The 186,245-nt window shown below is 63.1% G+C and carries 180 protein-coding genes and 2 tRNA genes (1 of these 182 only partly in view); 98 read left to right on the forward strand and 84 right to left on the reverse strand.

The features are described 5' to 3' along the window. The 4 genes from AC1RTB_RS12485 to AC1RTB_RS12500 form a co-directional block, all read right to left on the reverse strand. Window positions 1-1,356 carry the 5' portion of an amidohydrolase family protein gene (locus tag AC1RTB_RS12485; protein WP_492878627.1) on the reverse strand. 21 nt of this gene lie to the left of the window's left edge, so only the first 1,356 of its 1,377 coding nucleotides appear in the window; its start codon is at window positions 1,354-1,356; the stop codon falls past the left edge of the window. A gap of 28 nt (window positions 1,357-1,384) precedes the next feature. Further along, a complete protein-coding gene (locus tag AC1RTB_RS12490) occupies window positions 1,385-2,746 on the reverse strand; it encodes an amidohydrolase family protein (RefSeq protein WP_492878626.1) in 1,362 nt (453 codons plus the stop codon). A gap of 126 nt (window positions 2,747-2,872) precedes the next feature. Next, a complete protein-coding gene (locus tag AC1RTB_RS12495; protein ID WP_492878625.1) occupies window positions 2,873-3,940 on the reverse strand; it encodes an ABC transporter substrate-binding protein in 1,068 nt (355 codons plus the stop codon). Between the two features lie 387 nt (window positions 3,941-4,327). Continuing rightward, window positions 4,328-4,402 (reverse strand) — tRNA-Gly (locus tag AC1RTB_RS12500). Window positions 4,403-4,615: 213 nt separating this feature from the next. Here AC1RTB_RS12500 and AC1RTB_RS12505 point away from each other — a divergent pair. The 4 genes from AC1RTB_RS12505 to AC1RTB_RS12520 all read left to right on the forward strand — a co-directional run bounded on the left by AC1RTB_RS12505 (window position 4,616) and on the right by AC1RTB_RS12520 (window position 7,170). Further along, window positions 4,616-5,128, forward strand: coding sequence for a prolyl-tRNA synthetase associated domain-containing protein (locus tag AC1RTB_RS12505; protein ID WP_492878624.1), 513 nt, complete (start codon window positions 4,616-4,618; stop codon window positions 5,126-5,128). Between the two features lie 73 nt (window positions 5,129-5,201). After that, on the forward strand, window positions 5,202-6,170 hold the full coding sequence (trxA, locus tag AC1RTB_RS12510) for a thioredoxin (protein WP_492878623.1): 969 nt from the start codon (window positions 5,202-5,204) through the stop codon (window positions 6,168-6,170). Window positions 6,171-6,244: 74 nt separating this feature from the next. Next, window positions 6,245-6,916 carry an LON peptidase substrate-binding domain-containing protein gene (locus AC1RTB_RS12515; protein WP_492878621.1) on the forward strand — a complete coding sequence of 224 codons (672 nt, stop codon included), beginning with the start codon at window positions 6,245-6,247 and terminating at the stop codon, window positions 6,914-6,916. A gap of 23 nt (window positions 6,917-6,939) precedes the next feature. Further along, window positions 6,940-7,170 (forward strand): Trm112 family protein, encoded by a 231-nt coding sequence (locus AC1RTB_RS12520; protein WP_492878619.1) that lies wholly within the window; start codon window positions 6,940-6,942, stop codon window positions 7,168-7,170. 14 nt (window positions 7,171-7,184) lie between these two features. Here AC1RTB_RS12520 and AC1RTB_RS12525 read toward each other — a convergent pair whose 3' ends face one another. Genes AC1RTB_RS12525 through AC1RTB_RS12535 form a run of 3 tightly spaced genes read right to left on the reverse strand, consistent with a single transcriptional unit; the run spans window position 7,185 to window position 12,932 of the window. Continuing rightward, window positions 7,185-10,538 (reverse strand): error-prone DNA polymerase, encoded by a 3,354-nt coding sequence (locus tag AC1RTB_RS12525; RefSeq protein WP_492878617.1) that lies wholly within the window; start codon window positions 10,536-10,538, stop codon window positions 7,185-7,187. Further along, on the reverse strand, window positions 10,535-12,004 hold the full coding sequence (locus AC1RTB_RS12530) for a Y-family DNA polymerase (protein WP_492878615.1): 1,470 nt from the start codon (window positions 12,002-12,004) through the stop codon (window positions 10,535-10,537). Before AC1RTB_RS12530 ends, AC1RTB_RS12525 begins: the two co-directional genes overlap by 4 nt. Next, window positions 11,946-12,932, reverse strand: coding sequence for an ImuA family protein (locus AC1RTB_RS12535; RefSeq protein WP_492878613.1), 987 nt, complete (start codon window positions 12,930-12,932; stop codon window positions 11,946-11,948). Before AC1RTB_RS12535 ends, AC1RTB_RS12530 begins: the two co-directional genes overlap by 59 nt. A gap of 192 nt (window positions 12,933-13,124) precedes the next feature. Between AC1RTB_RS12535 and AC1RTB_RS12540 the strand changes: the two genes are divergently transcribed. Next, a complete protein-coding gene (locus AC1RTB_RS12540; RefSeq protein ID WP_492878611.1) occupies window positions 13,125-13,547 on the forward strand; it encodes a metallopeptidase family protein in 423 nt (140 codons plus the stop codon). 14 nt (window positions 13,548-13,561) lie between these two features. On the opposite strand, the gene AC1RTB_RS12545 is transcribed toward AC1RTB_RS12540, so the two are convergent. Together AC1RTB_RS12545 and AC1RTB_RS12550 are read right to left on the reverse strand one after the other, a co-directional pair. Further along, the gene (locus tag AC1RTB_RS12545; protein WP_492878610.1) at window positions 13,562-13,771 is read right to left on the reverse strand and encodes a DUF1737 domain-containing protein; all 210 of its coding nucleotides are present in this window, start codon (window positions 13,769-13,771) and stop codon (window positions 13,562-13,564) included. Next, window positions 13,768-14,667 carry an HpcH/HpaI aldolase/citrate lyase family protein gene (locus AC1RTB_RS12550; RefSeq protein ID WP_492878608.1) on the reverse strand — a complete coding sequence of 300 codons (900 nt, stop codon included), beginning with the start codon at window positions 14,665-14,667 and terminating at the stop codon, window positions 13,768-13,770. Before AC1RTB_RS12550 ends, AC1RTB_RS12545 begins: the two co-directional genes overlap by 4 nt. Before the next feature lie 97 nt (window positions 14,668-14,764). Between AC1RTB_RS12550 and AC1RTB_RS12555 the strand changes: the two genes are divergently transcribed. Next, complete coding sequence (locus tag AC1RTB_RS12555; protein WP_492878606.1) at window positions 14,765-15,934, forward strand: NAD(P)/FAD-dependent oxidoreductase; 1,170 nt, start codon at window positions 14,765-14,767, stop codon at window positions 15,932-15,934. An 820-nt stretch (window positions 15,935-16,754) separates the two neighbouring features. Here AC1RTB_RS12555 and AC1RTB_RS12560 read toward each other — a convergent pair. Then, window positions 16,755-17,024: a hypothetical protein gene (locus tag AC1RTB_RS12560; protein WP_492943815.1), complete on the reverse strand. Its 270-nt coding sequence runs from the start codon at window positions 17,022-17,024 to the stop codon at window positions 16,755-16,757. 766 nt (window positions 17,025-17,790) lie between these two features. Between AC1RTB_RS12560 and AC1RTB_RS12565 the strand changes: the two genes are divergently transcribed. Next, a complete protein-coding gene (locus tag AC1RTB_RS12565) occupies window positions 17,791-18,189 on the forward strand; it encodes a hypothetical protein (RefSeq protein WP_492878602.1) in 399 nt (132 codons plus the stop codon). 157 nt (window positions 18,190-18,346) lie between these two features. On the opposite strand, the gene AC1RTB_RS12570 is transcribed toward AC1RTB_RS12565, so the two are convergent. The 4 genes from AC1RTB_RS12570 to AC1RTB_RS12585 form a co-directional block, all read right to left on the reverse strand. Then, complete coding sequence (locus AC1RTB_RS12570) at window positions 18,347-20,704, reverse strand: SEC-C metal-binding domain-containing protein (protein WP_492878601.1); 2,358 nt, start codon at window positions 20,702-20,704, stop codon at window positions 18,347-18,349. A gap of 168 nt (window positions 20,705-20,872) precedes the next feature. After that, entirely contained in the window at window positions 20,873-22,120 is a 1,248-nt protein-coding gene (pepT, locus tag AC1RTB_RS12575; RefSeq protein WP_492879018.1) for a peptidase T, read from the reverse strand. Window positions 22,121-22,251: 131 nt separating this feature from the next. Next, a complete protein-coding gene (locus tag AC1RTB_RS12580) occupies window positions 22,252-23,406 on the reverse strand; it encodes a YncE family protein (RefSeq protein ID WP_492878599.1) in 1,155 nt (384 codons plus the stop codon). Further along, window positions 23,403-24,236, reverse strand: coding sequence for a creatininase family protein (locus AC1RTB_RS12585; protein ID WP_492878597.1), 834 nt, complete (start codon window positions 24,234-24,236; stop codon window positions 23,403-23,405). Before AC1RTB_RS12585 ends, AC1RTB_RS12580 begins: the two co-directional genes overlap by 4 nt. Before the next feature lie 285 nt (window positions 24,237-24,521). Here AC1RTB_RS12585 and AC1RTB_RS12590 point away from each other — a divergent pair, with 285 nt between their 5' ends. Further along, window positions 24,522-25,316 (forward strand): DUF2189 domain-containing protein, encoded by a 795-nt coding sequence (locus tag AC1RTB_RS12590; protein ID WP_492878595.1) that lies wholly within the window; start codon window positions 24,522-24,524, stop codon window positions 25,314-25,316. 3 nt (window positions 25,317-25,319) lie between these two features. On the opposite strand, the gene AC1RTB_RS12595 is transcribed toward AC1RTB_RS12590, so the two are convergent. Then, window positions 25,320-26,507 (reverse strand): serine hydrolase domain-containing protein, encoded by a 1,188-nt coding sequence (locus AC1RTB_RS12595; protein ID WP_492879016.1) that lies wholly within the window; start codon window positions 26,505-26,507, stop codon window positions 25,320-25,322. Between the two features lie 148 nt (window positions 26,508-26,655). Beyond that, window positions 26,656-28,098, reverse strand: coding sequence for an alginate export family protein (locus tag AC1RTB_RS12600; RefSeq protein WP_492878593.1), 1,443 nt, complete (start codon window positions 28,096-28,098; stop codon window positions 26,656-26,658). A 319-nt stretch (window positions 28,099-28,417) separates the two neighbouring features. On the opposite strand from AC1RTB_RS12600, the gene AC1RTB_RS12605 reads away from it, so the two are divergent. From AC1RTB_RS12605 to AC1RTB_RS12615, 3 genes are all read left to right on the forward strand, one after another. Then, a complete protein-coding gene (locus AC1RTB_RS12605; RefSeq protein WP_492878591.1) occupies window positions 28,418-29,857 on the forward strand; it encodes an FAD-binding oxidoreductase in 1,440 nt (479 codons plus the stop codon). Between the two features lie 188 nt (window positions 29,858-30,045). Next, the gene (locus AC1RTB_RS12610; protein WP_109574106.1) at window positions 30,046-30,387 is read left to right on the forward strand and encodes an ArsR/SmtB family transcription factor; all 342 of its coding nucleotides are present in this window, start codon (window positions 30,046-30,048) and stop codon (window positions 30,385-30,387) included. A gap of 22 nt (window positions 30,388-30,409) precedes the next feature. Further along, entirely contained in the window at window positions 30,410-30,901 is a 492-nt protein-coding gene (locus tag AC1RTB_RS12615; RefSeq protein WP_492878589.1) for an SRPBCC family protein, read from the forward strand. A gap of 46 nt (window positions 30,902-30,947) precedes the next feature. Here AC1RTB_RS12615 and AC1RTB_RS12620 read toward each other — a convergent pair whose 3' ends face one another. Both AC1RTB_RS12620 and AC1RTB_RS12625 read right to left on the reverse strand, forming a co-directional pair. Then, window positions 30,948-31,259, reverse strand: coding sequence for a hypothetical protein (locus AC1RTB_RS12620; protein WP_492878587.1), 312 nt, complete (start codon window positions 31,257-31,259; stop codon window positions 30,948-30,950). Between the two features lie 83 nt (window positions 31,260-31,342). Continuing rightward, window positions 31,343-32,245, reverse strand: coding sequence for a LysR substrate-binding domain-containing protein (locus AC1RTB_RS12625; protein WP_492878585.1), 903 nt, complete (start codon window positions 32,243-32,245; stop codon window positions 31,343-31,345). A 154-nt stretch (window positions 32,246-32,399) separates the two neighbouring features. Here AC1RTB_RS12625 and AC1RTB_RS12630 point away from each other — a divergent pair, with 154 nt between their 5' ends. From AC1RTB_RS12630 to AC1RTB_RS12655, 6 genes are all read left to right on the forward strand, one after another. After that, entirely contained in the window at window positions 32,400-33,581 is a 1,182-nt protein-coding gene (locus tag AC1RTB_RS12630; protein WP_492878583.1) for an MFS transporter, read from the forward strand. Between the two features lie 69 nt (window positions 33,582-33,650). Then, complete coding sequence (locus tag AC1RTB_RS12635) at window positions 33,651-34,484, forward strand: aldo/keto reductase (RefSeq protein ID WP_492878581.1); 834 nt, start codon at window positions 33,651-33,653, stop codon at window positions 34,482-34,484. Window positions 34,485-34,694: 210 nt separating this feature from the next. Beyond that, complete coding sequence (locus tag AC1RTB_RS12640) at window positions 34,695-35,141, forward strand: glyoxalase superfamily protein (RefSeq protein ID WP_492878580.1); 447 nt, start codon at window positions 34,695-34,697, stop codon at window positions 35,139-35,141. Between the two features lie 169 nt (window positions 35,142-35,310). After that, a complete protein-coding gene (gene leuD, locus AC1RTB_RS12645) occupies window positions 35,311-35,916 on the forward strand; it encodes a 3-isopropylmalate dehydratase small subunit (RefSeq protein WP_476788137.1) in 606 nt (201 codons plus the stop codon). 187 nt (window positions 35,917-36,103) lie between these two features. Further along, entirely contained in the window at window positions 36,104-36,937 is an 834-nt protein-coding gene (locus tag AC1RTB_RS12650; protein WP_492878578.1) for an Ivy family c-type lysozyme inhibitor, read from the forward strand. 10 nt (window positions 36,938-36,947) lie between these two features. Next, window positions 36,948-37,331 (forward strand): RidA family protein, encoded by a 384-nt coding sequence (locus tag AC1RTB_RS12655; RefSeq protein WP_492878576.1) that lies wholly within the window; start codon window positions 36,948-36,950, stop codon window positions 37,329-37,331. A gap of 3 nt (window positions 37,332-37,334) precedes the next feature. Here AC1RTB_RS12655 and vapC read toward each other — a convergent pair whose 3' ends face one another. Together vapC and AC1RTB_RS12665 are read right to left on the reverse strand one after the other, a co-directional pair. Beyond that, a complete protein-coding gene (vapC, locus tag AC1RTB_RS12660; protein ID WP_492878574.1) occupies window positions 37,335-37,727 on the reverse strand; it encodes a type II toxin-antitoxin system VapC family toxin in 393 nt (130 codons plus the stop codon). Between the two features lie 6 nt (window positions 37,728-37,733). Continuing rightward, window positions 37,734-37,964 (reverse strand): type II toxin-antitoxin system VapB family antitoxin, encoded by a 231-nt coding sequence (locus tag AC1RTB_RS12665; RefSeq protein WP_492943816.1) that lies wholly within the window; start codon window positions 37,962-37,964, stop codon window positions 37,734-37,736. A gap of 110 nt (window positions 37,965-38,074) precedes the next feature. Here AC1RTB_RS12665 and leuB point away from each other — a divergent pair, with 110 nt between their 5' ends. Beyond that, window positions 38,075-39,178, forward strand: a complete 1,104-nt coding sequence (leuB, locus tag AC1RTB_RS12670; protein ID WP_492878570.1) for a 3-isopropylmalate dehydrogenase — start codon at window positions 38,075-38,077, stop codon at window positions 39,176-39,178. Window position 39,179: 1 nt separating this feature from the next. Here leuB and AC1RTB_RS12675 read toward each other — a convergent pair whose 3' ends face one another. Next, a complete protein-coding gene (locus AC1RTB_RS12675) occupies window positions 39,180-39,869 on the reverse strand; it encodes a DUF805 domain-containing protein (RefSeq protein WP_492878568.1) in 690 nt (229 codons plus the stop codon). 329 nt (window positions 39,870-40,198) lie between these two features. On the opposite strand from AC1RTB_RS12675, the gene AC1RTB_RS12680 reads away from it, so the two are divergent. Then, complete coding sequence (locus AC1RTB_RS12680) at window positions 40,199-42,097, forward strand: ABC transporter ATP-binding protein/permease (protein WP_492878566.1); 1,899 nt, start codon at window positions 40,199-40,201, stop codon at window positions 42,095-42,097. A gap of 24 nt (window positions 42,098-42,121) precedes the next feature. On the opposite strand, the gene AC1RTB_RS12685 is transcribed toward AC1RTB_RS12680, so the two are convergent. Next, window positions 42,122-42,781 carry a GNAT family N-acetyltransferase gene (locus AC1RTB_RS12685; protein WP_492878565.1) on the reverse strand — a complete coding sequence of 220 codons (660 nt, stop codon included), beginning with the start codon at window positions 42,779-42,781 and terminating at the stop codon, window positions 42,122-42,124. Between the two features lie 153 nt (window positions 42,782-42,934). Between AC1RTB_RS12685 and AC1RTB_RS12690 the strand changes: the two genes are divergently transcribed. The 4 genes from AC1RTB_RS12690 (at window position 42,935) to AC1RTB_RS12705 (ending at window position 45,764) form a co-directional block, all read left to right on the forward strand. Next, a complete protein-coding gene (locus tag AC1RTB_RS12690) occupies window positions 42,935-43,069 on the forward strand; it encodes a hypothetical protein (RefSeq protein ID WP_280959920.1) in 135 nt (44 codons plus the stop codon). 109 nt (window positions 43,070-43,178) lie between these two features. Beyond that, window positions 43,179-44,213, forward strand: coding sequence for an aspartate-semialdehyde dehydrogenase (locus AC1RTB_RS12695; RefSeq protein WP_492878563.1), 1,035 nt, complete (start codon window positions 43,179-43,181; stop codon window positions 44,211-44,213). A 5-nt stretch (window positions 44,214-44,218) separates the two neighbouring features. Further along, window positions 44,219-44,668, forward strand: coding sequence for a GNAT family N-acetyltransferase (locus tag AC1RTB_RS12700; RefSeq protein WP_492878561.1), 450 nt, complete (start codon window positions 44,219-44,221; stop codon window positions 44,666-44,668). 118 nt (window positions 44,669-44,786) lie between these two features. Then, a complete protein-coding gene (locus AC1RTB_RS12705) occupies window positions 44,787-45,764 on the forward strand; it encodes a bestrophin family protein (protein ID WP_492878559.1) in 978 nt (325 codons plus the stop codon). Between the two features lie 17 nt (window positions 45,765-45,781). Here the strand turns inward: AC1RTB_RS12705 and AC1RTB_RS12710 are convergent, their stop codons facing one another. The 4 genes from AC1RTB_RS12710 to ffh form a co-directional block, all read right to left on the reverse strand. Beyond that, a complete protein-coding gene (locus AC1RTB_RS12710) occupies window positions 45,782-46,291 on the reverse strand; it encodes a cupin domain-containing protein (RefSeq protein WP_492878557.1) in 510 nt (169 codons plus the stop codon). A gap of 144 nt (window positions 46,292-46,435) precedes the next feature. Next, window positions 46,436-46,831: a 30S ribosomal protein S16 gene (gene rpsP, locus AC1RTB_RS12715; RefSeq protein WP_492878555.1), complete on the reverse strand. Its 396-nt coding sequence runs from the start codon at window positions 46,829-46,831 to the stop codon at window positions 46,436-46,438. Window positions 46,832-46,886: 55 nt separating this feature from the next. Continuing rightward, window positions 46,887-47,213 (reverse strand): chorismate mutase, encoded by a 327-nt coding sequence (locus tag AC1RTB_RS12720; protein WP_476783568.1) that lies wholly within the window; start codon window positions 47,211-47,213, stop codon window positions 46,887-46,889. A gap of 10 nt (window positions 47,214-47,223) precedes the next feature. Next, the gene (gene ffh, locus AC1RTB_RS12725; protein ID WP_492878553.1) at window positions 47,224-48,810 is read right to left on the reverse strand and encodes a signal recognition particle protein; all 1,587 of its coding nucleotides are present in this window, start codon (window positions 48,808-48,810) and stop codon (window positions 47,224-47,226) included. 396 nt (window positions 48,811-49,206) lie between these two features. On the opposite strand from ffh, the gene AC1RTB_RS12730 reads away from it, so the two are divergent. Together AC1RTB_RS12730 and AC1RTB_RS12735 are read left to right on the forward strand one after the other, a co-directional pair. After that, window positions 49,207-50,904, forward strand: coding sequence for a putative bifunctional diguanylate cyclase/phosphodiesterase (locus AC1RTB_RS12730; RefSeq protein WP_492943817.1), 1,698 nt, complete (start codon window positions 49,207-49,209; stop codon window positions 50,902-50,904). A gap of 181 nt (window positions 50,905-51,085) precedes the next feature. Continuing rightward, window positions 51,086-51,790: a DUF2270 domain-containing protein gene (locus AC1RTB_RS12735; protein ID WP_492878549.1), complete on the forward strand. Its 705-nt coding sequence runs from the start codon at window positions 51,086-51,088 to the stop codon at window positions 51,788-51,790. Between the two features lie 40 nt (window positions 51,791-51,830). Here the strand turns inward: AC1RTB_RS12735 and AC1RTB_RS12740 are convergent, their stop codons facing one another. Then, window positions 51,831-52,502 (reverse strand): DUF1236 domain-containing protein, encoded by a 672-nt coding sequence (locus AC1RTB_RS12740; protein WP_492878548.1) that lies wholly within the window; start codon window positions 52,500-52,502, stop codon window positions 51,831-51,833. Window positions 52,503-52,906: 404 nt separating this feature from the next. On the opposite strand from AC1RTB_RS12740, the gene AC1RTB_RS12745 reads away from it, so the two are divergent. Beyond that, window positions 52,907-53,725, forward strand: coding sequence for a lytic murein transglycosylase (locus tag AC1RTB_RS12745; RefSeq protein WP_492878546.1), 819 nt, complete (start codon window positions 52,907-52,909; stop codon window positions 53,723-53,725). Window positions 53,726-53,853: 128 nt separating this feature from the next. Continuing rightward, complete coding sequence (locus AC1RTB_RS12750; RefSeq protein ID WP_492943818.1) at window positions 53,854-54,375, forward strand: hypothetical protein; 522 nt, start codon at window positions 53,854-53,856, stop codon at window positions 54,373-54,375. 143 nt (window positions 54,376-54,518) lie between these two features. Here the strand turns inward: AC1RTB_RS12750 and AC1RTB_RS12755 are convergent, their stop codons facing one another. Both AC1RTB_RS12755 and AC1RTB_RS12760 read right to left on the reverse strand, forming a co-directional pair. Continuing rightward, window positions 54,519-55,736 carry an argininosuccinate synthase gene (locus AC1RTB_RS12755; RefSeq protein ID WP_492878543.1) on the reverse strand — a complete coding sequence of 406 codons (1,218 nt, stop codon included), beginning with the start codon at window positions 55,734-55,736 and terminating at the stop codon, window positions 54,519-54,521. Window positions 55,737-56,038: 302 nt separating this feature from the next. Continuing rightward, window positions 56,039-58,348, reverse strand: a complete 2,310-nt coding sequence (locus tag AC1RTB_RS12760; protein ID WP_492878541.1) for a Tex family protein — start codon at window positions 58,346-58,348, stop codon at window positions 56,039-56,041. Between the two features lie 344 nt (window positions 58,349-58,692). Between AC1RTB_RS12760 and AC1RTB_RS12765 the strand changes: the two genes are divergently transcribed. Beyond that, window positions 58,693-59,046, forward strand: a complete 354-nt coding sequence (locus AC1RTB_RS12765) for a DUF423 domain-containing protein (protein ID WP_492878540.1) — start codon at window positions 58,693-58,695, stop codon at window positions 59,044-59,046. A gap of 203 nt (window positions 59,047-59,249) precedes the next feature. Here AC1RTB_RS12765 and AC1RTB_RS12770 read toward each other — a convergent pair whose 3' ends face one another. Then, entirely contained in the window at window positions 59,250-60,662 is a 1,413-nt protein-coding gene (locus AC1RTB_RS12770; RefSeq protein WP_492878539.1) for a helix-turn-helix domain-containing protein, read from the reverse strand. Between the two features lie 166 nt (window positions 60,663-60,828). On the opposite strand from AC1RTB_RS12770, the gene AC1RTB_RS12775 reads away from it, so the two are divergent. The 4 genes from AC1RTB_RS12775 to scpA all read left to right on the forward strand — a co-directional run bounded on the left by AC1RTB_RS12775 (window position 60,829) and on the right by scpA (window position 67,286). Next, window positions 60,829-61,410, forward strand: coding sequence for a biotin transporter BioY (locus AC1RTB_RS12775; RefSeq protein ID WP_492878537.1), 582 nt, complete (start codon window positions 60,829-60,831; stop codon window positions 61,408-61,410). Next, window positions 61,410-62,942 (forward strand): acyl-CoA carboxylase subunit beta, encoded by a 1,533-nt coding sequence (locus AC1RTB_RS12780; RefSeq protein WP_492878535.1) that lies wholly within the window; start codon window positions 61,410-61,412, stop codon window positions 62,940-62,942. Before AC1RTB_RS12775 ends, AC1RTB_RS12780 begins: the two co-directional genes overlap by 1 nt. A gap of 11 nt (window positions 62,943-62,953) precedes the next feature. Next, window positions 62,954-64,957 carry an acetyl-CoA carboxylase biotin carboxylase subunit gene (locus tag AC1RTB_RS12785; RefSeq protein ID WP_492878533.1) on the forward strand — a complete coding sequence of 668 codons (2,004 nt, stop codon included), beginning with the start codon at window positions 62,954-62,956 and terminating at the stop codon, window positions 64,955-64,957. A gap of 187 nt (window positions 64,958-65,144) precedes the next feature. Further along, window positions 65,145-67,286: a methylmalonyl-CoA mutase gene (gene scpA, locus AC1RTB_RS12790; RefSeq protein ID WP_492878531.1), complete on the forward strand. Its 2,142-nt coding sequence runs from the start codon at window positions 65,145-65,147 to the stop codon at window positions 67,284-67,286. A gap of 66 nt (window positions 67,287-67,352) precedes the next feature. Here scpA and AC1RTB_RS12795 read toward each other — a convergent pair whose 3' ends face one another. The 3 genes from AC1RTB_RS12795 to hemN all read right to left on the reverse strand — a co-directional run bounded on the left by AC1RTB_RS12795 (window position 67,353) and on the right by hemN (window position 71,181). Next, window positions 67,353-68,249: a UTP--glucose-1-phosphate uridylyltransferase gene (locus AC1RTB_RS12795; RefSeq protein WP_492879014.1), complete on the reverse strand. Its 897-nt coding sequence runs from the start codon at window positions 68,247-68,249 to the stop codon at window positions 67,353-67,355. A gap of 149 nt (window positions 68,250-68,398) precedes the next feature. Next, a complete protein-coding gene (locus AC1RTB_RS12800) occupies window positions 68,399-69,745 on the reverse strand; it encodes a UDP-glucose dehydrogenase family protein (protein ID WP_492878529.1) in 1,347 nt (448 codons plus the stop codon). An 86-nt stretch (window positions 69,746-69,831) separates the two neighbouring features. Further along, window positions 69,832-71,181, reverse strand: coding sequence for an oxygen-independent coproporphyrinogen III oxidase (hemN, locus tag AC1RTB_RS12805; RefSeq protein WP_492878527.1), 1,350 nt, complete (start codon window positions 71,179-71,181; stop codon window positions 69,832-69,834). Window positions 71,182-71,330: 149 nt separating this feature from the next. On the opposite strand from hemN, the gene AC1RTB_RS12810 reads away from it, so the two are divergent. Beyond that, window positions 71,331-72,056, forward strand: coding sequence for a Crp/Fnr family transcriptional regulator (locus tag AC1RTB_RS12810; RefSeq protein WP_492878525.1), 726 nt, complete (start codon window positions 71,331-71,333; stop codon window positions 72,054-72,056). 6 nt (window positions 72,057-72,062) lie between these two features. Here AC1RTB_RS12810 and AC1RTB_RS12815 read toward each other — a convergent pair whose 3' ends face one another. Then, the gene (locus AC1RTB_RS12815; protein WP_492878523.1) at window positions 72,063-72,542 is read right to left on the reverse strand and encodes a hemerythrin domain-containing protein; all 480 of its coding nucleotides are present in this window, start codon (window positions 72,540-72,542) and stop codon (window positions 72,063-72,065) included. Between the two features lie 153 nt (window positions 72,543-72,695). Here AC1RTB_RS12815 and ccoN point away from each other — a divergent pair, with 153 nt between their 5' ends. The 9 genes from ccoN to holA all read left to right on the forward strand — a co-directional run bounded on the left by ccoN (window position 72,696) and on the right by holA (window position 81,803). Beyond that, entirely contained in the window at window positions 72,696-74,312 is a 1,617-nt protein-coding gene (gene ccoN / locus AC1RTB_RS12820) for a cytochrome-c oxidase, cbb3-type subunit I (RefSeq protein WP_492878521.1), read from the forward strand. A gap of 10 nt (window positions 74,313-74,322) precedes the next feature. After that, window positions 74,323-75,054, forward strand: a complete 732-nt coding sequence (ccoO, locus tag AC1RTB_RS12825; RefSeq protein ID WP_492878519.1) for a cytochrome-c oxidase, cbb3-type subunit II — start codon at window positions 74,323-74,325, stop codon at window positions 75,052-75,054. Between the two features lie 10 nt (window positions 75,055-75,064). Continuing rightward, window positions 75,065-75,214 carry a cbb3-type cytochrome oxidase subunit 3 gene (locus AC1RTB_RS12830; protein ID WP_492878517.1) on the forward strand — a complete coding sequence of 50 codons (150 nt, stop codon included), beginning with the start codon at window positions 75,065-75,067 and terminating at the stop codon, window positions 75,212-75,214. 3 nt (window positions 75,215-75,217) lie between these two features. Continuing rightward, window positions 75,218-76,081 (forward strand): cytochrome-c oxidase, cbb3-type subunit III, encoded by an 864-nt coding sequence (ccoP, locus tag AC1RTB_RS12835; protein ID WP_492878515.1) that lies wholly within the window; start codon window positions 75,218-75,220, stop codon window positions 76,079-76,081. 161 nt (window positions 76,082-76,242) lie between these two features. After that, window positions 76,243-77,799, forward strand: coding sequence for a cytochrome c oxidase accessory protein CcoG (gene ccoG, locus AC1RTB_RS12840; protein WP_492878513.1), 1,557 nt, complete (start codon window positions 76,243-76,245; stop codon window positions 77,797-77,799). After that, window positions 77,796-78,293: a FixH family protein gene (locus AC1RTB_RS12845; RefSeq protein WP_492878511.1), complete on the forward strand. Its 498-nt coding sequence runs from the start codon at window positions 77,796-77,798 to the stop codon at window positions 78,291-78,293. Before ccoG ends, AC1RTB_RS12845 begins: the two co-directional genes overlap by 4 nt. Further along, entirely contained in the window at window positions 78,290-80,563 is a 2,274-nt protein-coding gene (locus AC1RTB_RS12850; RefSeq protein ID WP_492878509.1) for a cation-translocating P-type ATPase, read from the forward strand. Before AC1RTB_RS12845 ends, AC1RTB_RS12850 begins: the two co-directional genes overlap by 4 nt. Further along, entirely contained in the window at window positions 80,560-80,700 is a 141-nt protein-coding gene (gene ccoS, locus AC1RTB_RS12855; RefSeq protein ID WP_492878508.1) for a cbb3-type cytochrome oxidase assembly protein CcoS, read from the forward strand. The genes AC1RTB_RS12850 and ccoS overlap by 4 nt, the downstream gene beginning before the upstream one ends. 53 nt (window positions 80,701-80,753) lie before the next feature. Then, window positions 80,754-81,803, forward strand: a complete 1,050-nt coding sequence (gene holA, locus AC1RTB_RS12860; RefSeq protein WP_492878506.1) for a DNA polymerase III subunit delta — start codon at window positions 80,754-80,756, stop codon at window positions 81,801-81,803. A gap of 57 nt (window positions 81,804-81,860) precedes the next feature. On the opposite strand, the gene AC1RTB_RS12865 is transcribed toward holA, so the two are convergent. The 5 genes from AC1RTB_RS12865 to mnmE form a co-directional block, all read right to left on the reverse strand. After that, window positions 81,861-82,742 (reverse strand): ParB/RepB/Spo0J family partition protein, encoded by an 882-nt coding sequence (locus tag AC1RTB_RS12865; protein ID WP_492878504.1) that lies wholly within the window; start codon window positions 82,740-82,742, stop codon window positions 81,861-81,863. A 33-nt stretch (window positions 82,743-82,775) separates the two neighbouring features. Next, window positions 82,776-83,573, reverse strand: a complete 798-nt coding sequence (locus AC1RTB_RS12870) for a ParA family protein (protein ID WP_492878502.1) — start codon at window positions 83,571-83,573, stop codon at window positions 82,776-82,778. A gap of 41 nt (window positions 83,574-83,614) precedes the next feature. Next, window positions 83,615-84,247: a 16S rRNA (guanine(527)-N(7))-methyltransferase RsmG gene (rsmG, locus tag AC1RTB_RS12875; RefSeq protein WP_492878500.1), complete on the reverse strand. Its 633-nt coding sequence runs from the start codon at window positions 84,245-84,247 to the stop codon at window positions 83,615-83,617. Then, window positions 84,244-86,118, reverse strand: a complete 1,875-nt coding sequence (mnmG, locus tag AC1RTB_RS12880) for a tRNA uridine-5-carboxymethylaminomethyl(34) synthesis enzyme MnmG (RefSeq protein ID WP_492878498.1) — start codon at window positions 86,116-86,118, stop codon at window positions 84,244-84,246. The genes rsmG and mnmG overlap by 4 nt, the downstream gene beginning before the upstream one ends. Window positions 86,119-86,289: 171 nt before the next feature. Further along, entirely contained in the window at window positions 86,290-87,609 is a 1,320-nt protein-coding gene (mnmE, locus tag AC1RTB_RS12885) for a tRNA uridine-5-carboxymethylaminomethyl(34) synthesis GTPase MnmE (protein ID WP_492878496.1), read from the reverse strand. A gap of 63 nt (window positions 87,610-87,672) precedes the next feature. Here mnmE and AC1RTB_RS12890 point away from each other — a divergent pair, with 63 nt between their 5' ends. Then, window positions 87,673-89,691: a thioredoxin domain-containing protein gene (locus tag AC1RTB_RS12890; RefSeq protein WP_492878494.1), complete on the forward strand. Its 2,019-nt coding sequence runs from the start codon at window positions 87,673-87,675 to the stop codon at window positions 89,689-89,691. A 10-nt stretch (window positions 89,692-89,701) separates the two neighbouring features. On the opposite strand, the gene rho is transcribed toward AC1RTB_RS12890, so the two are convergent. The 3 genes from rho to hemE all read right to left on the reverse strand — a co-directional run bounded on the left by rho (window position 89,702) and on the right by hemE (window position 92,708). Next, complete coding sequence (gene rho / locus AC1RTB_RS12895) at window positions 89,702-90,967, reverse strand: transcription termination factor Rho (RefSeq protein WP_115730026.1); 1,266 nt, start codon at window positions 90,965-90,967, stop codon at window positions 89,702-89,704. 170 nt (window positions 90,968-91,137) lie between these two features. Further along, on the reverse strand, window positions 91,138-91,677 hold the full coding sequence (hemJ, locus tag AC1RTB_RS12900) for a protoporphyrinogen oxidase HemJ (protein ID WP_492878492.1): 540 nt from the start codon (window positions 91,675-91,677) through the stop codon (window positions 91,138-91,140). After that, a complete protein-coding gene (gene hemE, locus AC1RTB_RS12905; protein WP_492878490.1) occupies window positions 91,674-92,708 on the reverse strand; it encodes a uroporphyrinogen decarboxylase in 1,035 nt (344 codons plus the stop codon). The genes hemJ and hemE overlap by 4 nt, the downstream gene beginning before the upstream one ends. Window positions 92,709-93,108: 400 nt before the next feature. Here hemE and AC1RTB_RS12910 point away from each other — a divergent pair, with 400 nt between their 5' ends. The 5 genes from AC1RTB_RS12910 to dnaQ are packed head-to-tail and all read left to right on the forward strand — an operon-like array spanning window position 93,109 to window position 96,780. Then, complete coding sequence (locus AC1RTB_RS12910) at window positions 93,109-93,930, forward strand: pyruvate, water dikinase regulatory protein (protein ID WP_492878488.1); 822 nt, start codon at window positions 93,109-93,111, stop codon at window positions 93,928-93,930. Between the two features lie 48 nt (window positions 93,931-93,978). Continuing rightward, window positions 93,979-94,578, forward strand: coding sequence for a Maf-like protein (locus AC1RTB_RS12915; protein ID WP_492878486.1), 600 nt, complete (start codon window positions 93,979-93,981; stop codon window positions 94,576-94,578). Next, window positions 94,571-95,407, forward strand: coding sequence for a shikimate dehydrogenase (locus tag AC1RTB_RS12920; RefSeq protein WP_492878484.1), 837 nt, complete (start codon window positions 94,571-94,573; stop codon window positions 95,405-95,407). The genes AC1RTB_RS12915 and AC1RTB_RS12920 overlap by 8 nt, the downstream gene beginning before the upstream one ends. Beyond that, window positions 95,404-96,000 carry a dephospho-CoA kinase gene (gene coaE, locus AC1RTB_RS12925; protein ID WP_492878482.1) on the forward strand — a complete coding sequence of 199 codons (597 nt, stop codon included), beginning with the start codon at window positions 95,404-95,406 and terminating at the stop codon, window positions 95,998-96,000. Before AC1RTB_RS12920 ends, coaE begins: the two co-directional genes overlap by 4 nt. Before the next feature lie 36 nt (window positions 96,001-96,036). Then, window positions 96,037-96,780, forward strand: a complete 744-nt coding sequence (gene dnaQ, locus AC1RTB_RS12930; protein WP_492878480.1) for a DNA polymerase III subunit epsilon — start codon at window positions 96,037-96,039, stop codon at window positions 96,778-96,780. A 65-nt stretch (window positions 96,781-96,845) separates the two neighbouring features. Here the strand turns inward: dnaQ and secB are convergent, their stop codons facing one another. Together secB and AC1RTB_RS12940 are read right to left on the reverse strand one after the other, a co-directional pair. After that, the gene (gene secB / locus AC1RTB_RS12935) at window positions 96,846-97,346 is read right to left on the reverse strand and encodes a protein-export chaperone SecB (RefSeq protein ID WP_492878478.1); all 501 of its coding nucleotides are present in this window, start codon (window positions 97,344-97,346) and stop codon (window positions 96,846-96,848) included. A gap of 110 nt (window positions 97,347-97,456) precedes the next feature. Continuing rightward, window positions 97,457-97,930, reverse strand: coding sequence for an FxsA family protein (locus tag AC1RTB_RS12940; RefSeq protein ID WP_492878476.1), 474 nt, complete (start codon window positions 97,928-97,930; stop codon window positions 97,457-97,459). 217 nt (window positions 97,931-98,147) lie between these two features. Between AC1RTB_RS12940 and AC1RTB_RS12945 the strand changes: the two genes are divergently transcribed. From AC1RTB_RS12945 to AC1RTB_RS12960, 4 genes are read left to right on the forward strand one after another with little or no spacing between them, the layout of a single operon-like run. Beyond that, window positions 98,148-98,858: a Tim44/TimA family putative adaptor protein gene (locus tag AC1RTB_RS12945; protein ID WP_492878474.1), complete on the forward strand. Its 711-nt coding sequence runs from the start codon at window positions 98,148-98,150 to the stop codon at window positions 98,856-98,858. 22 nt (window positions 98,859-98,880) lie between these two features. Then, on the forward strand, window positions 98,881-99,987 hold the full coding sequence (gene mltA, locus AC1RTB_RS12950) for a murein transglycosylase A (RefSeq protein ID WP_492878472.1): 1,107 nt from the start codon (window positions 98,881-98,883) through the stop codon (window positions 99,985-99,987). Then, window positions 99,984-100,529 carry a Smr/MutS family protein gene (locus AC1RTB_RS12955; protein WP_492878470.1) on the forward strand — a complete coding sequence of 182 codons (546 nt, stop codon included), beginning with the start codon at window positions 99,984-99,986 and terminating at the stop codon, window positions 100,527-100,529. Before mltA ends, AC1RTB_RS12955 begins: the two co-directional genes overlap by 4 nt. Then, window positions 100,526-100,900, forward strand: coding sequence for a helix-turn-helix domain-containing protein (locus AC1RTB_RS12960; RefSeq protein ID WP_492878468.1), 375 nt, complete (start codon window positions 100,526-100,528; stop codon window positions 100,898-100,900). The genes AC1RTB_RS12955 and AC1RTB_RS12960 overlap by 4 nt, the downstream gene beginning before the upstream one ends. Here the strand turns inward: AC1RTB_RS12960 and AC1RTB_RS12965 are convergent. The 6 genes from AC1RTB_RS12965 to hslV form a co-directional block, all read right to left on the reverse strand. Next, entirely contained in the window at window positions 100,897-101,856 is a 960-nt protein-coding gene (locus AC1RTB_RS12965) for a DUF1402 family protein (protein ID WP_492878467.1), read from the reverse strand. The genes AC1RTB_RS12960 and AC1RTB_RS12965 overlap by 4 nt on opposite strands. Window positions 101,857-102,016: 160 nt before the next feature. After that, on the reverse strand, window positions 102,017-103,324 hold the full coding sequence (gene hslU, locus AC1RTB_RS12970) for an ATP-dependent protease ATPase subunit HslU (protein WP_492878465.1): 1,308 nt from the start codon (window positions 103,322-103,324) through the stop codon (window positions 102,017-102,019). A 29-nt stretch (window positions 103,325-103,353) separates the two neighbouring features. Then, the gene (locus tag AC1RTB_RS12975; protein WP_492878463.1) at window positions 103,354-104,424 is read right to left on the reverse strand and encodes a hypothetical protein; all 1,071 of its coding nucleotides are present in this window, start codon (window positions 104,422-104,424) and stop codon (window positions 103,354-103,356) included. Continuing rightward, window positions 104,424-105,020 carry a DUF2585 domain-containing protein gene (locus AC1RTB_RS12980; RefSeq protein ID WP_492879012.1) on the reverse strand — a complete coding sequence of 199 codons (597 nt, stop codon included), beginning with the start codon at window positions 105,018-105,020 and terminating at the stop codon, window positions 104,424-104,426. The genes AC1RTB_RS12975 and AC1RTB_RS12980 overlap by 1 nt, the downstream gene beginning before the upstream one ends. Further along, the gene (locus tag AC1RTB_RS12985; RefSeq protein WP_492878461.1) at window positions 105,020-105,541 is read right to left on the reverse strand and encodes a GNAT family N-acetyltransferase; all 522 of its coding nucleotides are present in this window, start codon (window positions 105,539-105,541) and stop codon (window positions 105,020-105,022) included. The genes AC1RTB_RS12980 and AC1RTB_RS12985 overlap by 1 nt, the downstream gene beginning before the upstream one ends. Continuing rightward, window positions 105,531-106,079, reverse strand: coding sequence for an ATP-dependent protease subunit HslV (gene hslV, locus AC1RTB_RS12990; protein WP_492878459.1), 549 nt, complete (start codon window positions 106,077-106,079; stop codon window positions 105,531-105,533). The genes AC1RTB_RS12985 and hslV overlap by 11 nt, the downstream gene beginning before the upstream one ends. Window positions 106,080-106,270: 191 nt before the next feature. Here hslV and hisB point away from each other — a divergent pair, with 191 nt between their 5' ends. The 7 genes from hisB to coaA are packed head-to-tail and all read left to right on the forward strand — an operon-like array spanning window position 106,271 to window position 110,883. Then, entirely contained in the window at window positions 106,271-106,870 is a 600-nt protein-coding gene (gene hisB, locus AC1RTB_RS12995) for an imidazoleglycerol-phosphate dehydratase HisB (protein ID WP_492878457.1), read from the forward strand. 2 nt (window positions 106,871-106,872) lie between these two features. Continuing rightward, window positions 106,873-107,349, forward strand: a complete 477-nt coding sequence (locus tag AC1RTB_RS13000) for a DUF2628 domain-containing protein (protein WP_492878455.1) — start codon at window positions 106,873-106,875, stop codon at window positions 107,347-107,349. Between the two features lies 1 nt (window position 107,350). Continuing rightward, the gene (gene hisH / locus AC1RTB_RS13005) at window positions 107,351-108,001 is read left to right on the forward strand and encodes an imidazole glycerol phosphate synthase subunit HisH (protein ID WP_492878453.1); all 651 of its coding nucleotides are present in this window, start codon (window positions 107,351-107,353) and stop codon (window positions 107,999-108,001) included. Continuing rightward, the gene (gene hisA, locus AC1RTB_RS13010; RefSeq protein ID WP_492878451.1) at window positions 107,998-108,762 is read left to right on the forward strand and encodes a 1-(5-phosphoribosyl)-5-[(5-phosphoribosylamino)methylideneamino]imidazole-4-carboxamide isomerase; all 765 of its coding nucleotides are present in this window, start codon (window positions 107,998-108,000) and stop codon (window positions 108,760-108,762) included. The genes hisH and hisA overlap by 4 nt, the downstream gene beginning before the upstream one ends. Then, window positions 108,759-109,544, forward strand: a complete 786-nt coding sequence (gene hisF / locus AC1RTB_RS13015; RefSeq protein ID WP_492878449.1) for an imidazole glycerol phosphate synthase subunit HisF — start codon at window positions 108,759-108,761, stop codon at window positions 109,542-109,544. Before hisA ends, hisF begins: the two co-directional genes overlap by 4 nt. 19 nt (window positions 109,545-109,563) lie before the next feature. Next, the gene (locus AC1RTB_RS13020; RefSeq protein WP_492878448.1) at window positions 109,564-109,890 is read left to right on the forward strand and encodes a phosphoribosyl-ATP diphosphatase; all 327 of its coding nucleotides are present in this window, start codon (window positions 109,564-109,566) and stop codon (window positions 109,888-109,890) included. Between the two features lie 30 nt (window positions 109,891-109,920). After that, window positions 109,921-110,883, forward strand: a complete 963-nt coding sequence (gene coaA, locus AC1RTB_RS13025; RefSeq protein WP_492878446.1) for a type I pantothenate kinase — start codon at window positions 109,921-109,923, stop codon at window positions 110,881-110,883. A gap of 3 nt (window positions 110,884-110,886) precedes the next feature. Here coaA and AC1RTB_RS13030 read toward each other — a convergent pair whose 3' ends face one another. From AC1RTB_RS13030 to AC1RTB_RS13045, 4 genes are all read right to left on the reverse strand, one after another. Then, window positions 110,887-111,504 carry an alpha-ketoglutarate-dependent dioxygenase AlkB family protein gene (locus tag AC1RTB_RS13030; RefSeq protein ID WP_492878444.1) on the reverse strand — a complete coding sequence of 206 codons (618 nt, stop codon included), beginning with the start codon at window positions 111,502-111,504 and terminating at the stop codon, window positions 110,887-110,889. A 93-nt stretch (window positions 111,505-111,597) separates the two neighbouring features. Then, the gene (gene lysM / locus AC1RTB_RS13035; protein WP_492878442.1) at window positions 111,598-112,116 is read right to left on the reverse strand and encodes a peptidoglycan-binding protein LysM; all 519 of its coding nucleotides are present in this window, start codon (window positions 112,114-112,116) and stop codon (window positions 111,598-111,600) included. A 71-nt stretch (window positions 112,117-112,187) separates the two neighbouring features. Then, a complete protein-coding gene (arfB, locus tag AC1RTB_RS13040; protein WP_492878440.1) occupies window positions 112,188-112,625 on the reverse strand; it encodes an alternative ribosome rescue aminoacyl-tRNA hydrolase ArfB in 438 nt (145 codons plus the stop codon). Between the two features lie 83 nt (window positions 112,626-112,708). Then, window positions 112,709-114,319: a phosphoenolpyruvate carboxykinase gene (locus AC1RTB_RS13045; RefSeq protein ID WP_492878438.1), complete on the reverse strand. Its 1,611-nt coding sequence runs from the start codon at window positions 114,317-114,319 to the stop codon at window positions 112,709-112,711. A gap of 360 nt (window positions 114,320-114,679) precedes the next feature. On the opposite strand from AC1RTB_RS13045, the gene AC1RTB_RS13050 reads away from it, so the two are divergent. The 12 genes from AC1RTB_RS13050 (at window position 114,680) to trxA (AC1RTB_RS13105) (ending at window position 132,103) form a co-directional block, all read left to right on the forward strand. Then, window positions 114,680-115,381: a response regulator transcription factor gene (locus tag AC1RTB_RS13050; protein ID WP_492878437.1), complete on the forward strand. Its 702-nt coding sequence runs from the start codon at window positions 114,680-114,682 to the stop codon at window positions 115,379-115,381. 28 nt (window positions 115,382-115,409) lie between these two features. Then, complete coding sequence (locus AC1RTB_RS13055; protein ID WP_492879010.1) at window positions 115,410-117,185, forward strand: stimulus-sensing domain-containing protein; 1,776 nt, start codon at window positions 115,410-115,412, stop codon at window positions 117,183-117,185. A 3-nt stretch (window positions 117,186-117,188) separates the two neighbouring features. Then, on the forward strand, window positions 117,189-117,635 hold the full coding sequence (locus tag AC1RTB_RS13060) for an HPr kinase/phosphorylase (RefSeq protein WP_492878435.1): 447 nt from the start codon (window positions 117,189-117,191) through the stop codon (window positions 117,633-117,635). Window positions 117,636-117,798: 163 nt separating this feature from the next. Further along, window positions 117,799-118,200 carry a PTS sugar transporter subunit IIA gene (locus AC1RTB_RS13065; RefSeq protein ID WP_432285855.1) on the forward strand — a complete coding sequence of 134 codons (402 nt, stop codon included), beginning with the start codon at window positions 117,799-117,801 and terminating at the stop codon, window positions 118,198-118,200. After that, a complete protein-coding gene (locus AC1RTB_RS13070) occupies window positions 118,197-118,499 on the forward strand; it encodes an HPr family phosphocarrier protein (protein ID WP_492878433.1) in 303 nt (100 codons plus the stop codon). Before AC1RTB_RS13065 ends, AC1RTB_RS13070 begins: the two co-directional genes overlap by 4 nt. 152 nt (window positions 118,500-118,651) lie before the next feature. Beyond that, entirely contained in the window at window positions 118,652-120,052 is a 1,401-nt protein-coding gene (gene ahcY, locus AC1RTB_RS13075) for an adenosylhomocysteinase (RefSeq protein WP_492878431.1), read from the forward strand. 196 nt (window positions 120,053-120,248) lie between these two features. Next, entirely contained in the window at window positions 120,249-122,798 is a 2,550-nt protein-coding gene (locus AC1RTB_RS13080) for an ATP-binding protein (RefSeq protein WP_492878429.1), read from the forward strand. Between the two features lie 8 nt (window positions 122,799-122,806). Continuing rightward, the gene (gene tsaE / locus AC1RTB_RS13085) at window positions 122,807-124,318 is read left to right on the forward strand and encodes a tRNA (adenosine(37)-N6)-threonylcarbamoyltransferase complex ATPase subunit type 1 TsaE (RefSeq protein WP_492878427.1); all 1,512 of its coding nucleotides are present in this window, start codon (window positions 122,807-122,809) and stop codon (window positions 124,316-124,318) included. Between the two features lie 26 nt (window positions 124,319-124,344). After that, window positions 124,345-125,049, forward strand: a complete 705-nt coding sequence (locus tag AC1RTB_RS13090) for a nucleotidyltransferase family protein (RefSeq protein WP_492879008.1) — start codon at window positions 124,345-124,347, stop codon at window positions 125,047-125,049. Continuing rightward, the gene (gene addB, locus AC1RTB_RS13095; protein ID WP_492878425.1) at window positions 125,046-128,171 is read left to right on the forward strand and encodes a double-strand break repair protein AddB; all 3,126 of its coding nucleotides are present in this window, start codon (window positions 125,046-125,048) and stop codon (window positions 128,169-128,171) included. Before AC1RTB_RS13090 ends, addB begins: the two co-directional genes overlap by 4 nt. Then, a complete protein-coding gene (addA, locus tag AC1RTB_RS13100; protein WP_492878423.1) occupies window positions 128,168-131,704 on the forward strand; it encodes a double-strand break repair helicase AddA in 3,537 nt (1,178 codons plus the stop codon). The genes addB and addA overlap by 4 nt, the downstream gene beginning before the upstream one ends. A gap of 75 nt (window positions 131,705-131,779) precedes the next feature. Next, window positions 131,780-132,103, forward strand: a complete 324-nt coding sequence (gene trxA / locus AC1RTB_RS13105) for a thioredoxin (protein ID WP_492878421.1) — start codon at window positions 131,780-131,782, stop codon at window positions 132,101-132,103. A gap of 76 nt (window positions 132,104-132,179) precedes the next feature. Here trxA (AC1RTB_RS13105) and AC1RTB_RS13110 read toward each other — a convergent pair whose 3' ends face one another. The 9 genes from AC1RTB_RS13110 to AC1RTB_RS13150 all read right to left on the reverse strand — a co-directional run bounded on the left by AC1RTB_RS13110 (window position 132,180) and on the right by AC1RTB_RS13150 (window position 140,751). Further along, window positions 132,180-133,511 carry a bifunctional folylpolyglutamate synthase/dihydrofolate synthase gene (locus AC1RTB_RS13110; RefSeq protein ID WP_492878419.1) on the reverse strand — a complete coding sequence of 444 codons (1,332 nt, stop codon included), beginning with the start codon at window positions 133,509-133,511 and terminating at the stop codon, window positions 132,180-132,182. A 41-nt stretch (window positions 133,512-133,552) separates the two neighbouring features. Beyond that, on the reverse strand, window positions 133,553-134,476 hold the full coding sequence (gene accD, locus AC1RTB_RS13115) for an acetyl-CoA carboxylase, carboxyltransferase subunit beta (protein ID WP_492878417.1): 924 nt from the start codon (window positions 134,474-134,476) through the stop codon (window positions 133,553-133,555). A gap of 36 nt (window positions 134,477-134,512) precedes the next feature. Beyond that, window positions 134,513-135,352, reverse strand: coding sequence for a tryptophan synthase subunit alpha (trpA, locus tag AC1RTB_RS13120; protein ID WP_492878415.1), 840 nt, complete (start codon window positions 135,350-135,352; stop codon window positions 134,513-134,515). A gap of 2 nt (window positions 135,353-135,354) precedes the next feature. Next, on the reverse strand, window positions 135,355-136,575 hold the full coding sequence (trpB, locus tag AC1RTB_RS13125) for a tryptophan synthase subunit beta (RefSeq protein WP_492878413.1): 1,221 nt from the start codon (window positions 136,573-136,575) through the stop codon (window positions 135,355-135,357). 28 nt (window positions 136,576-136,603) lie between these two features. Further along, the gene (locus tag AC1RTB_RS13130) at window positions 136,604-137,263 is read right to left on the reverse strand and encodes a phosphoribosylanthranilate isomerase (protein WP_492878411.1); all 660 of its coding nucleotides are present in this window, start codon (window positions 137,261-137,263) and stop codon (window positions 136,604-136,606) included. Window positions 137,264-137,417: 154 nt separating this feature from the next. Next, on the reverse strand, window positions 137,418-138,176 hold the full coding sequence (locus AC1RTB_RS13135) for a M48 family metallopeptidase (RefSeq protein ID WP_492878409.1): 759 nt from the start codon (window positions 138,174-138,176) through the stop codon (window positions 137,418-137,420). A gap of 92 nt (window positions 138,177-138,268) precedes the next feature. Further along, entirely contained in the window at window positions 138,269-138,709 is a 441-nt protein-coding gene (locus AC1RTB_RS13140) for a DUF2852 domain-containing protein (protein ID WP_476801361.1), read from the reverse strand. 121 nt (window positions 138,710-138,830) lie between these two features. Next, window positions 138,831-139,973, reverse strand: coding sequence for a benzoate/H(+) symporter BenE family transporter (locus AC1RTB_RS13145; RefSeq protein WP_492878406.1), 1,143 nt, complete (start codon window positions 139,971-139,973; stop codon window positions 138,831-138,833). Between the two features lie 4 nt (window positions 139,974-139,977). Further along, window positions 139,978-140,751: an alpha/beta hydrolase gene (locus AC1RTB_RS13150; protein WP_492878404.1), complete on the reverse strand. Its 774-nt coding sequence runs from the start codon at window positions 140,749-140,751 to the stop codon at window positions 139,978-139,980. Between the two features lie 200 nt (window positions 140,752-140,951). Between AC1RTB_RS13150 and infC the strand changes: the two genes are divergently transcribed. From infC to AC1RTB_RS13215, 13 genes are all read left to right on the forward strand, one after another. After that, window positions 140,952-141,488, forward strand: a complete 537-nt coding sequence (gene infC, locus AC1RTB_RS13155) for a translation initiation factor IF-3 (RefSeq protein ID WP_476781694.1) — start codon at window positions 140,952-140,954, stop codon at window positions 141,486-141,488. 100 nt (window positions 141,489-141,588) lie between these two features. Next, the gene (locus AC1RTB_RS13160) at window positions 141,589-142,215 is read left to right on the forward strand and encodes a methyltransferase family protein (RefSeq protein WP_492878402.1); all 627 of its coding nucleotides are present in this window, start codon (window positions 141,589-141,591) and stop codon (window positions 142,213-142,215) included. 221 nt (window positions 142,216-142,436) lie between these two features. Continuing rightward, window positions 142,437-142,640, forward strand: coding sequence for a 50S ribosomal protein L35 (gene rpmI / locus AC1RTB_RS13165; RefSeq protein ID WP_476786844.1), 204 nt, complete (start codon window positions 142,437-142,439; stop codon window positions 142,638-142,640). Between the two features lie 37 nt (window positions 142,641-142,677). After that, a complete protein-coding gene (gene rplT / locus AC1RTB_RS13170) occupies window positions 142,678-143,079 on the forward strand; it encodes a 50S ribosomal protein L20 (RefSeq protein WP_492878400.1) in 402 nt (133 codons plus the stop codon). Between the two features lie 114 nt (window positions 143,080-143,193). Next, on the forward strand, window positions 143,194-144,282 hold the full coding sequence (gene pheS, locus AC1RTB_RS13175; RefSeq protein WP_492878398.1) for a phenylalanine--tRNA ligase subunit alpha: 1,089 nt from the start codon (window positions 143,194-143,196) through the stop codon (window positions 144,280-144,282). Between the two features lie 226 nt (window positions 144,283-144,508). Then, window positions 144,509-144,904 carry a hypothetical protein gene (locus AC1RTB_RS13180; protein WP_492878396.1) on the forward strand — a complete coding sequence of 132 codons (396 nt, stop codon included), beginning with the start codon at window positions 144,509-144,511 and terminating at the stop codon, window positions 144,902-144,904. 111 nt (window positions 144,905-145,015) lie between these two features. Beyond that, the gene (locus AC1RTB_RS13185) at window positions 145,016-145,447 is read left to right on the forward strand and encodes an ASCH domain-containing protein (protein ID WP_492878394.1); all 432 of its coding nucleotides are present in this window, start codon (window positions 145,016-145,018) and stop codon (window positions 145,445-145,447) included. Further along, window positions 145,444-147,849 (forward strand): phenylalanine--tRNA ligase subunit beta, encoded by a 2,406-nt coding sequence (pheT, locus tag AC1RTB_RS13190; RefSeq protein ID WP_492878392.1) that lies wholly within the window; start codon window positions 145,444-145,446, stop codon window positions 147,847-147,849. Before AC1RTB_RS13185 ends, pheT begins: the two co-directional genes overlap by 4 nt. A 16-nt stretch (window positions 147,850-147,865) precedes the next feature. Beyond that, window positions 147,866-148,468, forward strand: coding sequence for a nucleotidyltransferase family protein (locus AC1RTB_RS13195; RefSeq protein WP_492878390.1), 603 nt, complete (start codon window positions 147,866-147,868; stop codon window positions 148,466-148,468). A gap of 66 nt (window positions 148,469-148,534) precedes the next feature. Beyond that, window positions 148,535-149,122, forward strand: coding sequence for a cytochrome b (locus AC1RTB_RS13200; protein WP_492878388.1), 588 nt, complete (start codon window positions 148,535-148,537; stop codon window positions 149,120-149,122). Between the two features lie 66 nt (window positions 149,123-149,188). After that, window positions 149,189-149,767 (forward strand): YceI family protein, encoded by a 579-nt coding sequence (locus AC1RTB_RS13205; RefSeq protein WP_492878386.1) that lies wholly within the window; start codon window positions 149,189-149,191, stop codon window positions 149,765-149,767. A 90-nt stretch (window positions 149,768-149,857) separates the two neighbouring features. Next, on the forward strand, window positions 149,858-150,844 hold the full coding sequence (locus tag AC1RTB_RS13210; RefSeq protein ID WP_492878384.1) for a Gfo/Idh/MocA family protein: 987 nt from the start codon (window positions 149,858-149,860) through the stop codon (window positions 150,842-150,844). A gap of 72 nt (window positions 150,845-150,916) precedes the next feature. Continuing rightward, window positions 150,917-151,609, forward strand: coding sequence for a spermidine synthase (locus AC1RTB_RS13215; protein ID WP_492878382.1), 693 nt, complete (start codon window positions 150,917-150,919; stop codon window positions 151,607-151,609). Here the strand turns inward: AC1RTB_RS13215 and AC1RTB_RS13220 are convergent. Continuing rightward, complete coding sequence (locus AC1RTB_RS13220; RefSeq protein ID WP_492878381.1) at window positions 151,606-152,412, reverse strand: undecaprenyl-diphosphate phosphatase; 807 nt, start codon at window positions 152,410-152,412, stop codon at window positions 151,606-151,608. The genes AC1RTB_RS13215 and AC1RTB_RS13220 overlap by 4 nt on opposite strands. A 160-nt stretch (window positions 152,413-152,572) precedes the next feature. Between AC1RTB_RS13220 and AC1RTB_RS13225 the strand changes: the two genes are divergently transcribed. The 10 genes from AC1RTB_RS13225 to AC1RTB_RS13270 all read left to right on the forward strand — a co-directional run bounded on the left by AC1RTB_RS13225 (window position 152,573) and on the right by AC1RTB_RS13270 (window position 161,206). Further along, window positions 152,573-153,265, forward strand: coding sequence for a glutathione S-transferase family protein (locus AC1RTB_RS13225; RefSeq protein ID WP_492878379.1), 693 nt, complete (start codon window positions 152,573-152,575; stop codon window positions 153,263-153,265). Further along, a complete protein-coding gene (queG, locus tag AC1RTB_RS13230) occupies window positions 153,246-154,388 on the forward strand; it encodes a tRNA epoxyqueuosine(34) reductase QueG (RefSeq protein WP_492878377.1) in 1,143 nt (380 codons plus the stop codon). Before AC1RTB_RS13225 ends, queG begins: the two co-directional genes overlap by 20 nt. Window positions 154,389-154,399: 11 nt before the next feature. Next, window positions 154,400-155,314 carry an SDR family oxidoreductase gene (locus AC1RTB_RS13235; RefSeq protein WP_492878375.1) on the forward strand — a complete coding sequence of 305 codons (915 nt, stop codon included), beginning with the start codon at window positions 154,400-154,402 and terminating at the stop codon, window positions 155,312-155,314. A 97-nt stretch (window positions 155,315-155,411) separates the two neighbouring features. Next, window positions 155,412-156,506 carry a penicillin-insensitive murein endopeptidase gene (gene mepA / locus AC1RTB_RS13240; RefSeq protein ID WP_492878373.1) on the forward strand — a complete coding sequence of 365 codons (1,095 nt, stop codon included), beginning with the start codon at window positions 155,412-155,414 and terminating at the stop codon, window positions 156,504-156,506. A gap of 92 nt (window positions 156,507-156,598) precedes the next feature. After that, window positions 156,599-156,982, forward strand: coding sequence for a methylglyoxal synthase (locus AC1RTB_RS13245; RefSeq protein ID WP_492878371.1), 384 nt, complete (start codon window positions 156,599-156,601; stop codon window positions 156,980-156,982). 26 nt (window positions 156,983-157,008) lie between these two features. After that, on the forward strand, window positions 157,009-158,031 hold the full coding sequence (locus tag AC1RTB_RS13250) for a glucokinase (RefSeq protein WP_492878370.1): 1,023 nt from the start codon (window positions 157,009-157,011) through the stop codon (window positions 158,029-158,031). A gap of 116 nt (window positions 158,032-158,147) precedes the next feature. Continuing rightward, on the forward strand, window positions 158,148-158,957 hold the full coding sequence (dapB, locus tag AC1RTB_RS13255) for a 4-hydroxy-tetrahydrodipicolinate reductase (RefSeq protein ID WP_492878368.1): 810 nt from the start codon (window positions 158,148-158,150) through the stop codon (window positions 158,955-158,957). A 44-nt stretch (window positions 158,958-159,001) separates the two neighbouring features. Further along, a complete protein-coding gene (locus AC1RTB_RS13260; RefSeq protein WP_492878366.1) occupies window positions 159,002-159,619 on the forward strand; it encodes a 2,3-bisphosphoglycerate-dependent phosphoglycerate mutase in 618 nt (205 codons plus the stop codon). Window positions 159,620-159,800: 181 nt separating this feature from the next. After that, a tRNA-Leu gene (locus AC1RTB_RS13265) sits at window positions 159,801-159,885 on the forward strand. Between the two features lie 265 nt (window positions 159,886-160,150). Beyond that, window positions 160,151-161,206 (forward strand): glycosyltransferase domain-containing protein, encoded by a 1,056-nt coding sequence (locus AC1RTB_RS13270; protein WP_492878364.1) that lies wholly within the window; start codon window positions 160,151-160,153, stop codon window positions 161,204-161,206. Between the two features lie 49 nt (window positions 161,207-161,255). Here the strand turns inward: AC1RTB_RS13270 and AC1RTB_RS13275 are convergent, their stop codons facing one another. Together AC1RTB_RS13275 and AC1RTB_RS13280 are read right to left on the reverse strand one after the other, a co-directional pair. Next, window positions 161,256-161,630: an SPW repeat domain-containing protein gene (locus AC1RTB_RS13275; protein WP_492878362.1), complete on the reverse strand. Its 375-nt coding sequence runs from the start codon at window positions 161,628-161,630 to the stop codon at window positions 161,256-161,258. A gap of 194 nt (window positions 161,631-161,824) precedes the next feature. After that, window positions 161,825-162,013, reverse strand: a complete 189-nt coding sequence (locus AC1RTB_RS13280; RefSeq protein WP_492878360.1) for a hypothetical protein — start codon at window positions 162,011-162,013, stop codon at window positions 161,825-161,827. Between the two features lie 307 nt (window positions 162,014-162,320). Between AC1RTB_RS13280 and AC1RTB_RS13285 the strand changes: the two genes are divergently transcribed. Continuing rightward, a complete protein-coding gene (locus tag AC1RTB_RS13285; protein ID WP_492878358.1) occupies window positions 162,321-162,680 on the forward strand; it encodes a septal ring lytic transglycosylase RlpA family protein in 360 nt (119 codons plus the stop codon). 49 nt (window positions 162,681-162,729) lie between these two features. On the opposite strand, the gene AC1RTB_RS13290 is transcribed toward AC1RTB_RS13285, so the two are convergent. The 6 genes from AC1RTB_RS13290 to AC1RTB_RS13315 all read right to left on the reverse strand — a co-directional run bounded on the left by AC1RTB_RS13290 (window position 162,730) and on the right by AC1RTB_RS13315 (window position 168,605). Continuing rightward, window positions 162,730-163,788 carry a D-alanine--D-alanine ligase family protein gene (locus tag AC1RTB_RS13290; RefSeq protein WP_492878356.1) on the reverse strand — a complete coding sequence of 353 codons (1,059 nt, stop codon included), beginning with the start codon at window positions 163,786-163,788 and terminating at the stop codon, window positions 162,730-162,732. Window positions 163,789-163,918: 130 nt separating this feature from the next. Then, on the reverse strand, window positions 163,919-164,788 hold the full coding sequence (locus AC1RTB_RS13295) for an SMP-30/gluconolactonase/LRE family protein (protein ID WP_492878354.1): 870 nt from the start codon (window positions 164,786-164,788) through the stop codon (window positions 163,919-163,921). Between the two features lies 1 nt (window position 164,789). After that, entirely contained in the window at window positions 164,790-165,425 is a 636-nt protein-coding gene (locus tag AC1RTB_RS13300; protein ID WP_492878352.1) for a 2-dehydro-3-deoxy-6-phosphogalactonate aldolase, read from the reverse strand. Further along, complete coding sequence (locus tag AC1RTB_RS13305; protein ID WP_492878350.1) at window positions 165,422-166,369, reverse strand: 2-dehydro-3-deoxygalactonokinase; 948 nt, start codon at window positions 166,367-166,369, stop codon at window positions 165,422-165,424. Before AC1RTB_RS13305 ends, AC1RTB_RS13300 begins: the two co-directional genes overlap by 4 nt. Next, entirely contained in the window at window positions 166,366-167,133 is a 768-nt protein-coding gene (locus AC1RTB_RS13310) for an SDR family NAD(P)-dependent oxidoreductase (protein ID WP_492878348.1), read from the reverse strand. The genes AC1RTB_RS13305 and AC1RTB_RS13310 overlap by 4 nt, the downstream gene beginning before the upstream one ends. A 128-nt stretch (window positions 167,134-167,261) precedes the next feature. Beyond that, window positions 167,262-168,605, reverse strand: coding sequence for a putative bifunctional diguanylate cyclase/phosphodiesterase (locus AC1RTB_RS13315; protein ID WP_492878347.1), 1,344 nt, complete (start codon window positions 168,603-168,605; stop codon window positions 167,262-167,264). A 300-nt stretch (window positions 168,606-168,905) separates the two neighbouring features. Here AC1RTB_RS13315 and gshB point away from each other — a divergent pair, with 300 nt between their 5' ends. Then, window positions 168,906-169,847: a glutathione synthase gene (gene gshB / locus AC1RTB_RS13320; RefSeq protein ID WP_492878345.1), complete on the forward strand. Its 942-nt coding sequence runs from the start codon at window positions 168,906-168,908 to the stop codon at window positions 169,845-169,847. Here the strand turns inward: gshB and cml are convergent, their stop codons facing one another. Further along, window positions 169,848-171,062: a CmlA/FloR family chloramphenicol efflux MFS transporter gene (gene cml / locus AC1RTB_RS13325; protein ID WP_492878343.1), complete on the reverse strand. Its 1,215-nt coding sequence runs from the start codon at window positions 171,060-171,062 to the stop codon at window positions 169,848-169,850. It lies immediately after the preceding gene. Between the two features lie 255 nt (window positions 171,063-171,317). Further along, window positions 171,318-172,364 (reverse strand): diguanylate cyclase domain-containing protein, encoded by a 1,047-nt coding sequence (locus AC1RTB_RS13330; protein ID WP_492878340.1) that lies wholly within the window; start codon window positions 172,362-172,364, stop codon window positions 171,318-171,320. A gap of 265 nt (window positions 172,365-172,629) precedes the next feature. Here AC1RTB_RS13330 and AC1RTB_RS13335 point away from each other — a divergent pair, with 265 nt between their 5' ends. Next, a complete protein-coding gene (locus tag AC1RTB_RS13335; RefSeq protein WP_492878338.1) occupies window positions 172,630-174,162 on the forward strand; it encodes a YifB family Mg chelatase-like AAA ATPase in 1,533 nt (510 codons plus the stop codon). A gap of 284 nt (window positions 174,163-174,446) precedes the next feature. On the opposite strand, the gene AC1RTB_RS13340 is transcribed toward AC1RTB_RS13335, so the two are convergent. The 8 genes from AC1RTB_RS13340 to dnaK form a co-directional block, all read right to left on the reverse strand. Continuing rightward, window positions 174,447-175,013: a transglutaminase-like cysteine peptidase gene (locus AC1RTB_RS13340; RefSeq protein ID WP_492879006.1), complete on the reverse strand. Its 567-nt coding sequence runs from the start codon at window positions 175,011-175,013 to the stop codon at window positions 174,447-174,449. A 254-nt stretch (window positions 175,014-175,267) separates the two neighbouring features. Further along, complete coding sequence (locus tag AC1RTB_RS13345; protein ID WP_492878337.1) at window positions 175,268-176,539, reverse strand: polyhydroxyalkanoate depolymerase; 1,272 nt, start codon at window positions 176,537-176,539, stop codon at window positions 175,268-175,270. 293 nt (window positions 176,540-176,832) lie between these two features. Further along, window positions 176,833-177,120, reverse strand: a complete 288-nt coding sequence (locus AC1RTB_RS13350; RefSeq protein WP_492878335.1) for a DUF1330 domain-containing protein — start codon at window positions 177,118-177,120, stop codon at window positions 176,833-176,835. Between the two features lie 23 nt (window positions 177,121-177,143). Continuing rightward, complete coding sequence (pyrF, locus tag AC1RTB_RS13355; protein WP_492878332.1) at window positions 177,144-177,842, reverse strand: orotidine-5'-phosphate decarboxylase; 699 nt, start codon at window positions 177,840-177,842, stop codon at window positions 177,144-177,146. Next, window positions 177,839-178,435 carry an NADPH-dependent FMN reductase gene (locus tag AC1RTB_RS13360; protein WP_492878330.1) on the reverse strand — a complete coding sequence of 199 codons (597 nt, stop codon included), beginning with the start codon at window positions 178,433-178,435 and terminating at the stop codon, window positions 177,839-177,841. Before AC1RTB_RS13360 ends, pyrF begins: the two co-directional genes overlap by 4 nt. A 90-nt stretch (window positions 178,436-178,525) precedes the next feature. Beyond that, complete coding sequence (gene pmtA, locus AC1RTB_RS13365; RefSeq protein ID WP_492878328.1) at window positions 178,526-179,131, reverse strand: phospholipid N-methyltransferase PmtA; 606 nt, start codon at window positions 179,129-179,131, stop codon at window positions 178,526-178,528. Window positions 179,132-179,230: 99 nt separating this feature from the next. Continuing rightward, window positions 179,231-180,364, reverse strand: a complete 1,134-nt coding sequence (dnaJ, locus tag AC1RTB_RS13370; protein ID WP_492878326.1) for a molecular chaperone DnaJ — start codon at window positions 180,362-180,364, stop codon at window positions 179,231-179,233. 199 nt (window positions 180,365-180,563) lie between these two features. Next, window positions 180,564-182,486 carry a molecular chaperone DnaK gene (dnaK, locus tag AC1RTB_RS13375; RefSeq protein WP_476788214.1) on the reverse strand — a complete coding sequence of 641 codons (1,923 nt, stop codon included), beginning with the start codon at window positions 182,484-182,486 and terminating at the stop codon, window positions 180,564-180,566. Window positions 182,487-182,701: 215 nt separating this feature from the next. Here dnaK and AC1RTB_RS13380 point away from each other — a divergent pair, with 215 nt between their 5' ends. Beyond that, the gene (locus tag AC1RTB_RS13380; protein ID WP_492878324.1) at window positions 182,702-183,811 is read left to right on the forward strand and encodes a zinc metalloprotease HtpX; all 1,110 of its coding nucleotides are present in this window, start codon (window positions 182,702-182,704) and stop codon (window positions 183,809-183,811) included. Window positions 183,812-184,213: 402 nt separating this feature from the next. Here AC1RTB_RS13380 and AC1RTB_RS13385 read toward each other — a convergent pair whose 3' ends face one another. Beyond that, entirely contained in the window at window positions 184,214-185,185 is a 972-nt protein-coding gene (locus tag AC1RTB_RS13385) for a complex I NDUFA9 subunit family protein (protein WP_492878322.1), read from the reverse strand. Between the two features lie 139 nt (window positions 185,186-185,324). Next, window positions 185,325-185,783 (reverse strand): DoxX family protein, encoded by a 459-nt coding sequence (locus AC1RTB_RS13390; protein ID WP_492878320.1) that lies wholly within the window; start codon window positions 185,781-185,783, stop codon window positions 185,325-185,327. Between the last annotated feature and the right edge of the window lie 462 nt (window positions 185,784-186,245).

Raw genomic sequence — 186,245 nt, forward strand, 5'->3', positions numbered from 1 at the left:
ACCTGCCTCCCGCTGGATACGGCGCGCCGCCGCAGCGACTTCGTGACGACGCCGGTCAAGCACATCTTGTGCGAAGAGGAGCCTGCCGGCGCGCTTGCGCAGGACACCGTCGATGATGACGGTGTCGACATTGCCCGGATGCGATTGCTCAACGATGGCGTGGATTGCGTCATGAACCGGCCAGATGTTCATATCGTCGGCGCGAAGCATCACGATATCGGCCTTCTTGCCGGGGGTCAGCGAACCGGTGCGATCCCCCAGCCCCATCGCCTTGGCGCCACCGATCGTTGCCCAGCGGAGTGCTTCACGACTGGATACCGGCATCCGTTCGTGCGGCGGTTCGTCCTTCATCCGGCGTGAGCGGTGTTCGTTGTTGCGTTCGAAAATCAGGGCCGCCTGCATTTCGCGCTGCATGCCGCCTGAGGCCAGGATTTCCGTGTCGACGCCGAGCGAGGGCGTGATCCCGGCGGCGCGGCAACGGCCGATGACTGTCGGCGCCGCGTAGCTGTGCAATTCCACGAGCGATGTCGCCGTAAAGGTGAGGCCATGATCGGCAAGCAGCTTGAATTCGTCCTCCTCGAGGAAATTGCAATGAACGGCGTTCTGGCCACGGGCCAGGAGGCCTTCTTCGGCCAGCCGCCAGTATCCTTCCGGCGTCACCCGCTTGCTCCTAGGTCTTGTGAAATGCGACGACATCCATACGTCGTACTCAAGCGCCATGCGGTAATTGGCGATGGACGCCTCGATCGTGCCGAAGTCGGGACCGAGAATGCCCAGCCCCAGGGTGACGCGCGCATCGTTGCTCGCCAGCCGATGCTTGCGCAGCGCATCGACCCGCTCGCGCGGATGCAGCCTCTGTTCCGGCGGCACGGATGAGCGCTGGTGAATGGGCGCGACGCCGTCGCCGTGAACGAAAATGGCGCGAACGCCTGATTCCTCCAGTCCGTCGAGCGACCGCTCCGCCATCTCCAGCGACGTCAGGTTGTGGCAATAGTCGGCGAGCGTCGTGACGCCCATGTCGATCTGGTTCAGCGCCCCCAGGAGATTGCCGAGGTAGTTGTCTTCGGGCGTGAAGCGCGTCGACATATCGGCATACATCAAAGGAAAATATTCGCCTCTCAGCCACTCGGAGCCGAGGCTGCGCATCAGCGACTGGAACAGGTGGACATGCGCGTTGACCATGCCGGGCATGACGATCATCCGGCTGGCGTCGATGACATCGTCGCACGCGGCATCCAGGGATTTGCCGACCGCCACGATCCGGTCAGCCTCGACCAGGAGTTCCGCATCCTTCAACTCGCCGATGGCCTCGTCCATCGAGACCAGCCATCCGCACTTGATGAGGGTTCGCTTCATTGCTCTGCTCCGAAGAATGTGATTTTGCTCAGTTGGCCCGTGGGGTGAAGTCCGCTTCGCCCATCAGCCGCTGCGCGGAGGCGGCGAGGTCGGCGCGGCGTCCACGCAGAACATCATCGGGAAAGAGCAGCTTGCCAGCCCGCTTGCGCACGACGCCGTCGATGAAAACAGTATCCACGTTTCCGCCATGCGCCTGCTCGACGATGCTGTAGAGAGGGCTGTTGACGGGGACCAGGTTCAGATCGCTGGCGCGCAGAAGAACAAGATCGGCCTGCTTGCCAGGTGTCAGCGTGCCGATCCTGTCGTCCAGTCCGAACGCCCTGGCCCCGGCGATCGTCGCCCATTTCAAGGCGGTGCGGCTGGAGGCCGGCGCGCTCCGGGCACTGGTACCGCCGGAACGATGCCAGGCATGGCGGGCATAGAGCAGCGCGGTCTGCATTTCCCGGAACATCTCGCCCGAGACGATCGTCTCGGAATCAACGCCGATCGAAGGCAGGCCGCCCAGCTCGGAGACCCGGTAGATCAGTGGATCAAGCGCGTTGCCATGCAACTCCACCAACACGGTCGCCGTCACCGTAGCGCCATTGTCGACAAGCACTTTCAGTTCCGCGTCACCCAGATGATTGCCATGCACGACATTGCATTTCTCTCCGAGCAGGCCTTCGTCCGCCAGGCGCATGAAGCCATCAGGCGTGATACGCCGCCCCGCGCCGCCGGAAACGTGGGCGGAGCAATAGAGATCGAGCTCGCGCGCCAGGCGGAAGTCGTGCCGGGTCACATCCCAGGTCGAGTAGTCCGGTCCAAGGACCGCCATCCCGAGCGAGACCAGGCCATTCCCGCTTGAAAAACGCCCCTTGCGCAAGGCCTCGATGCGCTGGCGCGGATGCGGCTCTTCCGAGAAGGGGCGGGCTCCCGATACAGCAGGCGGCTTGGCGGTGCCGTGCTGGAAAACGGCGCGGATGCCAGCGTCGCGCAGCCCATCCACGGCCCGCTCGGCCATTTCGAGGGAGGTCACGTTGTGGCAGAAATCGACGAGCGTGGTGACGCCCATGTCGATCTGGTTCAGCGCGCCCAAGAGATTGCCGAGGTAATTGTCCTCGGCATTGAAACGCGTCGCGATGTTGCCGTGCATGTTGCGGTGATAGTCCGCGCCGACCCACTCAGATCCAATCGCGCGCAAGCCGGTCTGCCAGGTGTGGATATGGGCGTTCACCAGGCCCGGCATGGCGATCATGCCGGTGGCGTCGATGGTCTCGTCAGCCGTTGCGCCGAGGTGCTTGGCGACCGCGGCGATGCGATCGCCCTCGATCAGGATTTCGCCGCCTTCCAGATCGCCGATCGTTTCGTCCATCGAAACAATCCAGCCGCATTTCAGTAAGGTGCGTTTCATTGTCGTCTTCCGATTGAAGCTGGGACTTTTCGGCCGCCAGGCAGGCTTGCGCTGGCGGCGTTCGACTAGGAGGGGCATGCTGCCGCTCAGCCTGAGAGCAGCGCAAAGGCCGAACGTCACTGGATATCAGAGAAAGGGGTTCTTTTCTGAAAGCCGTGCGTGAGCTTGCCTGGCGGTTGAGACATCGAAGATCTGGTCCTCACTGGACATCTGGCGAAGCAGCGTCGTGCGTTCATGCCAAAATGCCTGCTGCTCCATCACGGACGAGATGTCTGGCAAGCCGTCCTCGGCCAGGCCGGACCACCTGGGCCGGGTGGAATCGACGAGTTCGGGCGACAGCCGTGTGGCGTCGGCAATGATCTTGACGATTTCAGGATTTCCATCCCGGGAGGCGGCGCCATAGTCTCGCTGCCCCTGCAACATCGCCATATTGTAGCGGACCACGGCGTCGGCGTTGTCCTTCAGGAAGGTTTCCGTCGCGACCGCGCAGGAGAGCTGGACGCCGGGCGCGATCTCGTCGCTCCATGCGACGATCTTGGCAACGCCGGAGGCCTCGGCGGCGTAGGCACCCGGCAAGGGGTGGAGCACGCCGGCGATCTGGCCCGCCGGCATCACCTGGAGCGCGGTCTGGCCATTCATTCCCCACCGCCATTCCACATCCTTGTCGGAAACGCCGACACGGTCGAGCGCCTTGAAAAAGAGATATTGGGCAATCGAGCCAACCGCTGCGATCGCCACGGTCGTGCCCTTCAGCATCGCAAAATCGGCGAGGCTGCGCAGTCCGGCCTCGTGCAGCTGCCTGCTCGCCAGGATCGGCAACGAGCCGAGCCCCGGCGTCTCCTGAGGGCCGCTAAGGAACATCTTCACCGGATTGCCCTTGGCGATCATGTTGAAATAGGCAGCACCCGCCGTGGCAGCCGCGATATCAAGTTCGCCGGCGGCGATCATCGGCATGGCGGCACTGCCGTCGACGAAAATGCTCTCCTCGATGGTGATCCCGACTTTTTCAAAATAGCCGCGTGCCTTGGCAATGAAATAAGGACCGGCGGAGATGTAGGGCACCGTGCCGATACGGATTTTGACGGGCTTGTAGGCGTCCTGCGCGCGAATGGCGGGCATCGGAAACGCCAATGTCGCTGCGCTGCCCGCCGCGATCTTCATGAAGGCACGTTTGGTCAGATGTTGCTTTGGCATGTTCCTCCCTTTTCCGCCTGAAGCGGCCATCGGCACTGGCAAAGGCACCGTCTGCACCGGAGTGCAAAAAGATTGCACCGATGTGAAGTCAAATGCTGCTGGCCGGTCGATCCTCTCTTGCCCCTCTCGACAAGCAAATTTTCCGCCCAGCGCTTGTGCAATCGTTTGCCCTGCATCGGACAGTAAGGATTGGCCGGCGAAGGTCGAGCACTTCAGGTGTCGTCAGGAGGACAATCAGTTGTGAGTTTCGGACAAACCGATGAGGGATGAGAACGAGCGAGCGGCGCCGGCGATAACCACCAGCGTGTTAACCAAATGACGACCTGGCCCAAAAAGCAAAAGGCCGCCCGAAGGCGGCCTCTGGATGTTGATTTCCCTTAAGGAAATTGGAGCGGGTGAAGCGATTCGAACGCTCGACCCCAACCTTGGCAAGGTTGTGCTCTACCCCTGAGCTACACCCGCTCGCACGGCTCGTCGCCGCAACGGCGCCTATATGGCCGAACCTCGCGGTGAATGCAACAGGGAAACCGCGATCTTTTTTCGCTATTTTTCCAATGCTCGCGAAAGCCCGGATTTCTGCGGATGCAGCGCCTGTGGATGAAGGTGGCGGGCTTGTCTTGGCCACAGGCTTTGCCCATAAACCGTGGCACCCAGCAATTTTTGGCGAAGGCTTGCATGACCGGCGCGACGAATCCCAAGACCAGGGCCGAGCTTTTGGCCTTCCTCGACACCCTTGGCATCACTGTTCAGACACACGATCACCCGCCGTTGTACACGGTCGCCGATTCGCAGGCGCTGCGCGGCGCGATTGCCGGCGGGCACACCAAGAACCTTTTCCTCAAGGACAAGAAGGACAACTTCTTTCTCGTCACCGTGGATGAGGAGGCGAGCGTCGACCTCAAGCAGATCCATCAGCAGATCGGCGCGTCGAGCCGGGTTTCCTTCGGCAAGCCGGAGGCGCTGATGGAACTGCTTGGCGTGGCCCCCGGTTCGGTCACCGTCTTCGGGCTGATCAACGACACCTCGGGCAAGGTGAAGCTGGTCCTCGACAGCGCCCTGATGGAAAACGCCGTGATCAACGCCCATCCGCTGACCAATGAGGCGACGACCTCCATCTCCAGCAGCGACCTGTTGCTTTTCGTCGAGGCAACCGGCCACGATGCTGTTATCTTGAAAGTCTCGGGCTGATCGCCACATGGTTGGCTGACAGCCGCCTGGCCGAACGGCCTGCATGCGAGAACGACACACCGGAAGAGTGAAGATGAGCAACGAAAGCAATCCCTTCGGCGGCATGAGCAGCCAGTACGCCACCAACGTGCAGTTTGGCGCAGCACCCGCCAATGGTGCTGCACCGGCGGCCGATCTCATCAAGGAGACGACGACCGCCGGCTTTGCCGCAGACGTCATCCAGGAGTCGCGCAACCAGCCGGTGCTGGTCGACTTCTGGGCACCCTGGTGCGGCCCGTGCAAGCAGCTGACCCCGGTGATCGAGCGTGTCGTCCAGTCCGCCGGCGGGCGCGTCAAGCTGGTCAAGATGAACATCGACGATCATCCAGCGATTGCCGGCCAGCTCGGCATCCAGTCGATCCCCGCAGTCATCGCCTTCAAGAACGGCCAGCCGGTCGACGGCTTCATGGGCGCCGTGCCCGAGAGCCAGATCCGCGATTTCATCGACAAGATCGCCGGCAAGGATGGCGGCCAGCCGCAGATCGCCGAAGCGCTTGCGGCAGCAGCCGAGGCGCGCGGCGCCGGCGACCTGCAGACAGCGGCACAGATCTATGATGCCGTACTGGAACAGGCGCCCGACAATGTCGACGCGATCGCTGCGCTTGCCGATATCCTGTTTGAGGCCGGCGACACGGTGGGCGCAAACGAGGTGCTGGCGCGCGCGCCGGAAGACAAGAAATCAGCCGCGGCACTTGTTTCGGTCCGCGCCAAGATCGCGCTCGCCGAAGCGGCGGCAGAACTTGGCGACTCCGCCGAGCTCGAACGCCAGCTGGCGCAAGACCCCGGAGACCACCAGGCGCGTTTTGATCTCGCCATGATCCAGAACGCCAAGGGCCAGCGCGCAGAGGCGGCCGACAACCTGCTTGCCATCGTCAGGGCGGACCGGACCTGGAACGATGATGGCGCAAGGGCGCAATTGCTCAAGCTGTTCGAGGCCTGGGGCTTCACCGACGAGGTGACGCTGGCCACGCGGCGCAAGCTGTCGTCGCTGCTGTTTTCGTAACAGCAGCCTCGCTGCGGCCTTGCGTTTGACCGCAGCGACCCCAGATTGAGTGGCGGCAGCCAGTTGAGGACAAGATGCAGGCAGGGAACGCGCATTACAGGCTCGACAGCGACCTGCCGACGACGCTGGCAGTGTTCCCGCTGACAGGCGCGCTGCTTTTGCCGGGTGGGCGCATGCCGCTCAACATCTTCGAACCGCGCTATCTCCAGATGATCGACGACGCGATGGCCGGATCGCGGCTGATCGGCATGATCCAGCCTTCGCTTGACGGCACGCTGCGTCCCGACGGCGAACCATCGCTTTGCCCGGTCGGCTGTATCGGCCGCATCACCTCGCTCGCCGAAACCGGTGACGGCCGTTATCTGGTTTCGCTGCAAGGCGTCTGCCGCTTCCGCGTCGCCCAGGAGCTGGTGGTCAAGACGCCGTTCAGGCAGTGCAAGATCACCTCTTTTGCAGCCGACCTCACCGAGGACAAGGCCGGCGCGGAAGTCGACCGGCCAGCCCTGCTCAAGGCTTTCCGCACCTACCTCCAGGCCAACGAGCTCGAGGCCGATTGGGAAAGTGTCAGCCGCGCCGACAACGCCATACTGGTCAACGCATTGTCGATGATGGCGCCATACGGTGCGGCCGAAAAACAGGCGCTGCTCGAAGCGCCCGATCTCAAGACCCGCGCCGAGACGCTGATCGCCATCACCGAAATGGCGCTGGCCCGCGAAAACGACGAGTTCGGCTCAAGCCTGCAATAGGTCGAACCAGCTGGAGAGCAACGATGGTTGAAACGGCCAACAAGCGCGACATCGACGTCAAGCTGCTCGAATTGCTTGCCTGTCCGCTGACCAAGGGGCCGCTGACCTGGGACGCCGAGCGCGGCGAACTGGTGTCCCGCCTCGCGCGCCTCGCCTACCCCGTTCGTGACGGCATCCCGGTCATGCTGCCTTCCGAGGCCAGGCAGATTCTCGACACCGAGGTTGCGCCCAAAAAAACCTCGCCCACCGACTGAGCCCGCACCTCCTTTCATTGGAAATTGCGCCCCTTGGGCATGACGCTGCTGGCCTTGCGCGCGAGCCTTTCATAGCTCTGCACGACACGCGGATCCCTGGCGGCTTTCTCGGCAGCGCTTTGCCTGGCACCGCTTGCCTGGGTAAGTGCCGCTTGCGCCTTTTCATCGGCTGACATCTGCATTTCTTCCGACATGGCGGCGAGCCAGTGCGTCAAATCCTCCATCTTGTCGGCAACGATGTGAATCACGCCTGATTCCGCCTGCAGCTTGCCGCTGACGCGGATGAACTTCGATCCCATGATCACCGGCCGGAAGCGGTCGAAGACCCGTTGCCAGATGATGATATTGGCGACCGAATTTTCGTCCTCAAGCGTAAGGAAGATGGCATTGCCCTTGCCGGGGCGCTGGCGAACCAGCACCAGCCCCGCGACCGAGACGCGCCTGCCGTCCGGCACCTCAGGCAGCCGGGCGTTCGGTGTGATGCCGGCCTTGTCCAACCGTTGCCTGAGGAAGGCCACCGGATGCGCCTTCAGCGAAAGACCGAGCGAGCGGTAGTCGTGGATGACATGCTCGCCGAGCGGCATGGCGGGCAAAAACATCTGCGGCTCGTTGTCGGGCAAATGAACGTCGGGCTGGTCGAACAGCGGCAGCATTTCGGCGGCACTCTTGCCGTCGAGTGCTCGCACTGCCCATAAAGCCTCACGCCGGTCGAGGTCGATCGAGCGGAAGGCATCGGCCTGGGCGAGCAGCTCGATCTCGCCGACATCGAGACCGGACCGCAGCCAGACATCGCGCACCGACTGATAACCCTTGCCGCGCCGCTCGACGAAGGTTTTCATCTTCTTGTCGCCGAGACCCTTGATCTGGCGGAAGCCCAATCGAACGGCGTGACTGGTCTTGATGACATCGCGCATTTCAGCGTGGCGGGCACGGATCCGCTTGGGGTCGAAACCGGAGCGTTCAAGCGTGCAGTCCCAATCGGAATGGTTGATGTCGACGGCACGGATCTCGACGCCATGGTCCTCGGCATCGCGGACCAGCTGTGCCGGCCGGTAAAAACCCATCGGCTGCGAGTTCAGGATCGCCGCGCAGAAGACATCGGGGTAGTAGGCCTTGAACCAGCAGGAGGCGTAGACCAGCAGCGCGAAGGCCGCGGCATGGCTTTCGGGAAAACCATATTCGCCAAAGCCCTCGATCTGCTTGAAGCAGCGCTCGGCGAAGTCGCGCTCGTAACCGCGATCGACCATGCCTTTTACCATCCTATCACGGTAATTGCCGATGGTGCCGGTGCGCTTGAAGGTGGCCATGGCACGCCTGAGCTGGTCGGCCTCGCCAGGCGTGAAGCCACCGGCGACGATGGCGATTTTCATCGCCTGTTCCTGGAATAGCGGCACACCCAACGTCTTGCCCAGAATTTCCTCAAGCTCCGGCTTGGGAAATACGTGATCCTCCTTGCCCTGCCGCCGACGCAGATAGGGATGCACCATGTCGCCCTGGATCGGGCCGGGCCGGACAATCGCCACCTCGATGACCAGATCATAGAATTCACGCGGCTGCAGTCGTGGCAGCATCGACATCTGCGCCCGGCTTTCGATCTGGAAGACGCCGAGCGTGTCGGCGCGGCAGATCATGTGGTAGACCTTCGGGTCCTCCTGCGGCAGCGTCGCCAGCGTGTAGGGCCGATCATGCGGGTCGCGCTCGTCGTAATGCGCTTCGAGCAGGTCGAAGGCCTTGCGCAGGCAAGTCAACATGCCAAGCGCCAGGATATCGACCTTCAATATGCCGACGGCATCGAGGTCGTCCTTGTCCCACTCAACCATCTTGCGCTCGTCCATCGCCGTCTTGACGATCGGCACGATCTCATCGAGCCGGTCGCGGGTGATGACGAAGCCGCCGACATGCTGGGACAGATGGCGCGGAAAACCCATGATGCCGTTGGCATGCTCGATCACATGCCGGGTCAGCGGATCGGCCTTGTCGAGGCCGCCTGCCGCCGTTTCCTTCTCGCCAAGCTCGGATGAATACCAACCCCAGATCGACCCCGACAACGCGCCCCTGACATCGTCCGACAGGCCCATCGCCTTGGCGACCTCACGCAGCGCCGAGCGGCCGCGATAGGTGACGACTGAGGCCGCGAGGGCGGTACGCTTGGAGCTGTATTTTTCGTAGATGAAGGCGATGACCTCGTCGCGCCGCTCATGCTCGAAGTCGACGTCGATATCAGGCGGCTCACCACGTTCCACGGAGATGAAGCGCTCGAACAAGACATCGACGATATCGGGTCCGACATCGGTGATGCCGATGCAGAAGCAGATGACGGAATTGGCCGCCGACCCGCGACCCTGGCACAATATGCCCTTCGAGCGGGCAAACTGGACGATGTCATGAACGGTGAGGAAATAGCGGGCATAGTTGAGTTCCTCGACAATGCCGAGTTCGTGCCGGATGATGCCTTGCACCTTCTCCGGAACACCATCCGGATAGCGTTTTTTCGCCCCTTCCCAGGTCAGCCTTTCCAGTTCCGCCTGAGGTTCGAGACCCGATTCCGTCGGCTCGTCGGGATAGTTGTATTTGAGCTCACCCAACGAAAAATGCAGGCTTTCGGCAAAGCGCAGCGTTTCGGCCAAGGCTTCCGGATGCCGCCGGAAAAGCCGGCTCATATCCATGGGCCCTTTCAGGTGGCGCTCGGCATTCCCCTTCAATTCGAACCCCGCCTCGGTGACCGGCACGTTGAGACGGATTGCGGTCAGAACGTCATGCAGCGGACGCTGGGTCGGCGCGTGGTAAAGCGCATCATTGGTCGCCATCAGCGGCAGGCCAGTAATCGCCGCCATGGCCGCCGCCTGCTCGATCCTGAAACGATCATTGCCGCCGAAGTTCGGAGCGACTGCGAGCCACAAGGAGGCACCAAAGCGTTCCTTGAGGCCGCGCAGAAGCACGGCATCGTCTTCCGTGGCGGCCGTGACATCAGGCAGCACGGCAAGCGACAGCAGGTCGCCCCACTCGAAAAGGTCATCCCGATAGAGAAGCGGCGCGCCCTTTTCGCTTTCCGGTCGGGTATTGGCCTGGGTGAGCATGCGGCACAGATGCCCCCAGCCCTTGCGATCTCTAGGATAGGCAAGAATGTCGGGCGTGCCATCGGCAAAAACCAGTCGGCAGCCGGGATGGTAGGCAAGCCCTTCCGTCTCGGCCATCTTCCAGGCGCGCACGGTTCCCGCAACAGTGTTGCAGTCGGCAAGGCCGATCGCCGAAAGTCCCAGAAACTTCGCCGCGATCACCAGCTCTTCCGGCGCGGAGGCTCCGCGCAGGAAGGAGAAATTCGACTGGATGCCGAATTCGGCGTAACTCGTGGCGGCGACCATGTTCATGCAAAAACCCCATGCAGGAACCAGCGTGGGGCCGTTGCTTGCGCGCCATAGAGGCCTTGCCGGTAGAGCCAGTAGCGGCGGCCATCGGCATCTTCGACCCGGTAATAATCACGCGTCGGCGCCTCATTCCCCTCGCGCCACCATTCGGCTGCGATGCGTTCCGGCCCCTCCGCACGCGTCACGCGATGCACGGCACGGCGCCAGCGGAAATGCGGCGGCGGGCCATCGGGCACCTCGGTCAACGGAACGTCGATGGGCTCAGGTGAGCGAAACAAACGAATGGGCCGCTCCAATTGGCCGGGCTGACTGACGGGGCTACGCCGCACCTTGCCAGCCTTGGCGAATGCCTTCCTGTTTTCCTCCTGCGCATAAGAAACGACAGCTGCGGCACGCTCCGGCAGATGACTTTCAATGGGAACAGGTTCGAGGACGGCGGCCTCGCCAAGCCGGGCCGTCACGCGGTCGGCGAAGATCGCCAACCCTTCGCCATCATCTTCGATCTCACCGGCAAGATCGCCCTGGCGCGCATCGAAACGGGCTGTCGAAAGTGCCGACAGGCGGACGAGATCGAAGCCGCAGCCGGCATCGATGGTTTCGCCAAGCGTGGTCAGCCGTTCATGGAACAGCTTTCGGATCAGCACCGGCTCGCGGATCGGCCGCGAGGCACCGACAGTGATACGGCTGACCATGCCGTCGACTCTAAAAAGCAAAAGCTCAAGCGTGCGCGCGCCTTCCTCGCGACGCTCCAGATCGACTTTGAGCGCAGCGGCGAGCAGGCCGACCAGCCGCTCGACATCTTCGATCAGCGACAGAGGGTCAGCGAGATGCCGCTCGACCGAAAGAGGCGCCACCGGCAGGCGCGGCGAGATCGCCTCCTCCAGACGCCCGAGCCCCTGGTCGAGGCGTTCAATGAGCGTTGCGCCAAAGCGCCGGACAAGGGGCGCGCGCGGGCCATCCATGACAGCACCAACGGTGCGCAGCCCGACGCTTTCGAGGCTTGTCTTCGTTTTCGGATCAAGCCGCAGCGCCGATAGCGGCAGGCGGGCGAAGAAATTGCGCTCGCTGCCCGGCGCAATGATCTGGCCGGCGGCGAAGCGCGCCGCAGCCCATGCCGCCCCTGGCGTCGACGCCAGGCCTGAACGGACGTCAAACCCCTGGTGGAAAAACCGCGCCATCAGATCGGCGAGCAGCGCCTTTTCGCCGCCGAAAAGATGAGCGCAGCCGGTGATATCGAGGAACAGCCCGTTTTCACCGTCGAGCGCGACAAGTGGCGTGTAGCGGTCGCACCAGTCGGCGAGGCCTTCGAGCAGCCGGCGGTCGGCCTCAGGGTCCGCCTCGACGATGTCGATGTCGGGATGCATGGCGCGCGCCTCGGCGATGCCCATTCCCGGCCTCAGCCGGCGGGCTTCAGCCTGCTCGTCGAGGGCGGCGATGCGCTGGGCGTTGTTCTCGCGGTGGCTGATCACCAGCGGCTGGCTCGGCCGCGGACCTGAACGCCAGGACCGTCCCAGCCGCCGCCGCAGGATCCGCTCGGCCGCGAGATGGGGAAACCACAGCGACACGATTCTCTGGGACGTCTCTTCTTTCTTCGAGGGTGTGTGCATTTGGGTTCCATTCCAGAATGAATTTGCCGGCAAGTGCGGTGCGGCTCTTGCCGATTTCGACAGTGACGGCAGGCGGGCCGATGGAACCGGCGAGCGGACCGGCAAGCGTGCGCCGAAGCGAGGCCGGCGCCGGCGCGGCGATGAGCCGAACGGGGGCGGCGGTCGGTTCCGGCTCGGCCGACTGGCGCAGCAGGAGCACCGGCCGGCCAGCCTCCTGGGCACGACGGTGAAGCCGCCGTGTCGCTGTGAGATCCAGCCCGCGCGGATTGCCGCGCAACTCGACGATGACGGTGGCAATCTCGTCGATGCCGGTGGCTTCCTCGGCGATCCACAGCGCATCCGTCGGCTTGGGCGCCTCGGCAATAAGCAGGCGATCCGGCGCAAGGCCGAAAAGCCATTCCAGGCCGGCTGCATAAGGAAGCCCAGCCTCCCTGAAGATTTCGGCGGTGCCGATCCACAGCACCAGCGTGCCCGGTTTCGCCTTGAGCATGAGGCTGACAAGACAAAGAGCCAGGCCCGCGGCGGCCCCCGCATTGCGGGTTTGGGTGCCATGAATTTCGGTCAGCGCGGCTTTCGGCAACCCGCCGCCCAGGGTTTCGTCGAGACGCTCGACGCCGGTGGGCAGGAAGAAGTCGCGCGCCGAGGCAACCCCGTTGCGGCGGACAAGCACGCCTGAAGGTGCCGGGCTGTCGGAGGGCGACACCAGCAGCTCGGGCAGCGTGCCCTCGATCTTCGCTATCTTCTGGCGCAGGGCAAAAACGACGTCCCGCGCCACGGCGCTGGTTGCCATGTCGATCTGCCTTCGATTAGTTGTTCCTGTTATGTTCTTATAGATTCCAGAGCTGCCCCCGAGAGTCAAGCCGATTCAAGGGGAATTTATTCCTCTCCTGGGGACAGCTCCTCACCGCTTATTTATCGCCTGGGCGGCAAAAGCCTCGTAAGCGGAGCGGCGAACGGCTATATGCCCTCAAAAGGACGTATAATGGCCCGTATTTACAAGACCCGCGCCTGGCATGACCAGCTTTCGCCCTCGATCGAGGAGTTGGAGCTTCTGGCGCTCGAAGCCTATGCGCATCTGCCGGAGGAGTTTCGCCAGCTGACCGGCGAGGTCGTCATCCAGATGGCGGAATTCCCCACCGACGAGATCATGGACGACCTGTCGCTGGAAACGCCGTTCGACCTGCTCGGGCTGTTCGAGGGGCGCGGCATCGCCGAGCGCTGGAACCCGCAGACCGGCGAAGGCCCCAACCGCGTCACGCTCTACCGTAGGGCGATTCTCGATTACTGGGCCGAGAACGAGGAGACGCTGGGCGACATCGTCACCCATGTGCTGATCCATGAGATCGGCCACCATTTCGGCCTGTCCGACGAGGACATGGAACGGCTGGAGGAAGCCGCCGAATAGGCGGCGGCCCCAATTCAGTAGTCGCTGAGCTTGGTGACGCCGGCCTCGTAGTCGTGGCCTTCGACATCCTTCACCACGGCCTGGCCGCAGCGCATGGTCTTGGTTTCCGTGTCGAAGGCATAGGTCGGCGAACCGAACAGGTGCCAGCCCTTGTTCACGGCAGCGGTGACCTTGTGGCAAAAGGTGGCGTCGTCGGGGCCGGTCAGGAAGCGGTAGAGTTTCATTTTTCGTCTCCGGTCATCTCAGCGATCATCGCGGCCCTCGCCAGCACCTTCTCGGCCTGGACGAGATGCAGCCGCTCAACCATCTTGCCGCTGAGCGAGATTACACCGCGCGAGGCGTTTTCGGGAAGCGCGAAGGCGTCCGCAATGGCGCGGGCTTCGGCAAGGGCCTCAGGCGACGGCGAAAACGCCGCGTTGGCGCCCTCGATCTGGGCCGGGTGGATGACGGTCTTGCCGTCGAAACCCATGGCGGATGCCTCGGCGCAGTCGTGCACGAAGGCTGCGAGATCGCGAAAATCGTTGGACACGCCGTCGAGCATGTCGAGGCGGCCGGCACGCGCCGCGAGCACCATCTGCATCAGCCAGGGCATGAGGTAGCGCCGGTCGGGCGTCATCAGAACGCCGGTTTCCTTGACGATGTCGTTGGTGCCGGCAACCAGGCAAGCGAGCCGCGAGGCGGGATCGCGGCCAAGCTCGGCGATGGCGCCGATATTGATCAGCGCGCGCGGCGTCTCGACCATCGCCCACAGCTTCATCTCGTCGGGCGCATCAGCGTCGTCGAGCACGTCGCCGGCCTCCAATATGTCGCGCGGCGTGGCGACCTTGGGCAACAGCACGCCATCGACATTCCATGCGCTCGCAGCGGCAAGGTCGTCGGCGCCCCACTCGCTCGACAGCGCATTGATGCGCACGATGTATTCGCGTTTGCCTGGCCCACGCACGGCGAGGAACTGGCCGAGCCTTTCGCGCGCCGAAACCTTCTCTTGCGGCAGCACCGCGTCCTCGAGGTCGAGGACGACGGCGTCGCAGGCAAGCGAGGCGATCTTGGCCAGCGCCTTTTCGTTGGTGGCGGGCACATAAAGCACCGAACGGCGCGGGCGCGAGACAGAATGTGACATCTGGTCTTCTTGCCCGGCAACGCTGGCCCTTGCAAGGTCTTGCGAGGTGGTGACGTAACTGCTTTTGTCCTCCACCATCAACCAACGGGAACACTCCATGGCACGCTACGACGTGGTCATCACAGGCGGCGCGATCGTCGGCAGCTCGATCGCCTATTATCTGCGCGAGGAGGGTTTTACCGGCTCGATCGCGCTGATCGAGCGCGATCCGCAATTCGCCCATGCGGCGACCACGCTGTCCTGCGCTTCGATCCGCCAGCAATTTTCGATCCCCGAAAACATCCGCCTGTCGCAGTTCACGCTTTCCCTGTTTCGCCGGCTCAAGGACGAGTTCGGCCCCGACGCCGACATCGGCTTCCGCGAGGGCGGTTATCTCATCCTGGCCGGCGACAACGCTTTTCCCATCCTCAAGGCCAATCACGCAGCGCAGATGGCCGAGGGCGCCGACATCGTGCTGGAGGATGCCGCGCAGCTGGCCAAGCGCTTTTCGTGGATCTCGACCGAGGGCATTTCCGCCGGCGCTTATGGTCGCACGGGCGAAGGCTGGTTCGACGCACATGCCATGCTCGGCCTGTTCCGCAAGGCGCTGAAGACCAAAAATATCGACCTGATCACCGCCGAAGTGGCCGGCATCGAGCGTGAGGGCAACCGCGTCACCGCCGTCACCCTTGCCAATGGCGAGCGGCTGGAGGCCGGCACGGTGTTCAACGCGGCGGGGCCGAATGCCGGCAAGGTGTCCGCCATGGCCGGCATCGCGCTGCCGGTCGAGCCGCGCAAGCGCAACGTCTTTGTCTTCGAAGCGCGCGACAAATTCGCCGATATGCCGCTGATGGTCGATCCCTCCGGCGTCTATGTCCGCCCCGAGGGTTCGGTCTACATCACGGGCGGCGCCGAGAGCGAGGACGGCGAGCAGGCCGCCGATCCCAACGATTTCAACCCCGACTGGGGGCTGTTCGAAGAGGTGATCTGGCCGGCTTTGGCGACGCGCGTGCCGGCCTTCGAGGCGATCAAGGCAACGCAGGCCTGGGTCGGGCATTACGATTACAACGCGCTCGACCAGAACGCCGTCATCGGCCCGCATCCGGAGGTTGAAAACTTCATCTTCGCCAACGGCTTTTCCGGCCACGGCCTGCAGCAGGCGCCGGCGGTGGGCAAGGCGCTGGCCGAATTGCTGGTGCATGGCGGCTACCGCACCATCGACTGCTCGGCCTTCGGCTACCAGCGCATCGCCGAGGGCCGTGCGTTCCGCGAGCTGAATGTGATCTAGGGGCATTTTCCCCGCCCTCATCCTGAGCCTTTCCGCACTGAGCTTGTCGAAGGATGGGGGCTGGTACTCCCGATTGATTTCCTGCACCGAAATGGGCTTCACAACCGTCACGGCATGGATCCCCGGGATCTCCGCACTCGCTTTCGCTCGCGCTCCGACCCGAGGATGACGATTGCTTTGGTGTTCTCGCCAATCGCCAACGTTTGCGCGACGCACCTCTTTTTTTCGTCATCCTCGTGCCCGAAGCGGCGAAGCCGCGCAGGGTCACGGGGATCCATGCCGTGACGGGCGCGAAGGGCAAGGATGACGAGGAAGGGGCGTCGCCGCCAATCGCGAATGTCGGTGGTTGGCGAAAACACCCAGGCATTCGTCATCCTCGGGTCGGAGCGCGAGCGATAGCGAGTGCGGAGATCCCGGGGATCCATGCCACGACGGTTGCGAAGGGCGTTCCGGTGCAAGCATGGCCCCTCGCCTTCGACAGCCTCGCCCTTCGACAGGGACCCCCGCATTGTCGGCTCCCTATATCCTGCACCGAAATGGGTTTCATCTCTGTCGCGGCATGGATCCCCGTAACCCTGCGCGGCTGCGCCGCTTCGGGCACGAGGATGACGAGGAAAGGGGCGTCGCTGCCAATCGCCAACGCTGGTAATTAGCGAGAACTCCCAGGCATTCGTCATCCTCGGGTCGGAGCGCGAGCGATAGCGAGTGCTGAGATCCCGGGGATCCATGCCGCGACGGTCGCGAAGGGCGTTCCGGTGCAAGCATGGCCCCTCGCCTTCGACAGGCCCACCCTTCGACAGGCTCACGGCGAGGGAACCACCTAAACCCCTCCCGCGCCCATCGACAGGGCGGCGAGGAAGGTCATCATCGCCTCGACCTCTGTCGCGGCCCTGCCCGAAGGGCGGCCGGTGCAGCGGGCGCCTTCGGCGCCGTAGAGATCGGCGCGGCAGCATTGGTCCTTGCGGCAGGCGCGCCGCGCGCAGCGCTGTGCCGCCCCGTCGCGGGTGGCGGCGATGCGCACGGCAAGCCCGGCCACCTTGCGCACAGTATAAGGCAGCCGCTCGTCGACTACATTCTTGCGGTCGTCCATTCGCCTTGGTCGTTTCATGTCAAAACACCTTTTTGCTGGAGGGAGCGCGCACGAAAACCGCCGGCCTGGCAAACCAGCCGGATTTGTCAGGGAAGCCGACGCATGGGGCGCGCCTTCTTCAGTATTCTGAATGCGGCACGCCACCATGCGTCCGCCGGTGCTCTTGCCCCACCCTCGTGCCGTTCAACGCATTTTCGCGTAACGGCTGGCAGGGCCTCGGCCTGGGGGCTCAACACCCAGCAACGCCACCGTCAGCGCCGCCGGCCAAGACACCGTCCCCCTCACCTGATACCCGGTGCGCACCAGGTTTCCCTTGAGGGAGATGGGCTGATGTTAAGCCGGCTTTTGGAGGCGTGGATAAATTAGGTGAAAGTTTTTTTGAAAGGTGAGCGCGAACAAGGGGTTGGGGCCGCAGACATCGAAAGTTTTTCCACGGTAGGCCGGCGTCTGTTTCAAAAATTGCCCATCCAAGACCTTCGTTTCCAGCCATTTCGAATGTCAGCAATGCGCCTTCCTTCCGGTCATTCAGGCAATTTCGGCAGCTGCTCGAAAGCTGCCGTTCGAACTATCGTCTCAGCAAGGGGCTCGCCAGAGACTGGCGAAGGCGGGGCGTGTCGAGTCTGCAACACTCGATCAGTATTTGTTCCGACCTGAGCCATATGCATCTAGTGACACGGTGGGCGCTTCTTCCCGGAGGACGTCTTTACCCGCTCGCCGTTCTCGGGAAGACTTATCCTCGCGGTACTCCTGCCATGAGGATTGATGAATGCTTGACAAGCCAGACCCACACTTCCCCTCTCTGACCTCGCTGGTCGTCCAAGTCCGCTGGAAGGTGCCGACCGAATTCCCTGCCTGCCCCGATGAGTTCACCGACGACGCGCTTCTCCTCTACGCCTCGAGGCTCTCGTTCGGCAGCGTCTTCGCGCGCAACCAGTATTCTACCAGCCTGGTCGTCGACCATCGCCTCAAGGACGATGACCTGGTCGTGCTCACTCGTTTCGCCGGGGACAGCATCAAGGTTTGGGCCGTCGCCCATGTTTCGATCCATGACGGCGCTTTTTTTCATCGCAGTGAATTCACTTTCTACACCCTGCAGGGCGCCCTGAAGCACTTCTGCGAACTGGTTGGGGAGGAACTGGCGGATTCGATCGACGATTATTGCTAATCGGCGATGGCCTGGTGTCGGCGCGGGGGTGGCGTTGCCCCTGCAACGCGCAGGGTGGATCGATGGTGTCGATGCCGTTCGATCCCGCATGACGCCAAGCGTAGTCCAGCTATGCAATGCCCAACATGGCTGGAACAAGGTTTTACCTCAGTACTGGCTATCTGCCGTGACACTTCTTGTATTTCAGTCCGCTTTGACAGGGACAGGGATCGTTCCTACCAACCTTGCGGACAGGTGCTGACGGCGTCGCCTTTTGCTGGGCCAGTTTCTGATCCTGCGCATGAGCTTGCGCACGCTGTTTCATACGATCTGCCTCATCGTAAATATGCGCATTTGCTTCAGTGCGGGCTACTGGGCGAGTGACCCCAAACTTGTAGGCCGACTTGTAATTGCCGCCGGCTGTTGCCTCGACCATCAGGCCTGCCAAGGTCGCGGCGGGCGAGAGCAATGCCGCCGAGCTGGCCTTGTCGTTGACCTTCTGCCAGTCGATCACGTCACCGGACCTCTGCAGCCAGATGAAGAGCGGTGTCGGTACATCTTGACCGTAGATGAAGTAGCGGAAGGGATTCGGGCTCAGCGACTTGCGAAGCGAACCAAGCATGTCGGCAAAGTCACTCCGTCCCTCTCCACCCAGGTCCCTGATGTGGCTGTCGGCGGCCAGCCAGCCTGGGGCGCGTGTGGCATTGAGGGCGCCCAGCAGCTTGAGCAGCTCCTCCGGAGATTCCTGGGTGGGAAAAGGGTCCGTCTCCCAGTTCTCACCTTCAAAGCTGCGATCGACGTCCAAGCTCATGCCATCCCAGACTACGAAGTCGGCGCCCTTCTTGAGCTGGTCGGTCATATCTGCGTCGAAACGATTTTTCTTCAGGTACGCGCCCAGATGGTCCAGCTCGTCGAACAGGTGGGCGCGGCGCAAGCCCGCCACGGCCTGCCGCACTTCCATGTAGTGGGCAAACTCGCCGGGCGTCGGCAGCAACCTCTTCAGCACGAACAGGTCGTCAATAGAGAGGGACATGAAGGCGTGCTTGCCGAGCAATGGCTCGATCTGCGGCAGCTCCTTGCAGTACGCCGCCAGCGGCGAGAACGATTCAATGGTCAGGCCAATCGGCAGCATGACACGATAATCGGTGCGCCGCACCCGGGCGCACTCTACATACTTGCCGTCCACCAGATGGTAGAGTGGCACTTCATCCGCGGAGTTCAGATAACTGAAAAAGCGCTCACACTGCTTGTAGGCCTTGATGACCAGGTCCTGAACCGACTGGGCATGGCGACCGAAATCCAGTGCCGGTGAGGCAATGGTTGCTGCGGCGCCCGCCTTCGCCTCGACCAGAAAGAGCACGTCATCGAGAAGGATGAGCGTGTCGTTTTCGGACCATTGCTTGCTGACGGGGTCCTTGTAGTAGACCTCTTGCAGGATCGTCGCACCCGGCAACTGGACGCTCAGAATGTCGGCGAAGGCAGCCTCGCTCATGACTTTCTGACGCTCGTTGAAGACCGCCTTATAGACGGGTTTTCGCTGTAGCAGATTGAAAAGCAGCGCGCGGTATCCCGCATCGCGGGTGAAGCATGGGTCGACAGCAAAATAGTCGGAACCCAGCTTGATCAGCGGCTTCTTGCGGGCGGGCAGCGTCCGATACGGTGTGCCCGCGTGGTCGCCAGGCGCAAAGAACTCCTTGTCCTCGCCGCGTTCATAAGCCAGATCCGCAAGCAGTTCCGGCGGCAGCTTTGTATGGCTGCTCACATTGGCGACCCCGCCCCGGAACATATCCTCCATGGCCGACCTCGCGGCCGTTAGGTGTGCAGCATTCTGCGCTGCCCATGCCTCCATCGCCTCTTCGAAGGGTTTGTTCTCGGCTTTGGCGAAATCCTGAAAAGCATCGAACTGCGCCATCATTTCCAGGATGGCTTCGGCATGACCGGAGCGTGTTGCATCGGTCATGGCCTGAAAGCCAGCCGCAATTTCCTCTGCGCCAACCCCGTAAAGTTCCTTCAGCACGTCATCGTGAGGGGCGAGGACGTAGCTGTAGAATTCACCTTCGAGGACCTGGTAGCGGTTTCCGCGCAACACGACCCAACTGGATTTGGCGCGGAATTCTATTTCAGCAGTGTCGGGCCCAAAAGCGCCGTCCTTTGTGTCCGCGGAGGTCGCCATGGCGTAGAACATGGCCTTATCCCTAAGCGTGCTGCTTAGTTCGAACAGTTCCGCACACTTCTCTTCACTGAATTCGAGATTGTCGGGCGCCGGGTCCGAGGCGAGCACCGCGTGGACATACTCAAGAAGAAACTGGTTCCGGTTGATTAGGTCGTCGGGGCCGGCCGCCTCCCGTTCCTCCTTTGAGAGGTGCTGTTCGGACGTCACCTTCATCACGCGCTGCGCATAGATGTAACCCAAAAGGTCGTGCGGCGGCATGCCGACGATCAGCTCGCGCATGCGCGCCGCAGTGGCTTCCATCTCCTTCAGCAGGGAAGCGGCAGCTTCCTTGCGCTTATCTTCGTCGCGTTGACTATCCGGCATGATGCTTCCCCGAGAATATTGTTGCACAGCCTGATAGCTTTGGAAGCACTGACCGTCTGCCTATCACCGCCAGCGACTACGAGCTGGGCGAACGCTGCGGTTTTCGGTCCCAATATGAGCGGCAACTATTTCCTACAGCTTTCTCGTTAGCTGTCAGTCCAGAAACCCCTACGCCCTCTCCTCCCACACCCGCGCCAGTTCCACGATCGTCTTCACCGCCTTTTCCATGTCCTGGCGGCTGACCCATTCGAGGGGGGAGTGGAAGGCGTGGCCGCCGGCGAAGATGTTGGGGCATGGCAGGCCCATGAAGGACAGGCGCGAGCCGTCGGTGCCGCCGCGGATGCTGCCGCGCACCGGCGCCATGCCGGCACGGCGGACGGCTTCGAGCGCGTTTTCGACGATCTCGGGGTGGCGGTCGAGCACCTTTTTCATGTTGCGGTACTGCTGCTTGACCGCAAAGGCATAGGTCGAGCCGGGATAGGCCTTCATGACGTCTTTGACGATGTCTTCGAGCATCTTTTCCTTCGTGGCGAGGCCTTCGTCGGTGAAGTCGCGGACAATCAGGCTGAGCGAGGCCTTTTCCATCGAGCCCGACAAAGCGGTGGGGTGGACGAAGCCCTCGCGGCCCTCGGTGGTTTCGGGCGCAAGCTCCTTGGGCAGCCGGTCGACGATGGCGCCGGCGATCCTGATGGCGTTTTCCATGCGGCCCTTGGCGAAGCCGGGATGGATGGCAACGCCCGAAATGGCGATCTCGACGCCGTCGGCCGAAAAGGTCTCGTCTTCGATATGGCCGGCGGTCTCGCCGTCCATGGTGTAGGCGAATGTGGCGCCCAGCTTCTTGAAGTCGACCTTGTCGACGCCGCGGCCGATCTCCTCGTCGGCGGTGAACAGGAGCTTGATGGTGCCGTGTTTGATGTCGGGATTGGCGATGAGGAACTGTGCCGCAGTCATGATCTCGGCGATGCCGGCCTTGTCGTCGGCGCCGAGCAGCGTTGTGCCGTCGGTGGTGACGATGTCGTTGCCGATCTGGTTGGCGAGCTCGGGATGGTCAGTGACGCGGATGATTTGCTGCGGGTCGCCCGAAAGCTGGATGTCACCGCCGGCATAGTTGCGCACCAGCTGCGGCTTGACGTTGGTGCCGGTGAAATCGGGCGCGGTGTCCATGTGCGAGCAAAAGCAGATCACCGGCACCTGCTTGTCGGTATTGGCCGGCACCGTGGCGTAGACATAGCCGTGCTCATCGAGATGAGCGTCGTTGAGGCCGATCGCCAGCAGCTCGTCGACGAGCAGGCGGCCGAGGTTCTTCTGTTTTTCGGTCGAGGGCTGGGTCGAAGAACTTGCGTCGGACTGGGTGTCGATGACGACGTAGCGGAGGAAGCGGTCGAGCACGGTGTCGGTGGTCATGATGTCGGTCATGTCGGTCATGGGGGGAGAATCCTTGGGCGAGATCCAACAGGAGGGCTTTGCCCAGCTATAGCCTCCCGGGCGCACGGCGTGAACGTCCTGTCAGCGCGATCGGCGGTCTCTGGCATAAAGGCCAGTGCTGCTCAGCGCATGTTGCCGGTATGGCCCTGCGAGTACCTGCCAGGCTGCGGCCAGACCGTCAGGCCGTGCGGTTCCACGCCAACGGGGATCTTCACGGCCGCACCGGTGGTGGTGTCGAACATGTAGACCTCGCTGTCGAAGCGGCCGGACAGCCACAATTGCTTGCCATCGGCGCTGACATTGCCCATGTCCGGGCTGCCGCCGCCTGGAACGGGCCATTGCGCCACGACCGAACGGGTCGCGAAGTCGATGACGCTGACGCTGCCCTGTCCCCTTGGATGGGAGTTCTCCATCTGATGCGAACCACGGTTTGCCACGTAAAGCCTCGTGCCATCGCGGCTGACGGCAAAGCCGTGCGCCCCAAGGCCGGTGGCGATGAAGCCGATTTCGGTAAAGCTGTCCCCATCGACCAAAAAGACGCCGTCATTCATCATGTCGGCGACATAAAAGACCTTGCCGTCGGCCGAAAGCCGGATGTCCTGCGGCATGCCCGGTCTCGACAAAGCGAGGCTGCCCAGGACCTTTTGGTTCTGCAGATCGACCTTGACCAGACCGCCGTTGCCAAACTCGCAGGTAAATATCGCGTAGGAATTGTCGGCGGCGAAATCGGCATGATTGATGCCGTGGCAGGTCGGCGTCGCGATGACCGATTTCAGCGCCATGGTTTGCGGATCGCGCAACTCGAGCCGCTTCAGGGATTCATCGACAATGATCGCCGAACTGCCGTCCGGCATGAAATACATGTTGTAGGGATCATTGACCGGCACGGCACTGCCCGGCTTGCCGGTTTTCGGATCGATGGGCGTCAGGCTGCCCTTGCTCGTGTTGCTGGCATTGTTGGTGACCCACAGCGTCTTCAGGTCCCACGAGGGAACGACGTGCTGCGGCGCGAGCCCGACCTTGAACCTGTCGACTTCCTTGAGCGTGACCGGATCGATCACCGACACGCTGTTGGACGAATGATTGGGGACATAGACGCGGGCCAGCGCGCCTGACGTCGCGGGGCTCAGATGGCCGGACGTTGTTGCGCTATAGATGTCGATGCGGCCGGGCGGGGGCGCGCTGCAATCTTCCGGGCAGGACCCGGCCGAAGCGGCACTTGCCAGGACAAACAGCACGAGCGGCGCGGCCATGAAATGCTTGAGCGCTCTGGTCATTTCGGCTGCTTTGCGACGAAGGTACGGATCGCCTCGGTTGTTCCGGTCACGATCAGGTCGACGCCAAGCTGGCCAAGCTCCGCCGTCGAGCGCGTCGGATCGCCCCCATACACGCCGTCGCTTGCATTGAGTTTCGGGCTCGCCGCAATGCGATCCTTGCGCACCATCGATGGATCGATGGCAAGCATCAGCGATGTGTCGGCCAGCCCGGCATGCGTTCCAATTTCAGATTGTTTGGCGCCAGCAGACAACAGCTGGTCGACATAGGCGCTTTGGGTGACGTTGTAATATTCAAGCGCTGCAAAGACCCGCACCGGGGTCTTGCGCCATTCGCCGTTCAAGCGCTCGGCCACCGCACGTTCGTTGCCCTGGTAGCTGCCATGGTCGCCGATCAGCACGATGGTCTTGAAACCGTGCAGTTTGAAGCTGCGGGCCGCGGATTCGAGCAGCTGCTCGAACGTCTTGTCGCTGATGGTGATCGTACCGGGAAATTTCATATGGGCGCTCGGTGGGTCGATGGTGCCTTCCGGGACATAGGAGATGACGGGCGCAACCAGCGCGTTGCCCAGCCGCCCGGCAATCTTTTCGGCCAGAAATTTCACCCGGACATTGTGCTTGCCGAGCGCCATGGCCGGGCCATTTTGCTCGGTGCCGCCTATCGGCACGATGATGGTTGTCGTTCCAGCGCTGATGAGATCGCGCAGCTCGGTCCAGGTCTGGTCTTCAAGGAAAACCGATGCGGTTGCGGCATTGGCTCCAGTGAGAAGCGCCGATACAGACCAAAGCGCAAGGACGGCACCAAGGAAAGCGAAGTTTCGCCGCGCAACCATTGTGCTCCCCATAGCTGTACACGCTACCAGTACCTGCCCGGTTGTGCGTTGTCACTTTACAGAATTGCAAGAACTCTTGCCCGATGGCCGGCGCGGCGGCCGATCAGCGCTGGCATCGCTCTTCCCAGACGGCATTGCCCTCGCCATGATGTGTTGCGCGAAAACCCGCGCAAGGAGAGGATGATGCATGGACTTCATGCGATTGCTGCCCTTGATCCTGATCAATACACTTTGCACCAAGCCGTGCTTGGTCTGGTAAAATGCGACGACGCGAGGGAGGAAGCGATGGTCGATGTGAACAAGGCGGCACAGCCCAGCAAGCGGCCGGGCACGCTTCCGGAGGTGCGGGCGCTCAGCGTGGCCGACATCCGGGCGAGCCTCGCCGAAGGGGCCAAGGACTTTGCGCGCCGGCCGATGATCGGGCTTCTGATTGGTGCGATCTTCGCCGTCATCGGCATCGCGATCACCGTCCTGCTTGTGGTGCTGCACGAGCCCTGGCTGATCTATCCCTTCGCCATCGGCTTTCCGCTGGTCGGGCCTTTCGCGGCCGTCGGCCTCTACGAGGTCAGCCGCCGGCTGGAGGCCGGGCAGTCGCCGAGCCTGCGCGAAGTGCTCGCGGTTGTATGGGCGCAGCGCCGGCGCGAGGTGTCGTGGATGGCCTTTGTCATGCTGTTCGTGTTCTGGATCTGGATGTACCAGATCAGGCTGTTGATCGCGCTGATCCTCGGGCGCATGTCGTTTGCCACGCTCGACCGCTTCGTCCATGTGGTGACGACGACAAGCGAGGGCTGGATCTTCCTGGGCGTCGGCCATGTCGTCGGTGCCGCCCTTGCTTTGGTGCTGTTTTCGCTCACCGTGATCTCCATCCCGATGCTGCTCGACCGCGAGGTCGATTTCATCACCGCCATGATCACCTCGGTGCGCACTGTATTGGCGAGCCCGGTGGTCATGCTGGGCTGGGGGCTGGTGGTGACGCTTACGGTGCTGGCCGCCTGCCTGCCGTTCTTCCTTGGGCTACTGGTGGTGCTGCCGATACTCGGCCACGCCACCTGGCATCTCTATCGCCGGGCGGTGGTGTAGGTCTCACTTCATCAAATGCTTCGCCACCGCTTCGTAAGCCGGCAGCGAGGTCGGATCGTTGGCGGCATTGCCCGCCGTGGGATGTGACGAGAAGCGAGCGATGACGACGCGCGCCTTGGGGTCGATATAGAGCGACTGGCCATGCACGCCACGCGCCATATAGGCGCCGTGGTCGTTGTTTGAGATCCACCACATGCCGCGATAGCTCCAGCCCTTGAGCAGCGCATAGCCGGCCTTTTCGAATGCCGCCTTGTCGCCGCCGGCGCGAATGCGGGCGATCGCCGCCTCGGGCACCAGGCGCTGGCCGTTGATGACGCCGTCGTCGAGCAACAGCTGGCCGGCACGGGCCATGTCGCGCAGGCCGGCATTGAGACCGCCGCCAGCATAGGGCGTGCCGGTCGAATCGACGGTGTAATAGGCGTCCTGCTCGGCGCCCATCTTGCTCCAGATCCGCTCGGACAAAAGCTCGGCAACCGACTTGCCGGTGACACGCGCGATGATCCAGCCCAGCGCGTCGGTGTTGACGGTCTTGTAGCCGAAGGCCGTGCCGTGCTCGCCTTGCTTGAGCACCGTCTGGAGATATTCGAAATAGCTGCGCGGACCGGTGTAGTCGTCGGGCTTGGGCAGCGGGCTGCCGGCGGCCGAATAGACCCAGACATCGGCGTCGGGGTCGGCGTAGTCCTCGCTGTAACGCAGGCCGGTGGTCATTTCGAGCACCTGCTTGACGGTGGCGTCGCCAAAGGCACTCTTGGCAAGCTCGGGGACGACTGACGCCACCTTGGCGTTTTCGTCGAGCTTGCCCTCGGCCACCAGCATCTCGCCGAGCAGGCCGGTGAACGACTTGGTGACCGACATCGCGCCGTGCTGGCCGGCGTCGTCAAGGCAGCCGAAATAGCGCTCGTAGACGATCTTGCCGTCATGCAGGACAACGATGCCGTCGGTATAATTGGCGGCCAGCGATTGCTCCCATGTCATCGCAGCACCGCCACCGAGCGGCGTGAACTTCACCGCGTCGATGGTCTCGTCGATCTTGCGTTCGAATGGCGCCGGCGCGCCAAGGCCGCGGCTGACATTGACCGTCGGCATCAGCTGGCGAAAATGGCAGACAGTCCAGCGCATCTTGGGGAAGGAGAAATAGTCGGGATCGGTGAAGCGGATGATCTTGTCGGCGGGCGGCGGCGAACCGACCATCCAGCCAAGCTTGACGGGATCGGACTCTTCGCCTGGCAGCACTTTTCCCTCCTGGGCATGAGAGATCGAAGGCGACAGCGCGACGGCGGCTGCCATGGCCAATGCCAGTACGCCGGCAAAGCTGCCCCACCGCGCTTCGGCGCGAACTTCAGAAATTGACGACGACATTGGCAAATGCTCCCGCCCAGGTTGGTGCATCGGCATTGACGATCGAGTCTATGCCCGGCCCAGGAAATGATGCGCTGAGTCCGACTGTAAGAAAGGTGTTTGGATTCAGCACGCGGTTATATTCGAGAAAGATGTCATCCGAGAGATGGTGATTGGTGACACCGGCAACCGGGCTGGGCACACCACCTGATGTTTCGACACGCGTGCCTTGCCCGAACTGGATCGGGCTCAGCAATTCGTTGGCGCGGATATGCGCGTAGCGCAGCGTGAACGTGTCGCGTTCGGTCGGCGTGACGCGCAGACTTACCTGGTATGAATTCACATTGGAGTTGATGAACACCATCGACGACTTCGACCCGGTCGACCAGTTGCTCGGGCTGCCTTCGTAGAAAAGCGGGTCGAAACGCTCGAGCCTCGGGGTCGACGGGTCGTCGCCTGAAAATGTCTGATATGACAGCGCGATCGTCGGCGACCACGACAGCTCGGCAAAGGTGTATCCGACATGGGCACGGGCGGCCCAGGCCCGCATGTCGATGTCATTGTTCCATTCATAGGCCATTTCGGCGCCGGCAAAGAAGTTTTCGGAGACGTCCGGCAACGGGGTGCCAATGGCATAAAAATTGACGAAGTTCAGGCCCTGCCTCGCGTCGGGCAGGATGGTCGGCGCACCTATCCCGTTTGGAGCCGCCTGCGGGTAAGGCGATGTCGACTCCAGAACATGGCCAAGCGTGACGCCGGCAAAGGAACCCATGGACGGCCAGTCATAGCGCAAATCCGCGCCGATGAGCTTGGTGCTGCTGCTGGTGTCGGGCAACTCGTTGGGCTGGAGGTAAAACACGGTTCCGTTGAAATCGTCGTAGCCAGCCTCGCCCAGTGCCGCCATCTTCCAGGCCTTGCGCGGGCCGAACTTGAGCGCGCCACGCTCAAAACCGCTGTTGCCGCCATTGGCGATCAGCATCCCGGTACCCGCCTTGAATTCTCGCGGGCCAATCGAGACGTCGAAAGAACTGCGGCCAGCATCGGCGGAGCGCAATCCGAGATAGCCCTCCTCAAGCGTGATGCGGCCGGTGTCGCCGATGCCATAGGCGTCGATGCCAAGCGTGCCGGAGGCCACCGCGGAGATCTTGCCATAGGCCGTCGGAGCGTTGTCGAATTCCTTGATGAAGCTGAGGCCGGGCTTCACATAGCCTTCCAGCCACTGCTTGTCGGGGTTGAAGTTCGCCGATGGCGCGAAGGTGTCAGCGAAATTCCAGAACAGATTGTGCTCGACCACCGCGTTCAGGCCGGCCTGAAGATGCGCCCTGATGACGAGGCCGTCGCGGTCGAGCAGCAGCATGCGGTCTTCGGCAAGTGCCCGATCGGCGGCAAGCAAGCTCGCTGAGAGAAAGGCGGCCGTTGCGGCCCGACATGCAATGCGGCGCATGCCCGGCCTGGCTCGAGGTCGACCCAAATTGCCATGCAGCGCCCGATTGTCGATGCCGCTGCCATTACGCCCCATCGTTGGTCAAGTCTCCGATGACGCCGCGTCGAAGCACGGAACGAACTGAGTTGTTTGGCACTATGGAGGCTGGGCTGTGCTGCGGCAAGGCGCGAAGTCGACCACTCAGCTTCGGGCGACGAGACACCGCCCCCATCACTTTCAGCAACAGGCCTGTCCTTGTTCTTGTCCATCCTTGTTGCGAGGCGCACAATTGCCGGCTGCGGTGACAGAGGAGGCATGACATCCACGAGAGGAACATATCATGAACGACTTGAACCTCACGACACTTGAAGGAGGCATGACGACGATCAGCGCACCTGCGCTTGAGGCATTTGCCGCAAGCCTGCGCGGTCAACTTCTCCATGCCGGCGACCAGGGCTATGACGAGGCCCGCTCGGTGTGGAACGCCATGATCGACCGCCGGCCCGGCCTTATCGTGCGCTGCGTCGGCGCCGCCGATGTCATCGCCGCGGTCAAATTCGCACGCGAAAACAAGCTTCTGGTCGCCGTGCGCGGCGGCGGACACAACATCGCCGGCAGCGCTGTCTGCGACGGCGGGTTGATGATCGACCTGTCACCGATGAAATCGGTGCGTGTCGACAAGGTGGCACGCCGGGCCTGGGTCGAGCCGGGCGCGCTGCTTTCCGACGTCGACAGGGAAACGCAGGCCTTCGCTCTTGCAGTGCCGACAGGCATCAACTCGACCACCGGCATCGCGGGCCTAACGCTCGGCGGTGGCTTCGGCTGGACGACGCGCAAGCTCGGCCTGACCATCGACAACCTGCTTTCGGCTGACGTGGTGACGGCAGACGGCGAGCTGGTGCGGGCAAGCACGGCCGAACATCCCGACCTGTTTTGGGCGCTGCGCGGCGGCGGCGGCAATTTCGGCGTGGTGACGGCCTTCGAGTTCAAGCTGCACAAGCTCGGCCCGCAGGTGCTGTCGGGGCTGGTTGTGCATCCCTTCGACGACGCGAAATCGGTGCTCCAGCAATATCGAAAGGTGCTGGAAGACGCACCCGACGAACTGACCTGCTGGACGGTGATGCGCAAGGCGCCACCCCTGCCCTTCCTGCCGGCGCAATGGCACTGGAAGGAAGTGCTGGTGCTGGCCATGTGCTATTGCGGCGACCTTGAAGCCGGCGAAAAGGCGACTGCCGCCTTGCGCGGCATCGGCAAACCGATTGTCGATGTGGTCGGGCCGAACCCGTTTACCGGATGGCAGACGGCCTTCGATCCGCTGCTGCAGCCCGGCGCGCGCAACTACTGGAAGAGCCACGACTTCATCGAGCTGCCGGATGCAACGATCGACATACTCGACAAGGCGATCCGGACCTTGCCCGGGCCCGAATGCGAGATCTTCATCGGCCATGTCGGCGGTGCTGCCGGGCGGGTGGCGACGGACGCCACGGCCTTCCCGCAGCGCAACTCGCATTTTGTCATGAACGTGCATGCGCGCTGGCGCGAGGCGTCGATGGACAAGACCTGCATGGGCTGGGCCCGCGACCTCTACGAGGCGACCAAGCCGCAGGCAGTGGGCACCGCCTATATCAACTTCATGCCCGGCGACGAGGCCGACCGGGTCGAGGCCGCCTATGGCGGCAATTATGCCCGACTTCTGGAGGTGAAGAGCAAATACGATCCCGACAATGTCTTCCGCATGAACCAGAATGTGCATGCGAAAAAGGCCCGCAAGGCGGCGTAGGAACCCCTCCCCCCTTGTGGGGAGGCGCAAGGGTGGGGGAAGCGACCTCACGCCAAGGGACCCCCACCCTTTATCCCTCCCCACAAGGGGGAGGGAGGCGGCTTGCTCTCGCCTTTTCGCCTGCGCCAAGCTTGACGGACGCCGCCACCCTATATAACCTTCTTGTTATAGAATAAGAGGGTTATGAAATGACGCCGTCCGAACGCCTCGATGCCACCTTCACGGCACTTGCCGATCCGACCCGGCGGGCGATCCTGGCGCGGCTGATGTCGGGCGAAGTTTCGGTGATGGACCTGGCCGAACCGTTCGCCATGAGCCAGCCGGCGATTTCCAAACATCTCAAGGTGCTGGAGCGCGCCGGGCTGATCTCGCGCGGCCGCGACGCGCAGCGCAGGCCGTGCCGCATCGAAGGCGAGGCGCTGGCCGAAGCGACCGGCTGGCTCGATGAGTACCGAAAGGTCTGGGAAGGCAACTACAAGCGCCTCGACGCGCTGCTTGCCGATCTGCAGGCCAACCAGGGCAAGGCCTGAGACGATACCAAGGGAGAGGACGATGACACACCGGCTGGAAATAACGACCCCAAGCGACCGCGAGATCGCCATGACGCGTGTCTTCGACGCGCCACGCGATCTGGTCTTCGACTGCTGGACGATACCGGCACTGCTGAAGCGCTGGATGACCGGACCCGACGGCTGGTCCTTCGCCGTCTGCGAGGTCGACCTGAAGGTCGGCGGCAAATACCGCTTCGTCTGGCGTCATGAGGACGACCGCGGCGACATGGGCATGACCGGCACCTACCGCGAAATCTTCCGGCCCGAAAAGATAGTCAGTGTCGAGCTGTTCGACATGGACTGGACTGATGGCGAGGCGTGCTCGACGCTGGTTCTGACGGAAAAGGACGGCCGGACGACCTCGGTCAACACCATGCTCTACAGCTCACGCGAGGCCAGGGACGGCGCCATCGCCATCGGCATGGCCAAGGGCGTTGCGGCCGGCTACGACAGGCTCGACACGATCCTGGCCGAACAGGTGGCGGCGAAGTAGCTCTTCGACAGGCTCACCCTTCGACAAGCTCAGTGTGGGCGAAACCCTACCGGCAGACGTTGCGAAAAATGTTGCCGAAAGGCTGAATCTGGCAGCTCGGCTTTAGAACCGGCACGTCGGGCCGCTGCGGCACGACCTGCTGGCGGTCCTGCTCGCGAAATTGGCGCTGCTGATACTGGTAGTTCAGACGATCCTGACGGCTCTGCAGTATTTGCAGCTCGTTGAGCCTCAAATTGGGGATGGGCTGTATCGTCAGCACATTGGGGACGGGCTGAACCGCCAGATCAAGCGCAAAGACAGACGGCGCGCCTGCAAGCATCAAGCCTGCCGCGAGTAAAACCACCTTCAATTTTGCCATCGAGAGCATCAACAGCCCTTAGCCTTTCGCGCGGACAATTGCACCCTTCGAAGATAGTGTCTGTGCCCGCTGATGCAATGGCGTCAGGCGCCGCGCGTCTTTTCGGCGAGGAAATCGATGAAGGCGCGGATGCGCGCGGCAAGGTGGCCGTGGCCGGCAAACACCGCGTGGATCATCTCGATGTCTTCGGGATTATAGGCCTCGAGCACCGGCACCAGCGTTCCGGCATCGATGTCGGCCTGGACCTGGAACTGGCCGGAGCGTATCAGGCCCAAGCCGTCGAGGCACAGCCGGCGCAGACTCGGGCCGTTGTTGGCGAGCAGATTGCCGCCGATGCGCTGGGCGAAATTCTCGCCCGTCGCCGGGTCGCGAAAAATCCACTCGTCGCGGTTGCGCAGGAAGTTGAAGCGCAGGCAGTTGTGGCCGACGAGATCGCCAGGTGTTTGCGGCACGCCGTGCTTTTCGAGATAGCCAGGCGATGCGACAACGACGCGGCGGATCTCCAGGATCTTGCGCGCCTTGAGCGCGGAATCGCGCAGCTTGCCGGAGCGGATGGCGACGTCGGCGCGCTCTTCGTAGAGGTCGATGACGTTGTCGGTGAGCGACAGGTCGAGTTCGACCTCGGGATAAAGCGCCAGAAACTCCGCCATGTGCGGCACGACGTGGCTGGCGCCGAAGGCAACCGAAGCGCTGACCCTGAGCGGCCCGCGCGGCACAGCATTGGCCCCGCCGGCGACGATGCGCTCGGCCTCCTCGATCTCCCCCAGGATGCTTCGCGCGCGTTCGAGATAGATTTCGCCCTCCGGCGTCAGCTGCAAGCTGCGCGTCGAGCGGACCACAAGCCGCGTGCTGAGCCTGTCTTCGATGCGGGTGATCAGCTTGCTGACCGCTGAAGGTGACAGGCCGAGCTGGCGGCCGGCGGCGGAGAAACTCTTGAGCGAAACAGCCCGGACGAAAGCCTCCATTTCGCCGGCGCGGTTGTCCATGACGTGCCTCTTGTGAATTGAATTCACAAGCATTGATCCATCATGGCGGATTATTGCGCAAGTCCCACCGCCCCATATTGCCGCCACGGATCAACTGCGGCCAAAGCCGCCAATTCAACTGTGCCCGCTGTCAGCGGGCGGGAACGGTGCTGCCATGCCTCTTGCCATCTTCGCGCTCACCATCGCGGCCTATGCCATCGGAACAACCGAATTCGTCATCGTCGGGCTGTTGCCGACGGTGGCCCAGGACCTCCACATCACTCTGCCGCTCGCCGGCCTGATCGTCAGCGTCTATGCACTGGGCGTCACCTTCGGCGCGCCGGTTCTCACGGCGCTGACCGGCCGCATCGAGCGCAAGCCGCTGTTGCTCGGCCTGATGGCGTTGTTCATCCTGGGCAACGTCGCAGCGGCCCTGAGCTCCAGCTACGAGATGTTGCTCGTCGCCCGCGTGCTGTCGGCCTTCGCGCATGGCGTGTTCTTCTCGGTCGGTGCGACCATCGCCGCCGACCTCGTGCCGGAAAACCGCCGCGCCTCGGCGATTGCCATGATGTTCATGGGCCTGACGGTGGCGATCGTCACCGGCGTGCCGCTCGGCACCTTCATTGGCCAGACATTCGGCTGGCGCGCCACCTTCTGGGGTGTGTCCTTGCTCGGCGTCATCGCCTTTGCCGGCGTCGCCGCCCTGCTGCCCTCGAACCTGAAAAAAGCGACACCGTCGAGCCTGCTCGACCAGGTCCGGGTGCTCGGCTCCGGCCGGTTGCTTCTGGTCTTCGCCATGACCGCACTTGGCTATGGCGGCACCTTCGTTGCCTTCACCTACCTCGCCTCGATCCTCGAACAGGTCACCGGCTTCCAGGCCTCCAGCGTCAGCCTGATCCTGGTGCTCTATGGCCTGGCCATCGCCGTCGGCAACATCGCCGGCGGCCGCATTGCCGACCGCAATCCGGTCAAGGCGCTGACCGTGCTGTTTGCGCTGCAGGCCGCCGTGCTCGTCCTGTTCAGCTTTACGGCCATTTCGCCCTTGTGGACGCTGGTGACGCTTGCCGCCCTCGGCTTCCTCTCATTCGCCAACGTGCCCGGCCTGCAGCTTTATGTCGTGCAGCTGGCCAAGGAACATCGGCCGGGCGCTGTCGATGTCGCCTCGGCGCTCAACATCGCCGCCTTCAATCTCGGCATAGCCCTTGGCGCCTGGATAGGCGGCCTGGTTGTCGCTTCGCCGCTTGGCCTTGGTGCCACGCCTTGGGTCGGTGCCGTGCTGGTTTCAGGCGCATTTGTCCTGACCATGTGGAGCGGCGCGCTTGACCGGCGCGCCGAACCACTGTGCCAGCCGGCTTGAGATGATTGATCGGCCGCACCTGAGACCTAACTAATGGCGGAGCCTTCCGCCCCCACCAAGGAGAACATCATGAAATTCGTTACCGCCAATGGCGCGACAATTCCGGCCTTGGGCTTCGGCACCTTCCGCATGCCCGGCGCGGAAGTCCTGAAAGTGGTGCCCGAAGCGATCAAGCGGGGTTTCCGCCACATCGACACCGCCCAGATCTATGGCAACGAGTCAGAGGTCGGCGAGGCTATCGCAGGTTCGGGCGTCGCCCGTTCGGACATCTTCCTGGCCACCAAGGTGTGGGTCGACAAATATCAGCACGATGCCTTCGTGAAGTCAGTCGACGAGAGCCTGAGGAAGCTTCGGACTGACCATGTCGACCTGTTGCTGCTGCATTGGCCGAACGATGCCGTGCCGCTGGCCGAGCAGATCGGCGCGCTCAACGAGGTCAGGAGCGCCGGCAAGGTCCGCCATATCGGCGTCAGCAACTTCAACACGACGCTGATGGCCGAGGCGGCGAGACTGAGCACAGCACCGCTGGTCACCAACCAGGTCGAATATCATCCCTATCTCGACCAGACGCCGGTGCTTGAAGCGGCGCGCAAGGCCGGCATGTCCGTCACCGCCTACTACGCCATGGCCGACGGCAAGGTGATTTCCGATCCTGTGCTCAAACAGATCGGCGCACGCCATGGCAAGACGGCGGCACAGGTGGTTCTGCGCTGGCTGGTCCAGCAGGACGGTGTGGTGGCGCTGACCAAGACGGCGACGCTGTCGCGCCTGCCGGAAAACTTCGACGTCTTCGACTTCGAGCTTTCGGCCGACGAGATGACAGCGATCTTTTCGCTCGCCACCCCGGGCGGACGCATCGTCAGCCCCGGCGGGCTGGCACCTGTATGGGACAAGGCCGCCTGAAATCCGGCCACCGGCGCCCCTTATTGACGGCGCGCCTGCTTGATCCTATCTGAGGGCGGTCAAGGGCGGGAAGCCCCTGCCGCCCGCAGCCGCAAGGCCTGGTGAAGCTTCCCTCGAAAAGTTCGTTTCCCTGTCGATGCGACGGCCGAAGCGGCAATGCGGGCTCCCGACTTTCAACACGCCGTTCGCGCATCGCGAAGGAGCGAACCCATGACCAACGGTCACACAAACGACTACAAGAACAACGCCCGCAGGCTGCGCGACGCGCTGGCCAGCGAGGGCATCGCCGTCAGCCACGCCAAGGCGCTCGAACTCGTCGCCCGCCAGGAAGGCGCGCGCGACTGGAACACGCTGGCCGCGCGTCCCAACGGCACCAAGACCGACGAGCCCGCCGACACCGCACCCTTCGCCGTCGGCGAGACGGTGTCGGGCACCTTCAACGGCAATCCCGCCAAGGGTCGCGTCATCGGTCTCGAAGAGACGATCAAGCCGGACCTCTGGCGCGTCACCGTCGCCTTCAACCCGCCGGTGGACGTGTCGACCTCAAAACTGTTTTCGTCGGAGCGCCGGCGCATCCAGATGGTTGTCGGTGCTGACGGCCGCTCGCGCCGCCTGACCGGCACCGAAACCGGCGTGATGGCGCTCGACCGCGCCTGATATCGGCCAGTCACTCCGCATCAAGCGGCCGTGGATCGTTGAAGCGATCCACGGCCGTTTCGGTTTGGATGGAAGGGCTGCCGTAGCGTCGAAACGCTTTGATTCCGGGCCAAGCTTGTGTAAAGCGGGGCAAGCCAACTCCCCGCAACAGCCAGACGGGCACAAAGCCATGGAAAAATTCACCAAGCTCACCGGCGTCGCCGCGCCGCTGCCGATCGTCAATGTCGACACCGACATGATCATCCCCAAGGATTATCTCAAGACGATCAAGCGCACTGGCCTTGGTGTCGGGCTTTTCGCCGAAATGCGCTACAATGAGGACGGTTCGGAAAACCCCGATTTCGTGCTCAACAAGCCGGCCTACCGCAAGGCGCAAATCCTCGTCGCCGGCGACAATTTCGGCTGCGGCTCGTCGCGCGAGCATGCGCCCTGGGCGCTGCTCGACTTCGGCATCCGCTGCGTCATCTCGACGTCGTTTGCCGACATTTTCTACAACAACTGCTTCAAGAACGGCATCCTGCCGATCACCGTCAGCCAGGAAGACCTCGACAAGCTGATGGACGACGCCTCGCGCGGCGCCAACGCCACGGTTTCGGTCGATCTCGAAGCCAAGGAAATCCGTGGCCCTGACGGCGGCGTGGTTGCCTTCGACCTCGACGATTTCCGTCGCCACTGCCTGCTTAACGGTCTCGACGACATCGGCCTGACCATGGAAAAGGCGAAGTCGATCGACACCTACGAAAAGAAGGTCGCCGAGAGCCGCCCCTGGGCCTGAGCCTCGACACACCAGCTGAAATACCCAAAGCCCCGTCCCGATGGAAATCGCGGCGGGGCTTTTTGCTGGAGCAACAGGCTTCGGCTGACAGGTCCACTGTGCCATGGCATTGTCGCGCCTCGAGATTCGGAGCGCCAGATATTCGAGCTGTTCCGTGACATCGCAGGTCGGTCTCCAGGAGCAGACAATGAAATCTTCCGCCATCCTTGCAGCATTCGCGCTGGCGTTGACCGCCTCGTCGTCGGCCCTGGCCCAAGACAGCGAACCTCAGACGATCCCCTTCGAAGGCGGAAACTTCACGATTGCCGAGAACCCCGAGGGCGAAAAAATCGTCTCCTACGAGGGCAAGGAACTGGCGCGCAATTACGTTGCCTTCCATCAGCGCACTGTCGACCTGAACGGCACCAAAGTCGCGATCTTCGACGTCGGCAATGGCGGCAACGCCTGCGGCCCGGAGACAGTGCTCGCCTGGAAGACCGAGGCCGGCATCCAGTCGACAACAGTGGGCGACGGCGAGTGCGGTACCCCGCCTGCGGCAGCGACCGGCGACACGCTCTATTTCGTGCCCTACCTGCTCCCCGGCACCAAGGCGCCGGTCCGCCAATGGTCGCTGGAGGGCGGCCTGACAGTGGCCGGCGATCTTGCCTTCACGCCACAGCCCGGCACGACATGGGCCGACCTCAAGGTCGAGGACGTCGTCTATCCCGTCGATTTCTTCGACAATGCCGAGCTCTATGCCGCCGCCCAGTCGCTGCTTGGCGACAAGCTCGAGGAGGTGGCACTTGGCCTTTCGGTTTCGGCTGGCCCGGAAAAGACGGCATCGGGAACCCTGTTTGCGAGCGGCTGTGTCCCCCATGCCTGCGGCATCAACGATGCCTTCATCGCCGTCGATGTTGCCGGCAAGAAGCTCTATTTCGCCAAGCAGGTCGACACGCCGGAGCCGAAGACCTGGCCCGCCCTCGCCGAATGGCCAGCCGAGGTCAAGGACGCCATGACCAAGGCGCTGACCCCGCCGCAATGAGGAGATTGCCATGCGCAAGCTGATTTCCACCGGATCGCCATTCGAAAAGACCGCCGGCTATTCGCGCGCGGTCGTGCAGGGCGAGTGGTGTTTCGTCTCCGGCACCACCGGCTACGACTATGCCACCATGACCATGCCGGAGAGCGTGGAGGCGCAGACGCGCAACTGCCTCGCCACCATTGCCAAGGCACTGTCCGACGGCGGCTTTGACATGGCGGACGTGGTGCGCGCGCACTATTACATCACCGACCAGGCCTATGTGGACGTGGTGTTCCCGATTCTCGGTGAGACGTTTGGCGACATCCGCCCGGCGGCAACGATGATCGTATGCCAGCTCAACAAGCCCGAGATGAAGATCGAGATCGAGGTGACGGCGCTGAAGCGAGGCGACTGAGGCTTAATAAAGCTGCAGGTCCAGGTAGGACCTCATTGCCGTAAAGTCGCGGTCGCTATGCAGAAGTCTGTGATCGTGCTCGATACAGAATGTGGCAATGACGAGATCGACCAGCTTTCTGACGGTCACGCCTTTCGACCTGAGCAGTCGGTCATTGGCAGCGACAAGCGGTGCCAGTTCCACGCTGCACAATGAAACCGTATCGAACTGCCGCATTTCAGCTTCGAGGCGCTTGGCGTGCCTCTCGTCATGTGCGCCGCGCAGAACTTCGACCAACACCAGGTCACCAACAACGATCGACTGTGGTCGCTCGATGGCCCGGAGCTTCCTGACCTGGGGCGTATCCCTGCTCCGGAGGTTGTCGATCCATACCGAGCTATCGACAAGGATGCCCATCCCGGCTCAATCCAAATCCGCCCGCATGGCTTCAAGGTCGCCTTCCCAGCCCATCCCGCGCATGTTCTCGATGGCCTGCTTTTGCCGATACCCACGAAGAAGTTGGTGCAAGGCGTCCTCCACGGCCGCCTTCTTCGTGGTGAAGCCGCCGATCTTCATGGCCTCGGCGAGGAGTTCGTCGTCGATATCGATGTTCGTGCGCATCTTGCACCTATGTGTATAGACCGTCTGAAACATACACATTCACCTCCAACAATTCAAGAAACCCGCGCCTTTCCCGCTTGCGCGCTGGCCCCTCGAAGGCTAGCAAGACCGCGGTTCACGGCACTTTCTTGGGAAAAATGTTCATGGCATCGAAAACGCTCCTTCTCCTGCCCGGCGACGGCATCGGCCCAGAGGCCATGGCCGAGGTCCGCAAGCTGATTACCGCAATGAACGACAAGCTGGGCACCGGCTTCGTCACCGAAGAAGGCCTCGTCGGCGGCTCGGCCTATGACGCGCACGGCCAGGCGATCTCCGACGCCGACATGGCCAAGGCAATGGCGGCGGATGCCGTGCTGTTCGGCGCCGTCGGCGGCCCGAAGTGGGACGCCGTGCCTTACGAGGTTCGCCCCGAAGCCGGCCTCTTGCGCCTGCGCAAGGACATGGAGCTGTTTGCCAACCTGCGTCCGGCGATCTGCTATCCCGCGCTCGCGGCCTCGTCCTCGCTCAAGCAGGAGGTTGTCGAGGGCCTCGACATCCTGATCGTGCGCGAGCTGACCGGTGGCGTCTATTTCGGCGAACCCAAGCAGATCATCGACCTTGGCAACGGCCAGAAGCGCGGCATCGACACCCAGGTCTATGACACCTTCGAGATCGAGCGCATTTCGGGCGTCGCCTTCGAATTGGCCCGCACGCGCCAGAACCGCGTGACGTCGATGGAAAAGCGCAACGTCATGAAGTCGGGCGTGTTGTGGAACGAGGTGGTGACCGCCACCCACAAGGCCAAGTACGCCGACGTCAAGCTCGACCACATGCTGGCCGACGCCGGCGGCATGCAGCTGGTGCGCTGGCCCAAGCAGTTCGACGTCATCGTCACCGACAATCTGTTCGGCGACATGCTGTCGGACGTCGCAGCGATGCTGACCGGCTCGCTCGGCATGCTGCCGTCGGCCTCGCTCGGCGCGCCGGACGCGCTCACCGGCAAGCGCAAGGCGCTCTACGAGCCCGTGCACGGTTCGGCTCCTGATATCGCCGGCAAGGGCATCGCCAACCCGATCGCCATGATCGCGTCCTTTGCGATGTGCCTGCGCTATTCCTTCAACATGGTGGCCGAGGCCGACAGGCTGGAAGCTGCGATCGCCGCCGTGCTCGACGACGGCCTGCGCACCAAGGACATCATGTCCGAGGGCAAGACCGAAGTCGGCACGACCCAAATGGGCGACGCCATCGTGGCGAAGTTCTTCGCCTGACCTAGGCGGCCGAACCGTAAGGCGGGGGAACCTTCACCCCCGCCGGCACCGGCCCCCATTTGTTTTCCTGCTTCTGCGAAGGCATGAGCGAGAACACCAGGATGATCAGCCCGCCAACATAGGGCAGCAGGATCAGCAGGTAGAACCAGCCCGACAGGCCGAGATCGTGGATGCGGCGCACCGTGACGGCAATGCATGGCACTATGCCGGCCAGCAGCAGCAAACCCGGCAAGGCAATCGCTGCCACCGGCTGCTCCCGGCCCGCGTCGAGATTGCCGAGCGCGCCGTCGATGCCAAAGCCAGCGCCCATGAGCAACACCAGCGAAATCGCCCAGAAGAGGTAAAAACCCCAATACTCCTTGCGCCGCGCCCGGCCACGGAAATTGGCGTAGTTGGCGGTCAGCCCACACCAGAAATACGACCACAGACTCGTCTTTTCGACGGCCCTGCTGATTGCCATACGGCCGAAAAGCTGAGGGGGTGGCACCGCAGCCGGCGCACTGGCCTGGCTGCGGATCGAAAAGATGTCGCGTGCCTGGCCGCCACTGGACTGGAATTCGACCTCAGCGCCTTTGTCGATCGGCATGACGCGACGCAGGTCTTCGCGCGCGAAGGCGTAGCGATTGCCGTCAGCGCCGGCAATGAAGCCGAAGCCTTGGGTCTCGTCGTAGTAAAGCACTTCGCCGCGCATTTTCCCCTCGTCCACCGCCAGCCGCACTCTGTGCAAAGTTTTAGTGTCGGCTGCAAGCCTCCGCGGGCCCTTCGCCCGCTTCCTCCAAAAGGCGTATTTGAACGCCGGTGCCGTTGCGCATCGGCCACTGATCACGACGAGGTGAATCCAATCGAGGCCAATGGCGGGACAATTCGATTTGAGAATGCTCAACTCATGTTACCCTTCGCTAAAGAAAAGGGCACTGGGTAGGGAACATCGTGATTCGGGTCGCTAGACCTCGATATCCATCGCTAAACAGATGGCGTCGCCGCGCCGCAAGGCCGCCTCCCCTGACGCCGGTTTCGGCGATGCGCAGCTTCTGGGGCCTGATGCGGGCCTACTGGGTCTCGGATCGCTGGAAGGAAGCCTGGGGGCTGACGCTGGTGATCGCCCTCCTCACCGCACTTTCCAGCAAGGCCAGCGTTTGGATGGCCGAAGCATCAGGCGAATTGGTCAATTCCATCGCTTTTTTCCACGACCCGGCCAATGCGGCGCCACTGGCGTCTCTGCTGACCAGCGCGGGAACATTGGTTCTTTTGGTGGTCATCAAGGATGCGGGCTTCACCGGCATCCGGCACCTGTTTTCCACCACCTTGCACCGCAAATGGCGTGGCTGGCTCGATAGCCGCTTCAACGCGGCACTGCTCGACGCCAACCACACCCATTTCCACGTTCAGCACAATGCGGACGCGACCAATGGTTCGGGCATGGCACCCGACAATATCGACCAGCGCGTCCAGGATTCCATCAAGGGCATGACCGGTGGCGCAATCGGGCTTGCCATGGGCATCATGAGCGTCGCCACGTCGCTGTATTTTGTCGGCCAGAAGCTCCTGGAGACCTCGACCTCGGTGCGCGGCCTGGAAATCCTCGGCAACTATGGCAGCTTCGTCCTCGCACTGGCGGCGGTCGCCGCCTATGTGCCGCTGAACACCTATATCGCCATGAAGCTCGGCGGCGTGATGGAGCGCCTCAGCGCCAGGATGCAGCAGGCCGAAGGCAGCTACCGTGGCGAACTGACGATCCTGCTCAGGCGCAGTTTCCACGTCGCGGCATCGTGCGGCGAAGGCGTGCAGCAGGCGATGCACGACCGGCTCTATCGCGATATCGACCGGACATGGGGACGGCTGAACACAGTCAACGCCGGCTACATGTCGTTTGAATCGATCTACGGTTTCATCGCTGCCCGCATCGTCGCCTATGGGCCGGGCCTTGTTCCCTACATGCACGGCCAGATCAACCTGAAGGGCTACATCACCGGCGCCGAGCTGGTGAACTCGCTGATCAGCCAGTGCTCGTGGTTCATCCAGGTCATGCCGGCAATCGCCACCCTTAGGGCCAATAGCGAGCGCGTCAGCGATCTCGCAAAGGCGATCGAAAACGTCCAGAGACCGCCGGCATTCTACGCAGCCACAGGCCAGTCCGAGTTCAGCTATGGCAACCAGAATGCCCTGTTTGGACTGACGATCCGCAATCTCGAACTGATGCATCAGGGCCGCGAGGCAAGTCCTTTCCTGACGATCGCCAATCTGCGCTTCAGGCGCGGCGAATGGACCTTCGTGTCTGGCCAGTCCGGCTGCGGCAAGACCTCGCTGGTCAAGGCGATCAACGGGCTGTGGCCGTATGGCCGTGGCGCCATCGTCTTTCCCGAAGGTATCAGGTCGTTCTACGCCACCCAGGACATCAAGCTGCCGCAGGTTTCGCTAAAGCAGCTTGTCTGCCTGCCGGACAAGCCGGACGCCCACTCGGAGGCCAAGGTGGCCGTTGCCTTGCACAAGGCCGGCCTTGGCGACTTCATCGAACATCTCGGCGACGAAACCCGCCAGGGCAAGAGCTGGGACCAGCTGCTTTCAGGTGGCCAGAAGCAGAAGCTGGTGGCGGCCCGCATCCTGCTTTTGCAGCCCGGCTTGCTGTTTCTCGACGAAGCAACCGCAGCCCTTGATCTCGACGCCAAGATCGCCTTTCACCAGGTGATCAAGGACAATTGTCCAGATGTGACGGTGATCAGCGTCATGCATGAGGCGACACCACCGAAATCGGCGATGGGCATCGAGTTCTACGACAGCATCCTTTGCATTGCCGATGGCGTGGGCTCGAAGAGGGCGCTGGCCAGCCTGCCGGCCGAACTCACCACGCTTCTGGCCCAGCCCCAGTCGGCCGAAGGGTCGCGGCTGCGCCTACCGCGCATCCGCCTCAGGCAGAAGTAGCCGCCGCTGCCGGCACGGCTGATGCTATGGATCCGTCCTGATTTCGTTCATCGAGCGCAACTGCCTGCCATCACGGAAGTTGGCGGGGTCGAGCCACTGCTCCATCGTTGCGCGGCGGGATGGCCACTCAAACGACAGCATCGAGTACATGCAGATGTCTCTCGGCCTGCCCTTGAGCAGCAATCCTTCGCGCAGTGTCCCCTCATAGGTGAAACCGAGCCGGTCGGCGGCGACGCGCGACCGGCTGTTTTGAGCGGTGCACATCCATTCGAGGCGACGATAGCCAAGCTCCTCGAACACGTGGCGAATGACGAGATAGAGCGCCTCGGTGGCAAGCGTGGTGCGCTGAATCCCGCTGGTGAAGAGCACGTAGCCGAGTTCGACAACTTGATGCGCCACCCGGGCCTCCATCAGGCACAGCCAGCCCAGTATGGCGCCATCCAGGTCGACAACCGCGAAAAACGCCCGCTTCGGGTCGGACACGAGATCGTCGATGTGCTTGGAAAAAGCAGCTTCGTCGGCAAACGGCCCGACCTTCATCTCGGCCCAGGTGGTTGCGACGTTTTCGTCATGCGAACGGCGATAAAGCGTCGAAGCATCCGACGCGTCCAGCGGGCGGAGGCTGCCATGGCGACCGTTGATGACTGCAGCTACCGGCACCTTCGCTTCGACTGGCGTGCCCATCGGCTTCGTCCCGACTGCTCAATGCATCGAGAGTAACCCGCCGAACATGCAAGGCAACTCTAATTTGACATAAACGGCGCAGCTTCAAGCGGCGTCCGCGATTGACTCTCCATACAAACCGGATAAAAGCGGCGGCGAACAGGGATCCCTCCGATGCGCGGCCTCTTGATGGCGCTTTTCGCATTCGACTTCCCCGGCCACGATGCCAACCATCGTGCCGGGCGCGGAACCGCGTCCCTGCTTTCGACCAAAACCATGGCCAAAACCACCACCACCAAAACGGTGTGATTTCCCTTGGCCTGCTCACCCTCTCCCGGGTCCGGCCCGGGGGATGAAGCCCGCAACGGCCAGCGGGTTTTCTCCAAAAGCGAGCGGAGAGGGACAGGAGATTTTCGATATGGGTTTCAAGGTTGCAGTCGTCGGCGCCACGGGCAATGTCGGCAGGGAAATGCTCAACATCCTCGAGGAACGCGGCTTTCCGATCGATGAGATCGTGCCGCTGGCCTCGCGCCGCTCGCTCGGTTCCGAAGTGTCGTTCGGCGACAAGACCCTGAAGACCAAGGTCCTCGACCAGTATGATTTTTCCGACGTCGACATCTGCATCATGTCGGCGGGTGGCAATGTCTCCAAGGAATGGTCGCCCAAGATCGGCAAGCAGGGCTGCGTCGTCATCGATAACTCGTCGGCTTTCCGCTACGATCAGGACGTGCCGCTGATCGTTCCGGAAGTGAACCCGGACGCCATCTCGCTGTTCACGCGGAAAAACATCATCGCCAACCCGAACTGCTCGACCGCCCAGCTTGTCGTGGCGCTGAAGCCGCTGCACGACGTGGCCAAGATCAAGCGCGTCGTGGTTGCTACCTACCAGTCCGTTTCGGGCGCCGGCAAGGAAGGCATGGACGAGCTGTTCACGCAAACGCGCGCCGTGTTCGTGGCCGATTCGGTCGAAAACAAGAAGTTCACCAAGCGCATCGCCTTCAACGTCATTCCGCACATTGACGTCTTCATGGAAGACGGCTCCACCAAGGAAGAGTGGAAGATGGTCGCCGAGACCAAGAAGATGCTCGACCCCAAGATCAAGCTGACCGCGACCTGCGTGCGCGTGCCGGTGTTCATCGGCCACTCCGAAGCCGTCAACATCGAGTTCGAAAACCCGATCACCGCCGAAGAGGCGCGCGACATCCTGCGCGAGGCGCCAGGCTGCCTTGTCATCGACAAGCATGAGGACGGCGGCTACGCCACCCCGCTCGACTCGGCTGGCGAAGACGCGACCTACATCTCGCGCATCCGCGAGGATTCGACCATCGACAACGGCCTGTCGATGTGGATCGTCTCCGACAATTTGCGCAAGGGCGCTGCCCTCAACGCCGTCCAGATCGCCGAGCTTCTGGTCGAACGCGGCCTGATCACGCCGAAGAAGAAGGCGGCCTGACGACAATGCCCGATGTCGAGCTGCGTCAGGCCAAGGCTCAAGACGCACACGACATCGCCCGCATCCTGAGGGCGGCACTTGCCGCCTTCGACTGGATGCCTCAGCTGCACACGCCTGATGAAGATTTGCGCTTCGTCAGGGGCAGCCTGCTTGCCGAACAGCACGTCACCGTCGCAACGATGAAGGACAAGATCGTCGGCTTCGCCGCGGTCAAGGGCGACTGGCTCGAGCAGCTTTATCTCGATCCGGCCTGGACGGGACGCGGCATCGGCAGCCAGTTGCTGCGCCACGTGACCGCCCGAATGACTCACGTGAAACTTTTCTGCTTTGAGGCAAATGCCGGCGCACGGCGTTTCTACGAGCGTCACGGCTTCAAATCGGAAGCATTCGGCGATGGGTCCAGCAATGAAGAGGGGCTGCCGGATATCCGCTATGCGCGCGCAGGCGCCCCGTAGACCGCCTACCCATACGGGTGAGACATCCCTCGCCCCGACGGATGGGGTTTCGTTGCGAAACAGCACAAGTCCGGCAAGCACCTGAAATAATTCGACGAAATCGCCCGCGATGTCGCGATTGGATCGTGACTCCCACACCTTCCTCGACGCACAATCGCCACGCACCACCAACGCAAAGGTATCAGGCCATATGATCGTTCGTCCGCGCACCGGCCTGCTGAAACTGTTCTTTGTCATGCGCGGATCGGTGGTACCGCGCATCCTGCCGCAGATTTTTGGCTTCGCGCTTTATGGCGCGTTGGTGGTGGCCGCCATCAAGGCACTCAAGCTCGATTTCGGCAACGCCGGCATGGCCCCCTTCGCGCTGCTCGGCGTTGCATTGTCGATCTATCTCGGCTTCCGCAACAACGCCGCCTATGACCGCTGGTGGGAGGCACGCAAGCTGTGGGGCCAGCTCGTCTTCGAGATCAGGAACCTTTCCCGCGCCGCGACCGCGATGATTTCCGAGCGTGACCAGTTGAGACCGCTGCTGATGGATTCGCTGGCCTTCTGTCATTTCCTGCGCGGTGAGCTGCGCCGGATAGATACCCGCGACGCCGCGCGCCCTTTTGTCGGCGATGCCGTGGACGAGATTTTTGCCGCGACCAACAAGCCCGACGCTGTGATGCGGCGCATGGGCCACAAGATCGGCGCGCTGAAGCAGACAAAAGTGCTGGAAGCGATGGATTACCGCATCCTCGACGAAAGGCTGTCGGCGATCGCAGCGCTCCAGGCCGGCTGCGAGCGCATCATGGGCACACCCCTGCCCTTTGCCTACACGCTGCTTTTGCAGCGCACGGCTTACGTCTTCTGTCTGCTGCTGCCTTTCGGGCTCGCGGCTTCCGCCGGCTGGGCGACACCGCTTTTCACCGCGCTGATCGCCTACACCTTCTTTGGCCTCGACGCGCTGTCCGAAGAACTGGAAGACCCCTTCGGCATGGAGGCCAATGACCTCGCGCTCGACGGCCTGTGCCGCGTCTGCGAAATCTCGGTGTTCGAAGCGTTGGGCGAAACGCCGCCGCCGATGCTGGCGGCGGAGCATTTTTATTACTCGTGACGGCCGGTGTCTGGTGTTTACGCGCCGGCCACGGTTGAATCGATACCGTCCCAGTACTCCATGACCGACGACTTGGCGTAGCCTTCACCTGTCAGCCGGACGCTGACCCTGCCGGATTCTGGATAGACGATGACATCATTGGGGTTGCGCTCGCCGATGATGAGATAGCGGCACGCAGCATCGGTGTGGTTGAACAGCGAGTGCCCGACCTTCTGGCCGGCCGGGAAGCAGACATAGTCGCCAGCCTTCATGACATAGGCCCGCGCGCCGAGCCGGAGCGTGAGCGCACCTTCAAGGATGTAGGCGTGCTCTTCCTCGAGCATGTGATAGTGCGACGGATTGGACTCCTTGCCCGGCGCAAGCTCCTCAAGAGCCACCCCGACATGATCGCCGCCGCCAAAGCTCGACAGATGCCTGAAGCTGCTGCCGAAACGCTCGCCATGCGAAAAGGCTTCGATCGGCGCTGTAACAGCGGCAAAGGGCTCGGATACGCCGTCGGCATTGAGTGCGGAAATCTTGTCGGACATGCGCGGCTCCTCCTTTGGCGAAAGGGTGCGGCCCGTTGATCCAAAGGTCAAGCAGCACGCGCAGTGCCATCGAGAGCACTGGCTGAAACGCAAAACGGCGGACCTTTCGGCCCGCCGTTTTCCTTTCGCCAGACAGGCGAAAAATTACTCTGCCGAAGCAGCTTCGGCCGGAGCGGCAGTCGCAGCAGCGATAGCGGCAGCAGCGTCTTCCTGGGCCTTCTTCAGAGCAGCAGCGCGCTCCTGGGCCTTCTTGCCCGGCTCACCCTTGGTCAGGTTCGAGCGGGCTTCGCGCTTGACGATGCCAGCCTCGTCGAGGAAGCGGGCAACGCGGTCGGTCGGCAGCGCGCCGTTCGACAGCCAATGCTTGGCGCGGTCGGCATCGACCTTCACGCGGTCGCCATCCTTGGGCAGCAGCGGGTTCCAGGCGCCGATCGCCTCGATGAAGCGGCCGTCGCGCGGGCTGCGGGCGTCAGCGATGACGATGTGGTAGTAGGGGCGCTTCTTGGAGCCGGCGCGGGCCAGGCGGATCTTAAGGGACATTGTCTTACTCCTGAATAGTTCTGTCTTGGGTTTGGTATGTTCTGCTTTTTCCGCCTTAGGCGGAGGTGGTCCTGTCTGAGCCGCCATTTCGTTCAGCGGCCAGCATTTCGTGGTGCCTGATCACCTCGCGGATGATGAAGTTCAAGAACTTCTCCGCGAAATCGGGGTCGAGATGCGCGTCGTCGGCCAAACGCCTGAGACGCGCGATCTGGGACTGTTCGCGCGCCGGATCGGCCGGCGGCAGACCATGCGTCGCCTTGAGCACGCCGACAGCCTTGGTGCAGCGGAAGCGCTCGGCCAGCATGTGGATCAGCGCTGCGTCGATATTGTCGATCGAAGCGCGCAGTTCCTGGAGCTGCGCCTGAGGATTGGTGTCTGTCATCGCGCGCTCCTCACTTCTTCTTGCCAAGGCCGGGCAGGCCGCCGCCGAGACCCGGAAGCTTCATGCCACCGGGCAGGCCAGGCAAACCGCCGCCGCCCATGCCGGGAAGTCCACCGCCGGGCAGGCCCTTGAGCCCGCCACCGAGACCGGCTGCTTCCGCCTGCTTCTGCAAGGCTTCGAGCTGCTTGGGGTCCATCTTGGACAGGTCGGGCATGCCGCCCATTCCACCCATGCCGCCGAGCCCCATCTTGGAGGCCAGGCCGCCCATCATGCCGCGCATCAGGCCACCGCCCTTGCCCTTGCCGCCCATGGCTTTCATCATGTCGGCCATCTGGCGGTGCATCTTGAGCAGCTTGTTGATTTCGGCGGCATCGGTGCCGGAGCCGGCGGCGATGCGCTTCTTGCGCGAGTGCTTCAGGACGTCTGGATTGGCGCGCTCGGCCTTGGTCATCGACGAGATGATGGCGATCTGGCGCCCGAACATCTTGTCGTCCAGCCCGGACGCGGCCATCTGGTCCTTCATCTTGCCCATGCCCGGCATCATTCCCATGATGCCGCCCATGCCGCCCATCTTCTGCATCTGGCCAAGCTGGTCGGCGAGATCGTTCAGATCGAACTTGCCCGACTGCATCTTCTTGGCCATCGCCGCGGCTTTTTCCGCGTCGATGTTTTCGGCAGCCTTTTCCACGAGCGAGACGATGTCGCCCATGCCCAGGATACGGTCGGCGATGCGCTTGGGGTGGAACTCCTCCAGCGCATCCATCTTTTCGCCGGTACCGATCAGCTTGATCGGCTTGCCGGTGACGGCGCGCATCGAAAGCGCCGCACCGCCGCGGCCATCGCCGTCCATGCGGGTCAGCACCAGGCCGGTGATGCCGACGCGGTCGTCGAAATTCTTGGCGAGGTTGACGGCGTCCTGACCGGTCAGCGAGTCGGCGACGAGCAGGATTTCGTGCGGGTCCGACACCTTGCGGATGTCGGCCATCTCGACCATCAGCGGCTCGTCGATATGGGTACGGCCGGCGGTGTCGAGGATGACGACGTCATGGCCGCCGAGCTTGGCCGCCTGGACGGCGCGCTTGGCGATGTCGACAGGCGACTGGCCTGCGATGACGGGAAGGGTCGCGACCTTGGTCTGCTCGCCGAGCTGGCGCAGTTGCTCTTGTGCTGCCGGACGGCGCGTGTCGAGCGAGGCCATCAGGACCTTCTTGCCCTGACGCTCGGTGAGGCGCTTGGCTATCTTGGCCGAAGTGGTGGTCTTGCCCGAGCCCTGCAGGCCGACCATCATGATGACGACCGGGGCCGGCGCGTTGAGGTCGATGGCGACGCCTTCGGCGCCGAGCATCTCGATCAGCTCGTCATGGACGATCTTGACGACCATCTGGCCGGGTTTGATCGACTTGAGCACCGCTGCGCCAACAGCCTTTTCGCGGACGCGGTCGGTGAAGGAGCGGACCACTTCGAGCGCGACGTCGGCCTCGAGCAAGGCACGACGAACCTCGCGCAGGGCTGCCGAGACATCGGCCTCCGACAGTGCGCCACGGCCGGTCAGGCCGTTGAGGATCGTTCCAAGCCGCTCTTGCAGCGATTCAAACATTCGACTTCCCTTCTCTCAGCCAACCGGTGTCGAACCGAGAGGTAATGCCTCAGCGCGCATGAACCAAACCAAAAAGCACCCGGGGGCGCACTGCGCTGCCGGGTGTTGGCCTCCGGGATCGTTTTGTACCCACTAGGGTGTCCCGGTCGGCCGCTCGGAGTGGAACTCGTCGCGGAATTTGTGGGCTGTAGACAGGAAAACGGCTTGGGAGTCAAGCCAAGGCGCATCCCTGCGCCGCTTGAGCTATATATTCCCGGCGCAGCACTCAGGCCCTGTTAAGACTTGCCGATTAGGGTGCCGGACAGCCGGGGGGCTTTATGTACTATTTTAGGGTATTTTACCACCATGTGTGACCATGCGGGCGGCTCGCATGTCGTTTCCGAAGGGGACGGTCGCTTGTCAGGCGCCGACTCGCTGCTTGCCGGCTTTGCCGAGAATATCGAATTCGCCCTCGTCGTCATCGACGCCCGAGGCACAATCACCTACGTCAACAAGTCGGCCGAGCGCATGTTCGGCTATGACCGGACCGAGATGGTCGGCCACACGCTCGACCTGATCATTCCGCCGAGATTGCGCGGCGCCCACAATGCCGGCATTGCCCGCGTCGGCTCTGGCGAACCGTCGAAGTTGAACGGCAAGACAGTGGAAGTGGCGGCACTTCGGCGCGACGGCAGCGAATTCCCCATCGAGCTTTCGCTTTCGGTGTGGCACGGCCCGAATGGCGTTTCCATGGGTGGCATCATCCGCGACATCTCGGAGCGGCGGCAGCGCGACACGCGGCTGCATCGCCTGGCGCATCAGGATACGCTGACCGGCATGCCCAACCGCTTCCAGTTCGACATGCAGCTCGAGGACGCGCTGGCGGCAGGCGAACGGACGGGCATATTGCTGCTCGACCTCGACGGCTTCAAGAAGGTCAACGACACGCTCGGCCACGCCACCGGCGACACGCTGCTGCAGGCGCTGGCCGTGCGGCTGCCGGCAGCGCTCGACGCCAACGCCATGGTGGCCCGGCTCGGCAGCGACGAATTCGCGGTGCTGTTGCGCGGCATCGACAAACCTGCCGCTGTCGCGGCTGCAGCAGACAACCTGCTTTTGTCCTTCGACAAGCCTTTCGAAATTGGCGATCACCTGCTCAAGCTCGGCGTCAGCATCGGCGGGGCGGTGGCGCCTGGCGACGGCGGCGATGCCGAGGAACTGCTGGCGAGTGCCGATCTGGCGCTTTACCGGGCACGGCAGCGCGGCGGCAGCTATCGCATGTTCGAGCCGGGCATGCGCAACGCCGTGGCGGTGCGGCGTGCCTTGCAGGATGAGCTTCTGCGCGCCATCGGCGCCAGGGAATTCGTGCTGTTCTACCAGCCGCAGGTTTGCCTGGAGACAGGCCGTGTGCTGGGCGCCGAAGCGCTGCTGCGCTGGAACCATCCGACGCGTGGACTGCTTGAGCCGGCCGACTTCCTCGCCGTGCTCGAAACGCATACGGGCGCGTTGACAGTGGGCAGCTGGATCCTCGACGAAGCCTGCCGGCAATCGGCCGAATGGCGCGCTGGGGGTCTTGCCCCGATCAGCATGGCAGTCAATCTGTTTGCCGTGCAGGTCAATGCCGGCAATCTGGCGGAAACCGTGCTGACGACGCTTGCGCGCCACGGCCTGCCGGCCAAGGCGCTGGAACTCGAAGTCACCGAAACCATCGCGCTCGATTATGAGGAGCGCACGCTGTCGCCGTTCCGCAAGCTGGCCAAGGCGGGTGTTGGTCTCGCCTTCGACGATTTCGGCACCGGCCATGCCGCGCTCAGCACCATCAAGCGCTTTCCCCTAACAGTGCTCAAGGTCGATCGCAGTTTCGTCCGCGACATGCTCAAGGATCCGCAGGACGCCGCGATCGTGCGCGCGGTTCTCGGCATGGCCAAGGATATGGGGCTTTCCGTCGTCGCCGAAGGCATCGAGAAGCGGGCGCAGGAGGCCGCGCTCTACGCCATGGGCTGCCGCGTCGGTCAGGGCTACCTCTATTCCAAGGCGCTGCCGGCGGACGAATTCGAGCGGCTGCTCAAGCGCAGTGCCAAGACCGGCAAAAAAGGGACTTCGGCACGCTTCTAAGCCTGGCAGCCGCTGCCGATTTCCGCGCGATCTCGCAGCAACAGGTATAGAATCTGCGCCGGCGTCGGACCTTCGGGCCAAAGCGCGGCCGGCCCCCGAAACATCAGCAAGCGCAAACCCGGTCCCGCCGCCGCAACAGCATCGATTCCGATTTTCGGGCCGATGCGCCAGGGAGGCTGCCATGCCGGAACGTGCCAATCCAGATCTGCCACTGCTCGCGCCGATGCCTTCGACCTCGGCCGAAATCGTCAACACCATGGCGCATTACCACCGCGCGGAGATGGCCAGGATGGCCGGTTGGCGCGACCGCATCGACAGGACCAGCAACTGGGCGATCACCGTCGTGGCGGCGATGCTGTCGGTGTCGCTGTCGACGCCCAACGCCCATCACGGCGTGCTGCTGTTTGCCATGCTGCTCATTTTCCTGCTGCTTTGGATCGAGGCGCGGCGCTACCGTTTCTTCGACGTCTACCGATCACGCGTCCGCACCTTTGAACGCTACTACTTCGCCCAGATGTTTTCGCCCGTGGCCGGGGAGAGCGTGAATTGGCGCCAGATGCTGGGCGACAGCCTCAGGGAACCGCAATTTCGCATTTCTTATGCCGACGCATTCTCGCGGCGGCTCAGGCGCAATTACATCTGGATGTTCCTGATCCTGCTGCTCGCCTGGGTGCTCAAGATTTCGACGCCCAAGCTGCAGGCCACCGGGGGCAGTGGCGATCTGGTCTCGTCGCTCTGGGAGGTCGCTGCCAATGCCAATCTCGGCCTCGCGCCGGGCTGGCTGATCATATCGGGGGTGGCCGGGCTCTACTTCTGGCTGCTCTATGTTTCCTTCAGGCCGTTCGACGATGCGGCGGAAGGCGGATTGGCGCAGGTCCATGTCTGAAACGAGGCCGCCGGACAAAAGCCCGGCGACCTCGTTGTTATCAGCGGATCACATAAACGACGCGATGCGTCGACGGTTCGACCAGCACCGGCTGGCCGTTCACATAGACATAGCGATACTCATAGCCGGGGATTTCAGCCAGCTGCACGCTGGACGGCAGCCCGGCGCCGACGACCACTTCGCCGTCAAGATAGACCGGCTCGGTGCGGTGCGCCTCGACATAGGTGCGAACCTTGCCAGGAGGATCGATCACCGTGCCTGCGGTGCCACCGGCAATGACGCCGGCGCCGCCACCCACGGCAGCACCCACCGGCCCGCCGACGACCGCACCGGCGATCGCGCCCGTGACACCGCCTACGACAGCGCCGGTGGGGCCACCGCCCTTGGGCGGGTCGACGACCATCACGCCTGAGTCAGCCGGGCGGGCGGAAAGTGTGACCTGCTGGCCACCGAAATTGCCGACCAGATAATCGGAATAGACCCAGCCATCGCCGCCTGAATCGGCAACGCTGCACCATTTGCCGCTTTCGAGGCAGCCGCGCAACGTGGTGCCTTGCCCGGCGGCGATGACGCCTATGACAGGGTACTGCGGACCGGGGCCGGCGCGTACGTTGAGGTCCGTGGCGGCCTGCACCGCAACATCCGCGAATGACGGGCCTGAGAAGGCGATGAGCGCGCCCGCAACGGCGGGAAACAACAGTTTGGTTTTCATCTTTTCGCTCCTTTTCCTGGTCCCTCAAGGGGCAAAAACGGAGCAATCAGCGATCAGTTCCGGCAAAAATGCTCACGAATTGTAGCAGGCCGGCGCTTGCGGGCTGCCCGGTCGCGGCCGCTGATGCGGGCTCGACGCCCTCGGGCAGCTTGAAGTTCAACCCAGCCGCGCGGAGCAGTTTTGCCGCCGAAAGCCTCCTGGAATCGGACCCGACGACCACGGCAATGCCATCCCGCACGGTTTTTCCGTGCTCTCGCCACATTCATTGCTTGATCCTGTGCAAGTTTTTTGCCACCAGCCATTGCAAGACAGTGGGGACGTAACGCCTTCTTAACGATGACAAGAGAGCGTGCGGCTGGCAACATCCCTCCCAAGGGCATTGATTCAGGCATCAGGAGAACGGCATGGCAATACTTGCCAAGGTGAAGACATTTGCTGCGGCCACCGCCATGCTGGCGGTTACGGCCGGCGGCGCTTATGCGGCGCAGTGCGGCAGCAATGCGGGCGGCTTCGAAGCATGGAAAGCTTCGTTTGCGAAAGAGGCGGCGGCCAACGGCATCAAGGCCAATGCGCTCAACGCGCTCGCCAGCACGACTTACGCCACCAAGACCATTTACGCCGACCGCAACCAGAAGAGCTTCAAGCTCTCGCTCGACCAGTTCATGGCCAAGCGCGGCGGCAAGACGATTGCGTCCAAGGGCAAGACCCTCAAGAAGCAGAACGCGGCGCTGTTCCAGAGCATCGAGGCCCGCTACGGCGTGCCGGCGGGCCCGCTGATCGCGATCTGGGGTATGGAAACAGGCTTCGGCGCCTTCTTGGGCAACCAGCACACGCTGTCGGCTGTGGCGACGCTCGCCTATGACTGCCGCCGCACCGAATATTTCACCGACCAGCTCTACGCCGCGCTCAAGCTGGTCCAGAACGGCACGCTCGCACCCAACGCCATCGGTGCTGCCCATGGCGAAATCGGCCAGACCCAGTTTTTGCCGGTCAATGTGCTGAAATATGGTGCCGACGGCGACGGCAATGGCAGGATCGACATGGTCCGCTCCAAGGCCGACGCTTTGGCTTCGACAGCCAACTTCCTGCGCGGCCATGGCTGGCAGGCCGGCGCCGGCTACCAGGCAGGCCAGGCCAATTTCGCAGCACTTCAGGGCTGGAACGCGGCCAGCGTCTACCAGCAGGCCATCGCCATCATCGGTGCCGAGATCGACGGCAACTGACGACGAAGGGCCCGAAAAGGCCCTGTCAGGAGATATTTGAGGCACACTGGCCAAGCCAGCGCCTCGGACGCAGAATGAAAAAAGCCCGGTGTCCGCACCGGGCTTTTTTCGATGCGGACGAGGAACGCATGATGAACAGCCCGAGCGGACTGCCCGCCGATCTCTCCGGATTCGGCAATATCGACGGCTATGCGCACTATCCCAAGACGGTTGTGCCGGAACGTCCAGTGCCGGCAGGCGGTGGCCTGCTCAAATGGTACGATATCGCCGAAGCAGCGACGCCTGTTACACAAGAAGCCCGAGCCCTGGCGCAGCGCTTCCTCGCCGCCGAAACGGCGACGGGGCGGCTCGACCTCAAGGGCGAGCTGGGTTTCGCCATCCTGCACCGCTGCGGCGGTGACTTTCACTTCCTGCTGGTGAGTTCGTGGCGCAACGCCAACGAAATGTGGGAAACGGTCTACGCCAAAACAGCCGACGCGCCCGATTTCTCGCTGTTTGCCCTGCACGGGCCGCACCGCGCGACCTTCTGCGTCTGGGAACTGGCAGCGGTCAACCACGAGCGCCAAGCCTTTGGGCGCTATCTCTTCAGCCGGCGCGACGACGCGGCCAAGCGGGTCTATCTCACGGATTTGTACGAAGGCGGGGCTTGAGCCTCTTCCTTCTCCCCGTTCACGGGGAGAAGGTGGCCCAAAGGGCCGGATGAGGGGCAGAGCTGATTTCTGAGAGGTTTACGCTGCCCCTCATCTGCCTGCCGGCATCTTCTCCCCGTGAACGGGGAGAAGAAAAGCTGTCATCACCGGTTGCGCGCGGCGAGCGTGCGCAGGCGCAGCGCGTTGAGCTTGATGAAGCCGGCGGCGTCCTTCTGGTCGTAGGCGCCCTGGTCGTCCTCGAAGGTGACAAGCTTGTCGGAGTAAAGCGACTTCGCGCTCTCGCGGCCGATGACCATGACATTGCCCTTGTAGAGCTTGAGCGTCACTTCGCCTTCGACATGCTCCTGGCTCCTGTCGATCGCCGCCTGCAGCATCTCGCGCTCCGGCGAGAACCAGAAGCCGTAATAGATCAGCTCGGCGTAGCGCGGCATCAGCTCGTCCTTGAGGTGCGCGGCACCACGGTCGAGCGTGATCGATTCGATGGCGCGATGCGCGACAAGCAGGATCGTGCCGCCGGGGGTCTCGTAGACGCCACGCGACTTCATGCCGACGAAGCGGTTTTCGACCAGGTCGAGGCGGCCGATGCCGTTGTCGCGGCCATAGTCGTTGAGCTTGGCGAGCAGGTTGGCAGGCGACAGGCGCTCGCCATTGATTGAAACCGCGTCACCCTTTTCGAAGCCGATCTTGATGATCGTCGCCTTGTCGGGCGCAGCCTCCGGCGAAATCGTGCGCATGTGGACGTATTCGGGCGCCTCGACAGCCGGATCTTCCAGCACCTTGCCCTCGGAGGAGGAGTGCAGGAGGTTGGCGTCGACCGAGAACGGCGCTTCGCCCTTCTTGTCCTTGGCGACCGGGATCTGGTGTTTTTCGGCGAAGTCGAGCAGGTCGGTGCGCGACTTGAACGTCCAATCGCGCCAAGGCGCGATGATCTTGATGTCGGGGTTCAGCGCATAGGCCGACAGCTCGAAGCGGACCTGGTCGTTGCCCTTGCCGGTGGCGCCATGGGCGATGGCATCGGCGCCGGTCTTTTTGGCGATGTCGACGAGATGCTTGGAAATCAGCGGGCGGGCGATCGAGGTGCCGAGCAGGTAAACACCTTCATAGACGGCGTTGGCGCGGAACATCGGGAAAACGAAGTCGCGGACGAATTCCTCGCGCACGTCTTCGATGAAGATCTCCTTGATCCCCATCATCTCGGCCTTCTTGCGCGCCGGCTCGAGTTCCTCGCCCTGGCCGAGATCGGCGGTGAAGGTGACGACCTCCGCATTGAGCTCGGTTTGCAGCCACTTCAGGATGATCGATGTATCGAGGCCGCCGGAATAGGCGAGCACGACCTTCTTGACGTCTTTCCACTTGGACATGGGATCACGGCACCTTTTTCAAGCGGCCGGCTGAGGCCGCGTTTCCGGGGCTTTCTAAGCAGGAACGGGCAAGCGGGCAAGGGCGATGATGCCGCTGGGTGAACAGGGGCTTGGTTGCGCCCGCGTAAGGGTCGACCCCCACTCCGGCCCTGCGGGCCACCTCTCCCCCGATCGACGGGGGAGAGGAAGGCGATGGCAGCGCCTACGCTTAATCAGCTTGGGTTCCTCGCCCCCACAAAGTGGGGGAGAGGTGGTTCGCGAAGCGAAACGGAGAAGGGGAAGCGCCGACCTCTCCGACGATCCTACTTCCGCTTCATAGCCTCCAGCAGCGCCGCACCAAAGGCGCCCTGCTGTTCCGGCTTGTTCTGTTGCGGCTTGGGCGATGATGAGCTGAACTTCATGTCGCGGGCCTTGGCAGGCGCTGCCGAGCGCGGGGCCGGCTCGCCGCCATCCTTGCGCATGGTAAGGCCGATGCGCTTGCGCGGGATGTCGACCTCAACGACGCGGACCTTGACCACATCGCCGGCCTTCACCACCTCGTGCGGGTCCTTCACGAACTTGTCGGCGAGCTGCGAGACATGGACGAGGCCGTCCTGATGCACGCCGATGTCGACGAAGGCGCCAAAGGCGGCGACGTTGGTGACGGTGCCTTCCAGCAGCATGCCCGGCTTCAGATCCTTGATGTCGTCGATGCCGTCGGCGAAGGTCGCGGTCTTGAAGCCCGGACGCGGATCGCGGCCCGGCTTTTCCAGCTCGGCGATGATGTCGCGCACCGTCGGCAGGCCGAAACGCTCATCGACGAACGCGCGTGGATCGATGGCCTTCAGCGCAGCACTGTCGCCCATCAGCTGGCGCAGGTCGCGGCCGCAGGCGGCGACGATCTTCTTGGCCACGCCATAGGCTTCGGGGTGGACCGAGGACGCATCGAGCGGTTCCTTGCCGTCGCGGATGCGCAGGAAGCCGGCGCATTGCTCGAAGGCGCGCTGGCCGAGCCGCGGCACGGCAAGCAGGTCGCGGCGCGTGGCAAACGCGCCCGAGGCATCGCGATAGGCAACGATCGACTCGGCGAGCGACGGCCCGAGGCCCGACACGCGCGCCAAAAGCGGCGCGGAGGCCGTGTTGAGGTCGACGCCGACGGCATTCACCGCGTCCTCGACCACTGCTTCCAGCGAACGGCCAAGCCGGTACTGGTCAACGTCGTGCTGGTATTGGCCAACGCCGATCGACTTGGGCTCGATCTTGACCAGCTCGGCGAGCGGGTCCTGCAGGCGGCGCGCGATGGAAACGGCCCCACGCAGCGACACGTCGAGATTGGGAAACTCGGCGGCAGCCGTGGCGGAGGCCGAATAGACCGAAGCACCGGCCTCGCTGACGATGACCTTGGTCGGCTTGGCGCCGGGCATCTCAGACAGCATGTCGGCGACCAGGCGCTCGGTTTCGCGGCTGCCGGTGCCGTTGCCGATGGCGATCAGTTCGACCTTGTGGCGGATGATCAGCCGGGCAAGCTCGGCCTGGGTGCCGCGCACATCGTTCTTCGGCGGGAACGGATAGACGGTGGTGGTGTCGAGCACCTTGCCGGTGGCATCGATGATCGCGACCTTGACGCCGGTGCGGATGCCCGGATCAAGGCCCATCGTGGCGCGCGAACCGGCGGGAGCCGCCAGAAGCAGGTCCTTGAGGTTGCGCGAAAAGACGCGGATCGCCTCTTCCTCGGCGGCCTCGCGCAGGTCGCGCATCAGGTCGAGCGACAACGACAGCGAAAGCTTCACGCGCCAGGTCCAGCCGGCGACAGTCATCAGCCACTGGTCGCCAGGAAGCGTTGCGCCAATCGCATAGGCGGCAGCGATCATGCGCTCGACCGGCTTGACCGGCGAGGTGTCGTCGGCGTCGATCTCCAGATCGAGCGACAGCACGTCCTCGTTGCGGCCGCGCAGCATGGCGAGCGCGCGGTGGCTCGGCACGTTGGCCCAGCGCTCGGAATGGTCGAAATAGTCGGAGAACTTGGCCCCAGCTTCCTGCTTGCCGTCGACGACGCGGGCCCGCATCACCGCGCGCTCCTTCATGTGGCTGCGCAAGCGGCCCAGAAGCTCGGCGTTTTCGGAAATGCCTTCGGCGACGATGTCGCGCGCGCCTTCGAGCGCTGCCTTCACATCCGCCACGTCGCCAACGACATAGGCCTCTGCCAGCTCGGCAGGGACCTTGGAGCGGTCGGCCAGGATGGCCTCCGCCAGCGGCCCGAGCCCGCGCTCCCTGGCGATCTCCGCCTTGGTGCGACGCTTGGGCTTGTAGGGCAGGTAAATGTCCTCAAGCTCGGCCTTGGTGGTGACGGTTGCGATGCGGATCGCCAGATCGTCGGTCAGCTTGCCCTGGCTTGTGATGGATTCGACGATCGCCGCGCGCCGCGCTTCAAGCTCGCGCAGATAGGCCAGGCGCTCGGACAGATTGCGCAGCTGGGTGTCGTCGAGGCCGCCGGTGACCTCCTTGCGGTAGCGCGCGACGAAGGGCACTGTCGCGCCCTCGTCGAGCAGTCCGACCGCGGCCACGACCTGCTCGGGCTTCGCATTGATCTCGGCCGCGATGATCGCAGCGATTTTCCTGTTGTCGCCAGCCATGGAATCCTGGTGCCTGTTGAACGGTGCGCGAACATAGTGACTGCGGGGCCGAACGCCAAACGGCCAATCGGCCGCGCTTGTTCAAGGTCCACAGGAAAGCGGCGAGGCTGCGGCAATCGGCGCGAAGTGCACGACAATGATGGCATATAAAGATACCCCCACCCCTAACCCCTCCCCACAAGGGGGAGGGGGACCACTTCCGACGGTCGCGGCCTCATGAGGACAAGCGACCAATGGTTGGTGCGGACAGGCTCAGCATATTCCCCTCCCCCTTGTGGGGAGGGGTTAGGGGTGGCCTCGTATAGGATTGACCGGCCAAGAACCGACAAGCGGGAGACAACTAGATGAAATTCGACCGAACCCTGTTTGTTGCCGGCGCGTTGTTTGGCGCCATGGGCGTGGCGCTGTCGGCGGCGGCCAGCCATGGCGGCAGCGTCAATGTCGCGACGGCAGCGAATTTCCTGCTCTTTCACGCCCCTGCCCTGATCGCACTGTCGCTGGTCGTCGCCAGCAGCAGAATTCTCCACATCGGCGCAGCCATTCTGCTCGTCGCGGTCCTACTGTTTTCCGGCGATCTGCTGGCCCGCGAATATCTTGGCCAGCGGCTGTTTCCCTTCGCCGCGCCCGTCGGCGGCACCGGCATGATCCTGGGCTGGCTGATGCTGGCGGTCGGCGGGGTGGTAGCGCGCAGGGACTAGGCTCGGACCGGCTTGCGCCGCCCCTCATCCGCCTGCCGGCACCTTCTCCCCGTAAGGACGGGGAGAAGGGACACTGCGGCACCGTCGCCACCACATTCTTTTGCTTGCTCGTCGCCGGACAGTAACGGGACGAAGCTCCACGCTGACGCCCCCCTCTCCCCGTCCTTCACGGGGAGAGGGTAAGGGTGAGGGGCAATTCAGCGTCAGCCGATCCGGTACGGCAGCGGATGCCTGACGTCCTTGTCGATGACCAGCTTGCGCTTGAGCGGCGGCACGGCGCGTTGCTGGCAATTGGTGCGCTCGCAGATGCGGCATGAAATGCCGATCGGGTCGAAGGCGGTCTTGCTGCCCAGCTCCAGCCCGTCGGCATAAACGAAGTCCCGGGCGTAGGCGACCTCGCAGCCAAGGGCTATGGCATAGCGGCGATGCGGCGCGTTGAAGCCGCCGCCGCCTTTGGAAATCTCGGTGGCGATGCAGAGATAGCGCGCGCCATCGGGTGTTTCGGCGAGCTGGCGAATGATCCGGCCCGGCGTCTCGAAGGCCTGATGCACGTTCCATAGCGGGCAGGCAGCGCCAAAACGGGCGAACTGCAGCTTGGCCGCACTGTGGCGCTTGGTGATGTTGCCGGCGCGGTCTATGCGGGCAAAAAAGATCGGCACGCCCTTGTAACCCGGCCGCTGCAAGGTGCTGAGGCGGTGCGCGACCTGCTCGATGCTGGCGCCGAAATGCGCCGCCAAAAGCTCGAGGTCGTGGCGCAGCTCGCCCGCTGCCTTCATGAAGACCTGATAGGGCAAGGTCAGTGCGCCGGCGAAATAGTTGCGCAGGCCCATCTTGCAGATCTCAAGCGCCTCCGAGGTGCGGAAATCGGCCGTCCGCGCGATCTGCGCCACCTCTGTTTCCATCTCCATCTCGGCGATCTGGAAGGCGATCTGGAAGCTGCGGGTGGCGACAGGCGAATAGGTGTTGAGGAACAGCACGCCCGATTTGGGATCGAAGCGCCGCAATGCGTCATCGTCGGCGGCGGCACGGGCGATGCGCACGCCATGACGGCTTTCGAGATGTCCGGCCAGCGCCGCGTAGCTGTCGCGCTCGCCGATGCCGAGTTCATGGGCCAGCCGCTCGGCGGCGATGTCGAGGCTGTGGATGTAGTTGTCGACAAAATGGAAGAAGTCGCGCACTTCCTCGTAAGGCGTAGGCTCGGTCAGGCCGATGCTCTTGCCCAGCGTGTCGTCGAGGCTGGCGAGCTGCTCGCTGTTGCGGCGATAGGCCTGGTGGGCGGAGATCAGCGCCCGGGCGAAACCCGGCGCGTTCTGCGTCACCAGCTTGAGCTCCTGCAGATTGGGCGCGTAGTTTTCGAACAGCGGATCGCTGAGCGCCTCTGATAGAGCCGACAACAGCCGGTCGCCGTCGCCTTGCGAAATCTCCGTGATGTCGATCTGGAATTTTTCGGCGAGCGCAAGCAGCACGGAAGCCGAAACCGGACGCTGGTTGTTTTCGATCTGGTTGAGATAGCTGGTCGAGATGCCGATGCGTTCGGCAAAGCTCGCCTGCGTCAGCTTGTTGGCGTCGCGCAGTTCGCGCACCTTGCGGCCGATATAGAGTTTGCGTGACGCCATGTTTGCAAATTCGCAATTTACAGTTCTCGGATTTGTATATTATGCTTTCGCACACTTTCAAGCGTTTTCCTGCGCGCGCCATGGGGCTATTGCGCCAACTTCGCCGCTTGCCGCCGATGCGGCGAGAGGCCATTGTTTTTCAATCTCGTAGCGCGGGAGAAAGCTCATGACGCTCTACCAAGCCGCAGCCAGCAGGCCAACCAGCCGGCTCACCACTATGGATGTCGTTGCCGTCGTCGCAGGTTCGCTGCTTCTGACGCTGTCGGCCAAGGTCCAGGTGCCGTTCTACCCCGTGCCGATGACCATGCAGACACTTGTCGTGATCGGCCTTGGCCTGGCGCTCGGTCCGGTGCGTGGCGCTGCGGCGGTCGCGCTCTACCTGATGCAGGGCGCGCTTGGCCTGCCGGTTTTCGCCGGCACGCCGGAAAAAGGCATTGGCCTCGCCTATATGATGGGCCCCACGGGCGGTTATCTCCTGGGTTATCTGCCCGCAGCCCTGCTCGCCGGATGGCTGGCCGAGCGCGGCTGGGACCGCAGCCCGATTTCCGCCATGGCAGCTGCCCTGCTTGCCGCGGCAGTCATCTACGTGCCCGGCCTGCTCTGGCTCGGCTCGGTCATCGGCTTCGACAAGCCGGTGCTGGCCTTCGGCCTCTTTCCCTTCATCCCGGGCGACATCGCCAAGGCCGTGCTTGCGGCCATCGCGTTCCCCACCGCCTGGAAATGGCTTTCGACAAAGGGCATGAACTGATGCGCGCCGTTCTCGAACAGCTTGAAGCCCGCCGCTCGGAAGCCCGCCTCGGCGGTGGCCAGAAGCGCATCGACGCCCAGCATGCCAAGGGCAAGCTGACGGCGCGCGAACGCATCGACGTGCTGCTCGACGAAGGTTCCTTCGAAGAGTTCGACATGTATGTCACCCACCGCACCACCGAGTTCGGCATGGCCGAGCAAAAGGTGGCAGGCGACGGCGTCGTCACCGGCTGGGGCACCATCAACGGCCGCCAGGTTTATGTCTTCAGCCAAGACTTCACCGTGCTCGGCGGCTCGCTGTCCGAAACCCATGCCCAAAAGATCTGCAAGATCATGGACATGGCGATGCGCAACGGCGCGCCCGTCATCGGCCTCAACGATTCCGGCGGCGCCCGTATCCAGGAAGGCGTGGCCTCGCTCGCCGGCTATGCCGACGTGTTCAAGCGCAATGTCGACGCCTCGGGCGTGGTGCCGCAGATCTCCGTCATCATGGGCCCCTGCGCCGGTGGCGCCGTCTATTCGCCTGCCATGACCGACTTCATCTTCATGGTGCGTGACTCCTCCTACATGTTCGTCACCGGCCCGGACGTGGTGAAGACCGTCACCAACGAGATCGTCACCGCCGAAGAACTCGGCGGCGCGCGCACCCACACCTCGAAGTCGTCAGTCGCCGACGGCGCTTATGAAAACGACATCGAAGCGCTGGAGCAGGTTCGCCTGCTGTTCGACTTCCTCCCACTCAACAATCGCGAGAAGCCGCCGGTTCGGCCGTTCCACGACGACCCGGCGCGGCTGGAGAAGCGTCTCGACACGCTGATCCCCGACAGCGCAGCAAAACCCTACGACATGAAGGAACTGATCCTGGCGATCGCCGACGAAGGCGACTTCTTCGAGATCCAGGAGGCCTTCGCCAAGAACATCATCACCGGCTTCATGCGCATCGAGGGCCAAAGCGTCGGCGTGGTCGCCAACCAGCCCATGGTGCTGGCCGGCTGCCTCGACATCGACTCTTCGCGCAAGGCGGCGCGTTTCGTCCGTTTCTGCGACGCGTTTTCGATCCCGATCCTGACTTTGGTCGATGTGCCGGGCTTCCTGCCGGGAACGGCACAGGAATATGGCGGCGTCATCAAGCACGGCGCCAAGCTTCTCTTCGCCTATTCCCAGGCGACAGTTCCCATGGTCACGCTGATCACGCGAAAAGCCTATGGCGGCGCTTACGACGTCATGGCGTCCAAGCATATTGGCGCCGACATCAACTACGCCTGGCCGACCGCCGAGATCGCGGTCATGGGTGCCAAGGGCGCGACCGAGATCCTTTACCGCTCGGAACTCGGCAATCCCGAAAAGATCGCCGCGCGCACCAAGGAATATGAAGAACGCTTCGCCAATCCCTTCGTCGCCGCCGAGCGCGGTTTCATCGACGAAGTGATCATGCCGCATTCGTCGCGCCGCCGCATCGCTCGCGCCTTCGCCGCCCTGCGCGGAAAGAAGGTCGAAGCGCCGTGGAAGAAGCACGACACGATTCCTTTGTGAGCAGGTCAAAAATGTTCAAGAAAATCCTCATCGCCAATCGTGGCGAGATCGCCTGCCGGGTCATCAAGACGGCGCAGAAACTGGGTATCGCAACGGTCGCTGTCTATTCCGACGCCGACCGCGAGGCGCTGCATGTGAAGATGGCCGACGAGGCCGTCCATATCGGGCCAGCACCGTCGAACCAGTCCTACATCGTCATCCAGAAGATCATCGACGCGGTGCGCCAAACGGGCGCAGATGCGGTGCATCCGGGCTATGGCTTCCTGTCGGAAAACTCGAACTTCGCCGAAGCGCTGAAGGCCGAGGGCGTCGCTTTCATCGGACCGCCGCCGGTTGCGATCGAGGCGATGGGCGACAAGATCACCTCCAAGAAGATCGCGGCCTCCGCCGGCGTGTCGACCGTGCCTGGCCATATGGGCCTGATCGAGGATGCCAATGAGGCGGTGAAGATCGCCAACCAGATCGGCTATCCCGTGATGATCAAGGCCTCCGCCGGCGGCGGCGGCAAGGGCATGCGCATCGCCTGGAACGACGCCGAGGCGCGCGAGGGCTTCCAGTCGTCGAAGAACGAGGCGAAATCGTCGTTCGGCGACGACCGCATCTTCATCGAAAAATTCGTCACCCAGCCGCGCCACATCGAAATCCAGGTGCTCGGCGACCAGCACGGCAATCTGCTTTATCTCGGCGAGCGCGAATGCTCGATCCAGCGCCGCAACCAGAAGGTCATCGAAGAGGCGCCCTCGCCCTTCCTTGACGCTGCCACCCGCAAGGCGATGGGCGAGCAGGCCGTGGCCCTGGGCAAGGCGGTCGGCTATTTCTCGGCCGGCACTGTCGAATTCATCGTCGACGGCGACCGCAAATTCTACTTCCTCGAGATGAACACCCGTCTCCAGGTCGAGCATCCGGTGACCGAGCTGATCACCGGCATCGACCTCGTTGAGGAGATGATCCGCGTTGCCGCAGGCGAAAAACTGCGCTTCGGCCAGGACGACGTGAAATTGAACGGCTGGGCGATCGAAAGCCGGCTTTATGCCGAAGACCCCTACCGCAACTTCCTGCCCTCGATCGGCCGCCTGACCCGCTACCGCCCGCCGGTCGAAGGCAAGCGCGACGACGGCACGGTGGTGCGCAACGACACCGGCGTGTTCGAGGGCGGCGAAATCTCGATGTATTACGACCCGATGATCGCCAAGCTGTGCAGCTGGGCGCCGGATCGCGCCACCGCCATCGAGGTCATGGGCCGCGCGCTCGACGATTTCGAGGTCGAGGGCATCGGCCACAATTTGCCGTTCCTGTCGGCCGTCATGGACCATCCGCGCTTCCGCTCGGGCGCCATCACCACCGCCTTCATCGCCGAGGAATATCCCGACGGCTTCTCAGGCGTTGCGCCTTCCGAAGCTGATGCCAAGAAGCTTGCCGGTGTGGCAGCACTGATCAATTTGTCGATGCAACGCCGTGGCGCCCAGATTTCCGGCGCGCTTACCAATCACCAGCGCCCGGTGGGTGCCGACTGGGTGGTGACGCTCGGCGGTTTCACCCTGCCGCTGCAGGTCAAGGACGGTGCCGACGGCACGGTTGTCGCGTTCGACGATGGCACCGCGCTTGCTGTGTCGAGCGACTGGCTGCCTGGCCATTTGCACGCCAACTTCGCCGTCGACGGCAGCTTGATCGGGGTCAAGACCGCGCGCTCGGGCACCGGCTGGCGCCTGCGCTGGCGCGGCATGGACGTGGTGGCGCATGTGCGCAGCCCGCGCGTCGCCGAGCTTGCTAGGCTGATGCCGGTCAAGCTTCCGCCTGATACCTCCAAGCTGCTGCTCTGCCCGATGCCCGGCGTGGTAACATCGATCCTGGTCAAGCAAGGCGACGAGGTCGAAGCTGGCCAATCGCTGGCGACAGTCGAGGCGATGAAGATGGAAAACGTGCTGCGCGCCGAGCGCAAGGGCACGGTCAAGCGCGTGGCGGCAACCGCTGGCGAAAGCCTCGCCGTCGACGAACTGATCATGGAATTCGAATGATGGTTGAGCACAGCACCCCCACTCCGGTTTGCTGCGCAAACCACCTCTCCCCCTGCCCGGGGGAGAGGAACGCCATTTCTGCCCGGGCGCGCGGCTCGCGATTTGCGCTTCCTCTCCCCCGGGCAGGGGGAGAGGTGGCCCGAAGGGCCGGTGAGGGGGTGATTGCTCCCGTTTTCAGGAGGCCCCAATGACCGACAAACCGACAATCGACACCTGGAAAAAGCTCGCCGAACGCGAGATCAAGGCGTCGCCGGATACGCTTGTGTGGAACACGCCCGAAGGCATCGACGTCAAGCCGCTCTACACGGCCGATGATCTCTCCGGCATCGACAGTCTCGATTCGATGCCCGGCTTCGCGCCGTTCCTGCGCGGCCCGCGCGCCACGATGTATACCGGCCGCCCCTGGACCATCCGGCAATATGCCGGCTTCTCGACGGCGGAGGCCTCCAACAACTTCTACCGCAAGGCGCTTGCCGCCGGCCAACAAGGCGTGTCGGTGGCCTTCGACCTTGCAACCCATCGCGGTTATGACAGCGACCATCCGCGTGTCGAAGGCGATGTCGGCAAGGCCGGCGTTGCGATCGACTCGGTCGAGGACATGAAGATCCTGTTCGACGGCATTCCGCTCGAAAAGATCTCCGTGTCGATGACCATGAATGGTGCTGTGATCCCGATCCTTGCCAGTTTCATCGTTGCCGGCGAGGAACAGGGCGTGCCGCGAGAACAGCTCTCGGGGACCATCCAGAACGACATCCTCAAGGAGTTCATGGTCCGCAACACCTACATCTACCCGCCCGAGCCCTCGATGCGCATCGTCGCCGATATCATCGAGTACACGGCCAAGGAGATGCCGAAGTTCAACTCGATCTCGATCTCCGGCTACCACATGCAGGAAGCCGGCTCGACGCTGGTGCAGGAACTCGCCTTCACGTTGGCCGACGGCCGAGAATATGTCCGCGCGGCACTCAACAAGGGCCTCAATGTCGACGAGTTCGCCGGCCGGCTGTCGTTTTTCTTCGCCATCGGCATGAACTTCTTCATGGAGGCCGCCAAGCTGCGCGCCGCGCGCCTGCTGTGGTCGCGCATCATGACCGAGTTCGAGCCGAAGAAGGCGTCGTCGCTGATGCTGCGCACGCACTGCCAGACCTCCGGCGTGTCGCTGCAGGAGCAGGATCCCTACAACAACATCGTGCGCACCGCCTTCGAGGCGATGTCGGCGGCACTGGGCGGGACGCAATCGCTGCACACCAACTCCTTCGACGAGGCGATCGCCTTGCCGACCGAGTTTTCGGCCCGCATCGCCCGCAACACCCAGCTGATCCTCCAGCATGAGACCGGCGTGACCAAGGTCGTCGATCCGCTGGCCGGCTCCTATTATGTCGAGAGCCTGACCAATGATCTCGCCGAAAAGGCCTGGGCGCTGATCGAGGAAGTCGAGGCCATGGGCGGCATGACCAAGGCGGTCGCCACAGGCCTGCCCAAGCGCATGATCGAGGAAGCGGCGACACGCCGCCAGGCCGCCGTCGACAAGGGCGAAGAGGTCATCGTCGGCGTCAACAAGTACCGGCTCGAGCAGGAAGACCATCACGACATCCTCGAGATCGACAATTCCGCCGTGCGCCTGTCGCAGATCGAGCGCATCGAGCGCACCCGGCGCCAGCGCGACCCCAGCCGCGTCGAGGCTGCACTGGCAGCTCTCGAAAAGGTCGCCCGCAGCGGTGAAGGCAACATGCTTGCCGCCGCCGTGGAAGCCTCCCGGGCGCGGGCCACTGTCGGCGAGATTTCCGACGCCATGCGCCGCGCCTTTGGCGATCATGTTGCGGTGCCCGAAGTCGTCGACAACGTCTATGGCCAGGCCTATGACGGCGAGCCGGAATTCAAGACGCTGGTTTCGCGTCTTGATCAGTTTGCCGCGACACTCGGCGAGAAGCCGCGCATCATGGTGGCCAAGCTCGGCCAGGACGGCCACGACCGTGGCGCCAAGATCATCGCTTCTGCCTTCGGCGACATCGGCTTCGAGGTCATCGCCGGACCGCTGTTCCAGACGCCCGGCGAGGCCGCCGATACGGCAATCGCGTCCAAGGTCCATGTTGTCGGCATGTCGTCTTTGGCCGCCGGCCACAAGACGCTCGCCCCGCAGCTGGTCGAGGCGCTGAAGGCCAAGGGCGCTGAAGACATCATCGTGGTGGTCGGCGGCGTCATCCCACGCCAGGACTACGAGTTTCTGCTCGACCATGGTGTCGCAGCCGTTTTCGGTCCCGGCACCAATGTGCTCGACGCGGCACGCGCCGTGCTCGACCTGATGGAAGGCAAGCGCCGCAATGAGTAAGCCGGCTTACAAAACAAAAGAAGGCCCGCTTGCCAAACGACAAGCGGGCCTTTCTTTGCGAGCCGATCAGGCCGGCATGTTTTCGCGGTCATGCTCGGCGATCATCTCGCGCAAGGCTTCGAGCACCGAACCCTTGAGATCGTTGCGCTTGAGCGCGAAGGCGACATTGGCCTGGATGAAACCTTCCTTAGAGCCGCAGTCGAACATCCGGCCGGCGAACGGCCGGGCAAAGAATGCCTGGCTTGCGGCAAGGCGAACCATCGCGTCGGTCAGCTGGATCTCGCCGCCGGCGCCGCGCGCCTGGGTGCCCAGCAACGTGAAGACTTCCGGCTGCAGGATATAGCGGCCGTTGATGTAGAAATTCGACGGCGCATCGGCCGGCTTCGGCTTTTCGACCATCGCGGTGACCTCGAAGCCCGAGCCTGTAGCAGCACCCTTGCCGACGATGCCGTATTTGTTGGTCTCGTGCGGCGCGCACTGCTCGACGGCGATGACATTGCCGCCGGTCTCGCCATAGAGTTCCATGATCTCGGCGAGGCAACCGCGCTTGCCGAACGACACCATGTCGGGCAGCAACAGCGCGAAAGGCTCGTCGCCGATGATGTCGCGCGCGCACCAGACGGCGTGGCCAAGCCCGTGCGGCGCCTGCTGGCGGGTGAAGCTGGTGGTTCCCGGCACTGGCAGCAGGCTCTCCAGCGACCTGAGCTCGTGGACCTTGCCGGCCTGTTCAAGCGTGCCGATCAGTTCGGGATGAAGGTCGAAATAGTCCTCGATGACCGCCTTGTTGCGGCCCGTCACGAAGACGATGTGCTCGATGCCGGCCTCAAGTGCTTCGTCGACTGCATATTGCACCACAGGCCGATCGACGACCGGCAGCATTTCCTTCGGCATCGACTTGGTCGCCGGCAAAAACCGCGTGCCCAGACCCGCGACCGGAATGACGGCCTTCCTGACTTTCCTGATTGCCATAAAGTTCTCCCCGTTCTTGCATGCTTTTCGGACGTATTCTTACGTGTAGGTAAGAACCGTTGGATGCGGCTATTGTTCCGAACTGATGACAATATTGAGGCAGCCTGAATCGGCAGCCTCGGGATAAGCAATCAACAAAGATTTCAGTATGTTGCGGTCAGGCCGGCCTTTCGCCCGATACTGATGTAGTCGATGCCGTGGCGGGCGAGGACACGCGGGTCGTAGAGGTTGCGGCCGTCGAAGATGACGGGGGTTGCAAGCGCCTGCTTGATGATTTCGAAGGACGGTGCCCGGAAATTCTTCCACTCGGTGGCAATCAGCAGCGCGTCGGCACCGCGCAGCGCCGCCTCCTTGGTGCCGCACAGCAAAAGATCGTCGCGCTGGCCGTAGACGGTCTGCGCCTCGTTCATCGCCTCGGGGTCATAGGCCTGGACCTTGGCACCCGCCTGCCACAAAGCCTCCATCAGCACGCGGCTTGGTGCCTCGCGCATGTCGTCGGTGTTGGGCTTGAAGGCGAGCCCCCACAAGGCAAAGGTCTTGCCGGCGAGATCGCCGTTGAAATAGCGCGACAGCTTGTCGAACAGCACCGCCTTTTGGGAATTGTTGCGCTCTTCGACCGACTTCAGCAGCGTCGCATCAAAACCTATGCCATCGGCGGTGCGGATCAGCGCGCGCACGTCCTTGGGAAAACACGAGCCGCCATAACCGAGACCGGGATAGATGAAGTGGTAGCCGATGCGCGGGTCCGAGCCGATGCCCTTGCGCACCTCCTCGATGTCGGCGCCGAGCAGCTCGGCGAGGTTGGCCATCTCGTTCATGAAGCTGATCTTGGTCGCCAGCATGCAATTGGCGGCATATTTGGTGAACTCGGCCGAGCGCACATCCATCACGACCATCTTTTCGTGGTTGCGGTTGAACGGCGCGTAGAGCTCGCGCATCACCAATTCGGAAGCTTCGTTTTGGGTGCCGATGATGATGCGGTCGGGCTTCATGCAGTCGGCGACCGCCGAGCCCTCTTTGAGGAACTCCGGGTTCGAGACGACGTCGAAGGCAAGATCCTCGCGGGCACGGTCTCTGAGCACTTCGGCGATCTTCTGGGAGACCTTGTCAGCGGTGCCAACCGGCACTGTCGACTTGGTCACGACGATCTTGGGGCCAGCCATCTCGCCGCCGATCACCTCGGCCACCGACAGCACATATTTGAGGTCGGCCGAACCGTCCTCGCCCTGCGGTGTGCCGACAGCGATCATCTGGATCTCGCCATGCCTGACAGCCATCGCCGCATCGGTGGTGAAGACGATGCGCCCTGCGGCATGGTTGTCGCGCACCAAAGCCTCGAGCCCCGGCTCGAAGATCGAGATCAAACCCTGGTTCAGCTGCTCGACCTTGTCTGCGTCGATATCGACGCAGACCACGTCATGGCCGACCTCGGCCAACACCGCCGCCTGCACAAGCCCGACATAGCCAATTCCAAATACCGTCAAGTACATCCGGTCAAATCCTGTTGCCGAGCACCTTCACGCACGGGGGTGATACAGGATTTGTTACGGTCCACCAATCGGAACGTTGGTTCGCCTCATACCGCAATCGAATGACGCGCCGTACCCTCGCCGAGATAGGAGTCGAAGGCGGCGGCGATCGAACGGACGAAGGGTTTGCCGCGTTCTGTGACGACAAAGCGGTTGCCGGCGCGGACAAAGACGCCGTCGCGATCACTGGCGGCAAGCAGCTCGGCCTCTGTGATCACGCCGCGCGCGGCATCACCGAACAGGCTGAGAAGCGCGCAGCGCGAGAACGAGAAATCGCACATCAGCCGTTCGATGACCCAGGCGCGCATGCGGTCGGCATTGGAAAGTGCAAAGCCGCGCACAGTGGCCAGGCCGCCGGCCAGCACGCGGCGCTCATATTCACCCGTCGCCGGCATGTTCTGGACATAGCCTTGCGGCAGCAGGCCGATCGAGGAAGCGCCCAAGCCGATCAGCGCGTCGGCCTGGTCGGTGGTGTAGCCCTGGAAATTGCGCCGCAAGGTGCCGGAGCGCGCGGCAACCGCAAGACTGTCTGCGGGAAGCGCGAAATGGTCCATGCCGACGGCCTCGTAACCCGCGGCCAGGATGCGTTGTGATGCCGCCTCCGCCTGCTCCAGCCTGGCGGAGGCATCGGGAAGCAGCGCCTCGTCGATCATCGTCTGGTGCTTCTTCATCCAAGGCACATGGGCATAGCCGAACAGCGCGATGCGGTCGGGCCGCAACGACAGAAGCTTGTCTGTCGTCGCAGCGATACTTTCCAGCGTCTGGTGCGGCAGGCCGTAGAGCATGTCGAGATTGACCGAACGCACGCCGCGCGCGCGAACCGCGTCGACAACCGCCTTTGTCTGCTCAAAGGTCTGCTCGCGGTTGATTGCCTGCTGCACGCGTTCGTCGAAATCCTGCACGCCGAGGCTGGCCCGCGTCATGCCGATGCTGGCCAGCGCATCGAAACGCGCCTCGTCCATGTCGTTGGGATCCATTTCGACGCTGATCTCGGCATCGGATGCAAATGCAAACTTGTCGCGCAGCCTGCGCCCAAGCGAAAGAATATGCTCAACCTTGAGCATCGTCGGCGATCCACCTCCAAGGTGCAACGCACTGACATTCAGCTTGCTTCCGCAAAGTGAGGCCACTGCATCGATCTCGCCGGCAAGCGCGATCAGGTAGCTGAGAATCGGGTCGTATTTCCGCGTCTGCTTGGTGTGGCAGGCACAGAACCAGCACAGCCGGTCGCAATAGGGAATATGGACATAAAGCGATGCGGAAGCGCCTTTGGGCAGGGCCCGCAACCAGCTGCCATAGGTCGTTGCCGAGATTGCCGCGTTGAAATGCGGCGCGGTCGGATAGCTGGTGTAGCGCGGCACCGGCGCGGCGTATTTTTCGACGAGTGTGCTGTCCATGATCGTCTCCATCAACGACCAAGGATCCGACGGACGCTACGTCAGCGCCTTGACCTGGATCAATAACTCCCCGGCGGCGGACACAATGACACGTTCCTTTTGCCGCCCGCGGTCCCTAGGTTGAGCAAATCAGACGGTCGGACAACGCGATGACCCTTCGGCAAGACATTCACAATTCTGAGATACCGGTGCTGTGCCGAGCCTGCGAGGCGCGGCATCGCGGCGTTTGCGGCGCGCTGTCGCCAGAGCAGCTCATCGAACTCAGCCGCCATTCGACCAAGCGCAAGATCGAGGCCGGCACGGAACTCGTTTCCGATGCCGGCAACATCGACAGCTACGCCAATATCCTTGCCGGCGTCGTCAAGCTGACCAAGACCCTGCCCGACGGCCGCCAGCAGATCGTCAGCCTTCAATTCGCACCCGATTTCATCGGCCGGCCATTCAAGCGGGAAAGCACGATCAGCGCCGAGGCCGCCACCGCCGTCTCCGTCTGCGCCTTCCCTAAGACATCGCTCGACCGGATGATCGAACAGGCGCCTGAACTTGGCCACCGGCTGCACCTCCAGGCACTCGACGAACTCGACGAGGCGCGCGACTGGATGCTGACGCTCGGGCGCAAGACGGCCGCCGAGCGCGTCGCCTCCTTCCTGCATCTCATCGCCCGTCACAGCGACCCCGAAGTCGAAAGCGACGGCGAAGTCAGTTTCGAGCTGCCTTTGACCCGCGCCGACATCGCCGATTTTCTCGGTCTCACCATCGAAACCGTCAGCCGGCAGCTGACCAAGCTGCGCAAGGACGGGCTGATCGCGGTCGAAAACAACCGCCACATCACCGTTTTCGACGTCGCCAAGCTGGAACGCCGCGCCAACGTCTGAACGGCGTCACTCACGCGGCGACAGCTGGGCCAGCACATGGTCGCGCTCGAAGGCGACATGGCGGCGAACCGCGCCAAAAAAGCCGCGCAACATGAAACCGAGTGTTTCGGGATTCGCTGCCCGGCGATTCCGCGCGGCAATTCGCAAGGCATCCCGCAACTCGGCGGCATAGCCCTCGTCCTCGAAATGCTCATGTTTCAGCCGCGCGATGGTTTTGCGCACCTCGGCACTTTGTTCGAGGCTCGCGGCGAAGTGTGGATAGACCCGTTCCTCCTCGTAACGATGGACCTTGGACATCTGCGGCCCCAGCGCCCGCGCCGCCAGCAGGCACTCGCGACGGTTAAGCCCGCCAGGCAATGAGTCGGCGATCGCCTCCAGCCTGTCGCAAAGGGCGAGTTTAGCCGCATGCGCACGCCGCATGACGGCAACGGCGTCGAGTATAGCTGCATGCTCCGATCCGGTTCTCAATTCGTAGCGCGCATTCATACTGTTTCGCGTTTCCTTTCGTACTCTAAGGCTGTTCTGACAAGCGGCACTTGACCTTGATCCAGATCAAGGCAGTGTGGGTAATTGTCATGGATGTGTGCCGTCTGGCGCCGACGCGAGCTTTCGGCGCTCAGCTACCGTCGGGGATCGCTCATGAAATACGGATTCGAAGTCATCTTGCTGGCACTGGGGGCGTTCATCGCCTTGCTAGGTGTCGCCTTCGCGCATGACAGCCAGTTCGGCGCTCATATGTGGGTGCTGTTTTTCGCTCTGGCGGCAGGCGCCATCGTCTTGATGCGCACCTCCAACTACGCGCCGGTCGACATCCTCGCCGAGGACAAGTCGGCCTATATGGACGGGCCGGTGCGCTACGGCGTCGTCGCCACTGTGTTCTGGGGCGTCGTGGGCCTGCTCGTGGGCGTGGTCGTCGCGGCCCAGCTTGCCTTCCCCGATCTCAACATCGAGCCGTGGCTGAATTTGGGGCGCCTGCGCCCGCTGCACACCTCGGCGGTGATCTTCGCCTTCGGCGGCAACGCGCTGATCGCCACGTCATTCTACGTTGTCCAGCGTACGTCACGCGCGCGCCTCTTCGGTGGCGACCTCGCCTGGTACGTGTTCTGGGGCTACCAGCTGTTCATCGTCATGGCGGCGACCGGCTATCTGCTCGGCATCACCCAGAGCCGCGAATATGCCGAGCCCGAATGGTATGTCGACATCTTCCTGACGGTCGTCTGGGTCGCTTATCTCGTCGTCTTCCTGGGCACGATCCTGAACCGCAAGGAGCCACATATCTATGTGGCCAACTGGTTCTATCTCGCCTTCATCATCACCATCGCGATGCTGCACGTCGTCAACAACCTCGCCGTGCCGGCGTCTTTCCTCGGCTCGAAGAGCTATTCGCTGTTTGCCGGCGTGCAGGACGCGCTGACGCAGTGGTGGTACGGCCATAACGCCGTCGGCTTCTTCCTGACCGCCGGCTTCCTCGGCATGATGTATTACTTCGTGCCCAAGCAGGCCGGACGTCCGGTCTATTCCTACCGGCTGTCGATCATCCACTTCTGGTCGCTGATCTTTCTCTACATCTGGGCCGGCCCGCACCATCTGCACTACACCGCCCTGCCCGACTGGGCGCAAACGCTCGGCATGGTGTTTTCGATCATGCTGTGGATGCCGTCCTGGGGTGGCATGATCAACGGCCTGATGACGCTGTCGGGCGCCTGGGACAAGATCCGCACCGATCCGATCATCCGCATGATGGTCATCGCCATCGCCTTCTACGGCATGTCGACCTTCGAAGGCCCGATGATGTCGATCAAGGCGGTCAACTCGCTCAGCCACTACACTGAGTGGACCATCGGCCACGTCCATTCCGGCGCGCTCGGCTGGAACGGCATGATCACCTTCGGCGCCATCTACTTCCTTGTGCCGCGCCTGTGGGGCCGCGAACGGCTCTATTCGATGCGGATGGTGACCTGGCACTTCTGGCTCGCGACCCTCGGCATCGTCGTCTACGCCGCCGTCATGTGGGTCGCAGGTATCACGCAAGGGTTGATGTGGCGCGAATACAACGAGCAGGGTTTCCTGGTCTATTCCATCGCCGAGAGCGTGGCAGCCATGAAGCCCTACTACATCGTCCGCACGATCGGCGGCCTGATGTACCTCGCCGGCGCGCTGGTCATGGCCTGGAACGTCTACATGACGATCCGCGGTCACGTGCGCGAAGAAGAGCCGATGCCCGGCGCCGCACCAGCCCTCCAGCCTGCGCAGTAAGGAGCCCGACATGGCACTGCTCGACAAACACAAGATCATCGAGAAGAACGCGACGCTCCTGCTGGTCGGAACGCTGCTGGTTGTCAGCATCGGCGGTATCGTCCAGATCGCGCCTCTCTTCTATCTCGAAAACACCATCGAGAAAGTCGAAGGCATGCGTCCCTACTCGCCACTGGAGCTGGCCGGGCGCAACATCTACATCCGCGAAGGCTGCTATCTCTGCCACAGCCAGATGATCCGGCCGTTCCGTGACGAGGTGGAGCGCTACGGCCACTACTCCCTGGCGGCCGAGTCGATGTACGACCATCCCTTCCAGTGGGGATCCAAGCGCACCGGCCCGGACCTCGCCCGTGTCGGCGACCGCTACTCCAACGAATGGCACGTCCAGCACCTGATCGAGCCGCGCTCGGTGGTGCCGGAGTCGATCATGCCGAGCTATGCCTTCCTCAAGGAAACGCCGGTTGTGGTGAAAAACATCAGCTACGACCTGATCGCCAACCGCCGCGTCGGCGTGCCCTACAGCGACGAGATGATCGCCAGCGCCGAGGCAGACATGAAGGCACAGGCTGACCCCAATGCCGACACGTCAGGTCTTCTGGCGCGCTATCCCAAGGCCAAGCTTGGCGATTTCGACGGCAACCCGGCGGCACTGACCGAGATGGACGCGCTTGTCGCCTACCTGCAGATGCTTGGCACCTTGGTCGACTTCTCGACCTACGACCCGGCCACCGGCTACCGCTAGGAGATTTGTCATGGACTACAACACCTTGAGACATTTCGCCGACAGCTGGGGGCTGCTGGCGATGACCGTCTTCTTCATCGGCGCGGTGATTTTCGCGCTTCGCCCCGGCAGCCGCGAAGCGGCCGAACAGGCCGCACAAATTCCGCTCAAGGAGGACTGATCTGTGAGCGAAAAACAAATCGACGAACTGTCCGGCGTCGAGACCACCGGACATGAATGGGACGGCATCACCGAGCTCAACAATCCGATGCCGCGCTGGTGGCTGTGGACCTTCTACGCCACCATTGTCTGGGCTTTGGCTTACACCATCGCCTACCCGGCCTGGCCGATGATTCGTACCGCCACCACTGGCGTACTGGGCTATTCCAGCCGCGCGGACGTCCAGGCCGAGCTCACTGCCGCCGAAAACGCCAAGAGCGCCTATGTCGAGGCCGTGAAGAGCAAGAGCGTCAGCGAGATCATGGCCGACGAGAACCTGCGCCAGTTCGCCACGGCTGCCGGTTCGGCTGCCTTCAAGGTCAACTGCATCCAGTGCCACGGCTCGGGCGCGCAGGGTTCGCCCGGCTTTCCCAACCTCAACGACGACGAATGGCTGTGGGGCGGCAAGGTCGACCAGATCTACCAGAGCGTTGCGCACGGCGTGCGTTTTGCCGGCGACGAGCAGACGCACGTCTCGGAAATGCCGGCTTTCGCTGAAATCCTCCAACCGCAGCAGGTCAACGAGGTTGCGGCCTATGTCGCAAGTCTCGGCGGCAAGGCCGACACCCCCGATCTGGTGCCTGCCGGAGCCAAGGTCTTCGCTGACAATTGTGCCGTCTGCCATGGCGACAACGCCAAGGGCAACAAGGAACTGGGCGCCCCCAACCTGACCGACGCGATCTTTCTCTATGCCTCCGGGCAGAACGCGATCGCCCAGCAGGTACGCCATCCCAAGCACGGCGTCATGCCGGCCTGGGGAGCACGACTTGGCGACGTGAAGGTCAAGGAGCTTGCCATCTTCGTCTATTCGCTCGGCGGCGGCGAATAGCCCTCCACCGCCGACGGGTGGGGACGAAAGGCAAGGCAGGCTCGGCAGAAATGCCGGGCCTCGACGCGTAGAAAAACCCAGGCTTGACCTGGGTCAAGGCTGGCCACAAGCCGGCCAAGCATAAGGAGCAAACCCGGATTTCGGGGTTGCAGGAGACGAGAATGCTTGACGACACGGAAGTCGAGAGGCTCGAGGTAGAGGCGGTCAACTCCGCCAAGACCCGCCAACCGCTCTACACGGCGCGCAAGAAGGTCTTTCCCAAGCGTGCCTCCGGTCGATTCCGCCAGTTCAAGTGGCTGATCATGGCGATCACGCTTGGCATCTACTATCTGACGCCGTGGCTCAGGTGGGACCGCGGCCCCTATGCGCCCGACCAGGCCGTCCTGCTCGACATCGCCAACCGGCGTTTCTACTTCTTCGCCATCGAGATCTGGCCCCAGGAATTCTACTATGTCGCCGGCCTGCTGGTCATGGCCGGCATCGGGCTGTTCCTCGTCACCTCGACTGTCGGCCGCGCCTGGTGCGGCTACACCTGCCCGCAGACGGTGTGGGTCGATCTGTTCCTCGTCGTCGAGCGCGGCATCGAAGGCGACCGAAATGCCCGCATCAAGCTCGACGCGGCACCTATGTCGGCAAACAAGCTCGCCAAGCGCGTAGCCAAGCACGCCATCTGGCTCCTCATCGCGGTTGCCACCGGTGGTGCCTGGATCTTCTATTTCGCCGACGCCCCGAGGCTGCTTGGTGATTTCGTCACCGGACAGGCAGAGCCTGTCGCCTACATCACCGTCGCCATCCTCACCGCGACCACCTACACCTTCGGCGGACTGCTGCGCGAGCAGGTCTGCACCTATATGTGCCCGTGGCCGCGCATCCAGGCGGCGATGCTCGACGAAAACTCGCTGACCGTCACCTACAATGACTGGCGCGGCGAACCGCGCTCGCGCCATGCCAAGAAGGCCGCGGCCGAGGGGCTCACCGTCGGCGACTGCGTCGACTGCAACGCCTGCGTCGCCGTTTGCCCGATGGGCATCGACATTCGCGACGGCCAGCAGCTCGAATGCATCACCTGCGCACTGTGCATCGACGCCTGCGACAGCGTCATGGACAAGGTCGGCAAGGAGCGCGGCCTGATCTCCTACGCCACGCTCGCCGACTACCAGTCGAACATGGCGATCGCCACGGATCCGGTCACCGCTACCATCGACCCGAAGCGGGTGCGCGACGACAAAGGCAAGCTCAGCACGGCGATTGCTCACTTCCGCCTCGGCCGAATCTTCCGCCTGCGCACCTTCATCTATGCCGGTGCCTGGAGCCTGATTGGCGTTGCCTTGCTTTTTGCCCTGCTCAGCCGCGACCGGCTCGAGGTCAACGTGCTGCAGGACCGCAATCCGCAATTCGTCCGCCTGTCGGACGGCTCGATCCGCAACGGCTATACCGTCAAGCTTCTCAACATGGTGCCACAGCCGCGCAGCTTCGAGCTCTCCATCGAGGGCTTGCCCGGTGCCAACATGAGCGTCGTGGGCATGGACCAGCCCGAGAGCCGCTCCATCACCACCGAAGTTGAGCCCGACAAGCTCAAGACGATCAGGGTCTATGTCCGCCAGCCTCGCGAAAACCTGGCCGAGGGGCAGAGCTTCAAATTCGTCGTCGTCGACAGGGCGGGTTCCGAAAGTGCCTCTTATGTCGCAAAGTTCAACGTTCCGGAGGCAGGTAGATGAGCTCTCGCGCCGTTCAGCCCAAGCCATTCACTGGTTGGCATATGCTAACCATCATGGTCGCGTTCTTCAGCGTCATCATCGCCGTCAATCTGCTCATGGCCACTTTGGCCAATACGAGCTGGACCGGCCTTGTGGTGCAAAACACCTATGTCGCCAGCCAGCAGTTCAATGAGCGCATTGCCGAGTCACGCGCTCAGGCAGCACTTGGCTGGAAGGGCACACTTAAAATCGCCAATGGTGATATCCGTTACAATCTTGTCGATGCTTCCGGCTCAGAGATAGCGCTCGAAAGCGTAACCGCCACCTTCCGCCGCCCGGCCTATGAGGCTGAGGATTGGCAGGCAACGCTCACAGGCAACGCCGACGGCACTTTCTCCACCACTTCAGCGATCCGCGACGGCATCTGGATCGTCGACACCGAGGCGACACTGAGGGACCACGCGCCCTATCACGAGGCGCGACGCCTCATCGTTACCGCAGGAGAAGCGAAATGAGCTGCTGCGCGCCTGACGTTGATGCCGCGCTCGGCCTCGCGGCAAGCGCACCCAAGGGTCCGTCCCGCGACGAGCTGATGCTGTCGAGCCGCAATCTACCGGGCGGCTTGCGCCAGACCGACCTCTCCGTTCCAGGCGTGCATTGCGGCGCCTGCATGACCAATATCGAGCAAGCGCTTGGCAAGCTCGACGGCGTCGAGCAGGCGCGGGTCAATCTTTCGACCAAGCGCGTATCGATACGCTGGCGCGAAGACGCCGGCGCCCCGGACATCGCCGATGCACTCGGACAGCTGGGTTATGAAAGCCATCTGTTCGAGCAAGGTGCCGAGGACAAGGACGAGACCCTCGCCGAGTTGATCCGCGGCCTAGGCATCGCCGGCTTCGCCGCCGGCAACATCATGCTGCTTTCGGTCTCGGTGTGGTCGGGCGCAACCGATGCTACGCGTGATCTGTTCCACTGGCTTTCGGCGCTGATCGCGCTGCCTGCACTGGCCTATTCCGGCCGCATCTTCTTCCGTTCAGCCTGGGGCGCGTTGCGCAACGGCCGCACCAATATGGACGTGCCAATCTCGATCGGCGTCCTTCTCGCCTATGGCATGAGCCTCTATGAGACCGCCAATCACGGCCCCCATGCCTATTTCGACGCTTCGGCGTCGCTGCTGTTTTTCCTGCTCATCGGCCGCACGCTCGACCATGTCATGCGCGAGCGCGCCCGTGTCGCCGTCAAGGGGCTGGCGCGGCTTGCCGCCCGCGGTGCGACGGTGCTTCACCCCGACGGCACCAGCGCCTATCTGCCAGTCAGCGACATCAAGCCGGGCACGCACATCCTGCTTTCGGCCGGCGAACGCGTGCCGGTCGACGCCAAGGTGCTCAAGGGCGGTTCAGAGCTCGATTGCGCCATCGTTTCAGGCGAAAGCGATCCCGTTGCCGTTGTGTCAGGTGCCGAACTGCGCGCCGGCACGCTCAACCTGACCGGTCCATTGACCATCGAGGCGACCGCTGCGGCACAGGATTCGTTCCTCGCCGAAATGATGCGCCTGATGGAAGCCGCCGAGAGCGGGCGTGGCGGCTATCGCCGCATCGCCGACCGGGCTTCGGCGCTCTACGCCCCGGTCGTGCACCTGACCGCATTCCTGGCATTCATTGGCTGGATGATCGCCTCAGGCAACTGGCACCAGGCGATCACCATCGCCATCGCAGTCCTCATCATCACCTGCCCCTGTGCCCTTGGCCTTGCCGTGCCGATCGTCCAGGTGGCTGCCGCGCGGCGTCTGTTTGAAAACGGCATCATGGTCAAGGACGGCTCTGCCATGGAACGGCTGGCGGAGATCGACACGGTCGTGTTCGACAAGACCGGCACATTGACGCTGGGCATGCCCAGGTTGATCAACGGAAACGAGATTTCGGCGGAAATGCTCTCGCTTGCCGGGGCCATGGCGCTGCATTCGCGCCACCCCGTCTCGCGAGCACTCGCCGAGGCAGGCGGCGCTGCCACAACGCGGCAATGGAGCTTCGACAGCGTCGAAGAGATCCCCGGTTTCGGCCTGCAGGCCCGGCTTGGTTGCGACATTTATCGCCTTGGCCGAGCGCCCTGGGCACTTGGCAAGGAGGGTTCGATCGGCGGCACAGTGCTGTCGAAGAATGGCTTGGGGATCGCCGAGTTCGCCTTCGACGACCGGCCGCGCGCAGGTGCGGCCGCGGCTGTCGCCGAATTGCGGGACCAGGGCCTCGCCGTCGAGATCGTCTCCGGCGATCGCCCCGACGCCGTCGCATCCGTGGCCGCGGCACTCGGTATTGAACGCATCTCTGCCCGGGTGCTGCCGAGCGGCAAGGTCGACAGGCTGACCGCGCTCAAGGCGGAGGGCCACAAGGTGCTGATGGTCGGCGACGGCCTCAACGACGCGCCCGCCCTCGCTGCGGCGCATGTTTCGATGGCACCGGCGAGTGCCGCCGACATCGGCCGTGCGGCTGCCGACTTCGTCTTCCTGCGCGAAAGCCTCTCAGCCATTCCGCTGGCACTCGCAACCTCCCGGCAAGCGAACCGGTTGATCCGCCAAAACCTGGTGCTCGCTGTGGTCTACAATGCGATTGCCGTGCCCATTGCGCTGCTTGGTTATGTCACGCCGCTGGTTGCCGCGTTGGCGATGTCGCTGTCATCGGTTATTGTGATCGCCAATGGGTTGCGGCTCAGCGCCGGCAAAGCCAGCGCACCGAAGCCTGCCGCAAGCAAAGGGCAAGCCTTTCCCCGCAAGGAGGCTATGGCATCATGAACAATCTGCTGTTTCTCCTGCCTGTCGCGCTGTTTCTCGGCGGGCTTGGCCTTGCAGCCTTCCTGTGGTCGCTGCGCAGCGGCCAGTATGAAGACATGGACGGCGCTGCCGAGCGGATTCTGGCCGACGACGACTAGGTACGCGGACAAAAATGCTGCGGCAGTCCAAACGCCTGTGCTAACAGAGCGGCATGGCGCAAAAGAAAGCTCACGAGGTCGATTCCTGGCTGGCACGCCCCGCTGCCGAGGCGGTGATCGTACTCATCTACGGCCCTGACCGTGGCCTGGTTTCCGAGCGCGCGGCAGCCTTTGCCGCCAAGACCGGCCTTCCCCTCGACGATCCCTTTTCCGTGGTGAAACTCGACGCCGCCGATGTCGAACGCGACAGCGGCCGCCTTGTCGATGAAGCCCGCACGGTGCCGATGTTTTCGCCCCGCCGCCTGATCTGGGTGCGCAATGCGGCCGCCCAAAAGAACCTCGCCGACGACGTCAAGGCACTCGTTGCCGCCCCGCCGCGCGATGCCATCATCCTGATAGAAGCACAGGACCTCAAGAAAGGCGCGCCCTTGCGCACCGTGGTCGAAGGCGCTTTTGCCGGCATGGCCCTGCCCTGCTATGGCGACGAGGCGCGCGACATCGAGACCGTCATTGACGACGAGCTGCGCGCGGCCGGCCTGACCATGGCACTCGACGCGCGCAATGCGCTGCGCCGCAGCCTCGGCGGCGACCGCCTGGCGACGCGCGGCGAGGTGCAGAAACTGACGCTTTACGCCATGGGCCGCGGTGAAATCACGCTCGAAGACGTCAAGGATATGACCGGTGACGTCTCGGCGCTGTCGCTGGACGACGCCATCGATGCGGCACTCGGCGGCAACATCGCCGAATTCGACGCTGCCTTCACCAAACAGTGCCAGACCGGCAGCCAGGCAGCGCAATTGCTGGCCACGGCCACCCGGCACCTGCAGAACATCCATCTGATGCGTGGCGAGATGGAAACCGGCAGCCGCAATGCCGCCGCCATCATAGCTGCGGCAAGGCCTCCGGTGTTCTTTGCGCGCCGCCGCGCGGTCGAGCGTACCCTGACGAGCTGGAGTGTGGTGGCTTTGAACCGCGCGCTGACGCGGCTGCAGTCGACGACGCTTCAGACACGGCGCCGGCCTGATCTGGCTGTCGCACTGGCACGACAGGCGATGCTGGGCATCGCGGTCGAAGGCGCACGTCTCGCCGGCGGCCGACGCTGAAGACAAAAACGCCGGCTGACAAGCCGGCGTTTCAAGATCAAGAGTCAATAAAATCAATCACATACGGTCGTTTTTGAGACGGCGGCAAAGATCGTCGAGCTGCTCGAGCGAACGATAACTGACGCGCAATTCACCACCCTTGTCCTTGTGGGCGATCGAAATCTTCATGCCGACGACGTCGGTGAGAAGCTTTTCCAGCGCAATCGTATCCGGGTCCTTCTCTACAGGGCGCGTCGGCTGCTTTTCCACGACCGCATCTGCCGGAAGCTGAGCCAGAGCCTCGGCTTGGCGTACCGACAGGCCTTCATCAATGATCCGCTTGGCAAGCCCGGCCGGATCGTGCGCGGTGATCAGCGCACGCGCGTGACCGGCCGACAATTCGCCATTGATCAGCATGTCGCGAACAACATCCGGCAGCTTGAGCAGCCGCAGCGTGTTGGCCACATGGCTGCGGCTCTTGCCGATGACCTGGCCGAGGTCGGCCTGGGTATAGCTGTGGTCGTCGATCAGCTGCTGGTAGCCCATCGCCTCTTCGATGGCGTTGAGGTCGGTGCGCTGCACGTTTTCGATGATGGCGAGTTCGAGCGCGGTGCGATCGTTGACGTCGCGCACGATGACAGGGATCTCGCTAACCCCTGCGCGCTGGGCTGCGCGCCAGCGGCGCTCACCCGCGATGATCTCATAACGGCCGGGCTCGGCGGCGGGCCTGACAACGACCGGCTGCACAAGCCCATGCTCGCGGATCGACTGCGCCAGATCGGCGAGGTCGGCTTCGCCAAAGTGGCGGCGCGGATTGCGTGGGTTCGGGCTGACGAACTCGATCGGCACGCGTCCATCGGCCGGCGCCGCCGGCTTTTCCGGCACGACTGGCTTGTCCATCTCGCCGATAAGGGCGGCAAGTCCCCGCCCAAGGCGCTTTCTGGAAAGGTCTTCGTTCATGTCTTGTCCAGCTTGTTTCGAGTCCGAATCGATTTACGCGGCCCGGAGTTTACGTTCGCGCCTGATGACTTCCGAGGCGAGCTGCAGATAGGCTTGGCTGCCGGAGCATTTCAAATCATACAGGATCGCCGGCTTGCCGTAGGACGGTGCTTCCGAGATACGCACATTGCGCGGGATCACCGTGTCATAGACCTTTTCGCCCATATGGGCGCGCACGTCTTCGACCACCTGGTTGGCCAGATTGTTACGGCCATCAAACATCGTCAGCACGATGCCCTGGATCGTCAGATCGGGATTGATCGACCTGCGCACCTGATCCACCGTCTCAAGCAACTGGCTCAAGCCTTCGAGCGCAAAGAATTCGCACTGCAGCGGCACCAGGACGGAATCCGCTGCGGCCATGGAGTTCAGCGTCAGCAAATTGAGCGACGGCGGACAGTCGATCAGCACATAGCTGTAGGGGGCCGAACGTTCGGAAGACGCTCTCAAGGCGTTGCGCAGTTTCAGCACACGATCCGGTGCCGATGCGATTTCCATTTCGATTCCAAGCAGATCGAGTGTCGACGGAATGATCGACAGGCCAGGCACCGCCGTTTCCATCGCCGCCTGTTCGATCTCCAGTTCGCCGGTCAGCACGTCATAGGACGACACGCTGCGATCCTTGCGATCAATGCCGAGACCCGTGCTGGCGTTGCCTTGCGGATCGAGGTCGATGATGAGCACGCGCTCGCCAATGGCGGCAAGTGCCGTCGCCAGGTTGATGGCGGTGGTCGTCTTGCCGACGCCGCCCTTTTGATTGGCGACTGTGATGATTCTAGGTGTGATCTTCATGGCTCGACTGCTGTTTTCCGTCTCGTCACATGGCGCCGCATTCAAATGCGGCGCAGGTTCCGAATCTCGAGGATGACCCCCTGGGTGTCGGTCAGGCTAGGGTGTTCTACCAGATCGAATCCCCACTGATGAGCGCTATCTTCGATTTCCTGTCGGTAATCCCGGCCTTTGTGGAAAAGCGCTGTAGTTCCAGCCTGCAGCCAGGGCGCCGACAGTTCCAGCAGCAATGGCAAGGGCGCCAATGCACGCGCACTCAGAATCTCTGGCGCACGAATGGACGCATGAACATCTTCGATTCGCTTGGCGTGAACCCGCGCCGGCAGGTGAAGCTCACCCACAACAGCCTGCAGAAAGCTGGCTTTTTTGCGGTTGCTCTCGACAAGGTCGACGGATGCCCCTGCCCGCTCGGCGATCATCGACGCGATGATCAGACCCGGGAAACCACCGCCTGAGCCGATGTCGAGCCAGCCTTTCGCTTCACCGCCAAGCCTCACCACCTGGGCGCTGTCGAGGATATGACGCTCCCAAGCGTCGTCCAAAGTCGACGGCGCGACGAGATTGATGCGCTGTGCCCACTTGCGGAACACAGTTTCGAAGGCGATCAGCTTGTCAAATGTTTCACGTGAAACGGGACCTGCGATTTCCTGCAACCTTGCATAGGCGTCTTGTTTCAAGCGGCGCCCCTGCGTGATTGTGCTTCTGAATTGCGAACATGTGCGAGAATGATGGCCAAAGCCGCCGGAGTCATGCCGTCAATGCGCTGTGCTTCGGCGAGCGAACGCGGGCGGCGTGTCCGCATCTTCTGGCGCAGCTCGTTGGAAAGGCCGGGAACCGACTCAAAATCAAGAGCTTCCGGGATCACTCTCTCCTCTTCCTTGAGCATCAAAGCCGCATCCGACTTCTGGCGATCAAGGTAGACGGCATATTTCGCTTCTGTTTCAATGGCTTCTGCCGTCTTTTTGTCAATCGAGGCCAGCTCCGGCAAGATCTTGACAAGTTGGGTGAGGTCAATATTCGGATAGGCCAGAAGCTCATAGAGCGAGCGCTTGACACCATCGAAATTGACTTCGATGCCATGGCGCCGCGCCTCGTTGGGCGACAATCGATGCGATTTGGTCAATGTCCGAGCTGCGTCGATGCGCGCGGTCATCTCGCCGAAGCGCATTTCACGCTCGGTTGAAACAATACCCAGCTCCTTGGCCAGGGGCGTCAGTCGTTCGTCGGCATTATCAGCGCGCAGCGAAAGCCGGAATTCAGCGCGCGAAGTGAACATGCGGTAGGGCTCGCTGATGCCACGGCTCGTCAGATCATCGACCATGACGCCGATATAGGCCTGCGTTCGGCTCAGAATCAGCTGTTCGCTATTGCCGGCGAGACGGGCCGCATTGATGCCGGCAAGCAGGCCTTGCGCCGCGGCCTCTTCATAGCCCGTCGTGCCATTGATCTGCCCTGCGAGAAACAGGCCATGCACGCGCTTGGTTTCAAGCGTCGGCTCCAATTCGCGCGGATCGATATGGTCGTATTCAATGGCATAGCCGGGCTGCAGCATGACGGCGCGTTCCAGCCCCGGAATCGATTTCAAAATGTCGAGCTGCACGTCCTCAGGCAACGAGGTCGAAATGCCGTTCGGATAGACAGTATCGTCATCGAGCCCCTCAGGCTCCAGGAATATCTGGTGACCCTCGCGATCGCCGAACTTGACGATCTTGTCTTCGATCGACGGGCAATAACGCGGTCCGATGCCTTCAATCGATCCGGAATACATCGCCGAACGGCTCAGATTCTCGCGAATGATCCGATGCGTGGCGTCTGTCGTGCGTGTGATGCCGCATTCGATCTGCGGATTGGTGATCTTGTCGGTGAGCAGCGAAAAAGGCACCGGGTCTTCATCGGCTGCCTGGGTTTCGAGCGACGCCCAGTCGATCGTGCGACCGTCGAGCCGTGGCGGCGTACCCGTCTTCAGCCGCCCAAGCGCCAGGCCAGCACGTTTCAAGGTCTCGGACAGACCCATCGAGGCCTGCTCGTTCATCCGCCCAGCTGGGAATTTGCGCTCGCCAATATGGATCAAGCCGCGCAGGAATGTACCTGTGGTCAAGACCACCGCGGCGCAGGCCAACTGGCTTCCATCGCCGAGAACAACAGCGCTCAACCGGTCATTATCTATAATGAAATCAGAGACTTCCGCCTCGATGACGCTCAGATTTGGCTGTGCCGCGATGGCTTCCTGCATCGCCAGCCGATAGAGCTTGCGATCGGCCTGTGTGCGCGGACCACGCACCGCCGGGCCTTTGCGGCGATTGAGCAGACGAAACTGAATGCCCGCGGCGTCGGCGACCCGGCCCATGAGCCCATCCAGCGCGTCGATCTCACGGACAAGGTGCCCCTTGCCGAGCCCGCCAATCGCCGGATTGCAGGACATGGTGCCGATGGTGTCGCGACGAAGGGTCACGAGCGCGGTCTTGGCACCGGCGCGCGCGGCGGCGGATGCAGCTTCGCAGCCGGCATGGCCTCCGCCCACCACGACGACGTCGTAGCTTTCACTCATCACGGTCTCCAGGAAACATTTGCCGAGACAGATGTCTCTATCTCCGCCTCATGTCAAGAGAATCGGATCAGCTGATGGTTTCACGTGAAACAACCTGGACGCGCGACGGGGAGTCAACGGTGGCGTTTCACGTGAATCATGGCAATCCACTGCCAAAATGTTTCACGTGAATCATTTTCCGATACAGAATTGCGAGAAAATGACGTCGAGCAGATCCTCAACATGCACCGCGCCTGACAGTTTGCCGATTCGGTCGCTGGCCAGGCGCAGATTTTCGGCCTTCAACTCAAGCATGCCGTCCGAAGCCGTGAGGGCCGCGTCAAGATAACTGCTTGCATCCTTTAGCAATTCAACGTGGCGCAAACGCGAAGGCAGGATGTCACCGCGCTGCCCGACTGCATCGCTGGCGCGCTTAGCAATCATCTTGAGCAGGTCATCGATGCCGTGCCCGGTGATCGTGGATATCGTGAGCGCATAGCGCGCTTCTCCGGCATTGTGCTGGTGGCGATCAACCTTGGTGCCGATCGCAATGGCAGGCACATCGGATGGCGGCTTCAATTCCGCCGGCGCGGACATGTCCTCCAGGAACAGCACCAAGTCGGCGCCTTTCGCGCGTTCCCTGGCCCGCTCAATCCCAATAGCCTCCACCTTGCCGGCTGGCTCGCGCAGGCCAGCGGTATCGGTAATGCGAACCTTGAGTCCATCCAGATCAAGAACGGCTTCGACCAGATCGCGTGTCGTACCCGGCTCGTCGGTGACAATCGCCGCTTCGCGTTGCAATAGCGTATTGAGAAGGCTCGACTTTCCGGCGTTCGGCGCGCCAAGGATGACGACATCGAAACCGTCGCGGATCATCTCGGCCTTGCTGTAGCCATCGACGTGAGCCTGAATTTCGTCGATGAGCAAGCTGACGTCTTGCCAGACTTGCGACGACACCGAGCCCGGCACGTCGGCCTCGTCGGCAAAATCCATCTCCGCTTCGATCATCGCCCGCGCGTGAATCAACCGCTTGCGCCATCCGAGATAAAGCTCGCTTTGCGCACCGCCAGAATTCATCACGGCGAACTGGCGTTGGGCTTCAGTCTCCGCATTGATCAAATCAGCAAGCGCTTCGGCCTCCAAGAGATCCATCTTGCCGTTGAGAAAGGCGCGTTTGGTGAACTCGCCAGCTTCTGCCTGCCTGAAGCCGGGTAGCTTGCCGAGCTCAGTGAGCAAAGACGCCACAACCGCGCGACCGCCATGGACCTGGAACTCGCCGCAATCCTCTCCGGTAAAGCTGTTTGGAGCGGGGAAAAACAGCGTCAGGCCATGATCGATCAGCTCGCCGCCTGACGCACGCAACGCGCCATAATGTGCCTGACGAGGCGTTGGCAGCAAACCGGAAATCGTTTCGAGTGCGAATCGAACGGTTGGGCCGGAAATGCGCACAATTGCCACGCCGGACGGCAGGTGCCCGCTGGAAAGTGCGGCGATCGAATCGGTGAATAGCATTTGCCGGTCTCTCGGAAGCGCCCTAGGTTGGGGCCTATTATCACTGTTTTGGGCCGATCACGCATGCTTCCGCAAGACAACCTGCTTCGCGACGAGGGTAGCCCCTACCTGCGCCAACACGGCGACAACCCTGTGCATTGGCGCCCTTGGTCACCGGCGGCACTGGCCGAAGCCGTGCGGCTGGATCGGCCGATCCTGCTGTCGGTCGGTTACGCTGCCTGCCACTGGTGCCACGTCATGGCCCATGAAAGCTTCGAAAACAACGAAGTTGCCGAGGTCATGAACCGCCTCTTCGTCAATATCAAGGTCGACCGCGAGGAGCGTCCCGATATCGACCAGATCTATATGGCTGCACTGGCCAGCATGGGCGAGCAAGGCGGCTGGCCGCTGACAATGTTCCTGACGCCAGATGCCAAGCCTTTTTGGGGCGGAACCTATTTCCCGCGCGAGCCGCGTTACGGACGGCCCGGCTTCATCCAGGTGCTCAACGCCGTCGACGCGGCCTGGCGCGGCAAACGCGCCAGCATCCTCCAGAGTGCCGCCGACCTTGCCCAGCATGTCAGCAAGCGCCTCGGCGGTGCCAGCGCACCGGCTCAGATCTCGATCGACACCGCCAGGACGCTGTCTTCCGGCATCTACGACATGATCGACCGCGATCTGGGCGGGCTTCGCGGCGCGCCGAAATTTCCGAATGCGCCTTTCATGCAGGCGCTGTGGCTGTCCTGGCTGCGCTCCGACAACCAGGACCACCGCGACGCAGTGACGGAAAGCATGGAACGCATGCTCGCAGGCGGGATCTACGACCATGTCGGCGGTGGTTTGGCGCGCTATTCGACCGATGCCCAATGGCTGGTGCCGCATTTCGAAAAGATGCTTTACGACAATGCCCAGCTGATCCGTCAGGCCAATTGGGCTTTTGCCGCGACTGGAAACCAACTGTTTCGGATACGAATCGAAGACACGATTGCCTGGCTGCTGCGTGAAATGCGCCTGCCCGATGGCGCTTTCGCATCCAGCCTCGATGCTGACAGCGAAGGCGAAGAAGGTCTGTTCTACACCTGGACCAAAGACAGCATTACAGCTGTTCTAGGCGATGATTCGTCGTTATTTTTCAACTACTTCACGATCTTAAAGCCAGATAGTTGGGAAGGCGATCCCATTGTCCACCAGACGCCAGCTGAGGCGCGGCAGTCGGCAGAAGACCGAAATGTCGTTTCCAGCCTGACATCGCGTCTGCTCGAAGCGCGGGAAAAGCGCATACGGCCAGGTCGCGACGACAAGGCCCTCACCGATTGGAATGGCTTGGCCATCGTGGCGCTGGCCGAGGCCGGCCGTAGCCTGGATCGGAATGACTGGGTGGCTGCGGCGGCAGCCGCTTTCGGCGCAATTTTGGCCTCTGCTACGCCTGAGGGCCGGCTGCCGCATTCAAGTCTCGGCGAAAAGCGGCTCTATCCGGCCTTGTCGAGCGATTATGCGGCGATGATCAACGCCGCGATCTCATTGTTCGAAGCGACCAGGGACGCAGCTTACCTCGATCACGCAGCCCATTTCCTGAAAATGCTGGAGAACTGGCACGCGGATGCCGACAAGACAGGCCATTACCTCACCGCTTCCGATAGCGCCGACGTACCGATGCGTATCCGCGGCGATATAGACGAAGCGATCCCGTCGGCAACAAGCCAGATCATCGAAGCTGTGGTGCGACTGGCGAATATCGCTGGCGACATAGAGTTGCAGCAGCGCGCCTGGACGATTGCCGAACACGCCTCCGGCCGCATCCAGAGCCAGCAATATGGCCAGGCCGGCATCGTTAACGCCTGCGTGTTGGCGCTTGAACCGTCGAAACTCATTGTTGTCGAAGACCCAGCGCAGCCAAGCCTTGTTACGGTAGCGAATCGGAATCCAGATCCGCGCCGCGTCGATATTTTTATCACCTTGGGCGGCGATACCGAGCGCGCAAAACTGCCCGGCGACGCACTGCCGGATACGAAAAAGGCCGGTGCCTATCTGTGCACCGGCCTTATCTGTCTGCCTGCTATCAGCGATCCGGCGAAGCTTGAAGAAGCGCTTCGCCGCCGCTGATCCGGCTTTTTCAGGTGTTCATCGAATCGAAGAAGTCGGCGTTGGTCTTGGTCTGCTTGAGCTTGTCGATGAGGAACTCGATCGCATCGGTCGTTCCCATCGGCGCCAGGATGCGGCGCAGCACGAAGATCTTCTGCAGATCCTGGCGCGCGACAAGCAAATCTTCCTTGCGGGTGCCGGACTTGAGGATGTCCATCGCCGGGTAGATGCGCTTGTCGGCGACCTTGCGGTCGAGCACGATTTCCGAGTTGCCGGTGCCCTTGAACTCTTCGAAGATGACTTCGTCCATGCGGCTGCCGGTATCGATCAGCGCGGTGGCGATGATGGTCAGCGACCCACCCTCTTCGATGTTACGCGCGGCGCCGAAGAAGCGCTTCGGGCGCTGCAGCGCGTTGGCGTCGACACCACCGGTCAGGACCTTGCCGGATGACGGCACGACCGTGTTGTAGGCGCGGCCGAGGCGGGTGATCGAATCGAGCAGGATGACGACGTCGCGGCCGTGTTCGACAAGGCGCTTGGCCTTTTCGATGACCATTTCTGCGACCTGGACGTGGCGAACCGCCGGCTCGTCGAAGGTTGAGGAAACCACCTCGCCCTTCACCGACCGCTGCATGTCGGTCACTTCTTCCGGACGCTCGTCGATCAGAAGCACGATCAGGTAGCATTCGGGATGGTTGGTGGTGATCGAGTGCGCGATGTTCTGCAGCAGAACGGTCTTACCGGTACGCGGCTGTGCCACGATCAAAGCGCGCTGGCCCTTGCCGAGCGGCGCGACCAGGTCGATGACGCGGGGCGAAATGTCCTTGGTCGTCGGGTTTTCGACTTCCATCTTGAGCCGCGAGGTCGGGTAGAGCGGCGTCAGATTGTCGAAGTGGATCTTGTGACGGATCTTTTCGGGATCGTCGAAATTGATCGTGTTGACCTTCAGAAGCGCGAAATAGCGCTCGCCTTCCTTGGGGCTGCGGATCGGCCCTTCGACAGTATCGCCGGTCTTCAGCGAAAACCGTCTTATCTGCGAAGGCGAAATGTAGATATCGTCCGGACCCGGGAGATAGTTGGCGTTGGCCGAGCGCAGGAAGCCGAAACCGTCCTGCAGCACTTCGACAACACCATCGCCGATGATCTCGATATCCTGGCCAGCCAGCTTCTTGAGGATTGCAAACATCAGTTCCTGCTTGCGCATGACGCTGGCGTTTTCGACCTCGAGCGATTCGGCGTAAGCGATCAGCTCCGGCGGCTTCTTGTTCTTGAATTCGGCGAGTTTTGTTTCCTGCATGGACGGACTCTGAGCGTGGGAAAGTGGGGAAGTTGGCTATCGGCGTTTTGCGATAATTGCCGAGCGCGGCCAGAAAATGGGAATGGGGCGGCGCATGGCGGGAAGGAAGAACAGCCTTTTAGCTCTCCCGAAATGAAAGAGCAAGGCGCAGTCCTGCAAATTTAAGGCGCTCAGAACGGCTTTACAACCACCAGGATGACGATGACGATCATCAGCACGGTCGGAATCTCGTTGACGATGCGCCAGTGCCGCGATGGTTTTTCGTTGCGGTCCTCGGCAAAACGGCGAACCGACGCCGAGAGATAGCCATGCACGCCCGAAAGCAGCAGCACGGCGGCGATCTTGGCGTGCAGCCAGCCGCCGGCAAAGCCAAAGCCCTTCCAGGCAAGCCACAGGCCGAACACCCAGGTGACGATCATCGCTGGATTGATGATAGCGCGCAGAAGACGGCGCTCCATCACCTTGAAGGTCTCGGATTGCACCGAGCCCTTCTCCGCTTCCGCGTGATAGACGAACAGGCGCGGCAGATAGAGCATGCCGGCCATCCACGCGATCACCGCGATGATGTGGATTGCCTTGGCCCAGAGGTAGAAATCGTCGGGCGCCGCTGCAAACAGCAGCGCTGTGAGCGCCACCAGGACAATAACGGCGATGACGGCACGTTTGGCCGCTGTCGCGCCGCTCGAGGGGCCTGCGCTTTGACTGCTCATTGCTGGGTTGCCTTTCGCACCTGGCGTACCATCGCTTCGACATGCGCCACGGGCGTCTCCGGCGTGATGCCGTGGCCGAGGTTGAAGATCAGCGGACCAGCACCCAGCGCCTTCAGGATAGCGTCCACGCCCTCTTCCAGCGCCTTGCCGCCGACAACCAGCCTGAGCGGGTCGAGATTGCCCTGGACGGCCCCTGCGCCCTGCAGACGCTGCGCCTGCGACAGAGGCACGGTCCAGTCGAGGCCGAGGCCTATGACGCCGGTACGCTGCCTGTAGCTGTCGAGCTGGGCGCCTGCGCCTTTCGGAAAGCCGATGATCGGAACGTCAGGATAAACCGCACGGACCTTGCGCACGATGTCCGCGACCGGCTTGACGCAGCAGGCCTCGAAAGTCGCCTCGTCGAGCACGCCCGACCAGGAATCGAAAATCTGCACGACATCGGCGCCGGCCTCGATCTGGCGGATGAGATAGGCGGCCGAATGATCAGCAAGGATCGACAGCAGCTGTGCCATCGCTTCCGGCTCGCGATAGGCAAACAGCCGCGCCGGCGCCTGATCGGGCGTGCCGTGGCCGGCGATCATGTAAGTGGCAACCGTCCAGGGCGCGCCACAGAAGCCGATCAGCGTCGTCTTGTCGGGCAATTCGCGACGCAGCCGGCGCACGGTTTCGTAGACCGGTTCGAGATTCACGTGAAACTTTGAGCCGTCGAGGGCCGCGACACCGTCGGCGGTGATCGGTGTCATCATCGGACCCCTGCCCTCCTCGAAGCGCAGGTCGCGACCGAGCGCATGCGGGACAACCAGAATGTCGGAGAACATGATCGAGGCGTCGAAGTCGAAGCGCCGGATCGGCTGCAGCGTCACTTCGACGGCGAAGTCGGGATTGTAGCACAGATCAAGGAAGCTCCCGGCCTTCTTCCGGGTCTCGCGATACTCCGGGAGATAGCGGCCTGCCTGGCGCATCATCCAGAGCGGAGGAGCCTCCAGGCTCTCGCCTTTCAGGACCTGGAGCAGAGCGCGTTTCACGGGCATCAGTCTGCCTTTCCTTGAGCCTTCTATAAATAAAAATTTATATCTGAAGGATTCTTCTAATTCTTAGAGTCTGTTGGAATCGAGAATTACGACCTGTCCATAGGCGGCCTGAGATATCCACTTGTCATAGTGACGCGCGGACGTTTTCGCCAGCGTGGAAAACTTCGGGCAGCAAGCGGATTCGTTGATTTGAATCAGGAATCTAGCCTGGGACACGCCAAGTGCTGATTCTGTGGACAGCCGGGGACTAAAAAACTATCCCCATAATACTCCCCGGCGCTGAATCGAAACAGACAGCAGGGCGAATTGTGGACAAAGTGCCATCTGATACATTCGTGCCGACCGCTTCGGGCCGAACTGCCCGTTTATCCACATTTGACCACAGACCCAGGCGCCCGCTGTGAACAAACCCCAAAGCTTCTTCCATCTGCACCTGATTTCGGACGCCACCGGCGAAACGCTCTTGGCGGCGGGGCGCGCGGCTTCCGCGCAATACAAGGATGCGCGCGCGATCGAGCACATCTACCCGCTGATCCGCACCGAAAAGCAGCTGATGAAAGTGTTTGACGACATCGAAGAAGAGCCGGGCATCGTGCTCTATACGGTTGTCGACCAGCACCTTGCCGGCACCATCGACAGCCGCTGTGCCGCGATGGGCTTGCCCTGTGTATCAGTGCTCGAGCCGGTGCTGACGGTGTTCCAGTCTTATCTGGGCACGCCGGCGGGCCGCCGTGTCGGCGCCCAGCACGTGCTCGACGCCGAGTATTTCCGCCGCATCGATGCGCTCAATTTCACCATGGAGCATGATGACGGGCAGCTGCCGGTCGACATGGAACAGGCCGACGTCGTTCTGATCGGCATTTCCAGGACGTCGAAGACGCCGACCAGCATCTATCTCGCCAATCGCGGTATCAAAACCGCCAACATTCCGATCGTGCTGGGCGTTCCCGTGCCCGACAGCCTGGTCAATGCCGAGAAGCCACTGGTCGTTGGCCTGATCGCCACGGCAGAGCGCATCTCGCATGTGCGCCAGAACCGGATACTCGGCACGACCATGGCATTCGACGCGCAGGAATATGTCGATCGCGCGTCGATCACCGAGGAGCTGGCCTATGCCCGCAAGATCTGTACGAAGCACAACTGGCCGATGATCGATGTCAGCCGCCGCTCGATCGAGGAAACGGCCGCGGCAATCGTTGCCCTGCGCAACAAGAGCCGTTAGACCCCCAACCATCGCCGCCAAGAGGCGGTTCGATTTCAGGCAAAGCCCGTGACCGAAAAACTCATTCTTGCTTCCGGAAGTCCGTTTCGCAAAGCCATGCTGGAGCATGCCGGCGTGGCCGTCGATGCCGTTCCCGCCGATCTCGATGAGCGCGCGCTGGAAGCGCCGCTGGCCGAAAGCGGTGCCTCGCCCGAAGACGTGGCGCTGGTGCTGGCCGAAGCCAAGGCGGTTGCGGTCAGCGAGGAACATCCAGGGCGTCTGGTGCTCGGCTGCGACCAGACCTTGTCGCTCGGCGATGAAGTGTTCCACAAGCCTGACGACATGGAAGGCGCGCGCCGCCATCTGCTCAAGCTTTCGGGACAGACACATCATCTCAACAGTGCCGCGGTGCTGGTTCGCGACGGCGAGACCTTGTGGCGCCATGTGGCGGTCGCATCGCTGACCATGCGCAAGCTCGATCCGGCCTTCATCGGCCGCCACCTCGCCCGCGTCGGCAAAAAGGCGCTGTCGAGCGTCGGCGCCTACCAGATTGAGGGCGAAGGCATTCAGTTGTTCGACAAGGTCGAGGGCGACTATTTCACCATTGTCGGCCTGCCGCTGCTGCCTGTTTTGGCTGAGCTGCGCGAGCTTGGGGCCATCGATGGCTGAGTTGAAAGCCTTCGTTTGCGGCCATCCTATCGCGCATTCGCGCTCGCCAATGATCCACGGCCATTGGCTGAAGAGCTACGGCATCGACGGCAGCTACACGGCGATCGATGTCGCGCCCGAGAATTTTGCCGCCTTTGTCGCTGGGCTGTCGGCGGCCGGCTTGCGCGGCGGCAACGTCACCATTCCACACAAGGAAGCAGCGTTCGCTGCGGTCCAGCGCCGCGACGAGGCAGCCGAACAGATCGGCGCGGTCAACACGCTGTGGCTCGAGGATGGTGTCTTGTGGGGCGGCAATACCGACGCCTACGGTTTTGCCGCCAATCTCGATCATCTGGCGCCCGGCTGGGCCAAAGGCGATGTCGCGGTGGTGCTCGGCGCAGGTGGGGCGTCGCGGGCGATCATCCATGCCCTCAAGCAGCGCGGCTTCAAGGATATCCGTATCGTCAACCGCACGGTTGCGCGCGCCGAAGAGCTGGCCGACCAGTTCGGCGCGGGCGTCACGGCGCATCCGCAAGCCGCTACGGCGGAACTGCTTGTTGATGCATCATTGCTGGTCAACACGACGGCACTTGGCATGCATGGCAATGAGGGCCTGCCCGCCGATCCAGCCACGCTGCCCGACCACGCCATCGTCACCGACATTGTCTATGTGCCGCTCGAAACCCCTCTGCTCGCCGCTGCCAAGGCGCGTGGGTTGAGGACGGTGGATGGGCTCGGCATGCTGCTGCACCAGGCGGTTCCGGGTTTCGAACGCTGGTTTGGCCACAGGCCCGAAGTGACAGCCGAATTGCGCAACCTGATCGTTGCCGACCTGGACAGCAAGAAATGATTGTTCTGGGGCTGACAGGATCGATCGGCATGGGCAAGTCGACGACGGCGAAGATGTTCACGGACGCCGGCGTTCCGGTTCACGATTCCGACGAGGCCGTGCATCGGCTCTATGCCGGCGCGGCAGCGCCTTTGATCGAGGCTGCTTTCCCGGGAACGGTGAAGGACGGCGTTGTCGACCGCGCCGAGCTTTCCCGCCATGTGTTGGGCGATGCAGCGGCACTGAAGAAGCTCGAGGCGATCATCCACCCGCTTGTCCGCACCGATGCCAGCGCATTTCTCGAGCGCAGCCGTGCAGTGGGTGCGCCGATTGCCGTGCTCGATATCCCGCTTTTGTTCGAGACCAACGGCCGGCGCCGCGTCGACAAGGTGGTGGTGGTCACCGCTTCGGCGGCGGTCCAGCGCGAACGTGTGCTGGCGCGGCCCGGCATGACCGAACAGAAATTCTTGGCGATCCTCGGCAAGCAAGTTCCCGACGCTGAAAAGCGCAAGCTCGCCGACTACATCATCGATACGGGCAACGGCCTTGACGCGGCGCGTCAGGCCGTGCGGGCAATCATCGACGATTTGACGGTGGGAAAGCCGGCGTCGTAGGTAGCCCAGGTCTGTTCAGGCGCAAGTGGCGGGGCCATGCTCGCGCCAAGGAGAATCAACAAATTGCGCGAGATCATTTTCGATACTGAAACCACCGGCCTCGACAACCGCGAGGACCGCGTGATCGAGATCGGCGCCATCGAGATGATCAATCGCTTCCCGACCGGCAACACCTTCCACAAATACATCAATCCGCAAGGGCGCCAGGTCCATCCCGACGCCCAGAATGTGCACGGCATCTCGAACGCCGACCTTGAGGGCAAGCCGACTTTCTCCGAGATCATCGATGAATTCATCGATTTCATCGACGGCGCCAAGCTTGTCGCGCACAACGGCAACTTCGACCTGGGCTTCATCAATGCCGAATTCGCAAGGCTCGAGCAGCCCGCCATCGATCCCAGCCTCCTGATCGATACGCTGGCGCTTGCCCGCCGCAAGCACCCGATGGGTCCGAATTCGCTCGATGCGCTGTGCCGTCGCTACGGCATCGACAACAGCCGCCGCACCAAGCACGGCGCCCTGCTCGACTCCGAGCTTCTGGCAGAGGTCTATATCGAGCTGATCGGCGGCAAGCAGTCGGCCCTGGTTCTGGAAAGCTATTCGTCATCGAACGGCAGCGACGGTTCAACGCGACAGATCGAGATCATTGTCGCCGCGCGGCCGGAGCCCCTGCCCTCGCGTCTGAGCGAGGCCGAGCTTGCCGCGCATGAAAAGCTGGTGGGTTCGCTTGGCGAAAAAGCCATCTGGGCCAAGCTGCTTTCGCCCGCCGAACTGAACTGACCCCGATAAAGAAAAAGCCCGGCGCTGAGACCGGGCTTTCGATGACGTCGCTATGAGGCGTGGTCTTAGCTGACCTTGACCTTGGAAGCGGCCTGTTCCTCGGCGATCTTCTGCTGGAACATCTGCGCGAAATCGATCGGGTCGAGCATCAGCGGCGGGAAGCCGCCGTTGCGGGTCGCCTCGGCGATGATCTGGCGTGCGAAGGGGAACAGCAGGCGCGGGCACTCGATGAAGAGCAGCGGCAGCATGTGTTCCTGCGGGAAGCCGTCGATGCGGAAGACGCCGCCATAGACCAGCTCGACGTTGAACAGCACGTCCTTGTCGAAGGCGGCCTTGGCGCTCAACGTCAGGTTGACGTCGAACTGCTTGTCCGTCATCGGGTTGGCGTTGACATTGACATTGATGTTGATGCCGGGAGCCTTGTCGCGGCCGCGCAGCGAATTCGGCGCGCCGGGGCTTTCGAAGGAGAAATCCTTCACATACTGGGCCAGCACGTTGAGCGTGGGCTGCTGTGCGTTACCGTTGCCGTTGGTTGCCACGCCTTCCGGCGCTTCATTAGTGGCCATTAGCCCATGTCCTCTTGGCTCGGCCGCGATGCGGCCCGGATTAGAATCCGCGGTTGGCTAGCACGCTCGGCATGCCAAGACAAGGTTTTGCCGCGTGAGTGGCTGCCGGGTTACTCGTCGCGGATGGAGCGCCAGGGTGATTTCGGGTTGGGCTGGCGCGAAAAGTCGTCCTCGTCGAGATCGATGGTCTTGCCAGCGGCAGGACCGCCGCGACGGGCAAAGCCGCCGAAATCGGAGGTGAAGCGCACCCGCTTGCTGAGGAAGCGCCAGGCCAGGGCGCGGACCGGCGGCAGGAACAGCAGAATGCCGACGATGTCGCTGATGAAGCCGGGAATGACCAGCAGGATGCCGGCGAGCACGATCATCGCACCGTTGGCCAGCTCCTTGGAGGGGTCGCGGCCCGCGTCCATTTCGGTGCGGATACGGGTCATCACGCCAAAACCCTGCACACGCAGCAGGATGGAGCCGACGACGGCGCTGAGCAGAACAAGCCCGATGGTCGACAGCACGCCGATTTCGCTGCCCACCAGCACAAATCCGGCTATTTCGAGCAAAGGCAGGGCAAGGAGCAGGAGAGGCAGCATCTAGAGCGTTGATCCGGTCCGGTTTGAGTTGACGTGACAGCCATATGCGGTCACAGGCATAGCGCATACATCTTTAGATAGGGCGCTGCGCCTTTAATTTGAATGATCGGTGCATGCGTTCTATATGCAAGGCTAACAGGCGCTGCACAGATGCGGCGCCGGCGAATGGCACATAAGCTGGCTTCGGCCGCGAACAAGGGACGGATCGGCAGAAGATATGGAATTCTTCGATTTCGGCACGATTTTCTTTCTAATCGCAGCGGTGGTGATCTTTTTCCAGCTCCGCAACGTGCTTGGACGCCGCACCGGCAATGAACGCCCGCCCTTCGACCCCTATACGGCAGCCCGCAACAAGCCTCAGGACGCCAATGGCAAGCCTGAGAATGTCGTGTCCCTGCCACAGCGAAAGCGCGCGCCAGGCGAAGCCAACGACGAGGCCTATGTTGCCATCGACGCCTTCGCCAAGCCCGGCACCGACCTGAACAAGGGCCTGCGCGCCATCAGGGACGCCGACGCTTCCTTCGAGCCCAAGGGGTTCGTCGACGGCGCCAAGATGGCCTACGAGATGATCGTCATGGCCTATGCCGACGGCGACCGTAAGACGCTCAAGAACCTGCTGTCGCGCGAGGTCTACGACGGTTTTGCTGCCGCGATCGCCGACCGCGAAGGCCGCTCGGAGAAGATCCAGTCCTCTTTCGTCGGCATCAACAAGGCCGATATCATCTCGGCCGAGATGAAGGGCGGCGAGGCCCATGTCACCTTGCGCATCGTCAGCGAGCTGATTTCGGCGACGCGCGACAAGGCCGGCGAGGTCATCGATGGCGACCCCGAGACCGTGGCCGAGGTCAAGGATGTCTGGACCTTCGCCCGCGACACCCGTTCGCGCGACCCGAACTGGAAGCTTGTCGCCACCGAGGAAGAAGACTGACCGCGCGTGGCGGGCGAAGCCCGTGTTGCTCTCGCCCGCATTCGCCCCGGTCGGTTTCGCCGACCTGCCCGGTTGGCTGGAAGATGACCAGCTAGCCGCCTTCGCGGCCTTCCGGCGTTCCGCCTTTCATGTCCTGACCAAGCCCTATCGCAGCGGCGCCCTCGGCGTCGCTTTCGATGCTTTTGGCCCAGCCTATGCCGAAGCGCGCGCGCGGCCGGTGGGCAATGGTGCCGAAGCCCGCGATTTCTTTGAACGCCATTTCCAGCCGGCTTTGGTTGCGCCAGAAGGCCGCGCGTCCGGCTTTGTCACCGGTTTCTACGAGCCGGAAGTCGAGGCCTCTTCCATCAAGACAGAAGTCTTCCGGGTGCCGCTGCTGTCGCGGCCGGCCGATCTTGTCGATATCGATGATCAAAACCGCCCTGTCAGCATGGACCCTTATTTCGCTTTCGCGCGCCAGACGCCTAAGGGGCTGGTCGAGTATTTCGACCGCCCAGCGATCGAACAGGGCGCGCTTTCAGGCAAGGGGCTTGAGATCGCCTGGCTCGCCGACCGGGTCGATGCGTTCTTCGTCCATGTCCAGGGTGCTGCCCGGCTGAACATGACCGATGGTTCGCTGCGGCGTGTCACCTATGCCGCCAAATCGGGCCAGCGTTTCACTGGCCCGGGCGGAATTCTGGCCGAAATCGGCGAGATACCGCTCGAAAAAGTGACGATGCAGTCGATCCGCGCCTGGTTCAAAGCCAATCCGCACCGTGTCGACGAGATCTCGTGGCGCAACCGCTCCTACATCTTCTTCAGGGATGCCGAGGTCGATGACCCGGCACTTGGGCCGATCGCTGCGGCGAAGGTGCCGCTGACGCCCGGTCGTTCGGTCGCCGTCGACCGCCTGCTGCACACCTTCGGCACGCCGTTTTTCATCGCTGCCCCTGCCCTCACCGCGTTTGGAGGCAAGCCGTTCGCCAGGCTGATGATCGCGCAGGACACCGGTTCGGCCATCACCGGTCCGGCGCGTGGCGATCTGTTTGCCGGCTCTGGTTTCGAGGCGGGCGAGATCGCGGGCGTTGTCCGCAACGACGCCGATTTCTTCGCCTTGCTGCCGAAGCCCTTGCTTGCCGGTGGCGTATCATGAGTACGCGCCGCGACCGCAAGCTGAGCGACGAAGAACGCGTGTTGTGGAACGTCATTGCCCGCACGACCTCGCCGCTCAAGGGCAAACGTACCGTCGACATACCCGAGCCGCCAGCACCTGTCGTCGCCAAGCCGGACCCGACACCCACCAAGGCCATGCCTGCGCAAATAGCGGCCCCCGCTGCCGCACCCAAGCGCCAGTATGTCGCCCATTCGCTCGATGAACCGACCCGCGACAAGCTGTCGAAAGGCCGCCTGCCGATCGAAGGTCGGGTCGATCTCCACGGCATGACCCAGGACGAAGCCTATTCGCTGCTGCTGCATTTCCTGGCGCGGGCGCATGCCGGTGGGGTTCGCTATGTGCTTGTCATCACCGGCAAGGGCAATTCCAAGGGCGGCGACGGTGTGTTGCGCCGCATGGTGCCGGCATGGCTGAGCACGGCCCCGTTCCGCATGCTGGTCTCCAGCCACGATCACGCCGCCCGCCACCATGGCGGCTCGGGCGCGATCTACATCAGGCTGCGGCGGAGTATGGGCATTTGACGCCGCTCGGCGAACGCATCCGCGAACTCAGGCGCGAGCGCGGCGTCAGCCAGAAGGATATGGCCGCCACCATCGGCGTCAGTGCCGCCTATCTTTCGGCGCTTGAGCACGGTCATCGCGGCGTGCCGACATGGGCGATGATCCAGAAGATCATCGGCTACTTCAATGTCATCTGGGACGACGCCGAGGAACTGCAGAAGCTGGCCGAGGGCTCGCATCCGCGCGTCGTGGTCGACACTGCGGGGCTTTCGCCCGCAGCCACCGAGCTTGCCAATCTGATGGCTCAAGCCATCGGCGAAATGAATGAGGCCGAGCTTGCGGCGCTCAACACCCAGCTGCGCGAAGCGATTGCGCGCAAGAAGCGCGGCTAAAACAGCGCCTGCAACTCGGACAGCTTGTCGTTGACCAGCCAGCCGTAATAATTCTCTTCCGGCAGTTTCGCCGGCTCGCCCGCAGCCGCGCGCCTGTCGTTTTCGGCCTTGAGCGCATGGGCGCGCGCTTCGGGGTTGCCGACATTGTACAGCGTGGCGGTGAGGCCTGGATTGCCCGAGATGTCGAAGCCGGCGATGTTTTTGTAGGCGTCGATTGACGTCTTCACAGTGGCAGCGACGTAAGGCAGCGTCAGGTCGGGATCCATGATGGTCTTGTAGACGCCGTTCGGGTCGCCCGCATCGAGCTTGGGCAGCCGCGAGACCTTGTGCACGAGGTCGCTCATTTGTAGCGCGGTCAGCGGATTGAGCTGGCCGATGCCAAAGGTCTGGCCGGCATAGAAGGGCTGGAAGAAGGTGGCGCTAAAACGGTCGTTGGGAAAGCTGGTGCCGTCCACGGTCTTGCCGCGAAAACTCTGGTTCCATACCGCTTCGCGGCATTCCCACAAATCGTAGCTGTCCGACTTCGCTGCACATTCGGCAAATTGCGGACGCTTGATGAAATCGGTGACCTCTTCGCCGCCGTAGCTGAAGCTGAATTTGCTCGACAGGTAAGACACCGCCTTGACGTAGTAGGTCTGCATCCGGTCGTAGGCGTCGACATTGTAGGTGTGCTCGCCGACGATGGCGCCGACGATGTGGATCGGATCGATGCCGTAGGCGCGGGCCACTGTCTTGATCTTGCCGCGCAGCTCGGCATCGTTCTGAAGCAGCGCGTAGACCTTGCGGTATTTGGCGTCGAAGGTGGTCTTGCCGGCCTTGGTGCGCTTGGACGAGGCACCGGGCACGTCAGGCTGCTCGGCATGGATATTGCCGGCCGCGACCACGGTCGTCGCCGATGCCTGTGGCACGCCGAAGACCGCCGCCAGAAGGAATGCCGAGAGAAAAACGCGTTTCATATGCTGCTGTTGCCCAAGCTCTATCAAGGCAAACTAGAAAAAGCCCTCGGCTTAGTCGAGGGCGTTGTCGCCTGACGGAAGCGAAAGGTGGCCGGATGGTTCCATTCGGCCACATGTCACATTGTTCCGGCGCGTGCACTGCCCGCGCCGGAAGCCCGCTTTAAAGGATGAAACGCGACAAATCTGTGTTCCTGGAGAGATCGCCGACGTGCTTTTCGACATAGGCCGCGTCGATCTTCACCGTCGTGCCGTTGCGATCCGGCGCGTCGTAGGAAATCTCGTCGAGCACGCGCTCCATCACCGTCTGCAGACGTCTGGCGCCGATATTCTCGACACTGGCGTTGAGGTCGACCGCGATGCCGGCGAGCGCGTCGATGGCGTCGTCGGTGAATTCGAGGTTGACGCCCTCGGTTGCCATCAGCGCGATATACTGCTTGATCAGGCTGGCTTCGGTCTCGGTCAGGATGCGAACGAAGTCGTTCTTCTCCAGCGCCCTAAGCTCAACCCGGATCGGCAGGCGGCCTTGAAGCTCCGGCAGAAGATCCGAGGGCTTGGAGATGTGAAAGGCACCTGACGCGATGAACAGGATGTGGTCGGTCTTCACCTGCCCGTATTTGGTCGCAACCGTCGTGCCCTCGACCAGCGGCAGCAGATCGCGCTGCACGCCTTCACGCGAGGGGCCGCCCGAGACGTCGCCACGCGCGATCTTGTCGATCTCGTCGAGGAAGACGATGCCTTCGTTCTCGGTCACTTCGAGCGCGCGCCGCACCACCTCGTCCTGGTCGAGCAGCTTGTCGGACTCATCGCCGATCAGAAGCGCGTAGGATTCCTTGACGGAGGTCTTGCGCGTCTTGGTGCGCTGGCCGCCCATCGCCTTTTGCAGCATGTCGTTGATGTTGAGCACGCCAACATTGCCGCCCGGCATGCCGGGGATATCGAAGCTCGGCATGCCGCCGGTGCCGCTATCGGCGATCTCAACCTCGATTTCCTTGTCGTCGAGCTCGCCGTCGCGCAGCTTCTTGCGGAAACTGTCGCGGGTCGCCGGGCTTGCCGTCTTGCCGACGAGGGCTTCCAGCACGCGCTCTTCGGCGTTGACATGGGCACGCGCCTTGACGTCTTCGCGCATCTTTTCGCGCACCAGGCCGATGGCGATCTCGACCAGATCGCGGATGATCTGCTCGACGTCGCGGCCGACATAGCCGACCTCGGTGAACTTGGTCGCCTCGACCTTGACGAAGGGCGCACCGGCGAGCTTTGCCAGGCGGCGCGAAATCTCGGTCTTGCCGACGCCGGTGGGTCCGATCATCAGGATGTTCTTGGGCATGACCTCTTCGCGCATCTGGCCTTCCAGCTGCTGGCGGCGCCAGCGGTTGCGCAAGGCAATCGCCACGGCGCGCTTGGCGTCCTTCTGGCCGATGATGAAGCGGTCGAGTTCGGAAACGATCTCACGGGGAGAGAATGTGGACATGATGATACTCTTGAATACTCGGTTGCAGCTTATGTATGGGCTGGAAGCCGGCGCGCAAGGGCACCGGGCAGCAGCGGCACAAGGCCCCGGCGTAGCGTATGCCAGCCGGCGCTGAGCAGCAGCACAAGCGCGCCAAGCACCAGCATGGTGAGCGGCACGACGCTGTCCGACAGCCCCGCCTTGACGACCAGCGCCCCAAAGGCGAAGCCGGCATAAGACAGGCCCGAGACAAGGATGGCCCGCCTGTCGACAACAAGGGCAACGAGCGCCAGCCCGATGAAGATCGCCAGGATGCTCCATGCCGAGACCGCGTCGGAACCGCCCTCGCCGACGAGGCCGCTGACCAGCGGATGCACGATCAGCGGCGCTGCCAGCATGTGCAGCCAAAACGCGATGTCGGTGCGCCGTGTCTGGCGCAAGGGATCGCTCAAGTCGAAGCGCATGGCGAGCGTGAACACCACGAGGCCGCAGGCGAGCAGCAGCGGCTTGGCAGCCTGGATGGCGAAATCCGGTGCCAGCATGAACAGCAATCCAACGGCAGCGGCGACCAGAGCCGCAACGCCGGCCGCGATCGTCACCGGCACGCGGGAGCGCCAGTAGTGCAAAGCTGTCGCTGCGGCGGTAACAAGACCGGCGACGACGATCGGCCAGCCGCCTTGATTGCCAAGGCCCATGCCAAAGCTCTGGCTGGGGTTGAAGGCTTCCGCCACCGCCGAAAAGACCGCTCCGGCATAGACCAGAAGCAGCACGATGCTGGGCAGTGCCATGCGCTGCCTGCGGGTGAAATATTCGGCCAGCAGCCAGCTCGCCACGGCGATGACAACGGACATGCCGGCGTTGCCGATCATGTCGCCGGAGAAATAGCCCAGGGCGCCCAGGAACAGCCCGAGGCCGATGGTGACGAAGATGTCGCTGAATCCGCTGATGAAACGAAACCTCTCGTCGTCATGCGGCTCCCTGTCGAAGGCGGGCGTTCTGGCGCTTTCCAGATCGCGCAGGCCTTGCGCCTGATCGGCTGTCACCAGCCCGTTGGCCACAGCGGTGCGCAGCGCGTCGGGCGAAATGGCGAGCATCTCAGGCGGTGTCGAAAGCTTGTTCACTACAGAGTTCCCGCTTGCCAATGCTTGATCGGTTCGAGTGGGTGGACCAGCATGATGACGTTGAGCGTCAGGTTGTCACGGATGACGTAACCGACGCCGATTTCAAAGATGATGGCCAAGGCAACGACGCTCCAGACCGGAAGTCGCGCGGCCATGACAAAGCCCAGCACCATGGCCAGCGTGTCGAACACCGAGTTCAGGACGCTGTCGCCGTAATAGTCGAGGGAAATGGTGCCCTCGCGGTAACGGTTGATGATGAAATCGCTGTTTTCGACAAGTTCCCAGGCCACTTCGATGCCGATGGCCACCGCCAGGCGGAAACCAAGCGAGCTTTTGGGCGCGAGCCAGCTCAGCAGCGCGTAGAACAGGAAGCCGTGGATGATATGCGAGAAGGTGTACCAGTCGGAGATGTGTTGGGAGTTCTCCGAACTCATCACGACGCCCTGCCACAGCTTGACGTAGCCGCATTTGCAGATGGCCGGGTGGCCCATCCAGTAAAGCGCCACTGCCTGCCCTGCGATCAGCAAGGCAGCCACCAGCAGCCACCAGCCCAGCTTCTCGCGTTGCCGGGCTGTCTCCTCCCCCTGCGCAAGCATCATTCGTCTAAATCCCCCTCTTCGGCATCGCGCGCCATCATCAGCGCCGGACCGTAAATCGACGTTCGCGTATCGAAAGCCACGAAGCCAGCTTTTTCATAGGCGCGGATGGCGCGCTTGTTGGTCGGTTTCGGGTCGATGATTACGCGCGGCACGCCTTCCTCGAACAGCTCGTCGACGAACTGCCTGGCGATGGCCGAGCCATGACCCTTGCCGACCAGGTCCGGCACGCCGATGGTCATGTCGATGCCGAGCGTGCCGAAGGGCTGGTCCTGGTAGGGGTGGTCGTCCTCCATGTGCGGGTCGTAGCTCTGGAGGTAGCCGATCGGCTTGCCGTCCAGCTCGATGATCAGCGGCTCGACCGAGATGCTGTCGATGTGCTCCTCGATCGCAGCGATCTCATCTTCGGGATGGTTCCACCATTCGGCGACATGCGGCTGGGCCAACCATGCCTTGATCATCGGCAGGTCGGCCTTGGTCACCGGGCGGAAGTCGTAATGCGCGGGTGCCTCAATCGGCATCGAGCGTTTCGATCACGAAGCTGTGGTTGGTGTAGACGCAAATGTCGGCTGCGATCTGCATCGCCTTGCGGGCGATCTCCTCGGCGTCCTTGTCGGTGTCCATCAGGGCGCGGGCCGCGGCCAGCGCGTAATTGCCGCCCGAACCGATGGCCATGACGCCGAATTCGGGCTCTAGCACGTCGCCGGTGCCGGTCAGTGCCAGCGACACATTCTTGTCGGCCACCAGCATCATGGCTTCGAGGCGACGCAGATAGCGGTCGGTGCGCCAGTCCTTGGCAAGCTCGACGCAGGCGCGCGTCAGCTGGTCGGGATATTGCTCAAGCTTGGCTTCGAGCCTTTCGAGAAGGGTGAAGGCGTCGGCGGTGGCGCCGGCGAAACCGGCGATGACATTGCCCTTGCCGAGGCGGCGCACTTTGCGGGCATTGCCCTTCATGATGGTCTGGCCGAGGCTGACCTGGCCGTCGCCGGCGATGACCACCTTGTTGCCCTTGCGCACCGTCACGATGGTCGTGGCGTGCATACTTTGTTCATTGGACATATGTTGCTCCGATGGCGCGCGGCCCCTTTGCGGCAGCTTGCGCGTTACGAGTGGAAGTTCGATCTTATGTATGACGCGGCGCAAGGAATGCAAATCCTCGCCTGCCATGACGAAATGCCCTTTCGCGGCGATTGGCAAGCGGTCGCTCATGCTGCTATTAGGCTCTCGTTTTTGAGGACAAGGATCCGCCAATGGCCCCCCGTTCCGCCGAAGTCAGCCGCAAGACCAAGGAAACCGAGATCTCCGTCTCGGTTCATGTCGATGGCACCGGCCGTTCGGAAATGGCGACTGGCATAGGCTTCTTCGACCATATGCTCGACCAGCTGTCGCGCCATTCGCTGATCGACATGAAGGTTCAGGCCAAGGGCGACCTGCATATCGACGACCACCACACCGTCGAAGATTGCGGCATCGCCATTGGCCAGGCGCTGTCCAAGGCGCTCGGCGAGCGTCGCGGCATCATGCGCTACGCCTCGATCGACCTTGCCATGGACGAGACGCTGACGCGGGCCGCGATCGACGTGTCAGGGCGGCCCTTCCTGGTCTGGAACGTCGCCTTCTCGGCGCCCAAGATCGGCACCTTCGACACCGAGCTGGTGCGCGAGTTCTTCCAGGCTTTGGCACAGAACGCCGGCATCACCTTGCATGTCACCAACCATTATGGCGCCAACAACCACCATATCGCCGAAACCTGCTTCAAGGCGGTCGCGCGCGCGCTGCGCATGGCCCTTGAAAGCGACCCGCGCCAGCCTGACGCAGTACCCTCGACCAAGGGCAGCCTGAAGGGATAGCCATGGCCATCCATGTCGTCATGGAGCCGCCTGCCTCGGCAGGTAAAAACGCCTCGGAAGCTGCCGTCTTTGTCCGCGACGGCTTTTACGTCCTCGGCTTCGTCGTGCCGCTGCTTTGGCTGTTGTGGCATCGCCTGTGGCTCGAAGCCGTGGTGACGCTTGCCGCCACGCTCGCACTTGCCGTGGCAAGCGAGGCGGCTGGGCTGACCTTTGCCGCACCGCTGTTGCCGCTTTTGATCTCGCTTTATGTCGGGCTCGAAGGTGGTGCTTTGCGGATCGCAGCCCTTCGCCGTGCCGGCTGGCACCAGTGGGGCGTGATCGAGGCTGATAGCATCGAGGACGCCGAGACGCGCTACCTCTTCGCCGGTGAGGCTGATGACGAGCCCGCGCCGGCGACTGTCGCCATCTCCCCTGCCACGCCCCGGCCTCAACCTGCTGGCGGAGCGCTCGGCCTGCTGCATTATCCCGGAAGACACTGACATGCGCGTTGCCATCATCGACTACGGTTCGGGCAATCTGCGCTCGGCGACCAAGGCCTTCGAGCGCGCCGCCCGCGAAGCCGGCATATCGGCCGAGATCGACCTGACCGCGGACGCCGAACGCGTGCGCACCGCCGACCGCATCGTCTTGCCGGGCGTCGGCGCCTATGCCGATTGCGCGCGTGGGTTGCGTGCCGTGGACGGCATGTGGGAGGCGGTCGAGGAGGTCGCGATCCACAAGGCGCGGCCGTTCCTTGGCATCTGCGTTGGCATGCAATTGATGTCGGAACGCGGGCTTGAAAAGACCGTCACGCAAGGCTTTGGCTGGATCAAGGGTGACGTCAAGGAGATCGCGCCGTCCGACCCGTGGCTCAAGATTCCGCAGATCGGCTGGAACACGATTCACGTGAAACATGCCCATCCGCTGTTCGATGGCATCGCCACGGGACCCACCGGCCTGCACGCCTATTTTGTGCATTCCTACCATCTCGACGCGACTGACGATAAACAGGTGCTGGCGACCACCGACTATGGCGGCCAGGTCACGGCGGCCGTTTCGCGGGACAACCTTGTCGGCACGCAGTTTCATCCTGAAAAGAGCCAGGCCCTTGGCCTCGCCCTCATCGCCAATTTCCTGAGGTGGAAGCCATGATCCTTTTCCCGGCTATCGACCTCAAGGACGGCCAGTGCGTGCGCCTCAAGCTTGGCGACATGGACCAGGCAACCGTCTACAACAACGATCCCGCAGCCCAGGCGAAAGCCTTCGAGGACCAGGGTTTCGAGTGGCTGCATGTGGTTGACTTGAACGGCGCCTTCGCCGGCGAGAGCGTCAATGGTTCGGCGGTAGAGGCGATCCTCAAGGCGACCAAGAACCCCGTCCAGCTCGGCGGCGGCATTCGTTCGCTCGACCATATCGAGAGCTGGCTGGACAAGGGTCTTGCCCGCGTCATCCTCGGCACCGTCGCCGTGCGCGATCCTGATCTGGTCAAGGAAGCCTGCAAGAAGTTCCCCGGCAAGGTCGCCGTCGGCATCGACGCCAAGGGTGGCAAGGTCGCCGTGGAAGGCTGGGCCGAAGCGTCGAGCCTCGGCGTCATCGAACTGGCGAAGAAATTCGAAGGCGCGGGTGTTGCCGCCATCATCTACACCGACATCGACCGCGATGGCGTTCTGGCCGGCATCAACTGGGATTCGACAATCGATCTCGCCGAGGCCGTGTCGATCCCGGTCATCGCCTCGGGTGGCCTCGCCTCGCTCGCCGATATCGTGCGCATGACAATGCCGGACGCCAAGAAACTCGAAGGCGCCATCTCCGGCCGCGCGCTCTATGACGGCCGCATCGATCCGGCCCAGGCGCTGGCGATCCTGCGTGGTCAACTCAAGCCCGAGCCTGGATTGTTCGAGGAACGGATATGACCCTCAAAGCCCGCGTAATTCCCTGCCTCGACGTCAAGGACGGCCGCGTCGTCAAGGGCGTCCAGTTCGTCGATCTGATCGACGCCGGCGATCCTGTCGAGGCGGCCAAGGCTTATGATGCGGCGGGTGCCGACGAGCTCTGCTTCCTCGACATCACCGCGTCGTCAGACAATCGCGAGACCATCTTCGACGTCATTGCCCGCACCGCCGAGCAGTGCTTCATGCCGCTGACGGTCGGTGGCGGCGTGCGCCAGGTTTCGGATATTCGCAAGCTGCTTCTGGCTGGCGCCGACAAGGTGTCGATCAACACGGCGGCGGTGAAGAATCCCTCCTTCGTCGCCGAAGCCGCCGACAAGTTCGGCAACCAGTGCATCGTCGTTGCCATCGACGCCAAGAAGGTGTCGGCTGCAAACGAGACCGACCGCTGGGAGATCTTCACCCATGGCGGGCGCGAGCGCACCGGCATCGACGCCGTCGACTTCGCCCGCAAGGTCGTCGACCTTGGCGCTGGCGAAATCCTGCTGACCTCGATGGACCGCGACGGCACCAAGATCGGCTATGACATCGCGCTGACGCGTGCTGTGGCGGACGCTGTGCGCGCGCCGGTCATCGCCTCGGGCGGCGTCGGCAATCTCGACCACATGGTGTCAGGCATCCGCGAGGGCCATGCCACGGCCGTGCTCGCCGCCTCGATCTTCCATTTTGGCACCTACACCATTGCCGAGGCCAAGGCCCACATGGCAAAAGCGGGCTTGCCCATGCGGCTTGACCCCATTGGCTGACCTTATTGCCGAGGCCAAGATGAGTGCATTCTCCCTTTCCGATCTCGAAAAGATTGTCTCCGAGCGTGCGCGTTCGGGCGACGCCAATTCATGGACGGCGAAGCTCTACCAGAGCGGCATGGAGAGGGCGGCCAAGAAGCTCGGCGAAGAGGCGGTCGAAACCGTCATCGCCGCGGTCAAGGGCGACGATGGCGCCCTCGTTTCGGAAAGTGCCGATCTCCTTTATCATTGGCTCGTCGTGCTGGCCGTTGCCGGCATTCCGATGGCGGAGGTGATGGCCGAACTCGAGCGCCGCACCTCGCAGTCCGGAATTGCCGAGAAGGCCGCGCGCAAGAACGAGGGCTGACCGCTGGTCAGGTCCCGCAGGGGAGGTTCGATGGATCAGCTCGCGCCGTCGGAGAAATATTCTCCATACTGGTTCTTCAAGGCCGAGCACTGGGCCGGCTTCGGCGCCGACATGTCGATGACCCTGACCAAGGACGAGGTCAGCCGGCTAAGCTCGATGTACGAGCCGATCGACCTCGAGGAAGTCAGGCGCATCTATCTGTCGCTGTCGCGTCTGCTTTCGGCCCATGTCGAGACCAGCCAGCAGTTGTTTCGCCAGCGCCAGCGCTTCTTCAATTCCGAGAAGAAAGGCACCAAGACACCCTTCATCATTGGCATGGCCGGCTCGGTCGCCGTCGGCAAGTCGACCACCGCGCGTATCCTGCAGGAACTGCTCACCCGTTGGCCGTCGAGCCCGAAGGTCGATTTGGTCACCACCGACGGCTTCCTTTATCCCAACGAGGTGTTGCGGCGCGACAATCTGATGGAGCGCAAGGGCTTTCCCGACAGCTACGACGTCGGTGCCCTGCTGCGCTTCTTGTCAGGCATCAAGTCGGGCCAGCCCAATGTGCGGGCGCCCGTCTATTCGCACCTGACCTATGACGTGATGCCTGGCGAGTTCGTCACCGTCGATCGCCCCGATATTCTTATCTTCGAGGGCATCAACGTGCTGCAGCCGCGCGAGTTGCCCAAGGACGGCAACTTCGTGCCCTTCGTCTCCGACTTCTTCGACTTTTCGATCTATATCGACGCCGAGGAGCAGCTGATCCACGAGTGGTACATCGACCGCTTCATGCGGCTGCGCGAGACCGCTTTCCGCAATCCCCAGTCTTTCTTTCATCGTTATTCGCAGCTGTCGGAAGATGCCGCCCGCGCCATCGCCGAGGGGCTGTGGGCCAACATCAACCTGAAAAACCTACGCGAAAACATTCTGCCGACGCGCCCACGCGCCGATCTCATCCTCAAGAAGGGTGCGGGGCACCTCGTCGAGGAAGTGGCGATCAGGAAACTCTGAGGCTCAGGTCGGTGCCGTCACCCGCCGCAGCGTCAGGTTGATCCGCCCGCCGTTCTTCAGCAGCGCTGACGTCATCGGATAGACTCGGTCGACGCCATGGAAGGCGAGCCGCCCCTCCCCGCCCAGCACGACCACATCGCCGCTTTCGAGCCTGAACGAAACCGTGCGGTCCTCGCGCCTGGTCCCGCCGACGCGAAACAGGCAGGCGTCGCCCAGCGAGACCGACACCACAGGGGCTGCGAACTCACGCTCGTCGCGGTCCTGGTGCAGGCCCATCTTGGCCGTATCGGTGTAGAAATTGACCAGGCACGCTTCGGGCGGATGCGGATAACCCGCGACCTCGCGCCATAGCGCCAGAAGTGCTTCGGGGATCGGCGGCCAGGGCTCGCCCGTCACCGGGTGCTCAGGCTGGTAGCGATAGCCGCGCTCCTTGTCGGTGACCCAGCCGAGCGAGCCGCAATTGGTCATGCGCACGCTCATTTCCTTGCCGGTCTTGGGCATCGCCGGCGTGTAGAGTGGTGCTGCCTTCACCACCTCGCGTATGCTCTCGACCAGGCCCTCCTGCACATCCCGCGAGAGAAAGCCGGGCATATGGCGGACGCCTTTGGGCAATACGAGCACTCTCACCTACCTCTGATCTGGCCGCCCACAATGCCACCGCAAAAGCAAAACGGCGACCCGAAAGCCGCCGTTTCGCATCAATAAGGGATTGGATCAGGCGGTGGCGATATCGGGAATGCGCAGCACCTGGCCCGGATAGATCTTGTCGGGGTGCGACAGCATCGGCTTGTTGGCCTCGAAGATGACGGTGTATTTCGATGCCTTGCCCTTGCCGTACTGGGCCTCGGCGATCTTCGAAAGATTGTCGCCCTTCTTGACCGTGTAGAACACCGGGACCTTGGCCGGGGTTGCTGCCTTGACCAGCTCGGTCATGTCGACCTTGCCGTCGAGCTTGAGGCCCGAATCCGGCGCCACCACCTTCAGCTCGTCAGCCTGCACCTTGGAGACGCCAAGCGTGTTGCCGACCGCGATGACGGCTTTTTCGAAGATCGACTGGTCCTTGACCACGCCGGTCAGCACGGCCGTGTCGCCCTTGACCACGACCTGGACGTTGTCGGTGCCGAGCTTGTGCGAATCGAGTTCCTTCTTCAGCGTTTCGGCTGTCGGCGCTTCTTCCTCTCCGCCGAAACCAAGCTTCTTGCCGACATTCTTGACGAAATCGAACATGCCCATTCGTGGTCTCCCTTGCTGTGGCAGTTGCCGGAGCTTGGCATCTGCAAAACAAAATTGGAAGCAGGTTTGATCTACTCGCCGTCGACCCGGCCGCGCAGCTTCTTGACTGTCGACCGTCCGGACTTGGACTTGAGGCGCCGCTCGACCGAGCCCTTTGTCGGCCTTGTCTTCTTGCGCGGCGGTGGTGGCGGCTCGGCCGCCTTGGCGACAAGTGCCGTCAGCCTTGCCCTGGCGTCGGCCCGGTTCTGCTCCTGGGTGCGGTAGCGCCCGGCCTCGATGACGATGACGCCGTCCTTGGTGGCGCGCTGGCCGGCGAGCTTGATCGTGCGTTCGCGTACCCGCTCGGGCAGCCCCGGTGCATTAGCGGCGTCGAAGCGCAGCTGCACAGCGGTTGCCACCTTGTTGACGTTCTGGCCACCTGGCCCTGAGGAGCGGATGAAGTTCTCCTCGATGTCATCGGGATGGATGACCACGTCATTGGCGATGAAAATCTTGTCGTCGGCGCTCATGCGCCAAGTCATGCCGTGGCGCGGCCAAAAAGAAAAGCCCGGCTTTTGGCCGGGCCTGACTGAGGTACTTGGTTTCGCAGCGATTATTCGGCTGCCTGCTGCGCGCGTGGTGCGGCACCGCGCACGGCGGCGTCGACGTGGCTTTCGAACTTGCCGAAATTGTCGATGAACATCGACACCAGCTTGTTGGCCTGGCGGTCATAAGCGGCGGCATCGGCCCAGGTCGAGCGCGGGTCGAGGATCTTGCCGTCGACACCCGGCACCGAAACCGGCACCGCGAAGCCGAAATTGGCGTCGGTGCGGAATTCGACCGAATTGAGCGAGCCGTCCAGGGCCGCCGCCAGGAGTGCGCGCGTCGCTTTGATCGGCATTCGCGACCCCACGCCATAGGCACCACCGGTCCAGCCGGTGTTGACCAGCCAGCAGTCGACGCCGTGGTCGGCGATCAGCTGGCGCAGCAGGTTGCCATATTCGCTGGGGTGGCGCGGCATGAAGGGTGCGCCGAAGCAGGTCGAGAACGTTGCTTCCGGCTCGGTCACGCCGCGCTCGGTGCCGGCCACCTTGGCGGTGTAGCCCGACAGGAAGTGGTACATCGCCTGCGCCGGTGTCAGCTTGGCGATGGGCGGCATCACGCCGAAGGCATCGGCCGTCAGCATGATGATGTTCTTGGGGTGGCTGGCGAGGCCGCTGGCGCTGGCATTCGGAATGAAGTCCAGCGGATAGGCGCAGCGGGTGTTTTCGGTGCGCGAGCCGTCGTTGAAATCCGGCACGCGGTTTTCGTCCAGCACGACGTTTTCGAGCACGGTGCCGAAACGCTGGGTCGTTGCGAAGATCTCGGGCTCCGCTTCGGCCGACAGGCGGATGGTCTTGGCATAGCAGCCGCCTTCGAAGTTGAAGATGCCGTCTGGGCCCCAGCCATGTTCGTCGTCGCCGATCAGCGTGCGCGTCGGATCGGCCGACAGCGTCGTCTTGCCGGTGCCCGAAAGGCCAAAGAAGATGGCGGCGTCGCCATCGTCGCCTTCATTGGCCGAGCAATGCATCGGCATCACGCCGCCCGCCGGCAGGATGTAATTGAGCGCGGTGAACACCGACTTCTTCATTTCGCCGGCATATTCGGTGCCGCCGATCAAAACGATCATGCGCGTCAGGTCGACGGCGATCAGCGTCTCGCTACGGCCGCCATGCCGCGCCGGGTCAGCGCGGAACGACGGCAGGTCGATGATCGTCATCTTGGGCACGAAGCTCGCAAGCTCGGCCTCGTCGGGGCGGATGAGCAGGTTGCGGATGAACATCGAGTGCCAGGCATATTCGGTGACGACGCGCGTCGGCAGGCACAAAGAACGGTCGGCACCGCCGATCAGGTCCTGCACGAAGAGGTCCTTGTCGGCCGCATGCGCCAGGAAATCGGCGTGCAGGGCGTCGAACTGGGCCCTGGTCATCGCGTTGTTGTTGTCCCACCAGACCTGGGCCTCGGTGTTTTCGTCGCGCACCACGAATTTGTCCTTGGGCGAGCGGCCGGTGTACTGGCCGGTGTCGGCGACGAGCGCGCCATGCGCCGTCAGCTGGGCCTCGCCGCGGCGGATCGACTCTTCGACGAGCAGTGCCGGGCCAAAGTTGTAACGGACGGTACCCGACGTTTTGAGACCTGCCGTTTCGATCCCGCTGGCGGGATTGCGCTTACCGATTTCCGACATTCGGGAACCCTCGTTCGATTTGACGCCAATGTCCGGTCTACGGGCCGGACGCCGCTGTCCCGAGGGACTGAAGCCAGCCAGAAACAGAAAAGCCGAGTGATTTCAAATCTTTAATCGATTTAAAAATATTGAAATTTATCTAAATCGTTTAAATGATGGGGAATGGCCGCACCTTGCCCAACGAGCGGTCAGGTTTTTTGTTCGAGGTTTCGCACAGGCGCCCCATATAGAGTGGGCACTGGTCGTGGCGGTTGCGCTCCCCTCGATCGGAGGGTATGCCACATTTTGTACCTAATTTGTCCTGCAAAAGCCCTGCTCGAAGCAGGAAGGGACACCCCGCTCATGAGGGAGCCGCTGGAAATGGCAACGATCGCGCTTGTCGACGACGACCGCAACATTCTGACATCGGTTTCGATCGCGCTCGAGTCCGAGGGCTACCGCGTCGAGACCTACACGGACGGTGCTTCGGCACTTGAAGGCTTGGCCGCGCGTCCGCCGAACCTTGCCATCCTCGACATCAAGATGCCGCGCATGGACGGCATGGAGCTGTTGCGGCGGTTGCGCCAGAAGACCGACCTTCCGGTGATCTTCCTGACCTCCAAGGACGATGAGATCGACGAGTTGTTCGGTCTCAAGATGGGGGCCGACGATTTCATCCGCAAGCCGTTCTCGCAGCGTTTGCTGGTTGAACGTGTGCGCGCAGTCCTGCGCCGGGCAAGTACCCGCGAAGCAGGAGTCAAGGCGCCGACCCAGCAGGCGCGCTCGCTCGAGCGCGGCCAGCTGGTGATGGACCAGGAGCGCCACACCTGCACCTGGAAGGGCGAGCCTGTCGTGCTCACCGTCACCGAATTCCTGATCCTGCACTCGCTGGCGCAGCGCCCCGGCGTCGTCAAAAGCCGCGACGCATTGATGGATTCGGCTTATGATGAGCAGGTCTATGTCGATGACCGCACCATCGACAGCCACATCAAGCGCCTGCGCAAGAAGTTCAAAGCCGTCGATGACGACTTCGAGATGATCGAAACGCTCTATGGTGTCGGCTACAGATTCCGCGAAGCGTGATATCAGCGGGGGCTGAGATCATATGGCGATGGAAGCAGAAATCAGGAAGCCGGCGGCCGCTGCAAAACGGCCGCGCGGACGCCTGCTGTTTCTCGATCGGGCGAGGATCCGGCTAAGCCGCTTCCTCGGCCACTACTTCTTTTCGAGCCTTACCCGCCGCATCCTGTTTCTCAATCTGGCCGGTTTGGCGGTTCTGGTTGCAGGCATCCTCTATCTCAACACCTTCCGCGACGGCCTTATCGGCGCCCGTGTCGAGAGCCTGACGACGCAGGGCGAGATCATCGCCGGTTCGATTGCCGCCTCGGCGACCGTTGAAACGGACTCGATCAGCATCGACCCCGAAAAGCTGCTCGAACTGCAGGCCGGCGAAACACTCGGCCCCGGCTCCGATCAGCTCGACAGTCTCGACTTTCCGATCAATCCTGAACGCGTCGCCCCGCTGCTTCGCCGACTGATCTCGCCGACCCGCACCCGCGCCCGCATCTATGATCGCGATGCCAATCTGCTGCTCGATTCGCGACGTCTTTATTCGCACGGCCAAATCCTTCGCTACGACCTGCCGCCGGTCGAAGAAGAGCAGCCGACCATCTTCGAACGGGCGCAGAAGTTCGTCTTTGGCTTTTTCCGTGACAGCGCGTTGCCGGTCTACAAGGAGCAGCCCGGCGGCAACGGCGTGGCCTTCCCCGAAGTCGTGCAGGCGTTGACTGGTGGCCCGGCGACGTTCGTCAGGGTCAGCGAACAGGGCGAGCAAATCGTCTCCGTCGCCGTTCCGATCCAGCGCTTCCGTGCCGTGCTTGGCGTGCTGATGCTGTCGACCGAAGGTGGCGACATCGACAAGATCGTCGCCGCCGAGCAGAAGGCCATTCTGCGCGTCTTTGGTGTTGCGGCGCTCGTCACGGCCATCCTGTCGATGCTGCTGGCCTCGACAATCGCCAACCCGCTGCGCCGTCTCTCCGCTGCCGCCAATCGGGTTCGCCGCGGCGGCAAGAGCCGCGAGGAGATCCCCGATTTCTCCGACCGCCAGGACGAGATCGGCAATCTGTCGGTCGCCATACGCGACATGACCAACGCGCTTTATGCGCGCATCGAGTCGATCGAGAGTTTCGCCGCCGACGTGTCGCATGAGCTCAAGAACCCACTGACCTCGCTGCGCAGCGCGGTGGAGACGCTGCCGCTGGCCAAAAACGAGAGTTCGCGCGCACGTTTGATGGAGATCATCCAGCACGACGTCCGGCGCCTCGACCGGCTGATCACCGACATCTCCGACGCATCGCGTCTCGACGCCGAGCTTGCGCGGGAAGATGCTGGCCGGGTCGATCTCAAGAGGTTCATCGGCGACCTGGTTTCGGTGTCGCGCGAGACCAGCCGCCACAAGAAGCCGGTCGAGATCGCGTTCAATATCGCCAAGCTGCCGGCCGGGGTGAAGAACTACAACGTCGCCGGTCACGATCTGCGCATCGGCCAGGTCATCACCAACCTGATCGAAAACGCCCGCTCCTTCGTGCCCGACGACCATGGCCATATCGCCATTTCGCTGGCGCGGGTCGGCAAATTCAATGTCGTCACTGTCGAGGACAACGGCCCCGGCATCCGCGCGGAAAACATCGATCGCATCTTCGAGCGCTTCTACACCGACCGGCCGGCGGGCGAAGCCTTTGGCCAGAATTCGGGTCTCGGCCTGTCGATCAGCCGCCAGATCGTCGAAGCGCATGGCGGCACGCTGAAGGCGGAAAACATCACCGGCACCAAGCCGGGCGAGATCAAGGGCGCGCGTTTCGTCGTCGCCTTCCCGGCGGAAAGCTGATCCGTGCAGCCGATCAACATGCACGCGACAGCGGTTGTGCTCGGCGAGCGCGGCGTGCTGGTCGCTGGACCGTCAGGTTCCGGCAAGACGGCGCTGGCTTTGGCGCTTGTCGAAAAATTCAGCGCTTCCGGCCGTTTCGCGCGGCTGGTGTCCGACGACCAGGTCTTTCTTTCGGCGCATCAAGGCAGGCTTGTGTGCCACGCGCCGCCAACGATTGCCGGCCTTGTGGAGGTTCGCGGGATCGGTCCCGTTCCTGTCGAACATGAGGCGGCGGCAGCCGTCGACCTTTTGGTCAGGCTGGTTCCGGCGGTCGAAATGGAGCGGTTGCCCGAGGCAGCGAGCGAACTTCTCATGGGTTGCACCGTACCCAAGGTCATGCTCGCGGAGCGAGAAATAGGTGCGGCGGTGCCCGCCATACTGGCCTTGCTCGGCATCGGGCTCTTGGCTTGAAGTTGCCCATTATTTTTGCTGCATTGCGTCAAAATGCCATGTCATGCCGTAAATTGGGGCTTGTAAACGCCCTCGCCGTCGACAAGATAGCGCTCCCGCCGTCCGCGAAGGCGGCAAAAATACTGCGCGGTTGTGAAAGTGCCATGACGGGAGCCATGACAGAATGATCGGACTCGTGCTTGTAACGCACGGTCAACTGGCTGAGGAGTTCCGCCATGCGGTGGAACACGTCGTCGGACCGCAGGAGAATTTCGAGACCGTTTCAATCGGTGCCGATGATGACATGGCGCAGCGTCGCAGCGACATCATCAATGCCGTAGCACGTGCCGACACCGGCACGGGCGTGGTCGTTTTGACCGACATGTTTGGCGGAACACCCTCCAACCTCGCCATTTCGGTGATGGAAGCCGGGCGCGTCGAGGTCATCGCCGGCATGAACCTGCCGATGCTGATCAAGCTGACCAGCGTGCGCAAGGCCGACAACATGTCGGGTGCGCTTGATGAGGCGCAGGCAGCGGGGCGTAAATACATCAATGTGGCAAGCCAGGTGTTGAGCGGCAAATGAGCGGCATGCCCTTCTCACCCGAAGACGGCCACGTCGTCCGCGACCTCGCCATCGTCAACCAGCGCGGCCTGCACGCCCGCGCTTCGGCCAAGTTTGTGCAGATCGCCGGCGAATTCCAGGCCTCGGTCAGCGTCGAAAAGGACGGCATTTCCGTCGGCGGCACCTCGATCATGGGCCTGATGATGCTGGCCGCCAGCCCCGGCTGCACCATTCGGGTCACCGCCAGCGGTCCGGAAGCCCATGAGGCGATGGAAGCGCTGGCGACACTGGTCGCCGCACGCTTTGGCGAGGAGTGCTGATCGTCAGGCACGCGCCTAGCGACATGCACGAATAAAGATTTCTTTATGTCCCATTTACGATTGCGGACTGATCTGGTAGTCAGGCCGCTCTTTCGCGCGCCCTCACAAGGCCTTCCGCGCCGGCGCGCAATAAACAGGAATCGGAGCAAGCCATGACGGGTAGCAAGGATTATCTGGTCGCCGACATTTCGCTCGCCGGCTGGGGTCGCAAGGAAATCGAGATCGCTGAAACTGAAATGCCGGGCCTGATGGCCTGTCGCGAGGAGTTCGGCGAGAAAAAGCCGCTCAAGGGCGCGCGCATTTCCGGCTCGCTGCACATGACCATTCAGACGGCGGTGCTGATCGAGACGCTGAAGGAACTCGGCGCCGACATCCGCTGGGCCTCGTGCAACATCTTCTCGACCCAGGATCACGCTGCTGCGGCGATCGCCGAATCCGGCATCCCGGTTTTCGCCGTCAAGGGCGAGACGCTTGAGGAATACTGGCAGTACACCGACAAGATCTTCCAGTGGACCGACGGCGGCGCCACCAACATGATCCTCGATGATGGCGGCGACGCCACCATGTACATCCTGATCGGCGCCCGCGCCGAGGCAGGCGAGGACGTGCTGTCCAACCCGGGCAGCGAAGAAGAAGAGATCCTGTTTGCCCAGATCAAGAAGCGCATGGCGGCAACGCCGGGCTTCTTCGCCAAGCACAAGGCCGCCATCCGTGGCGTCACCGAAGAGACCACGACCGGCGTCAACCGTCTCTACCAGCTGCAGAAGAAGGGCCTGCTGCCCTTCCCGGCAATCAACGTCAACGATAGCGTCACCAAGTCGAAGTTCGACAACAAGTACGGCTGCAAGGAATCGCTTGTCGACGGCATCCGCCGCGGCACCGACGTCATGATGGCCGGAAAGGTCGCCGTCGTCTGCGGTTATGGCGACGTCGGCAAGGGCTCGGCAGCCTCGCTGCAGGGTGCCGGCGCCCGCGTCAAGGTCACCGAAGTCGATCCGATCTGCGCGCTTCAGGCAGCCATGGACGGCTTTGAAGTCGTCACGCTGGAAGATGCGGCCCCCGCTGCCGACATCGTCATCACGACGACCGGCAACAAGGACGTCATCACCCTCGACCATATGCGCGCCATGAAGGACATGGTCATCGTCGGCAACATCGGCCACTTCGACAACGAGATCCAGGTCGCGGCCTTGCGCAACCTGAAGTGGACCAACGTCAAGCCGCAGGTCGACATGATCACCTTCCCCGATGGCAAGCGCATGCTTCTGCTGTCGGAAGGCCGTCTGCTCAATCTCGGCAACGCGACCGGCCATCCGAGCTTCGTCATGTCGGCGTCCTTCACCAACCAGACGCTGGCCCAGATCGAGCTCTGGACCAAGCCAGGCCACTACAAGAACGAAGTCTATGTCCTGCCCAAGCACCTCGACGAGAAGGTCGCGCGCCTGCATCTCGACAAGCTCGGCGCCAAGCTGACCACGCTGAGCGATGAACAGGCCTCTTATATCGGCGTCACGCCGAAGGGCCCGTTCAAGCCGGAACACTACCGCTATTAACCATAGCATCTAAACCTACAACATGTTGAAGCCGGGCGATTGACTTTCGCCCGGCTTCTCTTTTTGCGCAAACGCCTTCTTCACGGCGATTCGCCCAGCGGCTATTGTGGCGTGATTCGCCACGCGCCCGTTCTCGGCGGGAGTTTTGGGGCGCTTCAGGGCGGTCTTGCATTCAGGCGGCGGAGAGGAACAAGACATGCCGGGGGAATACCCGCTTCTAGCGGGACAGGCCGTTTCCGGCGGCCAACAGGATTCGCAGATGGCCCTTTCGAGCGCCAGATGGCAGACCGCGCGCCGGCTCGGCAGCCGTGCTGCCGCCATTCTGCTCGGCGCCACCGCCCTTTGCACGCCTTTCGGATTTGCGCATGCCCAGCAGGCAGCCGTCGCCGGCTTGCCCGTCAGCACGGCCGAAGTCATCCAGCTGGCCATGTTCGTCGGCGTCATGGGCGCCGCCCTGATTTCGGCCATAGCGCTGATCCGCGAAAAAGCGCGCATAAGTGCCGACAATGCCGAGCTGCGCGGGCGTGTCGCCGATCTCAACGCTTCGCTGCAGCGTTCCGAAGCCCTGCTCAATCTGCGCGACCAGCGTGTCATTGTCTGGGCCAACGAAAACAAGAAGCCCGAGCTGATCGGTTCGCTGCCGATGGAAACCGGCGCGCCGGATGAGCGCTCTGCCTTTCTCGGCTTTGGCCGCTGGCTGATGCCGCGTTCGGCCGCAGCGCTCGAAAACGCCATCGCCGCCTTGCGCGACAAGGGCACTGCCTTCGAGCTGGTGGCCGAAACCCATGCTGGCGCGGCGCTTGAGGTCCAGGGCCGCAAGAGCGGCGCGCATGTCATCGTCCGCTTCATCTCGATCTCCGAGGCGCAGCGCGGTCAGGCGCGGCTGAAGCTTGAAAACCAGCGCCTCAGCGCCGAATACGAAACGCTTGTCGCCCTGATCGACGCCATCGACATGCCGTCTTGGATGCGCGACGGCGATGGCCGCCTGAAATGGGTCAACAAGGCTTTCGCCAAGGCCGTTGAGGCGGTGGATTCCTCCGCCGCCATCCGCGACGGCAAGGAGTTCTTGGGCACCCAGTCCCGCGAGGCCATCGCCCAGCAGCACATTTCGCGGCCGGTGTTCCAGCAAACGCTGTCGACCGTCATCGACGGCGACCGCAAGATGTTTGCCGTCACCGATGTTGTCGGCAAGGAAGGCTCGGCCGGCATCGCCGCCGACATGAGCGCTGCCGAAGCCATCCGCGAGGAATACAGCCTGGTCGTGCGCAGCCACGCCGACACGCTCGACCAGGTCGCGACCGCCGTTGCCACCTTCGACGCCAACCAGAAGTTGCGCTTCTACAACAACGCCTTCCGGGCGCTCTGGGACCTCGACGCCGGCTATATCTCGAGCGCGCCCGACAATGCGCTGCTGCTCGACCGCCTGCGCAGCGAACGCAAGCTGCCCGAGCAGCCGGACTGGCGTCGCTGGAAAGAGAACCTGCTTTCCGCCTATCGCGCCGTCGAACCGCAGGAGCATCTGTGGCACCTGCCCGACGGCCGCACCATCCGCGTCGTCGCCAACCCGCAACCCAAGGGCGGCGTCACCTGGGTGTTCGAGAACCTGACCGAGAAGATCGATCTCGAAAGCCGCTACACCACCGCCGTGCGCGTGCAGGGCGAAACCCTCGACAATCTCGCCGAAGGCGTCGTCGTCTTCGGACCCGATGGCCGCATCCGCCTGTTCAATCCGGCCTTTGGCCAGCTCTGGGGCGTCTCGCCGGATGCGCTTCGGCAGAACACGCACATTTCGGCGATCCGCGCCGAATGCGATACGCGTGCCGAGAAGAGCCCGTGGGGCGATTTTGTTGCCGCCGTCACCGGCTTCGACGAGCGCAGCGATCGCCATGGCCAGACCGAACTCAGGAATGGTTCGGTGCTCCAGCATGCCGTCATCCACCTGCCCAACGGCCAGGTGATGCTGACCTTTGTCGACGTCACCGACAGCGTCAATGTCGAGCGCGCGCTGAAGGACAAGAACGAGGCGCTGCGGCGCGCCGACCAGATCAAGAACGAGTTCGTCCAGCACGTTTCCTACGAGTTGCGTTCGCCGCTGACCAATATCATCGGCTTCACCGAGCTTCTGTCTTTGCCTGGCACCGGCCCGCTGTCGCAGCGCCAGCGCGAATATGTCGAGCATATCGGCTCGTCGTCGGGTGTGCTTTTGACCATCGTCAACGACATCCTCGACCTTGCCACCGTCGATGCCGGCATCATGGAGCTCGAGATCGCCGAGGTGCATATCGACCGCGCCATCGAAGCGGCCGCCGAACTCGTCGCCGATCGGCTGGAAGAGCATTCGATCAGGCTCGCCATCGAAACCAGGAGCGCGCCCAAGAGCTTCAATGGCGACGAAACGCGCGTCCGCCAGATCCTCTACAATCTGCTCAGCAACGCGGTGAACTACGCGCCCGCCGCGAGCACCATCACGCTCGCCTGCCGCCAGCGCGCCGAGGGCGTCGAATTCTCCGTCCATGACGACGGCCCAGGCATGCCGCCGGAAGTGCTCGACACGATGTTCCAGCGCTTCGAATCCCGCGTCAATGGCGGCCGCAAGCGCGGTGCTGGTCTCGGCCTGTCGATCGTCAAGAGCTTCGTCGAATTGCATGGCGGCTCGGTCCGCATCGACAGCGGCAAGGACCTCGGCACCACCGTCATCTGCCTGTTCCCAGACGTGCCCGCCGGCGTCCGGGTCGCGGCGGAGTAGACCCTTTGATGACGGCCAGGTCGCTGGAGTTGTTCCTTCCCGACGATGTCGCAACCACGCGGCTGGGCGAGGATCTGGCACTGGCGCTCAAGGCTGGCGACGTGCTTTTGCTCGATGGCGATCTCGGCGCAGGCAAGACGACCTTGGCGCGTGGACTGATCCGCGCTCTTGCCGACGACCCGATGCACGAGGTGCCGAGCCCGACCTTCACGCTGGTGCAGAGCTACGACACGCCGCTGCCTGTGCATCATTTCGATCTCTATCGCCTGTCTTCGCCCGACGAGCTCGAAGAGCTTGGCTTCGATGAAGCGATAAGTTCGGGCGTGGCGCTGGTCGAATGGCCCGAGCGCGCGGCGGACGACATGCCGGCGACGAGCCTGCGCATCGCGCTCGATCATGAAGGCGACGGCCGTCGTGTGACGATCTCGGGCGATGGTGCCACCTTTGACCGCGTTGCCCGCTCGCTTGCCATGCGCGCATTTCTTGTTGCTTTCGGCTGGGGCGAGGCTCGCCGCCGCCGCTTCATGGGCGACGCTTCGGCCCGCGCCTACGAGACCGTGACCCGCGACGGTGACGAGTCGCTGGTGCTGATGAACTCGCCGCGTCTGGTGCTTGGCCCGCCGGTGCGCGATGGCAAGCCCTATGCCGAGATCGCCCATACCGCGCAGTCCGTGGCAGCCTTCGTCGCCATCGACCGCGCGCTTGCCGCTGGTGGCGTGACAGTGCCCGGCATCGTCGCCCAGGATCTCGACCAGGGCTTTTTGCTGCTCGAACATCTCGGCAGCGGTGCCTTCCTCGACGCCGAGGGCAAGCCCGTCACCGAGCGCTACGCCGCCGCCGCCGAACTGCTGGCAATGATTCACGGGAAACATTGGCCCGAGCACATGGAGGCCGCCCCCGGCATCTTCCACGATGTGCCGCCCTTCGACCGCGACGCGTTGATGATCGAGGTCGATCTGCTGGTCGACTGGTATGTGCCTGAAGTCACAGGCGCGCCGGCATCCGATGCCTTGCGCGACGGCTATCGCGCCGCGTGGAACGCTGTCTTCGACCGCCTTGCGGACAAGCAATACGGGCTGGTCCTGCGCGACTACCATTCGCCCAACATCATCTGGCGCGGCAACAGCAAGGGGCACGACCGGCTCGGCATCATCGATTTCCAGGACGCGCTGATCGGCCCCGTCGCTTATGACGTCGCTTCGCTCGCCATGGACGCGCGCGTGACGGTTTCGCCGGACATCGAACGCAGCACCGTCGACGCCTATGTCGCCACGCGCCATGCGGCCGGCAGCTTTGACGAGGATGGGTTCCGCGAGGCCTATGCCATCATGGCAGCACAGCGGAACTCCAAGATCCTCGGCATTTTCGTCCGCCTCGACCGGCGCGACGGCAAGCCGCAATATCTGGAGCATCTGCCACGCATCCGCGATTATCTCGGCCGCGCCATTGCGCATCCGGCACTCGCCGAACTGCACGATTTCTACCGCGACAATCGCCTGCTCGAGGAATTTGACACGTGAGTGGTGCGAAGATCCCATCCATTGCCATGGTGCTTGCCGCCGGTCTCGGCAAGCGCATGCGGCCGATCACTGACACCATCCCAAAGCCGCTGGTGCGGATATCAGGCAAGACGCTGCTCGACTGGGGGCTCGACAGCCTCGCCGAGGTCGGCGTCGCTAAGGCCGTCGTCAACGTTCACTATCTGCCCGATCAGATCGTCGCCCACGTCGCTGCGCGCAACGGACCCAGGATCGTCATTTCGGACGAAAGCGACGGTCTGCTCGATTCCGCCGGCGGCATCGTCAAGGCGCTGCCCGAGCTTGGCACGGACCCCTTCTACATCGTCAATGCCGATACGTTCTGGATCGACCACGGCACGCCGAACCTTGGCCGCCTCGCCCTTGCCTGGGACGCCTCGCGCATGGATATTCTGATCATGCTGGCGGATCTCGGACAGGCGACAGGACACAGCGGCGGCACCGACTTTCTGGTCGCGCCGGACGGGGCCTTGAGCCGTGCCAAGGGTGCACCCGAAGGCCTGATCTACGCGGGTGCTGCGATCATCCATCCGCGCCTTTTCGCCCATGCTTCTGAAGCGCCGCATTCGCTCAACCGCTATTTCGACGAGGCCATATCAACAGGCCGGCTGTTCGGCATGCATATGCATGGCCATTGGATCACCGTCGGCACGCCCGACGCCATCCCGCAGGCGGAGGCCGCGGTGAAAAGGGCATTGGCGGACGCGTCATGAGCGGCCGTGCGTCGCCACGCGTCTATTCGATCCCGCCCGGCACCCCTTTCCTGCCGACATTGGCGCAGGCGCTGCTCGATGGCCGGCTGATCCCTGATTTCCGCTACACCGGGGATCCGCTGTCGCTCGCCGACGTCACCATCTATGTGCCGACACGGCGCGCGGCGCGTGCTCTGCGCGGTGTCTTTGTCGATGCCGCCGGCGGTGGTTCGGCCATCCTGCCCGTCATCAAGCCGCTGGGCGAGTTCGACGAGGACGAGGCGGCGTTCGAGGCCGAGGGCAGCGGCGCGCTCGACCTTGCACCGCCTGTCTCGTCCACCGACCGCCTGCTGTTGTTGGCGCCTCTGGTCCGCGCCTGGAAGCGCCGCCTACCGGCTCATGTCGCCGCGATGTTCGAAGAAGAGATCGTCGTTCCCGCCTCGGCCGCCGATGCCATCTGGCTGGCGCGCGACCTTGCCGGGCTGATGGACGAGATCGAAACCGAGAGCTCCGACTGGTCGCGGCTGGCCGGGCTCGTCACTGGCGAACTGTCCGGCTGGTGGCAAGTGACGCTCGACTTCCTCTCCATCGTCACCGGCGCCTGGCCGGAGATGCTGAAGGAGCGCGGCCAGTCCAACCCGGCCGCCCACCGCAGCGCGTTGATCCGCCTTGAGGCGGAGCGCCTGAAGCACAATCCGCCGGCCGGCCCGGTCATCGCCGCCGGCTCGACCGGCTCTATTCCCGCCACCGCCGACCTTTTGGCCGCGATCGCGCGCCTGCCGCGCGGTGCCGTGGTGTTGCCAGGGCTGGATGCCACGCTCGACGAGCGCGCCTATGAGACGATCACGGCTATCGGCGCGAAAGCCTCGGTGCTCGGCCATCCGCAATATGGCCTCGCCAAGCTGATCGGCAAGATCGGCATCCTGCGCGGCGATGTCGACGAACTCGGCGAACCGACCCAAGCCATGGCGCGGCGTGCGGCGATTGTCGGTGAAGCGATGCGGCCGGCCGAGACCACCGACGCCTGGGCCGACAAGCGCGGCGACGTCGACGATGCCGAGATCGCGGATGCCCTTGCCGGCATAACCTTGCTCGAAGCCGCGCATGAGCGCGACGAGGCGGCAGCCATCGCCATCGCCCTGCGCCAGGCCGTTGCCGAGCCGGGCCATCGCGCCGCATTGGTCACCGGCGATCGCAATCTGGCGCGCCGCGTTGCCTCAGAGCTTCGCCGCTTCGGCATCCAGGCCGACGATTCCGGCGGCATGCCGCTTGCCAACACGCCGCCCGCCGCCCTTTTGCGCACCATGCTCGACGCCGCCTTCCGCCCCGGCGATCCGGTCGCGGTGCTGTCGCTGCTCAAGCATCCGCTGCTTCGGCTCGGTGCCGACCGCGCCACCGTCAGGCGCGTGGCCGAGACACTGGAACTCGTCGTGCTGCGCGGCGGCGTCGGCCGCCCCGACATTGCCGGGCTCGCCGAAGCCTTCGACGGCAGGATGACCGATGTCGCCGGCGGCTCGCGCAAACCGTTCTGGTTCGACCGCATCACTGTGCGCCGCATTGAAGAAGCGCGTGATATCGCGACGAGGCTCGTCGCAGCGCTCGCACCGCTGTTTGCCTTCCGAGGCGATGCGTCGGTCGAACTCGCAGCGATTGTCCGCGCCACCGTCGAAGCGCTCGAAAATCTCGGCCGCGACGAACATGGCGGCCTGGGCACGCTCTATGACGGCGACGCCGGTGCCAAGCTCGCCGAAGCGCTTCGCTCGCTGGTCGCAGCCCAAGCATCGTTCACCTTCGCCGCCGATGAATGGCCCGATGTCATGGACGCGCTGGTGGCGCCCGAGGCGGTCAAGCCCGCGCAAGGTGCCGACCGCGCCATCGCGATCTGGGGCGCGCTCGAAGCCCGCTTGCAGACAGTCGACACGCTGGTCATCGGCGGGCTCAACGAAGGCAGCTGGCCGCGCAAAGCCGAGGCCGACCGCTTCATGTCGCGCGTCATGAAATCAGGCATCGACCTCGAGCCGCCGGAGCGCCGCATCGGCCTTGCCGCCCATGATTTCCAGATGGCGATGGGTGCGAAAAACGTCGTGTTGTCGCGCTCGGCCCGTTCGGGCGATGCGCCCGCGGTGCCGTCGCGCTGGTTGCAGCGGCTGTTGACCTACACCGGCCCCGACCATGCCGCGACCTTGCGCAAACGTGGTGAAAAGCTGCTGCATTGGGCCCGCGTGCTCGATGCCGGCCAGAAGTCCGATTTCGCCGCCCGGCCCGACCCCAAGCCGCCGCTGGCCGTCAGGCCGCGCCGCTTCAGCATCACCGAGATCGAAACACTGCGCCGCGACCCTTACGCCGTTTATGCCAGGCGCGTCCTTGGCCTGTCGGCGATCGACCCGCTGGTGCGCGACCCCGGTGCCGCCGAGCGCGGCACGCTGTTCCACGACATATTGCATCTGTTTTCCTCGACCATCGTCGATCCGCGTGCGCCCAATGCGTTCGAAGCCCTGATTGCTGCCGGCCGTCACTGCTTTGCCGAAGCCGCCCTCCCCGCCGATGTCGAGGCTGTGTGGTGGCCGCGCTTCGAGCGTCTGGCGGTCAACATCCTGGTGTGGGAACGCAGCCGCGCCGAGGCCGTTGCCAGCCGCCACGCCGAAGAAGGTGCCTCGGCGGTCGAGGTCGGCCTCACCGGCATAACCCTGTCTGGTCGCGCCGACCGCATCGATGTTCTCGCCGGCGGCATGGCCGACATTCTCGATTACAAGACAGGCTCCTCGCCGTCCAAGGCGCAGGCGCATACGCTGATTTCGCCGCAGCTGGCGCTCGAAGGCGCGCTGCTCCGGCGCGGCGCCTTCCGCGAGCTTGGCAAGCGCGAGCCCTCGCAGCTTGCCTTCGTGCGCCTGAAGCCCAATGGCGAGGTGTTCGAAGAATCGATCCTCGAACACAACAGGAAGCCGAAATCGGCCATCGAACTCTCCGAAGAGGCCTGGGAGCGGCTGGAGCAGCTCTTGTTGCACTACAACGACCCGACCACCGGCTATCTCTCGCGCGCTTTGCCCTTCCGCGAAGGCGAGACCGACGGCGACTATGACCATCTCGCCCGCGTGCTCGAATGGTCGGCCGGTGGCGACGGCGGCGCGGAGGGCGAGGAATGAAAAAGAAATTCTTCGTCCCCACCGAAACCGCCGAACGCCAGGCCCGCGCCTCCGATCCCGCCAATTCGGTCTGGGTGTCGGCCAATGCCGGCTCGGGCAAGACGCACGTGCTGTCGCAGCGCGTGATGCGGCTTCTGCTGCGTGGCACTGACCCCTCGAAGATACTCTGTCTGACGTACACGCGCGCTGCCGCCGCCAACATGTCGAACCGCGTCTTCGCCAATCTGTCCGAATGGACAATGCTGCCGGACGCCGAGCTGGCCGAGCGCATAACGGCCCTCGACAGCGCGCGTCCCGATGCTGCCAAATTGCGCCGTGCCAGGCGGCTGTTTGCCGAGGCGCTGGAAACGCCGGGCGGGCTCAAGATCCAGACCATCCACGCCTTCTGCGAGTCGGTGCTGCATCAGTTCCCGCTCGAAGCCAACATCGCTGCCCATTTCGAGATGCTCGACGCGCAGATGGAGGCGACTTTATTCGCCACTGCCCGGCGCGACATGGTCACCGGCGCAGGCGAGCATAATCCGGAACTCGCCGAGGCCTTCGCCAAGGTGCTGGAGCGCGGCGGAGAGGCCGGGCTCGATGCGCTACTTGCCGAGATCGTGCGCAAGCGCGACGGCCTGCGCGCCTTCATCGCCCAGATCCAGGATTTTACCTGGCCGTTCGGCGCGCTCTATGAAGAGTTCGGCTTTTCGCCGGACGATAGCGCTGAAGCCATCGCCGCTTCGATCTGGCCGTTGCCCGGCTTCGATCTGGAATTTTTCAACGCATTCGCTGCGGCGGCAGAGGCGACCGACGCGCGCAGCGTGCTCAACAACATCCTGCCTTACGCCCGCCTCGCTTACGCCGAAGCCGATCCGATCCGCCGCCTGTCGCTTCTGACCGACGCCTTCCTGAAGGCCGATGGCGACCCCTACAATCCATCCAGCGCCTTCAAGAAGGCGTTGCTCGACCGGCTGCCCGATTTGCCCGAGCGTTATGCGGCAACCGCAACCGCCATCACAGACGCTGCCGACCGGCTCGCCCATTTCCGCATGCTGGAAGCGACGCAGGCAGCGTTGACAATCGCCGACTGGCTGATCGCGCGTTACGAGCGGCTGAAGACCGGGCGCGGCTTCCTCGATTTCAACGACCTCATCACCCGCACCGTCAACCTGCTGGCGCGGCCCGATGCCGGGCCTTGGGTGCAATACAAGCTCGACAAAGGCATCGACCACATCCTGCTTGACGAGGCCCAGGACACGAGCCCCGACCAGTGGGAAGTGGTGAAGCGGCTGGCGGAAGAATTCTTCTCCGGCTTCAGCGCCCGCGACAATGTTCACCGCACGGTCTTTGCCGTCGGCGACGAAAAACAGTCGATCTATTCGTTCCAGGGCGCGGCCCCTGAATCCTTCGACAATTCCAAGCATGAGTTCGCCGCCCGCATCCGCGACGCCAATGCGCGTTTCGAAGACGTCACGCTGACCTGGTCGTTCCGCTCGACCGACGACGTGCTCTCGGCAGTCGACCGCGTCTTTGAGGACACCAGCGTGCGTCGCGGTGTCACCCGTGCGCCCGAGCCGCCGAGCCACAAGGCGATCCGCGCCGGTGCTGCAGGTTATGCCGAGGTCTGGCCCTCGGTCGGTGCCGATGCCGTCGACGAGCCCGACGATTGGCGCAAGCCCATCGACCACGCCCATGCGCCCGCCGTTGTCGTCGCCGAACAGGTCGCGGCCACCATCCGCAAATGGCTCGACGAGCGCGAGGTCATCGAAGGCACGGGAAAACGCCTTCGTGCCGGCGACGTCATGGTGCTGGTGCGCAAGCGCGATCGCTTCGTGCACGCGCTGTCGCGTGCGCTGAAGCGCCGTGACATTCCCGTCGCCGGTGCCGACCGGTTGAGCTTGCCCGGCCACATAGCCGTCAAGGACCTGATCGCGCTTGGTCGTTTCCTGATCCAGCCGGAGGACGACCTGGCGCTGGCGGCAGTGCTGCGCAGCCCGATCTTCGGCCTGTCGGAGGACGCGCTGTTTGCGCTTGCTGCGGGACGTGGAAGTGGGCGCTCGCTGATCGCCTCGCTGCGCGACCAGGCCGAAACCGATGCAGGGTTCAAGGCAGTTGCCGACCAGCTTGAAGCCTGGGCAACCGAAGCGGCGTTCCGGCCGATCTTCGAGTTTTATTCGGGTGTATTGTCGGGCGGCCGCGACCGCGACGGCGTGCGCAAGAAGATGATCTCGCGTCTCGGCCAGGAGGCCGGCGACATTCTCGACGAATTCCTGAATTTCTGCCTGGCCGAAGAGCGCACCGGCCTGCCCGGTCTCGAATCCTTCCTGTCGACGCTGGAAAACGCCGGCCCCGAGATCAAGCGCGAAATGGACCAGACGCGCGACGAGGTCCGCATCATGACCGTGCACGCCGCCAAGGGCCTGGAGGCGCCGGTGGTGTTCCTTGTCGACAGCGGCTCGGCCCCGTTCAGCGACCAGCATCTGCCGCGTCTCATGCCATTTGTGCCGCGTGGAAAACACTGGCAGGGCAAGGGTTATCTCTGGCGTGCCGGCAGCGATGTCGCCAACGCCTTTTCGAAAGGCGCCAGCGCGTTGGCCAAGGATTTGGCCGACGACGAGTACCGGCGGCTGCTCTATGTCGGCATGACGCGCGCCGAAGACCGGCTGATCGTCTGCGGCTATCACGGCAAGCGCCAGCCGGGCCTGAACACCTGGCATTCGATCGTCAGCCGCGCGCTGTCGGCCGCGCCCGAGAGCGAGGAGCGCGGCCATCCCGTCATCACCGACCGCCTGGTCCACCGCTTCCGTGTCACGCCCTTGCCCAAGATCGCTCTCGCAGCTGCGGAACCCGAGGCCGGTGAAAGAACCCCGCTCGAAGCTTTGCCGGAAAGCCTCTACGCCGCGCCGCCGCCTTTCGAGGACCTGCCACGGCCGCTGTCGCCGTCGGGTGCATCAGCCTTGATCGACGAGACACGCGAACCGCTGATTTCCGGACGCTCGCCGGTGCTCGACACTGAGCTTGAGCCCGGATTTGCCATCGCGCGCGGCTCGGCCCTGCATCGCCTGCTGCAGATGTTACCGCGTTTTGCCCCGGAGGATCGCGTTGCTGCCGCCGAGCGCTATCTCGCCCGCGTCGGGCAGGACTGGCAACCGCATGAACGCTCCGCCGCTGCAGCCTCGGTGCTCGCTGTCCTCGACGATCCACATTTCCAGCCGCTGTTTTCGCCGACATCGCGCGCCGAGGTATCGATCATGGGCAGCCTCAATGTGCGTGGAAAGCCGCGCTCGGTATCGGGCAAGATCGACAGGCTGGCCGTCACCGATAACGAGGTTTTGATCGTCGACTACAAGACCAACAACGCGCCGCCCGTCTCGTTCGACGAGGTACCCGAGGCCTATGTCGTGCAGCTTGCGCTCTACCGCGCGCTGCTTGCGCCGCTCTATCCTGACAAGGTGGTATCCGCAGCTTTGCTGTTCACCGAAGCGCCACGGCTGATCGCCGTTCCGGTGGAGTCGATGGACGCTGCGCTTGTTCGACTCACCGAGGCGTGACACAACAACTGCTTGACCACGGGTCCGCGCACTACCACATATGGCGCGACAGCTAACCGCAAGAGGATCGGCATTATGGCCACCGTCAAGATCGACAACAGCAATTTCAAGTCCGGCGTGCTCGAGGCCAAGGAGCCCGTCGTCGTCGATTTTTGGGCTGAATGGTGCGGCCCCTGCAAGATGATCGGCCCGTCGCTCGAAGAGATTTCCAACGAGCTCGCTGGAAAGGTCAAGATCACCAAGGTCAACATCGACGAGAACCCCGAGATCGCCGCCCAGTTCGGCGTGCGCTCGATTCCGACGCTGATGATCTTCAAGAACGGCGAAGTCGCCGACATCAAGGTCGGCGCCCTGCCCAAGACCGCGCTGTCCAGCTGGATCAACGGCAACGTCGCCTGACGCTTGCTGCGCAGTTCCCGAACGTGAAAAAGCCCGGCTTCGACCGGGCTTTTTTGCATCCAGATTTTGGCTTGCTTCAGGTCGGTGGCGTGCCGTTTTCGGCAAGCACGGCGCCAACGAGGTAGAGCGAGCCGCCGATCAGGATGCGCGGCGCGGGCTCATCTTCGTCCCAGGTGTCGCGCAACAGCATCAGCGCATTGGCAACCGAAGCGACCGGCTCGGCCGACAGGCCGGCTTCGCTTGCGCGCACCGCCAGCTCCTCATGAGGCACGCCGCTTTCGCTCATCGTCACCGGCACAGTGTAGACATGGCGCGCCATGCCGTGGAACGGCCGGAAATAGCCGGTCTGGTCCTTGGTGTTGATCATGCCGGAGATCAGGAACAGCGGCCTTGGGAACTTCTCTTCCTGCTCGGTCAGTGCTTCGGCAATGACAGTGCCGGCACCAGGATTGTGCCCGCCGTCGATCCAGATTTCGGCACCCTTTGGACCGAGGTCGCTCAGCTTGCCCTGCGGCATGCGCTGCATCCGGCCGGGCCAGGCAACTGTTGTCATCGCCTTGTCGGCGGCACGTTCGCTGATCGGGAAACCGGCCGATCTGACCGCAGCAATGGCTGCCGCCGCATTGGCGAACTGGTGTCGGCCGGGCAGCCTTGGCGGCGAAAGGTCCATCAGGCCGTTCTGGTCCTGGTAGACCATGCGGCCGTTTTCCTCGAAGGCGACGAAATCCTGGCCGTAGACCTCGAGCGGGCAGTTGAGCCGTTCGGCGGTGTCGATCAGCACCTGCTGTGCCGCCTCGGTTTCCTGCGCGCCAATGACGACAGGGCAGCCGCGCTTGATGATGCCGGCCTTTTCGGCGGCGATCAGCTCGACCTTGTCGCCGAGATAGGCCTCGTGGTCCATCGACACCGGCATGATCACCGACACCGCCGGCCGCTTGATGACGTTGGTGGCGTCGAAGCGTCCGCCGAGCCCGACCTCGATGATGCAGGCGTCGGCTGGATGTTCGGAAAACAGGACGAAGGTGACGGCGGTCAGGATCTCGAAGACGGTGATCTTTTCACCGCGATTGGCCTCGCCGACGCGCCTGACGGCATCGGCCAGCACGTCGTCGGCGACAAGCTTGCCGCCAGCAGGCGCCGCAAGGCGATAGCGCTCATGCCAGTTCACCAGATGCGGCGAGGTGTGCACATGGACCAGCAGGCCCGAGGCTTCGAGCAGTGCCCGCGAAAACGCCGCGGCCGAGCCCTTGCCGTTGGTGCCGGCGATGTGGATCACCGGCGGCATGTGGTCTTGCGGATTGCCCAGCCGTTCGAGCAGCCTGGTAATGCGGTCGAGCGAAAGGTCGAAACCCTTCGGATGAAGCGCCAAAAGGCGCTCGATTTCGAGATCGGCTTCGAGCGTGGTCATGGCAATCCCCCCGGCTTCAACGTCGTCCAGGCCGTGAGGCGCTAGGCCTGTGGGCGGCCTTCCGGCACTGGCACCACCGGCGGCAGGATCTCGGCCTCGGCCGCCTTGGCGGCAGCCGGCGCCTTGACCAGGATTTTCACCAGGTTGGCGATGGTCGACTTGAGCTCCAGCCGCGACACCACCATGTCGACCATGCCGTGATCCATCAGGTATTCGGAGCGCTGGAAGCCCTCGGGCAGCTTTTCGCGGATCGTCTGCTCGATGACGCGCGGGCCGGCAAAGCCGATCAGCGCGCCCGGCTCGGCAATGTGCACGTCGCCCAGCATCGCATAGGAGGCGGTGACGCCGCCGGTCGTCGGGTTGGTCAGCACCACGATGTAAGGCAGGCCGGCTTCCTTGAGCCGGTCGACGGCAACCGTCGTGCGCGGCAACTGCATCAGCGACAAGATGCCTTCCTGCATGCGCGCGCCACCCGAGGCGGCAAACAGGATCAGCGGACGCTTCTTCTCAAGCGCAACGCTGAAAGCGCGGATGATCGCATCGCCCGCAGCCATGCCGAGAGAGCCGCCCATGAAGGCGAAATCCTGCACGGTGACGACGACAGGCAGACCCTCGATCGTGCCGGTGCCCGACAGGATCGCGTCTTCCATGCCGGTCTTGGCCTTGGCGTCCTTCAGCCGGTCGACATAGCGCTTTTCGTCGCGGAACTTCAGCGGATCGACCATCACCTTGGGATTTTCGATCGGCTCGTAGCGGCCTTCGTCGAAGAAGAAACGCAGACGCTCCTTGGCCGAGATCTTCATGTGATGGCCCGACGAGGGGATCACATACTGGTTTTCCTCGAGGTCCTTGTGGAACACCATCTCGCCGCTCTCGGGATCCTTGATCCAGAGATTTTCGGGCATTTCGCGACGGCCCAGCATCGAGTTGATCTTGGGGCGAACGTAGTTGGTAATCCAGTTCATGGCAGAAGTCCTCTTCGAGCCCAGGACATGGGATATTTATTGGGCGGTAGCAAGGCGTGCGGCGCGAATGCCCTGGGACAAGCCAGTGACCAGCGTTGCCACGGCCTCGGCCGGATCAGCGGTTTTCTCGCCTTTCGGCCCGATGACATTGGCAACCGCGTTGACGATCGCGGTGCCCACCACCACGCCGTCGGCGGAAGCGCCGATGGTCCTGGCCTGCTCGGCGGTCTTGACGCCGAAGCCGACGCAGACTGGCAGGTCGGTATGGGCCTTGATGCGTTGGACGGCCTCGGCAACCTTCGACGTATCGGCCAGTGCCGACCCGGTGATGCCGGTCATCGAGACATAATAGACGAAACCGGAGGTGTTCTCGAGCACCTTGGGCAGGCGCTTGTCGTCGGTCGTCGGCGTCGCCAGGCGAATGAAATTGATGCCGGCCTTGAGCGCGGGGATGCACAGCTCGGCATCCATTTCCGGCGGCAGGTCGACGACGATCAGCCCGTCGATGCCCGACGCCAGCGCGTCTTCCAGGAAGCGGTCGACGCCGTAGATGTAGATCGGGTTGTAGTAGCCCATCATGACGATCGGCGTTTCGTCGTCGCCCTTTCGGAACTCGCGCGCCATCTGCAGCGTCTTTTTCAGCGTCTGGCCAGCCTTCAGCGCGCGCAGGCCAGCGGCCTGGATCGCCGGGCCGTCGGCCATAGGGTCGGAGAACGGCATGCCGAGCTCGATGATGTCGCTGCCGGCCTTGGGCAGCGCCTTCATGATCGACAAAGACGTGTCGTAATCGGGGTCGCCGCCCATGAAGTAGGTGACGAGTGCTGGACGTCCCTCGGCCGTGAGCTTGGCCATGCGGCGGTCGATGCGGGTGGTCATGATCAGATCTCCATACCCAGCATCTTGGCCACCGTATGCACGTCCTTGTCGCCGCGGCCGGACAGGTTGACGATCATCACCTTGTCCTTGCCCATGGTTGGCGCGACCTTGACCGCATGCGCGATAGCGTGGGCGGATTCGAGTGCCGGGATGATGCCTTCGACGCGCGTCGTCAGCTGGAACGCCTCAAGTGCCTCGTCGTCGAGGATCGGCACATATTCGACGCGCCCGGTATCGCGCAGCCAGGAGTGCTCCGGGCCGACGCCGGGATAGTCGAGGCCCGCCGAGATCGAATGGCCGTCGAGGATCTGGCCGTCGTCGTTCTGCAACAGATAGGTGCGGTTGCCGTGCAGCACGCCCGGGCGGCCGGCATTCATCGAGGCGCAATGCTCGATGCCGTCGAGGCCGCGCCCGCCGGCTTCGATGCCGACGATCTTGACGCTGCGGTCGTCGAGGAAGGGGTGGAACAGGCCAATCGCATTGGAGCCGCCACCGACGGCTGCCACGATCATGTCGGGCAGGCGGCCTTCCTGTTCGAGGATCTGGGCGCGCGCCTCGGTGCCGATCACCGACTGGAAGTCGCGTACCAGTTCCGGATAGGGGTGCGGGCCGGCGGCCGTGCCGATCAGGTAATAGGTGTCGTGCACATTGGTGACCCAGTCGCGCAGCGCCTCGTTCATGGCGTCCTTCAGCGTGCCATGGCCGGCGCTGACCGGGCGCACTTCGGCACCAAGCAGCTTCATGCGGAAGACGTTCGGCATCTGCCGCTCGACGTCGGTGGCGCCCATATAGACGAAGCACGGAAAGCCGAAGCGCGCCGCAACGGTTGCCGACGCCACGCCGTGCTGGCCAGCACCCGTCTCGGCGATGATGCGGGTCTTGCCCATGCGCTTGGCCAAAAGGATCTGGCCCAGGCAGTTATTGATCTTGTGCGAACCGGTGTGGTTGAGGTCTTCGCGCTTGAAGTAGATTTTTGCGCCGCCCAGATGCCTGGTCAGGCCTTCGGCATAATAGAGCTTGGAGGGCCGGCCGGCATAATGGGTCGACAGGTCGCTCAGTTCCGCTTTGAAGGCCGGGTCGTTCTTGGCCTCGTCCCAGTGACGCTGGAGTTCGAGGATCAGCGGCATCAGCGTCTCGGCGACGAAACGACCGCCGAAAATGCCGAACATGCCCTGTTCGTCGGGCCCGGTGCGGAAGGAATTGGGCTCAGTCGGCTTGTTCACGGCCGATCTCCTTGCGGCTGGAGGCTGGTCAGGCGGCGCTGCGGTCGCGAGCTGCCCGGACGGCCCTGAAGAAATTTTCGATCAGCGCCGCATCCTTGACGCCCGGAGCGCTTTCCACGCCCGAGGAAATGTCGATGCCGGGCGGGTTCGCGAGCTTGAGGGCGTCGCCGATATTGGCGGCGTTCAGGCCACCGGAAAGCATGTAATCGACGGAGGCGTCAAGGCCTGCGAGCAGCCGCCAGTCGAACGACACGCCATTGCCGCCGGGCAATTCGGAGCCTGCAGGTGGCTTGGCGTCGAAAAGCAGGCGGTCGGCAACGCCGATATAGGGTGTGATCGCCTCGAAATCGGCGGCCTCGCGAATGGAAAAAGCCTTCATCACCGGCAGGCCGTAGCGCGCTCTGACCTCGGCCACACGTGCCGGGCTTTCCTTGCCGTGCAGCTGGATCATGTCGGGCTTCATCGCAGCCACGATCTTGTCGAGGAACGCGTCGTCGGCATCGACGGTCACGGCAACGGCTTTCGCTTTGCCCTTTGCCGCCTCACGCAGCCGCCCGGCATCCTCGGGCGAAATGTTGCGCGGGCTCTTGGCAAAGAAGATGAAGCCGACATGGCTCGCGCCGCCGGAAAGCGCTGCCGTCAGCGCTTCGTCGGTCTTGAGGCCACAGATTTTGATGTCGAAAGCCATGGGTGGGGAGTGGCACGAAAAGGCGGCGAAGTCGAGGAAAAGCGAAGGGAGCGAATAGCGAATAGAGAGTAGCGAATAGAGACAGGATCGGCTTGGCGTGAACGCAGCGGCCACGCGCCGGCCCACTACTCACTATTCGCTATTCCCTATTCGCTCACTCAAACTGTATCGCCTGCAGCGCGCTGCCATTGCGCTTGAGCCAGGCCTTGCAGCGCTCGGTGTCGGGGCACAGTTCCTCGCACAGCTTCCAGAATTTCGGGCCGTGGTTCATTTCTCGTAGGTGTGCCACTTCATGCGCGACGAGGTAATTGATGACAGGCACAGGTGCCATCATGATGCGCCAGGAGAACGACAGAACCCCGTCCGACGTGCATGAGCCCCAGCGGCTCGACGTATCGCGAAAGCGGATCGCCTTGGCGCGGCGACCGGCGGCCAGGCAGTGCGTTGCCACCATCGCCTCGATGTCGCGCTTGGCCTCGCGCTTGAGGAAATCGGCGATGCGACGCGGCAGATGCGTCCGGTCGCCATAGACCAGGAGCGTCGGGCCGCTTTCGTCCTGCGACTGGCGCACGGTGCCGCGCGTCCCGCCTTCATGAATGATGAGATGCGGGGTGCCGCGAATGGGGATCTTGATGCCGGGGCGTACCTGCGGCCGATCAGGCACCTTGGCCAAGCGCTGTTCCAGCCAGCCCTGGTGGCGGTCGAGGAAACGGTCGACCTCGCCCTGGCGCAGGCCGGGCGGCACGGTGATGCGCAGGCCGCGGCCACCGGCATCGATGCGCAGCGTCAGCCGCCGCGCCCGGTCGTTCTCGACGATCCTGAGCGGCAGCGTGCGGCCCGCGACAACGTGATCCCGCTCCTGGACGGGAGCAGGCGCTGGCTTTGTCAGCTTGCGGAAGAAGCCAAAGGACATGGGGTGCGAGACTAGATGATTCGAGGGAAATCGGAGCAAAAGAAAACGGCGCCGCGTACACGGCGCCGTTGGCATTCAGCGATCAGGCGACCTCAGTCGTCGAGCAGGCCTGACTTGCCGCCCTTCTTGGGCGTAACTGTCGGTGCCGTCGGCTTGTGGCGATTGGCCATGAAGCGGTCGAAATCGTCCTGGTCCTTGGCCCGGCGCAGTTCGCGGGCATAGGCGTCGAATTCTTCGCGCATCGTTTCAAGCTTGCGGCGCTCTTCGTCGAGGCGCTCGAGTTCCTTCTCGCGCCAGTCGTCGAAAGCGACGTTGCCGGTGCGGGCATTGGTCCGGTACGAGGCCTTGCGGCAGCCGGCGAAGATGCCGTCGGTTGCCCGGTTTACGTCGCGCTTGAAACCTTCAAGCCGGTCGCCCCAGATGATGTAGGCAAGCATGGCGAGGCCGAGCGGCCAGAACACCATGAAGCCGATCACCATCAATGCGATGGTTGCCGGCGTCCAGGCCGGACGGATCAGTGCAGTCGTGTTCATTTTAGTTTGCCGTTCCTTCGTTTCGAGGCAGCCGGGGAAAAAGCTGCTTCAAACGACATGGGAATGGAAAAATGGCGATTCAAGACAATGTCGGCCAAAACCGGACAATAGCTTGGAAAAACTAGCCTTTTTTGATGCTCTCAAGCACCAGCACGACCAGGCCCGCGACCAGCCCCCAGAACGCCGAACCGACGCCAAACAGCACAAGCCCCGATGCGGTGACGGCAAAGGCGATGGTCGCGGCCATGCGGTGGTGGTCGTCCTTGAGCGCTATGGCGAGCGCATTGGCCAGCGGCGCCAGCAGCGCGAGACCGGCCACAAGCACGATCAGGCTCTGTGGCAGCACGGCAAAGATCGCCACCAGCGAAGCGCCGAAGGCGGCGAAAACGACATAGGCGAGCGCGTAGAACGGCCCGGTCTTCCAGCGCTCTTTCATATCAGGGTGCACGTCGGGGCCGGTGCAGATCGCCGCCGAGATCGCGGCGAGGTTGGTGGTCGAGGCACCGAACGGTGCCGACAGCACTGAAAACAGCCCGGTGACTCCGATCAGCGGTCCCGGTTCGGGGTGGTAGCCGGCGGCACGCAGCACCGCGAGGCCCGAAAGATTCTGCGAGGCCATGGTGACGAGATAGAGCGGCAGCGCCAGGCCGATGATCGCTGCGACCGAAAATTCCGGCGCGATCAGTGTCAGCGTCGACAGTTCCGGCACAGGCAGCCCGCCGACCCGGCCGGTCAAAAATGCTGCCGCACCGCCACCGACAAGCACCACCAGCACCGAAAGTGCCGGATTGTAGAGCCGTATCAGGAAGAACGCCGCGATCAGCGGCAGGATCAGCCAGGGATCCCCAGGGATCGTCTTCACCGCATTGATGGCGAAGGTGACGACGATGCCGGCGAGCATGCCCGAAGCGACAGAAGCCGGGATGCGCGAAATCAGTTGCGTCAGCGGCTTGATCAGCCCTGTGAGCACCAAAAGCACGCCGGTGACGAGGAAGGCGCCGACCGCCTCGCCGATGGTGAAGCCGCTGCTGGCAGCGATCAGTGCGGCTCCCGGCGTCGACCAGGCGGAGATGACGGGCATCCTGGTCCGCCACGACAGCCAGGCGGTTTCGAACGCCATGGCAAGGCAGATGGCGGTGACCCAGCTTGCCGTTTGGACCTGCGAGGCGCCGACGGCTTCTGCCGCGGCGATGATGATGGCAAGCGTGCCGCCGAACCCGACGATGGCCGCGACAAATGCCGAAATCGGGATCGATATGCGCATGAGTTCAGCCCGCCCGTTGGATCATTTCGCCGACCGCGCGGGTCATCAGCTCGAGGTCCTGTGGCCGCGACAGCCGGTGGTCGCCATCGGGCACCAGAGACAACGTCGCGTCGTCGGCGGGCAAGAGGCTCATCAGCTTGAGCGCATGGCTGTGCGGAACATCGGGGTCGACCAGGCCCTGGATGATGTGCACCGGGCAGTGCGTATGGATCGGCGCCCCCATGACCAGGTTCTGCCGTCCGTCCTCGATCAGCGCGCGCGTATAGATGTAAGGTTCGGGCGAATATTCCGACGGCTCCTCGAAATAGCCTTTCTCGGCCAGATCGCGCCGTTGCGCCTCGGTCAGCTGCGGTTCGACCAGCTCGGCAGTGAAGTCGGGTGCGGGCGCCAAAAGAACAAGGCCCGCGATGCGATCACCCTCGCCTGCTCGGTTCAGCTCGGCATTCATGCGCAGCGCGATCCACGCGCCCATCGACGAGCCGACAAGGATCTGCGGTCCGCGCGTGAACTGGCGGAACACCGCCAGGCTTTCGCCGAGCCATTTCGAGATCGTGCCGTCGGCGAAGCGGCCAGCGGACTCACCGTGACCGGAATAGTCGTGGCGCAGGAAGCTCCGGCCTTCGTCGGCTGCCCAGCCAGCCAGTGTCTCGGCCTTGGTGCCAAGCATGTCCGAATTGTAGCCGCCGAGCCACACAACACCGGGTGTTGCCCCGTCCATATGCCTGACGGCGATGCGGGTGTTGTCCACCTCGATGAAGCCTGGCGCACTTGCATTCATGTCAAATCCCCTTGGCACGGACTTGTGGCACAGCCGGCCCGACGCGGAAAGAGCCCCAAGAATCGTTATTTTGGGGCAGTTCGCATGCGCGGAAGCAGGTGATTTGTTGTGAGTGCTGTGTTATTGACTTCGCCCGCGCGCTCCCCACATTGGCGCGTCCGCAAACCTTCCAACGTCAATGGCTCGAGGAGACCACGACCATTCGCAGACCTTTTAAATCAGCCGCGCCTACCAAGGACGGCCCGCGTTCCAACCGTGACATCCGGGTTCCCCGTGTCCAGCTGATCGACGTCGACGGTTCGAACCGTGGCGATGTTTCCATCAACGACGCACTCCTGGCCGCCGAAGAGGCAGGCCTCGATCTCGTAGAAATTTCCCCCAACGCCACGCCGCCCGTCGTCAAGATACTTGACCTCGGCAAGCTGAAATACGCCAACCAGAAGAAGGCGGCCGAGGCGCGCAAGAACCAGAAGGTCATCGAGATCAAGGAGATCAAGATGCGCCCGAACATCGACAGCCACGACTACGAGACCAAGATGAAGGCGGTTCGCCGCTTCTTCGAGGAAGGCGACAAGGTCAAGCTGACGCTGCGTTTCCGTGGCCGCGAGATGGCGCATATGGAACTTGGCATGCAGCTCCTCAACAAGGTTCGTGAGGAAACCGCCACCATCGCCAAGGTCGAAGCCGAGCCCAAGCTCGAAGGCCGGCAGATGATGATGGTGCTCGCGCCACGCTGACGCCTTATTGCCCCGGCAACAGCCGGGGCGCATTCATTTTTCTTGAAAGGCGTCGAGCGGTCGAACTCGCCATGCGGGTACTGCAGGCGAGTGGACTGTCATGAGCGAACAGAAGGTTGAAGGGCTGGGGAATTATCAGCACCGGCGGCGCATGGTGCTTGCCGTGCTGATCGTCGCCCTGTTTGCGGCGCTGCTGTTTGGCCAGTCGACCTTTCCGCCGGACAGCCCGGTTCACGAGGCCCTCGAGATGGGCGGCCTGCTGATGATCTTCCTCGGCATCGTCGGGCGCCTGTGGTGCACGCTCTATATTGGCGGGCGCAAGTCGGGCGAGATTGTCACCGGCGGGCCCTATTCGATGTCCCGCAATCCGCTTTACGTCTTTTCGACGCTGGCCGCAGCTGGCGTCGGCGCGCAGATGGGCTCTATCGTTGCGACCATCGGCTTTGCCGTGCTGTGCGCCGCGGCGTTCCATATCGTCATCCTGCGCGAGGAGCGGCATCTCGACTCGCTCTTCGGCCCGGAATATCAGGCCTATGTCGCCAGGGTGCCGCGCTTCTTTCCCAATATTTCCCTCTACCAGGAGGGCAACACTGGCAGCTTCAACCCGCGGATTCTGCTCAGCACTTTGCTCGACGGCTTGGTTTTCCTGGTCGCGCTTCCTGTGTTCGAGATGATCGATCATGCCCAGATGACGGGTGCGCTGCCGGTGCTGTTCCGCATACCCTGAACCCCTGAGATTCCCTCGGAGATTCATTGCGGTTGCACTGCGCGCAGGGTGTTGCGCATTGCGCCGCTTCCGCGTATATAGCCGCGTCCCAGAACCGCCCGGCAGGGCATGCCGTGGCGGTTTCATTTGCTTTTCGGGCTTTGGTCGGCCTGAAAACAACAACATGAGGGATTTCGCAAGCATCTCCGGATGCCGAGGAATCCTAAGAACGGAGTAGCAAAATGCCCAAGATGAAGACCAAATCCGCTGCCAAGAAGCGGTTCAAGATCACCGGGACCGGCAAGGTTCTGGCGGCTGCCGCTGGCAAGCGCCATGGCATGATCAAGCGTTCCAACAAGTTCATTCGCGATGCCCGTGGCACGATGGTTCTGGCTGAACCGGACGCCAAGAAGGTCATCAAGAATTTTCTTCCGAACGGCCTCTGAGCCCTCGGTCTGGACAGCGTTTTAAGGAGATCATGACATGGCACGTGTAAAAAGGGGCGTAACGTCCCACGCCAAGCACAAGAAGGTTCTCGAGCAGGCCAAGGGTTTCTACGGCCGCCGCAAGAACACCATCCGCATTGCCAAGCAGGCGGTTGAGAAGTCGAAGCAGTACGCTTACCGCGACCGCAAGAACCGCAAGCGCAACTTCCGCGCCCTGTGGGTCCAGCGTATCAACGCAGCGGTGCGCGAGCACGGCCTGACATATGGCCGCTTCATCGACGGTCTGAACAAGGCCAACATCGAGATCGATCGCAAGATCCTCTCCGACATGGCCATCCACGAGCCCCAGGCATTCGCCTTGCTCGTTGCCAAGGCCAAGGTTGCTCTTGAGTACCTCAAGAACACCACCCCGAATGCTTTTGAAAGCGCTGTTGCTTAACCAGCGCCTTCCCAAGCATCACAGACTTGATTTGGGAAACCCGCGCTGGCACGGCTGGCGCGGGTTTTTCTTTGCAGCAACGAAGGGCCTTGAAGGCCGCAACGGAACTGGACCATGAGCGATCTTGAAACTCTCGAACAATCGCTGCTGAGCGACATCGCTTCGGCCTCCGACGAGCAAGCGATCGAGGCCGTGCGCGTTGCCGCCCTCGGCAAGAAGGGCTCTGTCTCGGAGATGCTGAAGACGCTTGGCGCGATGAGCGCCGAAGAGCGCCAGACCAAGGGCCCGGCGATCAACGGCCTCAAGAACCGCGTCACCGATGCGCTGGCCTCCCGCAAGACCGAGCTGCGCGACGTTGCCATCACCGCGCGCCTGATCGCCGAAAAGATCGACATCACGCTGCCGGTGCGCCAGTCGCCGGCCGAGCGTGGCCGCATCCATCCGATCAGCCAGGTCATCGACGAGATCGCGGCGATCTTCGGCGATCTCGGCTTTGCCATCGCCGAAGGTCCCGATGTCGAGACCGACCATTACAATTTCACCGCGCTGAACTTCCCCGAAGGGCATCCGGCGCGCGAGATGCACGACACCTTCTTCTTCCCGCCTGACGCCAATGGCGAGCGCAAGCTTTTGCGCACCCACACCTCGCCGGTGCAGATCCGCACCATGGAGACGCAGAAGCCGCCGATCCGCATCGTCATTCCCGGCAAAACCTACCGCCAGGATTCCGACGCCACGCATTCCCCGATGTTCCATCAGGTCGAGGGCCTGGTGATCGACAAGACCGCCAACATCGCTAACATGAAGTGGGTGCTGGAGGAGTTCTGCAAGGCGTTCTTCGAGGTGCCGTCCGTCAAGATGCGCTTCCGCCCGTCCTTCTTCCCGTTCACCGAGCCGAGCCTCGAGGTCGACATCCAGTGCGACCGTTCGCGGCCGGGCGAAGTGCGCTTCGGCGAAGGCAACGACTGGATGGAGATCCTGGGCTGCGGCATGGTTCATCCGAACGTGCTGCGCCATGGCGGCCTCGATCCCGACGAGTACCAGGGCTTCGCCTGGGGCATGGGCATCGACCGCATCGCCATGCTGAAATACGGCATGCCCGACCTGCGCGCCTTCTTCGACGCCGATGTCCGCTGGCTCCAGCATTACGGCTTTAGGCCGCTCGACATGCCGACGCTGTTTGGCGGGCTGAGCGGTGGATAGATCAATCACACTCTTCAATTTAATAACGCTTACTATTGCGTTGGCCGCTCTCGCGCTGTCTGCGTGGAATCTGTGGCTAACTCAGATGCGGCGGGGACGTGTTTTCCTGACTCAGCCCACGATATTTTTCTTCGGTTGGGACAGTCGGAACGGTGAAGACATTCCAAAGATAATGTTCCGCTCGGCGCTATTCTCTAGTGGCAATAGGGGGAGAGTGGTGGAAAGCATGCACGTTCTGGTGAAGACCGAGGACGATCGCTACGAGTTCCCCTTCTGGGGATATGACGATGGAAAAGGTATGGTTCGTGGCAGCGGACTATTTGTCGGCCCCACGGGGCACGTCGCCTACCACCATTTCAATCCCCTAAATGAGGAGCACAGCTTTGCCTATTCAGGCAAAAAGTATGAAATCGAGGTCTGGGCGAAAGTCTTCGACCAAAAAGATGATCTGTTGCTGGGTAAATACCAGTTTGAGTTGGACGAACCTATTGTTGCGTTGGACTTAGCCCATCACGAAACAGGCGTCTTGTGGAGCTGGTCTCCGCAAGATCGCCGATACTATCCGGAAGTGTCTCGTCGACACTTTGAATCGCCCCAGCTTCCTGCGAAGCACGTTTCTTAAGTACTGTACCGTCAAGAGCACGCCCATGAAATTTACTTTCTCCTGGCTGAAGGATCATCTCGAGACCGAGGCTTCGCTCGATATGCCGACGCTGTTTGGCGGGTTGAGCGCATGAGTTCTGTCGCCGACCCGTATGCCGATGCCGTGACTTTCGCCTTTGGCGACAGCCCCGAGCTGGCCGACGCGTTGCTGGCGCTGGTGCTGTCGGGTCGCAAGACCGCGACCTGCGGTGCGCTACGCGACTTTGGCGGGTCCGAGCCGGTGCCTGAAGTCGGCCGCCGCGATGTCGTGCTCGACGGGGCCGGCCGGCGCGCTGCCGTCATCGAGACCGTCGAGGCGATCCATCGCCGCTTTGACGAGGTCGATGCCGAATTTGCTGCCGCGGAAGGCGAAGGCGACCTGTCCTACGACTACTGGCGGCAAGCGCATGAGGCCTATTTCGCCCGCAATGGCGGCTTCTCGCCTGACATGATTTTGGTTTGTGAGCGGTTCCGGGTGGTGGAAGTGCTCGACCGCAACGACACGAAACGAGTGAACCCATGAAATTCACCCTCTCCTGGCTCAAGGACCATCTCGACACCGACGCTTCGCTCGAACAGATCGTCGAGCGGCTGACCTCGATCGGCCTCGAAGTCGAATCCGTCGACGACAAGGCGGCACTGAAGCCCTTCGTCATCGCCAAGGTGCTGACGGCTGAGCGTCACCCCGACGCCGACAAGCTGCAGGTGCTGACGGTCGACACCGGCGACGGCAAGCCTGTGCAGGTCGTCTGCGGAGCGCCCAACGCGCGTGCGGGCCTCATCGGCGCTTTCGCCGCCCCCGGCGCCTATGTGCCCGGCATCGACGTCACGCTTTCCGTCGGCAAGATCCGCGGCGTCGAAAGCCACGGCATGATGTGCTCCGAGCGCGAATTGCAGCTGTCGGACGAGCACAATGGCATCATCGACCTGCCGGCCGATGCGCCTGTGGGCACGTCCTTCGCCGCATACGCCCATCTCGACGATCCCATGATCGAGATCAATTTGACGCCGAACCGTCCCGACGCCACCAGCGTCTATGGCATCGCTCGCGATCTCGCCGCGTCCGGCCTCGGCACGCTCAAGGACGGCGCGGTTGCGCCGATCGATGGTGAAGGCGACTGCCCGGTCAAGGTGACCATCGAGGCCCCCGAGCTGTGCCCCGGCTTCGCGCTCAGGCTCGTTCGCGGCGTCAACAACGGCCCCTCGCCCAAGTGGATGCAGCAGCGCCTGATCGCCATCGGCCTGCGCCCCATCAATGCGCTGGTCGACATCACCAACTACGTCACCTTCGACCGTGGCCGCCCATTGCACGTCTTCGATGCCAAAAAGGTCGCCGGCAATCTGGTGGTCCGCCGTGGCCGCGAGGGCGACAAGGTGCTGGCACTCGACGGGCGCGAATATGCGCCGACATCGGAGATGTGCGTCATCTCTGATGACAACGGCGTCGAATCCATCGCCGGCATCATGGGCGGCGAGCATTCCGGCTGCGACGAAAACACCACTGACGTGCTGATCGAGTCGGCACTTTGGGACCCGATCACCACGGCCCGTACCGGCCGCGCGCTCGGCATCATCACCGATGCGCGCTACCGCTTCGAGCGTGGCGTCGATCCCGAATTCATGGTTCCCGGCGTCGAGCTGGCCACCAAACTGGTGCTCGAACTCTGCGGCGGTCAGCCGACCAGGACCGATGTGACAGGTTATGCCGGCCACAAGGCCAAGGTCGTTTCCCTGCCGCTGTCCGAGGTCAAGCGCCTGACCGGCATCGACGTGCCGAAGGCCGAGAGCCTCGACATCCTGGCCCGCCTCGGTTTCGGCGTGAAGGGTGATGGCGACGTGGTCGATGTCACGGTTCCGTCCTGGCGCCCCGACGTCGACGGCAAGGCTGATCTGGTCGAAGAGGTGATGCGCATCCACGGCGTCGACAACATCGCGCCGCAGCCGCTTGGCGCCCATGACGCGGTCAATGGCAAGATCCTGACCACGCTGCAGATCCGTACCCGTGCGGCGCGCCGCGCGCTTGCCGTGCGCGGCATGATGGAGGCCGTCACCTGGTCGTTCATCCCGGCCAAGCACGCCGAGCTGTTCGGCGGCGGCAAGCCTGAGCTGAAGCTGTCGAACCCGATCGCAGCCGACATGTCCGACATGCGGCCCTCGCTGCTGCCGGGCCTGATCGCCGCTGCCCAGCGCAACGCCGACCGTGGCCTGGGCGATGTCGCCTTGTTCGAGGTTTCCGGCATCTATGAGAGCGACACGGCAGACGGCCAGCGCCGCGTTGCATCTGGTGTCCGCCGTGGCACCGCCAAGCTCGAAGGCTCGGGCCGCAACTGGGCCGGCAATGCCGGCAATGTCGGTGTCTTCGACGCCAAGGCCGATGCGATCGCCGCACTCGAAGCGTGCGGTGCACCTGTCGACCGGCTGCAGATCGAAACCGGCGCGCCAGAGTGGTATCATCCCGGCCGTTCCGGCGTGATCAAGCTCGGCCCCAAGGTCGTGCTCGGCACCTTCGGCGAGTTCCACCCAAGGACGCTCGAAGGTCTCGACGTGTCGGGCCCGCTCTGCGGCTTCGAGGTTTATGTCGATGCCGTCCCCGAGCCCAAGGCCAAGCCGACCAAGACCAAGCCAAGGCTCGACCTGTCGGCCTTCCAGGCGGTCAAGCGCGACTTCGCCTTCGTCGTCGACAAGGCGGTCGAGGCCGGCACGCTGACGCGCGCGGCGCTCGCCGCCGACAAGAAGCTGATCACTGCCGTTTCGGTGTTCGACATTTTCGAGGGCGCGTCGCTTGGCGAAGGCAAGAAGTCGATTGCCATCGAGGTCTCGATCCAGCCGCAGGAAAAGACCCTGACCGACCAGGATTTCGAAGCACTCGCCGCCCGCATCGTCGAAAACGTCAAGAAACAGACAGGCGGCGTGCTGCGCAGCTGATAGGTTCGAGGCGGCGATGGACCACCTTCGCTACGCAGGCCTGCCGTTCGAAGAGCAACGGCAGGCCTTTTTCGACATCCTTCTGGCTGATCCGCTGGTTTGCGGAGCGCTCGACGGGGCAGCGCGGCTGGCCCTGCCGCAATGGATGATCGTCTCGGGCGCGCTCTACAACAGCATCTGGAACCATCTGACCGGCCGCCCCACGGGCTACGGCATTAGGGATGTCGACCTGTTTTATTTCGACGCTGCGGACCTGTCATGGGAAGCCGAGGACGCTGCGATCCGGCAAGGTGCCGAGCTGTTCACGAACCTGCCGCTGCCGGTCGAAATCCGCAACCAGGCGCGCGTTCATCTCTGGTTCGAGCAGCATTTCGGCTATCCGCGCGCCCCGCTTGTGTCGAGCGCCGAATCCCTCGAACATTTCGCCTCGCGCACCCATGCCGTCGGCCTGCGCCTGACACCGGACAAGATGCCGGAGCTTTGTGCCCCATTCGGCCTGGACGACATCTTTTCCTTCCGTGTGTTGCCCAATCACCGCCACGACAATCGCCTCACCCACGAAACCAAGGGCCGGCGCGTAAAACAGATGTGGCCGGAGGTCTCGGTCGCGGATTGGTGAGAGACGGTCATTTGATTCCGTTATCCACCTGGATGAATCGCGCCTAGAATTCGTTGTGCATTGGAGATGTCTTCCATGCTGCGCAACACGACCACGCGTTACGGCTGGGCCGCGATCGTCCTTCATTGGCTGATCGGGCTGATCTTTATCGGCCAGTTCGTGCTTGGCTGGGCGATGGTTCGCATCGCCAGCCAGCGCACCGCGTTCGAGCTGATCCAGCTGCACAAATCCTTCGGCTTCCTGCTGCTTGGGCTGGTCCTTGTCCGTATCGGCTGGCGGCTCGCCAATCTGAGCCCCGAACTGCCTGACGAGGTCGGATCGGTCGAGCGCGCGGCGGCGCCTGCGGTGCATTTCGCGCTCTATGCGGCGCAGCTCGTGGTGCCGCTGTCGGGCTGGGCGCTGGTTTCCGTCTCGGTGCTCGAAATCCCGTCCATGCCGTTCAACCTGTTTTTGATGCCCAATTTGCCGCTTTCGGTTTCCGAGCAGGCGGAGAATTTCTGGATCTTCAGCCACAAATGGCTGGCTTATGCCGCCATCGCCTTGGTTGTGCTGCACATTTTGGCGGCCTTGCGCCACCATTTCTGGCTGCGCGACGTGGTGTTGGTCAGGATGCTTTCGCCCTTTGTCGCAAACCGCGCACGAAAGCCGGAATAGCCGCCGCCGCTGATTCGTTGGTTGCGTGCGTGGCAAGTGCGCCGCGCCATCAGGGAGTATGATGAGATGTCTTTGCGTGTTCTTGGCGTTGCAACCGTCCTGGCGCTTGGGTTGATCGGCGGTACCGCTTCGGCAGTGGCGCTTTCAGAGGCTGCCGGGCGCTATGCCATCTCGGCCAATGGTTCGAGTATCCGCTTCAACATCGGCAAGGTCGGCGGCGGCGGGCTGAACGGCGCCTTTGGCCGCTTCTCCGGCAGCATCAGCATCGACGGCGGCGATATTGGCCGTTCGAAGGTCGACATCACCATCTATCCCGACAGCGTCGGCACCGGCGAAGGCCGCGTCGATGCGTTCCTGAAGTCGGACGCCGTCTTCGATGCCGCCAATTCGCGCCAGATCACCTTCCGCTCGACGTCAGTGCAGCGCACCAGCGACAGTTCGGCAGTTGTCACCGGACAATTGACCGCGCGCGGCCGGACCTCCACCGAGAAGTTTCAGGCGCAGCTGCAGGGCCTGAAGAACGGGCAGCTTCACTTCCACGTCTCCGGCAAGGTGCTGCGCTCGCGCTACGGAATGGATGTCGGCACGCCGATCTACTCCAACATCGTTGATTTCGAGATGAGTTTCGCTGCCCGCCGTGCCTGACCGTGCCAATCTCCGCTGGCATTTTACGCCCCTTTTGCGCACAGTTCGGGTTGGCGGCCGCCACGGCCGAATTCAAGTTCCGGAGGCGAGATGTTTCGTTGGGGCGTACTTTCGACAGCCAAGATCGGCCGTGAGCAGCTGCTGCCGGCAATCGCCGATTCCGACAATGGCGTGGTTGCGGCCATCGCCAGCCGCGACATCGCCAAGGCCAAGGCGCTGGCCGAGCGTTTCGGCGCGCGCCACGCCTTCGGCTCCTATGACGAGCTGCTCGCTTCCGATGCTGTCGACGGGGTCTATATCCCGCTGCCGACCTCGCAGCATTTGGAATGGGCGGCCAAGGCCGCCGAAGCCGGCAAGCACGTGCTGGTCGAAAAGCCGCTGGCGCTCAAGGCGGACGACATCGCCCCGCTGATCGCCATCCGCGACCGCAAGAAGGTCGTCGTCTCCGAAGCCTTCATGGTCACCTACCACCCGCAATGGCTCAAGGTGCGCGACCTGATTGCGTCGGGCGCCATCGGCAAGCTCAAGCATGTCCAGGGTGCGTTTTCCTATTTCAATGTCGATCCCAACAACATGCGCAACCAGCTCGACCTCGGCGGCGGCGCCCTGCCCGACATCGGCGTCTACCCGACGGTGACGACGCGGTTTTCGACCGGCAAGGAGCCGGTGCGCGTGCAGGCAAGCATCGAGCGCGACAAGAAATTCGGCACCGACATCTATTCCAGCGTCCGCGCCGATTTCGGTGATTTCGAACTGTCTTTCTATCTCTCGACCCAGCTCGCCAACCGCCAGCTGATGGTCTTCCACGGCGACAAGGGGTTCATCGAGATCCACTCGCCCTTCAATGCCGGGCTCTACGACCATCACCGCGTCGAGTTGCACAATGCCGGCCACAACGAGGCGATCGTGTTCCGCTTTCCCGGTGCGCAGCAGTACCGGCTTGAGGTCGAGACGTTTGTGCGCGCAGCACAAGGCGGCAAGGACCACGTCTTTTCGCTCGAGGAATCGGTGCTCAACCAGAAGGTCATCGACGCCATCTTCCGTGCCGGCGAGCATGACGGCTGGGAGAAGGTCTAAGCGGGGCCTTCTGCCGCCGCGCATTTTTTATGCTAGGGAGCGCGAAATGATCTCCCAATTCATGAGTTGCCAATGATTCCCTGGTCCGTTCTCGACACCGCAAAGATCCCCGGTGGCGGTGAGGAACTGCGCCTCAAGCAGCGCGGCCACGAGTTCTCGATCATGCTCGGCACCAACGAGCTGATGAACAGCCGCCTCAGCGGCTCGGAAAAGGCGCTGGCGACGCTGACCTCGGAGCGCATCCGCGACCGCAACCGGCCGCAGATGCTGATCGGCGGGCTCGGCATGGGCTTTACGCTACGCGCAGCCTTGGCCGAGCTTGGCGCCAATGCCCGCATCGTCGTTGCCGAGCTGGTGCCTGCGGTGGTTGCCTGGGCGCGTGGGCCGATGGCGGAAATCTTTGCCGGTAGCCTCGACGACCCGCGCGTCGAAATCGTGGAGGACGACGTCGGCCGCGTCATTGGTGCCGCCAAGGTGACCTATGATGCCATCCTGCTCGATGTCGACAATGGCCCGGAAGGGCTGTCGCGCAAGGCCAATGACAGCCTGTACAGCCATGCCGGGCTTGATGCGGCGCGCGCGGCGTTGCGTCCGGGCGGCGTGCTGGCTGTGTGGTCGCAAGGTCCCGACCGCAGCTTCACCAGGCGTCTTGAGGTCTGCGGTTTTGCCGTCGAGGAGGTCAAGGTCCGCGCCAACGGCAAGAGCGGCGCCCGCCATGTCATCTGGCTCGCGACCAATGGCGGGGCAAAGGTGGTGGGGCGTTAGCCCCACACCAAAAGCGCGATCATCCCGACGCCGCCAACCAGCAGACGCCACCAGCCAAACAGCGCGTAACCATTGCGCGAGACGTAATCGAGCAGGTGGCGGACGACAAACAGCGCCGTGACGAAGGCGACGATGAAGCCGATGCCGATCACCGGCAGGTCGGCCGCCGACAAGACGTCGCGGTTCTTGTAGAGGTCGTAGGCGAATGCCCCGACCATGGTCGGCATGGCGAGGAAGAACGAGAACTCCGCCGCCGCCCGCTTTTCCACGCCCATCAAAAGCGAACCGACGATCGTCGCACCCGAGCGCGAGGTGCCGGGGATCATCGCCAGGCACTGGAACAGGCCGATCCTGAGATAGACCGACAGCGGAAACTTGGTGACGTCACCGTAACGCGGCTTGAGGTCGAGCTTGTCGAGAAACAGCAGCACGAGGCCGCCGAGGATCAGCATTGTGCAGATCAGCTTCGGCGACTCAAACAGCACCGTCTTGATGAAATCATGCGCCAAAGCGCCGATGATCGCCGCTGGCAGGAAGGCGATCAGGATGCCTGCGACGAAACGCTGGGTGTTGGGATCGCGCGGCAAGGTGATCAGCATCTGCCACAGCCGCGCCGAATAGACCGACAGGATCGCCAGGATGGCGCCGAGCTGGATCAGGATTTCGAAGGTCTTGCCGGTCGAGTTGAAGCCGAGGAAATGCCCGGCGAGCAGGATATGGCCGGTCGAGGAGACCGGGATGAACTCTGTAAGCCCCTCGATCAGGCCGAGCAGCAGCGCGTCGATGATTGTCTGGCTATCCATTCCGTCCCCGCGAGGTGGTTCATTCGCGATTGCTTGTCATGGGACGGAACTCACCCTATAGGTCGGTTCGCCCGAGAGCCCGGTGCGCCGGGCCCAGAAGCTCTAGCGGCGCGGCAACCGATTCGCCAGAGCGCCATCGATCACGAAATTTCGCAGGACCATGCTGACGCTTTTCCATCACCCAATGTTCGCGACATGCCGTTTCGTCCGCCTTGCGTTCGGCGAGTATGGCGAGGAGCTGGCGCTGATCGAGGAGAAGCCGTGGACGCGGCGCAAGGAATTCCTGGCGCTGAACCCGGCTGGCACGCTGCCGGTGCTGCTCGCCGAGGGCGATGTGCCGATCGTCGGCGCCATGATTATCTCCGAATATATCGACGAGACGCGCGGCGTGCTCAAGCGCGAGCGCCGGCTGTTCGCCGAGGACCCGATGGAGCGCGCCGAAATCCGCCGCCTCACCGACTGGTATCTCACCAAGACCGAAAGCGAAGTCACCCGGCATCTGGTGCGTGAGCGGGTGCTGAAGCCGCACATGCCCGAATCGGCCGGCGGCGGCTCGCCCGATTCAGGCGCCATCCGTGCGGCCCGTGCCAACATCCGCCAGCACATGAAATACACCAACTGGCTCGCCGGCACGCGTCACTGGCTCGCAGGACCGCGCATCACCTATGCCGACCTCGCCGCCGCAGCCTCGCTTTCCGTGCTCGACTATCTCGGCGAGATCGAATGGCGCGAATATTCCTCGGCGCGCGAATGGTACACTAGGGTCAAGTCGCGACCGTCCTTCCGGCCCTTGCTCACTGACCGGGTACGAGGCCTGACACCGGCATCGCATTATGCGGACCTCGATTTCTGATACGGCCCTGCGCCAGCTGATCGAGCGCGAAGCCAAACGCGCCGGCTTCGCCGCCGTCGCCGTCACGCGCCCCAACGCCATTCCGCTCGCCCCTGCCCGCCTCGCCCAGTTCGTCCACGAAGGCCTGCACGGCTCGATGGGCTGGATCGCCGAAACGCTGGCACGCCGCAGCGAGCCCTCCGTTTTGTGGCCCGAAGTGCGCTCGATCATCGTTCTGGCAATGAATTACGGGCCTGACAGCGACCCGCGCGACCTTCAATCGCACAGCGATCGCGCCGCGATCTCGGTCTATGCCCGCAACCGCGACTATCACGACGTCATGAAGGGCCGGCTGAAGGAGATCGCCGGCAAGATCGTCGCCCGCGCCGGTGGCGACGTGAAGGTGTTTGTCGACACGGCCCCTGTGATGGAAAAGCCGCTGGCCGAAGCCGCCGGCCTCGGCTGGCAGGGCAAGCACACCAATCTTGTCAGCCGCGAATTCGGCTCCTGGCTGTTTCTGGGCACCATCTTCACCACAGCCGAGCTTGAGCCGGACGAAGCAGAGGTCGACCATTGCGGCTCCTGCCGCGCCTGCCTCGACGCCTGCCCCACCGACGCCTTCCCTGCGCCCTACAGGCTCGACGCCCGGCGCTGCATTTCCTACCTGACCATCGAAAACAAGGGGCCGATCCCGCACGAATTCCGCCAAAAGATCGGCAACCGCATCTATGGCTGCGACGACTGCCTCGCCGCCTGCCCGTGGAACAAGTTCGCCCAGGCAGCATCCGAGGCAAAACTCGCCGCGCGCGACGACCTGCGCGAGCCGCGCCTCGCTGAACTGCTGGCACTCGACGATGCGACCTTCCGCACCTTCTTCTCGGGCTCTCCGGTCAAGCGCATCGGCCGCGACCGTTTTGTCCGCAATGTGCTGATCGCATCGGGCAATTCGGCTGACGCTGCGTTGATCGAGCCTTGCCGGGCTCTGCTCGCCGATGCGTCTCCCTTGGTGCGCGGCGCCGCCATCTGGGCGCTGTCGCGACTTGTGCCGGGCGAGATGTTTTCGGGTCTTGCGCAACAGGCCCTGAAGGTCGAAACCGAAGAGGACGTGATTGCCGAATGGCAGCTCACGCAAGTCGAACCCTAGCGGAAGCAGGCATGACCGAGCAGAAATTCTTCATCTTCGGCGCCGGTTACTCCGGCAAGGCATTCGCCCGCATGCGCCCACAAGGCGTGCGCGTCGCCGGCACCACCCGCTCGGCTGACAAGTTCGCTGGTCTCGAAGCCGCCGGCATCGAGCCCTTTGTCTTCGACGGACAGCTCACCCCTGAAGTTCGGGCGCAGCTGGCCGTAACAACACATCTGATGGTCTCCGCCGCGCCCGGCGAGGACGGCGACCCGGTGCTGAACGCCGCGCATGAAGCCATTGCGCATGCCATGCCGGCCCTTCGCTGGATCGGCTATCTCTCGACAGTCGGCGTCTATGGCGATCATGGTGGCGCCTGGATCGACGAGACCGCCACCTGCCACCCGAAACCCCGCCGCTCGCAGATGCGGCTTGAGGCCGAGCAAGCCTGGCATGAACTCGGCGAGCAGGTCGCACGTCCCGTGGCGATCCTGCGCCTGTCGGGCATCTATGGCCCGGGGCGCAACGCCTTCGTCAATCTCGAAAACGGCACCGCCAAACGCCTGGTCAAGCAGGGCCAGGTGTTCAACCGCATCCATGTCGACGACATTGCTGACGCGCTGTGGTTCCTCGCCGATGGCGACTATGGCGGTGTCTTCAACGTCACCGATGATGAGCCCGCGCCGCCGCAGGACGTCGTCGCATATGCCGCCGAAAAGATGGGCGTAGCACCTCCGCCGGAAATTCCTTTCGAGACTGCCCAACTTTCGCCCATGGCGCGGTCCTTCTATGGCGAGAACAAGCGCGTCGCCAACACCGCGATCAAGGCGCTGGGCTACAAATTCCGGTTGCCGAACTATCGCGTGGCGCTGGACAGCATGTGGGCCGATGGCAGCTGGCGCGGTGAAGGCGAAGGCGACAAGCGCAGCCCGATAAGGCAGACCTGAACCGGCTGTTCGATGCGGCGAAATGAGGGGGCGAGGTGCCAAAATTTACCATTCGGTAACCGTGGCGGGCCAAGCTCGTGGAGAGGATCGGACTCCAATGACGACATTATTCGGCAGATTTCTGGGCAAGGCAGCGCGGCTTCTCATGGTTGCCGCCACATTTGGCCTTGTCGGCCTCGACATGAAGGCGGCCAGCGCGTCCGACCTGGCAAAGGACCTGTTCGGTTCAAAGAAGCTGCCGGCGGCGATCGCTGCCCATTCCTACGGCTTTTATTCCAAGGGCTGCTTCTCCGGCGGTGTGGCGATTGCCACCGACGGGCCGACCTGGCAAGCCATGCGCCTGTCGCGCAACCGGCGCTGGGGTCATCCCAAGATGATCTCGCTGATCGAGAAGCTGTCGCGCGACGCGACCGCCGATGGCTGGCCGGGCCTTTTGATCGGCGACATCTCGCAGCCGCGCGGCGGCCCGATGCTGACCGGCCACGCCTCCCACCAGATCGGCCTCGATGCCGACATCTGGTTCACGCCTATGCCTGACCACAAGCTTTCGCCGAGCGAGCGCGAAAACATGAGCGCGGTGTCGATGGTCAATGAGAAGACCCATCGCGTAATCGACAGATTGTGGACGCCGGCGCATGCGAAGCTTTTGAAGCGCGCCGCGAGCTATCCGGAGGTCGAGCGCATTCTCGTCAACCCGGGCATCAAGAAGAAACTCTGCGACACTGTCACCGGCGACCGCTCGTGGCTGCGCAAGGTTCGCCCCTTCTGGGGGCACGATTACCATTTCCACGTCCGCATCGGCTGCCAGGCGGGCTCTGTGGGCTGCAAGGAACAGGACCCGACGCCGCCCGGCGACGGCTGTGACAAGTCGCTCGCCTGGTGGTTCACCGAAGAACCCTGGCGCCCGGCCACCGGTCCGCAGAAGCCCAAGGCGCGCGACATCATGACCATGGCCAGCCTGCCCAAGGAATGCCGCGCCGTGCTCGATGCACCCTCGCCGGCCTCCGAAGCCGCCGTCACTTTCCGTGGCAAGGGCGCGCCGACGGCTGTGGTTGCCGCGCCGGCACCCCAGCCCGAGGTCGCGAACACGCCTGTCATCACCGATGCCGGCACACCGGCTGCGGCAAACGCCTTCGCGCCCAGGCCTTCCGTGGACATTCCGTTGCCGCGTCCACGGCCGACGAACAACTGATCCGGGCAAGGCAAGCATGCCGCGACGCTTCCCATGCCATGGAAATCGGTCTATGGATTTCAACCGATTTAGTTCGTCCGGATGAACCGAGAGTGACACCAGCATTGCGTCTCGCGCTGATCGCCCATGACGAGAAGAAGGACGACATGGTTGCCTTCGCAGGCGCTCATGCCGAGTTCCTGATGACCTGTCATATCGTCGCCACCGGCACCACTGGCCAGCGTGTGCTGGCGGCGTGCCCCGATCTCAATCTGACACCGTTGAAAAGCGGTCCGCTCGGTGGCGACCAGCAGATCGGCGCGCTGATCAGCGAGGGCCAGATCGACCTGTTGATTTTCTTCGTTGATCCGCTGACGCCGATGCCGCATGACGTCGATGTGAAGGCATTGACGCGGCTCGCCATCGTCTACGACATTCCCATGGCGTTGAATCGGGCGACGGCCGAGATCATGCTGGAAAACCAAGAGAACGGCTGAACGCCGACGCGGGGACGAAACCGGGCATGTCACATCTAAGCGAGCAAGCGCAGGCTCTCCCCTTTCCGATCCTGATCGGCGACATCGGCGGCACCAATGCGCGCTTCGCCATCGTCGAGAGCGCCGACAAGGACGCCGGCGAACCGCGCATCGTCCAGACCGCCAACTATGCCACCATCGACGACGCCATTCTCGCTGTCCTCGACGGCGCGCCGGTGCGTCCGCGCTCGGCGGTGCTGGCCGTTGCCGGTCCTGTCGAGGGCGAGGCGATTGCGCTCACCAACTGTCCCTGGGTGGTGCGCCCCCGGCAGATGTTTTCGACGCTTGGTCTCGTCGACATCCTCGTGCTCAACGATTTCGAAGCCCAGGCGCTCGCGGTCGTGGCGCTCGGCGACGAGCATATGGAAAAGATCGGCGACGGCGAGCCTGAAGAAGGTGCCGGCCGCGTCGTGCTCGGCCCCGGCACCGGCCTGGGCGTCGCAGGGCTGATCCACGCGCTCGGCCGCTGGATTCCGGTGCCTGGCGAAGGCGGTCACATGGACCTCGGCCCGCGCAGCGAGCGCGATTTCGAGGTGTTTCCGCATCTCGAAAAGCTCGAAGGCCGCATCTCGGGTGAGCAGATCCTGTGTGGCCGGGGGCTGGTCAACACCTACCGCGCCGTGGCCACGGCCGACGGCAAGACACCTGTCCTCACCCAGCCGGCCGAAGTCACCGCTGCGGCGCTCGCCGGCAGCGACGTGATTGCCGAAGAGGCGCTTTCGATCTTCGTCACCTGCCTTGGCCGCACCGCTGGCGACCTGGCACTGGTGTTCAAGAGCAAGGGTGGCGTCTACCTCACCGGCGGCATCGCCCAGAAGATCGTGTCGGCATTGAAACAGGGCAATTTCCGCGAGGCCTTCGAAGACAAGGCACCGCATCGCGAGCTGATGGCCTCAATGCCGGTCTATGTCATCACGCACCCGCTGGCGGCTCTTGCCGGGCTTGCCGCCTATGCGCGAAAACCGGAACTGTTCGGCGTGGAGACCGGCGACCGGCGCTGGCGCCTCTAGGCCTGCCTGCCGCGCGGCAAAAGGCGGTTTCCCCTTCGCACATCATGCTTTAAGAGGGGCGCAGTTTTCGCGCAGCGGCAGGGCTGCCTGTTTGACCACGCCGCAAGGAGCTGACAATGAGCGACATGGGTCTTGTGGTGGTGGGTGCCGCCGGGCGGATGGGGCAGGTGCTGTTGCGCACCATCCACGCCATGGAGGGCGTGCGGGTCGTCGGCGCCATCGAGCGCACGGGCTCGCCGCATCTCGGCAAGGACGCCGGCGAACTCACCGGCATCGGCATCATCAACGTCGAAATCACCGACGATCCGCTGGCCGCCTTCGCCAAGGCCGACGGCGTGCTCGATTTCACCGTCCCGGCTGCGACCGTCGAATTCGCCGGCTACGCCGCCCAGGCGCGTATCGCCCATGTCATTGGCACTACGGGCTGCTCGCCGGAAGACGACGCCAGGATCGCCGCTGCCGCGCGCCACGCCACCATCGTCAAGTCGGGCAATATGAGCCTCGGTGTCAATCTGCTCGCCGTGCTGGTCGAAAAGGCCGCCCAGGCGCTCGGTCCCAACGACTTCGACATCGAAATCCTCGAAATGCACCACCGCCACAAGGTCGACGCACCCTCGGGCACGGCCCTGCTTCTCGGCGAGGCGGCGGCCGAAGGCCGCAAGGTAGCACTTGCTGAAAACAGCGTGCGCGTGCGTGACGGCCATACCGGCGTGCGCGAGACGGGTACGATCGGCTTTGCCGCGCTGCGTGGCGGCTCGGTGGTCGGCGACCATTCCGTCATCCTCGCCGGCACCGGCGAACGCATCACCCTGTCGCATCAGGCCGAGGACCGCACCATCTTCGCCCGTGGCGCCGTCAAGGCGGCCTTGTGGGCGCATGGCCGCAAGCCGGGCCTCTATTCGATGCGCGACGTGCTCGGGCTCTAATCCACCCAATCCAGCCTCATCATCTCAATCTCAAGGGAGCAAAAATGTCCGGAACTCTCGTGCTCGTCCGTCACGGCCAGAGCGAATGGAACCTGAAGAACCTGTTCACCGGCTGGCGCGACGTCGACCTGACCGAGCAGGGCACCGCCGAAGCCAAGGCCGCCGGCCAGAAGCTTGCCGCGCGCGGCCTGAAGTTTGACATCGCCTTCACCTCGGCCCTGATGCGCGCGCAAAAAACCTGCCAGCACATCCTCGACGCCACCGGCCAGAGCGATCTCAAGACCATCCGCAACCAGGCGCTCAACGAGCGCGACTATGGCGACCTCAACGGCCTCAACAAGGACGATGCCCGCGCCAAGTGGGGCGAGGAGCAGGTCCATATCTGGCGCCGCTCCTACGACACCCCGCCCCCCGGCGGCGAAAGCCTCAAGGACACCGGCGCGCGCGTGTGGCCCTACTACATGCACGACATGCAGCCGCATGTGCTGCGCGGTGGCACGGTGCTGGTTGCAGCGCACGGCAATTCGCTGCGTGCGCTGATCATGGCGCTTGAAGGCATTTCAGGCCCTGACATCGTCAAGCTCGAACTCGGGACCGGCGTGCCGATAGTCTACAAGCTCAACGCTGATTCGACAGTCGCTTCCAAGGACGTGCTGGCGTAAGCCAATACGGGAGCCGTGGATTCGCGGCTCCCAACCCTTCGCCGGCTTCGATTTGCTGCCTGCCCCAACGTCATGCGGCAAGCTGGAATGCGGCAATTCCAACCCGTCGCCGCATTCGTCGGCAAAAGCTGAAAAAGCGCGTTGACACAGTCGCTTCGCCCGCTTACATCAGCCCGCACCAGCCCAGATGGCGGAATTGGTAGACGCGCACGGTTCAGGTCCGTGTGCCGCAAGGCGTGGAGGTTCGAGTCCTCTTCTGGGCACCATTCATCCGGACTACCAACCGGATGAGCCACTCGGACGAGTGGCATCGACTGACCTTGTCTCCCCGATAGACGTATCATTCTGCTTGGAAGCTCGCATTCCTTGAGCGCTGATTGATCGCGCCAACAACTTTTGCGCGCAACGCCTTGCGGCCTCGCCAAACTGCTAGCACACTGCACCAAGAAAACGGCCATCTCGGCTGCGCAGGCGGCGCGCCCGCTCCGCGTTGGGGCCATCCGAGTTCTGTTGAAGTGATGAGGCGTTTGAATGAAATGCTGCGTCTACACTGTGCTGCTCGGCGAATATGAGGAACTCAACGAACAGCCCGTCGCCTCTCGTTCTCAACTGCCGTTCATCTGCCTGACTGACGATCCGTCGCTGCAAAGCGCGAGCTGGGATTGCCGTCTGGTGGAGCCCTTGTTTCCGCAGGACCCGATACGGAGCCAGCGCGATCTGAAAATCCGTCCGCATCTGTATCTGGCGGACTATGACTGCTCGATCTACATCGACAATGCGGTGATCTTGAAGGAACCGCCCGAACGCCTGCTGGAGCTGTTTGAGCCGGAGACCGGCTTCCTCATTGCGCCCCACTCTTTCCGGGAAACTGTCCTGGACGAGTTCCTGGAGGTTGCGCGGCTGGGCTTTGACGATTCCACGCGTATTTTCGAGCAACTCAATCACTACACGCTCAGCTGCCCAAGTGTGCTGCAGGAGCGCCCATGGTGGGGCGCGATGCTCGTCCGGGACCATCGTTCGGCGCGTGTTCGCTCGATGCTGGAGATCTGGGCCTCCCACGTGATGCGCTACTCGCGTCGCGACCAGCTTTCGATCAACATGGCATTTAAAGCTGCCAATCTTCGCCCGACGGCGCTGCGCGTGGACAACATCGTTTCCGATCTGCACGTCTGGCCGCAGGCGGTGGGCCGTGATCGACAGCGCGGAGCGCGCAACACCAATGTCAGCCTGATGCCCGTCGCTGCCCGTGTGCGGCATCTGGAGCAAAAGCAAGCTGAGCTGCTTGCGGCGCACGAAGAAGAAAGCCGCACCCTGCGAACTGAAAACGCGCGACTTTCTGCTGCTCGCGACGTTGAGCTTGCCGCTCGCGACCTCGAGCTTGCTGCGATCAACTCCGCGCGCTTTGCCGAGACGGCTGCGTTGCATACGGAGATAGCGCGCCTTCACGCAAAAGCCCAAGCGCGTCGAATGAAGAACCGCCTGCGCCGGCTGCGCGGCAAGGTCATTCGCCTCCTGCACCCAGGACGCGCGCTCGTGACGCCGGCCGACACGGAACTGTTAGGCCGGATATCCGATCTTACAACATGAAAGGCTCGGCTCCCAAACTCCGGGAGCCGGCCTCATTCTCGGTGGGGCATCATGCCTCAAGGTTGCGGTTGCGATCCTGCCAGAGTTCCAGCACGGCCAGCGCCGCCACGGCGATGCCGAGGCCGATGTGCCAGCTGCGCAGCGCGCCGCCATACTGGAAGAAGAATGGCGAGATGATCATCCAGGCGCCGCACAGCAGCGACAGGAATTCCTCCCAGCGCCGCAGGAAGACCTGCTCGAGACCGGCAAGCACCACGACGGCGGCACCCACAAGCGCTGTGACCGCCACCATTTTGGGCATGCCGGAATTGCCGAGCAGCATCGGCGAGGCAATGATCGCGACGCCGAGGATCATCGAGGCGATGTCCTCCCAGCGCCGGTGTTGCAAGAGGCCCGCGGGGGCCATTTTCTCAAGGGTTGCCATGATAAAAATCCTCTTCGGATACGTTCGAGTTAAGCTCGAGCGCCCGTGAGGACTATGTGTGCGTGCCTGTCGAACTCCTCAGTCGGGCGTTCTTCGCACTGGCAGCATTATCTCAAAAAAACGCAATAAGTTCAATGACGCCGAACGGCGACACGCTGGCGCAGCAGCAAGGCCGGGACAGGCCTGCTTCGCCCCTACCCGCGACTGATGTACCGCAGCCACCACAGGCCGGCACAACCGCCAAGCGCGGTTATGATCCCGATCCAGAACCACTCGCTGCGCCCGGTCATGAAGCTGCCGCCGAGCCAGCCAGCACCCTGCATGGTCCAGACAGCACCGACGATGATCGCGAGCACGGCGACGATATTGGCAATTCTTGTCATGCGCTCCTCACCTTCGCTGATTATGTTCATAACGTCGTTTGGCCAGGTATATTTCCACAGCACCACGGAGTATTTCTTGCAAGCTTATCTGGGATGGCGATTCGCCTGATCTCGGGATCACCTGAATGCCGAATCGAAAAGTATGAAAATATTCCTTCGATTCAGAGCTCCGTGATCTGACAGACTGTTACCCTGAGACTCCAAACGTGTGCGCCTGCCATGGAACCGCCCGACGGTTGCCCCATTCGCTGCCACATTTAGGTTGAAACCGCTCCGCGTGTGCAATCAACGGAGTGTTAACCAGAAGATGAAGAGCGCCAAGCCCGCGATCGCGGCGGCCACTATTGCCGCCAGCATGATGTTTTTAGCCTCCACCGGCACCGCCTCGGCCCAATGCGGCGGCGCATCCTGGTACGCCCTGACCTCGAAGACAGCGTCGGGCGAACGCATGAATCCATCGGCCATGACCGCAGCGCATCGTTCGCTTCCCTTCGGCACCAAGCTCAGGGTGACCAACCAGAAGAACGGCAAGAGCGTTATCGTGCGCGTCAACGACCGTGGCCCCTTCATCAAGGGACGCGTGCTCGACCTGTCCAAGGGTGCCGCCCAGCAGATCGGCTTTGTCCAGTCCGGGCACACCTCCGTGTGCATGGAACGCCAGAGCTGACGCGCCGCGCATCTTTTGAGATGCGCAAAGGATGTAGAAGTACTTTGAATTACCGGAGCAGACGGCGCGCCGCCGTCTCGGCCATCGCCTCAGCGAGGCCGAGCTGCCACTCGGTCTGGCAATAGGCCCGGAAATCGAAGCACGGCAGGCCCGGGCAGACCTCGAATTCGATGAGGTGGACGGTGTCGTCGGCCTCGACGCGGAAGTCGAGCGAGAAGACGTCGCGCAGGCCAAGCACCGCCATCAGCTTCGCCGCGATCTGCCTGATTGTTTCTGCCGCGCGCGGTTGGATCGAGGCGACAGTCACCAGTTCGGGCTCGGCATAGTGGCCCGCGTCCTTGGCGGCCGTACCCGTGTCGCCGTAAAGCGCCATGCTGTCGGCCATGGTCTGGAAATCGCCGCCTGAATCGACAAAGACGATGCCCAGCGTTTCGGTCCCGGCATCGGGATCGACCGCCAAAAAGCTCGCCCGCACATTGCGGCCCGCCACATAGGGCTGCACGATGACGTCGTCGCGATAGGCGCCAAATACCCGGCGACCGAGCACAAGCGCTTCCTCCGCCACGCGGCAGCGCGAATCCTCCCAGATGCCGATCTTGGCGCCGAGCCGGTTCGGCTTGACGAAATAGCCTGACGACGAGGCCGGTGGCTCGACCAGCCACTTGCCGCCGCGTGCCAAGCCGGCCTGTGGCACGGGCAGGCCGAGGGCAGCGAGCACAGCACCGGCGCGGAACTTGTCCTGGCACAAAGCAAACAGGGAATCGTCGGCGCCGATGGTGGCGAGCCCGTTGAGCCGGGCGAGGGCAGGTGCTGCACCGCCGCGAAAATAGGCGATGCCGTCGGTCAGCGTCCAGACAAGGCTTGTCTGGCGGTCACAGGACGCTAGCGCCTCCGCCGCATCGTCGAGTTCGACGGCCCGAAAATCGAAGCCGCGTCGCACGCAGGCCTCGGCGAGGGCACCGAACTCGGGCGCCAGGTCGGTCGACTGCGCCAGATAGGATGATATCTCGGTCGCCGCCTTGTGCGAAAAACCATCGGCCAAGAGCCGGTCGAGGCAGGCGCGCTCCGGTTCATGGACAAGGATAAGCGTCGATCTCTGTCCGGTCATCGGGCGATTGTCCTGCTGTCATGCGAGCCGACACGCGAGTCGCATCGCCATCGCCTAACAATCGCATCCAGCCAGCGCCAGGCTTGCCGGAAAACCGACCTGTTGCCATCGCCTGGGCGACAGCCAAGCCTCAGATCAGAACATTGGGCTCGTGCCGCCCATTGACCTTGATATCAAGCAGGAACGTCTTGCCGGCATGCGGATCAGCACCGCGCGCGGCGTCATCCATCCCTTCCCAGGCCGAGGTCACCGCCAGCCGGTCGGCGCCAGCACCCACGAAGGCCGGGCATGACGCCTGCGACGCCGGCACCGGCACCGAGCGCAGCAGGCTTCCGTCGGGCGCATAGGCGTCCAAGCGGCTACCGCCCCAGCAGGCGTTCCACAGCACGCCGTCGCGGTCGACCACCGAGCCGTCGATGCCGCCCTTTTCACCACGGCGGTCGACAAACAGTTTTGGCTCGCCCAACGGCAGGCCGGTGTCGGGGTCGCAGTCCAGGCGATAGAGCAGGTTGGTTGCGGTATCGCTGTAATAGGCGGTCTTGCCGTCGGCGCTGAAGCAGATCGAATTGGGGATGCTGATCGCCGGGAAGAGCAGCCTGAGCTCGCCACGGAAATACCAGTAGATGGCGCCCGCTCCCGCCTCGGCCTTCTTGCCCATGGTGCTGAACCACAGGGCACCGCACGGATGAACCCGCGCATCGTTGGAACGCGTTGCCGTGTTGGATGCCTCGACTGACATATGCGGGCTCAGCTTGCCGGTCGCGGCATCGCGGATATGCAGGCCGGTCTCGGTCAAAAGCAGCTGGCGTTCGCCGTCGATCGTGGCAAGCGCGCTCGCCCTTTCGCTAAACTGGTGCACCTTGGTCGCGCCACCCGACAGCTTCTTTTCCAGCATGCGGTTGGCCAGGATGTCGAACCAGTAGAGCGTGTCGGTCGCGGGGTCGTAGGTCGGCCCTTCGCCGAGCTCGCAGGCCTCTTCGGACAGGATCACAGCAGTCATCTCACGCTCCCTTGCCTATGGCGTCCCAGCCGGCCACAGCGGCCCGCGCACGCGCACCGACATCGGCAGCAGCCATGCCGGGCTTGTAGAGGCTCGAGCCGAGGCCAAACAGCTGCACGCCGACCTTGGCATAGGCCGCGAAGTCGGCCTCCGACACGCCGCCGACGACGCCGACCTGCGTCTCCTTGGGCAACACCGCGCGGATCGCCGCAATGCCGCCGGTGCCAAGCACGCTTGCGGGGAAAAACTTCAGCGCCGATGCGCCAAGCCGCAGCGCCAGAAATGCGTCGGTCGGCGTGAACACGCCGGGCATCGTCACCATCTTGTGCACGGCGGCGCGGCCCATCACCTCGGCATCGATATTGGGACTGACTAGCAGCCGGCCGCCGGCGTCGTTGAGCCGGTCGACATCCTTGGCCCACACCACCGTGCCGCCACCGACGAGTGCTGCCGGCAGCGCCTTGGCCAGCAGCTCGATCGAGCGAAACGGATCGGGCGAATTGAGCGGCACCTCGATCGCCTCGATGCCGGCGTCGAAGACCGCGCGGCCGACATCGAGCGCTTCCTCAGGCTTCAGGCCGCGCAGGATGGCGACCAGTCCACGGCCAAGTCTCGGGAAGGGCGCTGTCATGGTCATTGGGCTGCTCCGTCAGGCAACATCTTGTTGCGGCGCGCTGCCGCCACCAGGCCCGCCAGCACCGCCTGATCGGCATCGGCGATCTTCACCGCGATGCCGTCAAGTGCCATGGCTTCGGCATAAAGCGCGCCCAGCGATCCCGACACCACCAGGATGACGGGTGCGCCGCGCCGGCCAAAACGCCTGACAGCCGAGGCGATCTCGGCACCGATCAACAGGCCCGAAAGTGCCGCCGCCGCATCGTCCTGGCTCAGCCCGTTCAACAGACCGGCGGCACGGATGCCAAACAGCCGGGCGCCGATATCACCGTCGAACAGCGCCTCCTGGCACCAGTCGCGAAACACCTGATTGTCAGGGGCAATTGCGGCCGGCTTGTCGCCGATCGAATGGCGCAGGATCGAATGCTGAGACAGCACCGAAAACATCTCGCCGGTGGGCCAGGTGCCGAAGCCCTGGATAGCGCCACCTTCGGCAATGACCCATTTCGAATGCGTGCCGGGCATGCACACGACATGGCTGCCCGAGCCGATCAGGCTGGCCACGCCGGCAAGCTGGGTTTCTTCACCGCGCATCACGTCGGGCGTGCGCGCGCTGCGCTGGGCAAGCCCCGGCACGATGCGGATATCGCGGCCGACGCCGGGCACAGGCACGGCGGCGCCGAGAATGTCGGCCAGCGAGGCCGGCACATCGACATAAGGCGCTTCGATCCAACCCTGGCGCGCACCGGCCATGCCGCAGACGATCGCCGGCAATCCGGCTGGTGCCCCCATCTCCTGGAGATGGCGGTCGAGCACGACGGCAAAACCCTTGTGCTGGGCCACCAGCAAGCCTTCGTCGCTGCGTCGCTCGTCAACCACGGTGCCGGAGGCATCGAGCAACCACACGCGCAGCCGCGTCGTGCCCCAGTCGACGGCGGCAATCGCTGCCTTGGATGTCGCGCTCACAAAATTCCTCCATCGACGATCAGCGTTTGCGCCGTCAGCATTTTCGAAGCGTCCGATGCCAGGAAAAGCACGGTGCCGACCATGTCTTCGGGCAGCATCATGTCGGGGATGCACTGCCGGGCAATGTGTTCGTTAAGCGAGGTCTCGGTCACCCACAGCGCGCGCTGGCGTTCGGTGATCACCCAGCCCGGCGCTACCGCATTGACCCTGATCCTGTCAGGGCCATAGCGGCCGGCAAGCCCCTTGGTCAGCCCGACGATCGCGGCCTTTGCCGCCGTATAGGCCGGCATGGTGCCGATGTTCAGCATGTAGGAGGTCGAGGTGAAATTGATGATCGAGCCGCCGCCGGCGGCCGCCATGCCGGGTGCTGTCGCCTGGATGGTGAAAAAATGCGGCCTGATGTTCACCGCCTGGTTGGCGTCCCAGCTTTCGGGTGTGACGTCGGCGACTTCATGGCGGGCGTCGTTGGCGGCGTTGTTGACCAGCACCGTCACCGGCCCGTGTGCTTCGACCGCGGCAGCCACCGCGCTGCGCAACTCGTCGATATCGCTGAGGTCGGCGTGCAGGAAAAGCGGCCTGTTTCCGGTCGCCAGTTCAACGCGGTCGCAAAGTGCCCGGCTCGGTTTCTCCGCGATGTCGATGAAGGCAACCTTGGCGCCCTGAAGGACAAAACCTTCGGTCAGCGCCGCACCGATGCCTGTGCCGCCCCCGGTGATGAGCACCGAGCGGCCTTCGAGGTCAGGAAATCGCGCCGATGGCATCATGATCGCTCCCCGCATCGTGCCCGCCTTCGACACGGCGGAGCACGCCTCCGTATTAGAGCGGGCAGGGCAAAAGGGGAACCGGATTTTGTGTGCGTTGGGCGTTCGATCTTGCGCGGATGCGAACCGGCTCAGATCGCCCGGGCGTAGACCGCGCCGCGATGGGATTCGCGGAGGTAGCCGAGCGTCGCATCGGCGTCGGCTGGGCGGCCAAACAGATAGCCTTGCCCGCCAGCACAGCCGAACTGCACCAGGCGTTCGGCCTGTGCTTCGAGCTCGATGCCTTCGGCAACGACATCCATGCCGAGGCCCTCGCACATCGCCAGGATAGCACGGATGATATGTTCGGACGGGCGGTCTTCGAGGATCGAAGCGACAAAGGCGCGGTCGATCTTGAGCTTGTCGAAGCGGAACTCGCGCAGGCGTCCGAGCGACGACTGGCCGGTGCCGAAATCGTCGAGCGACACGCGAATGCCGACACGACGCAGATCCTCGACGATCTTTGCCGCCGAGACCGGGTCGGTCATCAGGCCGGTTTCGGTGATCTCGATCTCAAGCCGGCGCGGATCGAAACCGGTACGTTCGAGGATCGACAATATATGCAACCCGGTGTTCTGGTCGACGAGCTGCGATGGCGAAAGATTGAAGGACAAGAACATGTCCTTTGGCCAGCTGCGTGCCGCTTCCGCAGCCTTCCGCAGCACCAGCTGCGACAGGGGGCCGATGATGCCGCGCTCTTCGGCGATGGGGATGAAAACGGCTGGCGAAACGGATCCGAGATCGCGGTCGGTCCAGCGCGCGAGTGCTTCGAAACCGATGGTGCGGCGGCTGTTGAGATCGACGATCGGCTGGAAATACGGCGTCACCTCGCCAGCTGCAACGGCGCGGCGCAGCGCCTGCTCGATGCGGGTGACGCGCTTGGCCGCCTCTTCCATCTCGCGGGTGTAAACGACAACACGGCCACGGCCCGAGCGCTTGGCATGGTAAAGCGCGGTCTCGGCCTTGCGCACCAGGGTTTCGGTGGTGTCATCGGCGGAATGAAATAGCGAGCAGCCGACCGAGGCCGACAGGCGCGCCGTGCGCTCGCCGACATCGTAGGGTGCCGACAGGATTTCGATCAGCATGCGTGCCTTTTCGGCGGCCGCGTCCTCGGAAAACACCAGCGGGTAGAGGAAGGCGAATTCGTCGGCGCCGATGCGCGCCACGGCCGAATTGCCCTCGCAAGCAGCCTGCAGGCGCATCGCCACCTGGATCAGGATGTCGTCGCCGGCACGGTGGCCGAACAGGTCGTTGATCGGCTTGAAGCCGTCGAGATCGAGTATGCCGACGGTGAACGGGGCAGGGTCCTCGGCGCGGTCGCCGATCAGGCGCTCGACCTTGTCGAAGAAGCGGCGCTGGTTGCCGAGCCCGGTCAAGCCGTCGGTGAAGGCCAGATCCGACGTGTCCCTGTCCGAATGGCTGACGCCGAATGACATGCTTGGTCTCTGTTCTGCTCAAGTTTGAATCGTTGCAGGACACTGCCAGCAAAGCGTTTAGGAATTGTATTCAATTTGCCTGCCTGTCCGGATTTCGACACCGCGTCGAAACTGGTTTCACGCATGCTGGTTTCGCCTCGCCCGCCAGTGCTTTCGGTGTCGCATTGGGCCAGATCGCGGCGCCACAACGTCTCCCGCCATTGCATAAGCCCGCCAAATTGCTACATCCTCGTCACCAAGCACGCGACCGGTCGTCGGTCGCCGCGTCAACACCATCGACCAGCCGCGCCGGAGACCTCCATGCCGCTCAAGATCGCCGTCCAGATGGACCACATCTCAACCGTCTCCATCGCCGGCGACACGTCGTTTGCGCTGTCGCTTGAGGCCCAGCGGCGCGGCCACGAGCTCTACCACTACACGCCCGACCGGCTGTCGCTGCGCGACGGCAAGGTTTGCGCCCGCATTGAAAAGCTCGAAGTGCGCGACATCAAGGGCGACCACTTCACGCTCGGCGAGCCGGTACGCACTGATCTCTCCGAGATGGACGTGATCCTGCTGCGCCAGGACCCGCCCTTCGACATGAACTACATCACCACCACCCACATCCTCGAACGCATCCACCCCAAGACGCTGGTGGTCAACGACCCGGCCTGGGTGCGCAACAGCCCCGAAAAGATCTTCGTCACCGAGTTCGGCGACCTGATGCCCGAAACGCTGATCACCAAGGACCCGCAAGAGGTCGCGGCCTTCCGCAAGGAGTTCGGCGACATCATCGTCAAGCCGCTCTATGGCAATGGCGGTGCCGGCATCTTCCATCTGCACGAAGCCGACCGCAATCTCTCCTCGCTGCTCGAAATGTTCGGCCAGATGTTCCGCGAGCCCTACATCGTCCAGCGCTATCTCAAGGACGTGCGCAAGGGCGACAAGCGCATCATCCTGATCGACGGCGAGCCTGTCGGCGCCATCAACCGCGTGCCCGCCGAGCACGACGCCCGCTCCAACATGCATGCCGGCGGCCGCGCCGAAAAGACCGAGTTGACCGAACGCGAGCGCGAAATCTGCGCCCGCATCGGCCCGTCTTTGCGCGAACGCGGCTTCATCCTTGTCGGCATCGACGTCATCGGCGACTACATGACCGAGATCAACGTGACCTCGCCGACCGGCATCCGCGAGGTCAAGAAGTTCGGCGGCGCCGACATCGCCGCCCTGTTTTGGGACGCGGTGGAGGCGAAGCGGGCCTGATCAGCCCGCCTCGACCTCAAGCACAGGCTGCCGCATTTGCAGCAGCCTAAGGGCGCTCAGCGTCACCAGAGCCATGACCGCGCAGTAGGCGACGAGCGGCCACGCCGTGTCGCCGCCCAGCACAACCACCGCAAGCGTGCCGACGATGCCGACGACAAGGCTCTGGACGCAGAAATAAAGTGCGACGGCGGTGCCGGCGACATCGCCGAATGCCTGGAGCGCGCCGTTCGCCGTCACCGACCCGGTGAAGACGATGCCGGCCGAAATCACCCACATCGGCACAACGAAGCTCCAGAACGACGGCGGGGCGAACAGCTGTCCCACGGCCAGCAGGGTGGCACCGAGCAGCAGCATCGCCATGCCCCTGACAAGGCTGCCTGATATGCCCCATTTCGCGACGAACCGCTTGGCAAAACGCGTCGTCACGATCATCGCAACCGCTGCCGTGGCGAAGGCAAGGCTGAAGCCGATCTGGGAAAAGCCGGCCCGGTCGATCAGTACGCGCGGCGCCGTCGAAAAGAAGACGAAGAACGCCCCCATCGCGGCACTGAAACCAAGCGTATAGACCCAGAATGCAAGGTTTCCCAGGATAGGCCGGAAGGCCGGACGCGACGCGGTCAGCGTTGCCGGGAGCGTTTCATCCCATCTTGCCAGCGCATTCGCCGTCGCCGCCAACGCCAGGACGCCGAGCATCAAGAAGATCGCCCGCCAGCCCAAGCCATCCGCGATCAACGCGCCGGCGATCGGGCCGAGTGCCGGCACGCAGGCCAGCATGGCGCTGAACAGGCCATAAATGACGGCACTTTCCGGCCGCTCGGCATAGACGTCGCGAACCGTGGCAAACGTCGCCACGAGCGCTGCCGACGCTCCCAATGCCTGCAGCACGCGCAGCGCGACAAAAGCGGCGGCATCGGACGTGCCGGCGAGCAGGAACGACGCCACCCCAAACAGCAGCGCGCCTGATATCAGCACCGGGCGCCGGCCGATCCGGTCCGAGATCGGACCGAACACGATCTGCCCGAGCCCAAGAACGATCATGTACAGGCTCAGCGTCAGCTGGATGACCGCTGGCGTGGTGTCGAGGATACCAGGCATCGCAGGGACGACCGGGAGATAGATATCCATGGCCAGCGAAGCCAGGATGTCGAAGGGAGCCATCAGCAGCAGTGCCGCTGGCAAGGAATAATTCCACGTTGGAGAGTTATGATTGGGCATGACTAGGCATCCGCTCAAATGAGATTCATTTGGCGGCGATCTGCCACTCAGGTACCTATGGAAATGACCGGACAGACAGCCGCAACAACGTCTTGAAAAGTTGCTGCGGCCTATTTGTCTGCGGACTTGGCAGTGCCCATGTTCGTCTCGCGGATGGCGCGTGCGCCTTGGGAAATCAGTGGTTCCATTACCAGCCTGATTGGCCCGGAACAACCCCTGGTCGGGATGGAAGCCGCATGCTGTCGCCGGCCCAGCTCAGGCGGCGCGATGGTTTTGCATGCTCACCGCGTCGCTTGCCTTGAAAATCCTGAACGTGTTTCGCCCTCCGGCCTTGGCGGCATAGAGCGCGGTGTCGGCCTGGACGAGCAGCTCGGACGGCGTGCCCTCGACAGACAGCGCGATGCCGACCGAGGCGCCGAGCCTGAGCGGCCTGCCGCAATGATCGACGGGCCTGCCGAGCTTTTCGATGATGTTGCGCGCGAGTTCCGAGATCGCCGCCAGGTCGAAATGGGGTCCGGCCAGCACAGCAAACTCGTCTCCGCCGATCCGCGAAACAAGTTCCGCATCGACACACGCATCCTGAAGTCGTCGTGCCACTTCCTTGAGGCACTCGTCGCCCACGACGTGGCCGAAGGTGTCGTTGATCTGCTTGAACCCGTCGAGATCGACCAAAAGCAGCGCGCCGAGCGCCGGCAGCTCAAGGGTGCACGCGGTCAATTCCGATAGCTTCTGCTGGAACTGGCTGCGGTTGGCCAACCCGGTCATGACGTCGAACTCGGCCAGATAGCGCGTCTGGTCGGCCAGGATCTTCTCTTCGGTGATGTCCTGCTTCATGCCAAAGATGCGAACGGCGACGCCGTCTTCGCACTCCACGGTGGCGGTGATCCGTATCCAGCGGCGATTTCCCTTCGCCGTCACGATCTCGGCATCCAGGCCAAAACCGCTGCGCTCCTCGATCGCTTTGCTGCGCCGCGCGTGCAGCTCTGCGACCGATTGCGGCGTATAGCATTTCAGGGTCTCGCCTCGGTCGAGGGCCGAGCCGCGTGGAAGATCGAAGATGTCGTAGACGACATCGGTCCAGTGAAGGGACTGATCGGCAAGGTTGCATTGCCATACGCCGATCCTGGCGGCAGCCGAAGACCTGTCGAAGATTTTCTGGCTGTGCGCAAGCGAAGCCGTTTGCGTGCGGATGAGTGCGGCCTGCGCCGCCAGCTCCGCCTTGAGCCCGGCGATCATGGCCGCGTCACGCCGCCGGCGAACACCCAGCCGCCCGATCGATTGCTTGGACAGCCCCCGCTGCATGATGAAGCTCAGTCGCCTTCTTTGATGATGCGCCCTACATTAGCGCACAAGCACTTAAAATTTTCTATCCGGTGCAGCCGGGGCATTCACGGGCCTGGGACGCAAAAGCTTCCATGCCGAAATGTCCCGGTTCTGCAGACTGAGGCAATGCCTGATATGTTCTTGAATTGTTCTTGTGTCGCTCTGCAATCTATGCTTGTCTTGAGTTAGGTCATCGACGACCTGATCGCGCGGGCGAGGGGTAGCGTCTCGCGGAGGGGGTAGCATGGTTTCGCGCGTGCGCACGGTCGCGTTCCAGGGCATCGAGGCGGTTCCTGTCGACGTGCAGGTGATGATAGCGCCTGGTAAGGTCGGCATGCATATCGTCGGCCTGCCCGACAAGGCGGTGGCCGAAAGCCGCGAGCGGGTGCAGGCGGCGCTGCATGCCTCGGGCCTGTCGATGCCGGCCAAGAAGGTCACCGTCAATCTCGCGCCCGCCGACCTGCCCAAGGAGGGCAGTCATTACGACCTGCCCATCGCGCTTTGCCTGATGGCAGCACTTGGTGCGCTGCCCGGCGATGCGCTCGCCGCCTATGTCGTGCTCGGCGAACTTTCGCTTGACGGCACCATATCGGCGGTGGCTGGCGCTCTGCCGGCGGCAATCGGGGCGAATGCCGAAGGCAAGGGGCTGATCTGCCCGGCGGCCAGCGGGCCCGAGGCCGCCTGGGCGGGTGCTGACATCGATATTCTCGCGCCGCGCAGCCTGATCGCCATCGCCAACCATTTTCGCGGCACGCAGGTCCTGTCGCGGCCGGAGCCTGGTATCCGCGCGGCGGCGCGCGACCTGCCAGACCTCGCCGACATCAAGGGCCAGGAGAGCGCCAAGCGCGCGCTTGAGGTGGCTGCCGCCGGCGGCCACAATCTCCTTATGGTCGGGCCCCCAGGTGCGGGTAAGTCGATGCTGGCGGCGCGCCTGCCATCGATCCTGCCGCCACTGTCGCCCAAGGAACTGCTCGAAGTCTCGATGGTCGCTTCGGTCGCCGGCGAGCTCGCCGAGGGCAAGCTCACCGACCGGCGGCCATTCCGTGCGCCGCATCACTCGGCCTCGATGGCTGCGATGGTCGGCGGCGGCTTGAGAGCCCGGCCCGGCGAGGTGTCGCTCGCCCATCACGGCGTGCTGTTTCTCGACGAACTGCCGGAATTTACCCCGCAGGTGCTCGATTCCCTGCGCCAGCCGCTCGAAACCGGCGAATGCATGATCGCGCGCGTCAATCACCGCATCACCTATCCGGCACGAATCCAGCTGATCGCCGCGATGAACCCGTGCCGCTGTGGCATGGCCGGCGAGCCCGGCTATCGCTGCCTGCGCGGCACGCGCTGCCAGAGCGACTACCAGGCGCGCATCTCCGGCCCGCTGCTCGACCGCATCGACCTGCGCATCGAGGTGCCTGCGGTTTCCGCTTCCGACCTGATCCGCGGCGGCAAGTCCGAGGCAAGTGCCGATGTCGCCGCGCGTGTCGCCCGGGCGCGCACGCTCCAGCGCGAGCGGCTGGAGCGCCATGGCGTGACCAACGCCACCACCAACGCGCAATGCGCCGCCGGCCTGATCGAAGACATCGCGACGCCCGATGCGGCGGGGCTATCGCTACTCAGGGACGCCAGCGAAAAGCTCGGCTTTTCCGCCCGCGCCTATCACCGGGTGCTCAAGGTCGCGCGCACGCTTGCCGATCTCGACGGCAGCGAGACCGTCGGCCGCATCCATCTTGCCGAAGCGATTTCCTACCGCATCGCCTCGGAGCGCATGGCCCAGGCGGCATAAGCGAGGGCACCAATGGCGCCGCAGCCTATGCACGCATATCGCCGCGCAGGGGAGGGTGGCAGGTGAAAGGTCAAGGGCAGGGGTGAGACGCTGAAGGTTGCCCTGCCACTTCCGTGCAACCAGGCGCGGCCTGGGCGCTTTGTGTGGCTGCGGTCGCGCGGCAACCAGTTGGCTCTGGGGACATGGCGCGCGCGAAAAAAAATCCGCGCCATGTCACTGGGCCTGCTTGCCGCCGCCCGCCACAGGGCGAGCGGCGGTGGCAGCTGTGGCCGGGTCGGGAAACCTTACTTGACCGAGCCGACCAGCGTCGGCTGGCCTTCGCGGATGGACACCCAGCGGCCGGTGTTTTCCGTCGACTGGCGCTTGAGGTAGCTATAGCCGGTCTCGTCCCACTGGCGCACGGTGTCGGTCAGATTGTCGAGAATGAAGTCGCCCTTGGTGGTGCGCACGGTGAGCACCGCGTGGCCCTCGCCGTCGGGCTTGCGCACCACGGTGATCAGCAGATCGGACAACGGCACGCCTTCGCGGTTCAGCGTGCGGCGCTTTTCGAGCACATAGTCCTCGCAGTCGCCGACGCCATTGTCCGGATAGGCCCAGACCTCTTCGCGGCCATAGATGTCGATATCGTTCATCGGCTTGATCGCCGCGTTGACCGCGACATTGACGGCGACGATCTTGCGCCACAGCGCGCCGGTCAGCTGTTCCGGCCCTGTGTCGCGCGACTTGATCGAGCATTCGGCCGGATTGAGGCGGCAGAAATCATAATGGCCGATCGGCTGCGAGGTCAGCCCGCCGGTGACCATCGGCTCGGACGCCAACGCTGCCCCAGCAGACAATACAACGCCCGCCATCAGCCCGAAAAACAAACCAGTACGCCCCGCCGCGCACCGTACGCCTGTTGCGGAAATCATCTGCCCCGCTCGCCCCATTACATCGTTAACAAAACGTTAAGGTCGAGGGGCGTGCTGAGTCAATCAAAGCTCGCGGGAGATTGCAGACATGGTTACCGCCGCTGTCGCCAAGCGATAATTCTGCAACAAAACGACAAAGGCCCGGCGTTTTGCGCCGGGCCTCCTGTGGACAAGATCAATATGGCTGGAAGCGGTCAGGCCCCGCGCACAAGCCGCGGCTTGGTCGCCTTGCGCGCGGTGGCACCATAGCTGGTGATGAAGTCGACGATGCGCGGCACGATCTCGGCGCGGAAGCGCGAGCCATTGAACACGCCGTAATGGCCCACCGCCGGCTGCATATAGTGCGCCTTCATGTCGTCGGGGATGTTGATGCACAGATCGTGTGCGGCCTGGGTCTGGCCAAGGCCTGAAATGTCGTCGTTTTCGCCCTCGACGGTGAACAGCGCCACGTTGCGGATCGCCGATGTGTCGACAAGCTGGCCGCGATGGGTCATCTCGCCCTTGGGCAGGGAGTGGCGCACGAACACAGTATCGACCGTCTGCAGGTAGAATTCGGCGGTCAGGTCCATCACCGCCAGATATTCGTCATAGAACTCGCGGTGCTTGTCCGCGCCATCGCCGTCATTCTTCACCAGCTGCATGAAGAAGTCCTTGTGGGCGATGATGTGGCGGTCGAGGTTCATGCTCATGAAACCCGACAGCTGCAGGAAGCCCGGATAGACATCGCGGGCGAAGCCGGGCGCCGGCCAGGGCACCTGCATAATGACGTTGTCGCGGAACCACTCGATGCTCTTCTTTTCGGCCAGCTCGTTGACCGCGGTCGGGTTGCGGCGCGTGTCGATAGGCCCGCCCATCAGCGTCATTGTCGAGGGCGCAAAACGGTCGCCGCGCGCTTCCATCACCGCGATCGCCGCCAGCACCGGCACCGAAGGCTGGCACACCGCCATCACATGGGTGTCCGGTCCCAGCGCATGGAACATGTCGATGACATAGTCGATATAGTCGTCGAGATCGAACTTGCCTTCGGTCACCGGCACCATGCGCGCATCGGCCCAGTCGGTGATGTAGACGTCGGCATGCGGCAGCATCGCCTCGACAGTGCCGCGTAGCAGCGTCGCATAGTGGCCCGACATCGGTGCCACGATCAAAAGCTTGGGATCGGGACGGCGTCCCTCCGGCAGCGCGCGTTCGAAGCGGATCAGGTTGCAGAATGGCCGCGACCAGGCGACCTTCTCGGTCACCGCCACCGGCTGGAAGTTGACCACCGTCTTGTCGAGGCCGAATTGCGGCTTGCCATAGCGGCGCGTGGTGCGCTCGAACAGCTCGGCCATCGCCGCCACCGAGCGGCCCAGCGGCATGTGCGAAAACGGGTTCAGCGGGTTGGAATAAAACAGCTTGACGGCGTCGGCATAGGCGCGCGCCGGCTGCAACGCAGCGTGTGTCGATTCATAAAACTGGTAAAACATGATGTCCTCATACGGCCATTCGGGGAGGCGAGCCGGCCGGAGGCCCGTCATGCAATGCAGCGAAGGTAACAAACATCTGCTGCGATGCAATATCTCACTTGGTGTGAAACAGGGGCATTCTTTAGTCCAAGCTGTTGAAAAACCGTTTCCACTGGCGCCGCCGGCTTAGCATCGGCCGGTCTTGACGTTGTGCGCTGCGGTAAATCAGCGAATCAGTCTTTTGGCCGCGCGAAGACTTCCCTCTGGGCCTGATAGCCCAAAGGAAGGCGGCAATCCTTGGCGATGCAGTAGTGCTAGATGCCCTCGACCAGCATGATCTCGCCGTCGGCGAATTGCTGGCGGATCGACTTGGCGTGCTGATACTCCGGCGAGAAGTAGCAGTTGCGCGCATCCTCCATCGAGGCGAACTCGATGATGACGTTGCGGGCGCGGCCCGGTCCCTCGACCGCCTCATGGGTGCCGCCACGGGCGATGAACTTGGCGCCGAAACGTTCAAAGGCCGGCTTTGCGGCGGCGACATAACCCTTGTAGCCCTCGGGGTCGCGTACATCGACGCGTGCGATCCAATATCCCTTGGTCATTGTTTTCTCCCCGACGCCGTGCTTCAGGCCGAAGCCATTTCTTCGAGGATAGCCTGTGCGGCAGCCCGCCTGTCAACAGCGCCGACGATCGGGCGGGCGACGACGAGATGGCTTGAGCCGTTGCGGATGGCGTCCGCAGGCGTGACGACGCGCTTCTGGTCGCCATGGTCGGAGCCCGCGGGGCGGATGCCCGGCGTCACCACGGCCATGTTGGGCCCAACGATGCGGCGCACGGCGGAGGCTTCGCTGGCCGAACAGACGATGCCGCCCATGCCGGCATTGAGCGCCTGTTCGGCGCGGTGCAGCACCAGCGTATGCGGGTCGAACTCATAGCCCGCATCGATCATGTCCTGCTCGTCCATCGAGGTCAGAACGGTGACCGCCAAAAGGCACAGCTCGCTGCCCTCGGCCGCCTTGACCGCCGCCTTCATCGCCTTGGGATAGGCATGCAGCGTCAGCATGGTCATGCCCATCTTGACGATGTTTTCGACGCCCTTGGCCACCGTGTTGTCGATGTCGAGAAGCTTCATGTCGAGGAACACCTTGGTGCCCCCGCTCGCCAGTTCCCGGGCGAAATCGAGCCCGCCGGCAAAGGCGAGCTGGTAGCCGATCTTGTAGAAATTGGCCGTGCCTTCGAGGTCGCGCACTGCCTTTTCCGCTTCCTTGACGGTCGGCAGGTCGAGCCCGACGATCAGTCGGTCGCGCATCGCTTCGATTGTCATGCTTCGTGCCTCCGCGACAGCAATGCCGCCCGTTCGATCAGGGTTTGGCACAGCTGTTCCATGCCCTTTTGCAGGCGTTCCTCGCGGAAATCGCCACTATCGTCGAAGGCTTCGGCGCCAAGCGGCACTGAAACCTGCGGCGAAATCACGTCCATCTGGATATGCGAAAGCACCGCGCGCAGATGGTTGGCGCTGCGTATGCCGGCGAAATGGTCGTCGGAAGACGAGCAGATGGCGACCAGCTTGCCGGGGTAGGGAAGAAGCCGCCTGCCGCCGTCGCTGTGGACGCGGCTGACCCAGTCGATGGTGTTCTTCAAAAGCGGCGGCATCGAACCGTTATATTCGGGCGTCGCGATCAGCACCGCATCATGCGCATCGATCAGGCGCGCGAGCTTGACGGCGTTTTCCGGCACGCCTTCGAGCTCTTCGAGGTCCTCGTTCATCAGCGGCAGCGGATAGTCGGCCAGTGAGATGCGCGTCACGTCCGCGCCCTGCAATGCCAGTTCTTTCTGCGCGATATCGGCCGTGCGGCCGCTATAGGCTCCGGTCCTGGTCGAGCCGGCAAAGACAAGAATTCTGGGAATTATAGGCATCATCCATCCTGTTGCACGCCCGACCGGGGCGCGTTCAACATCATGGCGACGGGTATAGGAGCGATCAGCCCGTCAAATCAAGCAGGCCGCTCAGTGCTTGGCGCGGCGGTAGACCCAAAGCTGCGTCGGCGGGATGTTGCGGATGATGAAATCGAAATGCTCGACTGTGTAGTTGCCAAGCCCCGGCGGGATCGGCGATTTCGGCCCGTAGGTAAGCTGGATCACAGGCCGGCCGGCTGGGATGCGCTTGAGCAGGCCTTCGAGATAGGCGACGCGGCTGGTGACCGGGAAGTTGAGCAGCGGCACGCCTGAAACCACGGAATCGAAGATCAGCTCGCTCTTGTCGCCGAGCGTCCTGTCGAGGTCGAAGGCGTCGCCCTCGATGACATTGACGCGCGGATACAGGCGCCGCAGGTGCTGGACGAAATCGGCTGAATATTCAACCGTGTAGAGGTCCTCGGGTTTCACGCCATGGGCCAGGATGGCCTTGGTGATGACGCCTGTGCCGGGGCCGACTTCCAGAACCGGCAGCCCCGAATGAGGGTTGACGACCGAAGCCATGCGCTTGGCGGTGACCGAACTTGTCGGCACGATCGAACCGACAGCCTTGGGCTTGTCGATCCAGCCCTTGAAGAACTTCAGCTCGTCGTCGAACTTGGCCGCAAGGGTTTTGCGCAATCCGGAACCGCGTGACATCGCTTCGATCTCCTCACCGCTGCTGCGCGAGAAATAACAGCAAAGTGGCCCAGCGCAAGCGGAAAGCTGGCTCAATTTCCGCTACGGCAGAAACAATTTTCACTTGTCCCCGAACGACTCAAAAAAGTCCTTCATGCGCGAGAAGAAGCCGCTCGATTGCGGCGAATTCTCGGTCGAGGACAGTTTTTCGAATTCTTCGAGCAGTTCACGCTGGCGTCGCGTCAGGCTTTGCGGCGTCTCGACCGCTGTCTGGATATAGAGGTCGCCGACCTGCGGCTGGCGCAGGATCGGCATGCCCTTGCCCTTGAGCCGGAACTGGCGCCCGTTCTGGGTGCCTTCAGGCACCTTGACGCGCGTCTGGGTACCGTCGAGCGTCGCCACCTCGAACGAGCCGCCAAGGGCTGCCGTGGTCATCGAGATCGGCACCTTGCAATAGAGGTCGGCGCCGTCGCGCTGGAAAAATTCGTGCGGCTTGACCGACAAGAAGATGTAGAGGTCGCCCGACGGGCCGCCGCGCAGGCCCGCTTCGCCTTCATTGGCAAGGCGGATGCGGGTGCCGTCTTCGATGCCCGAGGGAATGTTGACCGACAGCGAACGCTCTTCGGTGACGCGGCCCTGGCCGGCGCACTTGCCGCACGGATCCTTGATGGTCTGGCCGCGGCCCTGGCACTGCGGGCAGGTGCGTTCGATCGAAAAGAAGCCCTGGCTCGCGCGTACCTTGCCGTGGCCCTGGCACATCGAGCAGGTCACCGGCTGGGTGCCGGCCTTGGCGCCGGAACCCGCGCATTCGGTGCACAGGATCGAGCTCGGCACACGAATTTGCGCGGTCTTGCCGGCAAAGGCCTCTTCGAGCGTGATTTCCATGTTGTAGCGCAGGTCGGCCCCGCGCTCCCGCCCGCCCGACGAGCGGCGACGGCCACCTCCCATCATGTCGCCGAAGATATCCTCGAAGATGTCGGCGAAACCGCCGGCGCCAAAGCCCTGGCCGCCGCCATTGCCCATGCCGCCATTTTCGAAGGCGGCATGGCCGAAGCGGTCATAGGCGGCGCGCTTCTGGGGGTCCTTCAGCGTCTCGTAGGCTTCGTTGATTTCCTTGAACTTGTGCTCGCACGCATCGTCGCCCGGATTGCGGTCGGGATGGAACTGCATGGCGAGCTTGCGGAAGGCCGACTTCAGCTCCTTCTCGTCAGCGCCCTTTTGAACGCCCAGCGTTTCGTAGAAATCAGCTTTCATGTCTTCCCGCTGCCCGGATGCTCAATGTCTTGTGTGGCATTGCTTGGCCGGTTCTTGTCTGACGACAGGCTTCCGATTTAGTGAGCCGGAAGCCCCGATGCCAGAGTTGGCGCGGCCTTCGCCGCATTTTTTCGATTCGGGTTGCAAAAAAGCCCGGCCAAACCGCCGGGCTTTCTTGTCAGAGCCTCGAAATGGGCACTTAAGCCGACTTCTTCTTGGTCTTGTCGTCGTTGTCGTCGATTTCTTCGAAATCGGCGTCGACCACATCGCTGTCCTTGGCCGCATCGGCAGCGGCGTCGGATTCAGCCGCTTCCTGCTGCGAAGCCTCATACATGGCCTGGCCGAGCTTCATCGAAGCTTCGGCAAGCGTCTGCGACTTCGCGTTGATCGCCTCGACGTCGTCGTTCTCGGTGGCGGTCCTGAGGGCTGCGATCGCATCCGAAATCGCGGTGCGGTCGGCCTCGGTGACCTTGTCGCCATACTCCTTGAGCGACTTTTCGCTGCTGTTCAGCAGGCTCTCGGCCTGGTTGCGTGCCTCGACAAGCGCGCGACGCTTCTTGTCGGCGTCAGCATTGACCTCGGCGTCCTTGACCATCTTGTCGATGTCGGCGTCCGACAGGCCGCCAGATGCCTGGATCCGGATCTGGTGCTCCTTGCCGGTGCCCTTGTCCTTGGCCGAGACGTTGACGATGCCGTTGGCGTCGATGTCGAAGGTCACTTCGATCTGCGGCACGCCGCGCGGTGCCGGCGGAATGCCGACAAGATCGAACTGGCCGAGCATCTTGTTGTCTTGCGCCATTTCGCGCTCGCCCTGGAAGACGCGGATGGTCACCGCCGACTGGGAATCCTCAGCCGTCGAGAAGACCTGGCTCTTCTTGGTCGGGATCGTGGTGTTGCGCTCGATCAGGCGGGTGAACACGCCGCCCAGCGTCTCGATGCCCAGCGACAGCGGGGTCACGTCGAGCAGCAGCACGTCCTTGACGTCGCCCTGCAGCACGCCGGCCTGGATCGCGGCACCAAGTGCAACCACCTCATCGGGGTTGACGCCCTTGTGCGGCTCCTTGCCGAAGAACTGCTTCACGATCTCCTGGATCTTGGGCATGCGGGTCATGCCGCCGACAAGAACCACTTCGTCGATCTCGCCAGCCTTGAGGCCGGCATCCTTGAGCGCTGCCTTGCACGGCTCGATCGTGCGCTGCACCAGGTCGTCGACAAGCTGCTCGAACTTGGCGCGCGAAAGCTTCAGCGTCAGGTGCTTGGGGCCGGTGGCGTCTGCCGTGATGAAGGGCAGGTTGATCTCGGTCTGGGTCGTCGACGACAGCTCGATCTTGGCCTTTTCGGCAGCTTCCTTGAGGCGCTGCAGGGCAAGCTTGTCGTTCTTCAGGTCGATGCCTTGTTCCTTCTTGAACTCGGCCGCCAGGTACTCGACCAGGCGCATGTCGAAGTCTTCGCCGCCCAGGAAGGTGTCGCCGTTGGTCGACTTGACCTCGAACACGCCGTCGCCGATCTCGAGCACGGAAATATCGAAGGTACCGCCGCCAAGGTCATAGACGGCAATGGTCTTGCCTTCGGTCTTGTCGAGGCCATAGGCAAGCGCTGCCGCAGTCGGCTCGTTGATGATGCGCAGCACTTCGAGGCCGGCGATGCGGCCGGCGTCCTTGGTTGCCTGGCGCTGGGCGTCGTTGAAATAGGCCGGAACGGTGATGACGGCCTTTTCGACCTTCTCGCCGAGATAGGCTTCCGCCGTTTCCTTCATCTTCTGCAGGATCATCGCCGAGATCTGGCTGGGCGACTGCTTCTTGCCGCCGGCCTCGACCCAGGCGTCGCCATTGTCGCCATTGACGATCTCGTAGGGGACAAGCTTCTTGTCCTTTGCGGTGACCGGATCGTCATAGCGGCGGCCGATCAGGCGCTTGACCGCAAAAACAGTGTTTTCAGGATTGGTGACCGCCTGGCGCTTGGCCGGCTGGCCGACGAGACGCTCGCCGTCGCCGCTGAAGGCGACGATGGAAGGGGTCGTGCGCGCACCTTCCGCGTTCTCGATGACTTTCGCGTCCTTGCCGTCCATGACGGCGACGCAGGAATTGGTCGTTCCCAGGTCGATACCGATAACTTTTGCCATTTTTATATCTTCTCTCCGCTAAGCAGGCTGTCTGGACCCATAAAGGCGTTCCAACGAAAGCCCCTGTTCACAAGAAATTCCGCTCCGGACACCGGTTTTCCGGGCCGAAGCGGTGTTGCGGCGTATATAAGAACAGGCTTCTGGCAGCGCAAGCGTTCTGCAACTTTCCGTGCAGGGGACTCGGCAAAAGCCTGTGGCAACCTCATATTCCATGTATGGGCGAGCCGCATTCCATCAATCTCCTCGAACACCGCCGCAATCACGCTGTCAATGCGCTGCAGACGTGGCTGCTCGGTGCCGGCAGCCTGCTTTTGCTCGCCGTGACCGCCTGGGCCTTCGCCGGCGGCACCGGCATTCTTTATGCGCTGGTTTTCGGCGTGGTGTCGATGTGGGCGGTGCGGCGCATCAGCCCGCAAATGGTCCTGTCCATGTACAAGGCACAGCAGGTGACGCCTGCCGATTTCCCCACCGGCTTCCGCATCGTCGAGGAGCTTGCCCGCCGCGCCGAATTGCCGGCGACACCAAAACTCTATGTCATCCCCTCCAAGACGATGAACGCCTTTGCCGTGGGCCGCCGTAGCGATGCCGCCATCGCCGTCACCGACGCGCTCGCCCGCACACTCACGCCGCGCGAGCTGGCGGGTGTTCTGGCGCATGAGATCAGCCACATCGCCCATGAGGACGTGAAGGTCATGGCTTTCGCCGACATGGTGTCGCGCTTCACCTCGTTCATGTCGACGGTCGGCCTGTTTTCGCTGTTTTTCAATATCTTCGGCGTGGCCGGCGGTTTCCGCCCCCAGGTGCCCTGGCTGGCTATTTTGGTGCTGCTTGCCGCGCCCACGGTCGGCGGGCTGTTGCAGATGGCGCTGTCCCGCACCCGCGAATTCGATGCCGATCTGGGGGCTGCCGCGCTCACCGGCGACCCCGACGGGCTCGCCTCGGCCCTGACCAGGCTCGAGCGCGCCCAAGGCAGGCTGTGGGAAAATATCCTTCTGCCGGGCGGCCGCAGTCCTCACCCCTCGGTGCTGCGTAGCCATCCGCTGACCGCCACGCGTATCGCCCGGCTTAGGGAACTGAGGCGCACCGACATTGCCGACGAGCGTGTCGCCGGCGACCCGGCCGGGCTTCAGCACGTCCCGCGAGCCTCGATGATCCCCAAGATCCGCGCCCACCCCGGCACCTATCTGCCGCATGGCGCGCGCGGCTTCATCAATGCCGCCAACACCGATTTCGCCGACGACACCCGACCGGCCTGCGACACACCGATCAACCCGCCCAACTCCGCCCCCCGCATCCGCGTCACACGTGGCGGGGTGTGGTGGTGATTTTTTTGGCGGGCGTGGAGAGGTTTTCCACGGGCCGCGAGGTTTTTGTTTGGAACGCTGCTGCTGGCCTTCTGAAGCTTTGGGCGCTTTCGCGCCCCCCTCTGGCCTGCCGGCCATCTCCCCCACAAGGAGGGAGATCAGGCCTTCATCGGCGTTTCGGCCAATCACCAACGTTACAACGCTTGCTCGTTGCGAACTCGCAGGATGAGCGCCGCCGTGGACGCGACTAATCTCCCTCCTTGTGGGGGAGATGGCCGGCAGGCCAGAGGGGGGCAACGTAGGGCTCACGCCGGCAGGCGAGGATCAATCCAAAAAGCCGGATGAGGGCTGCCTACCCCTTCGCCCCGCGAGTCCCTGCGGCAGGAGGGCGGCGAGGACGTCCCTACCGCCCTCGGATCGCGCTCAGGCTTCCCGGCGGGTGAACTGGCCGGCGTAGCGGTAGCGCCAGAGATAGCTCGGCAGGATCGAGGCGGTGGATTTGGGCGCGATGCCTGTGGCGGCGATGGTGCGGCCCTCGTCTTGTGCTGCCTTCGACACGACATTGTCGGAGCGCAGCAGCATGACCTGGTCCTTGGTCAGAAGGGGATTGGGCAACAGGCCGAGCACGGAGGCCTGCAGGTTTGCCGCCCACCATGGCATGGGCATCAGGATGCGCTTGCGGTCGATGACCTCGAGCATCTCTTCCATGCACTGCTTGAAGCTCAGCACCTGCGGCCCGCCGAGTTCATAGATCGAGCCGCGCTCGACCTTGCCGTCGACGGCACGCGCAACGGCTTCGGCGACGTCGCCGACATAGATCGGCTGAAACAGGGTTTCGCCACCGCCAATCAGCGGCAGGACCGGCGAGAAACGCGCCATGTTGGCGAAGCGGTTGAAGAAGCCATCCTCAGGTCCGAAGACGATCGACGGGCGATAGATGACGGCGTCCGGCATAGTGTCCAAAACGGCCTTTTCGCCGCGCGCCTTGGTCTGGGCGTAGAGGGAACCGGAGTGGGCATTGGCACCGAGCGCCGAGACATGGGTCAGTGAAGCACCGACAGCGCGTGCGGCTTCGGCAACGGCGCGGGCGCCGAACTCATGCACCGTGGAGAACCGCTGGCGGCCACCTTCATGCAGGATGCCGACGAGATTGATGACATGCGATGCGCCCTGGACGGCGCGGTCGACCGACCAGCGTACGCGCAGATTGGCCTGGACCGGCTGGATCTGGCCGACATTGCCCAGCGGTTGCAGGTGGAAGGCGAGATCGGGGCGGCGGCAGGCGACCCGTACCAGATACCCGCGCTGAGCCAGCGCCCGTACGACATGGCGGCCAAGGAAGCCGGAGCCGCCAAATACGGTCACGAGTTCAGGGGTCTGCAGAATTTCGGTCATCACTGGCTCCGGTCGCCAAAGGGGCATGGGATGTAGCGTTTCTTAGCCCGTTTCGCGAAAAAGGCAATCATCGACGCTACCAGCGGAGCGGCCCGCGCCGAAGTGGCGCGGGCTTGTGGTTTGCCTTGGGAGGCTGGTTCTAGAATTCGCGGCCGAGACGCGCGTCGACCGAGTGGCGGTTGCCGCCGCGAATGGCGAAAAACAGGAAGATCGCGGCCCAGATGATCGACTTCTCAGCGCCCTGGTAGCCCTGGCTCATGGTGACCCAGTGGAACCAGACAGTGACCAGCAGAACGAACATGGCAGCGAATGCGGCCGGACGCGTGAACAGGCCGATGACGATCAGGATGCCGCCGAAGAACTCGGTGCAGGACAACAGCAGCGACCAGAAGGCGCCGGGATAAAAGCCCATGCCTTCGACCATTCCGGCAGCACCGAACGGGTCGGAGATCTTGCCGAGGCCATGCGTGACCAGGGCTGCGCCGGCAACGACGCGCAGGATCGTTTCGGCGGAATCATGCAGGTTCGAATAAAGGCCGCGAAGCGCGGGAATGAAAAGGCGGCGGCCGGAATTTTCGGTCGTCAGGGTCAAGGACATGTCTCCGTTTGCGGGGCTATGCATGATAAAAATGTTGCAATGCACCAACGCTGCAAAGGTTGCGTCACGGTCAAGTCAACAAGGTTTGATAAAAAGATGATTGACAAGGTCAGGTTTGTAGCCTGACCCCGTCCGAATGCGTTCCGGCGGTTGATTGGCTTGGTCGCGGCGGGAAAGGCTTCATTGGGAGTGAGAAAAACTTGGCTGGGCTATTCTGAGCCGCCGTTTATCTCACAAACGTCACGGGCATGGATCCCCGGGATCTGCGCCGCTCGCTGCGCTCGCGCTTCGACCCGAGGATGACGGATGAGTTGGTGCCGTGGCCAATGGCAGACGCCGGAGATTGGCGGGACTACCGATGGCTTGGTTGCGGCGCGGGGGATTGGAGTGAGAAAAACTTGGCTGGGCTATTCTGAGCCGCCGTTTATCTCACAAACGTCACGGGCATGGATCCCCGGGATC

The organism is Aminobacter sp. GW821-FHT11F06, assembly GCF_058808215.1.

Coding starts and splice junctions, on each gene's coding strand:
- AC1RTB_RS12490 (WP_492878626.1), bottom strand. CDS start 2,746: ATGAAACGCACCTTACTGAAATGCGGCTGGATTGTTTCGATGGACGAA.
- AC1RTB_RS12495 (WP_492878625.1), bottom strand. CDS start 3,940: ATGCCAAAGCAACATCTGACCAAACGTGCCTTCATGAAGATCGCGGCG.
- AC1RTB_RS12505 (WP_492878624.1), top strand. CDS start 4,616: ATGACCGGCGCGACGAATCCCAAGACCAGGGCCGAGCTTTTGGCCTTC.
- trxA (WP_492878623.1), top strand. CDS start 5,202: ATGAGCAACGAAAGCAATCCCTTCGGCGGCATGAGCAGCCAGTACGCC.
- AC1RTB_RS12515 (WP_492878621.1), top strand. CDS start 6,245: ATGCAGGCAGGGAACGCGCATTACAGGCTCGACAGCGACCTGCCGACG.
- AC1RTB_RS12520 (WP_492878619.1), top strand. CDS start 6,940: ATGGTTGAAACGGCCAACAAGCGCGACATCGACGTCAAGCTGCTCGAA.
- AC1RTB_RS12525 (WP_492878617.1), bottom strand. CDS start 10,538: ATGAACATGGTCGCCGCCACGAGTTACGCCGAATTCGGCATCCAGTCG.
- AC1RTB_RS12535 (WP_492878613.1), bottom strand. CDS start 12,932: ATGGCAACCAGCGCCGTGGCGCGGGACGTCGTTTTTGCCCTGCGCCAG.
- AC1RTB_RS12540 (WP_492878611.1), top strand. CDS start 13,125: ATGGCCCGTATTTACAAGACCCGCGCCTGGCATGACCAGCTTTCGCCC.
- AC1RTB_RS12545 (WP_492878610.1), bottom strand. CDS start 13,771: ATGAAACTCTACCGCTTCCTGACCGGCCCCGACGACGCCACCTTTTGC.
- AC1RTB_RS12550 (WP_492878608.1), bottom strand. CDS start 14,667: ATGTCACATTCTGTCTCGCGCCCGCGCCGTTCGGTGCTTTATGTGCCC.
- AC1RTB_RS12555 (WP_492878606.1), top strand. CDS start 14,765: ATGGCACGCTACGACGTGGTCATCACAGGCGGCGCGATCGTCGGCAGC.
- AC1RTB_RS12560 (WP_492943815.1), bottom strand. CDS start 17,024: ATGGACGACCGCAAGAATGTAGTCGACGAGCGGCTGCCTTATACTGTG.
- AC1RTB_RS12565 (WP_492878602.1), top strand. CDS start 17,791: ATGCTTGACAAGCCAGACCCACACTTCCCCTCTCTGACCTCGCTGGTC.
- AC1RTB_RS12570 (WP_492878601.1), bottom strand. CDS start 20,704: ATGCCGGATAGTCAACGCGACGAAGATAAGCGCAAGGAAGCTGCCGCT.
- pepT (WP_492879018.1), bottom strand. CDS start 22,120: ATGACCGACATCATGACCACCGACACCGTGCTCGACCGCTTCCTCCGC.
- AC1RTB_RS12580 (WP_492878599.1), bottom strand. CDS start 23,406: ATGACCAGAGCGCTCAAGCATTTCATGGCCGCGCCGCTCGTGCTGTTT.
- AC1RTB_RS12585 (WP_492878597.1), bottom strand. CDS start 24,236: ATGGTTGCGCGGCGAAACTTCGCTTTCCTTGGTGCCGTCCTTGCGCTT.
- AC1RTB_RS12590 (WP_492878595.1), top strand. CDS start 24,522: ATGGTCGATGTGAACAAGGCGGCACAGCCCAGCAAGCGGCCGGGCACG.
- AC1RTB_RS12595 (WP_492879016.1), bottom strand. CDS start 26,507: ATGGTCGGTTCGCCGCCGCCCGCCGACAAGATCATCCGCTTCACCGAT.
- AC1RTB_RS12600 (WP_492878593.1), bottom strand. CDS start 28,098: ATGCGCCGCATTGCATGTCGGGCCGCAACGGCCGCCTTTCTCTCAGCG.
- AC1RTB_RS12605 (WP_492878591.1), top strand. CDS start 28,418: ATGAACGACTTGAACCTCACGACACTTGAAGGAGGCATGACGACGATC.
- AC1RTB_RS12610 (WP_109574106.1), top strand. CDS start 30,046: ATGACGCCGTCCGAACGCCTCGATGCCACCTTCACGGCACTTGCCGAT.
- AC1RTB_RS12615 (WP_492878589.1), top strand. CDS start 30,410: ATGACACACCGGCTGGAAATAACGACCCCAAGCGACCGCGAGATCGCC.
- AC1RTB_RS12620 (WP_492878587.1), bottom strand. CDS start 31,259: ATGGCAAAATTGAAGGTGGTTTTACTCGCGGCAGGCTTGATGCTTGCA.
- AC1RTB_RS12625 (WP_492878585.1), bottom strand. CDS start 32,245: ATGGACAACCGCGCCGGCGAAATGGAGGCTTTCGTCCGGGCTGTTTCG.
- AC1RTB_RS12630 (WP_492878583.1), top strand. CDS start 32,400: ATGCCTCTTGCCATCTTCGCGCTCACCATCGCGGCCTATGCCATCGGA.
- AC1RTB_RS12635 (WP_492878581.1), top strand. CDS start 33,651: ATGAAATTCGTTACCGCCAATGGCGCGACAATTCCGGCCTTGGGCTTC.
- AC1RTB_RS12640 (WP_492878580.1), top strand. CDS start 34,695: ATGACCAACGGTCACACAAACGACTACAAGAACAACGCCCGCAGGCTG.
- leuD (WP_476788137.1), top strand. CDS start 35,311: ATGGAAAAATTCACCAAGCTCACCGGCGTCGCCGCGCCGCTGCCGATC.
- AC1RTB_RS12650 (WP_492878578.1), top strand. CDS start 36,104: ATGAAATCTTCCGCCATCCTTGCAGCATTCGCGCTGGCGTTGACCGCC.
- AC1RTB_RS12655 (WP_492878576.1), top strand. CDS start 36,948: ATGCGCAAGCTGATTTCCACCGGATCGCCATTCGAAAAGACCGCCGGC.
- vapC (WP_492878574.1), bottom strand. CDS start 37,727: ATGGGCATCCTTGTCGATAGCTCGGTATGGATCGACAACCTCCGGAGC.
- AC1RTB_RS12665 (WP_492943816.1), bottom strand. CDS start 37,964: ATGTTTCAGACGGTCTATACACATAGGTGCAAGATGCGCACGAACATC.
- leuB (WP_492878570.1), top strand. CDS start 38,075: ATGGCATCGAAAACGCTCCTTCTCCTGCCCGGCGACGGCATCGGCCCA.
- AC1RTB_RS12675 (WP_492878568.1), bottom strand. CDS start 39,869: ATGCGCGGCGAAGTGCTTTACTACGACGAGACCCAAGGCTTCGGCTTC.
- AC1RTB_RS12680 (WP_492878566.1), top strand. CDS start 40,199: ATGCGCAGCTTCTGGGGCCTGATGCGGGCCTACTGGGTCTCGGATCGC.
- AC1RTB_RS12685 (WP_492878565.1), bottom strand. CDS start 42,781: ATGGGCACGCCAGTCGAAGCGAAGGTGCCGGTAGCTGCAGTCATCAAC.
- AC1RTB_RS12690 (WP_280959920.1), top strand. CDS start 42,935: ATGCGCGGCCTCTTGATGGCGCTTTTCGCATTCGACTTCCCCGGCCAC.
- AC1RTB_RS12695 (WP_492878563.1), top strand. CDS start 43,179: ATGGGTTTCAAGGTTGCAGTCGTCGGCGCCACGGGCAATGTCGGCAGG.
- AC1RTB_RS12700 (WP_492878561.1), top strand. CDS start 44,219: ATGCCCGATGTCGAGCTGCGTCAGGCCAAGGCTCAAGACGCACACGAC.
- AC1RTB_RS12710 (WP_492878557.1), bottom strand. CDS start 46,291: ATGTCCGACAAGATTTCCGCACTCAATGCCGACGGCGTATCCGAGCCC.
- rpsP (WP_492878555.1), bottom strand. CDS start 46,831: ATGTCCCTTAAGATCCGCCTGGCCCGCGCCGGCTCCAAGAAGCGCCCC.
- AC1RTB_RS12720 (WP_476783568.1), bottom strand. CDS start 47,213: ATGACAGACACCAATCCTCAGGCGCAGCTCCAGGAACTGCGCGCTTCG.
- ffh (WP_492878553.1), bottom strand. CDS start 48,810: ATGTTTGAATCGCTGCAAGAGCGGCTTGGAACGATCCTCAACGGCCTG.
- AC1RTB_RS12735 (WP_492878549.1), top strand. CDS start 51,086: ATGCCGGAACGTGCCAATCCAGATCTGCCACTGCTCGCGCCGATGCCT.
- AC1RTB_RS12740 (WP_492878548.1), bottom strand. CDS start 52,502: ATGAAAACCAAACTGTTGTTTCCCGCCGTTGCGGGCGCGCTCATCGCC.
- AC1RTB_RS12745 (WP_492878546.1), top strand. CDS start 52,907: ATGGCAATACTTGCCAAGGTGAAGACATTTGCTGCGGCCACCGCCATG.
- AC1RTB_RS12750 (WP_492943818.1), top strand. CDS start 53,854: ATGATGAACAGCCCGAGCGGACTGCCCGCCGATCTCTCCGGATTCGGC.
- AC1RTB_RS12755 (WP_492878543.1), bottom strand. CDS start 55,736: ATGTCCAAGTGGAAAGACGTCAAGAAGGTCGTGCTCGCCTATTCCGGC.
- AC1RTB_RS12760 (WP_492878541.1), bottom strand. CDS start 58,348: ATGGCTGGCGACAACAGGAAAATCGCTGCGATCATCGCGGCCGAGATC.
- AC1RTB_RS12765 (WP_492878540.1), top strand. CDS start 58,693: ATGAAATTCGACCGAACCCTGTTTGTTGCCGGCGCGTTGTTTGGCGCC.
- AC1RTB_RS12770 (WP_492878539.1), bottom strand. CDS start 60,662: ATGGCGTCACGCAAACTCTATATCGGCCGCAAGGTGCGCGAACTGCGC.
- AC1RTB_RS12775 (WP_492878537.1), top strand. CDS start 60,829: ATGACGCTCTACCAAGCCGCAGCCAGCAGGCCAACCAGCCGGCTCACC.
- AC1RTB_RS12780 (WP_492878535.1), top strand. CDS start 61,410: ATGCGCGCCGTTCTCGAACAGCTTGAAGCCCGCCGCTCGGAAGCCCGC.
- AC1RTB_RS12785 (WP_492878533.1), top strand. CDS start 62,954: ATGTTCAAGAAAATCCTCATCGCCAATCGTGGCGAGATCGCCTGCCGG.
- scpA (WP_492878531.1), top strand. CDS start 65,145: ATGACCGACAAACCGACAATCGACACCTGGAAAAAGCTCGCCGAACGC.
- AC1RTB_RS12800 (WP_492878529.1), bottom strand. CDS start 69,745: ATGTACTTGACGGTATTTGGAATTGGCTATGTCGGGCTTGTGCAGGCG.
- hemN (WP_492878527.1), bottom strand. CDS start 71,181: ATGGACAGCACACTCGTCGAAAAATACGCCGCGCCGGTGCCGCGCTAC.
- AC1RTB_RS12810 (WP_492878525.1), top strand. CDS start 71,331: ATGACCCTTCGGCAAGACATTCACAATTCTGAGATACCGGTGCTGTGC.
- AC1RTB_RS12815 (WP_492878523.1), bottom strand. CDS start 72,542: ATGAATGCGCGCTACGAATTGAGAACCGGATCGGAGCATGCAGCTATA.
- ccoN (WP_492878521.1), top strand. CDS start 72,696: ATGAAATACGGATTCGAAGTCATCTTGCTGGCACTGGGGGCGTTCATC.
- ccoO (WP_492878519.1), top strand. CDS start 74,323: ATGGCACTGCTCGACAAACACAAGATCATCGAGAAGAACGCGACGCTC.
- AC1RTB_RS12830 (WP_492878517.1), top strand. CDS start 75,065: ATGGACTACAACACCTTGAGACATTTCGCCGACAGCTGGGGGCTGCTG.
- ccoG (WP_492878513.1), top strand. CDS start 76,243: ATGCTTGACGACACGGAAGTCGAGAGGCTCGAGGTAGAGGCGGTCAAC.
- AC1RTB_RS12845 (WP_492878511.1), top strand. CDS start 77,796: ATGAGCTCTCGCGCCGTTCAGCCCAAGCCATTCACTGGTTGGCATATG.
- AC1RTB_RS12850 (WP_492878509.1), top strand. CDS start 78,290: ATGAGCTGCTGCGCGCCTGACGTTGATGCCGCGCTCGGCCTCGCGGCA.
- ccoS (WP_492878508.1), top strand. CDS start 80,560: ATGAACAATCTGCTGTTTCTCCTGCCTGTCGCGCTGTTTCTCGGCGGG.
- holA (WP_492878506.1), top strand. CDS start 80,754: ATGGCGCAAAAGAAAGCTCACGAGGTCGATTCCTGGCTGGCACGCCCC.
- AC1RTB_RS12865 (WP_492878504.1), bottom strand. CDS start 82,742: ATGAACGAAGACCTTTCCAGAAAGCGCCTTGGGCGGGGACTTGCCGCC.
- AC1RTB_RS12870 (WP_492878502.1), bottom strand. CDS start 83,573: ATGAAGATCACACCTAGAATCATCACAGTCGCCAATCAAAAGGGCGGC.
- mnmG (WP_492878498.1), bottom strand. CDS start 86,118: ATGAGTGAAAGCTACGACGTCGTCGTGGTGGGCGGAGGCCATGCCGGC.
- mnmE (WP_492878496.1), bottom strand. CDS start 87,609: ATGCTATTCACCGATTCGATCGCCGCACTTTCCAGCGGGCACCTGCCG.
- AC1RTB_RS12890 (WP_492878494.1), top strand. CDS start 87,673: ATGCTTCCGCAAGACAACCTGCTTCGCGACGAGGGTAGCCCCTACCTG.
- rho (WP_115730026.1), bottom strand. CDS start 90,967: ATGCAGGAAACAAAACTCGCCGAATTCAAGAACAAGAAGCCGCCGGAG.
- hemJ (WP_492878492.1), bottom strand. CDS start 91,677: ATGAGCAGTCAAAGCGCAGGCCCCTCGAGCGGCGCGACAGCGGCCAAA.
- hemE (WP_492878490.1), bottom strand. CDS start 92,708: ATGCCCGTGAAACGCGCTCTGCTCCAGGTCCTGAAAGGCGAGAGCCTG.
- AC1RTB_RS12920 (WP_492878484.1), top strand. CDS start 94,571: ATGGCTGAGTTGAAAGCCTTCGTTTGCGGCCATCCTATCGCGCATTCG.
- coaE (WP_492878482.1), top strand. CDS start 95,404: ATGATTGTTCTGGGGCTGACAGGATCGATCGGCATGGGCAAGTCGACG.
- dnaQ (WP_492878480.1), top strand. CDS start 96,037: ATGCTCGCGCCAAGGAGAATCAACAAATTGCGCGAGATCATTTTCGAT.
- secB (WP_492878478.1), bottom strand. CDS start 97,346: ATGGCCACTAATGAAGCGCCGGAAGGCGTGGCAACCAACGGCAACGGT.
- AC1RTB_RS12940 (WP_492878476.1), bottom strand. CDS start 97,930: ATGCTGCCTCTCCTGCTCCTTGCCCTGCCTTTGCTCGAAATAGCCGGA.
- AC1RTB_RS12945 (WP_492878474.1), top strand. CDS start 98,148: ATGGAATTCTTCGATTTCGGCACGATTTTCTTTCTAATCGCAGCGGTG.
- AC1RTB_RS12955 (WP_492878470.1), top strand. CDS start 99,984: ATGAGTACGCGCCGCGACCGCAAGCTGAGCGACGAAGAACGCGTGTTG.
- AC1RTB_RS12965 (WP_492878467.1), bottom strand. CDS start 101,856: ATGAAACGCGTTTTTCTCTCGGCATTCCTTCTGGCGGCGGTCTTCGGC.
- hslU (WP_492878465.1), bottom strand. CDS start 103,324: ATGTCCACATTCTCTCCCCGTGAGATCGTTTCCGAACTCGACCGCTTC.
- AC1RTB_RS12980 (WP_492879012.1), bottom strand. CDS start 105,020: ATGCTTGCGCAGGGGGAGGAGACAGCCCGGCAACGCGAGAAGCTGGGC.
- AC1RTB_RS12985 (WP_492878461.1), bottom strand. CDS start 105,541: ATGCCGATTGAGGCACCCGCGCATTACGACTTCCGCCCGGTGACCAAG.
- hslV (WP_492878459.1), bottom strand. CDS start 106,079: ATGTCCAATGAACAAAGTATGCACGCCACGACCATCGTGACGGTGCGC.
- hisB (WP_492878457.1), top strand. CDS start 106,271: ATGGCCCCCCGTTCCGCCGAAGTCAGCCGCAAGACCAAGGAAACCGAG.
- AC1RTB_RS13000 (WP_492878455.1), top strand. CDS start 106,873: ATGGCCATCCATGTCGTCATGGAGCCGCCTGCCTCGGCAGGTAAAAAC.
- hisH (WP_492878453.1), top strand. CDS start 107,351: ATGCGCGTTGCCATCATCGACTACGGTTCGGGCAATCTGCGCTCGGCG.
- hisA (WP_492878451.1), top strand. CDS start 107,998: ATGATCCTTTTCCCGGCTATCGACCTCAAGGACGGCCAGTGCGTGCGC.
- hisF (WP_492878449.1), top strand. CDS start 108,759: ATGACCCTCAAAGCCCGCGTAATTCCCTGCCTCGACGTCAAGGACGGC.
- AC1RTB_RS13020 (WP_492878448.1), top strand. CDS start 109,564: ATGAGTGCATTCTCCCTTTCCGATCTCGAAAAGATTGTCTCCGAGCGT.
- coaA (WP_492878446.1), top strand. CDS start 109,921: ATGGATCAGCTCGCGCCGTCGGAGAAATATTCTCCATACTGGTTCTTC.
- lysM (WP_492878442.1), bottom strand. CDS start 112,116: ATGGGCATGTTCGATTTCGTCAAGAATGTCGGCAAGAAGCTTGGTTTC.
- arfB (WP_492878440.1), bottom strand. CDS start 112,625: ATGAGCGCCGACGACAAGATTTTCATCGCCAATGACGTGGTCATCCAT.
- AC1RTB_RS13045 (WP_492878438.1), bottom strand. CDS start 114,319: ATGTCGGAAATCGGTAAGCGCAATCCCGCCAGCGGGATCGAAACGGCA.
- AC1RTB_RS13050 (WP_492878437.1), top strand. CDS start 114,680: ATGGCAACGATCGCGCTTGTCGACGACGACCGCAACATTCTGACATCG.
- AC1RTB_RS13055 (WP_492879010.1), top strand. CDS start 115,410: ATGGAAGCAGAAATCAGGAAGCCGGCGGCCGCTGCAAAACGGCCGCGC.
- AC1RTB_RS13065 (WP_432285855.1), top strand. CDS start 117,799: ATGATCGGACTCGTGCTTGTAACGCACGGTCAACTGGCTGAGGAGTTC.
- AC1RTB_RS13070 (WP_492878433.1), top strand. CDS start 118,197: ATGAGCGGCATGCCCTTCTCACCCGAAGACGGCCACGTCGTCCGCGAC.
- ahcY (WP_492878431.1), top strand. CDS start 118,652: ATGACGGGTAGCAAGGATTATCTGGTCGCCGACATTTCGCTCGCCGGC.
- AC1RTB_RS13080 (WP_492878429.1), top strand. CDS start 120,249: ATGCCGGGGGAATACCCGCTTCTAGCGGGACAGGCCGTTTCCGGCGGC.
- tsaE (WP_492878427.1), top strand. CDS start 122,807: ATGACGGCCAGGTCGCTGGAGTTGTTCCTTCCCGACGATGTCGCAACC.
- AC1RTB_RS13090 (WP_492879008.1), top strand. CDS start 124,345: ATGGTGCTTGCCGCCGGTCTCGGCAAGCGCATGCGGCCGATCACTGAC.
- addB (WP_492878425.1), top strand. CDS start 125,046: ATGAGCGGCCGTGCGTCGCCACGCGTCTATTCGATCCCGCCCGGCACC.
- addA (WP_492878423.1), top strand. CDS start 128,168: ATGAAAAAGAAATTCTTCGTCCCCACCGAAACCGCCGAACGCCAGGCC.
- trxA (WP_492878421.1), top strand. CDS start 131,780: ATGGCCACCGTCAAGATCGACAACAGCAATTTCAAGTCCGGCGTGCTC.
- AC1RTB_RS13110 (WP_492878419.1), bottom strand. CDS start 133,511: ATGACCACGCTCGAAGCCGATCTCGAAATCGAGCGCCTTTTGGCGCTT.
- accD (WP_492878417.1), bottom strand. CDS start 134,476: ATGAACTGGATTACCAACTACGTTCGCCCCAAGATCAACTCGATGCTG.
- trpA (WP_492878415.1), bottom strand. CDS start 135,352: ATGACCACCCGCATCGACCGCCGCATGGCCAAGCTCACGGCCGAGGGA.
- AC1RTB_RS13130 (WP_492878411.1), bottom strand. CDS start 137,263: ATGGCTTTCGACATCAAAATCTGTGGCCTCAAGACCGACGAAGCGCTG.
- AC1RTB_RS13135 (WP_492878409.1), bottom strand. CDS start 138,176: ATGTCCTTTGGCTTCTTCCGCAAGCTGACAAAGCCAGCGCCTGCTCCC.
- AC1RTB_RS13140 (WP_476801361.1), bottom strand. CDS start 138,709: ATGAACACGACTGCACTGATCCGTCCGGCCTGGACGCCGGCAACCATC.
- AC1RTB_RS13145 (WP_492878406.1), bottom strand. CDS start 139,973: ATGCGCATATCGATCCCGATTTCGGCATTTGTCGCGGCCATCGTCGGG.
- AC1RTB_RS13150 (WP_492878404.1), bottom strand. CDS start 140,751: ATGAATGCAAGTGCGCCAGGCTTCATCGAGGTGGACAACACCCGCATC.
- AC1RTB_RS13160 (WP_492878402.1), top strand. CDS start 141,589: ATGAGCGAACAGAAGGTTGAAGGGCTGGGGAATTATCAGCACCGGCGG.
- rpmI (WP_476786844.1), top strand. CDS start 142,437: ATGCCCAAGATGAAGACCAAATCCGCTGCCAAGAAGCGGTTCAAGATC.
- rplT (WP_492878400.1), top strand. CDS start 142,678: ATGGCACGTGTAAAAAGGGGCGTAACGTCCCACGCCAAGCACAAGAAG.
- pheS (WP_492878398.1), top strand. CDS start 143,194: ATGAGCGATCTTGAAACTCTCGAACAATCGCTGCTGAGCGACATCGCT.
- AC1RTB_RS13180 (WP_492878396.1), top strand. CDS start 144,509: ATGCACGTTCTGGTGAAGACCGAGGACGATCGCTACGAGTTCCCCTTC.
- AC1RTB_RS13185 (WP_492878394.1), top strand. CDS start 145,016: ATGAGTTCTGTCGCCGACCCGTATGCCGATGCCGTGACTTTCGCCTTT.
- pheT (WP_492878392.1), top strand. CDS start 145,444: ATGAAATTCACCCTCTCCTGGCTCAAGGACCATCTCGACACCGACGCT.
- AC1RTB_RS13195 (WP_492878390.1), top strand. CDS start 147,866: ATGGACCACCTTCGCTACGCAGGCCTGCCGTTCGAAGAGCAACGGCAG.
- AC1RTB_RS13200 (WP_492878388.1), top strand. CDS start 148,535: ATGTCTTCCATGCTGCGCAACACGACCACGCGTTACGGCTGGGCCGCG.
- AC1RTB_RS13205 (WP_492878386.1), top strand. CDS start 149,189: ATGTCTTTGCGTGTTCTTGGCGTTGCAACCGTCCTGGCGCTTGGGTTG.
- AC1RTB_RS13210 (WP_492878384.1), top strand. CDS start 149,858: ATGTTTCGTTGGGGCGTACTTTCGACAGCCAAGATCGGCCGTGAGCAG.
- AC1RTB_RS13215 (WP_492878382.1), top strand. CDS start 150,917: ATGATTCCCTGGTCCGTTCTCGACACCGCAAAGATCCCCGGTGGCGGT.
- AC1RTB_RS13220 (WP_492878381.1), bottom strand. CDS start 152,412: ATGGATAGCCAGACAATCATCGACGCGCTGCTGCTCGGCCTGATCGAG.
- AC1RTB_RS13225 (WP_492878379.1), top strand. CDS start 152,573: ATGCTGACGCTTTTCCATCACCCAATGTTCGCGACATGCCGTTTCGTC.
- queG (WP_492878377.1), top strand. CDS start 153,246: ATGCGGACCTCGATTTCTGATACGGCCCTGCGCCAGCTGATCGAGCGC.
- AC1RTB_RS13235 (WP_492878375.1), top strand. CDS start 154,400: ATGACCGAGCAGAAATTCTTCATCTTCGGCGCCGGTTACTCCGGCAAG.
- mepA (WP_492878373.1), top strand. CDS start 155,412: ATGACGACATTATTCGGCAGATTTCTGGGCAAGGCAGCGCGGCTTCTC.
- AC1RTB_RS13250 (WP_492878370.1), top strand. CDS start 157,009: ATGTCACATCTAAGCGAGCAAGCGCAGGCTCTCCCCTTTCCGATCCTG.
- dapB (WP_492878368.1), top strand. CDS start 158,148: ATGAGCGACATGGGTCTTGTGGTGGTGGGTGCCGCCGGGCGGATGGGG.
- AC1RTB_RS13260 (WP_492878366.1), top strand. CDS start 159,002: ATGTCCGGAACTCTCGTGCTCGTCCGTCACGGCCAGAGCGAATGGAAC.
- AC1RTB_RS13270 (WP_492878364.1), top strand. CDS start 160,151: ATGAAATGCTGCGTCTACACTGTGCTGCTCGGCGAATATGAGGAACTC.
- AC1RTB_RS13275 (WP_492878362.1), bottom strand. CDS start 161,630: ATGGCAACCCTTGAGAAAATGGCCCCCGCGGGCCTCTTGCAACACCGG.
- AC1RTB_RS13280 (WP_492878360.1), bottom strand. CDS start 162,013: ATGACAAGAATTGCCAATATCGTCGCCGTGCTCGCGATCATCGTCGGT.
- AC1RTB_RS13285 (WP_492878358.1), top strand. CDS start 162,321: ATGAAGAGCGCCAAGCCCGCGATCGCGGCGGCCACTATTGCCGCCAGC.
- AC1RTB_RS13290 (WP_492878356.1), bottom strand. CDS start 163,788: ATGACCGGACAGAGATCGACGCTTATCCTTGTCCATGAACCGGAGCGC.
- AC1RTB_RS13295 (WP_492878354.1), bottom strand. CDS start 164,788: ATGACTGCTGTGATCCTGTCCGAAGAGGCCTGCGAGCTCGGCGAAGGG.
- AC1RTB_RS13300 (WP_492878352.1), bottom strand. CDS start 165,425: ATGACCATGACAGCGCCCTTCCCGAGACTTGGCCGTGGACTGGTCGCC.
- AC1RTB_RS13310 (WP_492878348.1), bottom strand. CDS start 167,133: ATGATGCCATCGGCGCGATTTCCTGACCTCGAAGGCCGCTCGGTGCTC.
- AC1RTB_RS13315 (WP_492878347.1), bottom strand. CDS start 168,605: ATGTCATTCGGCGTCAGCCATTCGGACAGGGACACGTCGGATCTGGCC.
- gshB (WP_492878345.1), top strand. CDS start 168,906: ATGCCGCTCAAGATCGCCGTCCAGATGGACCACATCTCAACCGTCTCC.
- cml (WP_492878343.1), bottom strand. CDS start 171,062: ATGCCCAATCATAACTCTCCAACGTGGAATTATTCCTTGCCAGCGGCA.
- AC1RTB_RS13330 (WP_492878340.1), bottom strand. CDS start 172,364: ATGCAGCGGGGGCTGTCCAAGCAATCGATCGGGCGGCTGGGTGTTCGC.
- AC1RTB_RS13335 (WP_492878338.1), top strand. CDS start 172,630: ATGGTTTCGCGCGTGCGCACGGTCGCGTTCCAGGGCATCGAGGCGGTT.
- AC1RTB_RS13340 (WP_492879006.1), bottom strand. CDS start 175,013: ATGGCGGGCGTTGTATTGTCTGCTGGGGCAGCGTTGGCGTCCGAGCCG.
- AC1RTB_RS13345 (WP_492878337.1), bottom strand. CDS start 176,539: ATGTTTTACCAGTTTTATGAATCGACACACGCTGCGTTGCAGCCGGCG.
- AC1RTB_RS13350 (WP_492878335.1), bottom strand. CDS start 177,120: ATGACCAAGGGATATTGGATCGCACGCGTCGATGTACGCGACCCCGAG.
- pyrF (WP_492878332.1), bottom strand. CDS start 177,842: ATGACAATCGAAGCGATGCGCGACCGACTGATCGTCGGGCTCGACCTG.
- AC1RTB_RS13360 (WP_492878330.1), bottom strand. CDS start 178,435: ATGCCTATAATTCCCAGAATTCTTGTCTTTGCCGGCTCGACCAGGACC.
- pmtA (WP_492878328.1), bottom strand. CDS start 179,131: ATGTCACGCGGTTCCGGATTGCGCAAAACCCTTGCGGCCAAGTTCGAC.
- dnaJ (WP_492878326.1), bottom strand. CDS start 180,364: ATGAAAGCTGATTTCTACGAAACGCTGGGCGTTCAAAAGGGCGCTGAC.
- dnaK (WP_476788214.1), bottom strand. CDS start 182,486: ATGGCAAAAGTTATCGGTATCGACCTGGGAACGACCAATTCCTGCGTC.
- AC1RTB_RS13380 (WP_492878324.1), top strand. CDS start 182,702: ATGGGCGAGCCGCATTCCATCAATCTCCTCGAACACCGCCGCAATCAC.
- AC1RTB_RS13385 (WP_492878322.1), bottom strand. CDS start 185,185: ATGACCGAAATTCTGCAGACCCCTGAACTCGTGACCGTATTTGGCGGC.
- AC1RTB_RS13390 (WP_492878320.1), bottom strand. CDS start 185,783: ATGTCCTTGACCCTGACGACCGAAAATTCCGGCCGCCGCCTTTTCATT.